At 32.6% G+C, this 230686-nt stretch carries 218 protein-coding genes and 1 tRNA gene (2 of these 219 running past the window's edge); 79 read left to right on the forward strand and 140 right to left on the reverse strand.

Annotated elements, in window-relative coordinates:
* Positions 1-773: the 5' portion of an alpha/beta hydrolase gene (locus J0383_RS22325; RefSeq protein WP_207296158.1), read on the reverse strand. 94 nt of this gene lie to the left of the window's left edge; only the first 773 of its 867 coding nucleotides appear in the window; it begins with the start codon at positions 771-773; its stop codon lies beyond the left edge, outside the window.
* Between the two features lie 119 nt (positions 774-892).
* Between J0383_RS22325 and J0383_RS22330 the strand changes: the two genes are divergently transcribed.
* The 6 genes from J0383_RS22330 to J0383_RS22355 all read left to right on the forward strand — a co-directional run bounded on the left by J0383_RS22330 (position 893) and on the right by J0383_RS22355 (position 10531).
* A complete protein-coding gene (locus J0383_RS22330) occupies positions 893-2320 on the forward strand; it encodes a glycogen synthase (RefSeq protein ID WP_207296159.1) in 1428 nt (475 codons plus the stop codon).
* Positions 2310-3590, forward strand: a complete 1281-nt coding sequence (locus J0383_RS22335; RefSeq protein WP_207296160.1) for a glucose-1-phosphate adenylyltransferase — start codon at positions 2310-2312, stop codon at positions 3588-3590. Before J0383_RS22330 ends, J0383_RS22335 begins: the two co-directional genes overlap by 11 nt.
* 66 nt (positions 3591-3656) lie before the next feature.
* Positions 3657-5561 carry a 1,4-alpha-glucan branching protein GlgB gene (glgB, locus tag J0383_RS22340; RefSeq protein ID WP_207296161.1) on the forward strand — a complete coding sequence of 635 codons (1905 nt, stop codon included), beginning with the start codon at positions 3657-3659 and terminating at the stop codon, positions 5559-5561.
* A 197-nt stretch (positions 5562-5758) separates the two neighbouring features.
* On the forward strand, positions 5759-8155 hold the full coding sequence (locus J0383_RS22345) for a glycoside hydrolase family 31 protein (RefSeq protein WP_207296162.1): 2397 nt from the start codon (positions 5759-5761) through the stop codon (positions 8153-8155).
* Positions 8156-8240: 85 nt separating this feature from the next.
* A complete protein-coding gene (locus J0383_RS22350) occupies positions 8241-9050 on the forward strand; it encodes a M48 family metallopeptidase (RefSeq protein ID WP_207296163.1) in 810 nt (269 codons plus the stop codon).
* 158 nt (positions 9051-9208) lie between these two features.
* Entirely contained in the window at positions 9209-10531 is a 1323-nt protein-coding gene (locus J0383_RS22355) for an MFS transporter (protein ID WP_207296164.1), read from the forward strand.
* A 94-nt stretch (positions 10532-10625) separates the two neighbouring features.
* Here J0383_RS22355 and J0383_RS22360 read toward each other — a convergent pair whose 3' ends face one another.
* The 4 genes from J0383_RS22360 to J0383_RS22375 are packed head-to-tail and all read right to left on the reverse strand — an operon-like array spanning position 10626 to position 13504.
* Positions 10626-11354 (reverse strand): head GIN domain-containing protein, encoded by a 729-nt coding sequence (locus tag J0383_RS22360; protein WP_207296165.1) that lies wholly within the window; start codon positions 11352-11354, stop codon positions 10626-10628.
* A 20-nt stretch (positions 11355-11374) separates the two neighbouring features.
* Entirely contained in the window at positions 11375-12433 is a 1059-nt protein-coding gene (locus J0383_RS22365) for a DUF4097 family beta strand repeat-containing protein (RefSeq protein ID WP_207296166.1), read from the reverse strand.
* Complete coding sequence (locus tag J0383_RS22370) at positions 12417-12953, reverse strand: anti-sigma factor (protein WP_207296167.1); 537 nt, start codon at positions 12951-12953, stop codon at positions 12417-12419. The genes J0383_RS22365 and J0383_RS22370 overlap by 17 nt, the downstream gene beginning before the upstream one ends.
* Positions 12950-13504: an RNA polymerase sigma factor gene (locus J0383_RS22375; protein WP_207296168.1), complete on the reverse strand. Its 555-nt coding sequence runs from the start codon at positions 13502-13504 to the stop codon at positions 12950-12952. The genes J0383_RS22370 and J0383_RS22375 overlap by 4 nt, the downstream gene beginning before the upstream one ends.
* Positions 13505-13767: 263 nt before the next feature.
* Between J0383_RS22375 and lon the strand changes: the two genes are divergently transcribed.
* The 7 genes from lon to rpsA all read left to right on the forward strand — a co-directional run bounded on the left by lon (position 13768) and on the right by rpsA (position 23732).
* Positions 13768-16221 carry an endopeptidase La gene (gene lon / locus J0383_RS22380; RefSeq protein WP_207296169.1) on the forward strand — a complete coding sequence of 818 codons (2454 nt, stop codon included), beginning with the start codon at positions 13768-13770 and terminating at the stop codon, positions 16219-16221.
* 199 nt (positions 16222-16420) lie between these two features.
* Positions 16421-17440: a type IX secretion system protein PorQ gene (gene porQ, locus J0383_RS22385; RefSeq protein WP_207296170.1), complete on the forward strand. Its 1020-nt coding sequence runs from the start codon at positions 16421-16423 to the stop codon at positions 17438-17440.
* A 5-nt stretch (positions 17441-17445) separates the two neighbouring features.
* Positions 17446-18045 carry a murein L,D-transpeptidase catalytic domain-containing protein gene (locus J0383_RS22390; RefSeq protein ID WP_207296171.1) on the forward strand — a complete coding sequence of 200 codons (600 nt, stop codon included), beginning with the start codon at positions 17446-17448 and terminating at the stop codon, positions 18043-18045.
* A 226-nt stretch (positions 18046-18271) separates the two neighbouring features.
* The gene (cmk, locus tag J0383_RS22395) at positions 18272-18964 is read left to right on the forward strand and encodes a (d)CMP kinase (protein ID WP_207296172.1); all 693 of its coding nucleotides are present in this window, start codon (positions 18272-18274) and stop codon (positions 18962-18964) included.
* A 69-nt stretch (positions 18965-19033) separates the two neighbouring features.
* On the forward strand, positions 19034-20410 hold the full coding sequence (locus J0383_RS22400; RefSeq protein ID WP_207296173.1) for a nucleoside permease: 1377 nt from the start codon (positions 19034-19036) through the stop codon (positions 20408-20410).
* A 502-nt stretch (positions 20411-20912) separates the two neighbouring features.
* Entirely contained in the window at positions 20913-21791 is an 879-nt protein-coding gene (locus J0383_RS22405) for a hypothetical protein (protein ID WP_207296174.1), read from the forward strand.
* Positions 21792-21956: 165 nt separating this feature from the next.
* Positions 21957-23732, forward strand: a complete 1776-nt coding sequence (gene rpsA, locus J0383_RS22410; RefSeq protein WP_012024823.1) for a 30S ribosomal protein S1 — start codon at positions 21957-21959, stop codon at positions 23730-23732.
* A 117-nt stretch (positions 23733-23849) separates the two neighbouring features.
* Here rpsA and J0383_RS22415 read toward each other — a convergent pair whose 3' ends face one another.
* Together J0383_RS22415 and J0383_RS22420 are read right to left on the reverse strand one after the other, a co-directional pair.
* Positions 23850-24383 carry an ExbD/TolR family protein gene (locus tag J0383_RS22415; RefSeq protein WP_207296175.1) on the reverse strand — a complete coding sequence of 178 codons (534 nt, stop codon included), beginning with the start codon at positions 24381-24383 and terminating at the stop codon, positions 23850-23852.
* A gap of 33 nt (positions 24384-24416) precedes the next feature.
* Positions 24417-24947: an ExbD/TolR family protein gene (locus tag J0383_RS22420; protein ID WP_207296176.1), complete on the reverse strand. Its 531-nt coding sequence runs from the start codon at positions 24945-24947 to the stop codon at positions 24417-24419.
* A 210-nt stretch (positions 24948-25157) separates the two neighbouring features.
* Between J0383_RS22420 and J0383_RS22425 the strand changes: the two genes are divergently transcribed.
* The gene (locus J0383_RS22425) at positions 25158-25712 is read left to right on the forward strand and encodes a fasciclin domain-containing protein (protein WP_207296177.1); all 555 of its coding nucleotides are present in this window, start codon (positions 25158-25160) and stop codon (positions 25710-25712) included.
* Between the two features lie 63 nt (positions 25713-25775).
* Here J0383_RS22425 and J0383_RS22430 read toward each other — a convergent pair whose 3' ends face one another.
* The 7 genes from J0383_RS22430 to J0383_RS22460 all read right to left on the reverse strand — a co-directional run bounded on the left by J0383_RS22430 (position 25776) and on the right by J0383_RS22460 (position 32521).
* Positions 25776-26621 carry an EamA family transporter gene (locus J0383_RS22430; protein WP_207296178.1) on the reverse strand — a complete coding sequence of 282 codons (846 nt, stop codon included), beginning with the start codon at positions 26619-26621 and terminating at the stop codon, positions 25776-25778.
* 64 nt (positions 26622-26685) lie between these two features.
* Positions 26686-26829: an SsrA-binding protein gene (locus J0383_RS22435; protein WP_207296179.1), complete on the reverse strand. Its 144-nt coding sequence runs from the start codon at positions 26827-26829 to the stop codon at positions 26686-26688.
* Positions 26830-26913: 84 nt separating this feature from the next.
* Entirely contained in the window at positions 26914-28779 is a 1866-nt protein-coding gene (locus J0383_RS22440; RefSeq protein ID WP_207296180.1) for a M56 family metallopeptidase, read from the reverse strand.
* 5 nt (positions 28780-28784) lie between these two features.
* Complete coding sequence (locus J0383_RS22445; RefSeq protein WP_207296181.1) at positions 28785-29153, reverse strand: BlaI/MecI/CopY family transcriptional regulator; 369 nt, start codon at positions 29151-29153, stop codon at positions 28785-28787.
* 8 nt (positions 29154-29161) lie between these two features.
* Positions 29162-30763 (reverse strand): M56 family metallopeptidase, encoded by a 1602-nt coding sequence (locus tag J0383_RS22450; RefSeq protein WP_207296182.1) that lies wholly within the window; start codon positions 30761-30763, stop codon positions 29162-29164.
* Between the two features lie 6 nt (positions 30764-30769).
* The gene (locus J0383_RS22455) at positions 30770-31138 is read right to left on the reverse strand and encodes a BlaI/MecI/CopY family transcriptional regulator (protein WP_207296183.1); all 369 of its coding nucleotides are present in this window, start codon (positions 31136-31138) and stop codon (positions 30770-30772) included.
* A 165-nt stretch (positions 31139-31303) separates the two neighbouring features.
* Positions 31304-32521, reverse strand: coding sequence for an MDR family MFS transporter (locus J0383_RS22460; RefSeq protein WP_207296184.1), 1218 nt, complete (start codon positions 32519-32521; stop codon positions 31304-31306).
* 98 nt (positions 32522-32619) lie between these two features.
* Here J0383_RS22460 and J0383_RS22465 point away from each other — a divergent pair, with 98 nt between their 5' ends.
* From J0383_RS22465 to J0383_RS22485, 5 genes are all read left to right on the forward strand, one after another.
* Entirely contained in the window at positions 32620-33219 is a 600-nt protein-coding gene (locus tag J0383_RS22465; RefSeq protein WP_207296185.1) for a DUF1684 domain-containing protein, read from the forward strand.
* Complete coding sequence (locus tag J0383_RS22470) at positions 33219-33869, forward strand: TatD family hydrolase (RefSeq protein ID WP_207296186.1); 651 nt, start codon at positions 33219-33221, stop codon at positions 33867-33869. Before J0383_RS22465 ends, J0383_RS22470 begins: the two co-directional genes overlap by 1 nt.
* Positions 33870-33970: 101 nt before the next feature.
* Positions 33971-34690 (forward strand): tRNA threonylcarbamoyladenosine dehydratase, encoded by a 720-nt coding sequence (locus J0383_RS22475; RefSeq protein ID WP_207296187.1) that lies wholly within the window; start codon positions 33971-33973, stop codon positions 34688-34690.
* 186 nt (positions 34691-34876) lie between these two features.
* Entirely contained in the window at positions 34877-35539 is a 663-nt protein-coding gene (locus J0383_RS22480) for an HAD family hydrolase (RefSeq protein WP_207296188.1), read from the forward strand.
* A 70-nt stretch (positions 35540-35609) separates the two neighbouring features.
* Positions 35610-36452 carry a DUF2911 domain-containing protein gene (locus J0383_RS22485; protein ID WP_207296189.1) on the forward strand — a complete coding sequence of 281 codons (843 nt, stop codon included), beginning with the start codon at positions 35610-35612 and terminating at the stop codon, positions 36450-36452.
* 75 nt (positions 36453-36527) lie between these two features.
* Here the strand turns inward: J0383_RS22485 and J0383_RS22490 are convergent, their stop codons facing one another.
* The 13 genes from J0383_RS22490 to J0383_RS22550 all read right to left on the reverse strand — a co-directional run bounded on the left by J0383_RS22490 (position 36528) and on the right by J0383_RS22550 (position 51355).
* A complete protein-coding gene (locus J0383_RS22490) occupies positions 36528-37154 on the reverse strand; it encodes an MCP four helix bundle domain-containing protein (protein WP_207296190.1) in 627 nt (208 codons plus the stop codon).
* Positions 37155-37239: 85 nt separating this feature from the next.
* On the reverse strand, positions 37240-37716 hold the full coding sequence (locus tag J0383_RS22495) for a hypothetical protein (RefSeq protein WP_207296191.1): 477 nt from the start codon (positions 37714-37716) through the stop codon (positions 37240-37242).
* Between the two features lies 1 nt (position 37717).
* A complete protein-coding gene (locus tag J0383_RS22500; protein WP_207296192.1) occupies positions 37718-39442 on the reverse strand; it encodes a sodium:solute symporter in 1725 nt (574 codons plus the stop codon).
* Between the two features lie 122 nt (positions 39443-39564).
* A complete protein-coding gene (locus tag J0383_RS22505; protein WP_207296193.1) occupies positions 39565-42096 on the reverse strand; it encodes a PIG-L family deacetylase in 2532 nt (843 codons plus the stop codon).
* Between the two features lie 176 nt (positions 42097-42272).
* The gene (locus tag J0383_RS22510; RefSeq protein WP_207296194.1) at positions 42273-43895 is read right to left on the reverse strand and encodes an LVIVD repeat-containing protein; all 1623 of its coding nucleotides are present in this window, start codon (positions 43893-43895) and stop codon (positions 42273-42275) included.
* A gap of 208 nt (positions 43896-44103) precedes the next feature.
* The gene (locus tag J0383_RS22515; RefSeq protein ID WP_207296195.1) at positions 44104-44610 is read right to left on the reverse strand and encodes a hypothetical protein; all 507 of its coding nucleotides are present in this window, start codon (positions 44608-44610) and stop codon (positions 44104-44106) included.
* 194 nt (positions 44611-44804) lie between these two features.
* Positions 44805-46637 (reverse strand): BamA/TamA family outer membrane protein, encoded by a 1833-nt coding sequence (locus J0383_RS22520; protein WP_207296196.1) that lies wholly within the window; start codon positions 46635-46637, stop codon positions 44805-44807.
* A gap of 82 nt (positions 46638-46719) precedes the next feature.
* Positions 46720-47820 (reverse strand): AI-2E family transporter, encoded by a 1101-nt coding sequence (locus J0383_RS22525; protein ID WP_207296197.1) that lies wholly within the window; start codon positions 47818-47820, stop codon positions 46720-46722.
* A 117-nt stretch (positions 47821-47937) separates the two neighbouring features.
* Positions 47938-48468 carry a mechanosensitive ion channel domain-containing protein gene (locus J0383_RS22530; protein ID WP_207296198.1) on the reverse strand — a complete coding sequence of 177 codons (531 nt, stop codon included), beginning with the start codon at positions 48466-48468 and terminating at the stop codon, positions 47938-47940.
* Between the two features lie 11 nt (positions 48469-48479).
* Complete coding sequence (locus J0383_RS22535; RefSeq protein WP_207296199.1) at positions 48480-49064, reverse strand: Maf-like protein; 585 nt, start codon at positions 49062-49064, stop codon at positions 48480-48482.
* The gene (locus J0383_RS22540; protein WP_207296200.1) at positions 49057-49983 is read right to left on the reverse strand and encodes a geranylgeranylglycerol-phosphate geranylgeranyltransferase; all 927 of its coding nucleotides are present in this window, start codon (positions 49981-49983) and stop codon (positions 49057-49059) included. The genes J0383_RS22535 and J0383_RS22540 overlap by 8 nt, the downstream gene beginning before the upstream one ends.
* Positions 49984-50082: 99 nt before the next feature.
* Positions 50083-50610, reverse strand: a complete 528-nt coding sequence (locus J0383_RS22545) for a KdsC family phosphatase (RefSeq protein ID WP_207296201.1) — start codon at positions 50608-50610, stop codon at positions 50083-50085.
* On the reverse strand, positions 50594-51355 hold the full coding sequence (locus J0383_RS22550; RefSeq protein ID WP_207296202.1) for a Rossmann-like and DUF2520 domain-containing protein: 762 nt from the start codon (positions 51353-51355) through the stop codon (positions 50594-50596). The genes J0383_RS22545 and J0383_RS22550 overlap by 17 nt, the downstream gene beginning before the upstream one ends.
* Before the next feature lie 155 nt (positions 51356-51510).
* Here J0383_RS22550 and J0383_RS22555 point away from each other — a divergent pair, with 155 nt between their 5' ends.
* The 3 genes from J0383_RS22555 (at position 51511) to J0383_RS22565 (ending at position 56681) form a co-directional block, all read left to right on the forward strand.
* Entirely contained in the window at positions 51511-52590 is a 1080-nt protein-coding gene (locus J0383_RS22555) for a hypothetical protein (RefSeq protein WP_207296203.1), read from the forward strand.
* 250 nt (positions 52591-52840) lie between these two features.
* On the forward strand, positions 52841-56032 hold the full coding sequence (gene ccsA / locus J0383_RS22560) for a cytochrome c biogenesis protein CcsA (protein WP_207296204.1): 3192 nt from the start codon (positions 52841-52843) through the stop codon (positions 56030-56032).
* Positions 56033-56252: 220 nt separating this feature from the next.
* Positions 56253-56681 carry a DUF7674 family protein gene (locus J0383_RS22565; RefSeq protein WP_207296205.1) on the forward strand — a complete coding sequence of 143 codons (429 nt, stop codon included), beginning with the start codon at positions 56253-56255 and terminating at the stop codon, positions 56679-56681.
* 164 nt (positions 56682-56845) lie between these two features.
* On the opposite strand, the gene J0383_RS22570 is transcribed toward J0383_RS22565, so the two are convergent.
* Positions 56846-57880, reverse strand: a complete 1035-nt coding sequence (locus J0383_RS22570; RefSeq protein WP_207296206.1) for an alpha/beta hydrolase — start codon at positions 57878-57880, stop codon at positions 56846-56848.
* A gap of 298 nt (positions 57881-58178) precedes the next feature.
* Between J0383_RS22570 and J0383_RS22575 the strand changes: the two genes are divergently transcribed.
* From J0383_RS22575 to J0383_RS22585, 3 genes are read left to right on the forward strand one after another with little or no spacing between them, the layout of a single operon-like run.
* The gene (locus J0383_RS22575) at positions 58179-59180 is read left to right on the forward strand and encodes a hypothetical protein (protein ID WP_207296207.1); all 1002 of its coding nucleotides are present in this window, start codon (positions 58179-58181) and stop codon (positions 59178-59180) included.
* A gap of 7 nt (positions 59181-59187) precedes the next feature.
* Entirely contained in the window at positions 59188-60198 is a 1011-nt protein-coding gene (locus J0383_RS22580; RefSeq protein WP_207296208.1) for a hypothetical protein, read from the forward strand.
* Positions 60199-60205: 7 nt separating this feature from the next.
* Positions 60206-61042, forward strand: a complete 837-nt coding sequence (locus J0383_RS22585; RefSeq protein WP_207296209.1) for a hypothetical protein — start codon at positions 60206-60208, stop codon at positions 61040-61042.
* 180 nt (positions 61043-61222) lie between these two features.
* Here the strand turns inward: J0383_RS22585 and J0383_RS22590 are convergent, their stop codons facing one another.
* The 3 genes from J0383_RS22590 to J0383_RS22600 all read right to left on the reverse strand — a co-directional run bounded on the left by J0383_RS22590 (position 61223) and on the right by J0383_RS22600 (position 63399).
* Positions 61223-61951, reverse strand: coding sequence for a DUF3667 domain-containing protein (locus J0383_RS22590; protein ID WP_207296210.1), 729 nt, complete (start codon positions 61949-61951; stop codon positions 61223-61225).
* 129 nt (positions 61952-62080) lie between these two features.
* A complete protein-coding gene (locus tag J0383_RS22595) occupies positions 62081-62869 on the reverse strand; it encodes an anti-sigma factor (protein ID WP_207296211.1) in 789 nt (262 codons plus the stop codon).
* Positions 62869-63399 (reverse strand): RNA polymerase sigma factor, encoded by a 531-nt coding sequence (locus J0383_RS22600; protein WP_207296212.1) that lies wholly within the window; start codon positions 63397-63399, stop codon positions 62869-62871. Before J0383_RS22600 ends, J0383_RS22595 begins: the two co-directional genes overlap by 1 nt.
* 754 nt (positions 63400-64153) lie before the next feature.
* Here J0383_RS22600 and J0383_RS22605 point away from each other — a divergent pair.
* Positions 64154-64741 carry a glutathione peroxidase gene (locus J0383_RS22605; protein ID WP_207296213.1) on the forward strand — a complete coding sequence of 196 codons (588 nt, stop codon included), beginning with the start codon at positions 64154-64156 and terminating at the stop codon, positions 64739-64741.
* 79 nt (positions 64742-64820) lie between these two features.
* On the opposite strand, the gene J0383_RS22610 is transcribed toward J0383_RS22605, so the two are convergent.
* A complete protein-coding gene (locus J0383_RS22610) occupies positions 64821-65318 on the reverse strand; it encodes a GNAT family N-acetyltransferase (RefSeq protein WP_207298750.1) in 498 nt (165 codons plus the stop codon).
* A gap of 43 nt (positions 65319-65361) precedes the next feature.
* Positions 65362-66537, reverse strand: coding sequence for a thioredoxin family protein (locus J0383_RS22615; RefSeq protein WP_207296214.1), 1176 nt, complete (start codon positions 66535-66537; stop codon positions 65362-65364).
* A gap of 179 nt (positions 66538-66716) precedes the next feature.
* On the opposite strand from J0383_RS22615, the gene menD reads away from it, so the two are divergent.
* The 8 genes from menD to J0383_RS22655 all read left to right on the forward strand — a co-directional run bounded on the left by menD (position 66717) and on the right by J0383_RS22655 (position 75635).
* A complete protein-coding gene (gene menD / locus J0383_RS22620; protein ID WP_207296215.1) occupies positions 66717-68378 on the forward strand; it encodes a 2-succinyl-5-enolpyruvyl-6-hydroxy-3-cyclohexene-1-carboxylic-acid synthase in 1662 nt (553 codons plus the stop codon).
* 89 nt (positions 68379-68467) lie between these two features.
* Positions 68468-68809, forward strand: a complete 342-nt coding sequence (locus tag J0383_RS22625) for a DUF2853 family protein (protein ID WP_207296216.1) — start codon at positions 68468-68470, stop codon at positions 68807-68809.
* A 133-nt stretch (positions 68810-68942) separates the two neighbouring features.
* Positions 68943-69800: a CvfB family protein gene (locus J0383_RS22630; RefSeq protein ID WP_207296217.1), complete on the forward strand. Its 858-nt coding sequence runs from the start codon at positions 68943-68945 to the stop codon at positions 69798-69800.
* Positions 69801-70608: 808 nt separating this feature from the next.
* Positions 70609-71442: a 1,4-dihydroxy-2-naphthoyl-CoA synthase gene (locus J0383_RS22635; RefSeq protein WP_111369033.1), complete on the forward strand. Its 834-nt coding sequence runs from the start codon at positions 70609-70611 to the stop codon at positions 71440-71442.
* 92 nt (positions 71443-71534) lie between these two features.
* Positions 71535-72497 carry a 1,4-dihydroxy-2-naphthoate octaprenyltransferase gene (menA, locus tag J0383_RS22640; RefSeq protein ID WP_207296218.1) on the forward strand — a complete coding sequence of 321 codons (963 nt, stop codon included), beginning with the start codon at positions 71535-71537 and terminating at the stop codon, positions 72495-72497.
* Positions 72498-72529: 32 nt separating this feature from the next.
* A complete protein-coding gene (locus tag J0383_RS22645; RefSeq protein ID WP_207296219.1) occupies positions 72530-73207 on the forward strand; it encodes a metal-dependent hydrolase in 678 nt (225 codons plus the stop codon).
* Positions 73208-73360: 153 nt separating this feature from the next.
* Positions 73361-74563, forward strand: coding sequence for a tetratricopeptide repeat protein (locus J0383_RS22650; protein ID WP_207296220.1), 1203 nt, complete (start codon positions 73361-73363; stop codon positions 74561-74563).
* 31 nt (positions 74564-74594) lie between these two features.
* A complete protein-coding gene (locus J0383_RS22655; RefSeq protein WP_207296221.1) occupies positions 74595-75635 on the forward strand; it encodes an o-succinylbenzoate synthase in 1041 nt (346 codons plus the stop codon).
* Positions 75636-75673: 38 nt separating this feature from the next.
* Here J0383_RS22655 and J0383_RS22660 read toward each other — a convergent pair whose 3' ends face one another.
* Positions 75674-76216, reverse strand: coding sequence for a hypothetical protein (locus tag J0383_RS22660; RefSeq protein ID WP_207296222.1), 543 nt, complete (start codon positions 76214-76216; stop codon positions 75674-75676).
* A 349-nt stretch (positions 76217-76565) separates the two neighbouring features.
* On the opposite strand from J0383_RS22660, the gene J0383_RS22665 reads away from it, so the two are divergent.
* Together J0383_RS22665 and J0383_RS22670 are read left to right on the forward strand one after the other, a co-directional pair.
* Positions 76566-77042, forward strand: coding sequence for a CYTH domain-containing protein (locus J0383_RS22665; protein WP_207296223.1), 477 nt, complete (start codon positions 76566-76568; stop codon positions 77040-77042).
* Between the two features lie 3 nt (positions 77043-77045).
* Positions 77046-78014 (forward strand): YpdA family putative bacillithiol disulfide reductase, encoded by a 969-nt coding sequence (locus J0383_RS22670; protein ID WP_207296224.1) that lies wholly within the window; start codon positions 77046-77048, stop codon positions 78012-78014.
* 119 nt (positions 78015-78133) lie between these two features.
* Here J0383_RS22670 and J0383_RS22675 read toward each other — a convergent pair whose 3' ends face one another.
* Both J0383_RS22675 and msrA read right to left on the reverse strand, forming a co-directional pair.
* Positions 78134-79702, reverse strand: a complete 1569-nt coding sequence (locus J0383_RS22675) for a protein adenylyltransferase SelO (RefSeq protein ID WP_207296225.1) — start codon at positions 79700-79702, stop codon at positions 78134-78136.
* A gap of 76 nt (positions 79703-79778) precedes the next feature.
* Entirely contained in the window at positions 79779-80312 is a 534-nt protein-coding gene (gene msrA, locus J0383_RS22680; RefSeq protein ID WP_207296226.1) for a peptide-methionine (S)-S-oxide reductase MsrA, read from the reverse strand.
* 182 nt (positions 80313-80494) lie between these two features.
* Between msrA and J0383_RS22685 the strand changes: the two genes are divergently transcribed.
* Entirely contained in the window at positions 80495-81982 is a 1488-nt protein-coding gene (locus J0383_RS22685; protein WP_207296227.1) for an aminotransferase class V-fold PLP-dependent enzyme, read from the forward strand.
* Positions 81983-82068: 86 nt separating this feature from the next.
* Here J0383_RS22685 and J0383_RS22690 read toward each other — a convergent pair whose 3' ends face one another.
* The 6 genes from J0383_RS22690 to J0383_RS22715 form a co-directional block, all read right to left on the reverse strand.
* A complete protein-coding gene (locus J0383_RS22690) occupies positions 82069-82539 on the reverse strand; it encodes a nuclear transport factor 2 family protein (RefSeq protein ID WP_207296228.1) in 471 nt (156 codons plus the stop codon).
* Between the two features lie 102 nt (positions 82540-82641).
* Positions 82642-83112, reverse strand: a complete 471-nt coding sequence (locus tag J0383_RS22695; RefSeq protein ID WP_207296229.1) for a hypothetical protein — start codon at positions 83110-83112, stop codon at positions 82642-82644.
* 24 nt (positions 83113-83136) lie between these two features.
* On the reverse strand, positions 83137-83655 hold the full coding sequence (locus J0383_RS22700; RefSeq protein WP_207296230.1) for a hypothetical protein: 519 nt from the start codon (positions 83653-83655) through the stop codon (positions 83137-83139).
* Between the two features lie 8 nt (positions 83656-83663).
* The gene (locus J0383_RS22705) at positions 83664-84140 is read right to left on the reverse strand and encodes a hypothetical protein (RefSeq protein ID WP_207298751.1); all 477 of its coding nucleotides are present in this window, start codon (positions 84138-84140) and stop codon (positions 83664-83666) included.
* A 6-nt stretch (positions 84141-84146) separates the two neighbouring features.
* Positions 84147-84824, reverse strand: coding sequence for a peptidoglycan DD-metalloendopeptidase family protein (locus J0383_RS22710; RefSeq protein WP_207296231.1), 678 nt, complete (start codon positions 84822-84824; stop codon positions 84147-84149).
* 12 nt (positions 84825-84836) lie between these two features.
* Positions 84837-85502 carry a spermidine synthase gene (locus J0383_RS22715; protein ID WP_207296232.1) on the reverse strand — a complete coding sequence of 222 codons (666 nt, stop codon included), beginning with the start codon at positions 85500-85502 and terminating at the stop codon, positions 84837-84839.
* A 67-nt stretch (positions 85503-85569) separates the two neighbouring features.
* Here J0383_RS22715 and J0383_RS22720 point away from each other — a divergent pair, with 67 nt between their 5' ends.
* On the forward strand, positions 85570-86121 hold the full coding sequence (locus J0383_RS22720; protein WP_207296233.1) for a 1-acyl-sn-glycerol-3-phosphate acyltransferase: 552 nt from the start codon (positions 85570-85572) through the stop codon (positions 86119-86121).
* Positions 86122-86206: 85 nt separating this feature from the next.
* Here J0383_RS22720 and J0383_RS22725 read toward each other — a convergent pair whose 3' ends face one another.
* The gene (locus tag J0383_RS22725) at positions 86207-86653 is read right to left on the reverse strand and encodes a helix-turn-helix domain-containing protein (RefSeq protein WP_207296234.1); all 447 of its coding nucleotides are present in this window, start codon (positions 86651-86653) and stop codon (positions 86207-86209) included.
* Between the two features lie 312 nt (positions 86654-86965).
* On the opposite strand from J0383_RS22725, the gene J0383_RS22730 reads away from it, so the two are divergent.
* From J0383_RS22730 to J0383_RS22745, 4 genes are all read left to right on the forward strand, one after another.
* Positions 86966-88120 carry a M14 family metallopeptidase gene (locus tag J0383_RS22730; protein ID WP_207296235.1) on the forward strand — a complete coding sequence of 385 codons (1155 nt, stop codon included), beginning with the start codon at positions 86966-86968 and terminating at the stop codon, positions 88118-88120.
* Between the two features lie 77 nt (positions 88121-88197).
* Positions 88198-88677, forward strand: a complete 480-nt coding sequence (locus J0383_RS22735; protein ID WP_008468989.1) for an Lrp/AsnC family transcriptional regulator — start codon at positions 88198-88200, stop codon at positions 88675-88677.
* 97 nt (positions 88678-88774) lie between these two features.
* Entirely contained in the window at positions 88775-91360 is a 2586-nt protein-coding gene (locus J0383_RS22740) for a phosphoenolpyruvate carboxylase (protein WP_207296236.1), read from the forward strand.
* Between the two features lie 30 nt (positions 91361-91390).
* Positions 91391-91906: a DinB family protein gene (locus J0383_RS22745; RefSeq protein ID WP_207296237.1), complete on the forward strand. Its 516-nt coding sequence runs from the start codon at positions 91391-91393 to the stop codon at positions 91904-91906.
* Between the two features lie 177 nt (positions 91907-92083).
* On the opposite strand, the gene recQ is transcribed toward J0383_RS22745, so the two are convergent.
* The 8 genes from recQ to J0383_RS22785 all read right to left on the reverse strand — a co-directional run bounded on the left by recQ (position 92084) and on the right by J0383_RS22785 (position 101056).
* Positions 92084-94198, reverse strand: coding sequence for a DNA helicase RecQ (gene recQ, locus J0383_RS22750; RefSeq protein WP_207296238.1), 2115 nt, complete (start codon positions 94196-94198; stop codon positions 92084-92086).
* Between the two features lie 150 nt (positions 94199-94348).
* Positions 94349-94759, reverse strand: coding sequence for a DNA primase (locus J0383_RS22755; protein WP_207296239.1), 411 nt, complete (start codon positions 94757-94759; stop codon positions 94349-94351).
* Positions 94760-94768: 9 nt separating this feature from the next.
* A complete protein-coding gene (locus J0383_RS22760; protein ID WP_207296240.1) occupies positions 94769-95737 on the reverse strand; it encodes a deoxyhypusine synthase family protein in 969 nt (322 codons plus the stop codon).
* Between the two features lie 109 nt (positions 95738-95846).
* Entirely contained in the window at positions 95847-97250 is a 1404-nt protein-coding gene (locus J0383_RS22765) for a type III PLP-dependent enzyme domain-containing protein (protein WP_207296241.1), read from the reverse strand.
* A 62-nt stretch (positions 97251-97312) separates the two neighbouring features.
* A complete protein-coding gene (locus tag J0383_RS22770) occupies positions 97313-97492 on the reverse strand; it encodes a hypothetical protein (protein WP_207296242.1) in 180 nt (59 codons plus the stop codon).
* A 57-nt stretch (positions 97493-97549) separates the two neighbouring features.
* Positions 97550-98617 carry a 3-dehydroquinate synthase gene (gene aroB / locus J0383_RS22775; protein WP_207296243.1) on the reverse strand — a complete coding sequence of 356 codons (1068 nt, stop codon included), beginning with the start codon at positions 98615-98617 and terminating at the stop codon, positions 97550-97552.
* A 146-nt stretch (positions 98618-98763) separates the two neighbouring features.
* Positions 98764-100602: an O-antigen ligase family protein gene (locus J0383_RS22780; RefSeq protein ID WP_207296244.1), complete on the reverse strand. Its 1839-nt coding sequence runs from the start codon at positions 100600-100602 to the stop codon at positions 98764-98766.
* A 277-nt stretch (positions 100603-100879) separates the two neighbouring features.
* Positions 100880-101056 (reverse strand): hypothetical protein, encoded by a 177-nt coding sequence (locus J0383_RS22785; protein ID WP_207296245.1) that lies wholly within the window; start codon positions 101054-101056, stop codon positions 100880-100882.
* A gap of 173 nt (positions 101057-101229) precedes the next feature.
* Here J0383_RS22785 and J0383_RS22790 point away from each other — a divergent pair, with 173 nt between their 5' ends.
* Complete coding sequence (locus J0383_RS22790) at positions 101230-102399, forward strand: proline dehydrogenase family protein (RefSeq protein ID WP_207296246.1); 1170 nt, start codon at positions 101230-101232, stop codon at positions 102397-102399.
* Between the two features lie 107 nt (positions 102400-102506).
* Here the strand turns inward: J0383_RS22790 and J0383_RS22795 are convergent, their stop codons facing one another.
* On the reverse strand, positions 102507-104300 hold the full coding sequence (locus tag J0383_RS22795; RefSeq protein WP_207296247.1) for an ABC transporter ATP-binding protein: 1794 nt from the start codon (positions 104298-104300) through the stop codon (positions 102507-102509).
* Between the two features lie 266 nt (positions 104301-104566).
* Here J0383_RS22795 and J0383_RS22800 point away from each other — a divergent pair.
* The 3 genes from J0383_RS22800 (at position 104567) to J0383_RS22810 (ending at position 106734) form a co-directional block, all read left to right on the forward strand.
* Positions 104567-104641: transfer RNA gene (locus tag J0383_RS22800), tRNA-Val, on the forward strand.
* Between the two features lie 87 nt (positions 104642-104728).
* Positions 104729-105304, forward strand: a complete 576-nt coding sequence (locus J0383_RS22805; RefSeq protein WP_207296248.1) for a DUF6985 domain-containing protein — start codon at positions 104729-104731, stop codon at positions 105302-105304.
* A gap of 236 nt (positions 105305-105540) precedes the next feature.
* Positions 105541-106734 carry an outer membrane protein assembly factor BamB family protein gene (locus J0383_RS22810; RefSeq protein WP_207296249.1) on the forward strand — a complete coding sequence of 398 codons (1194 nt, stop codon included), beginning with the start codon at positions 105541-105543 and terminating at the stop codon, positions 106732-106734.
* A gap of 72 nt (positions 106735-106806) precedes the next feature.
* On the opposite strand, the gene J0383_RS22815 is transcribed toward J0383_RS22810, so the two are convergent.
* Both J0383_RS22815 and J0383_RS22820 read right to left on the reverse strand, forming a co-directional pair.
* The gene (locus tag J0383_RS22815) at positions 106807-107379 is read right to left on the reverse strand and encodes a hypothetical protein (RefSeq protein WP_207296250.1); all 573 of its coding nucleotides are present in this window, start codon (positions 107377-107379) and stop codon (positions 106807-106809) included.
* 81 nt (positions 107380-107460) lie between these two features.
* Positions 107461-108540 (reverse strand): acyltransferase family protein, encoded by a 1080-nt coding sequence (locus J0383_RS22820; RefSeq protein ID WP_207296251.1) that lies wholly within the window; start codon positions 108538-108540, stop codon positions 107461-107463.
* A gap of 157 nt (positions 108541-108697) precedes the next feature.
* Between J0383_RS22820 and J0383_RS22825 the strand changes: the two genes are divergently transcribed.
* From J0383_RS22825 to J0383_RS22835, 3 genes are all read left to right on the forward strand, one after another.
* Entirely contained in the window at positions 108698-109093 is a 396-nt protein-coding gene (locus J0383_RS22825) for a VOC family protein (RefSeq protein WP_207296252.1), read from the forward strand.
* A 70-nt stretch (positions 109094-109163) separates the two neighbouring features.
* Complete coding sequence (locus tag J0383_RS22830; RefSeq protein ID WP_207296253.1) at positions 109164-109733, forward strand: Crp/Fnr family transcriptional regulator; 570 nt, start codon at positions 109164-109166, stop codon at positions 109731-109733.
* Between the two features lie 79 nt (positions 109734-109812).
* Positions 109813-110550: an SDR family oxidoreductase gene (locus J0383_RS22835; RefSeq protein WP_207296254.1), complete on the forward strand. Its 738-nt coding sequence runs from the start codon at positions 109813-109815 to the stop codon at positions 110548-110550.
* A 103-nt stretch (positions 110551-110653) separates the two neighbouring features.
* On the opposite strand, the gene J0383_RS22840 is transcribed toward J0383_RS22835, so the two are convergent.
* From J0383_RS22840 to J0383_RS22860, 6 genes are all read right to left on the reverse strand, one after another.
* Positions 110654-111022, reverse strand: coding sequence for a nuclear transport factor 2 family protein (locus tag J0383_RS22840; RefSeq protein ID WP_207296255.1), 369 nt, complete (start codon positions 111020-111022; stop codon positions 110654-110656).
* A 55-nt stretch (positions 111023-111077) separates the two neighbouring features.
* Positions 111078-111491, reverse strand: coding sequence for a VOC family protein (locus tag J0383_RS22845; RefSeq protein WP_207296256.1), 414 nt, complete (start codon positions 111489-111491; stop codon positions 111078-111080).
* A gap of 93 nt (positions 111492-111584) precedes the next feature.
* Positions 111585-112703 (reverse strand): FAD-dependent oxidoreductase, encoded by a 1119-nt coding sequence (locus J0383_RS22850; protein ID WP_207296257.1) that lies wholly within the window; start codon positions 112701-112703, stop codon positions 111585-111587.
* A 72-nt stretch (positions 112704-112775) separates the two neighbouring features.
* The gene (locus J0383_RS23750; protein WP_239023176.1) at positions 112776-113066 is read right to left on the reverse strand and encodes a helix-turn-helix domain-containing protein; all 291 of its coding nucleotides are present in this window, start codon (positions 113064-113066) and stop codon (positions 112776-112778) included.
* A 74-nt stretch (positions 113067-113140) separates the two neighbouring features.
* Positions 113141-113530 (reverse strand): DUF6597 domain-containing transcriptional factor, encoded by a 390-nt coding sequence (locus J0383_RS23755; protein WP_239023182.1) that lies wholly within the window; start codon positions 113528-113530, stop codon positions 113141-113143.
* Between the two features lie 29 nt (positions 113531-113559).
* Entirely contained in the window at positions 113560-114525 is a 966-nt protein-coding gene (locus tag J0383_RS22860; RefSeq protein WP_207296258.1) for a helix-turn-helix transcriptional regulator, read from the reverse strand.
* An 84-nt stretch (positions 114526-114609) separates the two neighbouring features.
* Between J0383_RS22860 and J0383_RS22865 the strand changes: the two genes are divergently transcribed.
* Complete coding sequence (locus tag J0383_RS22865) at positions 114610-115779, forward strand: FAD-dependent oxidoreductase (RefSeq protein ID WP_207296259.1); 1170 nt, start codon at positions 114610-114612, stop codon at positions 115777-115779.
* A 171-nt stretch (positions 115780-115950) separates the two neighbouring features.
* On the opposite strand, the gene J0383_RS22870 is transcribed toward J0383_RS22865, so the two are convergent.
* The 3 genes from J0383_RS22870 to J0383_RS22880 are packed head-to-tail and all read right to left on the reverse strand — an operon-like array spanning position 115951 to position 117126.
* Positions 115951-116322, reverse strand: a complete 372-nt coding sequence (locus tag J0383_RS22870; protein ID WP_207296260.1) for a DoxX family protein — start codon at positions 116320-116322, stop codon at positions 115951-115953.
* A 6-nt stretch (positions 116323-116328) separates the two neighbouring features.
* Entirely contained in the window at positions 116329-116796 is a 468-nt protein-coding gene (locus J0383_RS22875) for an SRPBCC domain-containing protein (RefSeq protein WP_207296261.1), read from the reverse strand.
* Between the two features lie 6 nt (positions 116797-116802).
* Positions 116803-117126: an ArsR/SmtB family transcription factor gene (locus J0383_RS22880; RefSeq protein ID WP_207296262.1), complete on the reverse strand. Its 324-nt coding sequence runs from the start codon at positions 117124-117126 to the stop codon at positions 116803-116805.
* Between the two features lie 98 nt (positions 117127-117224).
* On the opposite strand from J0383_RS22880, the gene J0383_RS22885 reads away from it, so the two are divergent.
* Positions 117225-117575, forward strand: a complete 351-nt coding sequence (locus tag J0383_RS22885; protein WP_207296263.1) for a DUF2200 domain-containing protein — start codon at positions 117225-117227, stop codon at positions 117573-117575.
* A gap of 40 nt (positions 117576-117615) precedes the next feature.
* On the opposite strand, the gene J0383_RS22890 is transcribed toward J0383_RS22885, so the two are convergent.
* The 10 genes from J0383_RS22890 to J0383_RS22935 form a co-directional block, all read right to left on the reverse strand.
* On the reverse strand, positions 117616-118671 hold the full coding sequence (locus tag J0383_RS22890) for a linear amide C-N hydrolase (RefSeq protein ID WP_207296264.1): 1056 nt from the start codon (positions 118669-118671) through the stop codon (positions 117616-117618).
* A 145-nt stretch (positions 118672-118816) separates the two neighbouring features.
* The gene (locus tag J0383_RS22895) at positions 118817-119185 is read right to left on the reverse strand and encodes a hypothetical protein (RefSeq protein ID WP_207296265.1); all 369 of its coding nucleotides are present in this window, start codon (positions 119183-119185) and stop codon (positions 118817-118819) included.
* Positions 119186-119348: 163 nt separating this feature from the next.
* Positions 119349-120281, reverse strand: coding sequence for a transglutaminase-like domain-containing protein (locus J0383_RS22900; RefSeq protein WP_207296266.1), 933 nt, complete (start codon positions 120279-120281; stop codon positions 119349-119351).
* An 18-nt stretch (positions 120282-120299) separates the two neighbouring features.
* The gene (locus J0383_RS22905; RefSeq protein WP_207296267.1) at positions 120300-121151 is read right to left on the reverse strand and encodes a substrate-binding domain-containing protein; all 852 of its coding nucleotides are present in this window, start codon (positions 121149-121151) and stop codon (positions 120300-120302) included.
* A 52-nt stretch (positions 121152-121203) separates the two neighbouring features.
* A complete protein-coding gene (locus J0383_RS22910; protein ID WP_207296268.1) occupies positions 121204-121677 on the reverse strand; it encodes a DUF4265 domain-containing protein in 474 nt (157 codons plus the stop codon).
* On the reverse strand, positions 121677-122069 hold the full coding sequence (locus J0383_RS22915; protein ID WP_207296269.1) for a VOC family protein: 393 nt from the start codon (positions 122067-122069) through the stop codon (positions 121677-121679). The genes J0383_RS22910 and J0383_RS22915 overlap by 1 nt, the downstream gene beginning before the upstream one ends.
* Before the next feature lie 3 nt (positions 122070-122072).
* Positions 122073-122513, reverse strand: coding sequence for a DinB family protein (locus J0383_RS22920; protein WP_207296270.1), 441 nt, complete (start codon positions 122511-122513; stop codon positions 122073-122075).
* Entirely contained in the window at positions 122513-123385 is an 873-nt protein-coding gene (locus J0383_RS22925) for a nucleoside phosphorylase (RefSeq protein ID WP_207296271.1), read from the reverse strand. The genes J0383_RS22920 and J0383_RS22925 overlap by 1 nt, the downstream gene beginning before the upstream one ends.
* A gap of 104 nt (positions 123386-123489) precedes the next feature.
* Positions 123490-123822, reverse strand: a complete 333-nt coding sequence (locus J0383_RS22930) for a translation initiation factor (protein ID WP_207296272.1) — start codon at positions 123820-123822, stop codon at positions 123490-123492.
* A gap of 114 nt (positions 123823-123936) precedes the next feature.
* A complete protein-coding gene (locus J0383_RS22935; protein ID WP_207296273.1) occupies positions 123937-124887 on the reverse strand; it encodes an isopenicillin N synthase family dioxygenase in 951 nt (316 codons plus the stop codon).
* 167 nt (positions 124888-125054) lie between these two features.
* Between J0383_RS22935 and J0383_RS22940 the strand changes: the two genes are divergently transcribed.
* The gene (locus tag J0383_RS22940) at positions 125055-127031 is read left to right on the forward strand and encodes an alpha-ketoacid dehydrogenase subunit alpha/beta (protein WP_207296274.1); all 1977 of its coding nucleotides are present in this window, start codon (positions 125055-125057) and stop codon (positions 127029-127031) included.
* Positions 127032-127095: 64 nt separating this feature from the next.
* Here the strand turns inward: J0383_RS22940 and J0383_RS22945 are convergent, their stop codons facing one another.
* The 5 genes from J0383_RS22945 to J0383_RS22965 form a co-directional block, all read right to left on the reverse strand.
* Positions 127096-128067 (reverse strand): quinone oxidoreductase family protein, encoded by a 972-nt coding sequence (locus J0383_RS22945; protein ID WP_207296275.1) that lies wholly within the window; start codon positions 128065-128067, stop codon positions 127096-127098.
* An 84-nt stretch (positions 128068-128151) separates the two neighbouring features.
* Entirely contained in the window at positions 128152-128727 is a 576-nt protein-coding gene (locus J0383_RS22950) for a Crp/Fnr family transcriptional regulator (protein ID WP_207296276.1), read from the reverse strand.
* A 30-nt stretch (positions 128728-128757) separates the two neighbouring features.
* On the reverse strand, positions 128758-129306 hold the full coding sequence (locus J0383_RS22955) for a hypothetical protein (protein WP_207296277.1): 549 nt from the start codon (positions 129304-129306) through the stop codon (positions 128758-128760).
* Between the two features lie 28 nt (positions 129307-129334).
* A complete protein-coding gene (locus J0383_RS22960; protein ID WP_207296278.1) occupies positions 129335-129745 on the reverse strand; it encodes a hypothetical protein in 411 nt (136 codons plus the stop codon).
* A gap of 100 nt (positions 129746-129845) precedes the next feature.
* The gene (locus tag J0383_RS22965; RefSeq protein ID WP_207296279.1) at positions 129846-130247 is read right to left on the reverse strand and encodes a glyoxalase; all 402 of its coding nucleotides are present in this window, start codon (positions 130245-130247) and stop codon (positions 129846-129848) included.
* A gap of 152 nt (positions 130248-130399) precedes the next feature.
* Between J0383_RS22965 and J0383_RS22970 the strand changes: the two genes are divergently transcribed.
* The gene (locus tag J0383_RS22970) at positions 130400-130819 is read left to right on the forward strand and encodes a hypothetical protein (RefSeq protein WP_207296280.1); all 420 of its coding nucleotides are present in this window, start codon (positions 130400-130402) and stop codon (positions 130817-130819) included.
* Positions 130820-130910: 91 nt separating this feature from the next.
* On the opposite strand, the gene J0383_RS22975 is transcribed toward J0383_RS22970, so the two are convergent.
* Complete coding sequence (locus tag J0383_RS22975) at positions 130911-132170, reverse strand: mechanosensitive ion channel family protein (RefSeq protein ID WP_207296281.1); 1260 nt, start codon at positions 132168-132170, stop codon at positions 130911-130913.
* Positions 132163-132450, reverse strand: coding sequence for a DUF3817 domain-containing protein (locus J0383_RS22980; protein ID WP_207296282.1), 288 nt, complete (start codon positions 132448-132450; stop codon positions 132163-132165). The genes J0383_RS22975 and J0383_RS22980 overlap by 8 nt, the downstream gene beginning before the upstream one ends.
* 105 nt (positions 132451-132555) lie before the next feature.
* On the opposite strand from J0383_RS22980, the gene J0383_RS22985 reads away from it, so the two are divergent.
* The 4 genes from J0383_RS22985 to J0383_RS23000 all read left to right on the forward strand — a co-directional run bounded on the left by J0383_RS22985 (position 132556) and on the right by J0383_RS23000 (position 137572).
* The gene (locus tag J0383_RS22985) at positions 132556-133089 is read left to right on the forward strand and encodes a DUF6155 family protein (protein ID WP_207296283.1); all 534 of its coding nucleotides are present in this window, start codon (positions 132556-132558) and stop codon (positions 133087-133089) included.
* Between the two features lie 109 nt (positions 133090-133198).
* A complete protein-coding gene (locus J0383_RS22990) occupies positions 133199-134737 on the forward strand; it encodes a DEAD/DEAH box helicase (protein ID WP_207296284.1) in 1539 nt (512 codons plus the stop codon).
* Between the two features lie 151 nt (positions 134738-134888).
* On the forward strand, positions 134889-136223 hold the full coding sequence (locus J0383_RS22995) for a DEAD/DEAH box helicase (protein WP_207296285.1): 1335 nt from the start codon (positions 134889-134891) through the stop codon (positions 136221-136223).
* Between the two features lie 80 nt (positions 136224-136303).
* Positions 136304-137572 (forward strand): NAD(P)/FAD-dependent oxidoreductase, encoded by a 1269-nt coding sequence (locus tag J0383_RS23000; RefSeq protein WP_207296286.1) that lies wholly within the window; start codon positions 136304-136306, stop codon positions 137570-137572.
* A gap of 118 nt (positions 137573-137690) precedes the next feature.
* Here J0383_RS23000 and J0383_RS23005 read toward each other — a convergent pair whose 3' ends face one another.
* Positions 137691-138920 (reverse strand): multidrug effflux MFS transporter, encoded by a 1230-nt coding sequence (locus J0383_RS23005; protein WP_207296287.1) that lies wholly within the window; start codon positions 138918-138920, stop codon positions 137691-137693.
* Between the two features lie 117 nt (positions 138921-139037).
* Between J0383_RS23005 and J0383_RS23010 the strand changes: the two genes are divergently transcribed.
* Together J0383_RS23010 and J0383_RS23015 are read left to right on the forward strand one after the other, a co-directional pair.
* Entirely contained in the window at positions 139038-139457 is a 420-nt protein-coding gene (locus J0383_RS23010; RefSeq protein WP_207296288.1) for a hypothetical protein, read from the forward strand.
* A gap of 256 nt (positions 139458-139713) precedes the next feature.
* Positions 139714-140097, forward strand: coding sequence for a hypothetical protein (locus J0383_RS23015; protein ID WP_207296289.1), 384 nt, complete (start codon positions 139714-139716; stop codon positions 140095-140097).
* Positions 140098-140102: 5 nt separating this feature from the next.
* Here J0383_RS23015 and J0383_RS23020 read toward each other — a convergent pair whose 3' ends face one another.
* Positions 140103-140504, reverse strand: a complete 402-nt coding sequence (locus tag J0383_RS23020; protein WP_207296290.1) for a helix-turn-helix transcriptional regulator — start codon at positions 140502-140504, stop codon at positions 140103-140105.
* Between the two features lie 618 nt (positions 140505-141122).
* Between J0383_RS23020 and J0383_RS23025 the strand changes: the two genes are divergently transcribed.
* The gene (locus J0383_RS23025) at positions 141123-143036 is read left to right on the forward strand and encodes a DUF294 nucleotidyltransferase-like domain-containing protein (RefSeq protein ID WP_207296291.1); all 1914 of its coding nucleotides are present in this window, start codon (positions 141123-141125) and stop codon (positions 143034-143036) included.
* A 2-nt stretch (positions 143037-143038) separates the two neighbouring features.
* Positions 143039-143635, forward strand: coding sequence for a 3'-5' exonuclease (locus J0383_RS23030; RefSeq protein WP_207296292.1), 597 nt, complete (start codon positions 143039-143041; stop codon positions 143633-143635).
* Between the two features lie 105 nt (positions 143636-143740).
* Here J0383_RS23030 and acs read toward each other — a convergent pair whose 3' ends face one another.
* The 7 genes from acs to J0383_RS23065 form a co-directional block, all read right to left on the reverse strand.
* The gene (acs, locus tag J0383_RS23035) at positions 143741-145651 is read right to left on the reverse strand and encodes an acetate--CoA ligase (RefSeq protein WP_207296293.1); all 1911 of its coding nucleotides are present in this window, start codon (positions 145649-145651) and stop codon (positions 143741-143743) included.
* A 501-nt stretch (positions 145652-146152) separates the two neighbouring features.
* Positions 146153-147622, reverse strand: a complete 1470-nt coding sequence (gene ilvC, locus J0383_RS23040) for a ketol-acid reductoisomerase (RefSeq protein ID WP_207296294.1) — start codon at positions 147620-147622, stop codon at positions 146153-146155.
* Between the two features lie 85 nt (positions 147623-147707).
* A complete protein-coding gene (gene ilvN / locus J0383_RS23045) occupies positions 147708-148229 on the reverse strand; it encodes an acetolactate synthase small subunit (RefSeq protein WP_207296295.1) in 522 nt (173 codons plus the stop codon).
* Positions 148230-148311: 82 nt separating this feature from the next.
* Positions 148312-150000, reverse strand: coding sequence for a biosynthetic-type acetolactate synthase large subunit (gene ilvB / locus J0383_RS23050; protein WP_207296296.1), 1689 nt, complete (start codon positions 149998-150000; stop codon positions 148312-148314).
* A gap of 152 nt (positions 150001-150152) precedes the next feature.
* Positions 150153-151826: a dihydroxy-acid dehydratase gene (gene ilvD, locus J0383_RS23055; protein WP_207296297.1), complete on the reverse strand. Its 1674-nt coding sequence runs from the start codon at positions 151824-151826 to the stop codon at positions 150153-150155.
* Positions 151827-152097: 271 nt separating this feature from the next.
* Positions 152098-153216 (reverse strand): 3-isopropylmalate dehydrogenase, encoded by a 1119-nt coding sequence (gene leuB / locus J0383_RS23060; protein WP_207296298.1) that lies wholly within the window; start codon positions 153214-153216, stop codon positions 152098-152100.
* A gap of 77 nt (positions 153217-153293) precedes the next feature.
* The gene (locus J0383_RS23065; RefSeq protein WP_207296299.1) at positions 153294-154469 is read right to left on the reverse strand and encodes a 2-isopropylmalate synthase; all 1176 of its coding nucleotides are present in this window, start codon (positions 154467-154469) and stop codon (positions 153294-153296) included.
* Between the two features lie 155 nt (positions 154470-154624).
* On the opposite strand from J0383_RS23065, the gene J0383_RS23070 reads away from it, so the two are divergent.
* Complete coding sequence (locus tag J0383_RS23070; RefSeq protein ID WP_207296300.1) at positions 154625-156169, forward strand: hypothetical protein; 1545 nt, start codon at positions 154625-154627, stop codon at positions 156167-156169.
* Between the two features lie 121 nt (positions 156170-156290).
* On the opposite strand, the gene J0383_RS23075 is transcribed toward J0383_RS23070, so the two are convergent.
* Both J0383_RS23075 and J0383_RS23080 read right to left on the reverse strand, forming a co-directional pair.
* Positions 156291-157946: a M1 family metallopeptidase gene (locus J0383_RS23075; protein WP_207296301.1), complete on the reverse strand. Its 1656-nt coding sequence runs from the start codon at positions 157944-157946 to the stop codon at positions 156291-156293.
* 152 nt (positions 157947-158098) lie between these two features.
* The gene (locus J0383_RS23080) at positions 158099-159754 is read right to left on the reverse strand and encodes a M1 family metallopeptidase (RefSeq protein ID WP_207298752.1); all 1656 of its coding nucleotides are present in this window, start codon (positions 159752-159754) and stop codon (positions 158099-158101) included.
* A 118-nt stretch (positions 159755-159872) separates the two neighbouring features.
* On the opposite strand from J0383_RS23080, the gene J0383_RS23085 reads away from it, so the two are divergent.
* Positions 159873-160571: a carbohydrate-binding family 9-like protein gene (locus J0383_RS23085; protein WP_207296302.1), complete on the forward strand. Its 699-nt coding sequence runs from the start codon at positions 159873-159875 to the stop codon at positions 160569-160571.
* Positions 160572-160579: 8 nt separating this feature from the next.
* On the opposite strand, the gene J0383_RS23090 is transcribed toward J0383_RS23085, so the two are convergent.
* The 14 genes from J0383_RS23090 to J0383_RS23155 all read right to left on the reverse strand — a co-directional run bounded on the left by J0383_RS23090 (position 160580) and on the right by J0383_RS23155 (position 172620).
* Positions 160580-161020, reverse strand: coding sequence for a hypothetical protein (locus tag J0383_RS23090; protein WP_207296303.1), 441 nt, complete (start codon positions 161018-161020; stop codon positions 160580-160582).
* Between the two features lie 11 nt (positions 161021-161031).
* The gene (locus tag J0383_RS23095; RefSeq protein WP_207296304.1) at positions 161032-161454 is read right to left on the reverse strand and encodes a hypothetical protein; all 423 of its coding nucleotides are present in this window, start codon (positions 161452-161454) and stop codon (positions 161032-161034) included.
* Between the two features lie 2 nt (positions 161455-161456).
* On the reverse strand, positions 161457-161750 hold the full coding sequence (locus J0383_RS23100) for a hypothetical protein (protein WP_207296305.1): 294 nt from the start codon (positions 161748-161750) through the stop codon (positions 161457-161459).
* Between the two features lie 309 nt (positions 161751-162059).
* Positions 162060-162656: a bifunctional phosphoribosyl-AMP cyclohydrolase/phosphoribosyl-ATP diphosphatase HisIE gene (gene hisIE, locus J0383_RS23105; protein WP_207296306.1), complete on the reverse strand. Its 597-nt coding sequence runs from the start codon at positions 162654-162656 to the stop codon at positions 162060-162062.
* 87 nt (positions 162657-162743) lie between these two features.
* Positions 162744-163499 carry an imidazole glycerol phosphate synthase subunit HisF gene (gene hisF, locus J0383_RS23110; RefSeq protein WP_207296307.1) on the reverse strand — a complete coding sequence of 252 codons (756 nt, stop codon included), beginning with the start codon at positions 163497-163499 and terminating at the stop codon, positions 162744-162746.
* Positions 163500-163665: 166 nt separating this feature from the next.
* Complete coding sequence (gene hisA / locus J0383_RS23115; protein ID WP_207296308.1) at positions 163666-164409, reverse strand: 1-(5-phosphoribosyl)-5-[(5-phosphoribosylamino)methylideneamino]imidazole-4-carboxamide isomerase; 744 nt, start codon at positions 164407-164409, stop codon at positions 163666-163668.
* Between the two features lie 110 nt (positions 164410-164519).
* Complete coding sequence (hisH, locus tag J0383_RS23120; protein ID WP_207296309.1) at positions 164520-165101, reverse strand: imidazole glycerol phosphate synthase subunit HisH; 582 nt, start codon at positions 165099-165101, stop codon at positions 164520-164522.
* 77 nt (positions 165102-165178) lie between these two features.
* Positions 165179-165529, reverse strand: coding sequence for a nuclear transport factor 2 family protein (locus J0383_RS23125; protein ID WP_207296310.1), 351 nt, complete (start codon positions 165527-165529; stop codon positions 165179-165181).
* Positions 165530-165616: 87 nt separating this feature from the next.
* Positions 165617-166753 carry a bifunctional histidinol-phosphatase/imidazoleglycerol-phosphate dehydratase HisB gene (gene hisB, locus J0383_RS23130; RefSeq protein ID WP_207296311.1) on the reverse strand — a complete coding sequence of 379 codons (1137 nt, stop codon included), beginning with the start codon at positions 166751-166753 and terminating at the stop codon, positions 165617-165619.
* A 127-nt stretch (positions 166754-166880) separates the two neighbouring features.
* Positions 166881-167930, reverse strand: coding sequence for a histidinol-phosphate transaminase (gene hisC, locus J0383_RS23135; RefSeq protein ID WP_207296312.1), 1050 nt, complete (start codon positions 167928-167930; stop codon positions 166881-166883).
* A 72-nt stretch (positions 167931-168002) separates the two neighbouring features.
* The gene (gene hisD / locus J0383_RS23140) at positions 168003-169301 is read right to left on the reverse strand and encodes a histidinol dehydrogenase (protein ID WP_207296313.1); all 1299 of its coding nucleotides are present in this window, start codon (positions 169299-169301) and stop codon (positions 168003-168005) included.
* Positions 169302-169388: 87 nt separating this feature from the next.
* Positions 169389-170246 (reverse strand): ATP phosphoribosyltransferase, encoded by an 858-nt coding sequence (gene hisG / locus J0383_RS23145; protein ID WP_207296314.1) that lies wholly within the window; start codon positions 170244-170246, stop codon positions 169389-169391.
* 308 nt (positions 170247-170554) lie between these two features.
* Positions 170555-171955, reverse strand: coding sequence for a HAMP domain-containing sensor histidine kinase (locus J0383_RS23150; RefSeq protein WP_207296315.1), 1401 nt, complete (start codon positions 171953-171955; stop codon positions 170555-170557).
* Positions 171955-172620 (reverse strand): response regulator transcription factor, encoded by a 666-nt coding sequence (locus J0383_RS23155; RefSeq protein ID WP_207296316.1) that lies wholly within the window; start codon positions 172618-172620, stop codon positions 171955-171957. The genes J0383_RS23150 and J0383_RS23155 overlap by 1 nt, the downstream gene beginning before the upstream one ends.
* A gap of 192 nt (positions 172621-172812) precedes the next feature.
* On the opposite strand from J0383_RS23155, the gene J0383_RS23160 reads away from it, so the two are divergent.
* Complete coding sequence (locus tag J0383_RS23160; RefSeq protein ID WP_207296317.1) at positions 172813-174951, forward strand: LTA synthase family protein; 2139 nt, start codon at positions 172813-172815, stop codon at positions 174949-174951.
* A gap of 127 nt (positions 174952-175078) precedes the next feature.
* Here J0383_RS23160 and J0383_RS23165 read toward each other — a convergent pair whose 3' ends face one another.
* Positions 175079-176077, reverse strand: coding sequence for a zinc dependent phospholipase C family protein (locus J0383_RS23165; protein WP_207296318.1), 999 nt, complete (start codon positions 176075-176077; stop codon positions 175079-175081).
* Positions 176078-176242: 165 nt separating this feature from the next.
* On the opposite strand from J0383_RS23165, the gene J0383_RS23170 reads away from it, so the two are divergent.
* Positions 176243-177193: a hypothetical protein gene (locus tag J0383_RS23170; RefSeq protein WP_207296319.1), complete on the forward strand. Its 951-nt coding sequence runs from the start codon at positions 176243-176245 to the stop codon at positions 177191-177193.
* Here J0383_RS23170 and J0383_RS23175 read toward each other — a convergent pair whose 3' ends face one another.
* From J0383_RS23175 to J0383_RS23265, 19 genes are all read right to left on the reverse strand, one after another.
* On the reverse strand, positions 177194-178159 hold the full coding sequence (locus tag J0383_RS23175) for a YeiH family protein (RefSeq protein ID WP_207296320.1): 966 nt from the start codon (positions 178157-178159) through the stop codon (positions 177194-177196).
* 74 nt (positions 178160-178233) lie between these two features.
* Positions 178234-179130, reverse strand: coding sequence for a LysR family transcriptional regulator (locus J0383_RS23180; RefSeq protein WP_207296321.1), 897 nt, complete (start codon positions 179128-179130; stop codon positions 178234-178236).
* 76 nt (positions 179131-179206) lie between these two features.
* Complete coding sequence (locus tag J0383_RS23185) at positions 179207-181234, reverse strand: hypothetical protein (RefSeq protein WP_207296322.1); 2028 nt, start codon at positions 181232-181234, stop codon at positions 179207-179209.
* A 122-nt stretch (positions 181235-181356) separates the two neighbouring features.
* Positions 181357-182103, reverse strand: coding sequence for a 3-oxoacyl-[acyl-carrier-protein] reductase (fabG, locus tag J0383_RS23190; protein ID WP_091497713.1), 747 nt, complete (start codon positions 182101-182103; stop codon positions 181357-181359).
* Positions 182104-182429: 326 nt separating this feature from the next.
* Positions 182430-183782 (reverse strand): DUF4302 domain-containing protein, encoded by a 1353-nt coding sequence (locus J0383_RS23195; RefSeq protein ID WP_207296323.1) that lies wholly within the window; start codon positions 183780-183782, stop codon positions 182430-182432.
* Positions 183783-183793: 11 nt separating this feature from the next.
* Positions 183794-184654, reverse strand: a complete 861-nt coding sequence (locus J0383_RS23200; RefSeq protein WP_207296324.1) for a substrate import-associated zinc metallohydrolase lipoprotein — start codon at positions 184652-184654, stop codon at positions 183794-183796.
* Between the two features lie 19 nt (positions 184655-184673).
* On the reverse strand, positions 184674-186149 hold the full coding sequence (locus J0383_RS23205; RefSeq protein ID WP_207296325.1) for a RagB/SusD family nutrient uptake outer membrane protein: 1476 nt from the start codon (positions 186147-186149) through the stop codon (positions 184674-184676).
* Between the two features lie 13 nt (positions 186150-186162).
* Complete coding sequence (locus tag J0383_RS23210; RefSeq protein WP_207296326.1) at positions 186163-189891, reverse strand: SusC/RagA family TonB-linked outer membrane protein; 3729 nt, start codon at positions 189889-189891, stop codon at positions 186163-186165.
* Between the two features lie 307 nt (positions 189892-190198).
* Entirely contained in the window at positions 190199-191311 is a 1113-nt protein-coding gene (locus tag J0383_RS23215) for a FecR family protein (RefSeq protein WP_207296327.1), read from the reverse strand.
* An 89-nt stretch (positions 191312-191400) separates the two neighbouring features.
* Positions 191401-192012: an RNA polymerase sigma factor gene (locus J0383_RS23220; RefSeq protein ID WP_207296328.1), complete on the reverse strand. Its 612-nt coding sequence runs from the start codon at positions 192010-192012 to the stop codon at positions 191401-191403.
* Positions 192013-192339: 327 nt separating this feature from the next.
* Positions 192340-192768 (reverse strand): hypothetical protein, encoded by a 429-nt coding sequence (locus J0383_RS23225; RefSeq protein ID WP_207296329.1) that lies wholly within the window; start codon positions 192766-192768, stop codon positions 192340-192342.
* 141 nt (positions 192769-192909) lie between these two features.
* Complete coding sequence (gene sucD, locus J0383_RS23230) at positions 192910-193782, reverse strand: succinate--CoA ligase subunit alpha (protein ID WP_091497690.1); 873 nt, start codon at positions 193780-193782, stop codon at positions 192910-192912.
* Between the two features lie 86 nt (positions 193783-193868).
* Complete coding sequence (locus J0383_RS23235) at positions 193869-194231, reverse strand: nuclear transport factor 2 family protein (protein ID WP_207296330.1); 363 nt, start codon at positions 194229-194231, stop codon at positions 193869-193871.
* Position 194232: 1 nt separating this feature from the next.
* On the reverse strand, positions 194233-195162 hold the full coding sequence (locus J0383_RS23240; RefSeq protein ID WP_207296331.1) for a UDP-3-O-(3-hydroxymyristoyl)glucosamine N-acyltransferase: 930 nt from the start codon (positions 195160-195162) through the stop codon (positions 194233-194235).
* Between the two features lie 120 nt (positions 195163-195282).
* Positions 195283-195849, reverse strand: coding sequence for an elongation factor P (efp, locus tag J0383_RS23245; protein ID WP_207296332.1), 567 nt, complete (start codon positions 195847-195849; stop codon positions 195283-195285).
* Positions 195850-195984: 135 nt separating this feature from the next.
* Positions 195985-196770 (reverse strand): acyl-ACP--UDP-N-acetylglucosamine O-acyltransferase, encoded by a 786-nt coding sequence (gene lpxA, locus J0383_RS23250; protein ID WP_207296333.1) that lies wholly within the window; start codon positions 196768-196770, stop codon positions 195985-195987.
* Positions 196771-196840: 70 nt separating this feature from the next.
* Positions 196841-198229: a bifunctional UDP-3-O-[3-hydroxymyristoyl] N-acetylglucosamine deacetylase/3-hydroxyacyl-ACP dehydratase gene (locus J0383_RS23255; protein WP_207296334.1), complete on the reverse strand. Its 1389-nt coding sequence runs from the start codon at positions 198227-198229 to the stop codon at positions 196841-196843.
* A complete protein-coding gene (gene lpxD / locus J0383_RS23260; protein ID WP_207296335.1) occupies positions 198222-199265 on the reverse strand; it encodes a UDP-3-O-(3-hydroxymyristoyl)glucosamine N-acyltransferase in 1044 nt (347 codons plus the stop codon). The genes J0383_RS23255 and lpxD overlap by 8 nt, the downstream gene beginning before the upstream one ends.
* Positions 199266-199304: 39 nt before the next feature.
* Complete coding sequence (locus J0383_RS23265; RefSeq protein ID WP_207296336.1) at positions 199305-200534, reverse strand: HD domain-containing protein; 1230 nt, start codon at positions 200532-200534, stop codon at positions 199305-199307.
* Between the two features lie 221 nt (positions 200535-200755).
* On the opposite strand from J0383_RS23265, the gene porX reads away from it, so the two are divergent.
* The 5 genes from porX to J0383_RS23290 all read left to right on the forward strand — a co-directional run bounded on the left by porX (position 200756) and on the right by J0383_RS23290 (position 205037).
* Positions 200756-202309 carry a T9SS response regulator signal transducer PorX gene (porX, locus tag J0383_RS23270; protein WP_207296337.1) on the forward strand — a complete coding sequence of 518 codons (1554 nt, stop codon included), beginning with the start codon at positions 200756-200758 and terminating at the stop codon, positions 202307-202309.
* An 88-nt stretch (positions 202310-202397) separates the two neighbouring features.
* Positions 202398-202805 (forward strand): tRNA (adenosine(37)-N6)-threonylcarbamoyltransferase complex ATPase subunit type 1 TsaE, encoded by a 408-nt coding sequence (gene tsaE / locus J0383_RS23275; RefSeq protein WP_207296338.1) that lies wholly within the window; start codon positions 202398-202400, stop codon positions 202803-202805.
* 58 nt (positions 202806-202863) lie between these two features.
* On the forward strand, positions 202864-203337 hold the full coding sequence (locus tag J0383_RS23280; RefSeq protein ID WP_207296339.1) for a GNAT family N-acetyltransferase: 474 nt from the start codon (positions 202864-202866) through the stop codon (positions 203335-203337).
* Between the two features lie 86 nt (positions 203338-203423).
* Positions 203424-204623: an alanine dehydrogenase gene (locus tag J0383_RS23285; RefSeq protein ID WP_207296340.1), complete on the forward strand. Its 1200-nt coding sequence runs from the start codon at positions 203424-203426 to the stop codon at positions 204621-204623.
* Between the two features lie 36 nt (positions 204624-204659).
* Positions 204660-205037 (forward strand): DUF4258 domain-containing protein, encoded by a 378-nt coding sequence (locus tag J0383_RS23290; RefSeq protein ID WP_207296341.1) that lies wholly within the window; start codon positions 204660-204662, stop codon positions 205035-205037.
* A gap of 140 nt (positions 205038-205177) precedes the next feature.
* On the opposite strand, the gene J0383_RS23295 is transcribed toward J0383_RS23290, so the two are convergent.
* Positions 205178-205843: a uracil-DNA glycosylase gene (locus tag J0383_RS23295; RefSeq protein ID WP_207296342.1), complete on the reverse strand. Its 666-nt coding sequence runs from the start codon at positions 205841-205843 to the stop codon at positions 205178-205180.
* 133 nt (positions 205844-205976) lie between these two features.
* Between J0383_RS23295 and J0383_RS23300 the strand changes: the two genes are divergently transcribed.
* Positions 205977-208142 (forward strand): endonuclease MutS2, encoded by a 2166-nt coding sequence (locus J0383_RS23300; RefSeq protein ID WP_207296343.1) that lies wholly within the window; start codon positions 205977-205979, stop codon positions 208140-208142.
* Between the two features lie 290 nt (positions 208143-208432).
* The gene (locus tag J0383_RS23305; RefSeq protein WP_207296344.1) at positions 208433-208846 is read left to right on the forward strand and encodes a thiol-disulfide oxidoreductase DCC family protein; all 414 of its coding nucleotides are present in this window, start codon (positions 208433-208435) and stop codon (positions 208844-208846) included.
* A gap of 160 nt (positions 208847-209006) precedes the next feature.
* On the opposite strand, the gene ettA is transcribed toward J0383_RS23305, so the two are convergent.
* The 3 genes from ettA to holA form a co-directional block, all read right to left on the reverse strand.
* Complete coding sequence (gene ettA / locus J0383_RS23310; protein WP_207296345.1) at positions 209007-210698, reverse strand: energy-dependent translational throttle protein EttA; 1692 nt, start codon at positions 210696-210698, stop codon at positions 209007-209009.
* A gap of 71 nt (positions 210699-210769) precedes the next feature.
* Complete coding sequence (locus J0383_RS23315; RefSeq protein ID WP_207296346.1) at positions 210770-210952, reverse strand: CAL67264 family membrane protein; 183 nt, start codon at positions 210950-210952, stop codon at positions 210770-210772.
* 67 nt (positions 210953-211019) lie between these two features.
* A complete protein-coding gene (gene holA / locus J0383_RS23320) occupies positions 211020-212024 on the reverse strand; it encodes a DNA polymerase III subunit delta (protein ID WP_207296347.1) in 1005 nt (334 codons plus the stop codon).
* A 94-nt stretch (positions 212025-212118) separates the two neighbouring features.
* On the opposite strand from holA, the gene J0383_RS23325 reads away from it, so the two are divergent.
* From J0383_RS23325 to J0383_RS23335, 3 genes are read left to right on the forward strand one after another with little or no spacing between them, the layout of a single operon-like run.
* Positions 212119-212571 carry a type I restriction enzyme HsdR N-terminal domain-containing protein gene (locus J0383_RS23325; RefSeq protein WP_207296348.1) on the forward strand — a complete coding sequence of 151 codons (453 nt, stop codon included), beginning with the start codon at positions 212119-212121 and terminating at the stop codon, positions 212569-212571.
* Positions 212572-212579: 8 nt separating this feature from the next.
* A complete protein-coding gene (locus J0383_RS23330) occupies positions 212580-213599 on the forward strand; it encodes a glycosyltransferase family 2 protein (RefSeq protein ID WP_207296349.1) in 1020 nt (339 codons plus the stop codon).
* Positions 213600-213633: 34 nt separating this feature from the next.
* The gene (locus J0383_RS23335; RefSeq protein WP_207296350.1) at positions 213634-214467 is read left to right on the forward strand and encodes an OmpA/MotB family protein; all 834 of its coding nucleotides are present in this window, start codon (positions 213634-213636) and stop codon (positions 214465-214467) included.
* Between the two features lie 128 nt (positions 214468-214595).
* On the opposite strand, the gene J0383_RS23340 is transcribed toward J0383_RS23335, so the two are convergent.
* From J0383_RS23340 to J0383_RS23355, 4 genes are all read right to left on the reverse strand, one after another.
* Positions 214596-215216 carry an L-threonylcarbamoyladenylate synthase gene (locus J0383_RS23340; protein ID WP_207296351.1) on the reverse strand — a complete coding sequence of 207 codons (621 nt, stop codon included), beginning with the start codon at positions 215214-215216 and terminating at the stop codon, positions 214596-214598.
* Between the two features lie 102 nt (positions 215217-215318).
* Positions 215319-217655, reverse strand: a complete 2337-nt coding sequence (locus J0383_RS23345) for an ATP-dependent helicase (protein ID WP_207296352.1) — start codon at positions 217653-217655, stop codon at positions 215319-215321.
* 529 nt (positions 217656-218184) lie between these two features.
* Positions 218185-218484 (reverse strand): hypothetical protein, encoded by a 300-nt coding sequence (locus J0383_RS23350; RefSeq protein ID WP_207296353.1) that lies wholly within the window; start codon positions 218482-218484, stop codon positions 218185-218187.
* A 100-nt stretch (positions 218485-218584) separates the two neighbouring features.
* Complete coding sequence (locus J0383_RS23355; protein WP_207296354.1) at positions 218585-219352, reverse strand: sulfite exporter TauE/SafE family protein; 768 nt, start codon at positions 219350-219352, stop codon at positions 218585-218587.
* A 123-nt stretch (positions 219353-219475) separates the two neighbouring features.
* Between J0383_RS23355 and J0383_RS23360 the strand changes: the two genes are divergently transcribed.
* Positions 219476-219997, forward strand: a complete 522-nt coding sequence (locus tag J0383_RS23360; RefSeq protein WP_207296355.1) for a DUF7935 family protein — start codon at positions 219476-219478, stop codon at positions 219995-219997.
* Positions 219998-220070: 73 nt separating this feature from the next.
* Here the strand turns inward: J0383_RS23360 and J0383_RS23365 are convergent, their stop codons facing one another.
* From J0383_RS23365 to J0383_RS23375, 3 genes are all read right to left on the reverse strand, one after another.
* Positions 220071-220976 (reverse strand): patatin-like phospholipase family protein, encoded by a 906-nt coding sequence (locus J0383_RS23365; RefSeq protein WP_207296356.1) that lies wholly within the window; start codon positions 220974-220976, stop codon positions 220071-220073.
* 198 nt (positions 220977-221174) lie between these two features.
* Positions 221175-223235, reverse strand: coding sequence for a M1 family metallopeptidase (locus J0383_RS23370; protein ID WP_207296357.1), 2061 nt, complete (start codon positions 223233-223235; stop codon positions 221175-221177).
* Entirely contained in the window at positions 223232-223858 is a 627-nt protein-coding gene (locus J0383_RS23375) for a transposase (protein WP_207296358.1), read from the reverse strand. The genes J0383_RS23370 and J0383_RS23375 overlap by 4 nt, the downstream gene beginning before the upstream one ends.
* 89 nt (positions 223859-223947) lie before the next feature.
* Between J0383_RS23375 and J0383_RS23380 the strand changes: the two genes are divergently transcribed.
* Positions 223948-224694 (forward strand): Dph6-related ATP pyrophosphatase, encoded by a 747-nt coding sequence (locus J0383_RS23380; protein WP_207296359.1) that lies wholly within the window; start codon positions 223948-223950, stop codon positions 224692-224694.
* Between the two features lie 2 nt (positions 224695-224696).
* Complete coding sequence (locus J0383_RS23385) at positions 224697-225200, forward strand: hypothetical protein (RefSeq protein WP_207296360.1); 504 nt, start codon at positions 224697-224699, stop codon at positions 225198-225200.
* Here J0383_RS23385 and J0383_RS23390 read toward each other — a convergent pair whose 3' ends face one another.
* The 3 genes from J0383_RS23390 to J0383_RS23400 all read right to left on the reverse strand — a co-directional run bounded on the left by J0383_RS23390 (position 225201) and on the right by J0383_RS23400 (position 228100).
* Positions 225201-225740 carry a DUF1697 domain-containing protein gene (locus J0383_RS23390; protein WP_207296361.1) on the reverse strand — a complete coding sequence of 180 codons (540 nt, stop codon included), beginning with the start codon at positions 225738-225740 and terminating at the stop codon, positions 225201-225203.
* A gap of 11 nt (positions 225741-225751) precedes the next feature.
* Positions 225752-227515 carry a hypothetical protein gene (locus J0383_RS23395; protein WP_207296362.1) on the reverse strand — a complete coding sequence of 588 codons (1764 nt, stop codon included), beginning with the start codon at positions 227513-227515 and terminating at the stop codon, positions 225752-225754.
* A 144-nt stretch (positions 227516-227659) separates the two neighbouring features.
* Positions 227660-228100 carry a hypothetical protein gene (locus J0383_RS23400; RefSeq protein WP_207296363.1) on the reverse strand — a complete coding sequence of 147 codons (441 nt, stop codon included), beginning with the start codon at positions 228098-228100 and terminating at the stop codon, positions 227660-227662.
* 210 nt (positions 228101-228310) lie between these two features.
* Between J0383_RS23400 and recG the strand changes: the two genes are divergently transcribed.
* A complete protein-coding gene (gene recG / locus J0383_RS23405; protein WP_207296364.1) occupies positions 228311-230419 on the forward strand; it encodes an ATP-dependent DNA helicase RecG in 2109 nt (702 codons plus the stop codon).
* Positions 230420-230665: 246 nt separating this feature from the next.
* Here recG and J0383_RS23410 read toward each other — a convergent pair whose 3' ends face one another.
* A protein-coding gene (locus J0383_RS23410) for a PAS domain-containing protein (protein WP_207296365.1) crosses the window boundary here: on the reverse strand, positions 230666-230686 show its final stretch. The gene runs 582 nt beyond the window's last position; 21 of the gene's 603 nt are visible here — the last part of the coding sequence; the start codon falls outside the window, past its right edge; the stop codon is at positions 230666-230668.

Consider the following 230686-nt stretch of genomic DNA (forward strand, 5'->3'; position numbering starts at 1 on the left):
CCATTTTTTAAATTGTGGTGAATGTGTATCCCTGCTTTAACTGGAACTTCAGGATCATCATTATCATGTATTACCAAAACTGGAATTTCAATTTTTTGTGCAGCCTTGTAAGCAGAGAAATCATCCATTTTTAATTGGTATTTATTTTCAAAGAAATCTCTCAAATTATGACCTAATTCTTTTTTTAATTCCATTTTAAAAATAAATTCATCTAATATATCTTGTACAATATCACCGCTTCCTATTATAACAGCTTTATTTACTTTTAGCCCATCTTTTATGGCATTCAAAACAGACATTCCGCCTAATGAATGTCCAATAGCTGCATCAAAAGGTCCAAAATGTTTTTCTATTTCTAATATTGAAGCAATAAATTCAGACATTATGGTGGTTTGTCCTTTAGATTTTCCGTGAGCTGGTGCATCAAAACTAATAGTTGAATAACCATTCTCTAATAATTCTTCAGCTATTTTAAACAATTGAGTTCCTCTTCCAGACCAGCCATGAACCAGTAAAATTTTGCGATCACTTTTTCCGTATTCATATGTTACGATACTTTTGTCTATAGCGGGAACATGTATAATCTTCTGCTCGCTTTTGCTATCCATTTGAAATTCTCTTTTCGGAATTTTATGTTTTATGGGTGTTGTAAAGATTTTTGAAGCAAATTTCGTAACTAATTTCGTAGAAAAAAACGCTAGAATTTTACCAGATATAATTATTAACTGTGGTATTTTTAATGATTTAATAGGATTTTCAGCCTTTTTTGTCATATCAATAAAATTATTTGTGGGGTTAGAATTTACTTATTTTTTCCTAAATTTAATAAAATCATAAATGTAGTATATTAATGATTTTGTACGATTAAAATAATTACAAATTAATTTTTGAAATGGAGATATTTCATATAAGTGCTGAATGTTACCCTATGGCAAAAGTGGGTGGTCTTGCAGATGTCGTAGGAGCTTTACCCAAATATCAGCAAGATGCTGGTCATGACGTTCGTGTTATTGTACCTTGTTATTCTACGAAATTTAGAACTGAAAATAAATTTGAATGTGTTCATTGGGGAACTGTAACGTTAGGAAACTTTAATTTTCCTTTTAGTGTTTTAAAAGAGTCTTCAGATAAATTAGGGTATGAATTATATCTTATTGAAATTAATGATTTGTTTGATCGTCCAAATGTATATGGTTATGAAGATGATATTGAACGATTTTTATCTTTTCAAATAGCAGCGTTAGATTGGATTATCGCCAGAAATAAAATACCGGATATAATCAATTGTCATGATCATCATACGGGATTAATTCCATTTTTACTGCAGTTTGCTTATAAATACGAGAAGTTACAAAATGTAAAAACTGCGATTACAATTCATAATGGTTTATACCAAGGCTGGTTTGGTTTTGATAAACTGTATTATCTGCCCGAATTTGATTTGAAACACGTTGGATTTTTAGAATGGAATCATTCCATTAATTCGCTGGCTGTTGGAGTTAAATGTGCCCATGCTGTTACTACAGTTTCTCCCAGCTATTTAAATGAAATTAATTATTCAGCCAATGGATTAGAATCGTTGTTTAATTCTGTTCGGAACAAATCAAAAGGAATTTTAAACGGAATAGATATTCAGGTTTGGAATCCTGCTTCAGATGTAATGATTGCTCAAAATTATTCAATTGAAACATTTGAAAATGGAAAAACAAAAAATAAAGAAAAACTTTGTGAACAGTTTGAATTAGATCCGTCTAAACCGCTTTTTAGCTTCATAGGACGTTTGTTTGAAGAAAAAGGCGGAGATTTATTACCACAAGCTTCAGCATTAGCTCTTTCAGAACATTTTGAGAATATCAATATTTTAATTCTCGGTTCAGGAAATTCAGAAATAGAATCGCAGTTGTCACAATTGCGAAATGATTATAAAGGAAATTATAATGTTTTTATTGGTTATAATGAAGAATTAGCTCATTTGATTTATGCTGGTTCAGATTTTATTTTAATGCCTTCAAGAGTAGAGCCATGCGGATTAAATCAGATGTATGCTATGCGATACGGTACGATACCGATTGTGAGAAGAACAGGAGGTTTACGTGATACTGTAATTGATTTTGGAGATGATGGGAACGGTATATGTCATGACCAAGCTTCAGTTGGTGATATCTGTTATTCAATAAATCGGGCAGTGGGGTTGTATGAGGATAAAGAGAATTTCTATAAAGTTTTAAAAAGAGGAATGGCAGCAGATCATTCCTGGGAAAGAGTTTGCCAAGAATATATCGAAATATACAACCTAATAATTAAGAAAAATGAAATTTAAAAAGAAAAGTGTCGTTGCTATTATTTTAGGAGGTGGTCAGGGATCTCGTTTATTTCCTTTGACTGAAACAAGATCAAAACCTGCAGTTCCTATTGGAGGTAAATATCGTCTAGTTGACATTCCTATTTCAAACTGTATTAATTCTGATATATTTAAAATATTTGTTTTAACGCAGTTTAATTCGGCATCTTTAAATGCTCATATAAAAAACACCTTTAATTTTAGTATTTTCAGCCAGTCATTTGTTGATATTTTAGCTGCAGAACAAACTCCTGATAATCCAACTTGGTTTCAAGGAACTGCAGACGCTGTAAGACAATGTATGTCGCATTTTTTGAAACACGATTTTGATCACGCTTTAATTTTATCAGGAGATCAATTGTATCAAATGGATTTTAATGAAATGCTGGAAGCTCATATTGCTGCTGATGCCGAAATTTCAATTGCGACTCTTCCGGTAAATGCTAAAGATGCTCCTGAATTTGGAATTTTAAAAACAGATCACGAAAATAATATCCATGCATTTATCGAAAAACCAAATGCTTCTCTATTGCCAGAATGGGAATCGGAAGTAAGTGAGCAAATGCAGCAAAAAGGGAAAAAATACTTGGCTTCTATGGGAATTTATATTTTCAATAAATCATTGCTTGAGGAATTAATGGCAAATCCCGAAACGAAAGATTTTGGAAAAGAGATTATTCCACAGGCGGTTGGAAAACATAAAATTCTAAGTTATCAATATGAAGGGTATTGGACAGATATTGGAAATATTGAATCATTCTTTGAAGCTAATATTGGTTTAACGGCCGATATTCCTGAGTTTAATTTATTCGATAACGAAAATAAAATCTTTACAAGACCACGATTACTACCGCCTTCTAAATTTAGAAATTCTATCATTAATCAATCTTTAATTTCGGAAGGTTGTATCATTAATGCCAAAGAAATTAAAAGTTCAGTAATTGGTATTCGTTCGCGTATTGGCGAAGGAACGGTTTTAGAAAACTGCTATGTAATGGGGAACGATTTTTATCAGGATCTTGACGAAATGAATCACGATGCGGCTATCAATAAAGTTCATGTGGGAATTGGTGAAAATTGTTTTATCAAAAATGCATTGATCGATAAAAATGTCCGAATAGGAAATAATGTTCATATTTCTGGAGGAAAACATCTTGACAATTTTACGAACGAATTATATAGTATTAAAGACGGAATTATTGTGGTGAAAAAAGGAGTAACCCTTTCAGATAACTTCAGGATTGAATAAATTGTCTGTTTTCAATATTAAAATTCCCAATTCAAAAAAACAAATTCAATTATTGCCTAATAAAATATGAGTAAAGTAATTTCACATTCCCTTTTTACTGATTTTGATATAGATTTATTCAAAGCCGGAAAGCATTTTAAACTCTATGAAAAATTAGGCGCTCATTTAATTGAAGTTGATGGAGTAAAAGGTGTTTATTTTGCCGTGTGGGCTCCCACAGCAAAATCTGTTTCCGTAGTTGGTGATTTTAATTATTGGGTTCAAGGCGAACATCATTTGAATGTAAGATGGGATTCTTCGGGAATTTGGGAAGGATTTATTCCAGAAGTTTCTAAAGGTTCACTTTATAAATATAAAATTCAATCGCATATTGACGGAGTTGTAACAGAAAAAGCAGATCCTTTTGCTTTGTATTGCGAAAAACCTCCTCATACAGCGTCGGTTATATGGGATTTGGACTATAATTGGAAAGATGAGAATTGGATGCACACTCGTGAACAATTTAATGCATTAGATAAACCGTATTCAGTTTACGAAGTGCATTTAGGTTCATGGCGAAGAGCAGAGCATAACCGATTTTTGTCGTATTTAGAACTCGCAGATGAACTGGTTAAATATGTAAAAGAAACTGGTTTTACGCATGTTGAATTTATGCCGATTATGGAATATCCATATGATCCTTCATGGGGATATCAGCTTACAGGTTATTTTGCACCGACTTCCCGTTTTGGAAAACCACAGGATTTTATGGTTTTAGTAGACAGACTGCATCAAGAAGGAATTGGCGTAATTTTGGACTGGGTTCCTTCACATTTTCCAGAAGATGGACACGGTTTGGGATTTTTCGACGGATCGCATTTATACGAACATCCTGATCGCAGAAAAGGTTATCATCCTGATTGGAAGAGTTTAGTTTTTAATTATGGAAGAAATGAAGTCCGAGCTTTTTTAATCAGTAATGCCGTTTTTTGGTTACAGCACTATCATATTGACGGATTGCGTGTTGATGCCGTCGCTTCGATGCTGTATCTTGATTATTCTAGAAATGAAGGAGAATGGGAAGCCAATATATATGGAGGAAGAGAGAATCTTGACAGCATAAGTTTTCTTAAAGAATTCAATGAAGTAATCTATTCTAATTTTTCAGGAGTTCAGACTATTGCAGAAGAAAGTACATCGTTTTTAATGGTTTCAAGACCAACTTCTATAGGAGGTTTAGGTTTTGGAATGAAATGGATGATGGGCTGGATGCACGATACTTTAAAATATTTTCAAAAAGAAACTGTATATCGCAAATACCATCAAAATGACTTGACGTTTTCGATGACGTATGCTTTTACTGAAAATTTTATGCTTCCGTTTTCACACGATGAAGTGGTGTACGGAAAAAAATCGCTTATCTATAAAATGCCTGTCGACGAATGGCAGCGTTTTGCCAACCTGAGACTTCTATATGGCTATATGTTTACGCACCCAGGAACTAAACTTTTATTTATGGGAGCTGAGTTTGGACAAACCAATGAATGGAATTTTCAAAATAGTCTCGATTGGCATTTATTAGAATATGACTACCACTCTGGAATTAAAAGATTAATTACGGATTTAAATGCTCTTTATAAATCATATCCTGCTTTATATGAAAAACAATTTACAGGAGATGGTTTTGAATGGATTAATTATTCAGATCATCAAAATGCCATTCTTTCCTATATCCGAAAAGGAAATAATCCAAACGAAAAAGTAATTATTGTATGCAATTTCACTGAAGTTGTACGAGAAAATTACCGAATTGGAATTCCTGAAAATGTAAAAATACAAGCCATTTTCAATAGCGATAAAACTATTTATGGCGGAAGTGGTATAGAGATTCCAAATCAGCTTAAAATTGATTCTATATCGTATGACGGAAGAGATTTTTCGGCAGAATTAACACTGCCGCCGCTAAGTATTACTATATATTCTTATTCATAAAGAATCTAAATTCTCTTTAATAGCATTTTATTATTTTATGGTTCTTAAATTGTCGATTTTTCGATTTTTTGGAGTCTAATTTACTACTCATTCAGAAAAATCGTTTTCGTTAATAAACCTTTTATTCATAGAGGTTTACCAAGTTTTTTTGTATGTTTGAAAGAAAGACCAGAGTTATAAATTAATTCATTTGCGATATGATTACAAATACATCATTAGAATATAAAGGCGATTTATATCCGTCAAAAGTCGTTTCGTATGAACATGAGGGAGATTCCATATTTTTTCATACAGACAATAAAGTAATCTTAAAGGTTACCATTCTCCGCGACAGCCTTATTCGATTTCGTTTTACAACAAAAGGCTATTTTAGTAATGATTTTTCGTATGCAATTGATAAAACCCAGCTTCACGGATATAATTTTTTGGAAGTTACTGAAGAAGAAACGCTTTATCAAATCAGAACCAGTAAAGTAAAATGTAAAATCCAGAAATCAGATCTTCGTTTGTCTATTTACGATTTAAATGATTTTTTGATACTAGAAGACGAATTAGGTTTTCATTGGGAAGAAAGCTATGAATACGGTGGAAACATTGTAAAAATGAGCAAGTACTCGAAAGACGGAGAATGTTATTATGGTCTCGGGGATAAAGCGACTCAAATGAATCTGAAAGGGAAAAGAGTTGAGAATTTTGCAACCGATCAGTATGCTTATCAAAAAGATCAGGAACCTTTATATAAAGTAGTACCGTTTTATATTGGTCTTCATAACAAACAATCTTACGGAATTTTCTTTGACAATACTTTTAGAACATTCTTTGATTTTTGTCAGGAAAGAAGAAATATTACCAGTTTTTGGGCAGAAGGAGGCGAGATGAACTATTATTTCGTTTACGGACCGCAAATGCAGGATGTGGTGACCACGTACACTGATTTAACAGGAAAACCTGAATTACCGCCGCTCTGGGTTTTAGGATATCATCAATGTAAATGGAGTTATTATCCAGAAAGCAAAGTCAAAGAAATCACTTCGAAATTTAGAGAACTTCAAATTCCTTGTGATGCCATTTATCTGGATATTGATTATATGGATGGTTTTCGATGTTTTACATGGAATAATAATTATTTTCCAGATCCCAAAAAGATGGTTGCTGAATTAGCCGAAGATGGTTTTAAAACAGTAGTTATCATTGATCCCGGAATTAAAATCGATAAAGATTATTGGGTTTATAAAGAAGCTCTTGAAAAAGATTATTTCTGCAAAAGAGCCGATGGCCCATATATGAAAGGAAAAGTCTGGCCCGGAGAATGTAATTTTCCTGATTACACAAATCCCGCTGTTAGAGAATGGTGGGCAGGATTATTTAAAGAATTGATTTCAGATATTGGAGTAAAAGGAGTTTGGAACGACATGAACGAACCAGCTGTTATGGAAGTACCCAATAAGACTTTCCCAATGGATGTTCGTCATTTTTATGATGGCAATCCTTGCAGTCATAGAAAAGCGCACAATATTTACGGCACACAAATGGCAAGAGCCACTTATCATGGTGTAAAACGTTTTGCCTATCCCAAACGTCCGTTTGTAATTACACGATCAGCATATTCGGGTGCTCAGCGTTATACATCTTCGTGGACAGGTGACAATGTTGCTACTTGGGAACATTTGTGGATTGCAAATATTCAGGTACAGAGAATGTCTATTTCTGGAATGGGATTTACAGGGTCTGATATTGGCGGTTTTGCTGAACAGCCAACAGGAGAATTGTACGCGCGCTGGATTCAGCTTGGAGTTTTTCATCCGTTCTGCAGAACGCATTCTTCTGGAGATCATGGAAATCAAGAACCTTGGTCTTTTGACGAGGAAGTAATCAATATTACCAGAAAGTTTGTGAATCTTCGCTATCAATTACTGCCGTATTTGTATACAATGTTTTGGCAGTATATTGAAGAAGGAATTCCAATGTTAAAACCGTTAGTATATTTCGACCAAGACGATACACAGACACATTACCGCAATGATGAATTTGTGTTTGGAAATCAAATTTTGGTTTGCCCTATACTTGAACCTAATGCTGTAGGTAGACGTATGTATATTCCTAGAGGAGAATGGTATAACTATTGGACAAACGAACTGTTTGTTGGCGGCAGGGAAATCTGGATTGATACGAAATTTGATGAAATTCCGCTTTTTGTAAAAGCAGGTGCTATTATTCCAAAATATCCAGTGCAGCAATATGTAGGTGAAATTGAATTTGACGAATTAACATTGGATATTTATTATAAAAATGGAAAAGAAAGTTCCAGTATTTATGAAGATGCTCAGGATGGTTATGATTATAAAAAAGGACGTTTTAGCTTTTTATCTTTAAGAACTATTGGAAAAGAAAAAGAACTAATTGTACAGCTACATAAAGAAGGTAAATACGATACACCGTACAGTAAATATAAAATCAACCTGATTGGACTTCCATTTCAAGTTACAGAAATTGAAATCGACAATGAAAAAGTAGATTTTGAAAAAGTTCGCTTTGAGAATAATTATTTAATTGTTGACAAAGAATTTAATGAATTGCATATTGTAGGTGAATAAATAAAAATTCTGATATTTTTTCAGCGTATTGTATAAAGCATTATTTCCTATTAATTGTATTTTTGTATGAAAAATAGCTTGAATTATGAAAAAATATTTGTTTTTAGGAATTTTCGGTGCGCTTGCAGTGGCATGCGCAACCAATCCAATTACAGGAAAACAAAATTTAAATTTTGTTTCAAATAGTGAATTATTTCCATCTTCTTTTCAACAATACAATCAGTTTATATCTGAAAATAAAGTCATAACTGGAACTTCAGATGCAAAACTTGTTGAAAAAGTTGGATATAGAATTAAGGCTGCTGCCGAAAAATATTTAAATTATTTAGGTCAAACACAGTATTTAAAAGATTATCGCTGGGAATACAAGCTGGTTGATAATAAAGAAGTAAACGCTTGGTGTTTACCTGGAGGAAAAATTGTTGTCTACTCTGGAATCCTGCCTGTCACGCAAAATGAATCTGGTTTAGCAACTGTAATGGGACATGAAGTTTCTCATGCTCTAGCAAATCACGGTGCGCAAAGAATGTCTGCGGCACAATTGCAGCAAATAGGAGGAGCCGCTTTAGGAGCTGCAACTAGCGGAAAATCTGAAGCAACTCAACAGATATTTGCACAAGCTTACGGAATTGGTTCTGAAGTTGGAGTCATGCTCCCATTCAGTAGAAGCAACGAAAGCGAGGCTGACAAAATCGGATTAACTTTAATGGCAATTGCAGGTTATAATCCTGAGGATGCCGTGGCATTTTGGAGTAGAATGTCTGCCAAATCAGGAGGTTCTGGAACACCAGAATTTATGAGTACGCACCCGTCAGATGCAACAAGAATTGCCAACATCAAAGCTTTAGTTCCAGAAGCAAAAGCAATTGCACTAAAAGTGGGAACTATCAAATAAATCATATTGCACTCAAAAAACACTTAAAAGCTATTCATTTTGGAATGGCTTTTTTGTTTTAAAGATGTTCATGATTTAATAATGTATGATTTGAATAATTTCTGTTTGTTTATCATAAAAAATAGATAAATTCGTAGCGCATTAATAAAACGATTTCTATGAAAAACCTACCAAAAGGAGACAAGAAATTATTAAATGCCTGGGCATTTTATGACTGGGCAAATTCAGTTTACACTTTGACTATTGCATCTGCAGTATTCCCAATTTTTTATGAAGCATTATTTAGTGACCGCGATCATTATATTGATGTTTTTGGAATGCATCTTAAAAACTCAGCATTAATAAGTTTTATTACAGCAGCAGCGTTTTTAGTAGTTTCTTTTATTTCGCCTTTATTATCAGGTATCGCGGATTATGTTGGTAACAAAAAATCATTCATGAAATTTTTCTGTTACATGGGAGCTTTATCCTGCATGGGTTTATATTGGTTTGATTTGGATAATATTTATGTTGGATTGTTGTTTTACTTTCTTGGACTTCTTGGTTTCTGGGGAAGTTTGGTGTTTTATAATTCTTATCTTCCTGATATTGCTTTTGAAGAGCAGCAGGATAAAATTAGTGCCAAAGGATATTCTTTAGGATATATTGGAAGCGTGATTTTACTAATAATTAATTTAGCAATGATCATGAAACCAAAACTTTTTGGAATCACAGGAACAGATGGCGAAGCAGCAATGAAAGCAATGCGCTATTCGTTTGTAATGGTAGGAGTTTGGTGGATTTTATTTAGTCAATATACCTATTACTATCTTCCAAAAGGTAGTAAAGAAGGAAATAAATTAACTAAAAGTGTTGTTTTTAATGGCTTTAAAGAACTTAAAAAAGTCTGGGCAGCATTGAAAAATATCACACCTTTAAAACGTTATTTAGGAGGATTTTTTGTTTCAAGTATGGCTGTGCAGACTGTAATGCTGGTAGCAACTTATTTTGGAGCTCAGGAAATTCAATGGTCAAGTAAAGATGAAAGCACAATTGGGCTGATAATCTGTATCTTATTAATACAGATAATTGCAGTATTTGGGGCAATTCTTACTTCTCGCGCTTCTGCCAAATGGGGAAATATTCCAACATTGATTTTTATTAATACTTTGTGGGCTATTTTTTGTGCTTTAGCTTTTTTTATTACACTGCCAATTCATTTTTACGCAATGGCAGCAGCAATTGGTTTAGTAATGGGAGGAATTCAAGCATTATCTCGTTCGACGTATTCCAAATTATTACCGGAAACCGAGGACACAACTTCATTTTTTAGTTTTTACGATGTAGCAGAAAAAATAGGAATTGTAATAGGAATGTGTGTTTACGGAATTATCGATCAAATTACAGGAAGTCCGCGTGCAGCGATTGTTATTTTGGCTATTTTCTTTATAACGGCCATTTTCCTATTGAGAAGAGTTCATAAAAAAGACGTTTCAAATTAATTGAAACGTCTTCTTAAATAATTTAAATATCACGAAAAGCAAAGATTTTGATTGATGATGATTTTTGAAATTCGTGATATTTTTATTTGGATAATTAACCTTTTATAATACTTCCAGATCCTGAAACTTTCACGTCTTTTTTCTCAGGATTACCTAAATATCTAATATTTCCTGAACCAGCCACTCTTGCTGTTAAACTTTCATTGCAGGTTACTTTACTATTTCCAGATCCCGAAACATTTGCTTCAACAATTTTAGATTTTAAATTAGAAGCGTCAACATCTCCAGAACCCGAAAGTTTTGTTGAAAATGTATCTGCAGTTCCTTTTAAGTGAACATTTCCTGAACCGCTCACACTTAATTCTAGCGTATTCACGTCAACTGGAAGATTGAAGTCTCCAGATCCTGATAATTTAACTGCAAATTTATCATTCTTAATTACATCTTTTGACTGGATTTCTCCAGAACCAGCAAGACTTACTTCCGAAATTTTTTCAAAAGGAACTGTAATTTGAATGCTGTTTCCGCTGCTCGGACGAATATTGGTAAATCTTTCAATATAAATTTTAAGCGAATTATCTTCTACTTCCACTTTAATAGCAGACAATAAATTTTCTTCACCTTTTATTGTGATTTTGCCTTCTTTTCCAGCTACTAAATTGACATCGAAGAAACCTGAAATTTTAATACCATCATAATCTCCTGTATTTCTAGTTTCTGTAACTACTTTACCGTTTCCATTTAATTTGTTTCTGTCTTGTGCCTTAGCCGAACTATTTATAAAAAATAAAGTTAAAGCTAAAAGTAAAATTGACTTTTTCATTGTTTTGATTTTTTAGATGATTAATTTTTAATTAATGAAATGTTCCCGTAGGTCGAAGTTATATTGACTCTGTTTTGACCTTTTCTTTTATAATAACCGCTTATTCTTTTGGTATTGCTTTTGGCTTCAGAAGTTAAAATTTCTAAAGTATTATCATGTTTGATATTTGAATATCGGGTAGAAATATCAAAATCAAAAGCATAATTTGGTGCGTATCCTAATGAAATATCGGTATAACCTGAATTAATGCTAACATTGCCCGCTTTGTCATTCATGGTGCCAATATTAATTTTGCTGTAATTTGTATCGAAATTAAGATTGTTCGAGATTTCCCCAATTGAAATAGTTAGATAATTTCCAGATCCATTTAAAGAGTTGATTTTTTGGAATTTAAAAGTTCCATAATTGCAATCATACTTAATGTTTTGTCCTTCATTAAGATTAATATCAGTATAATTGGCGTTTAAATTGAGATTGCCCGAATCGTTTATTTTTAGACCAGAATAACGGGCATCAATATTTCCGCCTTTAATAAAATCAATACTTGAATTTTGGCAGTATGCAATTTCAATTTGATTACTAGAACCGTTAAGTTTTCCTAAACTAACTTTTCCGTATTTGCAGTTTATATCTGCTGCAGCTTCTAGATTTAAAGTAGAGATATTACCATATTTGTTGGCTAGCTTTACAGAACCATTTTTAGGGATTTTAATCACATAATTAATTTCGAAGCTATTGTTGCTTCCTCTGCTTTTAAGCGAAGAATTTCCAATATTTGTAACAGCGCTAACCAACGATTTCAAAGCTGTAATTTCAACATCAATACTGTTTAAACGTTCGTTTACCCAGTTTTCATTGCCGCCATTTACTTTTATAGTAATATCAAGATCGATTTTATCCTCGTCCCAGGTTGATACAGAGATATTTCCATATTTGTTGTCAATGTCAATTCCGGCATTAGAATTTACGATATACGTTTTTTTGATATTTTTTTGCTTTGTAATATAAGTGTCATCATTTGAGAATCCTAAAAAAGGAATCAAAAGCAATAAGATTATTAAATTATAATGTTTTTTCATCAGATGTGTTTTTTAGTTTTTCATTTTCTTCAATTCGCTGTAAAACCGTCTGCAGAAAAGAAATTCGAGTCTGCAGATTGCTTATCATAGCATAAATGATTTGTTTGTTTTCTCCGTTTTTTTGAACCTCTTTAATGATCTTTTCATAATCAGCATCAAAAACTTTCATTTGTTTCAATGCGTCATTAATAATTTGCTCATTTTCTGGAGAACTTTTTTCTTTTAATTTAACCAGCTCATTCTCGATCAAAATATTGAAGATAGAATCCGTACGTTTCGTTTCTTGCGAAGCAAACTTGAATTCTTTTGGCTTTTCGTCTTGGTTATAAAACAGAGACACACCCAAAAGCAGCGCGATAGAAGCAGCAATGGCCCAGCCGGCATAATTCCTTTTTTTAGGTTGTTTTTTATTCAATTTATTTAAGAAATCAACTTGATGGTCTGGATTTAATTCCTGAATGTCCCATTGATTTTCAAATTGGTTAAATAGTTGATCTAATTCGTCATTTTCCTTTTTCATATATCTTCTAATTTTTTTCGTAAACTTTCTTTAGCCCTGCTTAGAGTGGTTCTGCAATTGGCGTAGCTTATATTCAATATTTCACAGATTTCTTCCTGATCGTAACCTTCAATATAAAAGAGCGTCAAAACCATTCTGTAATTATCTTTCAGGCCCGAAATGGTATCTAAAACCTGCTTCACTTTAAGCGAATTCAGATCGATACTTTCAGACAATATAGAATCGTTTTCTTCTATTTTGAAAAGGGTCTTGTTCAGGTCTTCCATCTGGAAAGTATTGTTTTTCTTATAAAAATCAATACTATAATTAATAATGATTCTTTTAAGCCATGCTCCAAAAGCGACTTCCTGTTTATAATCGTTTATTTTTGTAAAAGCTTTCAAAAAACCTTCTTGCATGACGTCTTGCGCAAAGTGTTCGTCTTTTACAATACGAAACGCTACGTTGTACATAGCTTTACTGTAACGATTGTAAACTTCAAACTGTGCTTTTTGATTTTGGTTTTTACAAAGCGCGATTAATTCTTCGATATTTTGATTAGTTATACTCAAGTATTGGCTGCTAGTTTTTTATAATGACTTTACATTTTTTTATTTGTTACACTTTTGATAAAAATAATTTTATTTTTTTTGAGAATAATTTAAAACCGCTATTTAATCGCATTTCAAAACTGACGTTTTTTGGATTTGGCATAATGATTGTCTATTTTTACCACCTATCTTATAAATACAACGTTTATTAGATTTTAAAGCTTTTAGAAGGCTGTATGCGATAGAGATTGAACTTTTAATGACAAAACGACTTATATACTATTATGTCAAATCATAAAATACTTACTATTGACAATCTGTCACTTCAAGAATTCGATTCGGAAGCAGAATTAATTCCGTTATTGACTCCTGAAGACGAGGAAGAAATGAATAATGAAGAACTTCCTGTTTCTCTGCCAATTTTACCTTTACGAAATACAGTATTGTTTCCGGGTGTGGTTATTCCCATTTCTGCCGGAAGAGACAAATCTATTAAATTAATCAATGATGCCAATGCAGGCGGAAAAATCATTGGTGTTGTTTCCCAGATTAACGAAGAAGATGAAGATCCGTCAAAAGACGATATTCATACGATAGGAACAGTTGCGAGAATTCTGCGTGTTTTGAAAATGCCTGATGGAAATGTAACTGTAATTCTACAAGGAAAAAAACGTTTCGAAATTGATGAAGTAGTTTCGGAAGAACCTTATATGACTGCACATATAAAAGAAGTAGGAGAAACACGTCCAGAAGAAAACGACAGTGAATTTACTGCTATTTTAGATTCAGTTAAAGAATTAGCCATTCAAATTATCAAGGAAAGTCCAAATATTCCATCAGAAGCAACTTTTGCTATTAAAAACATTGAAAGCCAGTCGTTTTTAATCAATTTTGTTTCTTCTAATATGAATTTATCTGTAAAAGAAAAACAAGGTCTTTTATCGATAAATGGTTTAAAGGAACGTGCCTTGGAAACCTTACGTTATATGAATGTTGAACTTCAAAAATTAGAATTGAAGAACGATATTCAGTCAAAAGTTCGTTTTGATTTAGATCAGCAGCAAAGAGAATATTTCCTTCACCAGCAAATGAAAACCATTCAGGAAGAATTGGGAGGCGTTTCGCAGGAAGAAGAAATGGACGAAATGGGCTTAAAAGCCAAAACCAAAAAATGGGATGAAAAAACGCAGAAACATTTCGAAAAAGAATTGTCAAAAATGCGTCGTATGAATCCACAGTCACCTGATTTTGGAATTCAGCGTAACTATTTAGAGTTGTTTTTAGAATTGCCTTGGGGCGAATATTCTAAAGATAAATTCGATTTGAAACATGCTCAGAAAATATTAGATAAAGATCATTTTGGACTTGACGAAGTTAAAAAAAGAATGATCGAACATTTAGCAGTTTTAAAATTGCGAAATGACATGAAATCCCCAATTATATGTTTAACTGGACCTCCGGGAGTTGGTAAAACCTCTATTGGACGTTCTGTGGCAGAAGCGTTAGGCCGCGAATATGTTCGAATTTCATTAGGCGGTTTACGTGATGAAGCTGAGATTCGCGGACACAGAAAAACCTATATTGGCGCCATGCCGGGAAGAATTATCCAGAGTTTGAAAAAAGCAGGAACATCAAATCCTGTATTTATTCTGGATGAGATTGATAAATTATCAAGCGGACACAGTGGCGATCCTTCTTCTGCTTTACTTGAAGTTTTAGATCCGGAACAAAACAATGCTTTTTATGATAATTTCCTTGAAATGGGATACGATTTATCGAAAGTAATGTTTATTGCAACTTCAAATAATATGGCAGCGATTCAGCCTGCTTTGCGTGACAGAATGGAAGTAATCAAAATGTCAGGTTATACAATTGAAGAAAAAGTTGAAATTGCAAAAAGACACCTTTTTCCAAAACAATTGGAAGCACACGGTTTAACTGCTAAAGATTTAACCATTGGAAAAAAACAATTAGAAAAAATTGTTGAAGGCTATACTCGTGAATCTGGTGTTCGTAATCTAGAAACTAAAATTGCTCAAGTAATTCGTAACGCTGCAAAAGCTGTAGCAATGGAAGAGGAGTACAATAAAAAAGTAACTGATGAAGATATTGTAAAAGTTTTAGGCGTTCCAAGATTAGAACATGACAAATACGAAAACAACGATGTTGCCGGAGTCGTTACAGGTTTGGCTTGGACAAGTGTTGGAGGAGATATTTTATTTATTGAATCATTAATTTCTGAAGGAAAAGGAGCTTTAACGCTTACTGGAAACCTTGGGAATGTAATGAAAGAATCGGCTACAATTGCACTTGAATACATTAAAGCAAATGCTAAAAAGTTAGGTTTATCAATAGAATTATTTCAGAAATACAACATTCACCTGCACGTTCCAGAAGGAGCAACTCCAAAAGACGGACCAAGTGCTGGTATTGCAATGCTTACTTCTTTAGTTTCATTATTGACACAAAAGAAAGTGAAGAAAAACTTGGCCATGACCGGAGAAATTACACTTCGTGGAAAAGTACTTCCAGTTGGCGGTATTAAAGAGAAAATCTTAGCTGCCAAAAGAGCTGGTATAAAAGAAATCATCTTATGCCATGAAAATAAAAGTGATATTGACGAAATTAAAGCAGAATATTTAGAAGGTCTTTCTTTTCATTATGTAAAAGAAATGAGCGAAGTATTAGGAATTGCACTTACAGATCAAAATGTAAAAAATGCTAAAGTGCTAAAATAATTTCAAACTTAAAATACTTTAAAATCCAAATTCCAATTCAAATGGGGTTTGGATTTTTTTATGAGTATATAGTTATGGTTTGTGACTCTTAACTTGCTATTTGGATATAATTCAAAGCGTAGTATTAAAATTATTTTTTCAGGTATATAATTTTATATTTGTATTTGCGTTATTCCCACATAGGAACGCCACTAAGAGAATGTTAAAACACTATGTTTTATTTTTACTGATATCAGTTTGTTCGGCTTCGTTCGGGCAGATTGGTGGGCGTTACACGTATCAATTTCTTAATCTTACCACCAATCCACGTCAGGCAGCATTGGGTGGAAAAACAATCACCATTTACGATGAAGATGTCAATCAGGCAATGTCAAATCCGGCAGCGTTAAATGAAGATATGGACAATCATCTTGGTCTAAATTATGGAAACTATTATGGCGAAGCTTCTTATGGAACAGCTTCTTATGCATATACTTACGACCGACATGTACAGACTTTTTACGCAGGTATAAACTATGTAAACTACGGATCATTTGAAGGTTATGATGAAAACGGACAGAAAACTTCGGATTTTACAGGAAGTGAAGGCGCACTATCGCTGGGCTATGCTTATAATGTGCCTTTTACAGATCTTCATATTGGTGCTAATGTAAAGTTAATAACTTCAACCTTAGAAAGTTATAACTCATTTGGTGCTGCGATTGATTTAGGTTTTTTATATGTAATTGAAAAAAATAACGTAAATTTGGCTCTGGTAATCAGAAACATAGGTACGCAATTTAGAACGTACGCAGGAATACAGGAGAATTTGCCCTTTGAGATCACTGCTGGAGCTTCGCAAGAATTAGAGCATGTTCCTATTCGCTGGCATCTTACGCTAGAGAATTTACAGCAATGGAATATATCTTTTTCTAATCCCGTACGCGGAGAAACCAATATTGATGGATCAACTAGCAGTGAAAAAGTCTCTTTTGTAAATAACGCATTACGACATGTTGTTTTTGGGGTTGAATTATTTCCCCAGAAAGCAGTCAATCTGCGTTTAGGATACAACTTCAGGAGAGGCGAGGAATTACGCGTGGAAGAACAACGCAATTTTTCAGGAATATCATTAGGATTTGGATTGCGAATGAATAAATTAAAATTTAATTATTCATATTCCAGATATACATTAGCAGGCAATACAAGTCTTTTTGGTTTAATTTTAAATTTTCAATAGCCTATATGAAAACACTTGGTTTGTTTTTGTTTATGACAGTAGGCGTTTTTACGGGTTCAAAACACTACTTCAATAAAGAATCTATTACAAGCGTAGAAATCGAAAGAATCAACAGCAGAATAGACGATATTAAAAATATGATCGATACCGATCATAAATACAATACCAAAATTGCTTTTTTGGTAGATATGAGAGTGCCTTCAGGAAAAAACCGATTTTTTGTTTACGATCTTCAAAAAAATGAAGTTATCGATCAAGGGCTTGTGGCTCACGGTTCAGGATCTGAAACAGGAGTGAAGGGAATACTTAAATTTAGTAATACTCCCAATTCAAACTGTACCGCTTTAGGTAAATATACCATCGAGAAATGTTATAAAGGAATGTTTGGGAAAGCATACAAACTTAATGGACTAGATGAAACCAATAATAATGCTTTAAAAAGAGCAATCGTACTACATTATTATTCGGCTGTACCTTATGGCGAACAAGATTATTACATAAGTAATAGTCATGGCTGCCCGATGGTAAATGAGCAGTTTTTTAAAAGAATTGAAAAGATAATTGACGGCTCTAAATCGAAAATTATCTTGGATATTTATTACTAAATATTTAATTCTGAAAAATTATTATAAAAATAAAACCTTTTATGATCGTATGATATATGATTATAGAAGGTTTTTTTGCTTAAATTGATCTTTAAGATAATGTCTATAAGAAAAAGTTTAATAGTATCCAGTATTCAATTTAAAAAGAAAGATGGCTACATTTGCATAGTTTCATTATGCTTCTGCAGAAGAATAAACTAAAGAGTAAAAATTTAAAATTAAACAATTGAAAAAGATTACAATTGCTATCGACGGCTTTTCATCAACTGGTAAAAGTACATTGGCAAAACAATTAGCAAAAGAACTTGAATATGTATATGTAGACACTGGTGCCATGTACCGCGCGGTGGCTTATTTTGCTATGCAGCACAATTTTATAGGACCCGATTTTTTTGATAAAAATGCTTTAATCGAAAATTTACCAAAAATTCAATTAGAATTTAAATTTAATGCTGATTTAGGTTTTGCCGAAATGTATTTAAATGGCGAAAATGTTGAAAAACAAATTAGAACTATCGAAGTTTCAAGTTTTGTGAGTAAGGTAGCCGCTATTTCTGAAGTTCGTTCAAAATTAGTTGAACAGCAGCAGGAAATGGGAAAAAACAAAGCGATTGTAATGGATGGCAGAGATATAGGAACCGTAGTTTTTCCAAATGCCGAACTTAAAATATTTATGACTGCCAGTGCAGAAACCCGTGCACAAAGACGTTTTGACGAATTACAGCAAAAAGGAGATAATGTTACGTATGAAGAAGTTTTACAAAATGTTGTAGAAAGAGATAATCTCGATACAAGCCGTGAAGATTCGCCTTTAGTAATTGCCGAAGATGCTATTGAGATTGATAATTCTTACTTAAATAAAGAAGAGCAATTTGCGGCTGTTTTGGAATTGGTAAATGATGTTGTTAAAACAACGTAATTTTTTGTAGATTTCATTTTAAATGGTAGTTTTACCACTTCATTTTTACTTAAAAGACAAATTTATCATATGGGGATTAAAAACAGATTGATATTAATGAGCTTTCTGCAATTTTTTGTTTGGGGAGCCTGGCTTATAACAATTGGAAATTATTGGTTTGGCACAAAAAACTGGGAAGGAACTCAATTTGGACTGGTTTTCGGAACTATGGGAATTGCTTCTCTTTTTATGCCAACGCTTACAGGTATCATCGCAGACAGATGGGTAAATGCTGAAAAACTCTATGGAATCCTTCATATTTTATACGCTGCCGTTTTATTTGGAATCGCACAAGTAGCAACACCAGATGCTTTTATTGCAGTAATGCTTTTAGCAATGTGCTGCTATATGCCCACAATTGCTTTGAGTAATTCTATTTCGTACACCTCATTAAAATTAAATAACAAAAATATAGTAAAAGATTTTCCGCCTATTCGTGTATGGGGAACAATTGGTTTTATTGTGGCTATGTGGATTACCAATTTGAGCGGCAGTAAAGCAAGTGAATATCAATTTTATATTGCTGCAATAGGCGCTTTAATTCTCGGAATTTACGCTTTTACTTTACCAAAATGTGAACCACAGCGTTTGATTAAAGAAAATGCAACTTGGACAGAAACTTTTGGTTTGGAATCTTTCAAGTTATTTACAAACTATAAAATGGCATTGTTTTTTGTTTTTTCTATGTTTTTAGGGGGAGCACTTCAATTGACAAATGCTTATGGAGATGTATTTTTAGATGAATTCAAACATTTTCCTAAATATGCAGATTCGTTTGTAATTAAGTATTCGACTATTATTATGTCGATTTCGCAAGTTTCTGAAACCTTATTTATTTTGGCAATTCCATTTTTCTTAAGACGTTTCGGAATCAAACAAGTAATGCTGATTAGTATGCTGGCTTGGGTTTTACGCTTCGGATTATTTGCTTTCGGAGATCCTCTAAACGGCTTATGGATGATTATCTTATCTTGTATTGTTTACGGAATGGCATTTGACTTCTTTAATATTTCAGGTTCATTATTCGTAGAAAGTAATACCGATTCTAAAATCCGTTCATCAGCTCAAGGATTATTTATGATGATGACAAATGGAGTAGGAGCAGTTCTAGGAAGTTTAACTTCTGGCTGGGCAATTGATCGTTTCTTTACAAAATCATTTACAAACACCACAGAATTGGCAGGATTCTTACAAACGGATGCCACTAACGAAAAAATGGTTGAATTTGTAAAAAGTCAAGGAAATTCAATTTCTCATGAAGGTACTTTTACAAATCCGGTTTTAATGAAAGACTGGCATACGATCTGGTTGTCATTTGCAGTTTATGCATTGGTAATTGCAATTGCTTTTGCTGTTCTATTTAAACACAAACACGATCCGAAAGAAATTGAGAATTTGAGTCATTAGTGATTCTTTTTATAAAAATATTAAAATCCTATTTTCAGTTTTGAAAGTAGGATTTTTTTATGATTACAATTTTTTGAATATTTTAGTGTTTTTATCCACGTATGAATAACCAAAGAACAAATCTTCCACCATTTGAACCTGTAACCTCGAAATCCTCAAAAGCTTTTAATTGATATAGGCAATAAATATTCATTTGGTGTTTTTCCTTCTTTACAATTACATTTTTAAAATGGTAAATTTTTAAAGTAAGAACTTTGGGATCAAATAAATAAGGATTCTAAGCAGGTAAAGGCATTTTGAATAAAATTAAAGATTAAATAAAAAAAGAAAATTTTGATATTGAGAAGCTCAATCTCAGTTTTGTTAATTAATAGTAACTCAATTTTGTAAGTTTAAAAAATAGTATTATTCTTGCATTTTATTTGATGGAAATTTTTAAGGAATTTTTTTCAGCTTTCGACTTTGAAGATTAAAATGCAGATAATTAAATCATAACTATTTTATGGACAAGTATTACAAACCGTCAGGAAGGTTTTCATTAATTTTTATTTTATATTTTTTGTTAGCTACTGCTATAGCATTTCCAATATTAGGATTAATATATGCCTATTGCATTTGGTATATTCCTTTTATATACATTAACTTTTTTATTACAATAGGTTTTGGATTTCTTGTAGGATTTGTGATTTCTGTATTTGTGATTAAAAAAGGAAAAGTTAGGAATCCGCTTTTAGGTTGTATCATTGGATTAGCAGGAGCTTTTTTAGCATTGTATTTTCATTGGGCAATCTGGATAGATCTAGTAATGAATGCAGGCGAAAGTTATGGTTCAAATAGAATAGGAATTACAGTAAGCAATATTCAGTTTTTACAAGTCTTCTCATTGATATTTCGACCAGATCTTGTTTTCGAATATATAGGCCAGGTTAATCAATATGGTACATGGGGTATTCGTGGTGCGACAGTAAGCGGAACATTTCTTTGGGTGATTTGGGCAATAGAATTTGTTATTGTAGCTGCAATTTCTGCATTTCTACCTTATTTAGAGGCTCAAAAACCTTTTTCAGAATCTACCAATTCATGGTACAAAGAAATTACACTGCCTGCGTTTAGTTACATTGAAAATCAACAGCAGATAATTACAGATATACTAGCAGGCAATCGTGATAATTTTGATTTATTAAGTAAAGATGTTAACAGCGAAACGGATAGCCACAGTGTGTTTACACTCTATAAATCAAAATCAGGAAAAAATTATTTATCGATAGATAATAAGACTTCAAAATTAGATAATAAAGGCAATATTAAATTTGATAGTAATCAGATTGTAGAATATATCGCTGTTAATAATGAACTCTCAAAAATATTGCTGGATAAATAATAAGTTGCTTATCTATTTGTAATTACAAAAAAATGTAGTAATTTTGCAGACCTTTTGGCAGAGAAGAGTTTCCTTTAGGTATCAACCATTTATGTAAAACAACTTCTGTATTTTCTATCGCATAGAGGAACTCGAGAAAAACAGAATACAAATTTTTTTATCAGCATGTCTGAACAAACAAAATCACAAGAAGAGTTTTTAGCAAATTTTAACTGGCACAACTTCCAAGAAGGAATCGATGCAGTAGATGAGAAAAACTTGCAAGAGTTTGAAGAACTAGTATCAAAAACTTTCATCGCTACAGATCAAGAAGAAGTAGTTGAAGGAGTTGTAGTTAGAATTACAGATAGAGACGTTATCGTTGATATCAATGCTAAATCTGAAGGTGTTATTTCTTTAAACGAATTTCGTTACAACCCAAATTTAAAAGTAGGTGACAAAGTAGAAGTATTAATTGACATCCGTGAGGATAAAACAGGTCAATTAGTATTATCTCACAGAAAAGCACGTACTATCAAATCTTGGGATAGAGTTATTGCAGCAAATGAAACTGGAGAAATCGTTAACGGTTTTGTTAAATGCAGAACTAAAGGAGGTATGATTGTTGACGTATTCGGAATCGAAGCGTTCTTACCTGGATCTCAAATTGACGTTAAGCCCATTAGAGACTACGATGTATATGTAAACAAAATGATGGAATTCAAAGTGGTAAAAATCAACCACGAATTCAAAAACGTAGTTGTATCTCATAAAGCTCTTATCGAGGCTGATATTGAAGTACAGAAAAAAGAAATCATCGGTCAATTACAAAAAGGACAAGTATTAGAAGGTGTTGTTAAAAACATTACTTCTTATGGTGTGTTCATTGACTTAGGTGGTGTTGACGGATTAATTCACATTACTGACCTTTCTTGGAGCAGAATCAACCACCCAAGTGAAGTTCTTGAATTAGACCAAAAATTAAACGTTGTAATCCTTGATTTCGATGATGAGAAAACAAGAATTCAATTAGGATTGAAACAATTAAACGCTCACCCATGGGATGCTTTAGATGCTAACTTAACTGTTGGTGATAAAGTTAAAGGTAAAGTAGTTGTAATCGCTGATTACGGTGCATTTATCGAAGTTGCTGAAGGTGTTGAAGGTTTAATCCACGTTTCTGAAATGTCATGGTCAACTCACTTACGTTCTGCTCAGGACTTCGTGAAAGTTGGAGATGTTGTTGAAGCAGTTATCTTAACTCTTGACAGAGAAGATCGTAAGATGTCATTAGGTATCAAACAATTAACTCAAGATCCATGGACTGATATTACTTCTAAATACCCAGTAGGTTCTAAACACACAGGTATCGTTAGAAACTTCACAAACTTTGGTATTTTCGTAGAATTAGAAGAAGGAATTGATGGATTAATCTACATCTCTGACTTATCTTGGACTAAGAAAATTAAACACCCATCTGAGTTTGTAAACGTTGGTGAAAAACTTGATGTTGTTGTATTAGAATTAGATGTTGAAGGACGTAAATTATCTTTAGGTCACAAACAAACTACTGCTAATCCTTGGGATCAATACGAAGATTCTTTCGCTGTAGGAACTATCCACAACGGTGAGATTTCTGAAATCGTTGACAAAGGAGCTACTGTAGAATTCGGAGATGATATCGTTGCTTTCATTCCAACTCGTCACCTTGAAAAAGAGGACGGAAAGAAATTGAAAAAAGGTGATACAGCTGATTTCAAAGTAATCGAATTCAATAAAGAATTCAAAAGAGTTGTTGCTTCTCACACTGCTATCTTCAGAGAAGAAGAAGAGAAAAACGTGAAAGCTGCTGCTGAAACTACTGCATCTGCATCTACTAACGCACCAGCTGCGACTTTAGGTGACAACAATGATGTATTAGCTGCTTTAAAAGCTAAAATGGAAAAAACTGAGAAAAAATAATTCTTAGCTTTTTATAAATAGAAAGTCCCACATTATTGTGGGACTTTTTTTTATGTTTAAAGTTTCAGGTTGTCAGTTCGAGCGGAGTCGAGAACCGTTTTGAAAATGATTTTTAAATTAATTTGAAGCTAATAATCTTGACTCTTCGGGAGTAAATTCGTTAACAATCGCATAAGTATCAATTCCAGTAATTGTCATTTCATCGAGAATATCTATCAAATTTTTGAAATTACTTTTTTTACTTGGTTTAATAATTACAATTGGTCCCCGATTAGATCTTCCCATTACTGTCGAATATTCTAAGATTCTCTTCTTTTTATTAAAGAGTTCTTTGCGTATTCCATTTTTGCCATAACTGATTTGTTTTGGTTTTTCAAAAGGATCAAATAAAAGACCTGAATATGTTACTATTTTGTTATTGTCATCTAATATAACTGTAATTAAACGATCATCTGCTCTAACTCCGCAACTAATAATATGATCCCATTTTGGATCATAATATGGAAGGGTTAAATCCATAATTTTTGGTTTTCTCAATTCAGTTGCAATCATAAAAAATATAATCAATAGAAATGAAACACTAACCATAGCGGTTAAATCAACTCTTGAGTTTAGTTTTTTACTTCGAACTTTTTTTGGTAGATTTTGCATAAAAAATAGATTTAATTGTTAGCTTTCTATTTACTAATTAAAGGCCAGTAATTTTGATTCTTCAGGTGTAAATTCATCTACAATAGCATAAGATTCAATATTAGCCAGTCTCATCTCTTCTAAAATATTAACTAAATTTCCATAATTACTTTTGTTGGATGGTTTTATAAAAACAATTGCGCCTTGATTTGGTTTTCCTATAGCAGCTGAATATTCAAGAATTTTTTTATTTACAATGTTTAATTCATTTCTAAATCCATTTTCACTATAATTGGTCTCATTTGTTTTCTTAATAGGATAATTCAAGATTCCCGTATATGTTATTATTTTGTCGTTTTCGCCTAATAGAACAGTATAAAAACGGTTGCCTATGTAACAACCTGCTGTAGGTTCGCCACAACCTCGATCTCGATCTGGTAAACTTAGAGCGAGAGTTTTAGGCTTCGATAATTCGCCAACAACCATGAAAAATATAATCAGCAGGAAAGAAACGCTGACCATTGCGGTTAAATCGACTCTAGAACTTAATTTTTTACTTCGGATTTTTTTGGGTAGATTTTTCATGATAACTGGTTTTTGGTTCTGAATTTAGTAACAATATAAGAATAATATTTACTATTTTTTAAGTTTTTTGTAAAAAAGGTGAAATATTTCAAAGCTTAATTTTGCTGGCTTCTTCACTAGTTTTGCGATTTTTTTAATTATTTTTTGATTATTCTTAAAACCAAAACAAATTTATCTGCGTAAATGTGCTTATAACTTAAAATATACATTATGAAAACTAGAAAATTTTTAGCAGCGGCAGTTTTGGCTTTAGGATTTGCATTTACATCGAATGCTCAAAAAACAGTTATGGTAGGAGGAGCTGCCATGTATCCTAACAAAAATATTATTGAAAATGCAGTTAATTCAAAAGATCATACCACTTTGGTAGCGGCTGTAAAAGCGGCAGATTTAGTAGAGACTTTAAAAGGAAAAGGACCATTTACGGTTTTTGCTCCAACAAATGCAGCTTTTGATAAATTACCAAAAGGAACTGTTGAAACACTTTTAAAACCTGAGAACAAAAAGAAACTTCAAACAATCTTAACCTATCATGTTGTTTCTGGAAAATGGAATGCGGCTGATATTGCTAAAGCAATTAAAGATGGTAAAGGAAAAGCTTCTATAAAAACAGTAAGCGGTGGTACATTAACAGCTTGGATGAAAGGTAAAGATTTGTACATCAGCGATGAAAATGGTAACAAATCAAAAGTTACAATTGCCGATGTAAACCAGTCAAATGGAGTAATTCATGTAATTGACACAGTGTTATTGCCAAAAAGCTAATTGAAATACGAATTCTTGAATAAATAAAAGCTCTGTGAATGCAGAGCTTTTATTATTTAAAATTTATTTTTTCGCTGTCAGAGTACTTCCTGCCGATGCAATAATTACACAGATTACAGCGAAAATTTCGTATAAGTTTAAATTTTCCTGTAAAAAGATAAAACCACAAATTGAAGCTGCCGCTGGCTCTAAACTCATTAGAATACTGAAAGTTCGTGGAGGAAGCTGTCCTAAAGCTTTCATTTCTAAAGTAAATGGAATTGCACTTGATAAAAGCGCCAAAGCAATTCCCATTCCGAAGAATTTTGGAGTAAGATTAACAAATCCGTTTTCTAAAAATCCAAAAGGAAGCACTAAAATGGCAGCAAATAACATTCCGGTAGAAACTGCGTAACCGCTATTCATTATTTTAGAAATTTTACCCCCTAAGACTATATAACCTGCCCAAAAAGCACCTGCTAGAAGAGCAAATAAAACGCCAAGAGAATCTAAGCGATCATTTGTCCAGGGAGCTATAAATAAAATTCCAATGGCTGCTAATAAAACCCAGCAATAGTCTATCAGACGTTTTGAACCTATAATAGCTAATAATAATGGCCCAACAAATTCTAAAGTAACAGCCAATCCGATAGGGATTCTTTCAATAGCGAAGTAAAACACTAAATTCATGGCTCCCAATGATACACCATAAGGAATTACAATTTTCCACTGGGCTCTGGTTATGTTTTTAAAATTTGGTCTGTAAGCCAGTAATAAAATTAAAGCTGAAATTCCAATACGAAGTGATGCTGTTCCGGCTGCTCCAATAACAGGGAAAAGCGTTTTTGCAATGGCAGCGCCACATTGTACGCTTATAATTGCTAATAATACTGCTGGAACAGGAGGGAGGTTGAATTCTCTATTTTTCATAAAAATAATAATACCAAAAAATAGGAATTTATTTTCGGTTAAGTGATAATGAAGGATGTATTTTTTAATTGCCTAGGGCACGCTTTGTAACGTAAGCACGATAGCCAATTATAGCAATCTGCCATTTTTTGGCTTTAGAAATATCTAAACCTTGTTTAGTAAAACTAGGCAGAAGAATTTTGTTTAGTTTGGCTAATATTTTAAACATAGTAGATTTGTTTTTTCAAAGATATAAAAAAAAAGACTTTGCGTTTAGCAAAGTCTTTTTCAACTATATAAAATGTAAAAAGTATTAAGCTTTTCTGTTTTCTTTTTCCCAGGCTTTTAAGTCTTTTTCACGTTGTTTCATGTCTTTTTCACGCTGCTTCATATCTTTTTCTCTTTGTTTCATATCTTTAGCGTGCTGCTGCATTGCTTTTTCATGCTGTTTCATGTCAAACTCATATTGCTTCATGTCTTTTTCATATTGCTTGATGCCGTTTTCGTACTCTTTAGAATCATTTCCATACTTAAACTTCATGTCAATATTGAATTTTTCCATGTTGCTATTGAACTTTTCCATTGCAACTTCGTACTGCTCCATTTGTTTTTCGAAAATAGCACTGCGTTCTGCCATGATAGCATCAATTTGTTTTTCGTAATTAGATAAATCTGGTTCGAATGCTTCCATTTTTTTCTCAAACTCGGCCATTTCTTTTTCAAACTTTGCCATTGCAACTTTGTCTTTAGGATTTGTAGGAGCTGCAGGTGGTCGTGGCATTTTTGACATATCGATTGCTGGAAGAGGAGGCATAGGTTCAGCTGGAAATACAGGTGCTACGGGAGCCGCTGGTGCAACAGGTGCTACAGCAGAATTTCCCACAACAGGATCAGCATCATTTTCATTAAAATCTTTTATTACGACATTATTTCTTGTAACTAAAGGATGTTCGGTTTGACCTTCAGTAATTAAACTAATGTCTTTATTTCCTTCATCATCGGTATTTAAAACAACACTGCAGTCTTTTATAGCATCAGAACTGTTCATTTCTATAATCTGCATTTTGCCATTTTCTTTAACCATTCTGATTTTAATAGCTGTAATTTCGTTTTTGCTATTTCTTTTAACATCAGAAATCTTGATATCAATGTTATGGTCGGTTTTAAGTTTTGCAGTTAAGTCTTTTAATTCTTGATCTGTTGTTGATTTGCTGATTTTAAAGATTTCCGAATCTTGATTTTTAGATACGGTAATTTCGTTTTCTTGTGCTCGTTTTTTCTCCTGTGCAATAGTTTTAATTTGAAATAATAATACAAATGCTCCTAGGGCTGGAATGATGGCATAGTATTTCCAGTAATGCCATTTTTTTGATTGATTTTTGTTAAGCATAACAATTCGTTTTTTGATTAATGATTGATAAAAGTGATTGGTGATTGCAACACAAGTTTCGTGTGTTGTTATTTTTAAAAGAGTATACTGATACGCTTTTTTGTCTGATATTTTTTTTGAAGCCTCATTGTCGGCAATAAATTCTAGGTTTTGTAAAATGGCTTTTTTGTACAGCCAGATAATTGGATTGAACCAAAAAAGAATACAAAAAATCCTTGAAATAATTACATCTACGGTATGATACTGATCGCTGTGCACTTTTTCATGTTCGAGAATACTTTGTAATTCTGCCTCACTGTAAAGCGATGAGTTGTAAACGATATAATCGAAATACGAAAAAGGTGCAATATTTTCATTTACATCTACAAACTTAAAATCTTCCTGCTGCTCAATTTTCTTTCCTTTTAAAACGGAATTCAGACTATAGAAATCAATTCCGAATTTTATCATAAAAGCAGCAAATCCAAGTGTATAAACAGCAAGGGAAACTAAATTCCAATTTATTTCAAAAGGTTCTTCTTCAGCAATCTGAGAAGTGTGAGAAGGAATATAATTATGATTTGCAATAGGAACATAAGAAACCGGTTCGTAAACAACAGGAGCTGGATCTATCCAGATTACTTTGGTATAGATTACAAATGGTAGGATAACCGAAGTTAAAAGTCCTGCTAATAAAAACCATCGGCTGCTATTAAAAAAGGTTTCTTTACGGAGTAAAAAATAGTAAGCAAAATAAAACAAAGTAATTAATCCGCTTGCTTTTGCGATAAAAATGAAAAGTGCTTCCATACTGGTTATTTTTCGTTTTTTGGATTTTCGATCATTTCTAAGATTTCTCGTAATTCGTCGGCAGAAATTTTTTCTTCTTTCGCAAAAAACGAAACCATACTTTTATAAGAGCTGTTAAAATAATTATCTATCGCCGTGCTCATAAAACCTTTTCTGTAATCTTCAATGCTTACAATAGGATAATATTGATGTGTGTTTCCAAAAGCATTGTGTGCTACATATCCTTTATCTTCCAAATTACGTACAATGGTTGACAAAGTATTGTAATGTGGCTGATCTTCTAAAATCTCTGCTTGAATTTCTTTTACAAAAGCTTTTTTCAGCTTCCATAAAATGTGCATGATTTCTTCTTCTTTGTTGGTTAGTTTTTGCATTTTGATTTTTATTTGCGAGTTTCGATTTCGATTACTCCGTTGGCGCCTTTGTCACCATATTTGGCTAATGCATTTGTACCATTATAAACACTGACACTTTTAACTTTACCGTTGTCAATATCTTCGATATCAAAACCGGCAGGCATTTCTTCACCGTCAATAATAATAAGCTGTGATCCTAAAGGAGTTTTATTGGTTGAAGAATAAACAGTTACATTAGAGCCATTATTGGTGGTTACAACTTTAGTCGAAGCATTGCTATTTGTATTGGTTGTTACAAAAGTGCTAATATTTGTACTAATATTATTATTAGTTTTTGTACTAGTAGAAGAATGAGTGTCAGCATTGGTTTCAGTTTTATTTTTTAGTTCGTTGCTGATAGCAACTTTTGGTTGTTTAGTGGTTTTACTAGAAGAATTTGTTTGTTCAGAAGTAGTTTGGATTCCAATTTTTTTGATTCCATTTTCATCTGTTGTAACTAATATTCCAAAATCTTTAATAGCTTCATTTCCTGAAGTCTGAATAGACTGCGCAGTTTGTTTTCCGTTTTTAATATCAATTTTAATAGAAATTAATTGATTTTGAGCATTACGCTTAATTTCAGAAGCTTGAAAATCAACGTTATGAATTGATTTTAATTTCTCTTTGATTTCTTTTAAATCAGCATCAGTAGACGTTTTTTTGATTTTGTACACATCCAGAGATTTAATTTCTCCATTGCCTGATTGTACAATCTGCTGTTTTTCTTTTGCAATAGTTTCAACTTGAAAAACTAAAACAAATGCTACAAGTGCTGGAATTACAACATAATACTTCCAAGAATTTCTCTTTTTTGATTGATTTTTGTTTAACATGACAATTCGTTTTTTGATTAATGATTGATAAAAATGATTGGTGATTGCAACACAGCTTTCGTGTGTTGTTATTTTTAAAAGTGTGTATTGATACGATTTTTTATCGCTTAACTTCTTGGCTGCTTCTTTATCTGCAATGAATTCTAAATTCTGAACAATTGCCTTTTTGTAAATCCAGATGATTGGATTAAACCAAAACAGCAGACAAAATGCACGCGATAATAAAACATCGATTGTATGATTTTGATCGCTGTGTACTTTTTCATGTTCAATAATATTCTGTAGTTCAGTATCGGTATACATTGATGAGTTGTATACGATATATTCAAAATACGAGAATGGAGCGATATTTTCGTTAGTATCAATAAATTTAAAGTCTGCCTGCTGATGAATTTTCTTTCCTTTTAAAATGGATTGCAGACTATAAAAATCTAAAGCAAATTTTATTAAGAGAATCAAAAATCCAACTCCATAAATCAGAGAGATAACGTAAATCCAGTTAATTTCATGGATTTCATTTTTTATAGGTTGAAACGGAATTTCTTGAGGATTTAAATTTGAAATAGGAGAGGCGTTTATCCAAATTACTTTGGTATAAGATACTAAAGGAAGAACAGCGGAAGTAATCAGACCTGTTAATAAAAACCATCTGTTTGTAGTAAAGAATGTTTCTTTGCGGAGTAAAAAATAATAAGCACAGTAAAATAGTATAACTAAACCGGCCGATTTTGCGATATATAAATAAAGTGCTTCCATGGATTATTATTTTTTATCTTTTGGATTTTCGATCATTTCTAAAATTTCACGCAGTTCATCTGCAGATATTTTTTCTTCTTTTGCAAAAAAGGACACCATATTTTTATAAGAACTGTTGAAATAATTATCAATTGCAGTTTTCATGTATTTTTTGCTGTAGGCTTCTAAAGTTACAATTGGATAATATTGATGCGTATTTCCAAATGCGTTATGCGCCACAAAACCTTTTTCCTCCAGATTTCGAACAATAGTCGAAAGCGTATTGTAATGCGGTTGATCTTCAGTTATTTCTGCCTGAATTTCTTTTACGAAAGCTTTTTTTAGCTTCCATAAAATGTGCATTATTTCTTCTTCTTTGTTGGTTAACTTTTGCATGTTTTCTAATTTTAATTCAAACGTACAACTATTTTTTTAGTTACGCAACTATAAATATAGTTTATTAACTAATTTTTTAGTTTTTCTAAACCAAAAAGCATGCGAAAAGTATTCAGAATCAAAGTTAATAATTTGAATAATAGTGTTTTAAATATAAAGTGGAAATTATTTCTTTTTTTCGAGAAGTAGCGCCTTCTTAATCCAAAGACAGCAGCAAGTTGCTAAGAAGCCAATACAAGCCATAAATAGCCAGTTAATTTGATAGCCAAAATCAGATATGATTTCAAAACCCACTTTAGAACTTACAATATGTGCTAAACTGAAACTCATTGTATACAAAGCCATATAACGGCCTTCTTGTCCGCGTGGAGCACGACTTAAGGCAAAAGCATTTGAAAAAGGAAAGGTGAGAATTTCTCCAATCGAAATACAAATCATAGCTATAACAAGTATTCCAGCCCAAATATTTATAAGGAGTAATATATAACTGAAAGCCATTATAAAAGATCCAATTATGATAATTCTGATTTTAGGAAATCCTTTTCTTTCCATAAAACCAACGGTTGGCATTTCGAGAGCAAATATTAAAAGCCCGTTTAGGGTCATTAATAATCCAGTTTGGAATTCGCTCAAACCAAATTGTTCACTATGATATAAAGGTAAAGTCGTAAACAGCTGAAAGAAAATAATCGCGGTAATAAAACTCACAAATAAGAAAACCCAAAAAATGGTATCGTGAAAAACAGATTTTATATCAGATGTGCTTTCGGCTTTATCATCGTGTTCTACCTTTTTCTTTTCTTTTACCAATAGAGCGAAAATAGATATCGAAAGAATACAAGAAGCACCATCAACCCAAAAAAGTCCTGAATAGCCCATTGCCATAATAATTATACCTCCAAGAGCCGGACCAGCAGCAAAACCTAAGTTTACGGCAAGACGTACCAGTGTTAAAGCACGAGTTCTATTTTCGGGTTTGGCATAAGCACCTAACGACACAAACATCGCTGGTCTAAACATATCAGCTATAGTCATTAAGATAAACATTGCAATGCAAAGTCCCCAGAAAGTCGTAATATATTGTACAAAGAAAAGGGAGACACCGCTGGTAAACAAACTGAAAATCATGATTTTATAAAAACCGATTTTATCCGAAAGTTTACCGCCAAGCCATGAACCCAGCATAGAACCTAAACCAAATGAAACCATTATCCATCCAACCTGATTATAAGTAAAATGGAGATCTTCTTTTAAATATTTTGATAAAAAAGGCAGTACCATTGTACCTGCACGATTTATAAAAGTGATTAATGTAAGTATCCAAATTTCTCTAGTAAATCCTTTAAAATTGTTGATGTAATGGTTAAAAGCGGTTTTTAGCATTATAATTCTTGTATTTGCAACAAAGTTAGGAAACTTTGTAACTTAGAACGGTTGCTGCTTTATTACTTTTAAACTATTTTTGCAGAAAATTTTCAAAGATGAAAAAAGGCTTAATCCTAATATGTTTACTGACTTTTGGTTTTGGTTTTAGTCAGAAGAAATTCAACCGTGCTGAAACAGAAAAATTTCAAAAGCAGATTAACTCTGAATATGCTGATGCTAAGACAAGTCCGTTAATGGAAGAAGATCTGAAAACCTTTAAAACTTTAGATTTTTATCCGATTAATGGAAAGTATTTTGTAAATGCAAAATTCGTAAAGGCTCAAAATGAAAAAGTTTTCGAAATGAAAACAACAGGAGCAAGAACTCCGCAATATATTAAGTACGGAACATTGTTTTTTACTTTAGAAGGGAAAGAAATGCAGTTGAACGTATACAGAAACATTGAGCTTTCTAAACAAAAAGAATATAAAGATCATTTGTTTCTGCCTTTTTCTGATTTAACATGCGGAAAAGAAAGCTACATTGGCGGCAGATATATTGATTTAAAAATTCCAAAAGGCAATACAATTGCAGTTGATTTTAATCAAGCTTACAATCCGTATTGTGCTTATAATCATAAATATTCTTGTCCGCTTGTTCCTTTAGAGAACGATTTAAAGGTAGAAATTAAAGCGGGAGTGAAAACTTTTCATTAATGGAATATTTTAATTTTCATACTCATCAATTTACAAATCAGTCTAATATATTAGAATTGGTCAATCAATATCCGCAGGAATTTGATGCTTCGATTCCATTTTATTCTATCGGAATTCATCCGTGGTATATAAAAGACGGCCAAATTGATTTTGAGTTGAAAATTATCGAAGAAAAACTTCAAAGCAAAAATTGTCTGGCAGTAGGCGAATGTGGTTTAGATAAACGAATCGAAATGCCATTGGACAAACAAATTCCTGTTTTCGAAAAACAATTGCTTTTAGCCGAAAAATATAAGAAACCAGTTGTAATTCATTGTGTGGCAGCATTTCAAGAAGTAATTGCAGTTAAAAATAAATTGAATATTTCTGTTCCACTGATTATTCATGGTTTTTCAAAAAACATTCAAGTGGCTGAACAACTTATTAAAGAAGGTTTTTATATTTCATTCGGGAAGTATTTATTGAGAAATCCAGATTTAAAAAACGTTTTTCAAAATGTTCCTAGTGATCGTTTCTTTTTAGAAACGGATACAATTGAAGAAGGAATTGAGCAAGTGTATAATTTAGCAGCTGAATATAAAGAGTTAGAATTAAAAGAATTACAGAGTCTTATTTCAAGTAATTGTAAAAATATATTTGAAAGGAAGTAAGAAGTGAGATGTTTTAGAAATCATGCTTTGACTTCGTTCAGCCTGACAACCCTAAACATCAAACTTGAAACATAAAAACTAAAAACAACAAAAAATAAAATATGGCAGAGTGGACAGAAAGAGCTGAGCTTTTATTTACAAAAGAAGGATTGGAAAACTTGCGTAATGCAAATGTATTAGTAGTAGGATTAGGCGGCGTAGGATCGTTTGCTGCTGAATTTTTGGCGAGAGCAGGAGTTGGAAATATGACTATTGTTGATGGCGATGTAGTTGATATTACAAATATTAACAGACAATTACCAGCGCTGCATTCTACAGTTGGCGAACCAAAAATTAAAATTGTAGGTGATCGTTTAATGGATATTAATCCCGAATTGAATTTAACAAGAGTAAAAGAGTTTTTATCTCCAGAAAGAGCTTTTGAAATCGTTTCACCAGAGTTTGATTATGTATTGGATTGTATTGACAGTATCACTCCAAAATTGAATTTAATTATTGCCGCAAAACGCAAGAGAGTTAAAATCATAAGCAGTATGGGAGCAGGAGGAAAGATGCTGGCTTCTAAAGTAAAAGTGGCCGATATTTCTAAAACAATCAACTGTTATTTTTCTAAAACAATCCGTAAAAGATTAAAAGCTGTAAAAATCAACAAATTGAAAGTGGTTTTTTCTTCGGAAATTCAAAACGAAAAGAGCTTAAAGTTAACCGACGGTAAAAACTTCAAAAAATCATTCTACGGAACCAACAGTTATATGCCAGGATTATTTGGTCTGCACGCAGCTGAAACGGTTATTCGTTATTTAATTGCAAAGGAAGAGTAGTTTTCTCAGTATTCAGTATTCAGTCACAGTATTCAGTTTCAGTATTCAGTTTCAGTATTCAGTGATAGTATTCAGTCACAGTATTCAGTCACAGTATTCAGTTTCAGTATTCAGTTTCAGTATTCAGTCACAGTAGAAAAACCTTTGAACCTTTGCTCCTCAGAACCTTAGCACCTTTTAAAAAAAATGATTAAAACAGTAATTTTTGATATGGACGGCGTAATTGTCGATACAGAACCCGTTCATCGTTATGCTTATTACCAACAATTTTCAGAGTTAAATATTGATGTTTCAGAAGAAATGTATACTTCATTTACTGGATTATCAACTCGAAATACTTTCCAGACCCTTAAAGGATTTTTCCCAGTTATTGAGCACGAGGTTGAAGATTTAATTCAGAGAAAAAGAAATATTTTCAACGATGCTTTCGATACCAAACAAGATTTATATCTATTGGAAGGAGTTGAAGATTTAATTAAAGATTTGTATGCAAATGGTATGCAGCTGATTTTGGCTTCTTCGGCATCAAAAGTTACTATCGAACGTGTTTTTACAAGATTTAATCTTCATCAGTATTTTTCACATGTGGTGAGCGGAGAGGATTTTCCGCAGTCAAAACCAAATCCAGCGATATTTATTCACGCTGCTTCATTGTCGATTGCCCCAAAAGAAGAATGCATCATCATAGAAGACAGTACAAACGGAGTAAAAGCGGCGAAAGGTGCTGGAATTTATTGCGTAGGTTACAGAAGTGCAAATTCTAACCTGCAGGATTTATCAGAAGCTGATCTTGTAGTCAGTCATTTTAATGAATTAAATGCGCAAAAAATATCACAGTTAAAGCCTTGAATTATATAAAATTTAACATTCTTTCCCTTATTGAATTTGTAAATTTGAAAAAAACAAATAAACTCTAATAATGAAAAAATTACTTATTGCATTAGCCATATTTGTGGCTCCTTTTGCATCTGAAGCACAGGTTAGAACGCCTCAGGCGAGTCCAAAAGCTTATATAAAACAAACTGTTGGATTAACTGATGTAGAAGTTACATATTCTAGACCAGGTGCCAGAGGAAGGGCTGTTTTTGGGAATCTAGTTCCGTTTGGGAAACTTTGGAGAACGGGAGCTAATGAAAATACGGTCATTAATTTTAGTGATGATGTAGTGATCGACGGAAAAACTCTTAAAAAAGGAAAATATTCAATTTATACAATTCCTAAAATTGAAAGCTGGGAAGTGATTTTTTACCTTTCAACTGATAATTGGGGATTACCTGAAAACTGGAGTGATGCTTATGTAGCTTTGAGAACAACTGTAAAAGAAGATGCATTACCAACACCGGTTGAAACTTTTACAATCGGAATTAACGGTTTAGATCCTAATTTTGCATACTTAGAAATGTCTTGGGAAAACTCTCATGTAGCTTTGAAATTTGAAGTTCCAACTGCAAAAACAGCTACAGCAAGTATCGAAAAAACATTGTCTGGTCCAACTTGGAATGATTATTATGCTTCTGCTCAATATTTATTTTCTTCAAATGGGAATATCGAAACTGCAAGAACATACGTTGATAAAGCTTTGGATATGAGTGCTGAAAAACCATATTATGTTTCAAGACTTAAATCGTTAATCCAGGCAAAACAAGGAGATAAAAAAGGTGCGGTTGAAACTGCAAAAGCTTCTTTAGCAGCTGCAGAAGCGGCAAACAATCAAGATTACGTTAAAATGAATAAAGACAGTATCGCTGAATGGAGCAGATAAGGTTTTAAAATTTCAATATAAAATTTCTAAATTCCAAAGCTTTCGGGTTTTGGAATTTTTTTTTTATGCTAAATTTTAATTCAAACTAGGTGGTTCAGGAATTTTAATGGTTTTCTTTATTTTTTTGATTAAGAGATAAAAAGTAATACCTCCAAGAATAATCAGAAGCGCGATTTGAAGCTGTCCGAGACTATTGTTTTTGCTATACATGGTGTTTGCTGCAGCTAGTTTTAGTTTGCCTTCTTCAATCTGAATCTGCGATAAAGCATCTAAAGTTTTTAGAGCTTCGGCACTTGAACTGGCAATTTTATTCCAGTTTTTATTTTCTACTTGATGATTTATTTCTTTGCAGGCGCTTAAAAATGTATCGAAGTATTGTTTTTCTTTATTTGTTAAAACAGTTTTGGCGTACAAATCATCAATGTTGTGAATAATATTGAGTGTATGAATGATTTCGTCTTTTTTAATATTGTCACTTAAATCTAATTTTTCAGCTTCGCCTTTTATAAAATGAAGCTGTTTGGAATATTGAAAAATATAATGTGCTACAACAAGACGGTCTTTGTAAATAGCATTAATATTTTCGTTTACGTTTTTGGAATTTTGTAGTGTATTGAAGTTTCCTAACAGAATCAAAAGCATTACAATCAATAAAACAAAAGCAGCTTTAGTTTTATTACTGTATTTCTTTAAGTCTTTCATAATGCTTTCTTTAAGAGTAACTTTCTCAAAGATAAAGATTTTGTGATATAAGTTTTGACTTTGTTATTTGTAATTTAAAAGTAGATTATTTAGTTGCTTGATCTATTAAAAAAGCTGTCCGTCTATTTATAATATCGGCAGCATCATGAAAATAACTTGGACTAGAACATCCTCCGTAGCTTATATATACAATATGATTGTCATCTTCTAGATTTATATTTTTTTGCTCTGCAGATAAATAACTATCCATCCCAGAGTTTAAAAACACTGGAGCGCCTTGATTAAACAGCTTAGTAGCAATCTCGATTAATCTTTGTTCAGCCCACAATTTTGCATCTTTTTCTTTATAAGCTAAAAGAGAGGTGCATTCAAGTATTGAACAAAATTTCATCGTTTTTAGATTAGGATACTTCTCAAACATTTCATTGCCTTGAGTTAAATCTTCAAGGCATTTTGTGTGAAACTGAGTAGAAATAGAATTGTCTATTTCGCCATCGCTGTCGTTTTGGCTTTGAACCTGATAAGAAAAAAGAAGTACGATTATAAGAAGTGTCCCTTTCATTTTAATCCAAAATTACCTGATCATCATTTGATTTTCCTCTAAAGAATAAAACCTGTAATAGAAGCGATAATGCAATAGTCAAAATTGCGCCAATGAAATTCAGCCATAAATAGCCTAATTTTTCCTGACTGTAAATCATGTAATAGTAGATTCCGAAAATGGTCAGCTGGCTAATAATAGCACTGATAAACATTGGCTTTGCCTGAACTCTTTTTAGGTAAAATCCAACCAGGAATATTCCTAAAACTGTTCCGTAAAAGATAGAACCGATAATATTGACAAGCTGAATTAAGTTTTCAAATAAAGTTCCTACGCAGGCAAAAAGAATAGCGATAACTCCCCAAAACAAAGTGAAGAATTTAGTAGCATTAAGATAGTGCTTTTCGGATTTTTCGGTTTTTACATTTCTTTTGTAAATATCAATTGCAGTTGTAGAAGCCAAAGCATTTAATCCAGAAGCAGTTGAAGACATGGCAGCAGAAAGTATAACAGCCAATAATAAACCAATTAATCCTTTTGGTAAATAATGCAGAATAAAATGGAAGAAAACATAATCTTTATCATTGGTTTCGCTATTACTGTCGGCTCTTGAAATGATTTCTTTAGCGCGATCACGAAGATCTTTTTCTTTGTTTGATAATGTTACCAGTTCTTTACGCAAAATAGGATTATCGTAATCCTGATTCAACTGATCGATATACAATAGATTGATTACTTTTTTGTCTTCAGAAAGTTTGCTTAATTTTTTTTCTAAAGTATGGTATTCTTCTTTAAAAGCAGATTTTTCGATTACAATTTTATTGTTTGGATTGAAGTTTAGCGGTACCGGATTGAATTGAAAAAAGACAAATACCATAACTCCTGTTAAAAGAATAAAAAACTGCATTGGTACTTTTAAAAGCCCGTTCATGATTAATCCCATCTGACTTTCAGCCACTGATTTTCCTGATAAATACCTTCCCACCTGAGATTGATCTGTACCAAAATAAGCAAGAGCGAGAAAGAATCCGCCGGTAATTCCGCTCCAGAAAGTATATTTTTCCTCTGGATCGAATGAGAAATTCACGATATTCATTTTATCATTGGCACCCGCAATGTGCAGTGCACTTGTAAAAGTCATATCATTTGGAAGATAATGCAGAATTAGAAAAAAGGTAATAAACATTCCAGACATGATTACAAACATCTGTTGTTTCTGTGTAACGTTAACGGCTTTTGTTCCTCCTGAAAACGTATAAATAATTACCATAACCCCAATTATAATGTTCATTATGGTTAAATTCCAACCTAATAATGCCGATAAAATAATAGCCGGAGCATATATTGTAAGACCAGTTCCCAATCCTCTCTGCACCAAGAATAAAATAGCAGCAAGGGAACGTGTTTTTACATCAAATCGTTTTTCTAAAAACTCATAAGCAGTATAAATTTTATTTTTATGGTAAAGAGGAATAAACGTATAACAAATGATTATCATGGCAATTGGGAGTCCAAAATAGAATTGTACAAAGCCCATTCCGTCATGATAAGCTTGTCCTGGCGTAGAGAGAAAGGTAATGGCGCTGGCCTGTGTGGCCATTACAGAAAGTCCAACTGTATACCAAGGTGTTTCGTTGTTTCCTAAAATGAAATCTTCTACATTTTTACTGCCTCGGGTTTTCCAAGAACCATAACCAACAATAAATAATAGCGTTACAATAAGTACGATCCAGTCAAATAGCTGCATAGGTTATGAGTATAATTGCATGATTAAGACAAAAATAGCAATGTAAATTGCATTAGCTACGAGAACATAGGTGTAGCTTTTTTTCCATTTTTTTGTTTTTTTAGGCTGCATATTCTAAAAATTTACTGCTTTAAATCTTGCTTTGGAGCTTCAAGCGGCTGCTTTAGCGAAATGATATTCGATAATAATCGATAGGCTCCAGAAACTCCTTCCGGTAATTCTCTGAAGAAACTCAAACCAGTGTAAATATAATATCCTTTTCCGTATGGAGCGACTAATAAGGCTCCATTTTTAGGTGATTCTCCTTTATCGTGCGATGAGATAATAGGAGTGAAGGCGGCATCATATTCATCTGGGTAATATAAGCCTTGTTCCTGTGTCCATCCTTCAAAATCTTTTGAAGTAATTTTGTTTGGCGTATTCAAAACCGGATGATTTGGAGCTAGAAACGTAATTTTCGCATTTTCTTCAGTTACGCGGTCATTTGATAGTTTTAACGGATAAGGTGCGATTTTATCGGTTACTAATTTACCGTATGTATTGTATTGTACGATCATGTTTTTACCGCTTTTCACAAAATTGAATAGAATATTTTGTTTGTTAGCCAAAGCATTTACAGTATTGTAAGCACGAATTCCAGTAATAACAGTGCTGAAAGCATCTAGTTTTTCAGGAGTGATTTCTTCTGGTTTCAAAATAGAAACTTTATATCCCATCTGCATTAAACTTTCAGGAACTTCGTCGCCAGCACCCATGATATAGGCAATGGCATCGCCTGAAGTTTTTAAGTCAATTCTAATGCATTTTGATTCTGCAGGTTTTAAAACCATTTGTTTGGTGATATGACTAAAATCGATAATAGTTTGATCTCTGTCAAAACGTTTATTATCAACCACAGCCACACTTTTAGCAATAACTTCTTCAGGATTTAAAGGAGGAGTTACTTCAAAATAAAATATTTGCTCAGTTCCTTTTCTATCTAATGTAAACGGAATTTGTTTTGGAGAAATATTCCAGCTTTTAGGAAGTTCTAATTGTAAATTTCCTTGCACATTGTCTTTTCCAGCACGTACTTTTACCGGAATCATTTTGCTTTTCTGGTCTCTAAAAACTAAAACTTTTTCTAAGATAGAAGTTGTAACTTCTGGCACGATATCAAGGAAATTATACATTTCACCTTTTACGCCGTCATTGTATTTGTACACAACGGTACGTTCAAAAGGAATTTGGACGCCGTTTATTTTTACATTAAAAATTACTTTTACTTCTCTTATAATGTCAGGAATTCCAATGTTTTCCTGATTAGAAACAGTATACATTCCCACACTGGCTTTTTCTTTTAACCAATATGGCTGTGTATATTCGATATTGTTTGGAAGTTGTAACGAAAGATTGATTTTTTGATCGTTATTGTTTCGCAAAGCTACATTTTGGGTTGTTGTTTTATTATCTGGAAGTGTTGTAACACTTATTAACTGCATATCAACCGCACATCTGTTAATGGCTTCAAGACTTAATTTGATGGTACTTCCTGGAGTAGCTTCTTGTTCGCTTGCAACTGCTTCAAGATATAATCCTGAGCAAGAAGCAATGATGTTTTTAACGGCTTCTGCTTTTGTAGTTTTCCAATGACTGTCTTCTAGAGCTTCGATCATTCCATATACTTTTACCAAATCAGGTATGCTGGCAAATGGATTGTTGAAATTGTATTTTGAAATAATTGAGCTGATTAAATCTCCAATGGGTTTTCCGTTTTTTACGCGATTCCATGAAGTGTCTATTCCGTCAAATAAATCATCTTTATTGACTGGTTTTTCACCATTGATTAATTCCAAATATTCAGTTTCTTCACCACGAACTCCTGTGCTTCCAAATCCTTGTGATTGGTGGTGGCTGCGGCTTAAAGCGGCTATTTCCTGATTTGATTTTCCAATTCCAGTGTAATAAACACCTGTTTCTAATTTGGTAAATTTGGATTTATTAGCTGCGTCGAATTTTTCCTGACTTCCATAAAACCACCATGAAGGATTAAAAAACTGACGTTTTACCTGCCAAGGCGTTACGTATTTTAATTGCTCAGTATAAATTTTAGGATCGTTTGTTAATTTGAAACTTTCCACGCTTAACATAGCTGACGATGTATGATGACCGTGCGTAGTTCCCGGCGAACGATGATCGAATCTATTAATAATAATATCCGGCTGAAATTTTCTAATCGTCCATACGACATCGGCAAGCACTTTATCTTTATCCCAGATTTCTAAAGTTTCGCTTGGATTTTTAGAAAAACCAAAATCATTTGCTCTTGAAAAAAACTGTTCTCCTCCGTCAATTTTTCGAGCTTCAATTAACTCCTGCGTTCTAATAACGCCTAATAATTCGCGCAGTTGTGGACCAATTAAGTTTTGTCCGCCATCACCGCGGGTTAAAGATAAATATCCGGTTCTGGCATTCATTTCATTTGCTAAATATGAAATCATTCGGGTATTTTCATCATCGGGATGAGCAGCGACGTACAATACAGAACCTAAAAAGTTTAGTTTTTTAATTTGATTGTAAATTTCGACTGAGTTTGGTTTTTGCGGCTGCTGAGCAAATGAAGTTTGAAAACCTATAAAAAATAGAAGAAGAAATTGAACCTGTATTTTTCGCATGGTATAGTTAGTTGTTTTTTTGAAATAGCTTCAAAAATACTAATTATTTTACGGAACAGTATTTAAATGAAATGTTAATGCTTGATAATTTTCGTTCGAATTTGGTGTAAAAACAAAAAAGCCGTCAGTTTAATACTGACGGCTTTTCTAGTAAATTGAAAATTTAAAAATCTCTTTTATTTTAATTTATTTTCTGTATCTACGTAACTTCCCGTAATTTTTACGTTGGTTCCTTTTGTAACTTTTCCGTAAATAGTGATAGAAGAAGTGCTATTAACGAAATTAATGGTAGCGCCGCTATTTAATCGTAAGTCTCCCCAGATCACAACAGAACCTTCAACATTCATGACTGCTTTGTCATTGATAATAAGTTCAGTTGGGTTTGTTTGCTGGTATTTACCTTGCGAGATGCTTCCTCTCATATTAAATGTCCCACCACTGTTTAATGTTAAATTGCTTAAAACTGCAATAGAACCACAATGTGTTAAAACAGCACCAGAATTTACAATCGCCGAATTGATAGCAGTTGCTCCTTGATAAGATTTAATTTCATTTGAATTCAAAATCAAATCTCTTCCTTGATTGTATAATCCGTAAGCAGCACAACTTTCGAAAGCTGTACTTGGTTTTTCCATTTTAATGATTTTTAAACCACCTATTCCGCTTGCTACGTAAATATAATTTCCACTAGATTTTACGTAGTTTGAAGAACCTGCAATTCCTACAGAACCTAATAAATTAAGCTGAGTTGCAGATTGATATACATTAAGGCCTAAAGCTCCGTTTGCAACAAAAGTATAACCATCATTAAAAGAAACAGCATTTGTTACGTTATCTTCTGCAGCAGTTGGAATGCCGAGAGTTTGCAATTTTGATCCGCTGTTAATGTCGTAAACTCCAAGACCGTTTTTTCCTTCAGAAACAAAAAGTTTTGTTCCGTCAACATCCATTGTTCTTTTTGCGCCGCTTACATCTGTAGATGTAGAAAAGCTTTTTTGTAAGGCAAGCGTTGTTTGGTTGTATATATTAACTCCTTTAGTACCACTTAAAGTAACAATTTTATCGCTAGTTAAAGCAATCGAGCGTAAATCAGCTACAGCTACTTTTCCGGTAACGGCTTTAGCAGAACTGCTTAATTTAAATAAACTTCCGTTATCTCCTGTTACAGCAAAATAATTAGCAGTATTAGCTGCTACATCTGTGGTAACTCTGCTTTCTAAATAGTTTGTTTTTAATTTATCTGTAAGAAGCCCTGAGCTTAATTCCATATTAAATGCAATAGCTGGGTTATTAGTTAAAAGTGGGTCTTTATCTACATCTTTTGCAGCTCCAATAATTAAGTTTGAACCAGAGAATGTAAGAGAAGTAATATCAGTATTAGGGATTAAAGCCGATGTAACTAATTTTGGTTTGTAAGGATCTGAAACATCAATAACATCAATTGCACCCGAATAGGCATCGCCACGCATAATGTATGAAACATACGCATAATTTCCGTTTACTGTAACATGACTGGCTTGTAAAGTTCTTCCATTTGCATCAACCGGTGGTTTTACTTCTGCAATTTGTACTAATGGGAATGCAGTAGATGCTGTAGCTGCCATTTTTCCTGTTGCATTACTGTTCTCGATTGCAACTACTCCAGAGTTTGTTAAATCAAGTCTTTGATTTAAAGTGGCTTGATCTGTAGTAATCGTAATGCTATTCGTAGACTGGTTGTCGTTTGAATCATCACTTTTGTCGCAAGCGATGAATAATGACATTGCTAAAAATGAAAGTAAATAGACATTCTTTTTCATAAATTGTTTTTTGGATTTTTTAAATTCGCGGCAAAGATACGGTATAATTATAGTAAGATCAGACTTTTTTCTTACGAAACTTACTGCTTTACAGGTATTTATATTAAATATACAATGTTTTAACAAATCAACTGGAAATAAAATCATAAAAAAAGAGAGTATCATGTGTTTGATACTCTCTTTATGCTGAAAACTAGTGAATTAGATTTTATCTTCTTCCGTGGCCATGACCGTGTCCGTGTCCGTGGTCATCGTGATCATGATCGTGTTTATCGTGGTGTCTATCGTGTTTGTCATAGTGTCTATGACGAGGCTCGCTGTATCCATACGCAGGTCTTGGTTTGTAAGGTCTTTGTGCTGGTCCATGATATCCTCTATAGTATTTTACTTTATGACGATCAAAGTACACATATGGGGTTCTTCCGTGGTAATCGGTTAATACTACTTTATAACCTCCATACAAATCGTAATTTCTGTATTGTCTTGGTAAGTAGGTTGTTCTAACCCATTTTCCTCTTCCATAATAAATAAACTGTGCAGAACGTACATCATAGTAGGCTTCAATGTCTGGCAGATAATAGTATTCCATTTCTGTGTATCCTGCAGGTCCCCAAGCTGGAGGAGTACCTATATTAACGTTAACAGATACCTGAGCTTGTGTGGCATTTGCAACCAAAAGAAATAATCCGGCGATTGCTAACTTTATCGTTTTCATCTTTTCTAAAATTTAAATGTTAATCTTGTATAGGGAATTCCATATACCGTGCCAAAAATAAAAAAAGAAATGTATTACGTCGAATAAATATGCAGTTTCGTCGATTGAGTTATTTTGTAATTGTTGTATAAAACAATGATATTTAAAGATTTAAGTCGCTAAAAAATATTTCGAAAATTTCTAATTTATTTTGATTATTTATAATCAACAATTCGTGGTTTTGCGAGTTCAAAACTTTGCAATCCGTAGTCGGTTGTTTCAAAAGTATTGGTTTTGAAAACATTATCGCCCTGATATGGAATACTAGGATAATAGGAAAGAGAAAGCTGAAAGGAACTGAATACTAAATAGTCATTACTGATTAAAAGACCTAAAGTGATTTTTTGATACGGTTTATTCTTAATCATGGCATCATTTTGATTTCCCAGGATAGCGAATGAATAATTAAAGAAAGGATTTAAACGAAAACCTAATAAGGAATGAGGTGAATATGTCTGTGTTTGCAGCGAAAGTATCATTTTACTTGTTCCATAAATCGCACTATTAAAACCAGCAATTCCGTTCTGTTCGTTTAAGTTAAGCTGGTCGCCAATAATATTTTCACGATTTATTCCTAAAACAAATTTTGGATTAAAAAACTGTCTTAATTTCCAATTTCCTATCGTATATAGTTTTGTAAAATAATTAGATTCAACCAAGAAAGCTGTATCGTAGGTTTTAGATTGATGGATGAAGGTTCCGGCTTCAAAATTAAAACTCAAAAATCCTAACCTATAATAGTTTCCAAAAGAAAACTGCGCTCCAACATAAGGTCTCCAAAAAGTGTTTTTATATTGATAACCAAAGGTAATTCCGTAGATTCTTCCAATCGGAACGTCTTCGGTCTGGCCGTTTCTAAAAATGTAATTGTCTTTGATAAATTTACGTCTGTTAAGACCAATTCCCATTAAGAGTAATTTTTCACTGGAATAAAAGTTTGTGGGATCATACAATGAATCTGGTGATTCGGTATAATCAACATTCAAAAATCGAGCTGTAGTAACTAAATTGGTAATCGCTTCATTATCATCTTCATATACTTTCGTGGCTTTACCCACCCAAAAATCCTGAAAATTATTTTTAAATGACTGAAAAGCATAACTTAAATCAGGTGCTTGAAGAGTGTCTCGTCTATAATTTTGACCAATGAAAACTCCACCTGCCCATTTGGTAAGGGGAGAATAGAAATCTCTTTCCACTTTAACACTTTTGGTATAATTGTTATCGAGATCCATATTATAATGCAGTACCGTTCCTATATAGGTATTTAAAATATTGGGAACTGTATAAGTCATTTCGTTACCATTTGCACCATCGTCAAACCTATTGGTAAAACGATATTCGAGCTGCTGTCCGGTTCCGAAAAAATCTTTTTCTTTAAATCCAGCCGAAACACGACTGCTTGAAATTGAAAATCGAGGAATGGTACTCCACGAATCGAGAACACGAATAGTAACATCAACGGAGTCAGATGCTGCACCTACAATTTCATTTGTTGTACGAACTGCTGTAACATAGCGCTGCGCACGAATTAAACGTTCCGATTCCTGAACTTTATAGGAATCATAAGGTGTGTTTTTTCGAAATAAAAGCAGGTTGTAAATCGCAAACTTTTTAGTTTTAAGATGAAGTCTGTTTCCGGTTCTTTCTCCCCAATTTCGGGGCATTGCTGTAGTGTCTACAACCGAATGTCCGAAAGGATCGAGTGTTATAATATTTATTTTTCGAATGATTTTGCCTTCAAAAGTTCTATTGTTATCAACCGGTTCAATTATTTCTCTTTTTTTAGGTTTTTTAGTTCTGAAAAGAAGTTTATGAAGCGTTTGCGTGAATTTATTTTTTTTCGAATAATTTTTAATTTTCGTATAAATCTCGGTACTGTCCTTTTTTGGAGCCGCATCTTTTTTTGTCTTATCCGTCTGAGCGTTCAGGCTTTGAAAACAAAAGCATAAGAAAATAAAAACAACTATTTTTAAAGTTTGACGCATTCAGAGGTAATTAGAATTTTTAGGCGGATTATGATATGAATTTACTATAAATAGAAAGATGATTTTATAAATTAACAGATTTTTAGTTTTCTGTTTTTACTTTGCGTACTCTCCATGCAAACCTTCGCGGAATATGATTTCCCATAAGATAGCCCCAGGGTTCTAAAGATTCAATTCGGTCAAAAATAATTTTTAGAATTGCTAATAGTGGAATCGCCAAAAACATACCTGCAATTCCAGCAGCTGCACCGCCTACAATAATTCCCATAATCGAAACAAAAGCATTGATTTCTACCTTTGAGTTAATAATTAATGGCACAAGTAAATTGTTATCAATAAATTGAACAATAATATTGACAATCAAAATTCCTAAAATAACCGAAGTTTCACCAGAACCGGTAAGCGAAGCTAAAACGGTAATAATTCCAGCTACCGTAATCCCGATATAAGGAATAAGATTCAGGATTCCTGTAATTAATCCCAATAGAACAAAGTATTTGATACCAATAATCCAAAGTCCAAGACCTGTAAGAATTGAAACAACAATCATTTCGATTAAAAGGCTTACTATATAATTATTGATAGAAACTTTTATTTGAGAAAGAATATCTTTTAAAACAGCATGGTTTTCTTTGTAAATTAATTTGGCAAAAAACAGTTTGAAATGCTCTTTATAGATTAAAAACAAAAATGTATAAATGATAATAATGGTGCTGTCTAGAAGTACATCGCTTACGGAAACTATAAAAGAACCTAATTTTGCCTGTCCGTTTTTAACCGAATCTTGTGTTACACTATTCAAGTACTTTTTTTGTTCACCAATGCTTACCTGAAAATTTTCTCGTATAAAATTATGAATTTGAATAATAAATGAATTAGCGTTCTTTTTTATTGTTTCAAAGTCATTTGCCATATAACTAACCTGATAGGATATAAAAACAAGAATTCCGATAATGAAAAAAAGAAAAATTGCCATACAAATAATAGCGGCCAAATGTCGGGGAAGTTTAAGTTTGGTATTTAAAAAGGTAAAGACAGGAAGCAGTAATACGGCAAATAAAAATGCCATCAATACTGGAGTCAGAATATCTTTAGCAATACAAAATATATAAGCAAACGAAATTAAACTTACTAATATGCAGGCCAATTTTGCATAAAAAGGCAATTTTAGAGGTTGAATCATTTTTGATGAAATTTTATTAAATAAATGTAAAATGGTTAAGCAAATTTTACGATTTCTTTAAATTAAATCGTTCTAGCTTTTCCGCTTTACTTTATAAAATTTCCATTCAAAAAATAATTAATCGTAAAATTCTCTTTCTTCGTGATGAGTAGGAATAATCGAAATCCCTTTTTGAAGTAAAAGGTTGTTGGGGAAAATAATTTTTTCACCGTCTTTGGTTTTTAGATTTACATGAAAAGTGCTGATGTCTTCAATCTCAGCTTCAATAGGAAAATCTTTATCGTGAATTTTTATAGTATCTCCAATCCTAAATGGAAAAGAGAAAAACAAAACCATTCCTGAAGTAATATTGCTTAATATCGACCATTGTGCAAACATAGCAACACCAATTACGGTGGCAATTGACGAAACGGTAATAAAAATATCTTTGGTGTCTACTCCCCAGATTACAATCAGACTTATGGTTACCAAAATATTCATTAAGATGTGAATATATTTGATTACTAAATTAGTACGATGTTCTAATAAGTGACTTGTATTGGCATAACGGCGTATTAGTTTTGCCACAATCATTCTCAGCGCTATTAAAATAATAAGCAGAATTATAGTGGCAAATATCTCTTGAGTGTATTCTTTAAGCGAAAACATAATCTAAATTTTTACACTAATGTACTCAAATATTCATAAACTTTGGCTGTTGGAAGCCCCATTACATTGGTATAAGAACCTTCAACTTTTGTAACTGCCATGAAACCAAACCATTCCTGAATGCCGTATGCACCCGCTTTATCATAAGGTTTATAGTTTTCGATATAATATAAAATAGCTTCGTCTGATAATTCTTTGAAAGTTACTTTCGTTACGTCATGCAAAAGGGTAGAACCGGTATTCGTTTTAAAACAAACCGATGTAATTACTTCATGAGTAGTATTTGACATTGATTTAATCATTTCAAATGCCTCTTCGGCACTTTTAGGTTTTCCTAAAGCTTTGTTCTGATGCCAAACGATTGTATCACTGGTAACTAATATTTCGTTTTCTGAAAGATCACCGTCAAATGCAGAAGCTTTTAATTCAGCTAGATAATTGGTGATTTCAACTGCTTTTAATTCAGGGGGATAGATTTCTTCAACATCTTTTACACGGATTTCAAAATCAAGATCTAAATCCTTAAAAAACTGCTGCCTGCGAGGTGATCCCGAAGCAAGAATGAGTCTGTATTTTTTTAGTTTTTCTTTAAGCATTGTATTTGTGGTTCAGAAAAATGATTAGAATAGATAAGATTCCGAAGAATAAAATTAGTTTTAAAATCGTACTTAAATGATGAAAATCTTTTTGCGTTTTGGCTCCAAATATTTTTACTATAAAGTATAATAAAGGGGCTAAAACAAAAGCAAAAGAATAAAACGTTACGATTAAAAGATTATTTTCAAAAAAATATTTAGTGGTATATAGAAGCAGTAAAATAAAGGCCATAATCGCCGTAGCTAATGCAATTTTTGCTGCGCGGCTTTTTCCAATGGCAATTGGTAAAGTATTCATTCCTTGATTATAATCTCCGTCTACATCTTCAATATCTTTAACTATTTCTCGTATAAAATTAATGATAAAAGCAAATAGGGCATAATCTAACAAAATGGAGAAAAGACTTGCCATCTGCGCTTGATTCTCGGATGTTGTTGCTGGAAAAAGATCAAAAACACCTATTATAAGAACACTCACAGCAAGAAGCAAAGCAACCACAACATTTCCAATAATCATGATTTGTTTCAGATTGGTAGCATAAAAATACAGAAGAGAAGCAATAAAAATGAAAAGAGAAGCAAACATGGGCCTCATAATTACATTTGATAAATAAAATCCTAGTGCAACACCAGTTATATTTAATCCGATGTAAATATTGTAAGCTCTTGTTTCTGAAATTCCTCTGCCTACAACGACATCGTTTGGCTTGTTGATCGTGTCGCTTGGAATGTCAAAAATATTGTTTACTACATATCCGGCGGCGGCAATTAGAACTGTGCTTAAAACCAATAAGCCGTACTGCCAGTCAGCCAATGCTAACGGAACATCTTGCTGCGCCAGGAAAACATAACGAAACAAAACCTGCATGAAAGCAAGCATTAGTAGATTTTTATAACGAATGAGTTTTAGGTATTTCATTTTTTTAGATTGTAAGGGGCTAAGGTTTTGAGGGACTACGTTTTTTTATTACTGAGACTGAAGAATACTGCGACTGTAAACTGCGATAGCTGCCAAATCTTAATCGTGTTGTCCGTTAAAATGTTCCATCCATTTACCTTGAACTTTCATCACTTGTTCGATAACATCTCTCGCTGCGCCTTTTCCGCCTTTTACATGAGAAATGTAGCGACAGATATTTTTAATTTCGGGACTTGCATCTTGCGGACATGTTGGCAAACCCACTAATTTCATAACGTGATAATCTGGAATATCATCTCCCATATATAAAACCTGCTCTGGTTTGATATTATTACTATCTGTGTATTCTTTAAAAGTTTCTACTTTATTAGGAGTTCCCAAATGAATATCGGTAATTCCTAAATTGCGAAGTCTTACTCGGACACCTTCGTTACTTCCGCCAGAAATAATGCAAACGTTGTAACCGCTTTCTACAGCAGCTTTCATAGCGTAACCATCACGAATATTCATTGTTCGAAGAATTTCTCCTTCTGTGGTTACAAAAACTGAACTGTCTGTAAGTACGCCGTCAACATCAAAAATGAATGTATTGATGTCGTTCATTATTTCTTTATAACTTTTTGCCATTATTTTGTATAGACTGTGTTAGTATTTTATAAATATTTTTTTGATTTTCGTCTGTAATATAATCCAAATGCGCATCAGTCGTAACCGAATCATGGCGTTTTGCTGGTCCAGTTTGAGCTTCAGCAGGATTTAAAGTTTTTATTTTATCAGCTGTTTCCTGAATCAACGGTTTTAAAATCTCGAAAGGAACCTGATGTTCTTCACAAATTTCCTGACCCAGCTGGTATAAGTGATTCGTAAAGTTATTTACAAAAACGGCAGCAACATGTAAAGCTTTTCGCTGTTCAGAACTGATAGAAAAAACAGCATTTGAAATACTTTTGGCTGTTGTTTCTAAAATATCATAATCTTCTTGATTATCAGCTTCTAAACAAATCGGAATGATGGAAAAATCGACAGTTTTATTTTTAGAAAAAGTCTGCAGCGGATAAAAAACGCCTTTTCTATTTTTAGAATCCAAAACATCAATTGAGGTAGTTCCTGAAGTATGAACCACTAGTTTATTCTCAAACGGAATCTGTTTTGAAACCTCAGAAATGGCATTATCTGAAACCGAAATGATAAATAGATCGGTTTCTTTTAAAGCTGAAAAATCGGTTATAATTTTCTCTGCATCAAGTAAATGAGTAAGAGCTTCTTTTTTTCTGGAAAATGCCTGTACAATTTCAACAAGAGAACTTGCTGAAAAAGCTTTAATTAAATGCTGTGCCACATTTCCAGAACCGATAATGGTGAGTCTAATCATATCGCAAAATTAGTATTATTTTTTATAAAGCAGAACAGTCTTTTTTAGTTTAGATATTGTACTTTAAATTTAATTTATTTCATTATTTTCTCAACATATTTAATTTGATTATGTGTTCGGTTTTTTATAATATTGACTGAAATTAATTAATAAATATGAAAAAAATAATTACTTCTATTGCTGTTTTGTTATTAACAAATTTCAGTTTCTCTCAACAGATAGGAGATGGGTATGCCCCGGCAGCTATACAAGACTTTTCTGCTCCACTTAATTCAGGAATCTACAACGGTTATTACGGTACTCTTCAAAATCTTAGTGAACCTACAAAAGGTGTAACTCCAGACGTAAGTAATCCATGGCAACATCTACTTGCTATGAGACATATAGGTAGAAATAATAATTATCAATTACAAATAGGCTCATCATTTACAGTTAATGATCGGTTATTTTTTAGAAAGATTGTTGCAGGGGATTTATCATCTATAAATACATCATGGGTTGAACTAGCTACTCGAGGAGTTAATACTTTTACAGGAAATCAAATTATAAGTGGTAATGTGGGTGTTGGCACAAGTAATCCAAGATCTTTTCTCGATGTAGCAAAAACAACAGGAAATGGTGTTCTATCCACAGTCTTTGCAAGATTAGCAGAAGGTGACTCAGTTGGTGATGGAACTTTTTTAGGCGTACGAAGTTATAATACTTCAGTAATTAATGGTAAATCTTTCTCAATTGAACATAGCTTTTATAATATTACAAATAGTTCGATTAACTTTTTGAGAGGCAGTAGTACCATTGGAGGTGGGATTTCTTTTAATACAAATAACAATAAAGAACAGATGATAATAAATTCTAATGGTTATGTAGGTATTGGTATAACAAATCCTAAAAATCATTTAGATGTAAACGGAACTATTCACTCTAAAGAAGTAAAAGTTGATATGACAGGGTGGTCTGATTTTGTATTTAAAAAAGAATATACTTTACCAACTTTAGCAGAAGTAGAAAATCACATCAAAGAAAAAGGTCATTTAGAGAATATTCCGAGTGAAGAAGAAGTCTTGAAAAATGGCATTAATTTAGGTGAAATAAATGCTAAATTATTACAGAAAATTGAAGAGTTAACTTTATATTCAATTCAGCAGGCAAAAGAAATAGAAGCTTTAAAAGAAGAAAACAAATCATTTAAAGCTCTTTCTGAAAGGCTTTCCAAAATCGAAGAAAAAATGAAATAATCTTTACATACAAATATTTTAATATGGATCAGTTTAATCTACATACTTCATGTAGATTAAACTGATTTTTATTTAGTTATCTTTTGTTTTAATCAAAAGCAACAATCGAATTGAAATAGTTGCTTTAATTTATTTAGGTTCTGCGGGATAAACTGCCTTTTATTTGGTTTTTATTAACAAATTACAAGTACTTCAAATCAACATTTTTAAGTACTTTTGTCGCACTTTTATACAATGTAATCCCTAAGAAATGGATAAAAAAATATTCTCTTTTTTGTTTTCTACACGTTTAATGGCCGTTCTTTTTTTAACATTCGCAATTGCAATGGGTGTTGGAACTTTTATCGAAAGTAAATACAATACTGATACAGCCAGAATTTTAATTTATAACACCTGGTGGTTTGAGGCAATTATGGCCATTTTTATGATTAACTTCTTCGGAAATATCAAAAGATACCAATTACTTAAAAAAGAAAAATGGGCAACCTTATTACTTCATATTGCCTTTGTTTTTATCATATTAGGAGCTTTTATTACCCGATATATCAGTTATGAAGGTATGATGCCAATTCGTGAAGGAGCAGCTGAAAATCAGATTTATTCAGATAAAACATTCATCACCATTTTTTCTGATGGTGAATATAAAGGAGAAATGAAACGCCGCGTTTTCGAAAAAAGTCTTTTGCTTTCTCCAGTAACCAATAATGATTTTACAATTTCAGGAAAATTTGATGAAACTCCATTTGAAGTTTCGTATTCAAATTATATAATGGGAGCTAAGGAAGTCGTAAAACCAGACCCAAAAGGGACTTTATACCTTAAATTAGTTGAAGCCGGTGCAGGCGGACGAGAAGAGCATTATCTTAAAGAAGGTGAAGTTCAAAACATTCACAACGTATTATTTGCTTTAAATAAACATACAGACGGTGCCATTAATATTAATACAACTACTAATAATTACACCATTCAAACTCCTTTTGAAGGTGAGTTTATGCGAATGGCAGATCAGTTTAAAGGAAAAGTAACTAAAGATGATGTTCAGCCTTTAATGATGCGTTCTTTATACAGCATTGGCGATATTCGTATTGTTTTTCCAGAACCACCAATGAAGGGAAAAATAACTTATGAATCTAATAATGATTTTAAAGCAAAATCACATACAGATGGTTTAGTCGTTAAAGTTAAAGCAGAAGGGCAGGAGAAAGAAGTAATGCTTATGGGTTCAAAAGGAAGTATTGGAGAGCCTAAAACAGTTAAAATTGGAAACATCGAATATTCTTTATTCTTTGGAAGTAAAGCGTATATTTTACCTTTTAAAGTTCGTTTAAATGATTTTATTGCCACTAAATACCCTGGAACAGAAAAAAGTTATTCGGCTTTTGAAAGTAAAGTAACAGTTATAGATTCTACAGAAACATTTGATGCTGATATTTATATGAACCACGTTTTAGATCACAAAGGATACCGTTTTTTCCAATCTTCATTTGATCCAGACGAAAAAGGAACTGTTTTATCAGTAAACCACGATTTCTGGGGAACTTCAATTACGTATTTAGGGTATTTTATGCTTTTCTTCGGTTTAATGGCCATTATGTTTACAAAACATTCTCGTTTTGGAGATTTGAAAAAGAAACTAGAAAAAATTCAGCAGAAAAAAGAAAAACTAATCACAATTCTTGTTTTAATGATAAGCTTGAGTGGTTTTGCGCAACAAACTCCTCATGTACATTCACACGATCACAATCATAGTGCAGATCCAAATGATCATGCAAATCACGTAACAGCACCGCCAAGCCAGAAACAATTAGATTCTTTGCTTACAATTTATAAAGCTCCAGAAGCTCACGCCGCAAAATTTGGACGTTTGATTATTCAGGATGCAGGAGGAAGGATGAAACCTATTAATACATTTTCATCTGAATTACTTCGAAAAGTAAGTCATAGTGATACGTATAATGGAATGAATTCTGATCAGGTATTTTTGTCCATGACGCAATATGCTCAGGTTTGGATTCAGATTCCGCTTATCTATATTAAATCAGGAAATGATAGTATCCGTAAAATCATCGGAATTGAAAAAGAAGCAAAATACGCTCCTTTTGTAAAGTTTTTTGACGAACATGGAAATTATAAATTATCACCGTATTTAGATGCAGCTTACAAAGCAGGAAATCCAAATCAGTTTGAAAAAGATTTTATTGAAACGGATAAAAAAGTAAATTTAATGGAATCTGCTTTAAGCGGAAGTATTCTGAAAATTTTTCCAGTTCCAAATGATCCAGGAAATAAATGGGTTTCTTATTTAGAGAGAGAACATGGTGCTTTTAAAGGCATGGATTCTACTTATGTAAATCAAATTCTGCCTTTGTATTTTAGCGCTTTAAATAACGGTTCGATTTCGAAAAACTTCGATACAGCAGATAATTTAGTAGAAAGTATCAATGGTTTCCAAAAGAAATTTGGAAGTAAAGTTCGTCCAAGCGAGCAAAAAATTGATGCCGAAATTGCTTATAACAAATACGATGTTTTCAAGAAGCTGCCATATTGGTATATTACAGCCTCTATTTTTATGCTCATTTTCGCGATTGTAAATATCTTTTTTGAGAAAAAATGGCTTCGAATTACAGTAAACGTTTTCCACATTATTGTTGGACTTTTATTTCTCCTTCACACATTAGGCTTAGTGGCACGCTGGTATATCTCAGGCCATGCCCCTTGGAGTAATGCTTACGAATCGATTGTTTATGTAGCATGGGCAACGATGTTCTTTGGATTGGCTTTCGATAGGAAATCTAAACTTACTGTTGCTTCTTCAGCGTTTGTGACAGCGATGATTTTGATGGCTGCTTATATGAACTGGATCGATCCGGAAATTGCTAATTTACAGCCTGTTCTTAATTCGTATTGGTTAATGATTCACGTTGCTGTAATTGTAGCGAGTTATGGACCTTTTGCATTAGGAATGATTTTAGGATTTGTAGCTTTGCTATTGATTTTCTTTACAAACGAAAAGAACAAAGCCAAAATGGATCTTCACGTAAAAGAGATTTCATATATTAACGAAATGGCGCTTACAATTGGTTTAATTATGCTTACAATAGGTAACTTTCTTGGAGGACAATGGGCAAATGAAAGCTGGGGACGCTACTGGGGCTGGGATCCTAAAGAAACTTGGGCATTAATCTCAATTATGGTATATGCATTTGTAATTCATGCAAGATTTGTTCCTGCATTGCGAGGAAAATGGTTTTTTAATTTAATGAGTATGTACGCTTTCGTTTCAATTTTGTTTACCTACTATGGCGTAAACTTCCACTTGGTTGGTCTTCATTCTTATGCAAGCGGTGAAGCACATTCATTAAACTGGATTTACTACTGCTTAGGAACTATATCTGTTATTGGAGGTATAACATATTCTAAATACCGTAAGTTTTATAAATAAACAGATTTTTAAAATATAAAAAAAGGCTCAACGTAATTGTTGAGCCTTTTTTTGTGGACATTTAACAATAATTTATGTAAGAAATAAGCTTCTTAATTTATCTTTGGCTTTTTAATTTTCCATTTGATAATTAGATAAAGTAAAATGATATTTTTCAAACTGAATTTATTTTATAAATATGAATAATAATTTGCAAAAATCACTCATGAGATATGAAAACATGAATGAAATTCTAAACAAAAGAATACCAGAAGTATTAGATATGGTTGAAGCTGTAAAAAATGATTTTGGTAAAGATGAATCACCATACATTTATTATGCAGAAACAATCTGTATTCTTTTAAAAAGACTTCTTATTCAAGGAGTTGATAAAGAAGCTAAAATTCTTCTGCAAAATATATTTTTCTTTATTGAGGAAATGGCATCTAGTGATCAAGCAATCCAAGAATTAGTACAGGTATGTATATTAGAATCATTATGGGAATCTTCTATTATTTTAAAAAATGCAGAAAAAATTATGTTTGTTGAAACAAAAAAGCTAAATCAAAATATCTCGGCATATCTTATTCATCCTGATAAAGTGGAGCAAAATACATATTTGCAGACAGAACGAAATATGGCTAAAAATCGTTGGAAGTACAAAGATTAAGATTTAAACATTTATCTTTCCCATTTCTATAAAAATGATAAAGCAAAGGATAAGAAGGTTTTCGTAAAATGAAAAAAACAATTTTGTTTTTTAAATAATAAAATTAATTACAAAAGGCTCAACAATTAAGTTGAGCCTTTTGTATTATTTATTGGAAGCTTTTGCTATCGTCCGCTCTCAGAAATTACTTTGTTTTCATTAAAAAAATGAAGAGTTTCATCATACAAATCAATTCTGCTTTTCTCTAAATGCATAACGTGTGTTCCTTTTTGTATAACAACGTATTTCTTTGATTTTGCATTTTCTAATGAACGAAACAACCCTTCTGCATCATTATTATTGGGATAATTATCCCATTCTCCTCTAATAATCATGGTTTTGGCTGTGATTTTTTTAGAATCATAATAAGTATTATTATGCAATAAATCGTCCACATCAGCAGATGGACCTGATGGAAATCGAACCACTGAATTTTCTTTATTCAAAGCCAAAGGATCACTTTTTCTCCACATTTCGCCCCATGTTTTAAATATCTCAGGTTCTAATTGACATTCTTTACCTTCTGGGGTTAAACTTTTCATGCTTGATATACGCTGTAATGGAGTCATTTCTTCAAATGAATTTGACACTTTTTCAATTTCTGTATTTTCATTTCTAGCTGTTATGGCGGCAAATAGAACTAATTTTTTTACATTATCAGGAATTTTAGAAGCGTATAACGCAGCGACAGAACCTCCCCAAGAATGACCTATCAAATAAATCTTGGATTTTCCTGTTTTCTTTAAAATGAAATCAACCGTTTTTTCGACGTCTAAACATATTTCAGCAGCTCTTCCAACAATCTTGGTTGATGATTCTTTCATTTCTGGATATCTGTCAGAACCTCCATAACCAAGAAAATCAAGAGCATACACATCATATCCGCTTTCGGATAAATTGCTCATCCAAGAAGAATTATTCATTTCGAAACCAAAAGAAAGCGCAGAAGGAAACGATGATCCATGAAGGAAAAGCACTGGATAATTATTAGAAGCTAATTGTGGAGCCATATGACTAATGGCAACTTTTAGTTCGGGAATATGACTTTGAATTTTTAAAATTTCCATTGTGTTTTTAGAATTTGAAATTGAAGAACCATTTTGTGCATTTAGTATTGAGGTTAGAAATAGAAACAAATGCAGCGTACTAATTTTTTTCATTGTATTTTTTCTACAAAAATAAAACAGGAAGAATTTGGATACTTAAATAGAAACTTAACTATGATTGTAGGATGTTAATAATGGCGGCATTTTTAAATATAATGCTTGATTTAATTAGATTATAAGAATTCATAATGCAAAAGCCATATTAATTACCGCAAATGGACAAAATGCACTATTTGAAAAATTATAGCCTATAGTTTAATTAATTTTTGTTTACTTAATAAACAACACGAAATAAAAGAAAAAACTTACAAAATATTTTTACTTTTGCAACATTGTTAAGTAAAAATATGCTATGAACACGAAACCAAACTTAGTTATTGTAATTCAAGGTGATAAATACTTTCACTTTTTTAAAAATGAAGTTGAAGAAATCTGGCCATCCCATTCCATCTATTTTTTAGTAAATTATTCAGGACCCATTATATATAAATTTGATTATCCTAAAGATATAGAAGGCTTAACTTTTCCTCATATTGCAGAACCTTTGTGGAAAACTGAAGGAAAAGATACTGGATTTGTCTGGCATCTTGAAAATAAAGAAGTTACTAAAACCGATTATAGTAATACCGCAATACTTAAATCTGCTGAAAAAATTGTCTATATGTCTTTTCTAGGTGTGTCTCTAGCAATTGCATTTCAAGTGCTTATCGAGCAAAGTCTGGGAGATATACTGACGGACAATTATTTATTCTGCCACCCCAAAAGTTTTGACAAAAAGGATATTCTTTTTTCTTTAAATAATCAGAAAACTAAAGATGACCCAATTTTCCAAGAACAGTTAAAATTGGATACTGCCAAGCGTTATTTTGAGTATAATTTCAATTTTAATTCTTGTATACTTTTTAAATCTGCTTTGAAAAAGGCTGAGATTGAATCAGAAAATTTTGTTTTTACAAAATACGTTTTACAACTTTTCTTTCGACTTCAAAATCTATCTGATTTTAGTGAAGAAGATATTGGTTATATGGTATGTGATTGGGAAGGAACAGGTTTATATCCAAAAACAGGAAGCCCATTTTCAGTTACAATGATTGAAAATCTATGCCAAGCAGGAATAATAGAAGATAATGGAAAAGGTGTCTTAGATAATAGACGCTATAATATTTCAAAAAAGGGAAAAAATCTGTTTAAATATATGAGTCCAGATTGCAAAGATATTGACCAGCCAGGAAAATTACTTCAATGGCAGCAAAACTGGCCAGAATCTAAACAAGAAATGGATCGATATCTAATTGATTTCTTTACCAAACAAATGGAGTTTATGTCATCTTTTGAAGTTCAAAATAATAAATAAAAGTAATATGAAAACTCAAAAGCCTACTATAGTATTTGTAATTATTTTTCAATCTTGTCTTAATCTTTTCAAAGGTAAAATTCGAAAAAAATGGCCCAATCATTCCATCTATTTTCTTGTAAATCCTTCCGTACCAATTCTAAATGAATTTGATTATCCAGAAAATAAAAATCTATTATTTCCCTACATAACAAATCCTATATGGAAGAGTTGTGGAGAAGATATAGGATATGTATGGCATCTTGAAAACGAAGAAGTTGTTAAAACTAATTACAGTACTACTGAAATACTCAAATCAGCTGAAACATTTTCTTATATAGGTTCCTTAGGCAGTTCAGATGCAATTGCATTTTACACCCTTATATTATTAACTTTTGGAAAATTCGAAAAGCCCTATTTATTCTATTATCTCGATGATTTTGGAGACAAAGCTATCGCGTTTTCTTTAAATAATCCTTTAACAACAGATCATCTACATTTTCAGGAAAAACTTAATCATGGTTTGGCAAAACGCTATTTTGAGTATAATTTTAATTTTAATTCCTGTGTATTATTTAAACCTATTTTAGAACAAGTGGGATTAGCAGATAGCAATTTTGTATTTACTAAATATGTTTTACAACTTTTCTTTGCACTCGAATATTGTTCCAACTTTACCGAAAAAGATTTAGTTATTATGATGGAAGGTCACGATGATAAAGGTTTATATATGGGGAGTCCTTATTCTTATTATACAATATTTATACATTTAGTTAATGCTGAATTAATTGAATATAATGGAATTGATGAAATTGATGAATATGGCGAACAATACAAACAATACAATCTTTCAGAAAGAGGAAAAAAACTTCTAAAATTAATCAATCCAGATTGCAGAGACCTTTATTTATTCAGAAAAATAGATTTATGGCAGGAAAACTGGCCAGAATCTAAACAAGAAATGAACGAATATCTAATTGATTTCTTTACCAAACAAATGCAGTTTATGTCATCTTTTAAACTTCAAAATAATAAATAAAAGTAATATGAAAACTCAAAAGCCTATTTTAGTATTTGTGATGACGTTACCCTTTTTTAATTTTTTTAAAGATGAAATTGCAAAAAAATGGCCTAATCATTCTATTTACTTTCTTGTAAATCCTCCAATATCAATTTTATATGAATTTGCTTATCCTAAAAATATAAATGTATCATTTCCTTATATAACAGATACGGAATGGAAAACTTGTGGAGAAGATATAGGATATGTTTGGTATCTAAAAAATAATAAAGTTATTAAAACTCGATACAGTACTGTCGAAATACTTAAATCAGCCGAAACATTTTCTTATATAGGTTCCTTAGGCAGTTCAGATGCAGTTGCTTTCCAAACTCTTATATTATTAACTTTTGGAAAATTTAAGAATCCTTATTTATTCTATCATCCAGAAAATTTTATAGATGAAGATATAGCCTTTTCTTTAAATAATCCATTAACAACTAATGACGAGAATTTTCAAAAACAATTAAATAGAGGTATTGCAAAATGTTATTTTGAATATAATTTTAATTTTAATTCCTGTGTATTATTTAAACCTATTTTAAAACAAGTCGGATTAGCAGATAGCAATTTTGTATTTACTAAATATGTTTTACAACTTTTCTTTGCACTTGAATATTGTTCCAACTTTACTACAAAAGATTTAGTTACTATGATGGAAAATTGGAGTGGTACAGGATTATATCTGAATTGTGCTATAGGAAGACCACATTCTTATCATTACATTTTTATGCATTTAGTTAATAATAAGTTAATTGAGTATAATGGAATTTATGAAGTTGATGAATATACTGGTAAGCGATACAAACAATATAATCTTTAAGAGAGAGGAAAAAAACTTTTAAAATTAATCAATCCAAATTGCAGAGATATTGATTTAGGCGGTAAAATAGATCTATGGCAGGAAAACTGGCCAGAATCTAAACAAGAAATGAATGAATATCTAATTGATTTCTTTACCAAACAAATGCAGTTTATGTCTTAAGAATTTAATATCCTTGAATTATAATTTTCCGCTTATCGCTAAAACGATTATAAGCACTATCATAAAGCATATTAAGAAAATAATATGACTTAAAATCGATAACAATAACGCTTTGATTCTGGAAATTTTATCGAAGAACTGAATATTCGTCCAAAAAATCAGAATCAGTCCAATTAGATACAAAGTAAAAGTAAACTTTTGCGCGTATGGTGTTTGGTTTACATAAATAAGAATTGGAAAAGTTAAAAGCTGTACAAAAAGCCTTTGTGCAGCTTTAAAAGTATTCAGTACAAAAAATTCGACATAATTATAACCTTGTTTTCTAAAAACAAGATAGGTTCCAATAGTATAAAGCGGAATCGTTGCGACTATAAGCCATGAAAAATGAGAAGCTTCCCATTCGTTAAATTTATTATAATCCAAATTTGAAGTTGAAGCCGCTGGATATACATTAATATGAAAATAATGGTATAAAGCGCCATAAAGGGCTGCCAGAACCACTACAAGCGACAATGGTTTAAAATGATGTACTCTTTTACCTTCTATAAATTCTCGTATTGAATCTCCTGGCCTTGTAAAAAGCTGTTTTAAAGAATATAAAATCCCTTTATCAAAATGCAGCAAACCATGTTGAATATCATGCCATAAAAAATGTGCATTTATTTTATGCGTATCGGCAGGTTGTCCGCAATTATTACAATAATGTCCTTTAAAAACTTGATGACAATTTTTGCAGATGATTTCCATACATTTTATCGTTTTTAAATTAAATAATTCTAGTTTTAAATTCCGTTTATACAATTTAAATTCTATTATGAAAAAAAGCGCATATTAATAAGATCAATATGCGCTTGTAATTTATAATTGTAATTATTTTTAAACTTTTCCTAAAGTATACAGTTGTTCCATTGTAGGCGTCAAACTTCCGCCAGCTGGTTCAAGAGTAATTCCAAATGCTTCAGCAGAATCTGTTTGCTGCACAGCAAAGATTTTTTGTGAATTTCCTTCAAAATTATCCAATAAACCAATACTTGTTGGAGTAAGTACCGGACTTAGTTTTAAAGACCAGACCTGATATACCTTTCCTTTTGGAGGAGTTGGTAAACCTGCGGCATCAATGTAAGTCGTTTTAGTTTCTTTATTCCAGTACACTTTTGCGAATGATGTTGGAGAAACTGCCTGACCACCCAGCGTAACACCTGTGTTTTTAATATCTCTTACGATACTTAAATTTTTCTCGGTTACTTTATTCTGCTGATCTAAATAAGCAAGATCTCTTTGGATTTTATTTTTTTCAGTTCCAACTTGGCTTATAGCTTGTTTTGATTTGGTTAATTCCAATGTTTGGTAACCAAAACCTAGCAATAGCAGTACAGCCGCCGCCCAGCCTACATATTGTGTCCAGTTTGAAGTCGGTTTCAATTCGACTACTTTTCCATGTTTAAGCTCTAAACGGGCTTTAATTTTCTCGAAGTTGGCAACTGAGTGAAAAGGAGAGAAGCTTGATGATAAAGCAACAATAGCTTTTTCTATTGAGATAATTTCCTTTTCAACTTCAGGATTTTGTTTTGCCAGTTCGGCAATTTCCAAATTCTCTTTTTCTGTCAGGAGACCGTAAACGTACAGTTCTAAAATACCTGATTCAATATATTCTTGTGCTTCCATTATATCTTTAAATAATTTCTTAAATCGTTAATACAGTTTCTGTTTTGTGTTTTGATAGTCCCTAGCGGCATAGCAAGCTCTTCTGAAGCTTCTTGCTGGGTATATCCTTTAAAGAATAACAAATCAATAATCTCAATACATTTTGGTTTCAATTTTTTCACGAATTCCTGAATACCAATTGTGTCAATTTTGTTTGTGAGTTTATTGCTGTCATCTAACAGACTTACGAAATTATCTGAAGAAAGGTTTTTTTGACTGTTATTAAAATTTTTAGATCGAAGTTTATCAATCGATGTATTCCTAGCAATATTAAGGATCCAAGTATAAAATCTCCCTTTACTTTCGTTATAAGAATCGATGTTTTTCCAGATTTTTACAAAAACATCCTGCAGAACATCTTCGGCCTCTTCACGGTTTTTTATTAAAACATGTATAACCGAAAATAAACTTTTAGAATACATATCATACAAATGGGTAAAAGCCCTTTCGTCTTTTTTGTAGATTAAAACTAATAATTCTTCTTGACTCATAGGTTTAGATTTTAAGCTTAAATAAATTTTAATTTTCTTATCAGTGGTAAATTGAGATAAAGATAAATTATTTTTTTGTGATTTTTCTTATTTTTTTTAACTCCGTGAAACTTAGTAAAATAAGGCGTTGTGAAAAAAGTTTTACTTTTTTTTCATTTTTTTAAAACCGAAATACATCCAATTTCGTAAATAAGTTCAAATGAGAAAATCAACAGTTTTAACTTACAAAATAAATTGTTGTTCTCTCAAAAGTATAAAATAATAAAATAGGAAAATTATGTATCGTGTTACAAAACTAAAAATACTAATAGTGGGTTTGACAACAATACTATCATTAACCCATTTTAATGAAAAAGATTTTTTACAAAAAGAAATTAAATATCAGAGCAGTAAAATATTCTGATTATAAATATAAAAGTATTGAATAGTTGATGTCTCCGGACTTCCAACTGAAAATAATAGAACTAAATATCACATTTGTATGTAAATGAACTTTGAATTTTTCCACTTATAAACGCCATTGAAATAAAATTAAAGTGATATAAAAATTAGGAATATTAATTTTCGATATAACCGGAGCATCAACTATAATCTTATAAAAGAGATTTAAAGTTAATTCATGGTTTGATTTGTTTGTATGGGGGGAGGCCTGACGTCTGATTAACGTCAGGCCTCAATTTATTTAACTTATTATTAATAAAAAATTAGTGTACGTCAGAAATAGATTTTATTTAATTTTATAAAAAATTATACAATGAAAAAACTACTATTTATAGCCTGCAGTGCTGTCTTCTTTATGAGCGCACAAGCAGAAGCTCAAACAAGCAAAAATAAATTATCTAAAACAGATAAAGCTATGGCAAAAGAAACAATTTATCAGTTTAAAGTAGAAGATTTATCAGGAGACACTTTTGATTTTGCCTCTTTAAAAGGTAAAAAAGTTATGATTGTAAACACGGCTTCAAAATGTGGATTAACGCCTCAGTACAAAGATCTTGAAGCGATTTACAAAGAATACAAAGACAAAGGATTTGTAATTGTAGGTTTTCCGGCTAATAACTTTGCTTCTCAAGAACCTGGTACAAACAAAGAAATCGAAACTTTCTGCCAGCAGAACTACGGTGTTACTTTTCCAATGATGAACAAAGTTTCAGTAAAAGGAAGTGACATGTGTGATGTTTATAAATTCCTTACCGAAAAATCAAGAAATGGTCTTCAAGATTCTGAAGTAGAATGGAATTTTCAAAAATACCTTATTAACGAAAAAGGAGAACTGGTAAAAGTAATTAAACCAAGAACTTTACCAACAGATCCTGAAGTAATTAACTGGATTAAAAGCTAAAAGCGCTATATCAATTAAAAACAAACCCGACAATTTCAAAACTTTGTCGGGTTTGTTTTTTTTATAATAATTGCAACAATTATTTCAAAATCAGCTGCATAAAAACCAAATCGAGCCAGTGATCGAATTTATAACCTACTTCTCGAATCGTACCCGTAACGACAAAGCCAAATTTTTCATGAAAGGCGATACTTCCAGCATTATCAGCATCAATGGCACCAATCATAACATGATAACCTTGTTCTTTTGCCAGACGAATTAATTCCGTTAAAAGTTTAGAACCAATTCCTTTTCCAATCACATTATCAACCACATAAACAGAATGTTCTACAGTGTATTGATACCCAATTTTTTCACGAAACTGGCCGTAACTTCCAAATCCTACCACTTCACCGTCTAAATCGGCTACCACAATGGGCAGATTTTTTGCTTTTTTATCTTCAAACCATTTAGTTTGAACTTCAAGAGTTTGAATATCGTAGCTATAATTGGCTGTAGTATGTAAAATAGAATGGTTTACGATTTCGAGAATTTTTTCTAAATCGGTTAATTCTGCAGGTCTTAATTGTAGGTTCATCATTTTGTTTTTGTTCCGAATTATAATCAATTCGAAAATTGTTTTATTTTTTTGCTAGTTCAGCTAGTAAAGTGTCAACATCATTTGTATTCCAGCCCATTTCCTTGCCAATTGCTTTGGCGTCTTTTGCATACTTAAGAGCTGATTTTTTATCTTTAATTTTATTGTAAAGCCGGGCTGCTAGTAAATTTCCATCAAAAGAATCGCTTAATTCCAACGAATGTTTTACCCAAGAAATTGATTTTTTAAGATCATCGGCATCATCAATATGTTTTAAATACGTTTGTCCAATATCTTTTAGAAAACTTGCATCATTCCAAGCTAATTTTTCAGTATCTTCAGAAGTTACCTTTTTATAAAATTTCCAATTTTCGGTACGTTCGGCGAGCGTTAAATCAAATTTAAAAACCAAAGAATCCGTTTTTTGCAGGCGGATTGATTTCGCAACTTCTCTTTGTTTATAATAATTGACCGTATCCATTCCATCAACTAGAGGACGCAGAAGTTCAGTCACAATATTTTCGATTTTACGATCAACACGGTTTTGCGAAGCCACTGCTGCAAAATCTTTCTGATGCTGCAAAACATATTGAAATTCTCTCGATTTAATATCAGTGACACCATTTGCAATAACTCTCCAATTAGTTTCTGTAACTAATTGCTGATCAGATTGCGTATTTAAGTAAATGTGTGTCGGAATCGATAATTCAGTTCTATCAGCTCCTTTTTTTAGAGTATTCAAATACGTAAAGAATTTGGTAACATTTCCAGGATCAGCTAAAAATTCCTTTTCCAGATAAGGAAGCTGAAATTTTGGATTCAACGCATAATTTGCTTCAGCCAGAAAATCCTGTTTCTTCATTTCTCCTTTTAAAGCATACAAAAGCGTTTCATTAGAATCCAAAAATAAAAAGGCAGGAAGAGATCTGGTTTTAAATTTATTTTTAAGCGCTGTTCCTTCTTCTTTTTCAATATTCTTCCAAATGCATACATAATTTTTATTCAAGAAATCCATCACACTTGGATCGCTGAAAACTTCTTTTTTCATTAAATTACAATGCGGACACCAGTCAGCAAACAACATCACAAAAACTGGTTTCCCGTTTGTTTTAGCTGTTTCTAAAGCTGTTTTGTATGGAATTTCGTCTCCAATAAACTGATTTTGAGAATTTATAGTTTGTATCGAAATAACAAAGAAAAGTAAATATAAGAAACGCATAAAGTGTTCGTTTTTATTAAGGAAAATTAGAATTTACAAATATATTCTCTTTTTCCAAAATCACTCTTAATATCTTCCTAATATATAAGTTAAATCCAATGTGAAAATTGTAACTTTGTATTTATAAAAGAGGATTTGAAATAAGAATTTTCTTTAAAAAATTATATACCTATTTTATAATGATTTACCCCAAAATACCGCTTGCACAAAGTATTATTGAAATTTGTGCAGCAAAAGGAATTCAAAATATAATTATTTCTCCGGGTTCACGAAATGCACCTTTGACAATTGGTTTCGCACAAAATCCAAATTTTACCTGTTACAGTATTGCTGACGAACGCTGCGCTTCTTTTTTTGCTTTAGGAATTGCCCAGCAAATTAAAAAGCCAACAGCTATTGTTTGTACTTCAGGTTCGGCATTGCTGAATTATTATCCAGCGCTTGCCGAAGCATTTTACAGTCAGATTCCATTAATCGTGATTTCTGCGGATCGTCCGCAAAGTAAAATTGATATAGGAGACGGACAAACGATTCGTCAGGAAAATGTATTTTTAAATCATTCTGTTTTTAATGCCAATCTAACCGAAGAAGCTTCCGCAGAAAATGATTTGAAGATTAATAAAGCAATTGAAACAGCAATTCTTCAAAAAGGACCAGTACACATTAATGCCCCGTTTGAAGAACCTTTATATGAAACGGTTTCAGAACTTTCAGTTGAACCAAAAATTACAAGTCTAGAAGAAGTCCTAGAAACCAAAATCATCGAAAATGAAGCAGAAATTGTTTCCATTTGGAATTCTTCAAAAAGAAAATTAATTCTTATTGGCGGTATCAACGACGTAAATTCTATCGATCAGGAAATATTGGACAACTTTGCCAAAGATCCATCTATTGTAGTTCTTACAGAAACCACATCAAATCTGCATCATCCTAGTTTTGTAAGCAGCATTGATAGTTTGATTACACCGTTTGACGATGCTGATTTTAAAGATTTGGAGCCGGAAGTTTTAATCACTTTTGGAGGCATGATCGTATCAAAACGTATTAAAGCTTTTTTACGCAAATACAAACCTGTACATCATTGGCACATAGATACTTTACGTGCTTATGATACATTCAATGCTTTAAGTAAACATTTTGTAATGGAACCGAATGATTTCTTCAATAATCTGCTTCCAAAAACAGAGTTTGCTTCAAGCGACTATTTTTCAAAAATTGATACCATTTATGATTTAAGAAAAACCAAAAAACAAGAATATTTATCAAAAATTGGTTTCTCAGATTTTAAGGTATTTGAAAAAGTAATTGGGACGCTTCCAAAAAACAGCCAGCTTCAAATTAGTAATAGTTCAGCTATTCGATATGCACAATTAATCGATATTGATCCTTCAATTGAAGTATTTTGCAATCGCGGTACCAGCGGAATTGACGGCAGTACTTCGACTGCAATAGGTGCAGGTGTTGCTAGCGGCAGGGAAACTATTTTCATTACGGGAGATATCAGCTTTTTTTACGATAGTAATGCTTTGTGGAACTCTTATATTCCCAATAATTTCAAAATTGTTTTGATTAATAATGGAGGAGGAGGAATCTTCAGGATTTTACCAGGTCATGAAGAAAAACCGGTTTTTAATACCTATTTCGAAACTTCGCATAAGTTAACAGCAGAGCATTTGGCCAAAATGTATCAATTTAATTATTTAACTGCTGCTGATTTACCATCGCTAAATCAAAACCTAGAATTGTTTTATCAATCGGATAAACCTGTGCTATTAGAAATTTTTACGCCTACAAAAGAAAATGATGCGATATTGAAGCAATATTTTAAAGAATTGATTTAATTGTAAGTTAATTTTTGTTAAAAATTAGTTTTTTATCTTGTTCTTTTATAGATTTGGATACTCAAAAATAGTAACCAAAATAAAGTATTATGAGCAAAAGAGAAGAATTAATTGCAAAGTATGCCGCTGATTTGAAAGATAAATGCGGCGTTACGCCAAACATGGATTTATTGACAAAAGTAACCATAGGCTGCGGACCATCAATTTATAAAGATGATGCTGCTACAGTTGCAGGAAGCGACAAATCTGAATTGGAAACCGTTAAAAATAATTTTTTAATTAAAAAATTAGGCTTAAAAGATAGTCCAGAATTGGATAAAGGTATCGAAGCCGTTATAGAAAAATACGGTAAATCCAATAAACATAAGTACCGAGTGGTTGTATATTATCTACTTACAATTCACTTTAAAAAAGAAAGTGTTTATAAATAATCAAAAAAAACAAAAGCGTCATCCCTGTGGCGCTTTTTCTTTTATATCAAATATTTTGGGTTTACCAGTTTCAAACTTCGTACATTTGCGCCTGCAAACTTAGTTGTTTATCAACTTCGAATTTTAAAGAAAAATGCTTGAAATAGGAAAATACAATACACTTACCATATTACGTGATACCAAAGTGGGATTATTTTTAGGAAAACCTGAAGAAGATCCAGAAGGAACTCACGATGTTTTACTGCCTAATAAATACGTGCCGAATGAATTTGAAATTGGCGAAGAAATCATTGTTTTCGTTTATTTAGATCACGAACAACGTCCTGTCGCTACTACGCTTAAACCTTATATTTTTCTAAATGAATTTGCTCTTTTACGCGTAAATTACATTAATAATGTAGGTGCATTTATGGATTGGGGAATGGAGAAAGATATTCTGGTACCGTTTAAAGAACAAGCAAGGCCAATGGAAAAAGGCAAACGCTATTTGGTATACTTGTATCTTGATACTAAAACCAATCGCTTAGTTGCTTCTAGTAAGACAAACCAATTTTTGAACAACGACAATTTAACAGTCGAAAAAGGAGAAGAAGTTGATTTAATTGTTTCGCATATTACAGACATGGGAATCAATGTTATTATCAATGAAAAACACAAAGGACTTTTATATAAAGATCAGGTTTATGACGATTCTATAAGAACTGGTGACAGAATGCGAGGTTATATCAAAAATATCCGTCCGGATCATAAAATAGATGTAACCCTTCAAATAGAGGGATATCAAGGTGTTGAACCAAATGCAGAAAAAATATTAGATGAATTAAGAGCCAATAGAGGCTTTTTACGTTTAAATGATGATTCACACCCTGAAGACATTAAAACAGTTTTAAAGATGAGTAAAAAGACCTTTAAAAAAGCAATTGGAGCCTTATATAAAGAAAAACTCATTGAAATTAAAGAAGATGGAATTTATCTGGTAAAAGAAAACTAGAAATTAAAATTCCAAACTAAAAATTCCAAATTCCGATTGTACAGTAACATTGGAATTTGGAATTTTTATATTTAGAATTTACATTTTGGGATTTACTAAATCTATAATAACAAGAAAGGCTGCTCATTACAAGCAGCCTTTCCCTTTTTATTCTAGTTTTAAAAAAAATTGTAATTAAAAAAAAACAGAAATAAAATAAATTCGAATCCATCTCGAAAATAAAAGCTTTACGAATTTTAGAAATTACTTTCTCGAATGGTATGTCTTTTAAATGATTGATACGTTTATTTTAAAAGCAAAAAATTAATTTCACGGCAGATCCATTGGTTTATAAAATAACTTTTAGAAAAGTGTGAATTAGTATTTCTCTTTTTCGTATTTCAATTTATATACTAATTAATTTGTACTAATCTAACATTTAACCTTAGGTGTTACTATTTCTTTTTTGAAGTCTCAACAAACACATAAATCATTTGCTCGTTCTTAACAGGTTTTGTATTAAAAACCATAAAAAACTGAGCGACAAATTTTTTAAGTTTTCTCAAAAAAATCATTTTTTAGGTTAATAAATCAGTGAAAGAAAATCAATCTAATATCAACAAAATACTTTGTATCTCATTGATTTCTAGACTGTAAAATTACTCATTATTTTCTAAACCTAATGTTAAAAATTGTTATTTTTTGTGAGGCAGCAACAATTGTTAACATTGAAACAAATATAAACGGCTACTTAAAATAAAATCAATAGTTAAAAATGTAAAAAATGCTTTATTTTTACACTATAATTTTTTTAAACAAACAAACAGAAATGGATTGGATTACAGCCAGAGAATTTGAAGATATAACCTATAAAAAATGTAACGGAGTTGCAAGAATTGCTTTTAACAGACCAAATGTTAGAAACGCATTTAGACCTAAAACAACTTCAGAATTATACCAGGCTTTTTACGACGCACAGGAAGATACTTCAATTGGAGTAGTTTTGCTTTCTGCTGAAGGCCCTTCAACTAAAGATGGAGTTTACTCTTTCTGCAGCGGAGGTGACCAAAATGCGCGCGGACATCAAGGATATGTTGGTGATGACGGTCAGCACCGTTTGAATATTTTAGAAGTACAGCGATTAATTCGTTTTATGCCAAAAGTTGTTATTGCTGTAGTGCCAGGCTGGGCTGTAGGCGGCGGACATAGTTTACATGTCGTTTGCGATATGACACTGGCTAGTAAGGAACACGCTATTTTTAAACAAACTGATGCTGATGTTACCAGTTTCGATGGAGGGTATGGATCTGCATACTTAGCGAAAATGGTTGGACAGAAAAAAGCCCGCGAAATTTTCTTTTTAGGAAGAAACTATTCTGCACAAGAAGCTTTTGAAATGGGAATGGTAAATGCCGTTATACCTCATGACGAACTTGAAGCAACTGCATACGAATGGGCTCAGGAAATCCTTCAAAAATCTCCAACGTCAATCAAAATGTTGAAATTCGCTATGAATTTAACCGATGATGGCATGGTTGGACAACAAGTATTTGCAGGAGAAGCGACTCGTTTGGCTTATATGACCGAAGAAGCAAAAGAAGGAAGAAATGCCTTTTTAGAGAAAAGAAAACCAAACTTCGGTGAAAATAAATGGATCCCGTAAATAATTTTAGATGTCTGATTTCAGATTTTTTTAATCTTAATTTTTAAATCAGAATAATCTAAAATCTATATTCTAAAATCTAAAATTTAAATATGAAACATTGGATTGAAGCCGCAAGACTGCGCACATTACCTTTATCAGTTTCTGGAATTATTGTTGGAAGTATATATGCGCTTTCAAATCCAACAGAAACCATTAATACTCCAACAGAAGTTTTCAGTTGGAAAATATTTGGTTTTGCCCTTTTAACAACACTTGGTTTGCAAGTATTATCTAATTTTGCCAACGATTACGGCGATGGCGTAAAAGGAACCGATAATGCTGATCGTGTTGGTCCACAGCGTGCTATTCAAAGCGGAATCATTACACCGCAAGCCATGAAAAAAGCGATAATAATTACGTCATTACTGACTTTATTATCAGCTATTACCTTGATTTATTTTGCTTTTGGAAAAGATAACTTTGAATATTCTATCTTTTTCTTATTACTTGGAATCGCGGCAATTATTTCTGCAATTCGTTATACAGTTGGAAATTCGGCTTATGGCTATAAAGGATTTGGCGACTTATTCGTTTTCATCTTTTTTGGTTTGGTAAGTACACTTGGAGTAAACTTTTTATATTCAAAAGAAGTAGATCCGTTATTGATTCTGCCAGCTGTTGCCATTGGTTTATTAAGTGTCGGTGTTTTAAACCTAAACAATATGCGCGACGAAGAATCCGACCGCAAATCAGGAAAAAATACAATTGTGGTTCAAATAGGCGGCAAAAAAGCAAAAAACTATCACTTTGCTTTAATTGTAAGCGCTATGGTTTTGGTAGTTGTTTTTGCTGTTTTAAGTGATTACCGTTTAGACCAATATTTATTCTTACTAGCGTATATTCCTTTAACTAAACATTTAATTACGATTTATAAAAATCAGAATCCTAAGCTATTAGATCCTGAATTGAAAAAACTGGCATTAAGCACATTTCTGCTTTCAATACTGCTAACAATCTGTATGATTTCGTTAGCAGCAGATATTTTTGTTAACCTTTTTATGGGCGGAAGATAAACTCAAGTTTAACTTAAAAAAATGTATTAAAAATGAAAATAACCTATTACGGACACGCAGCTTTAGGAATTGAAGTAGGAGGAAAACATATTATTGTTGACCCATTTATTACAGGAAACCCTGCCGCGGCGCATGTCGATATAAAATCATTAAAAGCAGATTATATCCTGCTTACACACGCACACGGAGATCACGTTCTGGATGTTGAAGCTATTGCAAAAGCAACCAATGCAGTGATTGTTTCAAATGCAGAAATTGCAAGCTATTACGCAAAATTAGGTTTTAACAGCCACCCAATGAATCATGGCGGAAGCTGGAAATTCGATTTTGGGAAAGTAAAATACGTAAATGCTATTCATTCTAGTTCTTTTCCTGACGGAAGTTACGGCGGAAATCCCGGCGGTTTTGTAATCGAAGGCGAGCACAAAAACATTTACATTGCAGGCGATACCGCTCTTACAATGGATATGAAATTGATCCCAATGCGTACAAAATTAGATTTAGCCATTCTTCCTATTGGTAATAATTTCACAATGGATGTTGAAGATGCTATCATCGCTTCAGATTTTGTAGAATGCGATAAAGTTCTAGGATATCACTTTGATACTTTTGGCTATATCGAAATCAACCATGAAGAATCAATTCGTAAATTTTTCGATAAAGGAAAAGATTTAATGCTTTTAGCAATCGGAGAATCAATAGAATTATAATAAGGAGCTAATCCCGCTATCCGCTATATCTTTTGTGCCTTTCCGTTCTTTGTGGACAGGCACAAAAGGATATCGCTTCTATCGGGGCTAGGGCACTGGTTTTCATCACAAATTATTTTTACTACATTATTCAAATCTCATATCGTTCAGAATATGAATTTCAAAAGAATATTTCTAATCCTTTTACTGGCTTCAACCGGAAGTACTTTCGCTCAGAAAGACGGTTATTGGGATAAAGAACGTGCCACAACCAAAGAAATCATGGTTTCTGCTGGCGAAAGAACTATCATTAAAACCGAAGATCTTCCCGTTGGAACTACCGAAATTGTCTACAGAATCACACTTTTAGATAAAAACCAGCAAATGGCAAATAGTTTGGTTTCGCTTTTAAAAGCAATTCCAGATCCATACGGAATTGGTCAAGGATCTGCCGGAGCCGTGTTTTTAATGTCTAAAATTTCTGGTGACGATCAATGCACATATTCATTATTTACTTCAGATGCCAATGCAAAAAAATATAAAACAGACGGAAAAGTAGATTCAGCCTGTTTTTCGCAGTCAGAACCAGTAAGTAAAGACGCTAAAAGAATTTCACTCGATAAAAATTCGTGTTTAAAACAAAACACAACTTCTATATGGTTTGGTTTTGAAAGCAAAAACTGGTTTTTAAGTCAGAAAATCGTTCTGGAAGTTGTGCCTTGGGTAGATACAAAACTAAACAGAGGCTGGAATCAGGGTAACAAAAACGAAATCATCAGTTTGTGCAAAACGTCGACAATGGCACAGAAAATGGCCAATTCAGATGATTTTTGCGTTTGTATTCTTGATAAAATCATGAAGCAATATCGTTATGGCGAATTTCAGAAATTGTTAGCCGTAGAAAAAACGAAAGTATATAAAGATTTTGGAAATGCCTGTTATAATGATGCCGACATTTCTAAAAACATTTATAATGATTTACGAAATCAAGCTGCAACATTAATCAAACAGCAGAAATACAACGAAGCCATTCAAAAAATAAGCACGATAATAAATGACGGAAAAGCAACAGCATTAGATTACAGTACAATTGGATACTCTTATATTCTAACCAAACAATATGCGAAAGCTTTGAAATTTCTGCAAGAAGGCGAAAAATTGGACGATACTGAATTATTGGTAAAACTAAATCTAGCGCATGTTTATTTAGTAAGCAATAATTATAGTGATGCCAAAGCCATTTACAAAAAGTATCAGGATCAAAACGTAACTGATAATGTAAGCTGGAAAGAAAAAACAAAACAAGATTTTGCTGTTTTCGAAAAAGCTGGTCTGCCATCAAAAGATTTCGAAAAAATATTAAAATTATACCATTAAGCTTAGTCTCTTATAACTTAGCAACTTAAAAATGAAAGCCAGTTATTACAAATACATGCTCGAATTCAAAGTTCCGTCTGGTACTTCGAGAGGAATTATGACCCAAAAAGAAACCTGGTTTATTGTTTTGGAAAAAAACGGTAAAAAAGGAATAGGAGAGTGCGGTATTTTACGAGGTTTAAGTGCTGATGACCGAGATGATTATGAAGAAAAACTAAAATGGACCTGTGATAATATTCATTTGGGAGAAGTAGCTTTATGGAATGCTTTATTAGAATTTCCTTCCATTCAGTTTGGTGTAGAAATGGCTTTTTTATCCTTGAAAAGTGAAACTCCTTATTTGTTATTTCCTTCAGAATTTACCAATATGACAAAATCAATTGATATAAATGGTTTGGTTTGGATGGGAGAAGCGTCATACATGAAACAGCAGATCGAAGCCAAATTAAGGGATGGTTTTAAATGTATTAAACTCAAAATTGGCGCTATCGATTTTGATAAAGAATTAGAATTATTACAATTTATAAGAAGTCATTTTTCTGCAGAACAAATTGAAATTAGAGTAGATGCAAATGGCGCTTTCCCTATAAGCGAAGCTTTAGATAAATTGAATCAGTTAAATGTATTTCAATTGCATAGTATTGAACAGCCAATTAAAAAAGGAAATTTACAAGCGATGGCAGATTTATGCCAGCAGACGCCTTTCCCAATTGCATTGGATGAAGAATTAATTGGTGTTTTTTCGTTTCAAGCTAAAGAAGCATTACTTCAAAAAATAAAACCACAATACATCATTTTAAAACCAAGTTTTGTGGGAGGTTTAAAAGGAACAAAAGAATGGATTTCTCTGGCTGAAAAATACAACATTGGCTGGTGGATTACATCGGCATTAGAAAGTAATATTGGTTTAAATGCTATCGCACAATGGACTTTTACCTTAAATTCAGATATGCCGCAAGGATTGGGAACAGGTGCATTGTATACAAACAATTTTGATTGTCCGTTAAAAGTTTCAAGAGGACAATTGTGGTATGATAAAACTGAAAATTGGGATTCGAGTTTTTTTAGTTAAGAAAAGAAGGCATTCAAACAGCTTTTCTAATTTCTATTTTATTCTTTACCGCCAAGTAGACTTTCATGCCAGTCTTTCAATTCCTGCCATCTGCCTTCGTAAGCAAATAAAGATTGTTTTGCCCAAGTACTTGGGTTGTGAATCGCGTAATTTTCGCCACCTGCATCCAAAATAGATTGTAATTTTTCTGTAGACGCTTCAGAAAGATCGCGCCAAGTTAGAATTCCAGCTTCATGAAATAAACTTTCAATTTTAGGACCTATTCCTTCAACAATTTTCAAATCATTTTCCTTTATATTTTTTCCTAAAACATTCGAAGCTGTTATAGCATCAAATGGTGGTGGAACTTCGGCAATAATTACTTTTGGAGCTTTTGTTTTTCGTTTTGAAAGTAAATCTGCTTCCAAAGTATCTATTTTTTTCGTTAAGCTTTTTGTATGTGCTTTAGAGGCATCTAAATCTGCCTGAAGAGATGCTACAAGTGCATCATCATTTTTTGAGTTCAGTTTTCCTAGTAAATAACCTAGGATTCCGCAAAATAAACCCGCTAAAATTGGTATTAAAATACAGGGTAAATTCATGATACAATATTTTAGTTATGTATGTAAGTACTGTTCTTTTATTTTTCACTTCAAGGGATTTCAGTATCACAATTACAGCAGAATTTCAGATATAAAATAGTGCCTAAAACAATACTAAGAACAATACCAATTAGATAAAGTGCTTTTTTAGACATGGCTTTTGATTCTATGGTTCTATCAAATTTACTCAAAATAAAAATTTTAATATGTTAATAATCAGGTAAATTGGTTTTAAATTTATAAGATACTATCTCAAAATTAAGAATTTTAAGAGGCATCAAATTTGATTTTTTGACTCTTTGACTTAATTAAATTAAGTAACTTGCAGTAAAATTAATTTAGACCCAAAATGCTCGAAATAGAAAGAAAGTTTCTTATAAAATCAGATGATTTTAAAGAACAAGCTTTTGCAAAAAATAAAATTGCACAAGGATATTTGAGTTCAATTCCGGAAAGAACAGTTCGTGTTAGAATCAAAGGAGAAAAAGCGTTTTTAACTATAAAAGGTATTGGACATCAGGGCGGTATGTCACGTTTTGAATGGGAAAATCAAATTCCAATTGACGAAGCTGTCGAATTGCTTAAACTCTGTGAAAAAGGAAAAATTGAGAAAACCCGATACGAAATTAAATCGGGTAACCACATTTTTGAAGTGGATGAATTCTACGGCGAAAACGAAGGTTTAATTATGGCCGAAATCGAACTTCAATCTGAAACAGAAGACTTTGATAAACCACAATGGCTGGGCGAAGAAGTTACCAATGACGAAAGATACTACAATGCCTATTTAAGTAAAAATCCTTTTAAAAATTGGGCAAAAGAATAACTTATGACAGATCAATATGATTTAATTATTGTAGGAGGCGGCCCTATTGGACTTGCTTGCGCAATAGAAGCACAAAAGAAAAATTTACATTACTTAATTATAGAAAAAGGCGCGCTGGTAAATAGTATTTTCAATTACCCACTGTATATGACCTTTTTTTCTACTGCTGAAAGACTTGAAATTGGAGATATTCCATTCAATTGTCTAGCACCAAAACCAGGCCGACAAGAAGCTTTAGAATACTATCGAAACATACACCGTTATTTTAATTTCAAAATTCATTTATTTGAAAAAGTAACAGAAATTAAGAAAAATCAAACTTCAGTTTTTGAAGTTACAACCAATAAAAATTCAAACAAAGCTAAAAATGTGGTTATAGCAACTGGTTTTTATGACATTCCGATTACAATGAATGTAAAAGGAGAAGAGCTTTCAAAAGTGCGTCATTACTATAAGGAAGCTCATGAATATGCTTTTAGAAATATTTTGGTTGTTGGAGCCAATAATTCATCTGTTGATGCAGCCTTGGAATGCTGGCGAAAAGGAGCAAACGTAACTATGGTGATTCGTAAAAACGAGATCAACAATAGAGTGAAATATTGGGTAAAACCCGATGTTGAAAACCGAATTGCCGAAGGAAGTATTAAAGCGTATTTTCAATCCAACATTACAGAAATAAGAGAAAACGAAGTGGAGATTGAAACGCCAGAAGGAAAAGTTACAATTGAAAATGATTTTGTTCTGGCCTTAACAGGCTACAAACCAGATTTGAATTTCTTGGAAAAAATGGGAATTCAGCTTTCTGATGATGAGCTAAAAATTCCGGTATATAATCCTGAAACTATGGAAACGAATGTCGAAGGTTTATTCTTGGCAGGTGTGGTTTGCGGTGGAATGCAGACACATAAATGGTTTATTGAAAACTCAAGAATCCATGCCAATATGATTGTGGATTATATTACTTCAAAATAATTTTAACCACGAATTTCAAATTTTTTTGTCACATCGAGCGGAGTCGAGGTGTTATAGCGTTCTCGACTACGCTCGAACTAACAAAAGATTAATTCATGAAATTCGTGGCAAATAAAAAATTAAGAACTACAAGAAAGCATGGAACAGCCTACTTTAGATCTTGCCCAATCTGGTCGTTTGGCAAACCATTTTTCGTATTCCGGTTGTTCGTCGTATGGATTCTGTAAAAGTTTGTAAAATTCATCAATCAATGAATAATCTTCTTTATCGGCGGCATCGATGGCCAATTGCGCCATATAATTTCGAAGTACATATTTGGGATTGATTCGGTTCATTTTTTGTGAACGCTCATCATCGGATAATTCTTCAGCTTTTAGTCTTTCTAAATATTCAGAAAACCATTTGGTCCATTTTTCAGAAACTTCACCTGTAAATTCTTCTGGTTTATAAAACGCATATTTGATTTTTTCAATTGCTTCTGGAGCAAAATCTGATTTTTCAACCAAGCTTAAATTTCTAAAAAAGATTGTCATATCAGTTTCTGTCAGTTGCAGATTAATTTCTAAATCATCAATTAACTGATTGTCAGTTTCAGTTGAAGTAAACAAACCTAATTTACTTAAAAACATTTCTTTATAGTCAGCACTAAAATCTGTCATAAAAGATTCTAATATCTTTTCTAACGGTGCTGCTTCGTTTATTAATGGATAAAGCGCATTGGCTAATTGATACAAATTCCATTGTGCAATTTGAGGCTGATTTCCATATCGATATCTTCTATATTGGCTGTCAGTTGTATTCGGAGTCCAAGTCGGATCAAAATCTTCCAGCCATCCGTATGGCCCGTAATCAATTGTGATTCCATGAATAGACATATTATCAGTATTCATTACTCCATGGACAAAACCAACTCGCTGCCAATCAACAATCATTTTACGAGTAGTATCAGCTACTTTTTGAAAAAACTGTAGATATTGCTCTTTAGGTTCTCCCGTTATTTCAGGAAAATAATGCTTAATTGTAAACTCGACAAACTGCTTTAAATTTGTAAGTTCATTACGAGCAGCCAGCATTTCAAAACTTCCAAAACGAATAAATGAAGGAGCAACACGACAAACCACAGCACCTTTTTCATAAGCTGGATTTCCATTATATAAAATATCACGCAAAACCTGATCTCCAGAAAGCATTAGCGAAAGCGATCGGGTAGTGGGAACGCCCAAATGATACATAGCTTCGGCACATAAATATTCACGTATCGAAGAACGTAAAACAGCCAAACCATCGGCAGTTCTGGAATACGGAGTTTTTCCGGCACCTTTCAACTGAAGTGTATAAAACTGACCTTTGTTTTCAACTTCCGTTAAATTGATTGCGCGTCCGTCGCCTAATTGTCCAGCCCAGTTTCCAAATTGATGTCCGGCGTAACACATGGCATAAGGTTGTGTTTCCGAAAGAATTTCTTTTCCAGAAAAAACATTTAAAAACTCTTCAGAATTGATTTCTTCTTTTGAAATCCCTACCATTGCAGCTACATCTTCTGATGCGTGAATTAGCTTTGGATCAGAAGGTTTTGTTGGATTTACATACGAGAACAGCGTATTTTTTACCTGACGAACTTCATTTATAGTTTCAGGATCAGCAGGCAATTCAGCAGTAAAACGATTATGTATTTTTAAACTTTTCATTTTTGTTTCTTTCTTTTACCACAGAATAAATAATTATCAAAATTTTTAAACCTTTTAATCTGTGGTAAACTTTACATTAGCCAATCAATCGATCGGCATACATTTTTTTAAGTTTTTGAATTTTCGGATCAATCACAACCTGACAATAACCAGCTTCCTGATTGTTATTGTAATAGTTTTGATGATAGTCTTCAGCTTCATAAAAAACTTCAAAGGGTTTCAATTGTGTTACAATCGGATCAATATACGCAGGCTGTACTTCTTTAAATACTTGTTCTGCGATTTCTTTCTGCGCATCATCATGATACAACACGATTGATCTGTATTGAGTTCCACTGTCGCCGCCTTGACGATTTAAAGTTGTTGGATCGTGGCTTGTCATAAAAATAAAAATCAAGTCATGATATGAAATTATGTCAGGATCAAAAGTTACCTGAATTACTTCTGCGTGTCCTGTTCGGCCGGTGCAGACTTCGCGATACGCTGGATTTTTTATAAAACCATCTGAATAACCAGATTTTATTGATTTAATTCCGTCTAAACGCTGGATTACAGCTTCAATACACCAAAAACATCCACCACCAAAAGTGGCCGTTGATAAATTTTCCATATATACAGTATTGTTTAATTTTTATTACCTATTAATTTGATAGGATATTATGATAATTTATCCAAAAAAAGACCTTTTAACTAAAGATACTAAAAGTTTATTTATGATTTGAAGTTTATAATTGATAAATTCTCAATATTGCAAAAAAGCAATTATATTTGCAGTCAAACATAGGCACACTAATGAATAGCAAAAATAGTACCATCAGTCTTGAAACTTATTTTCAGGATTTCAGACAAAATATTGTTGGCATAAATCAAGATTTTACTTCGCCATTTGGCAAAAAAAAGATTATTTACACGGATTGGACTGCCAGCGGAAGGCTTTACAGACCAATAGAAGAGAAGCTTTTGAACCAATTTGGACCTTTTGTAGCTAATACTCATACCGAAACTACGGTGTCAGGTACTGCCATGACAAAAGCGTATCATCATGCCAGACATATTATTAAACGCCATACCAATGCTAGTCATAATGATGTTTTAATTACTGATGGAACGGGAATGACAGGTGTGGTTAATAAATTCCAACGTATCTTAGGTTTAAAAATACCTGAGAATTTAAAAGATTTTATTACTGTTCCAGCAGAAAAAAGGCCAATTGTTTTCATTTCTCACATGGAGCATCACTCAAATCAGACTTCATGGCTGGAAACTATTGCCGATGTTGAAATTATTCCGTCATGCGAAAAAGGACTTTTCTGCTTAGATAATCTAAAAGATTTATTAGAAAAATACAGTGACAGAACGATTAAAATTGCTTCAATTACTTCATGCTCGAATGTAACGGGAATAAAAACACCATTTCATGAAGCAGCAAAATTAATGCATCAATATAACGGAGTTTGTTTTGTAGATTTCGCCTGCTCTGGTCCTTATGTTGAAATTGATATGCATCCTGCTGATCCTGAAGCGTATTTAGATGCAATTTTCTTTTCTCCTCATAAATTTCTTGGAGGCCCTGGAACATCTGGCGTTTTAATTTTCAATAAAAAATTATACAATAATATGATTCCTGATTGTCCAGGCGGTGGAACTGTAAGCTGGACGAATCCTTGGGGAGAACATAAATATATCGATAATATCGAAGATCGCGAAGATGGTGGAACTCCAGGATTTCTTCAGGTAATAAAAACGGCTTTGGCAATTGAACTGAAAGAAGAAATGGGAATTGAAAACATTTTACAGCGCGAGCACGAAATTGTAGATTATGTTTTTAGTCAATTAGAGCCAGTTGAAAATATTAAAATCTTAGCCGGACAGCATAAAGACAGGTTAGGAGTAGTTTCTTTTTTTATTGATGATCTTCATTTTAATTTAGGAGTTAAAATTTTAAACGATCGTTTCGGAATTCAAACTAGAGGCGGATGCAGCTGTGCGGGAACATACGGACACTACTTACTTCATGTTGATCAGGAAACGTCTAACAAACTGGTGAACGAAATAACAATTGGTGATTTGATTAAAAAACCGGGATGGATTAGAATGTCGATTCATCCAACAACCACAGACGAAGAGATTGCTTATGTCTGCAATAGCATTAAAGAATTAGCTGAAAATCACCAAACTTGGGCTTTGGATTATTCTTATAATAAAAATACAAACGAGTTTATTCATAAAAACGCAAGTTCGTTTGAAGATGAATTGGTAGAAAGCTGGTTTAAATCTTAAACTTGAAACCACATAGGAAAGTCAGAATAAAATAAAACCCGACAGAAATATAAATCTTGTCGGGTTTATTTTTTATTGGAAAAAATCTATTTTGCTTCTTGGTATTTTTTAAGGGAAAGTAATGCCTGTTCTTGAATTTTTTTGTGGAAAAATCCTGTCCATCCCAGTAAATATCCCATTGGTCCAAAGGCTTGTTTTGACCATTTCCACACATCAAAGCTATCTGTATGTTTGATAATTAAGCCATCTTGAAATACAAATTCGGCTCCGATTTTATTAATTACTTTTCGATTGGTTTTACTAAAATTATAAGTCGCCACCCACTTTGCAGAACCTGTAAAATCATCTGCTTTTACATCAAAGAATTCAATTTTAATGTTTCCTTTACTCTTTAATAAAAGCATTTCCCACATCTTGCTCACTTGTTCTTCTTTTAAAAGACCAAATGCCGGATCGATAAAATGAATTTTTGGGTGATAACATTCTGCCATCGTTTTGGCATCAGAATTAGCAAAGGCGGTATAGAACTTTGTAATTAAAGCTTCGTTAGGATTCATGGTAAATTTGTAATTAGGCTATAAATATAAGTTTTATTTTATGAAAAAGTCTATTCATTAAAACTAAATTATTTATAATTCATTCTATTTTTTGTCCTCAATTTAAGAGATGCTTGGATCAGCAGCAAACCAAGTATATGAATCTTCTTTTTTTAAATCTTTTAATTTAAGCCATGCAATTCCAAAAACAATATTATCTAATAGTTCTTTGTCTGTAATATCAACTTGTAATCCCGTATTTAAATATTTTACATAAAGCCCCTTTATTTCATCCTCAGTACCAATGCTAATTTTTAAATTATCTTTATACCAACTTTTAAGTGCAAGTCTTTCGCCAGATTCTACTGTGCTTTCACTAAATATTGTGGAGTCATCGAATTTACATTCAATAGAAATTGGAATTTGAGAACCATCAATATAGACTGTTATTCTATATCTATCATCAACAATAAAAATGGGTTTATTTTTTAAACCTAAAACTTCGTTCTCCAGCTTTTCGATAGAATAATTTAAAGCAATTCCATTTGTATATAAATAAATTTTACCAAAAGGAGTTGTAAGTCCAGTATTCATTTTACTAAATATATACTAACTTATTTATAAAACACTAATTTCTTTAGCAGTATCGAAACTCTTTTTGGACTGGTCGTAAACCGTTGAAAAATAGTTCTTTTTGTTGTGCGCTGTAAAATAACCCGTCTGACTGCTGAAAGTATCCGAACCTCCTTTTAGAATAAAACGAACAGCATAAATATCTGTTTTTTTAAGTTTAGCAAATTCAGCAGGAGTAAAATAGTAAAAAGCTGAAGTTTTGCCATCGGCACTTTCTTTTACATTTTTGTCAACGCAGGCAATTACGTCTGCGTTGGCTAAGTCTACATAAAGTCCACCTAAAATTTTTACTTGATCATTTGCAGTGGCAACAGTTATTTTTAAAATACCTCCTTTATCAGTTTTGGCAATCTGGATCTCGGCTTCACCAGTATACGCATATTTTTCGCAGACGAAAGTGTAAGGCTGTGTGGCAGAGAATGACTGACCTTTAACGTTCATTTTTTCTTGAGCATTAGCAAAAAAAGAAATAAACACAACTAAAAGAAGCATTTTTATATTCATAAGTAATTTTATTGTTCGGTTATTTTTGAATCAAATTTTTCGTCCCAGTCCATTGATTTGATGGCAGATATTAAATTGTCTTCATTTACAAATACTCTCAATTCTTTGTTGGCTACTTTTTTAGTATACAAAGCATGGTAACGGTAAATGACTTCTTGTTTGGTTTTGTAAACGCCGTCTAATTTTAAATCTATAAAGCTTCCGTAGTATTGTCTAAATCTCGTACAGGTTTTAGTCAATCGTTCTTCAGTTGTATTTTCTCTAACAGACTGAGTCACTTCGGTTTCATTAAAAGGTTTAAATTTAGAGGTATTACAGGTTTCTAAAACTCTTTTTCCTAATTCGTAGGCTTTTCGCTGTTGCTCTGAATTAATTTCTGAATTGGAAACTTTTTTAATTTTTAAATCATCTGTATCTCTGCTGATGTTTTTTGATTTACATCCAATTAATAATAGCAAACATATAATCAATCCCGCTTTCTTCATAATCATTTAAGTTATTTTTAATAATAAGTTAGGGTTGGGACAATTTTCTATATAAAAATTCAGATCGTTTGTATTGCAGACACCTGGGTAATCACCCCATTTATCCTGTAAATTTTTTATGATTTGGAAATGGACATGAGGTGCGTAATCTCCATTAACGGCTGAATTTCCTAAAGACGCAATTTTTTCGCCTTTTTTAAATGTAGTCCCAACAGTTAAGTTTTCTATACTTTCTAACGATAAATGTCCGTATAAAGTATAAAAAGTTTCATTTTCAATTTCGTGTTCCAAAATTATGGTCGGACCGTAATCGCCAAATCCGGCATTATTTTGAAAGCTGTGTACTTTTCCGTCAAGCGGACTTAAAACGGCAGTTCCTTCTTTTGCCCATAAATCAAGTCCAATATGAATATTTCTTTCTGGAACCGAATCATTCTTAAAAATTGTGCTTCTCTTATATAAATTTCTTCCCTCTATATAACCGCCATACGCTACTTCAGCATTATTGACTTCCATATAATTAAAAATAAAACGCTCAAATTCTGCAGAAGTTTCTGGTTTGCTTTCTACCAATTCGTGATTGGTAATAGATAAATCAAGCGGAATATATTTTGAAAGATCAATTGAAGTGTCAATAATTTGGGAAGGTGGTAAGGCTTTTAAAATAGAAACAAGGGATTTCATAGAATGTAAGGTTTAAGCAACTTTTTCAATAATTATTAATTCATTGTGTACTTCAATTCGCGGAAGCATTTTTGAAGTATACAATTTAGGATTTATTTCGGATATGTATTTTCGGTTTCTAATATTGTGCGCTTCATCCAAAATCATGGTATTAAACAACACAAAACCACCAGATTTTAAATGAAAGCAAACACGATCGCTAAAAAAATTCTCGAACAAGAAATTCGGCATATTGATGTCTTCAAAAATATCAATAATAATTAAATCATATTTATCCTTTGTTTTTAAAACAAATTCAAAAGCATCATCAATAACAATTTCAAGCTGTTCAATCTGGTTTAAGTTAAAATATTCATTGGCAACCTGAATCATATCGGGATCTATTTCAACTCCAGTAATTTTACCTTTATAGTGTATCTCATCGATCAAAGTCTTGACAACACTTCCGCCGGCAACTCCCAAAAGCAGAATATGCTCCATCTCTAGAATTTTATCGTAACCAATATTTCTGAGTCCGTATCGTAATATGCGTTGTAAGCTTCCGTATGAATAATTTGTATTTTCAGTATCTAAAACTAATTCACCATTTGTCCATGTAACTTCGATAACTTTGCTTCTTGCTGATTTCTTTTTGAATATTTTTATAGGTATAAGATAACTTAACAGTTTCTGAATCATTTTTGTAATGCTTTTACTCAAAAATACCATTTTAAATGGTTTATTTTGCATCAAATTCTAATTTTTAATGAAGAAACAATTATACAAGTTCATCTTTTATAAGCTAATGGGCTGGAAAATAGTGGGATTGGAAAATGCTGAAGTAAAAAAATGTATCCTAATGGTAATGCCGCATACCAGCAACCATGATTTTTATATTGGACTTTTTACTCGAGGTATCTCCGGATTGCAGATGAACTGGGTAGGAAAGAAGGAATTGTTTCGTTTTCCGTTTGGATATTATTTTAGAAATGTAGGCGGAGAACCACTTGATCGTACCGGCGGATTAAATAAAGTCGATTCTATAGCAGCGATTTTTGATCGAAAAGAAGTTTTTAGACTGGCTGTTGCTCCCGAAGGAACTAGAAAAGGTGTGACAGAAATTAAAACTGGTTTTTATTATATCGCACTTAAAGCGAATGTTCCTATTGTTCCAGTTGCTTTTGATTGGGGCAAAAAAGAAGTAAACTTAGGAAAGCCATTTTATCCAACAGGAAATTATAATGCCGATTGGGAAATTTTAAAACAACATTATAAAGGAGTTTTAGGAAAAATACCTGCGAATGGGTTAGTGGTTTAATTTTTTTCGATATTTTTTCAAATCCGTGAGAATCGCTTAAACCAAAATAATTTTTAAAAATTTTCAAATACGCGAAATTTTAAATTTATGGTACATATGCCTTAAAAGTTCCGTTTTTGTAGAAAATTACAATTTTTTCTATTTCGTCTTCTTCAAAACTAATATTGGTTCTTTTTACTTCGTCGGTTTTTTTAATAACTGGCTTTTCAATTTCATAATCCAATTGAGAAAATAAATTGGTGTCTCCAAAATTTTCATTTGAAGAAATAGGAGAGACAACTTTTTCAGTTTCTTTAATGTCATCTGTTTTAGGAAAATTCCCTTTACCATTTAGAATCCAATATAAATCAACATCCGGAAAAACTTCCATTATTTTCATAACAAAATCAAGACTTGGTTTATTTCTTCCAGAGAGCAGGTGAGACATACTTGATCTTTGCACGCCAATTTTATCAGCAAAAGAAGAAGCATTTAGTCCATAATAATCGAGTATAATTTCCAGTCTTTTTACAAAATCATCGATGTTTACCATTGTAAATAATATTAGGCATTTGACTTGTTTACAAATGTAATTAAAAAGATTCGATAATGCAATTTTACAGTTGTAAATCGATGAAAACTTGTATAAACTACCTAATAATTACTTTAATTAAGTAGTGTTAACTATTTGAAATAGTTATATTTAGTTTTAAATACTTAAAGTGATAACAATTGTTAACTGTTTTTCTTTTAAAAGTTTAAAATGAGTCTTAAAGAGTGTTTACATTTCTAAATTTCTTCGATTTTTAAATGTTTACAATTGTAAAAATAAAGATGTTTACTTTTGTAAACTAATCAAAACACAATGAATTTAGAAGAATTATTCAGCCAAAACAAAGAGCAGTCCATCGGAGGACGTTACTTAACTTTAGACCACATTCAGCCTTTATTAGATAAATTAAATACAGACAATCAAGTTAGTATTATTGGTAAATCGGTTTTAGGCGAACCTATATATAGTTATCAAATTGGTACCGGAAAAACTCGTATTTATTTATGGTCGCAAATGCACGGAAATGAAAGTACCACTACCAAAGCACTTTTTGATTTTATTAATGTTCTAAATAATAAATCCGATTTTGCAGAAAAAATGCTTGCTGCATTTACTTTTTATTGCATTCCAATCTTGAATCCAGATGGTGCTAGGCTTTATACACGCGAAAATGCTAATAAAGTAGATCTAAACCGCGATTCTCAAAACCTAACACAACCTGAAAGTAATGTCTTAAGAGAAGTTTTCGAAACTTTTAAACCTGATTTTTGTTTCAACCTGCACGATCAGCGTACTATTTTTGGCGCTGGTGATACAGGAGAACCGGCCACTGTTTCTTTTTTGGCACCATCTTATAATGAAGAAAGAGAAGTAAATGAAAACCGTCAGAAAGCTATCAATTTAATTGCAGGAATCAACGATGTACTGCAGGAATTTATTCCAGGACAAGTGGGACGATTTGATGATTCATTTAATATAAACTGTATAGGAGATACTTTTCAGTTTTTGGGAGTGCCTACTATCTTATTTGAAGCCGGTCATTATCCAAACGATTACGAGAGGGAAATCACAAGAAAATACATATTTTTCTCACTAATTTCAAGCTTTAAACTCATAAACGAAAACGATTTAGTTGTCAATAGAATTTTTGATTATTTGAATATTTCACAAAATAAAGTGGTTTTTTATGATTTTATGTATAAAAATATCAAAATAAATTATGATGGTATCGAAATTATTACGAATTTTGTCGCTCAATACAAAGAAGAATTGATTGAAAATAAGATTCATTTTAATGCTTATATAGTAGAAGCAGGTGAATTGGAAAATTATTTTGGTCATTACGAATATGACGGGCAGGGAGCTGTTTATTCTGATGATTATTCTAATATTCCGAAATTGAACCAAAAAGCAGATTTTTATTTAAATAAAAATATTAAATTTGTTAACGGCTTGATAAAAAGTTAATTTTTGTGTGAATTTGTTGTTTTTTATATATATTTTTATACTTTGTAATAGCAATTAGTAATATTAATTAAAGAATTATGAGTAAATTTCGTTTAGATGAAGTAGATCACCAGATTTTAGACATGTTAATAGACAATACGAGAGTTCCGTTTACTGACATTGCAAAAAAATTATTGATTTCTGCTGGTACAGTACACGTTAGAGTAAAAAAGATGGAGGATGCCGGTATAATAATGGGATCTTCATTAGCCTTAGACTACGATAAATTAGGATATTCATTTATTGCATACGTTGGGGTTTTTCTTAATAATACATCTCAAACTAAATTTGTATTAGAGCGAATCAATCAAATTCCGTTCGTAACAGTTGCGTCGGTTACTACAGGTAAATTCAATATTTTTTGCAAAATTAGAGCAAAAGATACTAAGCACGCAAAAGAAGTTATTTTCATGATTGATGATATCGATGGTGTTTACAGAACAGAAACTATGATCTCATTAGAGGAAAGTATTAACGATAAGAAGCGTTTGATGCATACTATTTTCAAAAATATGTAAAAACTCCTCTTGAATGCTATATTAAAATATAACCTCAAGTTTTTCTTGGGGTTTTTTTATGACTAATTAACCAACCACACAACTATAATACGAATTTATGTACACGCTGCCCAAAATTGAGCGTTTTAATCGAGACGTTCTCTCTAAATATCACATTTACAATAGTGTGTTTATTACCTTACCTTTCGATTCTATAGATAATACAGGAGTTTTACTGCCTTTATTTACAGAAACTTGCGAAACAGGATTTAAAAAACAAGAAACACCAAAGGAAATTTTTGATTTTTTCTCTAATAAGTTCCTTAACAATGCTTCAGAAACTGAAAAGATCGATTTAATGTTTCGATTTATTCAATATATCGAACGTCAAATTGTATTATTTGATGCGATTGAAGATGCTGCCTTTCCAGAAGTAAACAATATGGAAGGACGCGGATCTTTGCGTGACATTAAAGAAAAATCAGATGCCAAAGAAAAAGACGATGAATTGGTTGATTTTCTTGAAAACTTCAATGTTCGTACAGTCTTAACAGCGCACCCAACTCAGTTTTACCCAGGTCCAGTATTGGGAATTATAAATGATTTGACAGAAGCTATTCGCCAAAACGATTTATTACAGATTAAGCAATTACTGGCGCAGTTAGGAAAAACACCTTTCATTCAGAAAGAAAAACCAAATCCTTACGATGAAGCGGTAAGTTTGATCTGGTTCTTAGAAAACGTATTTTATGCTACGGCTGGAGAAATTGTACATTATCTGCAAAAAAATATTCTGGAAGGAAATGCTATCCAGAACCAATTAATCAAATTAGGATTCTGGCCGGGAGGTGACCGTGACGGAAATCCTTTCGTTACAACTGATATTACACTTAAAGTAGCAGATCGCTTAAGAACTTCTATTTTAAAGTGTTATTATGTTGAAATGAGAAATCTGAAAAGGAAGTTAACTTTCTCAGATGTAGATACTTTGGTGTCTGATCTTGAACATAAACTTTACCGTTCTGTTTTCTATTCTAAAGGTGAAATTTTCATCACTTTGGAGGAATTATTGACGCAGTTAAATAAAATTAGAGACATTATCATAGAGAAACATCAGTCATTATATTTAGATGAACTGGAAGCTCTTTTGGTAAAAATCAATTTATTTGGATTCCATTTTGCTACATTAGATATTCGTCAGAATAGTAAAATACACAATGTTGTATTTAAAGATGTAGTGAATTATTATTTGAATTCAGGTTCTGATGTATTTCCGAAAAATTATTATGATTTAACTGAAGATGAAAAAATCGTTGTTTTATCTAAAGTGAAAGGAAATCTAAATCCTGCTGATTTTGAAAATGAAATTACAAGATCGACTTTAGAATCTGTTCAAGCGATTAAAACCATCCAAAAAAATAATGGAGAAGAAGGAGCAAACCGTTACATCATCAGTAACAACGAAAGTGCGCTGAATGTAATGGAAACTTTTGCGATGATTCGTCTGAACAATTGGGATACGCCTTCTGTAGATATTATTCCGCTTTTTGAATCGGTTGATGATTTACAAAATGCTCATCAAATCATGGAGCAGCTATACACTAATCCTGAGTATTCTAAGCATTTACAGTCAAGAGGAAATGAGCAGACCATTATGCTTGGTTTTTCTGACGGAACAAAAGATGGTGGTTATTTAATGGCCAACTGGAGTATTTATCAGGCTAAAATTTCGTTGACGGAAATTTCACGAAAATACGGCATTAAAGCTATTTTCTTTGACGGACGCGGCGGACCTCCTGCTCGTGGTGGAGGAAAAACGCATAAATTCTACGCTTCCTTAGGACCAAAAATTGAAAATAAAGAAATTCAAATAACTGTTCAAGGACAAACTATTAGTTCAAATTTTGGAACTTTAGATTCTTGTCGTTATAATATCGAAAACTTATTGAGTGCCGGTGTTACCAATAAGGTTTTCAGCAAAGAGAAAAACGAGCTGACTGCAGAAGAAACAGAAATTTTAACTCAATTGGCTAATTTAGGATATGATAAATATTTAAGTTTCAAAAATCATCCGAAATTTATTCCTTACTTGGAAAAAATGAGTACGTTGAAATATTATTCAAAAACTAATATTGGAAGCCGTCCATCAAAAAGAAGTAAATCTGAAGGACTTGATTTTGCTGATCTAAGAGCAATTCCATTCGTGGGTTCTTGGAGTCAGTTAAAACAAAATGTACCTGGTTTCTTTGGAGTAGGTTCTGCTTTAAAACATTTTGAAGAAACCGGACAATGGGATAAAGTTAGTGATTTATACCATAATTCATTATTCTTTAAAACGTTATTGGAAAACAGTATGATGTCTTTGGCAAAATCATTTTTACCATTAACCGCTTATATGAGTAAAGATCCTGAATTTGGTGAATTCTGGCAGATTATTTACGATGAATTTTCAGAAACAAAGCGTTTACTGTTGAAAATCGCTGGACATAAAACTCTAATGGAGAATTATCCTGATGGTATAGCGTCGATCCAGATAAGAGAACGTATCGTATTGCCGTTGTTGACCATACAGCAATATGCTCTTTTAAGAATTAACGAATTGAATAAAGAAAATTCACCAAACGAAGAACTTATTAAAGTATACGAAAAAATCGTAACAAGATCATTGTTTGGAAATACAAATGCTAGTAGAAACTCAGCTTAAGCTCAAATTTTAAACTTAATTTTTAAATAAATGAATGCAAGTCAGTTATTAGAAAATGAATATTCAGGTCATTTTGGTACTTACATCAAAGAAGCTGGAGATGGAAATCTTTTTGAAGAATTAGAGATTTCTCTTCATGAATTCATCCGATTTGTTCAAGATATTCCCATGGATAAATTTGATTATCGTTATGCTGAAGGGAAATGGACAATCAAAGATATTATTCAGCATGTGATCGATACTGAGCGTATTTTTGCCTATCGTGCATTGCGTTTTTCGAGAAACGATAAAACGCCTTTGCCTAGTTTTGAAGAATCTGATTATGCAGATAATACAAATTCTAATGGTAGAAGCATTCAGGATTTACTAACTGAACTTTCAGCCGTAAGACATTCAAATTTATTATTTTATAAATGTTTATCTGAAGAACAACTTAAAAGAATAGGAACTGCATCTGGCAATCCCATTTCTGCCCGTGCTTTAGGATTTGTTATAATTGGACATCAAAAGCATCACCAGAAAATTTTTAAAGAAAGATATTTATAAAAATATGTATATAACAAAAAAGCTGTACCTTAAAAAGTACAGCTTTTTGCTTTTAAGAACTTGGTTTCGACTTTGCTTAGCCTGACAATAGTTTTTCAGCAATTAATATATTTGGTTGAGCGAAGTCAAAGCTACTTTTTTATTAGTGATTCTGTAAAATTACCTTGGCGTATTTTTTTATGTCATTTGATATTGTTTCTCAATATAAGCCAGTCCAAACCTTATTTTATCGTAAGACATTTTTTCTTCAAAATAATCAAAATATGGCTTTAATGCATTTGGATTTTCAAGCTCGATCTGAGCTTTCTGAATTTCTTTAATTTCATTTTCAGAAACAAACTGGCTCAAATCTAAATCGTGCCCATCAACATATAGTTTGGCTAAATGTGAAACTATAGTACTTTGACCTAAACTTCTTCTTTCGGCAATTTCTTCGATTGAAATACCACTTTCAAATAATTCGAGTGTTTTTTTGTATGTACTGTCTTTTTTCTCTTTTTTGGCAACTGATTTATTTCTGTGGAATTCTACAATAGCATTGATGAATTCTGAGCCATATTTTTCCAGTTTGGCTTTACCAACACCTTCAACAGCAAGAAAATCTTCGTCAGTCATAGGTCTTAATATTTCCATCTGTCTTAACGAAGCATCACTAAAAATCACATAAGCCGGAACTTCTTCTTCCTGCGCAATTTCGTAACGTAATTTTCGAAGTGTTTCAAACAGAGAATTTTTAGCTGCTTTTGCTTTTTCTTGTTTGATTTCGTTCTTATCAATTACTTTCTTAACAACCGTAGTTAGCTTAACTTTTTCATTCTCAAATAAAACTTTTTTGGCAAAAGGCGTAAGCAGAATTTTATTGTGTTGGTGAAAAGCAATTTCGCAATATCCTAAATTTATTAACTGAATTAGATATTGGTTCCAGTCGTACCATGAAATGTCTGCGCCTATTCCATACGTTTTTAGCGTTTGATAATTTTTTTCGTAGATATACGCGTTTCTCGAACCTCTTAAAAAATCAACAATAACGGGCAGAGGTTCAGATTCTTTTAATCGAGCAATTGCTGAAAGCGCTTTTTGTGCTAAAATCGTTCCATCAAAAAATACAGGCGGATTTTTACAAATATCACAGTTGCCGCAATTTTCAGTTACTAATTCGCCAAAATAAGACAATAGAATTTTTCTTCTACAGCTTAAAGCATCGGCGTATTGTTTCATTCTTTCGAGTTTTGCTAGCTGCACATCGGCATTCAGTCCATCTGAAGCAAATTTCTGAAGCTGAATTACATCTGCATAACTTTCAAATAGAACAGTTTCTGCTGGTAGTCCGTCACGTCCGGCACGGCCAATTTCTTGATAATAACCTTCAATATTTTTGGGCAGATTATAATGAATTACCCAGCGTACGTTTGATTTGTCGATTCCCATTCCAAAAGCGATCGTAGCACAAACAACTTGACAATCATCATTTATAAATTCATCCTGAGTCTTGGCGCGTGTCTCATTGTTAAGACCAGCATGATATGCTTTTGCTGAAATCCCATTTTTAGTGAGTTTTTCTGCAAGTTCTTCTGTCGTTTTTCTGCTTAAACAATAAATGATACCAGATTCGTTTGGTCTTTCTTCAATAAAATCTATAATTTGTTTTACGCGATCTAATGCAGGACGAACTTCAAGACTTAGATTTTTACGGTCAAATGAAGCGACTACTATTTTAGGATTTTTTAGATTAAGCTGTTTGGCAATATCTGAACGTGTTGCTTTGTCTGCTGTAGCCGTTAAAGCCAGCACTGGAGTAGAAGGGAAGCGGTTTTTTAAATATCCTAAATTAGTATAAGCAGGTCTAAAATCGTGTCCCCAAGATGAAATACAATGCGCTTCATCAACAGCAATCAAACTGATTGTGAGTTCGCTGAAAATATTATCGAGATACGATAAACTTTCGGGAGCAACATACACCAATTTAAATGTATTTGATTTTAAATTATCAATGTAATACTGCTGTTCTTCTGATGATTGACTGCTATTGATGTAACAGGCAGAAATTCCATTTGTTTTTAAACTGTCTACCTGATCTTTCATTAAAGCGATCAATGGAGAAATGACAATTGTAATTCCATGAAGTACAAGAGCAGGCAGTTGAAAACAAACTGATTTTCCGCCTCCGGTTGGCATGATTGCTAATGTATCTTTTCCGGATAAAATTGAAGAAATAATAGTTTCTTGATTAGGTCTGAATTTTTCAAACCCAAAATTCTCCTTTAATTTGGCACGTAAAGTTTCTGAAGTCATAGGCGGGTAAATGAATTTATAAGATAATATCAAAAATATTAAATTATAATAATTTTCCTATATTTTATAAAATAATTTTTAGAGCTAATGTTCACAAAAAAAAGGAACTCGACTGAGTTCCTTTTATTTATTTAAGAATAAAGATTGCAATTAATCTTCATCATCTTCGTCATCGTCGTCGTCAGATGATATATCATCTTTATCCTCGTCATCATCGTCATCTTCACCATCTAATTCTGGTTTATCTTGTCTGTCATCATCTTCATCATCGTCATCTGCGTCATCATCAAGATCAATACCTTTTACTGGTTCGATTGTATCAACATCAAGATCAATATCGTCATCTTCATCGTAATTTTCGATTCTGTCAGCAAGTTTGGTACTAATTTTTACTAAATAAATAGTGTCTTCAGTACGAACTTCAACAGCTTCTACTAATTCGTTTTTAGCGTTTCTAAAACGGATAACATCCGAATCGTCATAACCATCAGGAAATTTTTCAACCAAAAGGTTTAAAATTTCATTAGTCAGTTTGGCGTAGTCTACTATAATTCTTTTCATAAAAATATCCTATAAATCTAATAAATATGCAAATATTAACGGAGCAACAATTGTAGCATCCGATTCGATAATAAATTTAGGGGTATCGATATCTAATTTACCCCAGGTAATTTTTTCGTTAGGAACGGCTCCAGAATAAGATCCGTAACTAGTTGTAGAATCTGAAATCTGGCAGAAATAGCTCCAGAAAGGCACATCATGCATTTCCATATCTTGGTACAACATTGGTACCACGCAAATAGGGAAATCACCAGCGATACCTCCACCAATTTGGAAGAATCCTATTCCGTTTTCGCTGTTTTTTGTATACCAGTCAGCAAGGAAAGTCATGTATTCGATACCTGATTTCATTGTCGAAGCTTTCAAATCTCCTTTAATTACGTAAGAAGCAAAGATATTACCCATAGTACTATCTTCCCATCCTGGAACAATAATTGGAAGATTTTTTTCAGCTGCTGCATACATCCAGCTGTCTTTTAAATCAATTTCGTAATATTCTTCAAGTACTCCTGATAATAACATTTTGTACATGAATTCATGTGGAAAATAACGTTCTCCATTATCATCAGCATCTTTCCAGATTTTATAGATATGTTTTTGTAAACGTCTAAAAGCTTCATGCTCAGGAATACAAGTGTCTGTAACACGATTTAATCCTCTTTCAAGTAAAGCCCATTCGTCTTCTGGTGTCAAATCACGATAGTTAGGAACTCTTTCATAGTGGGAGTGAGCTACTAAATTCATGATATCTTCTTCTAGATTGGCTCCAGTACAAGAAATAATCTGCACTTTATCTTGTCTAATTACTTCCGCAAAAATTTTACCTATTTCTGCTGTACTCATTGCCCCAGCCATACTTACAAGCATTTTAGCGCCATTTGCTAATTGCTGCTCATATCCCTTAGCCGCATCAACAAGTGAAGCAGAATTAAAGTGTAAATAATGTTTTTGAATAAACTGACTGATTGGTCCTTTCATTTTGTTTTTTGTTTTTTTTTATTTTTTGAATTAAAAGTTTTGAACCTTTTAGGGTATATGCAAATTAATAATTTTATAGTAACGAAACTTTTAAATTTGCAGTTTTTTTTTACAATTTTTTCTTGTAGCCTAAAATTTTCAATACATCATCAGAAGTCTGTTGTTCTGAGAAAACCTCAGTTGCTAGAATTCCGTTCTCATCACGATCTATTAAAATATGTTTTGGCTGTGGAATCAAACAGTGGTGTAAACCGCCGTATCCGCCAATAGTTTCTTGATACGCACCAGTATTAAAGAAACCAATATATAGTGGCTTTTCTTTGTTGTATTTAGGCAGATAAATGGCGTTCATGTTTTGTTCTGAGTTGTAATAATCGTCACTATCACAAGTCAATCCTCCTAACAGAACCCGCTCGTAAGTATCATTCCAGCGGTTAATTGCCAGCATGATAAAACGTTTATTTATCGCCCATGTATCAGGCAAAGTAGTAATGAACGACGAATCGATCATATTCCATTTTTCTCTATCATTTTGTTGTTTTTGATACAAAATCTGATAGATTGCGCCACCGCTTTCGCCAACTGTAAATGAACCAAATTCCGTAAAAATATTTGGAACATCAACTTCGGCTTCGTCACAAGCTATTTTAATCTGATTGATAATTTCATCAATCATATATTGATAATCATATTCAAAAGCAAGCGAGTTTTTAATTGGGAAACCGCCTCCAATATTCAATCCGTCAAGCGTAGGGCATTCTTTTTTTAATGCAATGTATACTTTAATACATTTTACAAGCTCGTTCCAGTAATATGAAGTATCGTTTATTCCGGTATTGATGAAAAAGTGAAGCATTTTAAGCTCTAGTTTTTCATTTTCCTGAATTTGTTTTTTATAGAAAGAAACTATGTTTTTGTAACCAATACCAAGTCTTGAAGTATAAAACTCAAATTTAGGTTCTTCTTCGGCTGCAATTCTAATTCCGATTTTGAATTTTCCTTTAATTTCAGCCTGAAGCAAATCAAGTTCTTCGTAATTATCAATAATCGGAATAGTATTTTTATGTCCGTTATTAATTAATCGCGCAATATTGTTGATGTATTCGTCTCTTTTGAAACCATTGCAGATTACATAGGTGCTTTTGTTGATTTTACCATTTTCAAGTAAATTCTCTACAATATTAACATCAAAAGCAGATGAAGTCTCGATGTGAATGTTATTCTTGAAAGCTTCATTCATAATATATTCAAAATGAGAGCTTTTTGTACAATAGCAATAGTAATATTTTGCATCATACTTGTTTTTTTCCATTGACTTTCTGAACCAAGCTTTGGCTTTATTGATATTTTCAGAGATCTGAGGAAGGTAAGTAAATTTTAAAGGTGTGCCGTATTGTTCTACCAGTTTCATCAAATCGATGTTGTGGAACAATAGATTGTCTTTATTTAATTTAAACTCTTCTTGTGGAAAATAGTATGTTTGGTTTATTAGATCAGAATATTTTGTATTCATTTAGTTTTCAATATTTTAATTTGTTATTTAAATTTAGTAAAAATCTGTGCTAAATCTTAAATTCAAACTCTAATATTGGCAAATACAATCTGCAGTTTTTCGTGTTCGGCTTTTGAGCATTGAAAAACATCGAAACAAAACGGACTTTTACTATTGTAAAAACGGTTCAACATTCTTAGTAAAGAACTATTGAGTCTGTTTCTATAAGCATTGAAATGTCTTTGTTTTTTGTTCGTTTTCATCGAGGCAAATGTAAAAAATAATATATACCTAAAGCAATGCTTTTGATTAAAAAAAAATTAAGATTTATAATCTTCAAACGCTTCCAGAATCAATTTATTTTCAACAGATTGGTTAATTTTTATCTTTCCGATTCCTTCAATTAATGCAAATTGAATCATACCGTATTCATTTTTTTTGTCATGAATAAGCAATTCAAGAATAGGTTCGATATCATTTTCTTCAAAAACAATATCATCATAAATACCTTTAATAATGGTTTTTATTTCACGGTACTCTTCTGCTGTAATTAGATTTTTCTGCAATGAAATATAACTTTCTAAAATCATCCCGGCAGCAATTGCTTCTCCGTGAAGCAGAGTAGTTTTTTCTTCACTTTCTAAAAAGTATCCTTCTATGGCATGTCCTAAAGTATGCCCGAAATTTAAGGCTTTGCGAATATTTTTCTCTGTTGGGTCCTGAATCACGATTTCATTTTTAATTTCAACAGAACGATAAATTAATTGGTCTAATTCGTCAAATACAATAGATTTTAGATCAGAGAATTGTCTCCAGTATGGCGCATCGTAAATCAAACCATGTTTTAGCATTTCTGCCAAACCAGAACGCATTTCAGTTTGTGGTAAAGTTTCTAGGTACTGAGTATCAACCAACACCATCTGCGGCACGTTAATTACGCCAATCTGGTTTTTAAGATTTCCAAGATCAACTCCTGTTTTTCCGCCTACAGAAGCATCGACCATAGACAATAGGGTAGTTGGAATATTGATAAAATCGACACCTCTTTTAAAGGTAGAAGCAGCAAAACCTCCTAAGTCAGTAACAACACCACCTCCAAGATTTATGACTAACGATTTTCTGTCAGCACCAAGTTCAGTAAGTACTTTCCAGATTTCGATACAAGTTTCGATGTTTTTATTGGCTTCACCAGCTTCAAACTCGATAATTTCGATATTCAAATCGGTTTCAATAATAGGGAGAAGTTTAGGAAGACAATACTCGTTGGTTTGATCGTCTACAATTATAAATATATTAGAGTATTTATTTTCTCTTAGATGTTTATTTAAAGCTTCGTAAGCATTGTGGTTAAAATGCACGAAATAGTTATTAGCTTGAATAGACTGCATAATTTTTTAGTTAATTTAAAACCGCAAAATAAGGCATTTTTGAATTAATAATCCCTAAAACGAATCTATTATTGCATAAAAAACTTTGGAAAAAAAAGGATCTGAAAAAAGTATTACTTTATCAGATCCTTTACTATTTAGATAGACTATTTACAATTTTGTATTATTTGTGGTTTAGCATCGGGAAAGTTTTTAGAATTTGAGATTTCAAAATATTTACAGGCATTTACCTTATCATTTAATTTTAAATAACAGTTTGCTATAAAAAATTCTGTACGGCCTGAATTAAACTGTCTGTTTTTTAATGCATTTAAGAAATAACTCAAGGATTGCTTGTAATCTCCTGCATTAAAGTAATAGAAAGCCAGATACTGCATTACATCAGCATTTGTTGGATCTGCTTTGAGCGCTTTATTATAATATTCTAATGCTTTTACTTTGTTTTTTGCATTTAAAAAAGACTGGGCTTTTCCTATATAATCAACAGTTGCAATCTTGTTTTTTTCTTTTAGCAGTATAGTATCATTAGGAAATTGTTTTATTCCTTTATCTATAAACTGAAGCAGATTTTTATCATTATAATTTGCATTTTTAAGTTCATCAGCAGCCAATTTCCAAGCTTGCGGAATATTTCGATATTGTATAAAAGTTTTATGTTCTTTTAGGATTTCTGCTGTGTCTTTTTTAGCTCGTGCAAACTGAATTGACATCGTGTAAAAATTAATATTTCGCGGACGCATATAAAAAGCTTGTTTGCCATATACATATGCGCTGTCAATATTTCCTTTTTTGTTAGCAACGAGCATTTTGTAGAAAAAAATCCTTCCGAAATACGGATTTATTTTATCAGCTTTTGAAAGGTATTTTAAAGCCTGATCCAGTTTGTCTTCATTATAATAATAAATACCAGCATATTCATAAAATGATTCCGCTGTGGTAAGTGTATTTTTATATTTGGGAATCCTTTTTATGACTTCATCTCCTGTAAGTACAGTATTTTTATAGCCCGCTGCATTATCTTTCTTGATTAAAAATTCCAATTTTGAGGCTTTATATCCTAAAAATGCAAAGTATATCGTTCCTGCACTAATTAATGTAATCAACCAATAAAAGTTATTTTTAACCAATTTTGTATCTGGTTCATTTGAAGAACTTTCATTTATTATAGTAAAAATTATAATAAGACATAAGAAAATCATCATTGTAGCCCTAAACATCGGGAAGTTTAAAAGGGCATCCATTCCATACACTACCGTTACCATTAAAGTCAGCATAGCAAGAGACTGAATCTCAATTTGATCTGATTTGAAAAACCTTTTGGCATTAATAAGTACAATCAATATAAACAATGAAATATAAATCAAGCCATTGACAAAGCCCGTTTCGGCCATTATTTCTAAAAAATCATTGTGCGAATGCAACGAAATAGCAGAATCGTTATTTTGTGTTTTTTCAAACGGAATAGATTCTACTTTGTAATTTCCCAGTCCAAGGCCCAATAATGGTTTTGTTTTGGCTAAATCAAATGTATTTTTCCAGGTAACTAAACGGGCATTTGTAGCGGCATCTTTTGTATTAATCTGCTCAAGCCTTCCTGTTATTGAAGTATAACGACTATTGTTTTCTACCTTTTTTAATATAGAACTGCTTATCGCTATGGTCACTAGTATTGGAACAATTAAAATAACTGTTTTTAAAACAGTGGCTTTGCTGAATGAATTGATTTTAAAATTGTAGATAATAAAAAGTATATAAACTAAGGTAGTACTTATAATAGCCGTTCTTGCGGCTGTTAAAAGAATGGTTGTTGTAACCAGAAGAAGTGTAATAAATATAAAGATTCTTCTTTTTTGTAAATAATGCGTAAAACCCAACAATAAAAACGGAATTTTAATTGTTAAACTTGCCGCCAGAATATTAATGTTTCCTGTACTTAGCGATAATTCGGAAAGAGCAACTGACAGGGAAACTTTATCAAAGTTCATTTTAAAATGATAAAGTTCTAACGCTGACTGTAGAAATGCAGCAATGCATATAATGAAAACAATCTTTGGAATAAGATGGAGCCTATTTTTTAACAAAATAGTAAAATTGATTAAAATGCAGAATCCGATAATAAGTTCTATGATTTTTTCAAGTACTAATGTCGTATTTACAGCTGTAATAAATGATAACGCACAGAAAAGTAAAAAAGTAGTAAAGAGCCAGAAAACATATGATTTTTTGAATGACTTTATAACCTCTGAGCTTATAAATTTTGCTTTAAACGTCAAGTATATAGCCATAAATGAAATTCAGTCCTGCTAAATACAGAAATTGATTATAAATAATATCTTCACTTTCAGCATGTGGTAAAAAATCAATAAGAAAGAGTGCTACAACAAATATGATGACTATATTATCAGAAATACTTTCGAGACTTTTGTTACTACTTTTCATACGTAAATCGATTATAATTTTAATTTTTTGCAAAAATACACAAAAAATAAAGTAAAATCTTACTTTTTGAATTAAAATTTAATCGTCATTCAATTATCAAAACGAAAAAATAGTGAGGCCTTTAGTGAAGAATATTCAAAACAGTCTATATCTTTGCATAAAAACTAAACTTAATGGAAAAAATATTTGATAACACGCAAGTTGCATTTTCACTAAAAAGTGATACCGAACTAGACAGAGCTTATTTTCTTTTTAAGATGATTGACAGTGAGCCGCTAGTACGTATTGGAACTGCTGTAACTAATTTTGCAATTAAAGCACATCTTCCGGTAGAAGGATTAATTCGCGCTACTGTTTTCGATCACTTTTGTGGTGGTGTAAACGAGAATGACTGTCTTACTGTAGTAGACAAAATGTTTACAAAAGGAGTTTCATCTGTTTTGGATTATTCTGTTGAAGGAAAAGAAGAAGAAGCACAGTTTGATGCGGCATTGGAAATGACATTAAGAACAGTAGAATTTGCTAAAGAACGTCTTGCAATTCCGTTTGCGGTATTTAAACCAACTGGTTTAGGACGTTTTGAATTGTACGAGAAATTAGGAGAAAAACAAACTTTAACTCCAGCAGAACAAGCAGAATGGGATAGAGTAGTCGCTCGTTTTGATAAAATCTGCAGTGAAGCGCATAAAAAAGATGTTGCATTGTTAATTGATGGGGAAGAAAGCTGGATGCAAGATGCTGCTGATGATTTAGTTACAGATATGATGCGTAAGTACAATAAAGAAAAGGCAATTGTATTCAACACCTTACAAATGTACCGTTGGGATCGTTTAGAGTATTTAAAAGGTTTACATGAAGTAGCGAAAAATGAAGGTTTTTATATTGGAATGAAACTTGTTCGTGGCGCTTACATGGAAAAAGAAAACAAAAGAGCAGAAGAAAAAGGATATCCTACACCAATCTGTGCTTCTAAACAAGCTACAGATGATAATTACGATGCTGCTGTATTGTACATGATCGAACATTTAGATATGATGGCCATTTTTGCAGGTACGCATAACGAATTGAGTTCTTACAAGTTAATGGAATTAATGGCTCAAAAAGGAATTGCTAAAAACGATCACAGAATTTGGTTTGGACAATTATACGGAATGAGCGACAACATCAGCTACAACTTAGCTGAAAACGGTTATAACGTAGCAAAATACCTTCCGTTTGGACCTGTTAAAGATGTTATGCCATATTTAATTCGTCGTGCAGAAGAAAATACTTCAGTAGCCGGACAAACAAGCCGTGAATTATCAATGATTAAAGCTGAACGTAACAGAAGAAAAGGGAAATAAATTTTAGTTTTCAGTTTTCTGTCTCAGTTTACAGATATAAAAAAAGCTTCAATGAAAATTGAAGCTTTTTTTATTGGAATTTGGAATTTAAAAATTGAAATTTCCTTTTAAGAATTACTAAACTGTAAGTTACTTAGGTTTTTATAAATTCCATTTTCAAGGTTTATCAATTCCTGATGTGTTCCTTCTTCTGAAATTTTTCCGTTATCCAGAACTAAAATTTTATCGGCATTTCTAATAGTCGAAAGTCGGTGAGCGATAATAATGCTTGTTCTTCCTTCCATTAAAACTTCTAACGCTTCTTGAACCAGTTTTTCGCTTTCACTGTCTAATGATGATGTAGCTTCGTCTAAAATCAAAATACTTGGATTTTTAAGCAATGCTCTTGCAATAGCAATACGCTGGCGCTGTCCGCCTGATAATTTTACACCGCGTTCTCCAACCAAAGTTTCGAATTTTTCAGGGAAACCTTCTACGAAATTAAATGCATTGGCTTGTTTCGCAGCGGCAATAATTTCTTCATCTGAAGCATCTGGTTTTCCGTAAGCGATATTTTCTCTAATGGTTCCTCCAAATAAAATCACATCTTGCGGCACAATACTCATATTACCACGCAGATTTTCCAAATCATAATCGTGGATATTTTTTCCGTCAACTAGAATTTCTCCGGCTGTAATATCATAGAAACGTAATAATAATGATGAAATAGTAGATTTTCCGGCTCCACTTGGTCCAACAATCGCTATTTTTTGTCCAAATCCAGCTGTGAAATTTACATCTTTTAAAACTTCAACTTCTTTTCTAGATGGATAATGAAACGCTACATTTTTGAACTCTACATTTCCTTTTATTTTTTCTATAGAAGATGAAGTATGAGGATTTGCATTGATTTCTTCTGGTTTTTCTTCTAATAATTCAAAAACACGTTCTGTTGCTCCAACAGCTTTTTGAATCTGCGCATACATTTCGGCAATTCCTCCAAAAGAAGCTCCAATAAATGTAGTATACAGTACAAACGAAATCAAATCACCAACTCCTTCAACTTCGCCTCTAATTGTTAAAGTAATTCCGTACCAAACAACCGCAACAACACATCCGAAAAGACATAAAATAATAAACGAAGCAAAATAACCTCTGTATTGTCCGCCTTTAATGGCAATTTTTACGATTTCTTTAATCTTATTTTTATAACGCTGGATTTCGTACCATTCGTTTGCAAAAGCCTTAACATTGCTGATTCCCTGTAAAGTTTCTTCAACAATTACTTGGCTTTCGGCAACTTTATCTTGTGTTTTTTTCCCGTATTTACGAATAAATCTTCCAAATATTACTGCAGCAACAGCAACAACCGGAACGATTGCCAGCATCATTAAAGTCAATTTTGGGCTAATGCTTCCTAAAATCACAAATCCACCAATAATCAAGATAAACTGACGAAGGAATTCGGCAATCGTTGTGGTAAAAGTGTCTTGCAGTTGCGAAATATCAGCACTGATTCGGCTGTTTAATTCTCCAACGCGTTTTTGCGAGTAGAATGAGATTGGTAATTTTACCAAATTCTCATACAATGCAAAACGAATGTTTGACAATGAATTTTCGGTAAAATTCACAAAAAGTGAAATTCTGAAAAATGAGAAAATTGCCTGCAATGCCAGGATTCCCATTAAAGCAATCGCAATTTCATTAGCCTTGTCCAGATCTTTGTTTGTAACACAATCTACAAGCATTCCCATTAGTTTAGGAAAGGCGAGGGCAGTGGCGCTGGTTAATAAAAGAAAAATCAAGCCAAGGAAAAATTTCCATTTGTGATTCTTGGCATATTTAAAAATTCGTAGTGCTTTTTGAAGGGAGTTAGAGTCTAATTTAGCTTTCGGTAAATCGTTTTCTTGAAATCGAGCCATTTGAATATACTATTTAAGGTACGCAAATGTATGACTAAAGCAAATTAATACAAAGGGATATTATGATTAAGAGTTTCAAAATGCCATTTTTAACTAAATAATAAGAAATAACCATTTTTTGTAGCAACATTAAAAAGCTGAAAAATAGAGATCTAAATAAAAAGACTAAAAAATATTTCATTTTTTTTCAAATTACGCTTGTAATATTAAAATCTAGCTGTATATTTGCACTCGCAATCACAAAATGATAGCAGCCTAATAAAATAGGGCGATTAGCTCAGCTGGTTCAGAGCACCTCGTTTACACCGAGGGGGTCGGGGGTTCGAACCCCTCATCGCCCACAAATTTTCAAAAACTCCAAAGTCTTATGATTTTGGAGTTTTTTTATGTTTTAAATTTGTCTGATTACTAATTGCAAGTATTTTGAAATGAAAAAGTACATTACATCAAATATAATAGGAAAACTTTATCAGAATACCGAATTTTCTGATTGGTGGGAAAGTGAAGAAATAAAAATACCTCTTTTAAATAATGAAATGTTAAAAGTTACATTTTTGGATGTTGAGCCAGAACATGATGAAACATTTATAGAAGAAGCAGATGAGGCTTTGACTAATTTTCTTAGAATGAATATTGAAAACCGCAATTCATTGTCTGAATTAGCATATAATAATTGTATTGATTTTTTGGATTCGGTAGAATTTGATGAAGCTGACGAGCCTTTAAGAGAAATAAAAGACAAAAATGAAATTTGGAATTTTATTTATCCTGATGGAATTCATGTTTCTAGAAGAACTTATAATGATAAAGATATTTATATAAGCATTGTCTGCGAATGTGAGTGGGAGCAAGAGCATGGATTACAATTGGTTTTTAGACAAGGAAAAAAACTTACCAGAATTAGTGATCAGGATGGACATCTGACAGAAGCTGATGCCTATGCAAAACCTGATTCTCAAGATAAATTATTAAATGAATTTAATATCGAATATAAATGCTATTAATTTGAAATATATAAGAAAGATTAGCTCAGCTAATTCAAAGCATTCCGATTAATATGAACAAGTTATTACCACTCATAGCCATTCAAAAACTCCAAAGTCTTATGATTTTGGAGTTTTTTGCTTTAAATATCTTTGATGAATTTTTGTTTATATTCTGTATATTTGGACACAGGATGAGTCAGTCAACCTACTAAATAACTGATCATTTGTTCAAATAAATCAAACCCCATCTGAAAATGAAACAAAAATTAATTACTTTTTTAATTGTTTGCGCTGTTGTAAATGTTTTTGGACAGGCTCCTGCCGCTAAAACCAATTATTCTAATAAAACTCTAGCTGCAGAAGAAATGGTTACCAGCAAAGCCATGAAAACGCTTAAAAAAGTTCCATTAGACGAAGCATCGATTTTAATTTATGATTATGATGGTTCTCTTTTTTCATATGATTTAGAGTCTGAATCAATTGTATGGACTGTAAAAGCCAAAGATTCCTATACAGAAATGTGCGCCAATAAAGTAACTCTTGCCGATGGAGTGGTGTATGTTCCGTTTATTAATGGCGAAATTTTCGCGATAGACAATCAAACCGGAGACGTTTTCTGGAAATCAAGATTAGGAAATGTTGCTGATCAAATTGTTTTAAAAGATCAAACACCCATAATCAGCAATGGAAAATTATACATTACAGCTCAAAATCAGAATCAAAGTAGTAATTTATACGCTTTAGATATCAAAGATGGAAGTTTAGTCTGGAATTACAAATTAGATTCAGCCGATAATGACGTTACGCCTTTAGTTTTTGATAATAAAGTTTTTATTGGAAGCGCATCAAATTTCTATTGTTTTGACACAAACGGAAAAGCTTTAGGTCAGAAAACATTTCCAGAAGCTATGAGCGGAAAACCTGTAACAGATGGCGAAAACATATTTGTAGCAAATGCAAAAAACACGGTTTATGCTTTAAATTCTAAATTGGATATCGTATGGGAATTTAAATTTGATGAAAATCAATTTAATATCAAAGACCGAATGATTTGCAGCGATAAAAAGCTTTATTTTGGCGCACAAGGTACCAATGTAACTTCTTTGTATTCAGTAGATTCAAAAACAGGAACTCAGTTATGGAAAACGGATTTTAAAGACGATAACATCGAATATATTACCAAAGAAAATGACAATATTTGGGGATATACTCGCAAAGCAAGACTTTTTGAATTGGATGCTACGAATGGTGAAATTGCTTATGAGTTAAAATTAACTACTCAGCCTGTTTCAAATATTGAATTTCCAAATGATGATAACCTGCTATATTACTATTGTGATGCTGGTTTGATTCAGTTTGATTTAAAAGAAAAAGACGAAAATATGTACTATATGAGAACTTCTCTAAAAGAGAATATTTATAGTGCCTATTTGAAGATCATTAGATAATAAAAAGCAAAAAACTCCTTAATTTCTTAAGGAGTTTTTTTTATGATGCTGTGAATAATTTATTTCTCAATATTATTTCGACTTTATTTTACGCAATTCAGTAAGCATTTCATCCAGAAAAGCCTGTTGATTGGCATCGTCTTTAAAATAACGCTGGTAATTGACACTGCAGCTTTCTACATCGGCAATATTATCAAGATTAAACGACCAATCATTTGTATTTTTGATGGTGATGCCAATGCTATTATTACAGCTCTGCCATAATTCTGAAAACTTTGTTTTCTTGTCTTCAGTTAAGGCATCGAATTTAGCGTAAACAGTAAATCCTCGCATTTCAGAATTAAAGAATTTATCAATAGAAGTTACTGGAACTCCACCCCAAATTATGGTTTGACCTTCTGGCAGTTCTATTTCTTTTAGTTTTTCCTCGCTTAACATTTTATCCTGCTTTCCTTTTTTGAAAAGAGTTTCAACATAAATAAGTTTTGTTCCTTTTGGGACAGCAATTTTTTTAATTGTCAAAGGTTCAGTGGTAATGTAATACGGATAATCAGGAGTAGAATTTCCACCAGTTGGATTCATATTGCCCACACAACTCGTTATGAGCATTATTCCTAAATAAGAAAAAGGTTTTAATAGTTTCATAAACGTAATGTTTCTTTACGCTAATATAAGAAATATCTTTAATCGTGTTTTTATTATTTGTTTTTCTAAAATTATAGTAATCTATTTTATCCATTTTCTGCTTAAATATTTTCTCAACGGAATATCATACACAACCATTACCAAATAGGCGAATCCAACTAAAAAAATAATGGAAGGAACGATAATCAAAATCAGCTGATTTGTGTTTGGTTTATAATTGATATAGTAGTTTCCAAACATCCATAATACGGCGTAATGCGTCATGTATAACGGATAACAAATATTTCCAGAAAACACACAAACTTTTTTTAAAGCTGGTTTTAATACGGCTCCAGCGCCTAAAGAAATTAATAACGGGAAATAAAGCAAGACTATTAAAGGTTCTGTTAACCAATTCCATTCTGAAAAAGGCATTATAAAAGCCAATAATAACAAACCTGATAAACCTATAAAACCTAAATTGTTTTTGATAATCCAATTTGAGCGGTATATTAGTAATCCTGCCAAGAATGAATACGAAATTCTAGCAAAACCATCCCAAAATGTTGATCCGCTCCAACCGCCTAATAAATTACCTGAATTATAAGCTACAAAACATATCGCTGCTGCTGCAAGTATGGTTAAGAATAACAAATAATTACGTCGCACCCGATATAAAACCAAGGCATAAATGATATTGGCAATATATTCCCAAAACAATGACCAAGCAGGCGCATTAAAACTAAAAAGATTAAAACCACGATTTGCAATTACAGGCAGCGGAATCATAAATATAGAACAAATAAAAGCTAGAATGATTTTTCCGGTGCTGTACAATTCTAAATGTCCTCCAAAAGGATCAAATAAAAATGCCAATACTCCTAATATTGATCCGGCAATTACTAACGGATGAAGTCTGATAATTCGGGCTGTAAAAAACTTTCGAAGTCCCATTTTAGCAATTCGGTCATCGTAAGCATATCCAATTACAAATCCGGAAAGACAAAAGAAAAAATCAACGGCAAGAAATCCATGTCCGATAAAGTTCTGACTTGGATCTGTAAAAATCCATTCCATAAAATGAAAAATTACCACTGCAAGAGCGGCGATTCCTCGTAATCCGTCAAGAATTTCAAAATGTTGTTTTGCGGTTTGAATTGCAGAGTTTGGGCTGGTAGTCATTGATGCAGTAATTATTTCTTTTGAAGCTGTTGCAAATTATACAAATTAGTATTGAAATCAAAGTAGTACAATTGCTGCAGTTGTGAATTTTCTTTAAAATACAACTCAAATTAATTCACTAACTTAGTTATCAATCAATTTAAATAAAACTAAGTATATGGAAACTAAAATGATATGGGCAAATTTTGTTTCGCATAATTTGCAGCGAACGATACAATTCTATTCTGATTTAGGATTTAAACAAAACGGAAAAGAAACCGATGAACTGGTAAGTTTTGTATTTGGCGAACATAATTTTGTAATTAACTTTTTTGTGCCTTCACGATTGGAAAATGCTTTAAAAGGAAAACTAACCACTAAAAATGAGGGCAACGAAATCATCTTTTCGCTATCAGCAAAGAGCAGGGAAGAAGTAGACCTCTGGTATGAAAAAGTAAAAGATATTGGCGGTACTATTTTTGCCGAACCGGAAAATTTTGAAGTTGGTTATACTTTTGGTTTTACTGATCCTGACGGACATAAATTTAATTTCTTATTTTGGCCGGGAATGTAATTTATTTAAATAAAGTCACTTTTTGCCATATGACAAATTCTCTCTAAAAAGTTATTCCTAACTTTCAGGCATGAAACAATTAACAGATTACATATTGCAATTTGGCAATCTCAATCAACAGCAGATTGATTTAATTTTAACGAAAGCACAGGAAAGGGAATTTCCTAAAGACTCTTATTTTTCTGAAGCTGGAAAGATTTCAGTTGAAGTCGGTTTTATAATTTATGGAATCATGCGTGTTTGCTATTATAATAACAAAGGCGAAGAAATCACCAAATATTTCATAGACGAAGATAATCTAGTGGTCGATTTAGAAAGCTTCGAAAACAGCATTTGCTCTTCGGCATACGTGCAAGCCGTAACGGATTGTAAAATGATCGTTTTCTCTAAAAAAGACTGGGAAGATTTATTGAATACGATTGTGGGCTGGGACACGATTGTACACAAAATCATTTCAAAGGCACTTATCCAAAAAGTGGCCAGAAGAAGTCCGCTCGTTTCTGAAGATGCTACAACTCGTTATTTATCGTTTATGGAAATGTTTCCCAATGTAATTAACCGTATTCCGTTGTCGTATTTGGCTTCTTATCTGGGAATTACGCAATCATCTTTGAGCAGAATTCGGAAAAATATCCGTTAAAAACGCTTTTTGCCATATGGCAAATGTTTTTGTTTTTAATCGATGCAACTTTGCTTCAAATAATTTTAAAAGATAAAAAATGAAAACAGTATTAATTACAGGCGCAAATAGAAGTATAGGTTTAGAAACCACAAAACAACTTTCAGAACAAGGTTTGTTTGTGTATTTAGGAAGCCGAGATTTAGCCAAAGGCGAAGAAATCGTAAAAGACCTTTTTGAAAAAGGATTTGAAAACATCAAAGCCATTCAGATTGATGTTACCAACGATGAAAGTGTTCAAAAAGCAAAAAACATTGTAGAGAAAGAACAAGGAAAACTAGACATTTTAATTAATAATGCCGGGATTTTAGGCGATGTACCACAGGATTCTTCAAGCACTTCTGTAGAAAAAATCCAGCAGGTTTTTGATACTAACTTTTTTGGTGTAATCAGAGTTACGCAGGCGTTTTTGGATCTATTAAAAAAATCAGACAGTCCAAGAATCAGCAATATAACTTCTGGTTTGGGTTCGCTTGCCTTACACAGTGATCCAACTTGGAAATATTATGCCATTAAAGCCGTTTCGTATGTTTCTTCAAAAACAGCTTTAAATGCATTTACAGTTACGCTGGCTTATGAATTAAAAGATTTGCCATTTAAAGTAAACGCAATCGATCCTGGTTATACAGCAACTGATTTTAATCATTTCAATGGACCAGGAAGCGTAGAAAGCGCAGCAAGTTTTATTATTAAACATACAGTAACCGACGAAGATGGTCCGACTGGAAAATTCTTCAGTAATGATATTGAAGATGAAAGTGAGGAAAGTCCGTGGTAAAATAAAGTTGTTTTAAATAAAAACTGTAAATGATTCTTAAGTTTTATTTGAACTAAAAAAGCAAGCCTCCAACTATTTATGGAGGCTTGCTGCATTTTAAGAATTAGTTATTTTCAACTAATTCAATATCCATGGTTTTTATAAGTCCGTTTTGAAAATTATAAATATGTTTTACGAAACCATCAAGCATCAAATTATCCTGAAGGTCTTTTACAACCTGATGTACTTTTACTTCTAAACTGCCATTTTCTCTTTCTGTAAATCCTACAGGTTCTACTTTTGGATTAATTTCTTTCCATTGCCTTGTCCAATATTCCTTAATTTCATTATGACCAACGATGTAACCGCCTTCCCAAGCTTTAGACCATTGTACATCATTTTGCATAACCGAAAGCGCTTTATCTATATTTCTTTCATTAAAAGCGGCGTAAGCTTTATAAATTACTTCTTTTAACTGATTTACTTTTGTCATCGACTGAATTTTAGAAATTAAACTGCTAAAAAATTATTTTGAAAAACTTTTGTTATTAATAAACGGGTTCCCAGAGTTCTATTTTATTTCCTTCGGTGTCCATAATATGTACAAATTTTCCATAGTCATAGGTTTCAATATCATCTAGAACAGTAACTCCGTTGGCTTTTAGTTTTTCTAAAAGTCCTTCGATATTCTGAACACGATAATTAATCATAAATTCTTTTTTAGAAGGAGAAAAATACTCGTCTCCCTGCTTAAAAGGACACCATTGTGTAGATTCGATCTGATCTGGATTTTCTAAATTTCTAGATTCAAAACTGGCAGAACCCCAATCGTTTATTTCAAAACCTAAGTTTTTGGCATACCATTCTTTAGTTTCTTTAGGGTTTTGAAGAAAAAAGAAAATACCGCCAATTCCGGTTACTTTAGGGGTTAAATTACCTTTGTTATTATTTGAATCTTCCATATCGTTAGTTTTTTAAATAGTTATTGTAAATCACTAAATTAGAATACTAATATAAACTAATTTGATAGAAGTTAATAAGGACGAAACACAAAATTAATCTGCAAATCTTAAAAAAGAAAAATCAGGATTATGCATCAATTGTTCATTGGTATGCGTTTGTGACTGTGCTTCTTTTGCATACACAAACATTTGTTTTTCGAACGAGTTAACAGCATCTTCAATCGAAGCGAACTCACCATTAGTTAAGTTTTCAGAAAGAATCAAAGCATCCAAAAGCCCAATATTAACTCCTTGACCAGCAAATGGAGACATTAAATGAGCCGCATCGCCAATAAGCGTAATAGGCAAGGGGCGATTTGTATTCCAAAGGTTCTCAACTGAGACTTTTTTTGTCGGAAGACCTGCAAATATTGAAGTTGAACGAAACAGATTTTTATAAACATCATTCCAATCAGAAAATTTATTTAAAAGAAAAGCCTTGATGTTTTCATTATTTTCAAAAGACAATTCAAAGTTTTCGGGTGTTTTAAAAATCACATTATAACTTAATGCCTTATTATTCTTTGGATTAGCGACTAGCAAATTTCCGTTATACGAAGTCATTAAAATTTTATTGTCGCACAACTCAAAGAAATCAGGACAATCTATTTCGGGGTTCGTAACCTCGCCTTGAATCATGTAGGTTCCAGTAAGTTCTGGCTGGGTATCAGTTATGTGTTTTCTAATTTTTGTCATTCCGCCATTTGCACCAATTACAAAATCAGCGGTTGCAGAAGTTTTATTTTCGAAGTGTAAAAGCCATTTTCCGTTATGTATTTCAAGTTCTGTTAATTTGCTGTTCCAAATAACAGTTTCAGACTTTAAACCGTCAAGTAATAACGTTCTTAAATCATTTCGATTGATTTCAGGATTATCAAATTGCTCTTCATCTGAAGTTTCTTTGCTGAATACTATTTTTGCGTTATGATCGGCGATAATTCTGCCCATCGGAATCGCTTTTTCATAATACATTTCTAAAAGTCCTGCTTTCTGCATCGCATCTTGTCCAGAACCTTTATGAAGATCGAGTGTTCCGCCCCAGATTCTGGCTTTATCGTCTTTGTCTCTTTCGTAAACTTTTACATTTATTCCTTTTTGCTGCAGTAATTTAGCCATTGTTAATCCAACAGGTCCTGCGCCAATTATGGCGATTGTTTTATTTTCGAGTAACATAATTTCATCATTTAATTATGATGCAAAATTGGTACAGAAAAGTGTCATGAAATAGTAAAAATCAGCCGTTTTTTAAGTATCTAACTTTTTAATTGCCACAATATCCATAAAACGATCGTCTTTATTTTTACTAAGTTCTTTAGGTGTTACACCCGAATATTTTTTGATTTCTTTAATGAAATGGTTCTGATCTGTAAAGTTTTCTTCAGGGAAAAGTCGGCCTTCGCTGATGTCTTTGAACGAAGAACCAAAACGGAGAATATTGCAATAGGCTTTCAGCGAAACACCAAATTGCTGATTAAAGTAACGATTAATTTGCCTTGCGCTCCAAAACACATTTTCAGATAGTTCCTGAACAGACATTGAACCTTTGGAAGCATAAATGAATTCGAACAGCTTTTTCTTTCTGTTATCGATATTTTCGCTTGAAACTGCTTTTATAATTTGAGAAGATTTTTCGCAGAAACCTTAAAATCATTTAAATCGTCAGCGTTAAAATTCCAGATTTTATTAGAAATATTTTTCCCTCCATTCAAAACTTCTTTGATGGAATCGCCAAATAAGTATTCGACCGCAAGCAGTTTAAAACCAATTGAGAACATTTTAGTTCCTGCTGGAATATTGATTTGACTCGGAATAGTATCCAAACCTCTAATGGATATTTCCCACTCATCGGAATAAATATTCATTACAGCAAGATCGACCATTCCGTTTGGCAGAACAGTAGACGGAATGTCTTTTCCCGTTTTGTTTTCGAGCATCCAAAAACTGTGAACAAAATGCGAAATAGAAGAATCAGGCAAAGCAGATTGAATAATTAGACTCATTTGATTAACAAATAGATATACAAATTTAATTAAAATGATGCTTTAGAATACTTTTTAGGCTTTTGACCAATATGCTGTTCGAAAACTCTAGAAAAATGACTCAGGTTTGTGAATCCTAATTGATACCCAACTTCAGAAACCGATAAATGATTTTCCTTTAAAAGTCGGGCTGCCTCCTGCATTCTCACATTTTGATAATATTCAAAAACACCTTTACCAAAAGTCTGTTTAAAAAGTTTACGCATTTTGGGTTCGCTCATTCCAGCTTCTTTGGCAAGTGAAGCAATATCAGGTGCTTTATCTAAATTGGATTGCAATTGGTATTTTACGGCATAAATAGCTTTTATATCGTTGATATGAATACCGCTTGTTGGCGTTTCGTCCCGCTGCAATAGTAAAGCAAAAATATGACAAAGCAGTTCTTCGCATTTTAGTTTATAAAAATGATTTTCTAAAATCTCAGGAACTGTCTGGCGAAGAATTTCTCCAGAAGTTGCAATAATATTGGTAGAAATATCCGTTTCGAAAACAAAATTATCTTTGGCTTCTAATATACTTACGATTACAGGATGTTTTAAATCGCCGAATTTCTCTTTTAAATAGCTTTTTGAAGCCGCAATTGTCACACTTCTAAAAAATGTATTCTGAGGCATTTCCATTACAGAAGAAACAGATTGTGCACAGATAATAACATTGGCTTGTTCAAATGCCATCTGGTTTTTATCATTTGGGAAATCGAAAATACCGCTTAATAAAAAAATGACTTTATCAGAGGCTTCGGCGGCTTCATTTTTACGCTCAACCCGAATATCTTCTTTTAAATAATAGTTACGAATCATCATTCGCAGTTCATTTCCCCAAGTAAAACCAGTCATGTAGCCTTCGCCCAAATGTTCTGGAATATCAATAAAACGTCCGCGGATAGAAGCACCAATAGCTTCTGCGAACTTATATAGTATCCCTGAACCATTTTTATCTGTAACCTCAATTTTCATTTACGACTATTTTAATACCAAAATGAGTTATTTTGCCTCTAAAGGTACAACTAATTTTGTTTCACAAATTTAAAAGAAATAAAAATGTTACTAGATACTAAAAAAGTAGCCATAATTGGCGGAGGTCCAGGTGGATTAACTTTAGCCAGATTGTTACAAGAAAAAGGAGTGGACGTAAAAGTTTACGAAAGAGACGAAAATAAAAACGTTCGCCAGCAGGGATCAACACTTGATTTGCACGATGATACCGGTTTAAAAGCGATTACTGCTGCAGGTTTATTAGAGGATTTTAAAAAGAGTTATCGTCCTGGAGCCGACAAAATGAAAATTGTCAATAAAGACATGAATGTCGTTTACAATGATCACAGTGACAGGCCTATAGAAGATTTTGGAAATGAGCATTTTCGTCCGGAAATAGATCGAGGACCGCTCCGTGATTTGCTGATTGCTTCTCTTAAAGAGGAAAATGTAGTCTGGAATTCTAAATTTACAGAAATGAAACGAAGCGGTGAAGGCTGGGAAATTTCATTTGAAAACGGAAAAACTGTTTACGCCGATTTTGTAATTGCATCTGATGGTGCTAATTCGCGCATTAGAAAATACATTACAGATATTAAACCTGTTTTCTCTGGTGTTAGTGCTATCGAAATCAATGTTTATAATGCTGAAAAAAATGCTCCAAAATTATGGGAAATGGTTAACGATGGAAAAGTTTTTGCATTAGAACATGGAAAAACGTTACTTTTTAGTGCCAAAGCCGACGGAACACTTACACTTTTAATAGGTTTAAAAACAGAAGAAAACTGGATTTCACATTCTGGAATTGATTTTAAAAATAAAAAATCGGTTTTGGAATGGTTCAAAAAAGAATTTTCAAGCTGGAATACAGAATGGCAGGAAATTTTTGAAAAAGAGGAAATCTCAATTATTCCACGTCCGATGTATCATTTTCCTTTGAATCAAAGTTGGAAACCGCTGCCAAATCTAACCATGATTGGCGACGCAGCACATCGTATGCCTCCTTATGCAGGAGAAGGTGCAAACCAAGCTTTAGCAGACGCTCTTGAATTATATGAAGTATTGATATCTGATTCGTTTTCAACAATGGAAGAAGCAATAGGTTTTTTCGAAAAGAAAATGTGTAAAAGAGCTTCAGAAATCACCGAAATAACACTACAACAAACTAATTCGATGCACGATGACAATAATCTAAAGCTTTTATTGGATTTCTTTGATGAAGCGCTTCGCTTTTGATGTTTTTTTCAGTCTCAGTATTCAGTCTCAGTATTCAGTCTCAGTATTCAGTCTCAGTATTCAGTCTCAGTTTTCAGTCTCAGTTTTCATATTTAATTATTATGAATGAATACTGAAACTGAGACTAAATACTACCACTGTAAACTGCACACTGCGACTAAATACTGAATACTACAATGCTTTCCTCTCAGCTGGTCTAAAATACCAAGAAAGAACTGTAAGAACTAACAACAAAACAGGTCCAAAATATTCTATACCAGAATCTCCAACAGCAAAATGAGAAAAAACGGCACCGCTCATCGCAAAAAAGAAACCAGCGTATGTCCATTCTTTTAGTAAAGGAAATTTCGGAATTAGAATAGCAATTACGCCAAGGATTTTCCAAACTCCCAAAATGGTTAAAAAGTAAAGTGGATATCCTAAATGTGTCATCATATCGGCTTCTTCTTTTATTTTTAATACTTGAACAATTCCTGTAGAAGTCATTCCCAATGCCAGCCAAAGTGTAGCAATCCAATAGATAATTTTGTTTCTTTTACTCATGATATTTTATTTTTGTTGTTTTACAATTTCTTCTAATCGGTTATGAGCCATATTAAGCCCCATGGAAAACGGCAGTTTCAACTGATTGTTGCGGTGTTCAACTGATTTATAAACAATAAGAATATTTAATTTACTCGTTTCATCTGTCAGTTTTTCAAATTCTAAAAATTCCAATTGCGGAGCAAATCCCGTATTTTCCATTTCGAAAGTTCGCGTAATTCGCTCATTAAGAACATAATCGTGAATAACACCATTGGCGCTGAAAACTACATTTCCATTAGAATCTTTGGTTTCAAACTGCCATCCGCCGTGTTTTTTGTTTTCGAATTTTAATACTTTCGTTCCCATCCACTGTTCTACAATTTCAGCTTCGGTATAAGCTTTAAAAAGTAATTCTAAAGGCAGATCAAATTCTCTTGTAATCACTATTTCCTGCTGATTATCTTCAGCATGTACTTTGGTTTTGCGTTCCATAAATAGTTAGTTTTTTGGTTTATAGTTTTTCATAATATCTTCCAATTTATTAAAACGATCGTCCCACATTTTGCGGAACGGTTCAATAAAATCAGCAACTTCCTTTATTTTTTTGGCGTTTATATAGTAATATATCTCACGTCCGTTTTGCTGTTGTTCGAGCAGATCACATTCAGTTAAAATTTTAATATGTTTTGATATGGTCTGTCTTGACGAATCAAAATTTTCGGCTATGGTTCCCGGAGTCATAGCTTGTATGGCCACTAGGTTTAAAATTGCTCTTCGCGTTGGGTCGGCAATAGCCTGAAAAACATCTCTACGTATTTCCATTGTGCAGTTATTTGACTGCAAATATAATGCAGTTATTTGACTGCGCAATATTTTTTTACGAAAAATTTTATAATTTTAAAGAATATAAAATGAATCAAATGAACAACACAAAAATTTATCAATACTCATTTGCAAGCATTTACCGCTTGTATGTGGAGAAAGTAGAAAAAAAAGGACGTACAGCAGATGAAGTTGATACTGTTATTCTTTGGCTTACAGGTTACGATGAAAAACAATTCAGGGAACAAATTGATAAAAAAGCCGATTTAGAAACTTTTTTTACCGAAGCTCCAAAACTAAACCCAAATGCTTCTAAAATTACAGGCGTAATTTGCGGTTATAGAATTGAAGATATAGAAGATCCATTAATGCAGAAAATCCGTTATATGGACAAATTGGTAGATGAATTAGCCAAAGGCCGAAAAATGGAGAAAATTTTACGGGAATAAAAAAAGCCTTCGGATTTTCGAAGGCGTTTTTTGTGTATGTTTAATCCAGACCTGCAAACTTAAAAATAGGCGCGGCTTTAAAATTCATGGAAGATTCTCCAGAGTAATTTTCATTATTGGATAAACTCAGCTTTTTAACTTTTGCTTTTTCGCTAAAATCGAGTTTACTAAATTCTACCCAAACTACATTTGGATTTAAAACATTATCGAAATAATATACTAGATTTTTTTGATCTGCAACTGTTCTCCAGCGTGTTGACGAAATATTAGGTTCTGTTTCTGATGAAATTCCCAGTGGAACCGAACAGTTTCGAATCACACCAAAAACACTTGCTAATGCAGCGCGCGTATTATCGGTTTTTGGAATTGCATCGATATAGTAAGAAGCTCTCACAAAACGGTCAGCCGCGCGATTGGTTCCCGGCAGCATAATCGTTCCTGGAATTCCTTTCCAATAGGTATTTATAGCCAGTTGATGGTCAAAAATAGGAGAGTTGGTCATGGCTACATATTTCATATCATGATGAATAACCAGTTTTCCATCAATAAATTCAAAAATTGCATTATCTCCAGATGCATCAGAAAGTGATAAGTGAACTGTTGCAAAAATATTTGTCCCCGGAATATGAGACGAAACTACTGTGAAATCATTTTTTTCTAAAGCTTTTACAGCTTCTGAAACGGTAGAAAAATTGTCCAAAACATATTGGAGCCATAATGAAACGGCTAATCCTTGTATTTTTCCGTTTTTCTCAAAAGGCGGATAAGTAGATTCTACAAGCCATAAAAGATTTCCAACGAGACCTTTTTCGTTCATTCCATCAGAAGAAGCGATGTCCCAAGAGCTTGTAATGACACTCCCGTATTTTGATTTCCATTTAACCGAATTATTTCCAGCTTCTCCAAATCGTTCGATTCCTCTTGGAAATACCCATAAATTGGCTGGAATTTCTGTTCTCCAATCCATTGAACGTGCCGTTATTACCGTGCCGTTTAATCCATGATACACAATTCTGGTACATGAATATGCTTTTTGAGTAAAAACAGTAAGACTTAAGAAAGCTAAAATTGCTGATAGGATTTGTTTTAGTTTCATATGAGTGGTATTTTAATTTATAATTAGAGAAAAAGCTTTTGCAAACTTTTAAATTTATAAGTCTACAACTATAAAAAACTCCTCAAGAATCTTAAGGAGTTTTTTTATATTTTCAATTTAATGGTTATATGAGTTTTAAAAAGACTTATATTTTTTTGAGTTTAAGTTTCATCTCTTTCGTGTCTAATATAAGCTCATCGTTTGTGATTGTGCTTTCGCAAGGATATGGTGTTCCTACTTCATCTTTAATTACTAAACTTTTTCCGCCTTTTGTTAAGGCATAAGTTCCATTTGTAATTTCTTGGGTTAAAAATCCGGTTACATGTCCGTCTTCTGTAAAAGTTAGCGTTCCATCTCTTAAAATTACCTGTTTTAATGAGTCAGAAAGAGGCATTTTAGCTTCAACATCGGTAATTTTCCAAGAGTTTATCAGTTTATTTCTACCCTTAGAACATGAAATAATTAATACTGCAGCCAATGCAACTCCGAAGATAAATAATTTAGAATTTTTCATGATTTTGTGATTAAAGATTAGATAGGAAAAGATACAAAAAAAAGTATTATCTCTAACATTTCCTTAACACAATTTAAAAACAAAATATCTGATTTTTAGAACCTTATAAATTACATCGTAAAATTAAGATTACAAAAACAAAAAAGCTCTCGAAAGGCTTATATTAATTGAGAGTAAGCGCTCCCAAAATTTCCTCGTACATAAAAGGACCACCGGGATATTTGGCTGTATAATCTAAATTCATCCATACTTGCCCACGCTCATCAATATGATAATGAAGCTTTTTGCCGTAACTTTCCCGCGTAAAAAGTACATTCTTAATGAGATAATTGACTTTTTCCAAATCAATCATGGAACCAATTAATATTTCGGGATAAATATGTCCTTTGGTATGAATTAATCGTGGTGTTCCGCCTATAGAACGAATCGCAGCGGCCATTAAAATAGAGTGATCGTCGCAGTCTCCAGAGAAATATTCAAGTGATTCGCTGGCAGTTGCAATATAATCGCCATCTTTAGGGTCATTTACATAATTCCAGCGTCCGTTTATTTCTTTAAAAACGGCAAAACATTGAATGATTGTTCGATAATCTGAATATCCTTTGATTCCTTTAAAATTTTTATTGGCAGCCATAATGGCAAAGTTTCGCACTTTAGGGTTTTGATATTCTATAGCGCTTATAATTTTTGATCTATTGGGAAATGGAAGCAATTTTGCCACAATAATATCCTGCGGATAGGGATTATCCGACATGGTGTAAATCATCGAATTGTAATCTTCAGAAATTTCACTGAAGCCATAATTCCCAATGACCGAACCGTACACAAGAACCAATAAATACACGGCAACACATAATATTATAATGGTTCTGAGGTACATTAAGAGAAAAAAGATGGCCGCTAGAACGAATATGAAAATAAAAACTCGGTCTAAATTAAAAGGCCATTCTAAATCGATTAGGTTTTGATGCAGAATGATGAAAATAGGAATTGTGATTAAAAGACTCAACAACAATATAATAACCCTGTCCCAAGGTGATTTCACCTGAAGCTTGGATTTTAATTGCGGAAAGTCAATTTTAGGAAAATTCATCATAGAATCAAAAAGCAGTTTTTACAGCGCTTTTACCGTTTCAACAAAAGTACTTTTTTTATCAATAATTCCCAGATCAAATAATTGATTTTGAATTTTGATAAATGCTTTTTCAGTTAAGTGTTTCTTTGACCATTGCGTTAATTTTAGCCATTCTCTAATGTCGGCCGCTTTTTGATTGAATAAATCTGCCAATGTTTTATCGATATTAGGAATCTCGGCAAAATCAACCGTAGTTTTATTGATGATTTCCAGAATTTTTTCAATAATTTTTGGATTCTTTTTTAGGAATTCATCGCGAACGGCAATTACAAATGAAGGCCAAGGAGTAGGGCAGTCGCCAACTCTTCTAAAAATTCCTTGATCTACAAGCGGTTTCGTCATAAAACGTTCCCACATAAAATAATCTGCTGTGCCGTTTGTCAAAGCTTCAACAGCTCCGTCAAGCGTATTTATAATTTCAAACTGCAGGTCATCAGTATCCCAGCCTTGTTCATTGGCATTAACATACGCCATTAATTGAGAACCGGATCCAATTCTTGAAATGGCTGCTTTTTTGTTTTTCAAATCTTTAATAGTTTGAAAATCGGATTTAGCAGCAACGTGAATTCCCCAGATTAAGGGCGATTGAACGTAAATTTGAACAATTTTACTTGGGTTTCCTGCTGTGATATCTTTTACAATTCCTTCTGTTAATATAACAGCCATATCTGTTTCGCCGTCACGAAGCATTTGGCACATTTTTCCGGTTCCTTCTGGAATATTTTTCCATTGTAAATCAATGTTCTCGGCTTCAAATTCGCCATTTTCAATGCATAAATGCCATGGCAGATTGAAGTGTTCCGGAACACCCGCAATTTTTACAGTTTTCATGTACAGTTTAGTTTAAGTTTAGTTTGGTATGCGTATTCTTAAGTTTAGTTTTCTAGTTTTTTAATAAATCAGCCCTGTGTTTGTCTGATAGGCAGGGTTCTGCATATTCGATAATTTCTTCACCTTCATATTCATTCAAAACATTGCGAACCAGCGAATAATCTACATCTCTTACCACTTCAATAGCAAAAAATGTTTCATTTAATCCTTCAGACGGGCAGTTTATGACTTTTAATTTTTCACGGATAATTTCTTTGTCAAATCCTTTTTCAAGAACGAGAACCTGAACAATAGAATTCCCAGAGTTTTCGATTGTTTCTTTGTAAACGAAACGATCTTCTTTACTATCAAATTCGGCGTAAAATAAATCATCGGTTGCGATTAAAGGGCCGAAAAACGGAATATTGTCCAATTTGAAAAGTCCTTTTTCTAGATCGATAATTTCAGCCCACATAGTTTCTGAAACTGTATCTTCTAAATAATCGCTATAATATTTAAATAATACTTTTTTATGTGTTTCCTGCATTATTCTATTTCGTTTATTACTGCTTTTAATGGTGATATTACAATACGATAACCATCAGGATCCTGAATCATTTTTCCGTTTTCATTCCAAAAAGGATTAGCTGCAGTTATCGTTGAAATACCTTTATGTATAATCTTATTTATTAATTCGTTATAATCTGAAATTGATTTGGGATAAAGTACAATTACATCATCTTCATCAAAAGTATGACGGGCTTCTTTATTGGATTTTGTAAATTCAAAATGCCAGTCTAAACCCGACTTTCCAATAAAAATTCCATCATAATTATTATGATTCTGAAAATCTCCTAATCGTTCAAAACCCAAAATATTGACATAGAAATCTTCGATTTTATCTAAATCATCGGTGTGTCGTGCCACTCTTAAAAACATAATCTAAGATTTTATCTGGTTGATATGATGCTCTAAATGTTCTACGTAATCCGTCATTAAAAATTTTAAATCTATTACAGCTCCGTCACTTAGAATAATTTCATATTCTAAAGCCTTTTCATCAACAGATTTCATAATTCTTATAATCTGTTTGTTTACCGAAAGCCACAATTGAGTAAGCTCTCGAATATCCATTTGCTGATACTGATTTAAATTTACTAAATCTATTTGATTATACGGCCTGTGATGATAAGGTTTTTGAAGATAATTAATTTCTGTAAACCTAACCAGATTATGAATCGCAGAATCTGTTAAATGGCCCAAAATTTCTTTTTTAGACCATTTACCAGGAATTCTTGATTCTAATATTTCACTGCTTATTTCCGGAAAACAAGAGGCATTTTCATTCAGCAGCTGCTCAAATTTAAGAATAGCATTCTGCATTACTTATTATTAACTATTTTGTTTAGAGTATAACTAATCAATTCATCAACAGCTTTGTATGGATCTTCACTAAAAGTTCCCGAAGCACGGTTGGCAATAATTGCATTTAAAGATAATGCATTATGCCCTAACAGCGAAGAAAGTCCATAAATAGCTGCGGTTTCCATCTCTAAATTAGTGATTCTTTCGTCATTAAAACTAAAATTATCCATTTTATTATTTAATTCTTCGTCTTGAATGTTCAAACGCAATACACGCCCTTGCGGACCATAAAATCCTCCTGCTGTTGCTGTGATTCCTTTGAAAATTTTATCAGATTCTATTAATTGCTCCAATTTTTCTGAACATGAAATTGCGTAAGGTCTTCCTTTGCGGATATCCCAATTGGTATGCGTAATAAAAGCATCTTCAAGTGCCGCATTTGAAACGTCGTCAATTAAGTAGGAGCGAAGCATATTGTCTAATCCTAGACCAAATTTAGACATTACAAAGCTGTCAACAGGAATATCTTCCTGTAAAGAACCTGAAGTACCAATTCTGATGATGTTTAAAGAAGTCAATTCTTCTTTTGGCTGGCGGGTTTTTAAATCGATATTGACTAATGCATCTAATTCATTAATCACAATATCAATATTGTCTGGGCCAATTCCGGTTGACATTACCGAAATTCTTTTGCCTTTATAAATTCCTGTCTGGGTTTTAAATTCTCTTTTTTGCGTAGAAAATTCAATTGAATCAAAAAACTGAGTGATTTTTTCCACTCGGTTTTGGTCTCCAACAAATATAATATCGTTGGCAATATGTTCTGGACGAAGGTTTAAATGGTAAACGCTTCCATCCGGATTAAGTATTAATTCTGATGATTGTATCATTTTTTTAAGTTGCTAAGGTTCTGAGGTTTTTCAAATTCCAAATCTAAAACTCCAAATTCTAATTTTTAAATTCCAATTGAGCAATCTAAAATCTAAAATTTATTTTATCCACCTACACGTTTTGTTTTAAATCCTTTTTCTTTTAGGATTGTCATTATTTTATCACGATAATCGCCTTGAATGATGATGGATGCATCTTTAAAAGTACCGCCAACACTCAATTTGGTTTTGATTTCTTTGGCTAAAACTTTGAAATCTTCGTCAGATCCTTCGTAACCTTCGATAATCGTGGTTGGTTTTCCTTTTCGTTTTTCAAATTTACAAATCATAGGTTCTTTTTGAACATACAATACGTGTTCTTCTTCCTGGATTTCCTCTGGTTCGTTTGATTCAACGTGTTCTGGAAATAAGTTTTTTAATTGATCTTTTAAGTCCATAATTGTTTTATTCTAAAAATAAATTCCAAACCTTAGAGGGTTTTAAAAATTAAATTCCAAATTCCAATGAAGTTTGGAATTTGGAATTTTGATTTTTTGGAATTTAAATTACGTTTATTTTTTAATTAAACCTAATTCCACTAAACGTTCGTGTAAAAACTCTCCCGCTGAAATATCTTCGTATTTTTTAGGGTTTTCTGCATCGATACAATTTTCTAAACAATCTAGACGCATATCGCTTACTGGGTGCATAAAAAACGGAATAGAATAACGAGAAGTTCCCCATAATTCTCTTGGCGGGTTAACCACTTGGTGAATCGTTGATTTGAGTTTGTTATTGGTATGTCTTGACAACATATCTCCAACATTGATTACCAATTCATCATCTGCAGCAATAGCATCTATCCAGTCACCATTGTGATTTTGAACTTGCAATCCTTTTCCTTGAGCTCCCATTAACAAAGTAATAAGATTAATATCACCATGAGCCGCAGCACGAATAGCGTTTTCAGGCTCAGAAGTAATAGGAGGATAGTGGATTGGTCTTAAAATTGAGTTTCCTTCTTTTGCATATTCATCAAAATAAAACTCATCTAAGCCTAAATGTAAAGCCAGAGCTCTTAAGACATATACTCCGGTTTTTTCAAGCATTTGGTATGCTTCTTTTCCCACGACATTAAAACGAGGAAGTTCTGTAACTTCAACATTATCTGGGTATTCTGCTGCCCATTTTGAATCTTTGTCAACATACTGTCCAAAATGCCAGAATTCTTTTAAATCACCCTCTTTACGGCCTTTAGCATGTTCTTTTCCAAAAGATACATAGCCTCTTTGTCCGCCAATTCCGGGAATTTCATACTTATGCTTAGTTTCTATTGGCAAGGCGAAAAATTTTCTAATTTCACCATAAAGTTCGTCTACCAATTGATCATCTAAGAAATGACCTTTTAAGGCTACGAAGCCAATGTTTTCAAATGCACTGCCGATTTCATTTACAAATTTTTGTTTACGTTTCGGGTCGTCCGAAAGGAAATCACGTAAGTCTACACTAGGAATGTTTTGCATACTTTACATTTTTATTTAAGAAAAAAGGTATTAAACCTTTACTCACAAAGGTAGATAATATTTTAGATTTCAATTTTAATTCTGGCAATAAAATTGAAAAAATCAAACTAAAATCATCAAAATTGTTGGTTTTTTTTATCTTTGAGAAAACTAAACTCACTTAACCAATGATCTTTTACAGACAAAATCTTTCTGATGAAAAACTATTAGATTTATATAAAAAAATCCTGAAACCCCGTTTAATTGAAGAGAAAATGCTCATTTTGATCCGACAAGGAAAAGTATCAAAATGGTTTTCAGGAATAGGACAGGAGGCAATCGCAGTAGGGGTAACTTCTGTTTTAGACGATTCTGAATATGTTTTACCCATGCACCGAAATCTTGGTGTTTTCACTACCCGAAATATTCCGCTTCACCGACTTTTTTCGCAATGGCAGGGAAAAGCTAATGGCTTTACAAAAGGACGCGACAGAAGTTTTCATTTTGGAACTCAAGAATATAACATTATAGGAATGATTTCGCATTTAGGTCCGCAGCTAGGAATTGCCGACGGAATTGCCTTAGCAGATAAATTACGAGATAATAAAAAAATAACCGCCGTTTTTACCGGAGAAGGAGCAACTAGTGAAGGAGATTTTCATGAAGCTCTAAATATTGCTGCAGTTTGGAAACTTCCGGTAATGTTTATTATTGAAAATAATGGTTACGGACTTTCAACACCAACAAACGAGCAATATTCTTGCGAAAATCTGGCCGATAAAGGAATTGGTTACGGTATTGAAAGCTGGATTATTGACGGAAATAATATTGTAGAAGTTTACAATAAATTATCGCAGTTAAAGCAAGAAATGCAGGAGAATCCGCATCCGGTTTTATTGGAATTTAAAACCTTCAGAATGCGTGGCCATGAAGAGGCGAGCGGTACTAAATATGTTCCTCAGGAATTAATGGATCAATGGGAACTTAGAGATCCTGTTACCAATTATAAAAAATATCTAACCGAAATTGGAGTTCTTACAGAAGAACTTGATGAACAATTTCGTTCTCAAATCAAACAAGAAATTGACGAAAATTGGGCAATGGCAAATGCCGAACCTGAAATAGAACCTACTTACAGCGGAGAATTAGATGACGTATACAAACCATTTCAATATGAAGAATATACCCATGATTCTGAAACCACAAATATTCGATTTATTGATGCTATTCGCAACAGTTTAGAGCAATCTATGTGGCGCCATAAAAATCTCGTTATTATGGGACAGGACATTGCTGAATATGGTGGAGCTTTTAAAATTACAGATGGTTTTGTTGATGCTTTTGGAAAAGACAGAATACGAAACACGCCAATTTGCGAAAGCGCTGTTGTTTCCGCAGGAATGGGATTGTCTATAAACGGATATAAAGCAATTGTAGAAATGCAGTTTGCTGATTTTGTTTCTACAGGTTTTAATCCGATTGTGAATTTGTTAGCAAAATCGCATTACCGCTGGGGCGAAAATGCCGATGTGGTGGTTCGTATGCCTTGCGGAGGCGGAACTCAGGCAGGACCTTTTCATTCGCAGACAAACGAAGCTTGGTTTACCAAAACACCTGGTTTAAAAGTGGTGTATCCAGCATTTCCGTATGATGCAAAAGGATTGTTGAATACTGCTATAAATGATCCAAATCCTGTTTTATTTTTCGAACACAAACAGCTTTACAGAAGTATTTACCAAGATGTTCCAACGGATTATTACACCATTCCATTTGGAAAAGCAGCTTTGGTAAAAGAAGGAAAATCGGTTACTATTATTTCTTTTGGTGCGCCGGTACACTGGGCACTAGAAACTTTAGCAAAAAATCCAGATATCGATGCTGATTTAATTGATTTAAGAACCTTACAGCCACTTGATACTGAAACTATTTTTGATTCGGTTAAGAAGACAGGAAAAGCTATCATTTATCAAGAAGATACTATGTTTGGCGGAATTGCCAGTGATATTTCGGCTTTAATTATGGAAAATTGCTTCGAATATCTTGACGCTCCAGTAAAAAGAGTGGCCAGTTTAGATTCGCCAATTCCGTTTACAAAAGCATTAGAAGATCAGTTTTTAGCTAAAAATAGATTTGAAGAAACTTTATTAGAGCTTTTAAAATACTAATATTTTTTTAAAGTTACTAAGCTTCTAAGATTTTAACTCTGTTCTTAGAAGCTTAGAAGTTTTTTTAAACCATAACTACCAGTCTTTTGCCATCTGGAACTTCTGTATTCCACATTTTTTCAATGTCAGCTATATTCACTTTTTCGATATTTATTTTTAATTTATTTTGAGAAGCTAAAAGAAAAATTTCTGGAAGTATTTCAGAAAATAATAGTTTCACTTCCTCTTTTTTCCAGCTGCCTAATCCCGATCCAGATAACTGAAGATCAACACTTCGTAAGATTTGTGCTGATAATTGAATTGTATCACCAGACATAGAACCGATTGAAACGTATCTGGTTTTGTGAGTAAAATTCCCGTTTCCTTTTAAAACAGAAAGAATTAATTCAGCTGAATACCCCCATAAATAATCCAAAACAATATCAATTGGTGTATTTTGATGAATTTCCTTCAGCTGAGAAACAAAACGTTCATCATCTTGTTTCAAATAAAGAATTTCATCGGCTCCTAACTCTAAAAGACTTTGCAATGTTTTTTCATTTCTGCCGGTTACAATTATTTTCTTTGCTCCGTAATATTTCGCAACCTGAACAGCCATTTGACCTGTAAAACCAGTTGCTCCGTTAATTAAAACAGTATCTCCCGGCTGTATTTCGGCTCTAAAACGAAGCGCCATTGCTGAGCCCGCAACTGCATTTGGCATTGCCGCGGCTATTGACAGATCGATTCCATCAGGCAATACAACCATTCTATTTTTTTCGACGAGAGCCTTTTCTGCAATTGTTCCCGAAATTCCTCGAGCATATACTTTTGTTCCGTTTTCTAGTAAACCAACGGCATCGCTGCCAATTACAGTGCCGTTTTGATTTTCATTTTCTGAAGAATAATGTTCCCCACTGACAATTCCCTTATCTAAATTTGTAATAGCAACTGCTTTAACCGAAAGTAAAACTTCGTTTTCATTTGCTGCGATTGGATTAGAAAATTCTACAAATTTTGGCAGACTGCCTTTTTTATACACTACTGCTGCTTTCATAATTTTATACTATTAAATTTTATGAAGCAAAATTACCCTGCTCTTTATGGGCATGCGATAACATTTGTTATCAAATGAATTCTGTTATTTTTTTTGCAGTAATTGACTTTTGATTCGGCTTAAATGAACTGTGCTTACTCCCAAATAAGAAGCAATATAATGCTGAGGAACACGCTGAACGATTTGCGGTTTTTCTTCAATCAAATTGAGATAACGTTGGGTAGGGGAGTCCTTTATAAAAGAAAAAAAGTGCTTCATGTAATCAAATGTTCTTTGAAAAAGCATATCAATCAATTTATCTCTAAGCTGTGGAATTTCTTTAATTTCTTCTATAATTTTATCTAGATCGTTTTTATGGATCCACCACAAAACAGAAGGTTCAATTGTTTCTACGACAACCGGACTTGGAAATTTTTTTATAAAACTTTCAATCGAAGCTACGCTTTGGTTTTCAAAAAAGAACTGCGAAGTCAAATCTTTTCCATTATTATTAAACCAGACTCTAACGCAACCTTTCTCAATTATAAAAAGTTTTTTAGAAACTTCGCCTTCATCTATTAGTACTGTCTTTGTAGAAACTTCTATACGATTGAAATAACTAATGTATTCATACCATTTCTCATCAGTTATAGGGAATTTATTTCGGAATTGATTAAACATTATTAAATAATTAAATTCTGGACCTCTTTATTATATCAATTTAAGTTCCTTTCCTAATTCTAAATTAGTTGAAACCAGTAAATTATCGCTCATTCCATAAGCTTTTTCCTGATGCACATCTTTAAATTCTGAAGCACTTAGAATAATTGAAGATTCATCTTCTAGTTTTAAAATAAAAGCCTGAGGATAAATAGTTTTTGGTGGTACTTCTTCCCAGACAATATTAAAATCAACAATCTTTTTTCCGAGAAGATTTATCCACATTTCAGTATTCGAAACATCCCATTTCTGTTCATAATCATTAGGAGTTTCTTCTAGATCAATTTCTTTTGCGCGAAGTCCATAACAATAAAATTTACTGTCCCAAAAAACATAAATTGTTTTATTTTGTGTTTTAAAGTAAATAGAGTAATCTAAAGTATCAATTTCTGGATATTTAGTTGAGTAAGTAGGTTCCTCGGCATTACCTTCTTCAAATACAAATTTTATTTCTCCGTAAATAATTCCTTCAATAGTTTCTCGTAAAAATATTGTGCGATTATAATTTTCAAAATCTATGTGCTTTTCACTTAAAATCATTAGCAACTTAAATTGATAAATTTCAGATTTAAAATCTTTTTAAAACTTTTCTATCTGAAAAAATATCTTTCCATATTTCTATTTTATAAAAATCTTCTGGATTTTCAGAATAAGCAGATTCTAAATTCTTGAAATAAACCCGAACTCTGTAAATTCCTATTTCAATTTTTTCTTCTAAAACAAGATTTGAAAATGGACAGTCATTAATTTGTAAAAAGCCTGTTTTTATTTCTAAAGATGCTTCTACAACATGATCAAAATAGCTGAAGTCTGAAATCAAACTTTTAGAGTTCAAAATTTCGAGTTCACATTTTACTATTCCTTCGCTGTTTTCTATGGAAATGCCTAAAATTCCTTTTTCTACAGCAAGTTTATCATTCAAGGCTTCATCTGACCAAAAATCTTCGCTACCAGTATCTCCTTCATCTTTATCATTCAAATAGAATTGACCGTAATCTGTTGTAAAATTTAAACTAAACTTCATTTAAAATTTTATTTTTTTTATTCTTATTCTAAGAAAAATCAGAACCTTAGAAGCTTTATTTAGCCTCTACTTCAAACAATTGCACTTGATTTTTTAATCTTTCAATTAATAAATTCATCATGCGTTTATTCAAATCTGATGAGTTTTGAATATACGTATTGTATTCTTCCACTGTAAAAAGTGCCATGATGATTCCTTTTAAAGAATTTCGGAACTTGATATCTTTTTGAATTGAGTTTTCGATTGTCTGTAGTTTCTTTTCAACCGAATACGAGTAAAAATCAGCTTTGTTTTTATTTACGTAATTAATAAATACTGCCACAAATAAGTCGTTCTGCAGTTTTAAAATCGGCCTGATCGTCTGGTTTTGGAAGATCTCATCTGGTGAAGATTGAGCACTTACGGTTCCTAAAGTTTCGCCTCTGAATTCTCTTAAAAAAGTGTCTCTATCTGCCATGTTTTTTATTTAAATTTAAGAAAAAATAAAATAGAAAAAAATCTATTTTTGTTTTAATAACTAAAAAACTTAAAGTCTATAAGTCACATCTATAAAATTAAGTTTTCTATAAACAAACTTAAACGGCTTGTTTAGCTTTTAAAAGATTAGCAATGAACAAATTATCTTTTATTCTTATCATAACAATTATGATTTCAGTAATTTCTTGTAATTCAAAAGAAGGGAATTACAAAGAAGTACACTATCAAGCCATAAGCGGAAACGACACGGCAGTTATTGCTTTAAAAATCAGTGACAAACGTTTTTACGGACGTTATGAAATTTCGTATTATAAATTCGGAAAAGATTCTGGCGATGTTCGTGGTGATATAAAAGGTGATACTTTAAGAGGTGATTTTCATTATATTTCTAATGGAGGAAGCTGGAAAAGAATTCCATTAGCGCTGCTTAAAAAAGACAACAAACTAATTCAGGGATCTGGAATAATTGGTACGTATATGAGTCTTCCGTGTTTTCTTCCAGGAACGCTTACCTACAAAGATCCAAAGTTTGTTTTTGAAGAAAAGAAATAGTGGATTTTTGTTTCAAGTTTCAAGTTCGTATTACGCACTAGTTAAAACTTGAAACCTGAAACTTTAAACTAAAGAATAAAAAATAAAAAAACTACCTATCAAGGCGTCCAATCTGCGATGGAAGTTCAAATATTTCAAGATCGAAATATATTACCGAAGCCATAACATGATCGAAAATATCCGACATAATATATTCGTAATTTGCCCAGCGTTTATCACTTGAAAACACATAAATTTCTAATGGAACTCCATGCGCTGTAGATTGCAGCTGACGGCACATAATGTGCATATTCTTATTTAGTCCCGGATGATCTAATAAATATTGCATAATATACTTTCTAAACATCCCTAAATTGGTCATGTTCCGACCGTTAAGCAATAATGATTTATCAATTCCGCGAAGTTCATTATACTTTTCAATTTCGGCTTGTCTTGTCTCAATATAAGATGTAATCAACTGAATTCCTTTCATATGATTCAGATCGTCATTGTTTAGAAAACGAATACTGCTGCTTTTAATCAAAACATGTCTTTTAATACGTCTTCCGTCAGATTTCTGCATACCGCGCCAGTTCTGAAATGAATCCGAACTTAAAGCATAGGTAGGAATAGTGGTAATGGTATTATCAAAATTTCGGACTTTTACGGTCGTCAGGTTGATTTCAATTACATCACCATCAGCACCAAATTTATCCATGGTAATCCAGTCGCCAATACGAACCATATCGTTAATCGCAACCTGAACACTCGAAACAAAACCTAATATCGTATCTCTGAAAATCAAGATAATAATCGCCGAAAGTGTCCCCAGAATAGTCAGTAATTCTCCTCTTTTGATTCCGAACAAGGTCGAAATAATCATCGCCACCCCGAAAATCCAAAGCACGATCATTATAACCTGAATAAAACTATCAATAGGTTTGTCGCTGTATTCTGGTTTTTGTTTTAAGTAATCTCGTAACGAATTAAAAATGGTTCTGATGATCCATAAAGTGATCAAAACAATATAAACACCGACAATTTTTCCGAACATCAATTCCCAATATTCATATTTATCCAGAATAATGGGAACTGCTTTATAAATAAAGAAAAACGGAATTAAATAAGCAGTATATTTTGTGGTTTTATTGTGTACTAAATAATCGTCAAATTTAGTTTTGGTCCGCTGTGCAAAAACTGCCATAAGCGTAACCAAAACAAACTTGGCAATATAATAAATAGCATAAGCCAGCGCCAGCATTATGGCAATATTGATAACGAGACTGGTATAAGAGGCAAAGTTGCGGCTCATTCCCCAATCTCTAAAAAGCGGATATAAAAAATTGAATATTTTATTCAAAAGATTAGGCATTATTTTCTAAATACTTTTTCTCAACATAAAAAGTCCCAAACGGAACAAGAGAAGCTATAAGTATAATGGCAAAAGTTTTTGCATCCCATTTTTGAGATTTTAACAACGAGAAAGCCAACACAATATAACCAATAAAAAGGATTCCGTGTGTCATTCCTAGTGGACGAAGTAATGTATGATATAATTCAGGGTTGCTGTTTTTTATAATAAGCATGTTGGCAAATAATACCAGATAAGAAATACCCTCTAAAATAGCAGTAACTTTAAAAATCTTGAGCATGTAAGTGTCGTTTTTGAGATTATTGAAACAAAATTAAGTATTATGGTTGGTTTTTAAGTTATGTGTCAGGAAAGTAATTTATTTTTGTATTCTTAAACTTTGATAATGAGCAAACGCGATTTAAAAAAATATTTAACGGCACTAACCAAGGAACAGCTTGAAGAACAGCTGGTAGAATTGTATGAAAAATTTAGTCCTGTAAAAGTGTATTATGATTTCGTTTTTAATCCGAAAGAAGACAAATTACTTCAGGAAGCAAAAGTGAAAATCTCACACGAATATTTTCCGGTAAAAAAACCTAATGCAAGATGGCGCCCGAAAGCTAAAATGCGAAGATCTGTTGCTCAAAAAATCATCAAACATTTTATTTCTTTAGGTGTTGACTCGTTTATTATTGCCGATTTGATGCTTTATAATATCGAAATTGCACAAACCTATTCCTCAAATAATTTTATTAAACAAGAATTGTTTTACAAAAGTATATTCAATTCATTCGAGCAAGCCGTAATTTTTTTAATTTCCAGCGGAATTTTTCATGAATTTAAAGCAAGAGTTCAGGCAATTTACCAAGAGACTTTGCAGCAAAAATGGAAAAACAGGTATGATTTTGAAGCAATTCTAGATAAAACAGAGATTTAAAAACACTTCCTATAAAAAATCTTAGTTTAAAAAAAACATTTATTTTAGGTTAAAATAAGATGAATAACTGTTTTTTAGATGTATTTTTGCAAAAATCCAAAAATAAACAATGTCTCAAAACACTTTAGAAATAGAAAGAGAAGATAGGAAAGAACTGTATGCCTACCAAAAAGGTGATATTGATGCTATTTTCGATCGCTTAGACAATGCTCCCCCAAAGCATCATTTGTTGTATCAGTTACCTACTGGAGGTGGTAAAACAGTAATTTTCTCAGAAATTGTGCGTCGTTATTTATCTAATAATGACAAAAAAGTGGTGGTTTTAACACACCGTATCGAGCTTTGCAAACAAACCTCAAAAATGTTGAAAGGCTTTGGAGTTTCAAACAAAATCATCAACAGTAAGGTAAAAGAATTACCAGATCAGAATGATTATTCTTGTTTCGTAGCTATGGTTGAAACTCTAAAAAACCGTATCAACGACGAAAAATTACACCTAGATAATATTGGTTTAGTAATTATCGATGAGGCGCATTATAACTCATTCCGAAAATTATTAAACTCATTTAAAAATGCATTCATATTAGGTGTAACCGCTACGCCTTTGAGTTCAAATATAAAATTACCAATGCACCAAAGTTATGACGAGCTTATCGTAGGTGACACTATTGGTTCATTGATTGACAAAGGTTTCCTTGCTAGAGCAACAACTTACAGCTACGATGTAGGTTTGACTTCATTAAAAGTGGGTATCAATGGTGATTATACAGTAAAATCATCAGATGATTTGTATACCAATTCATTGATGCAGGAAAAACTACTTCATGCATACACAGAACGTTCTTTGGGTAAAAAAACCTTGATTTTCAATAATGGTATCCATACTTCATTATATGTATATGATACTTTTAGAGAGGCTGGTTACGATATCAGACACCTTGATAATACAAGCAGTTCTGAAGAACGTAAAGATATTTTACAATGGTTTAAGAAAACTCCAGATGCAATTTTAACTTCAGTTGGAATCTTAACAACTGGTTTTGATGAACCTACTGTAGAAACTATCATTTTAAACAGAGCCACTAAATCATTAACACTATATTTCCAGATGATTGGGCGTGGATCTCGTAAATTACCTGGTAAAGACGAGTTTACAGTTATTGACTTAGGAAATAATGCCGCTCGTTTTGGTTTATGGAGCGATCCGGTAAACTGGCAGCACATCTTTAAGTCTCCTGAGTTTTATCTTGAAAATCTTAGAGATGATACTGAAATCGAAATGTATTTCAAATACAGCATGCCGCCAGAATTACGAGCAAAATTCAGTAAAACTGCCGATGTTACCTTTGATGTCGATGAAGAACATAAATTGGCCATCAAACAAAATCTACGTTCTAAAATTGTTTTAGACAAATCATTGGAACAACACGCTGCAATGTGCGTAGATAATACGGAATTACTGCCAGAAGCAAAAGCACTTTCAAAAGAACTTGAAGATGATATTGAAGATCGTATCAAACGTTTTGCAAAATGCTTAAGCCAATGCAGTAAAAACTATCGTGAATGGCTTCTGGATGATTACAAGCAGAGATTGACCTTATTAATAGGTAAAAAATACCGCGAAAAAATCATGAACGAACCAGATTGATAAATTCCAGTTTATAAAGAAAATTATATGATCTTTGTCAAAGCTTTAAACTTTGACAAAGATTTTTATTTTAACGTCATCATAAAAAAATAATTTAATTCTTGAGCAATCTGTAATATATCTAAAATCAGAACTCTAAAATCTAAAATACATGTCTAAACCATTCTCAACATTAGGAATTTCAGAACCAATTTTAAAAGCATTAAGCGAATTAAATATTGTTGAACCCACAGAAATTCAACAAAAAACAATTCCGCTTTTATTGTCTGAAAATCATGATTTGGTGGGATTAGCCAAAACTGGAACTGGAAAAACAGCAGCATTTGGACTTCCATTATTGCAATTGGTAAATACTGAATTACCTGTTGTTCAGGCTGTGATTTTAGTACCCACAAGAGAACTTGGACATCAGATTTTTAGAAATTTAGAAGATTTTTCGAAGTATATTCCAAATATATCAATCGCATCTACCTGTGGTGGAATCCCAATTAAACCTCAAATTGAACGTCTTACAGCACCAACACATATTATTGTGGCAACTCCAGGTCGTTTAATTGATTTAATTCAAAGAAAAGCAGTTGATTTAAGTCAGACACAATATCTAGTTTTAGATGAAGCCGATGAAATGGTTTCAATTTTAAAGGAAAGTCTTGACGAAATCATCGCAGAACTTCCTAAAAAGCACCGCACTTTATTATTTTCTGCCACTTTACCTGGAACAATCAAACAACTGATTCAGAATTATTTGCATAAAAATGTTGTTCAGATTAGTGCCAATATGGAAATTATTGGAAACCAAGGAATTGATCATAAATATATTGTCGTTGATCCGATTGAAAAATTAGATGTTTTAATGCATTTTTTAAATTCGCGTGATGGAGAACGAGGCATTATTTTCTGCAAAACGAAAGCTGCTGTCAATAAATTGGCCAAAAATCTAGCCATAAACCGATTCTCGTCGGGAGCTCTTCATGGAAGCTTGACGCAAGGAATCCGTGATCGAATTATGGAACAATTCCGCGAAGGACACATCAATATATTAGTGGCTACCGATTTGGCGGCGAGAGGAATTGATGTTAAAGAAATTTCATATGTTGTCAATTATCATCTTCCAGATGCTTACGAGACTTATGTACACCGAAGCGGAAGAACGGCAAGAGCTGGAGCAAAAGGACTTTCATTAACTGTTTTGCAGGAAGAAGAAGTTTTTGAAATAGCTGACTTCGAAAGAGAATTAGGGCTTACATTTTCAAAATTCGAAAAACCTTCTGCCTTAAGTATTGAAGAAAATAATACCCTTTTATGGGCCAAACAGATTTTTAAAACAAAACCAAATCACGATATTTCATCGGAATTAAAAACGAAGGTAAAAACTGTTTTTCATCATCTTACAAAAGACGAACTGATTGAAAAATTGTTAGCTAATTATGTCTTACAAAATAAAATAGAAGTAACCGAAAAACCTGTTAAAAAATTTAAAAAGTAACAAAGATGACTTTTGTCATTGCATATTAAAGTTGTATATTTATAAGGAATTATTTTATAATCCTTCCAAATACAACACATATGAAAATAGTCATAATAGGAGGCGGTTTCGCAGGAATAAATCTAGCAAAAGAGCTTGTAAACCAGCCTCAGATACAAGTAACACTTGTTGACAAAAACAATTATAATTTTTTTCCACCACTTATATATCAAGTTGCAACGGCTTTTTTAGAGCCTTCAAGCATCAGTTATCCCTATAGAAAGTTCTTTGCAGGCAAAAAGAATCTTCAGTTTCGTTTAGGCGAATTACAATCTGTTGTTCCTGCTGAAAATAAGATCATTTTAAACAACGGTGAGTTAACTTACGATTATCTGGTATTTGCCACAGGAGCAGAAACCAGTTATTTTGGTATGGAAAACGTAAAGAAAAACGCTATTCCGATGAAGACCTTAAATGATGCCATCGAAATGCGTAACACACTACTCAAAAACCTTGAAAAAGCTGCGATCTGTAAAGATATGCGCAAACGTCGTAAACTATTAACGATTGTAGTTGCTGGAGGAGGACCAACAGGAGTGGAGGTTTCAGGAATGTTTGCTGAAATGAGAAAAAATATTCTCCTAAAAGAATATCCTGAATTAGACACATCTGCTAGCAATGTATATTTAGTAGACGGCGGCGATGCACTTTTGGCACCAATGAGCAAAGAATCACAAAAAGATACTTTAGAAGCATTAACTAAACTTGGTGTTGTAGTAAAACTAAATACGAAAGTAGTTGATTATGTAGATGACACAGTATTCTTTGAAAGTGGAGAAACAATCAAAACCAAAAACTTAATTTGGGCTGCGGGAGTTTCTGCTAAAGTTTTCGAAGGAATTCCTCAGGAAAGCTACGGCCGCGGAAGACGTATGGCAACCGATCAATACAATAAAGTAAACGGATTAGAAAATGTTTACGCTATTGGTGATACAGCTATTTTAGCTGGAGATAAAAATTTCCCTGACGGACATCCGCAAGTTGCACAGGTTGCGATTCAACAAGGATTAAATCTAGCGAAAAACTTTAAAGCTATGGTTAAAAATCAAGCGTTAAAACCATTTACATACAATGATAAAGGTTCTATGGCAATTATTGGAAAAGCCAAAGCCGTGGTAGATTTACCAAGTCCGAAATGGCATTTTAAAGGATTCTTTGCCTGGATTATCTGGTTGTTTATCCACTTAATTTCATTAATCACGTATAGAAACAGATTAAATACTTTCTGGAACTGGATGGTAGCGTATTTTGCAAGAGACCAGTCTCTTAGAATGATTATTAGACCTGATAAAAGATCTCAGGAAAAGTAAAAATTTCAATATTTAAATTCCAAATTCCAAGTGATTGAGATAATATTAAAAATCCAGAATCAAAGATTCTGGATTTTTTATTGGAATTTGGAATTTCAAAATTGGAATTTACATTCATTTAATGCGCAACTATATTATCATCATCAGCAGATATTTCCACTTTATTTTTGATAAATTTCTTTCCGATATTTAAAACTATAAAAGCGATAATTGTTGTAATAGTCATAATCAAAACCATTGGCGCTACAGAATCTTTTACAAAAATTCCAACAGCAAACGAAGCCAAAGATCCTAAACCTAATTGAATAGCACCCATTAAAGCCGAAGCGCTTCCGGCATTTTTCGCAAATGGTGCCATAGTAAGTCCAGCAGTATTTGGATTTGAAATTCCTAGACAACCTAAGAATACAAAAAGTACTGCAATAGTTTCATACAATCCTAAAAGGTTGTTTAATGAAAGTACAAGGAAAACAATACTTACTACAGATTGCAGAATTAATGCTCCAAAAATCATTTGCTCGCTTGAGAATTTCTTCAATAAAACCGAATTTAACTGGCTCGAACCAATAAAACTAACTGACATAAAGGCGAAAATCCATCCATATGTTTTAGCATCAACATGGTAAATATCCATAAAAATAATAGGAGAAGCCGCTACATATGTAAATAATCCCGAAAAAGCGATTGCTCCTGTAAAGGCATACGTATAAAATTGAGGCTCTTTAAGAACTTTTAAAAAGTTTGAAATAATGGGTTTTGGTTTTAAAGATATTGAGGTATCTGGTTTGTAACTATTTGGCAGACCAATTTGAGAAGCTAATAAAATAGCAATTCCCATACACATCAAAATAAAAAATACAGTATGCCAGCCATAATCTTCAGTAACATAGCCGCCAATTGTAGGCGCCAGCATCGGCGAAAGCCCAAGAACAAGCATTAAAAGTGAAAATACTTTCGGAATATCTTTTACAGGAAATAAATCACGAACCATGGCAACAGAAGCAACCGTTGCAGCACAACTTCCGATAGCTTGAATAAATCTTAAGAGTATAAAATAATCAATATTAGTTACATACACACAACCAAGCGAAGCTAAAACATAAACCGTAAGGCCAATAAACAAAGGCTTTTTGCGACCAAAACGATCTAAAAGCGGACCATAAAGCAATTGTCCTGCAGAAATTCCAATAAAATAGCTTGACAAACTCATCGAAACTTTGGCTACAGAAGTGTGTAAATCTTTAGCAATATCCGAAAAACCAGGCAGATACATATCGATCGAAAAAGGACCAAGGGCGGTTAAAGAACCTAAAATAAGGATAAGCTTAATATATTTTTTTGTTGTCATTTTCTTAAAAAAGCACTTTAAATTTTCTGCAAAGGTAAAGATTTCATATCTTGTTATAGTATTTAATGCATTTAATAACTGAAACAAAACATTATTAATCTCAAAAAATTAAAAATTATGAAGAAGTATATTTTGTTATTATCGATCATTTTCACATCGGTTTCATTCGCTCAGACAGTTACATCAAAAAAAGAAGATGTCACAGTTGAACAGTACGAATTACTAAAAAAAGTCAACCAATATTATCCGGATATCACTTTGAACAAATCCATAACCAATTTTTATGTTGACGGTAAAATTATCGATTCGCAACAAGAATTTGATTTAACTGGAACAAAGTTCACAAGTTATAAATTAGGAATCGAGCCTGATAATAAAAAACTCCTGTTCGAATATGTTTCTGATGAAACTGGGAAAATTTATGGAGATGTTTCGCTTTTTAAAGGAAATGTACTGCGAACAACTTTCAACGATAAAACAAATCAAATTGAAGTTTCGCTTAACGGAAAATCCGTTTATTTGAAAAAATTAAAATAATTTTTCAAATACGAGAAATTTAAAGCATCACATATACGTGATGCTTTTTTTATGGATGCGTATAAATCCGTTATTTAAAAAATTTTAAATTGATTTTCAAAATACGCGAAATTTAAAAAACAAAAACCGCTTAGTGAAAATTCGATATTTAGGAAAAAATAAAATTAATTTTCAAATACGAGAAATTTGAAGCATTTCAAAACGAAAGGATTTTTTACCATATATTTGAATTATAATTTCTGTACTTATAATATTTATGAAAAAAATTGCCTTAGTATTAATTCTCATAAGCTTTCAATCATATTCACAAATCAATAAGTTTACCGGCACATGGGGTTCACAAAAATGCAAAGATTGTAAAAAAGAATATTTTTTTAGGATTACAATCGCACAATCAAATTATTTGATTTCTGGAACTGCAGAAGTTACAAGCGAACATAAAGAATTAAATTCTGGAGTTCTGGATGTTACAGGATATGTTCATTCATTAAGCGACAGAGCTGAAATAAAACTAATTGAAAAAGATGGATCAAGTTTTGGTGGAACATTAATTATTGAAGATGATAAGCTGCAATTTACTGCACGAGGCAGAGGAGATTTAGTTCCTAAAGAAGTAATATTAAAGAAATTATACGAATAAATACTTTATTTTATCAATTTTTCCAATTTCTCAATCATTTCCTTTTGTTGCTCAAGCATACGCTCGTAAAGTTCTACCATTTTATCTAAAGGATTAAACGTGCAATTGAAATTTGCCTGTGAACCATCTGTAAAAGTATTGGCAACAGCGCTATCATGAAATGTATTTGCTATAATATTAATTGCAGAATCTTCATCAAAATTTTCAATAGCTTCAACAGGAACTTTCAAAATTTTAGCAACCTGAGCTAAAATATTATTTTCAATCAATTCTTTTTGCTCCAAAAGAGAAATTTTCTTCTGATTCCAATCTTCACCTAATTCATAAGCAAGCGCTTCTTGTTTGATCCCCAGCATTTCACGGAAACGCTTGATATTTCTACCTTGATGTATTATTTTCTCTGTCATATTGATAATATCATAATTGTCAAATATAAGATTTTTAGTTATAATAACTATGACAAACTGATAAATGATATTTCTAAATTATGCTTTAATTAGGATAAAATAGATTATCACGGATATTTAGAAAAATAGGTTGAAACCAATTCATGAGAATTTTTCTTTACATTATTTGAAAAAGAAAAGGAGGAATTTATTAAAAAAAGCAAAATCACGAATGACGAATAAAACAAACAAAGCCATTAAAATCAATAAATTAGTACATTTAACACATACATATATTGAACTATAATTTATATTATGTAAAATAGAAAATTATAGAAACTCCTACACAATCTGCAATCACTATATCCGTTCTTATATGAATATTGGATTATAAAATATTCTTAATTTATAAATTGAGAAATTAGAAACTACTCTCATTCTAAATGATTCAAATAAAAAATATCTAATTATAAATCAAATAATTATGTAACTTTAATACATCAAAAAGCTTTTCAAAGCCTTGAATCTAGTAAATCTTAACATTTCTTTAAAATATTCAGATTCTGGTACAGATGCTTTCATTGTAAGACTTTATTTTATTATTTTTACATTCGATACTTTAAAAAAATTATCAACTATATGAATACTATTGCTGAGCATATTGCAGATTTTTTAAAAGAATACCCGCCATTTGATAATTTAACTTTTCAGGAATTATCAGATATCGCTACCAACATTCGTGTTATCAATTTAGAAAAACATGCAGTACTGTTTCAAAATAACGATCCGCTTCATGACAGCTTTTATGTAGTTGCATCTGGGGTTATTAATTTAACTACCATTGCCGATGCTGAAGAAACTATTATAAATAAATGTCACGAAGGCGATATTTTTGGTCTGCGACCTTTTTTTGCTAAAAATAATTATATGATGACGGCAAAAGCACGTGAAGAAAGCATTATTTATGCTATTCCAATCGCTGTTTTTAGACCTTTTGTGGCTAATAATTCTGATGTTTTAAACTTTTTACTGGAAAGTTTTGCTATGAATTCAAGACACACTAAAGACAATGCACGTTCTCACAGTAAGTTAGATCCTGAAAATGGCTTTATTGACCAACAGTCTGAAATACAATATATTCAGTCTCTTACTTATAATAATTCGCCGCTGACAACAGAGTCTCATCATATTGTAAAAGATGTTGCTTTGTTAATGACTGATTCTATGGTCGATAACATTGTGGTTTGCGAAAAAAATCATCCTATTGGTATTGTAACCAACGCTGATCTTTCTTCTAAAATCGCAACGGGACGCTATCCTATTACAGAAACTATTGACAAAATTATGTCTTCGCCTGTTGTAACAGTTATTGAAAACGTTTCTTTGGCCGAAGCTCAGCTTCTTATGCTTAAATACAATGTTTCGCACTTATGTGTTACAAAAGACGGTACCAATAAATCTGCTGTAAAAGGAATAATTTCCGAGCACGATCTTATTGTTGCTCAAGCTAGTAACCCAGGTGTATTAATTAAAGAAATTAAGCGTTCGCAGTTACCAAAAGATTTAAAACAAATTCGTGATCGTTTATCAGATTTGATTCAAAATTCGATTCAGAAAAATATACCTATTTCACATGTTAGTAATATTGCCAGCGAGATAAACTTAGCGATTATTAAACGTGCTGTTGAGTTATCAATTTTAGATTTAGGCTCACCTCCTGCTCGTTTTGCATGGTTAAGCATTGGAAGTCAAGGTCGTAAAGAACAATTATTACTAACGGATCAGGATAGTATTTTAGTTTTTGAAGATGTGGCTCCTGAAAAATATCGTGAAGTAAAAGATTATTTTTTAAGATTAGCAAAAAGAACGACAGCTATTCTTGAAAAAGTAGGTTACGAATACTGCCCTAATGGACATATGGGAAGCAATATGCTTTGGTGTAAATCATTGAGCGACTGGACAAAACAGTACAACAGCTGGATGAATACTCCAGGTGAAAACAGTAATGATTTGAGCAGCATTTTCTTTGATTATGAGATTGTAATTGGAGAACCAAAAATCGAAGAAGTTATTGAAAATGTGGTTTTCAAAAATGCGGTTAACAATACGCTATTCTTTGACTTTTTAGGAAACGATGCTTTGAAAAGAAATTCTCCTTTGAGTTTTTTCAAAAAATTCATTGTTGAAGAAGAAGGTCCGCATAAAGATAAGTTTGATATCAAAACCCGTGCTCTGATGCCATTAATTGACAGTGCACGTTTATTAATATTAAGTGCTAATATCAAAGGAATCAAAAATACTTATTTAAGATTCAAACAATTAGCTATTACGGATTCTAAAAATGCAGAAATATACTTGAGCTGTGCCGAGGCATTTTTAACTCTTTCAAAATTCAGGACAGTTGAAGGTTTAAAAAATGATGATTCCGGACAATATATCAATTTAAGAGAAATGTCTAAAACAGACAAAGAGAAGTTAAAAAGCGCTTTAGCCCCGATGAAAGACCTTGAGGAATTAATAAAGAGTAAATTTCAACTTACACAATTCTCGTAAATATGCTAGACTGGATTAAAAACATAAACAAGGATCATCCAGAATTCTGGAAAGAGTACTTATCGAAATTTGAAGCAAAGCCAAACAAATTTGTGGTTTTAAGCACTGAAACATCTGGCTTAAACCCAAATAAAGATGTTATTCTATCTTTAGGTGCTTTTTCGGTCATTGATAATGGCATTGTGATTAAGGAAAACTTTGAGGCTGTACTTCTTCAGTATAAATTCCTTGAAGATCACGGACTTTCAAATGAGTTCATTATTGAAAGCAAAATGACCAAAATGCCGGAACCTGAAGCAATTGAAGCTTTTATCAATTTTATTGGCAACGCAGTTCTTGTTGGTCATCATATTAATTTTGATATTGAAATGCTGAACGCTGCTCTCGAAAGATTAGATTGCGGCCGAATTAAAAATGAAGCTCTCGACATTGATGTCATGTACCGAAAATTAACCGATATTAATGACAAGCAGTTTTCATTAAACGATTTATGTGAAATTTATAAAATTCCAAAGAGCGATCGGAATTCTTCTGCTGAAGATGCTTATAAAATCGGATTATTATTTTTAAAACTAAAATCTCGTTTAGGAATTAAATAAATCAAAAAATAAAAGTTTTTAAAAATCCAAATTCCAATAAAATAATTACATATAAAAAAAAGCCTCTTTAATAGAGGCTCTTTTTTGCTTTTTATAATTTCACAATTAAGAAATTCTGTCTTTACTAATTTCTTCAACAATTTCTGGATTCAATAATGTTGTGGTATCACCAAAATTTGAAAAATCTCCTTCAGCAATTTTACGCAAAATTCTACGCATAATTTTTCCTGAACGTGTTTTTGGTAAACCAGAAACAAATTGGATTTTATCTAATTTAGCGATTGGGCCAATGTGATCCGCAATGTACTGATTGATTTCTTTTGATAAATTTTCTTTATTTCTAACTTCTCCAGTTTCTTTTAGAATTACATAGCCATATAAAGCATTTCCTTTAATATCATGCGGGAATCCAACAATTGCAGATTCTGCTACAGCTGGATGCTCGTTGATTGCATCTTCAATTGGCGCTGTTCCTAAGTTGTGACCAGAAACAATTACCACGTCATCTACTCTACCTGTAATTCTGTAATATCCAACTTCGTCTCTTAACGCTCCGTCACCTGTAAAGTATTTTCCAGGGAAAGCAGAGAAATATGTTTCTTTGTAACGCTCGTGGTTATTCCAGATTGTTCTTGCGATTCCCGGCCATGGAAATTTAATACATAAACTTCCAACTACTTGATTCCCTTCAATTTCATTGCGCTTTTCATCCATTAAAACGGGTTGAATTCCTGGTAATGGTAATGTCGCATAAGTTGGTTTTGTTGGCGTTACAAATGCAATTGGCGAAATCATGATTCCACCAGTTTCTGTCTGCCACCAAGTATCCACAACTGGACATCTCTTATCTCCAACGTGGTCATTGAACCAGTGCCAAGCTTCTTCATTGATTGGCTCTCCAACAGATCCAATAACTTTAAGTGATTTTAGAGGATATTTTTGAATATAATCTAAACTTTCTTTTGCTAATGAACGGATAGCCGTTGGCGCTGTATAAAATTGTGTGATTTTATGTTTTTCGATAATATCCCAAAAACGGCTGAAATCTGGATAAGATGGAACTCCTTCAAAAATTACGGTTGTTCCTCCATTTAATAATGGTCCGTATAAAATATAAGAGTGACCAGTAATCCATCCAATATCAGCAGTACACCAGAAAATATCATTTTCTTCGTGGCTGAAAACATTTTTAAAAGTATAAGCTGTGTAAACCATATATCCAGCAGTAGTATGAACCATACCTTTTGGTTTACCTGTTGATCCTGAAGTATATAAAATAAACAAAGGATCTTCAGCATCCATAATTTCAGCAACACTATTATCAAGAGCAGCATCTAATAAAGGCTGTAACCAAATGTCACGTCCTTCTCTCATGGCAACTTCGGTTTTTGTTCTTTTTACCACTAAAACTTTAGAAACAGATGGACAAGTTTCTAGAGCTTCATCAACAATTCCTTTTAGGTCTATTGTTTTGTTTCCTCTATAACCTCCATCAGATGTAATTACCATTTTACATTCGCAGTCAATAATTCTTGCAGACAATGCCGAAGCAGAAAATCCTGCAAATACTACTGAGTGAATGGCTCCAATTCTAGCACAAGCCAATACAGCAACTGCTAATTCAGGAATCATTGGCAAATAAATACATACACGGTCTCCTTTACGAATTCCCTGCTCACGTAATACGTTTGCCATTTTAGAAACTCTTTCGTAAAGTTCGTTGTATGTTATATGTAAAGCTTCTTCAGAAGGTTCATTCGGTTCAAAAATAATAGCCGTTTTGTCTCCTCTTTTGCTTAAATGTCTATCGATACAATTTTTGGTAATGTTAACTTTTGCGTCTGTAAACCATTTTACTTCAGCATCGGCCATATTAAAATCAACAACTTTTTCCCACTGTTGATACCAAGTAAAATTTTCTTCAGCAATTTTTCCCCAAAATTTTCTTGGCTCTCTTATTGACTTATTGTAATGTTTAAAATATTGTTCTAAATTTTCTATTTTATAATAACTCATAGTTTTGTGGAATTTTTTTATAAATGTATTAAATCTGCTTCTATTCTTAAAATTATTTAATTCATAAATTTTGAATAAAAAAAACATATAATAAATAAAATATACGTTTTTTTTAAAGTTATTCTAAAAAAACATGTTTTTAGAAAAAATCTAAATCACAAAAAAGGTATGACAAAGAAATTATCATACCTTTTAATTTAACAAATTTCAATAACAATTAATTTTGTAATTCTGCATTACAATACTTTACCTATTTTGAAAATAGCAGCATCATTATTAATTAAAATAGAAATTTCAACAAAGTATATTTTCAATTAAAATATACCCCTTTTTAGGGACTAGCTTCACTTAACTTGCTAAGTCTCACTTGAAGTTAAGTGAACGCATATGCATCTATATCTATTTTTCTTAATAAGTGCTTACTAATTCAAAATATTAATTTAAAACATTGATACAGAGCAACTCCACTACAATCAAATGAGTGGAAATTCCCAAATTTATTTATCCAATTTTTTTCATTGCTGTCATAGACTCTCTTAACCAAGCTCCTACTTCTTCAATAGGATGCTGGCGGATTTCTTTGTTAACAGCAATTAATACCGTATTATCTACTCCATTAGAAGTTGAAAATGGTTTACCAATAATATTAGTTTCTACTTTTTTCATGAATTCAGTCAATAATGGCTTACAAGCATGATCAAATAAGTAACATCCGTATTCAGCTGTATCAGAAATTACACGGTTCATTTCGAATAATTTCTTTCTAGCGATAGTATTGGCAATTAATGGCAATTCGTGTAATGATTCATAATAAGCTGATTCTTCGATAATTCCAGCTTCTGTCATTGTTTCAAAAGCTAATTCAACACCAGCTTTAACCATAGCAATCATTAAAACTCCATTGTCAAAATATTCTTGCTCAGAGATTGGTGCTTCTTGTGGAGCTGTTTTCTCAAAGTTAGTTTCTCCTGTAGCTGCTCTCCATTTCAATAAGTTAACATCATCATTGGCCCAGTCAATCATCATAGTTCTAGAGAATTCGCCAGAAATGATATCGTCTTGGTGTTTTTGGAATAACGGACGCATGATATCTTTTAATTCTTCAGCCAATTCGTAAGCCTCAATTTTTGAAGGATTGTTTAAACGATCCATCATATTTGTGATACCTCCATGTTTCAATGCTTCAGTGATAGTCTCCCATCCGTATTGAATTAATTTAGAAGCGTATGCAGGATCAATTCCTTTTTCAACCATTTTATCGAAACATAAAATAGAACCCGTTTGAAGAAGACCACAAAGAATAGTCTGCTCACCCATTAAGTCTGATTTTACTTCAGCTACGAAAGATGATCTTAAAACTCCTGCTCTATGTCCTCCAGTTGCTACAGCATAAGCTTTTGCTTGATCTAAACCAAAACCGTTTGGATCGTTTTCTGGGTGAACTGCTATAAGTGTTGGTACACCAAATCCTCTTTTATATTCTTCACGTACTTCAGAACCTGGACATTTAGGAGCACACATAATAACAGTAATGTCTTTACGAATCTGCATTCCTTCTTCAACAATATTAAAACCGTGAGAGTACGCCAAAGTTGAATTTTGTTTCATTAAAGGCATAATAGCAGTAACTACAGCAGTGTGTTGTTTATCTGGAGTTAAGTTGCAAACTAAATCAGCTGTTGGAATCAACTCTTCATAAGTACCTACTTTAAATCCGTTTTCAGTTGCATTTTTATATGAAGCTCTCTTTTCAGCAATTGCATCTGCACGCAATGCGTAAGAAATGTCTAAACCAGAATCTCTCATGTTTAAACCTTGATTCAAACCTTGTGCACCACAACCAACAATAACAACTTTTTTTCCTGCTAATGCTGCAATTCCGTCTGCAAACTCTGACTGCTCCATAAATTCGCAAACTCCAAGTTGCTCTAATTGTAATCTAAGTGGTAATGTGTTGAAATAATTTGCCATTTTGTTTTAAAATATTAATGAAATGAAATTTAATAATTAATTGTATATAAATGATTGCGATATCGTTATATCACATTTTATTTTTTTATTTGAAGGTTTCTAACAATGATGAAATCTGCATCTTTTCTTTAGAAACTGAAATTCTTCCCGAACGCACAAACTGCATAATTCCATATGGTTTGAATTTATCATAAAGTTCTTCAATTTCTGAACGTCTTCCTGATTTTGATATCACAAAGAAATCTCTTGAAACTGTTACAATCGTAGACTGGCTTTCTTTGATGATATTTTGAATTTGTTTTTCATCAAATAACAAACTTGAGGCGATTTTGAACAATGCATTTTCAAGATAAATAGTCTCTTCATCTGTATGATAAAATGCTTTTATAACTTCAATTTGTTTTTCAATTTGTCCTACAATATTCTGAACCCATTTCTCTGTCGTATTCACTACGATGATAAATCTTGAAACATTCTCTATTTCTGATTCAGAAACATTTAGACTTAATATATTAATGTGGCGCTTTAAGAATATTCCTGATATCCTGTTTAACAAACCCACGTTATTCTCTGAGTATACCGATATGGTAAATGTTTTATCTTCCATTTTTTCTTTTAGTTTTATTTGTTTCAAGCCTAAGGTTCCAAGTAAAACTTGTAACGAGAAACTTGAAACATGAAACTTCTTCTTAACTTAATCTAATTTCTGACACACAAGCTCCTGTTGGAATCATTGGGAAAACGTTGTTTTCTTTTTCGACAACCACTTCTAAGAAATAAGAATCTTTTGAGGCTAGCATTTCTGCAACAGCAGCGTCAAGATCTTCTCTTTGTGTCACTTTTTTAGATTTGATATGATATCCTTCAGCAATTGCAATGAAATTTGGATTAATCATTCTAGTTGAAGCATATCTATTATCAAAGAATAATTCCTGCCATTGGCGAACCATTCCTAAGAATTCATTATTTAAAACCACAATTTTAACTGGAATTTCAGTTTGGAAAATAGTTCCCAATTCCTGAATAGTCATTTGAAAACCTCCATCACCAATAATAGCCACTACTTCACGCTCTGGTTTTCCCATTTTAGCTCCAATTGCAGCTGGAAGAGCAAATCCCATAGTTCCTAAACCACCTGAAGTAATGTTACTTTTAGTTGAATTGAATTTAGCGTAACGGCAAGCAAACATTTGATGCTGCCCCACATCAGAAACAATAATTGCGTCTCCTTTTGAGTGTTTATTGATCATTTCAATAGTTTCTCCCATTGAAATTCCTTTGCCATTGGTTGGATTTAATTCTTCTTTTATTACAGAATCAAATTCAATTTTACTTAATTCTTTAAATTCATTATGCCAAGCATCGTGAGATTTTGCCTCAAGAAGCGGTAATAAAGCAGCTAAAGATTCTTTAACATCACCCAAAACAGCGATTTCGGTTTTTACGTTTTTATCAATTTCAGCTGGATCAATTTCAAAGTGAATGACTTTTGCTTGTTTGGCATACGTATTTAAATTTCCAGTAACGCGATCATCAAAACGCATCCCAAAAGCAATTAAAACGTCACATTGGTTTGTTAATAAATTAGGAGCATAGTTTCCGTGCATTCCTAACATTCCAACATTTAAAGGATGATCGGTTGGTAATGCAGATAATCCTAAAATTGTCCAAGCCGCAGGAATTCCCGATTTTTCAATCACGGCTTTGAATTCTGCTTCAGCCTGACCTAAAATAATTCCCTGACCAAAAACAATAAGTGGTTTTTTGGCACTGTTTATTAAAGCAGCTGCTTCAGCAACTTTGTCTAATTTTAATTTTGGAACTGGAACATAACTTCTAATTCCTGTACATTTTTCATAACTAAAATCAAACTCATCAAACTGAGCATTTTTAGTAATATCGACCAATACTGGCCCTGGACGTCCTGAACGCGCAATGTAAAATGCTTTTGCCATTATTTCAGGAATTTGAGAAGCTTCAGTTACCTGAAAATTCCATTTTGTAACGGGAGTTGAAATTCCAATAATATCTGTTTCCTGAAATGCATCAGAACCTAATAAATGTCTTCCCACTTGGCCTGTAATACAAACTAACGGAGTTGAATCGATCTGTGCATCAGCGATTCCGGTTACTAAGTTAGTAGCTCCCGGTCCTGAAGTAGCAATTGCCACTCCTACCTTTCCTGTAGCTCTGGCATATCCCTGAGCCGCATGAGTTGCACCTTGTTCATGGCGTACTAAAACATGGTGTAATTGATCTTGAAATTTATATAATTCATCGTAAACTGGCATTATAGCTCCTCCCGGATATCCATAAATTAAATCTACTCCTTCTTCTAACAAACATCTTATAACGGCTTCTGCCCCTGATATTCTCATAGTATATTGTTTTTATCAATTTCAATGACAATGTCAAAAATCAATATCAAATTCAAATTTTAAATTGACTTTTGATATTTATTTTTTATTGCGATTGAATTTTGTCATTGACATTATTGTTGAAATTGATTTTTGATATTGTTATTTTAAAATTAATTATCGGTAACGCAGCCTGTAGAAGCACTTGACACCGATCTAGCGTATTTAAGTAAAACCCCTCTGTCAACTTTTAATGGCGGCTGAACCCAAGCCGCTTTTCTAGCTGCAAATTCTTCATCAGATATCTTCAGGTCGATTGTATTTTTCACCGCATCGATAGCAATTATATCTCCATCTTTTACTAGTGCAATACCACCGCCATCATATGCTTCTGGTGTTACGTGTCCTACCACGAATCCGTGTGAACCTCCCGAGAATCTACCGTCTGTAATTAACGCACAGGTGCTTCCTAATCCTGCTCCAATAATGGCAGATGTAGGTTTTAGCATTTCAGGCATTCCCGGACCACCTTTTGGTCCACAACCTCTGATGACGACTACATTACCTGGTTTAATTTTTCCGGCCTGAAGACCTGGAATTACTTCAAATTCACCTTCAAATACCACTGCTGGCCCTTCGAAATATTCTCCTTCTTTACCGCTGATTTTTGCTACAGCTCCTTCAGAAGCAAGGTTTCCGTATAAAACTTGAATGTTTCCTGTAGGTTTTAATGCTTTTTGAATTTCATGAATTACTTCTTGTCCGTCTTGTAAATCTGGAGTTGAAGCTAAGTTTTCAGCAACTGTTTTTCCTGTTACAGTTAAACAATCTCCGTGAATAAGCCCCACTTTCAATAGATATTTCATGACACCTGGAATTCCACCAACTTCATGAATATCTTCCATCATGTATTTACCACTTGGTTTCATATCAGCTAAAACAGGAGTTCTGTCGTTAATAGCTTGAAAATCATCCAAAGTAATAGTAATTCCAACAGAATGTGCCATTGCAATTAAGTGCATAACCGCATTTGTAGAACCTCCTAAAACTGCTACAATGGTAATCGCATTTTCGAAAGCTTTGCGAGTCATGATGTCTCTTGGCTTAATATCTTTTTCTAATAATATTTTGATTGCTTTTCCTGCTTCCAGACATTCGTCTCTTTTTTCTTGGCTTAAAGCAGGATTCGAAGAGCTGTATGGTAAGCTCATTCCTAATGCTTCAATTGCAGAAGACATTGTGTTTGCAGTGTACATACCACCACAAGCACCGGCACCCGGACAAGCATTTTGGATAACGCCTTTAAAATCTTCTGGAGTAATTTCGCCTTTTACTTTTTTTCCTAAAGCTTCAAAAGCTGATACAATATTTAGGGATTCTCCTTTCCATTTTCCTGAGTGAATTGAACCTCCGTAAACCATCATTGATGGACGGTTTAATCTTCCCATTGCGATTAATGCGCCCGGCATATTTTTATCGCAGCCCGGAATTGCAATTAAACTATCATACCACTGTGCTCCCACAACAGTTTCAATAGAATCTGCAATTACATCTCTAGAAACCAGAGAATAACGCATTCCTTCAGTACCGTTTGAAATTCCGTCACTTACACCAATAGTATTAAAAATAAGTCCGACCAGACCAGCATCCCAAACACCTTTCTTCACATCTTTTGCTAAATCATTTAAGTGCATGTTGCAAGTATTACCGTCATAACCCATGCTGACAATACCAACTTGTGCTTTTTTCAAATCTTCTTCAGTTAAACCAATTCCGTACAACATTGCTTGCGCCGCAGGCTGTGTTTGATCTTGAGTGATGGTTTTGCTGTACTTATTTAATTCCATTATTGCTTTGTTTTTTACTTTATTTTTATTCAAAAAAAAACCTTCCAGTATTTGGAAGGTTTATAATATAGTTTTTCAATTATATTTATACCATTCCCGCTGCAGATGTGCTAAACACATTGACAACAACGACAGAAATAATAATAATTGAGATTTGCATTTCCTTATTTTTTTAGTGTTACAAAAGTACAAAAACTTTAAGAACTAAAAAAATAAAATCTCAACATTTTCAATACTTCTTGTTATTTAATCTATTATTTTAATAAAAAATCTAAACAATTGTTGATTGACCAATCGAAACATTGTCATTATTAAAATATAGTAAGTCATCTTTGCTGAAAATGAAATTGGAAACAAACTCCCCTACTTCATTTGTGCCGAATTTTGAATCCGGTTTTAAATCAACAGTAACTACTTCGTATTCAATTGCTTTTTCTATCGCTTTATGGATCATTTCAGCTTCTGTAAATAATCCGAAATGTTCCAGCAGCATGGCCGCTGACAAAATAGAAGCAATTGGGTTGGCAATATTTTTTCCTTTTGCCTGAGGATAGGATCCGTGTATTGGTTCGAAAAGTGCATTTTTTTCTCCTAAAGATGCAGAAGCTAATAAACCAATTGAACCTGTAATTACACTGGCTTCATCTGATAAAATATCTCCAAATAAATTTTCAGTCAAAATAACATCAAATTGTTTTGGGTTTAAAATCAGCTGCATTGCAGCGTTGTCTACAAACAAAAAGTCTAAGATTACATCTGGATAACTTTCTCCCACTTTCTGAACTACTTTTCTCCACAATCTAGAAGTTTCCAACACATTAGCTTTGTCCACCATAGTCAACTTCTTGCGTCGGTTTTGGGCTGATTTAAAAGCCAAATGTGCGATTCTCGTAATTTCCTCTTCTGAATATTCACATAAATCCGAAGCATGAGTACCTTCTTCATTTAATGTTTTTGCTCCAAAATATGCTCCACCAGTTAATTCTCTGAAAATAGTAAAATCAGCACCTTCGATAATCTCTCTTTTTAAAGGAGAAGCACTCACTAAGGCTTTATAAGGTTTAATTGGGCGAATATTTGCAAACAAACCTAATTCTTTACGCAGTTTTAATAATCCTTGCTCCGGACGAACTTTTGCATTTGGATTATTATCGTATTTAGGATCACCAATGGCTCCAAATAAAACAGCATCAGTATTCAAACAAAGATTTAAAGTCTGCTCCGGGAGTGGATTTCCAGTTTTGTCTATGGCAATCGCACCCATGAGTGCTTCTTCAAAAACAAATTCATGATTATACACTTCACCAATAGCATATAATGCTTTTTTGGCTTGTGCAATAACTTCTGGTCCAATTCCGTCTCCTGGTAAAACTGCTATTTTCAAATTCATAACGTCTCGTTCTTTATGTATTTAAATCTTTGTTTCTATTCTATTTTCTTTATTCTTTCTTCTATCCTCTGCTATAACTAGCTTCTGATTAATTCACCTTCAATTTTGGAAGCTTCTATAATTTGATGAATATCTGCATCTACTACTTCTTTTTTAATATCGGCAAATTTCAAGAACTCAATGTAAACAATATCTAATTGTGTTTTTGTAAGCTCATAACCTACTTTTTTAGCTCGGTAAGCTAATGCTGCTCTTCCGCTTCTAGCAGTTAAAATAATAGAAGATTCGTTTACACCAACGTCAAGTGGGTTCATGATTTCGTAAGTAGCTCTGTTTTTGATTACACCATCTTGATGAATTCCTGAACTGTGTGCAAAAGCATTTGCTCCTACGATTGCTTTATTTGGCTGCACAATCATTCCCATACTTTCAGAAACCAAACGACTCATTTCATTTAATTCTCTTGTATTGATGTTTGTATCTAAATTTAAATAAGGGTGTTGCTTGAAAATCATTACTACTTCTTCAAGAGCTGTATTTCCTGCTCTTTCTCCAATACCATTAATAGTACATTCAATTTGTCTTGCACCATTAATAGCCCCTGCAATTGAGTTTGCAGTTGCCATTCCTAAATCGTTATGACAGTGGCACGAAAGGATTACATTTTCGATTCCTTTTACGTTTTCTTTTAAGTATTTAATTTTCGCTCCGTATTCTTCAGGAAGACAATATCCTGTTGTGTCAGGAATATTTAATACAGTTGCTCCAGATTTGATAACTTCTTCACAAACTTTTGCCAAGAACGCATTGTCTGTTCTACCAGCATCTTCTGCGTAGAATTCAACATCTTCTACATACGATTTTGCATGTGCTACAGCATATTTTGCTCTTGCAATAATATCTTCAGGCGTAGTATTTAATTTGTGGAGTATGTGAGATTCAGAAGTTCCGATTCCGGTATGGATTCTAGGTTTCTTAGCATGCTTTAAAGCAGCTGCTGCAACATCAATGTCATTTTTAACGGCTCTAGTTAGTCCGCAGACAGTGGCATTTTCTACAATTTTACAAATCTCAGAGACCGATAAAAAATCGCCCGGACTTGACACAGGAAAACCAGCTTCGATAATATCAACTCCCATTTTGTCTAGTCGTTCTGCGATTACTAATTTTTGCTTAGTATCTAACTTACATCCTGGAACTTGTTCACCGTCGCGTAATGTGGTGTCAAAAATTTGAACTTTCTCTCTATTCATATTCATTTATTTAATGTAATTTCACATCTTGATAACAAATATATATTGTACTTCCTCAGTACGAAATTCATTTTAATGAAATTATACTGTTCATAAAACAATTTATACAGTGTTAAATATTTAATAATCAATACGTTATATTATTATTTTTTACAATGGCTAACCATCAAAAAGATTTCTTATTTGTTCTTATAAAATCACTTTCGAAATCTGAAAAAAGACAGTTTAAAATTTTTGCAAGCCGATTAGAGACGAGTTCGAATACAAAATTCATTGAATTGTTCAACATTTTGGATAGATCTGAAACCTATGATGAAAAACTAATCCTGAAAAGCGGAAGTATTAAAAAAGTACAGCTATCGAACTTAAAATCATACTTATACAAGCAGATATTAGTGAGTATTCGTTTGAATATTCCCAGCCAGAATATTCGTTATCAATTACGGGAACAGATAGATTTTGCTGTTATCCTATATAATAAAGGTTTGTACAAACAGAGTTTAAAGATTCTGGACAAGACAAAACAACAGGCTTTGGAAAACGACGAAAAATACATGGCGTATGAAATTGTTGAATTCGAAAAGCTGATAGAATCGCAGTACATTACCCGAAGCATTCAAGGAAGAGCCGATGAATTGGTTGTTCAGGCCAAAGAATTGAATTACCGTAACACTATTTCGAGTAAATTATCGAATTTGTCGCTGCAGCTTTACGGAATCATGCTGAAGACTGGTTATGTAAAAAGCGATGAAGAATATAAATATATCGATGATTACTTTAATAAGCATATTTCCAAATTAGACGAAAGTAAATTTGGCTTTAGAGAGAAGTACTGGTTTTACAATGCTAATCTTTGGCGAAGTTTTCTGGTTCAGGACTTTTTAGCAAGTTACAAGTTTGCTTATAAATGGGTCCGTCTTTTTTATGATAATCCAAATATGATTTATCTAAATCCCGTATTCTTTTTAAAGGGGAATCATTATTTTTTGGAGTCATTATATATGTTAAAGTATAAATCAAACTTTAAAAAATATCTTTCACTTTTAGAAGAAACCATTCAAGACGATAAATTTCCTGTAAACGATAATATTGCATCATTGTCATTTTTATATGTATACAACAACAAATTAAACCTGCATATTTTAGAAGGAACATTTGAAGAAAGTGAATATCTAATTCCTGAAATTCTGGAGAAATTAAAAGTTCACAGCGAACATTTGGATGAACATCACGAAATGTTGTTTTTCTATAAAATTGCTTCTATTTATTTTGGGAATGAAAAATACAATGAATGCATCAATTATTTAGATAAAATCATTAACAACAAGAACTTAACAATGCGTGAGGATTTAATGTGTTTTGCGAGATTATTATCGCTTATTGCACATTATGAATTAGGAAAAGATTATTATTTAGAAAATCATCTTAAAAACACGTATAAGTTTTTATTAAAAATGAACGACTTACACGAAGTTCAAAAAGAAATCATCAAGTTTTTAAGAAACTTAAATAATTTTTATCCTGCCGATATCAAAAAGGAATTCAAAAAAATGCATACACGTTTTGTAGAACTCGAAAAGAACACATACGAAAAAAGAGCTTTTTTATATCTAGATATTATTTCATGGCTTGAAAGTAAAATTGAAAACCGAAAAATTTCTGATATCATTAAAGAGAAGGCGAAATTAAACAACAGATAAGTTTTTTAAACCCCAATAAAAAAAATCCCAAATTCCATTTTCTTGGAGCTTGGGATTTTTTATCTTTAATTCCTCTTAAGTTTGGAATTTGTAATTTATAAATGGAATTTCTTTTTAAAATTTATTCCACAATATTAGAACTCGTTACATAAAAGTCTTTATCAACTTCTAGTTTTCTGTCTTCGTTAGTTGTTTTTTCTGACTGCCATTCTGTTGTTGGTTTCAGCCAGGTTTCAACTCCATTTAATTTCACTCGAACCGGCATATCAAATTTCGCAACACAGTTTGTCCAATGATATCCAAAAGTGCCGTTTTTAAACATATATTCAAAAACCGGAATTTGAGTAGTTGTTAAATATTGAGCAAAAACTCGGTTGAAATTAATTCCAGACTGCTCATTAATATAATCCTGAATTTGTTTTGAAGTAACTGTTTGATGGTAAAACGTTTTATTCATTCCTCTCAAAATAGATTTCCATTTTGCATCATCATTAATCACCTGACGAATCATGTGAAGCATTGTGGCTCCTTTTGGATACATATCGCCAGATCCTTCATTATTTACATCATAATGTCCAATGATTGGAGTGTCGTTTTTAATGTTTTTTCTGCATCCGATTATATATTCTGCAGCTGCATCTTTTCCATAGTAATATTCAAGAAAAAGACTTTCAGAATAATTCGTAAAACTCTCGTGAATCCACATATCTGCAATATCTTTATACGTGATATTGTTCGCATACCATTCGTGTCCCGATTCGTGGATAATAATAAAATCAAATTTTAATCCCCAGCCCGTTCCGCTTAAATCACGTCCTAAATATCCATTTTTATATTGATTTCCGTAAGTTACAGAACTTTGGTGCTCCATTCCTAAATACGGAACTTCAACTAATTTATAACTGTCTTCGTAAAACGGATAAGGTCCAAACCAGTTCTCGAAAGCTTTCAGCATTTTTGGAGCATCTTTAAACTGCTCTTTTGCCACGGCTAAATTATCTCTAAGAACATAATAATTACAATCTAAATTTCCTTTTTCCCCTTTAAAAACTTCAGAAAAATTAACGTAATCACCAATGTTGATGTTTACACCATAATTGTTAATTGGATTTGAAACATACCAATTGAATGTTTTAGTTCCGTCTTTTTGTTTTTTAACGCTCTGAAGTCGTCCGTTTGAAACCTCTGTTAAGTCACCAGGAACATTTACACTGATAAGCATATTCTCAACTTCATCGTACATATGGTCTTTACAAGGCCACCAAACACTGGCGCCTAAACCTTGGCAAGATGTAGCGATAAAATCTTTTCCGTTTTTATCTTTTTTCCAAGAAAAACCACCATCCCACGGAGCTCTAACCGCTTCTTTTGGTTTTCCGTTAAAGAAAACTACGATTTCTTTTACATCGCCTACTTTTTGTTTTTCTGTTAAAGTAATGAAGAAAGCATTTCCATCTCGTTCAAATTTCAATTCCTTACCATTCTGAGTTACTTTAGTAATATTCATAGGTTCCTGCAAATCGATCTGCATACGATTATCTTCTGTTAAAACCGTATAACGGACTGTATTTGAACCCGAAATAAATTTTTCTGCCGGATTAACCTTTACGTCAAGGTGATAGTATTTCAAATCCCACCAGGCTCTTTCTTTTGTAATGCTTCCGCGTAAAGTATCCTGATGTGTAAAAACGGTTTCTGACTTGTTTAAAAGTCCCTGAGCATTGGCAGTAAGACCAATTAGAAAAGCAGTTAAAATGCTTCCAAAGTAATTTTTCATTGGTAGAATTATAAAATAAATAAAGTATTCGAACTTAATCTGCAACAAATGTAAACATTCGAATTAAGATTTCTAAAATTTTATGATTTCTTCATAAAAACAAACCCAATAAATATGAACTTTATTGGGCTTTAATGAATGTTTTACGAAGTTTAGTTTGTGATATTAAATTCGGTCACATAAAAGTTTTTATCAACGGCCAAAATAGATTTATCATCTTTTACATTTTCAGCTTTCCAGTCGGTTGTTGGTTTAAGCCAAGTTTCAACACCATTTATGGTAACTTTTAAAGGAAGATTGAAATTTTCCACACAATTGATCCAATGGTAAATCAGTTTTTGATTTTTAAAATAATATTCAAAAGTTGGTATCTGAGTAGTTCTTAAATATTGATTAAAAACTGGGCTAAAATCAATTCCCGATTCTTTACTTATAAAATCTTCAATCTGTTTTGTGGTAACGGTTTGATGATAAAAAGTCTTGTTCATTCCTCTCAAAATCGATTTAAATTTGGCATCGTCATTAATCACCTGACGAATGGTGTGAATTATGTTTGCTCCTTTTGGATACATATCGCCGGAACCTTCAACATTTACATCATAATAGCCAATAATTGGTTTTTTATTGGTAATCACTTTTCTAATCCCTCTTATATATTCATTTGCAGCATCTTTTCCATAATAATACTCAATAAAAAGCGATTCAGAATATGTGGTGAAACTCTCGTGAATCCACATATCGGCAATATCTTTATAGGTAATATTGTTTGCAAACCACTCATGTCCAGACTCGTGAATAATGATGTAATCAAATTTCAATCCCCAGCCTGTTCCGCTCATATCATTACCTTTATAACCATTTTGATAGTCATTCCCGTAAGTAACAGAACTTTGGTGTTCCATTCCGAGATACGGAACTTCGACCAATTTATAACTGTCTTCGTAAAAAGGATAAGGACCAAACCAGTTTTCAAAAGCTTTCAGCATTTTAGGAGCGTCTTTAAAATGATCTTTTGCTTTCGCTAGATTATCTCTTAAAATGTAGTAATTACAATCTAAATCGCCCTTTTCTCCTTTGAATTTTTCAGAGAAATTAACATAATCGCCAATATTGATATTTACTCCGTAATTATTAATTGGGTTTGAAACATACCAATTAAAAGTTTTAGTGCCATCTTTTTGTTTTTTAACACTTTGCAGTCTTCCATTTGAAACATCAGTTAAATCACCTGGAACGTTTACACTAATCAGCATATTCTCTACTTCATCATACATATGATCTTTACACGGCCACCAAACACTGGCTCCTAAACCTTGGCAAGACGAAGCTATAAAGTCTTTTCCGTTTTTATCTTTCTGCCACGTAATTCCTCCATCCCAAGGCGGACGAACAGCTTCTTTTGGAACACCTCCAAACGACACTACGATTTCTTTAGTTTCGCCTGCTTTTTGATTTTCGGTTAAAGTAATGAAGAAAGCATTTCCATCTCTTTCAAACTTTAATTCTTTTCCGTTTTGTGTTACTTTGGTAATGTTCATTGGTTCCTGCAAATCGATCTGCATGCGATTGTATTCTGTTAAAACCGTATAACGTATCGTATTAGATCCCGAAATTGTTCGGTCTGACGGATTTACTTTAATATCAAGATGATAATATTTCAAATCCCACCAAGCTCTTTCTTTTGTAATGCTTCCGCGTAAAGTATCCTGATGTGTGAAAATGGTTTCGGATTTCCCCATAAGTCCTTGTGCATTAACACAAAAACCAATAAAAAAAGCTATTATAAAACTTCCAAAGTATTTTTTCATCATTTATAAATTAAGTTTTGAATTAGTTAAACTATTAGTACAAATTTTTATTTTTTGTTACAATACTTGCATTCATATACAATATTGTTCTTTACTTTAGCTAAAATTTTCTTGTTTTATGAAAGTCAGTTCATTTTTATATTTTTTAGTATTCTTATATTCAATAAATACTTATTCTCAAACATTTCCTATTCATAAAACAAATGATAAAATAACAATCGACGGCGATTTGACAGACTGGAAAACACCTTTTCTGGGTCCGTTTGTAATTCATAATTCAGGGGAAAAATCCACACAAAATACTATGGTTTCACTTTCGTGGAATGATGAAAACCTCTATATCGCTTATCGTTCTAAAGATTCGAAGATTATTGGAAAATCACAGCCAAAAGATTCTAAAATCTATGAAACAGATGATTTGGTTGAAATGTTTATTGATCCTGACGGTGATGGAAAAAACTATATTGAAATTGGCGTAAATGCCTTTTCAACGTATTATGATATGCTTTTAAAATGTATTTCTCCTGAATGCGGCGGCTGGAATACTTCTATGGAGTATACTATTTCGGGGTTCGAAGCAGTAAGCAAAACAACTACAGAAGGGTTTAACACCGAAATTAAAATACCATTTTCTAGTCTGGCAAAAATTGAAAATGGGAATTTTACAAAACCCAAAACCGGTACAAAGTGGAAAGGAAATACTTTTAGAATTGATTACGGTAATACGACCGAATATCTTGCATTACAATCTTATAAGAGTTTGAAATTTGGTTTTCATCAACCAGCAGAATTTGCAGTTTTTGAGTTTGTAGAATAGTTTTTCGTTTACTTTTTCAGCAATACTCTTTTAATATTCTTATGTAATTCTAATGCATATACAATCCAATAAATACCAACAATAGGAACTAAAATTGTAAATATTAGGCTGTATATCAAAAAATAAGAAACTATACCCATTAGAATAAAAAAAACTCCCAGAGCTACGGATTGTTTAATTTCAATTTTATATTCTTTTACAGCAATAGCATCAACCTTTTTAATTAAAGAGGTTAACTCATAAGGAATTTCTATGTCGGCATCTTTTGTTGTTAAAACTAAAAGCTCCTTTAACTTTATGTATGCATTTTTACTGTAAACTGAGTCTTTTAAAAATTTACCATTTTTTAGTACATCTTCTGCAAATTCATAAACTGCAAGAAACTGGTCTTCTACATACGTAGTGTTTTGTCCAATAGAACGTTTTTTTATAATTTTTTCAATTTCCATTTTCGCTCAGCTTAATAGTTAAAAAGCTTTTTAGCATTCTGATAATATTCAACTATAACATAGATCTGGATAATTCCTATAATAACAATTGTGGCACTAATTGCAAAACCAAATAGAAAATAGCAAACAATGCCTAATAACAATACTACGACACCAATGTTTCTATGGAATTGATAAAATCTTTTACAGCTTTCAAACCCTATCGAATCGACTTTAGCAATCTTATCCTGAACAGATTGAGGAATATTTACATTTTTTAACTTCTCTTTTAAATTAAAAAAATGCGTCATCGTATGAATCGTTTTTTTTTCGCTACCAAATTTCCCTTCTTTCAAAACATAATTTGCAGTATCATCCAATAAGACCAAATATTTTTCAGCATCAGAAAAATTACTTCCATTTGCTATTTTTTCTCTTATTCTCTCAATTTCCATTTTTAATCGTCATTTAAATCAATCTTCTGCAAATTAGAGAGTTGATTTATTCGTTTAAATAATATTATAAAACCTTGTAAAACTAATGCGACATCAAGTAAGATTAATGCCGTTCCAAATTCATCATGATATTTGAAATAGCCCAAAATACCAAAAAATATCATTAGAACCCCCAGCAATACTCCAGTTCTTAATTCTCTCCTGTTTATTTTGTATTCATAAGCAAAAACTATCTGAGCTTTTCTCTTTAATTCTTCAGGTATTTCAATATTACTTTTTAATAAATTAAACTTCAAAACATTATAAATCTCGTAACTCTAAAACGATTTTGGAGAGCGATCAAATTTTCCTTTTGCTAAAAAATTATCTACAAGGTTTTCAAAAAGTAAGACCAATTCGTTTTCGGTTAATTTTTTTTTGGCGAAAAAATCTTTTCTTACTTGTTCTATATCCACTTTTTTTATTGCAAAAATAAGAATAAAGAAAGTTACTTCGTATTTTTTAACAATACTTTTCCGTTAAAATTGTTCAAAATAAAAAAGACAAATCAAATTTGATTTGTCTTTTTGGAAACAGCTTCTAGAAAACTATTTAATACTTATAATTTACTTCTGACGTGTCTTTAAAACTTCCACAACATCATTTAATTGATACCCTTTTGCTTGTAATAAAATCAGATAATGAAAAAGTAAATCAGCACTTTCACTAAGGAATAAATCATCGTTAGAATCTTTGGCTTCAATAACTACTTCAACAGCTTCTTCACCGACTTTTTGAGCTATTTTATTAATTCCTTTTGCAAATAATGAAGCTACATAACTTTGCTCAGAATCAGCATTTTCTCTACGGGTTTTAATCGTGTTTTCTAACTGGGAAATGAAACCATAATTAGCCGAATTTGGTTCTTGCCAGCAAGTGTCTGCCCCCGTATGACAAGTAGGTCCAACAGGTTTTGCCTGAATCAAAAGCGTATCGCCATCGCAGTCATTTTTAATACTCACTAAGTTTAAAAAATTACCACTCTCCTCGCCTTTTGTCCAAAGCCTTTGTTTAGAACGGCTAAAGAAAGTTACTTTTTGCGTTTCTATAGTTTTTTGAAGTGATTCTTCATTCATATAGCCCAGCATCAAAACATTTTTTGTCTCTGAATCCTGAATAATCGCCGGAATTAATCCGTGTGCACTTTTGATATCGATTTCCATTTTAATTTTAGATTTTAGATTTCAGATTTTAGATTTAATTTCTAAACTCAAATTATTGGAATTTGTAATTTAAAAATTGGAATTTCTTTAAATTCTGACTTCTATATTGTTATTTCTTAATTCTTGTTTCAACGCCTTAATCTCGATTTCTTTAAAGTGAAAAACGCTTGCCGCCAAAGCTGCATCTGCTTTTCCTTCTTGAAACGAATCTACAAAATGCTGTATATTTCCAGCACCTCCCGAAGCAATAATGGGAATATTTACCAACTCTGAAAGTTTAGCCAAAGCTTCGTTTGCAAAACCATTTTTAGTGCCATCATTATCCATCGAAGTGAATAAAATTTCTCCTGCGCCACGTTCTGCAACTTCAACAGCCCAATCGAATAAATTTAATTCTGTCGGTACTTTTCCGCCAACTAAATGCACAATCCATTGTCCGTCAATTTGTTTGGCGTCTATTGCAACCACAACGCACTGACTTCCGAATTTCTGAGCCAAATCGTTAATCAACTGCGGATTTTTAACTGCCGATGAATTGATTGAGACTTTATCTGCACCATTATTCAGCAGAATATCAACATCTTCTACAGATGAAATGCCACCGCCAACCGTAAACGGAATATTGATTTTCTCCGCTACGCTTCGCACCATTTTTACAAGCGTTTTTCGTCTTTCTTCAGTTGCCGAAATATCCAGAAAAACCAATTCATCCGCACCTTCAGCCGAATAAATTGCAGCTAATTCCACAGGATCACCGGCATCACGTAAATCAACAAAATTAACGCCTTTTACGGTTCTTCCGTTTTTGATATCTAAACAAGGTATAATTCTTTTTGCTAACATTTTTTTAATGTGTTAATTAGATAATTAGTCAATTAGATAATTATTTTTCGTCACGAATAAATTATCTAATTATCAAATTTTCTAATATTTAATGTGTCAATCTGACAATTAGACAATTAGATAATTTTACGCAGTTGCTAAATAATTATCTAATTGACTAATTTTCTCATTTTCTAATTATAAAATCCTCCAGTTGTTTCAGCGTGATTCTTCCTTCGTAAATTGCTTTTCCTATGATAGTTCCTTCACAACCTAATTCTGCTAATTTTGGCAATTCGTCGAAAGTTGAAATTCCTCCAGAAGCGATTAGTTTAATCTCGACTCCGTTCGATTTGACATTACAATTTTCTAAAATTTTGCTGTATAAATCAAAACTCGGTCCTTGAAGCATTCCGTCTTTGGCAATATCAGTACAAATGACATACTGAATTCCTTTTGATTGGTAATCCTGAATAAACGGCACCAAATCTTCATTTGATTCTTCTAACCAGCCAGAAACTGCAATTTTCTCATCTTTTGCATCTGCGCCTAAAATGATTTTTTCTGTTCCGTATTCTGAAATCCATTTTTCGAAGATCACTCTGTTTTTAACCGCAATGCTTCCGCCTGTGATTTGATTCGCACCACTTTCAAAAGCAATTCTCAAATCATCATCTGATTTTAATCCGCCGCCGAAATCAATTTTTAAACTGGTTTGTGTCGCAATTTGTTCTAATATTTTATAATTGACAATTTTGCTTGATTTTGCACCGTCAAGATCTACTAAATGCAGATATTCGATTCCGTGTGCTTCAAATGATTTCGCCACTTCAAGCGGGTTTTCATTGTAAATTATCTTGGTATCATAATCACCTTTGGACAAACGAACGCATTTTCCTTCAATGATATCTATGGCTGGTATTATTCTCATTTTGTTTATTTTAGATTTCTGATTTTAGATTTTAGATTTTTCTAAAATTGAAATTTGATTGATTTTTGAAATTGTTATTGAATTGGAATTTGGAATTTAAAAATTGGAATTTACATTTTTAAGAAGTTTCCAAGGATTTTCTCTCCAACATCACCGCTTTTTTCTGGGTGAAACTGCGTTCCGTAAAAATTATCTTTTTGTAAAGCCGATGCGTATTCAAGATCATACTTGGTTTTAGCGACTGCATATTCGCAATTTGGCGCATAAAAACTGTGAACCAAATACATGAATTCATTTTCAGAAATATCTTTGAACAAATCCGTTTTTAAATCATAAATCTGATTCCATCCCATTTGAGGCACTTTTACGTTGTTTGAAAATTTCAAAACGTCAACGTCAAAAATGCCTAAACCTGTTGTGTTTCCTTCTTCTGTTTTGTTGCACATCAATTGCATTCCCAAACAAATTCCTAAAACAGGCTGTTTCAACTGCGGAATCAAACCGTCTAATCCGCTTTCGCGAAGTTTTGTCATCGCTGAACTCGCTTCGCCTACACCAGGAAAAATCACTTTATCTGCAGCTTTAATTTCGTCTGGATTATTACTTAAAACAGCTTTAAAGCCCAATCTTTCAATAGCAAACATAATGCTCTGAATATTTCCCGCTCCGTAATTTATAATTACTATTTTCATTTAATTTTTGTTTTTTTTGTTTCACGTTTCAAGTTGCGCAATAGAACGTGAAACGTAAAACTTGAAACATTTTTTCTCTACAAATCAGTGTAATGAGCAATCATCTTGTTCACCAATCCTTCTTCATTAAAAAACATAACTTCAACCGCTTTTTTATCCATTATTGATTTATAATACAATGCAACAGAATTTACACCTGAAGTAACGTCAATCAATTCAAACTTTAAATCTGGAAATTTCGATAGTGCTTTCCTCCAATAAGCTGCTACGTTTTCTTTTCCAGAAAGTGAACCACTTTCAATACCTCCAGCCAATTTAATCATTGGTGTTGTAATCTCAAGATCGTCGGAATAATGACTCATAATATCGTTTAAATCATGAGAATTCCAAGATTCAATCCAAACTTTAGCAAATTTTTTAGCGTCCATGTTTTCTAGTTTTTTTTTGTTTCACATTTCACGTTTCAAGTTACTCAGCAAAACGTGCAACATGGAACTTGAAACCTGAAACAAATTTTAAAGCATTCCTTTCGTTGAAGGCAAAATCATTTTTTCGGTATCTCTTTTTACGGCTACTTTTATGGCTTTCGCGACAGCTTTAAAAATTGCTTCAATTTTGTGATGCTCGTTGATTCCTTCTGCTTTGATATTTAAGTTTGCTTTTGCCCCGTCTGTGAAGGATTTGAAGAAGTGATAAAACATTTCTGTTGGCATTTTACCTACCATTTCACGTTTGAATTCCGTTTCCCAGATCAGCCAGTTTCTTCCTCCAAAGTCAATTGCAGCCTGCGCTAAACAATCGTCCATTGGCAGACAGAACCCATAACGCTCGATTCCTAGTTTATTTCCTAATGCTTTCGCGAAAACTTCTCCTAAAGCGATTGCAGTATCTTCGATTGTGTGATGTTCATCGACTTCTAAATCGCCTTTTACGGTAATTTCTAAGTCCATTTGACCATGACGTGAGATTTGGTCTAACATGTGATCGAAAAATGCAATTCCGGTGTCGATTTTGCTTTTTCCTGTTCCGTCAAGGTTTAAGTTGATGTAAATATCTGTTTCGTTTGTTTTTCTGGTAATAGATGCTGAACGTGCTTCTAGTTTCAGAAACTCATAAATTCTTTTCCAATCAGTGGTCTGTAAAGCGATTGTCTCATTCAATTCGTCACGTTTAGACGAAATTTCATTGCTTCCATTTCCATCTGTCATATTCATGAAAATAGCTTTTGCTCCAAGATTTTTAGCCAATTCTACATCGGTTAAACGATCACCTAAAACAAAAGAGTTTTCCAAATCATATTCAGGATTGTTTAGATATTTTGTCAGCATTCCGGTTCTTGGTTTGCGTGTTGGTGCATTTTCTTCCGGAAAAGTTCGGTCTACGAATATTTCATCAAAAACAACGCCTTCGTTTTCAAATGCTTTTAGGATAAAATTCTGTGTTGGCCAAAATGTATCTTCTGGAAAACTATCCGTTCCCAAACCATCCTGATTGGTTACCATTGCCAATTCGTAATCCAATTCATTAGCAATTTTAGCCAAATATTGAAACGCTTTTGGATAAAACTCTAGTTTCTCTAAGCTGTCTAATTGGTAATTTTCAGGTTCTAAAACAATCGTTCCATCACGATCGATAAAAAGTACTTTTTTCATGTGTTTTATTTTTCTTCCACGAATTCTCGAATTATATTTATTCCAACTTAAAATCCTTGACATATGTGCTAATTGCACTAATTGCCAAAAATTAAATAAAATTCGTGAATTCGTGGCTAATATATTTTTAGCTTAATGACTTCAATTCTCTAATTACAACTTCATTTTCTTCTTTTGTTCCGATGGTAAAACGAAGACAATTTTCGCATAAAGGCTGTGTTGTTCTGTTTCTGATAACGATTCCTTTTTCAATTAATTGATCGTATCTTTTGTTAGCGTCATCCACTTTTGCTAAGATAAAATTAGCTTCTGTGGGATATACTTTTTCAACAAAACTCACTTCAAGTAAAACTTTAATCAACTCCTCTCTTTGTTCTATAATAGAAGCTATTTCTTGTTTTATTTTATTAGAATCTTTTAAACGCTCGATGGCTCTTTGCTGTGTTAATTCGTTTACATTGTAAGGCGGTTTGATTTTATTCAAAATTGAAATTACGGCTTCAGAGGCGTAACAAATACCTAAACGAATTCCAGCCAAACCATATGCTTTAGAAAGTGTTTGCGTAATTACCAAATTTGGATAAGCATCAATTTCTACCAGCCAGCTTTCTTTATCCGAAAAGTCAATATAAGCTTCATCGATCACCACTAAGCCTTTAAAGTTTTGAAGCAATTTTACCACGCTTTCATCTGAAAAAGAGTTTCCTGTTGGATTATTTGGCGAACATAAAAAAATGATTTTAGTATTCTCGTCAACAGCTTCCAGAATTTTTTCAACTTGTGGCTGAAAATCTGCTGATAGTAAAATTTCTCTATTTTCGACCGCATTAATATTTGCCAAAACACCATACATTCCGTATGTTGGCGGCAATGAAATAATATTGTCTTTATTCGGTTCGCAGAATGCTCTAAAAAGCAAATCTAGAACTTCATCGCTTCCGTTTCCTAATAAAATCTGGCTTTGTTTTGTCAAATTATTTTTAGCTAAAATGGCTTTAACCGAATTCTGCTGCGGATCTGGATAACGATTTACTCCATTTTGAAACGGATTTTCGTTGGCATCCAAAAAAATCATTTCGGCTGTGTCAAAATCTTCAAACTCATCTCTTGCAGAAGAGTATGGCTTTAAAGTTTTTACGTTTTCACGCGTTATTGTATTTATATCGAAGGTATTCATTGTTTTATTTTTTATGTCCTGCAAGGTTTTCAAAACCTTAGGTATTATATTTATTGCCGTAATATTTTAAACCTACGAGGTTTTCAAAACCTCGCAGGACTCCAAACGTAATGTCACTGCATTTTTGTGCGCTTGCAAACCTTCGGCTTCTGCCATTGTTTCAATTGCTTTTCCGATGTTTTGAATTCCTTTTTCAGAGATTTTTTGGAATGTCATTGATTTCATAAAACTATCCAGATTCACACCGCTGTAATTCTTGGCATAACCATTTGTCGGTAAGGTATGATTGGTTCCAGATGCATAATCGCCTGCACTTTCAGGAGTGTAATTTCCAATAAAAACAGAACCTGCATTTACGATTCCGTTACAGTAGAAATCATCATATTGAGAGCAGATTATAAAGTGTTCAGGTCCGTATTCATTAATTAAATCCAAAGCTATTTGATCGCTTTCAACATAAATTAATTTTGAATTTTCGATTGCTTTCTCTGCGATAGCTTTTCTTGGAAGCACTTCTAATTGAGACTGAACTTCATTTTCAACTTCATTAATGAGTTTTTTTGAAGTAGAAACCAAAATTACCTGACTATCTGTTCCGTGTTCTGCCTGAGAAAGCAAATCAGAAGCTACGAAAGCAGGAACTGCAGTGTCATCGGCTACAATTAATAATTCTGAAGGACCGGCAGGCATATCAATCGCGACTCCGAATTGTGTTGCCAATTGTTTTGCTACCGTTACAAATTGATTTCCTGGTCCAAATATTTTATACACTTTCGGAATAGATTTTGTCCCGAAAGTCATTCCTGCAATTGCTTGAATTCCACCTGCTTTTATAATTTTAGTTACACCGCATAAATCGGCTGCATATAAAATCGCTGGATTAATTTTTCCTTTTTTGTCTGGCGGCGAACACAATACAATTTCTTTACAGCCTGCAATTTCTGCTGGAACAGCCAGCATTAACACCGTCGAAAACAAAGGCGCTGTTCCACCCGGAATGTATAAACCTATTTTCTGAATGGGTCTTTTTTCCTGCCAGCAGTTTACTCCCTCTATAGTTTCAACTTCAATTCTGTTAGTTTTTTGTGCACTGTGGAATTTATAAATATTGTTTTTTGCTAGTTGAATAGCTTCTTTTAATTCATTTGGAATTAAACTAATCGCTTCTTTGATTTCCTCTTGCGAAACTTCGTAATTGTCTAACGAAATCCCATCGAAAATCGAAGTGTATTTTGTTACAGCTTCATCTCCTTTTTTCTGAACTTCTTTGAAGATTTCTTTTACAGTAACTTCAATATCATCAATTGTTTGGGTTGGTCTTTTTAATATTTCAGACCAAGTATCTGGTTTTGGATTATCTATTTTATTCATAATATTTCATATTAAATTCCAAATTTCTAAAATTCCAAATTCCAACACTATCCTTGGGATTTGGAATTTAAAAATTGAAATTTTCTTTTACAGTACCATTTTCTCAATTGGGCAAACTAAAATTCCTTCTGCACCTACTTCTTTTAATTGATCGATTACGTCCCAGAAAGTATCTTTGTCGATTACGGAGTGAACACTGCTCCAACCTTCTTGTGCCAGCGGAAGAACCGTTAAACTTCTCAAAACTGGAAGAATTTTTCCAACAGCATCAATTTTGTCGTTTGGAACATTCATCAAAATATATTTTGAATTTCGAGCTCTTAAAACCGCTTGAATTCTGAATTTTAAAGTATCAATGTGTTTTTGGATTTCGGGAGAAACTTTTGGAGAAACCGCTAAAACAGCTTCACTTTTCAAGATTACTTCAACTTCTTTTAAGTTGTTTTTAAACAATGTACTACCACTTGAAACGATATCTACAATTGCATCTGCAAGACCAATATTAGGAGCGATTTCTACAGAACCGGAAATCTGGTGGATATCTACTTTTAGACCAAATTTATTAAAATATTCAGTAACCGTATTTGGGTATGAAGTTGCAATACGAAGATTGGCTAAATCCTGAATAGAGTTGTATTCGAAAGTTTTTGGAACTGCTACTGAAACTTTACATTTCGAGAATCCTAATTTTTGAACGACTTCAATTCCTTTTCCTTTTTCTACTAGAAGATTGTCGCCAACGATTGCTAAATCTACTACTCCATCGATCAGATATTGAGGAATATCTGAATTTCTAAGATATAAAACTTCTAGAGGAAAATTTGAAGCTTCGGCTTTTAACTGGTCGATTCCGTTGTTGATTGAAATACCACAGTCTTTCAGGATCTGAATGCTGTCTTCGTTTAAACGACCTGATTTTTGAATTGCAATTTTTAAAGTACTCATTTTTTAGTTGTTGTTTGATTAATAGTTTGAGTACAAAGAATTGGCATAAAAAAACCCGTTTGATGTACTCAAACGGGTTTTAAAATATGATGATTTACACACATACCATTAACACATCGCTTGAGAGCAATAATGTAAATGATGATGATGTAATTGATTTGAAATCATTGTTCGGTTTATTTTATAATTCTTTGATTCGTTTGCAAATATAATAGATAAAATTATAAAAAAGCAATTTTTATTTTAACTTAACGATAGTTTATTGTTAAAAAACAATTTCACAGTCATTTGAAATGCTATTTTTTGAATCATTTTAACACTTTCTGATATTCTTCAAACCCCAGTAAAACTTTGGTTCCAACACCTATTTCGCTTTCTATTTCAAAATCAATCTGAAGTAAATCTGTCATTCTTTTTACGATAAACAAACCTAATCCAGTTCCTTTAATATCAGAATGATTTAAAGAATCTGATCTGAAAAACGGATTTAAAATCGATTCTAAATCTTTTTTAGCAATTCCAATTCCCTGATCCAAAACGACACAATATATTTTATTTTCCTTTCTTAATAATGATATTTTAATTTCACTATTTTTCTTCGAATATTTCACGGCGTTTGAAATTATATTTCGAAGAATCGTAACCACTAAATAATTATCTGAATAGGTATAAAAATCCTCTGAAGCATCTAATACGACGTTAACTTTTCCAGACTTTATCTTCTCAGAATTCAGCTTCAAAACATCTAAAATAACGGCATTCAAATACACGTTTTCTTTTAGAATATTTTGTTTTTGATTTTCAAAACGAGCCATCATCAAAAGCTGATCTACCAATGAATTTAAATGATCAACTTCGTTAATGCAATAATTTATTTTTTCTTCGTATTCTTTACTATCTCTAGGTTTACGTATTAATACTTCAAGTGTTCCTTTAATTACAGTCAGCGGTGTTCTAAGCTCATGCGAAGCGTCTGAAGTAAATTGTTTTTCGCGATCGATTGCGTCTTCTATCCGATTTAATAAATTGTTGATTGTAGTTGAAAGCACAAACAATTCATCTCGTGTTTTAGGAAGTGGAATTCTGGTTTTCAAGTTATCCTTTGTAATAATTTTTGAAGTATTGATGATCTCATTTATTGGACTTATACTTCTTCCAGCCAAAAATCTTGCTATAAAAAAGAGCAATAAAAGGATAATTGGAAATGTAATTAAAAGTGTGTCTAAAAGATTTTCTAAAACCTGCGTAGAATCAGATAAGGACATTGCAATAATCAAATATCCTATTTTTTTTGATTTTATGTGAAGCGGCACCTGAATCTGCCTGATTTTATTGTCTAATAATTTAGTGTCAAAAAGTTCAAAACCTGATTTTCCTTCATGAAATACCAGTTTTTCATTTTTTAAATTAGGCGATTTCTCAATTATTTTCTTGTTCAAGTCTAAAAACTGAACAAAAACTGGATTAACATCAACCGAATTGTGCTCACGTTCTTCCCATTCTTCGGCATCCATCAAAATAACCGCTTTCTTTTCAACTCTGATTTCACTAAGATGATCACGGACTTCTATTAAAAGATTTTCATCAATATGATTATAAACCGTTAGTCGAACAATAATATAAATAGCCGAAAACACTGCTAAAACCAACAATCCTGTAGTAATAATGTAGTTTAGTGCAATTCTGTTTTTAAAGGAAAGCTGTGTCATTACAAATCGTTTGCTATATATCCGATGCCTCGAACTGTTTTTATGTAATCTTCTTCAATTTTAAGATTGAGTTTTTTTCGAATAGCGTTTATAAAAACGTCGATTACACCCGTATCATATTCAAAATAAATTTCCCAAACGTCTTTTAAAATCTGGTTTCGGGTACATACTTTCCCTTTATGCTGGACTAAATAAGTCAAAAGTTCAAATTCTCTCTGCGTAAGCGAAACTTCTTCTCCGCTTTTAAGTATCAAATGTTTAGATAAATCGATAGTTATAGTACCAAGCGTGAGCGTTTCAGTTCGTTTTTTGGTTCTAAAATGTACTTTTATACGTTCAACAAGTTCTTCAAAACTAAAAGGTTTCTTGATATAATCGTTAGCTCCAGCTTTCAATCCTTCAATAGTTTCCTGAACAGTATCTTTTGCGGTTAAAAAAATAATTGGAGTCGTTTCGTCTTTTACACGTATGGCTTTGCATAAATCCAGTCCGTTAATTTTAGGCAGCATCCAATCTAATAAAATCAAGTCAAATTTCTGATTTTGAATTAATTCAAAGCCTTTAGAACCATCATTTGCTGTGGTTATTTCATATCCTTCTTCCTGAAGGCCTTGTTTTAAAAACTGAACAATTCCTAATTCGTCTTCTACTATTAAAATATGCATTTTTTATATTTAGTTAAGATCAACTCTTGATTTCAATTATCAAAGATAGAAATTTTAAAGAATGACAGCTAAAATTTAAATCTACAGAAAATCACCACCTTAAGCAAATATTAAGATAGCGTTAAGTGAAGTCAAAGTTCAGCTTAATCTGAAATTAATCTTTCAAAAGTAATTTTGTAAAAAAATATTCAGATGGATTTTTACAAAAAACTTTCACCTTTTTACAATCTTGCGATTTTTTACTTTGTGATCAGTTTTATATTGCGAATTGTTCTTTTCTTTCATCCTATAACACAGACTTCATTTACTTTTTCTGAAAGCCTGAAAATCTTTAGTTTAGGATTAATTTCTGATTTCTTCGTATTTATAATTGCCAGCGGTTTTCTTTGGCTGTATTTGATTTTTATTTCTAATTCTAAATACAATAAACCAACTGGTTACATCATTCTGGCATTTTTATGCGGTTTGTTTATTTATGCCGCGTCAGGAAAAAGCATTTTTGATGAATATGGCGGGGCTTTGCCTAAAATTGTCATGATTTTTATCGGAATTAAAACAGTACTTTTTGCAGCTTTATTATTTCTTCCGCAGTTAAGAAGCAAAATTAGGTTTGGTCTTTTTGTTTTTGTGATTTTCCTGTATGTTTTGCTTATTCTTCAAAATGGTTTAAGTGAATATTTTTTCTGGAACGAATTTGGAGTAAAATACAACTTTATTGCGGTAAACTATCTTATTTACACCAATGAAGTTATTGGAAACATCATGCAGTCGTACCCAGTAGTTCCCATTTTTTCAGCATTATTTCTTATAACAGCTGTTATTACTTATTTTATTGTAAAAAGTTCTAAAAATTATTTAACCGCTATTCCAAGTTTCCGTGAGAAGTTAAAAATAAGCATTCTTTATATTGGTTTGTTTTTAGTTTCATTAATTGCAATTCCAGATTTGGCAAAAACAGAAAATTCTAAAAATGTTTTTGTTAATGAATTACAATCGAACGGATTATATAAATTTTATTTAGCGTTTCAAAATAGCAAATTAGATTATTTCGAGTTTTACAAAACAATGCCGGAACAAAAAGCTTTTGCTATTCTAAAACAGCAGATGCCATCAATTACTGGAGAAAATACCGTACAGCAAATTAAAAATGATTCAACAGAAAATCGAAAAAATGTTGTTTTAATTACCATTGAAAGTCTAAGTGCCGATTTTATGAAAATGTATGGCAATACTCAAAATATTACTCCGTTTTTAGACAGCTTATCACAAAAAAGCCTTGTTTTTACGAATGTATACGCGGCAGGAAACAGAACTGTACGCGGACTTGAAGCGGTAACTTTGTGTCTGCCTCCAACTGCTGGGGAAAGCGTGGTAAAAAGAGAAGACAATAAAAACAAATTTTCTACAGGAGCAGTTTTTAAACAAAAAGGATATAATGTGAAATTCCTTTACGGCGGTGATGCTTTTTTCGACAACATGCAGGATTTTTATTCTGGAAATGGTTATCAGATTGTAGACAAATCGAGTTTCAAACCTGAAGAAATTACATTTTCGAATGTTTGGGGTGTCTGTGACGAAGATATGTACCACAAAGCTATTAATGTGATGAATGCCGAATCTAAAGAAAACAAGCCATTCTTTAATCATATTATGACGGTAAGCAATCATAGACCATTTACGTATCCTGAAAATAAAATTGATATTCCAGGAAACATTAAATCTCGTGACGGCGGTGTAAAATATACAGATTATGCTTTAAGAAAATTCTTTGAAATGGCCGAAAAACAACCGTGGTATAAAAATACCGTTTTTGTAATCGTAGCCGATCATTGTGCTTCGAGTGCCGGAAAAACTCAACTTCCGCTGGATAAATACAGAATTCCAGCTTTAATTTTCAGTCCAGATATGAAACCTGAAAAGTATTCAAAATTAATGTCACAAATTGATCTCATGCCCACTCTTTTTGGTTTACTTAATTTTGATTACGAAAGTAAATTCTATGGACATGATGTTTTTAAAGCAGATTATCAGCCAAGAGCATTTATTGCAACTTATCAGGATTTAGGGCTTATAAAAGACAATGTACTAACCATTTTATCACCGAAACAACAAATAAAACAGTTTGAGTTAAAACTAAATCCGAAGGATAACGTTTCACCAGAATGCCAGATTTATTATGATGAAATTCCTTTGAAGTCACAAAAAACTGATTTGGTTAATCAAACCGTTTCTTATTATCAATCAGCTTCTTATTTATTAAAAGAAAAAGAATACCAGTTCAATGATTTAAGTTCGAGAGCTAAAAACGGTAAGTTATATGCAAAAGACTAAACATCATATTTGATCATTCTTGCGAAGGATTTATTAATTAAAAACCCTCAAGTTCTTATAGAATTTGAGGGTTTTAAGTTTTAATCTCCTAAACTGAAAACTAAAAACGGAGACTGAAGACTTTTATTTAGTCGTTTTGATTTTTCATTCCGAAAAGATCTCCGCTTTGAAATAATTTTAAATCATCTTTTAAAGATTGATTGTTTCTTTGTGTAACTGATGCTGCATCTAAATCACTTAAATCAGGTTTTCCAGCATTTACCCAAGCAGTATACCAAAAACTTGCTGTTGCAGAAATTGCTTTCTTCATTTGGCTTTCCACCATTCCGTTTAAGTCTTTGTGTAATTTTTCAGCATATTTATCAGAGAAAACAGCTGTATTGTATTTGCTCTTCTGAATTTTCCCTTCAGCATCCATTTTAAACACTTCATTTTCTGGAGTTGAAGTTCTTAGTTTTTTATCAATATCTAATAATGGTTGTGCTAAGCTGTGAGTATCATTAATCATATCCCAAACTGCTTTATGCACATCAGGATAGTATTGTGCTTCAGGAACATTTAATTTGTAGTTTTTAACAAATAACTCTGGCAATCTGCTTTCCCAAAGTGAGTGAATTCCTTTCTGATCGCTTAATTGTCCGTCGTGATTGGCAGAAGTATGCAGCGGCATATGGGCATCTCCAACATAATGACCTAAATCGGCAGCAAGAAATAAAATCTCAGCTCGGTTTTTATCTTTAAATGCTTTAGTTAATTTGGCCATCATATCTTCAATATACCAAGGCAAGATGCCGTTGTCGCTCAAAAATTTAGCATCATATTTTTGTTTTGCTTCTTCCAATGTCTGCGGATAACTGCTTGCATCGCCAAAGTTTTCCATATCAAAATAATGTCTTGGACCTTCTTCTTTGTAGCTTAATGCATATTTACGAATATCAGGAACAGAAGCTTCCTGAGTAATAAAATCAATGTGATTGTAAAAGAAAACCTGAAGAGGTTTAGGTAAAGCCATTACAGCTGCTTTGTTAATACGTTCATGGCCTACAATTCCCCATGACAAGGTAAAAAAACCAATAATTAATGCACAGAACGTGATTAATTTTGGCCTCATTTTGAAGTTTTTCATTTTTGTACTTTATTAGGATACAAACTTACTATATTTAAGGAAAATTCAAAACAACCGTGTTTAGTTTATGGTAATTTAGTTTTTTATGATTTTTAAACCCCATAAGCAGCATAAGTTCACATTAACAATCATTTTCTTTATCTTTGTTTTTATAAATACCATTTTATGCGCCCTATTATACTAAGCTTTGTTTTGCTTACTTCTTTTTTCTGTTTCGCCCAAGAAGCCGACATAAAACTTAAAAATGTTAGTGACACTATTCTAAATCCAAAGAGAATTCTTAAAATCGCTGATCCGCTGGATGGTGTTAAAACAATGCAGAAGTTATTTCCTGGAAGTTTAAATCGTTTTTCTGATAAAAATACTTTTATAAGCTGGAAGTGCCAATCATGTAAACCTTCAACTTTTCTAGATGTAAACGGTGTGGAAGGTGACCAGTTATTTCCTTATACCGATGGTGTCGCCACAAGACTTTTAGCCAATATTGATTATTCTGATTCAAAGGGAAATCAATTCAAAATATTAGCTTTCAATCATTCTGTTCATGACGAAGATGGTTTACAAACCGGACGTTTTTCTGGCGGTTTGCTTGGTTTAGCCAAATTTGCCAAAAATGGTAATGTCTGGGAAATGAGATCATTTCAGCCTGCTGTTGCTGCATTTGGAGCTTTTGCTCAATCTCCAACGCCAAAACTAGTTGAAATTGGAGAAGATCAATTTGCTTTTACGTTAATACATGCAAATGGCGGCGCTGGCGGTGCTTACGAAGGTTATCTTTATCTTGTTGCAGGTTTTGATGGCAAATACCAGCCAATTTTAGAAGCTAATAATTATCAGTTAACGAATTCTTCCTTTATTTCATGGTCAGGATCGTATACAGTTGTAAATGATTCTGCTAAAAAGCATTTTAGAGATATTATTATTAAAACAAAAGGATCATACAACAAAGCTGCCAGAGCTAAAGATGATTTTGATGTTGAATTTCCTGAGGAAATAGCAGAAATGGGAAAAACAAAAAAATCATTTAATTTTGAAATTGAACGACGTTTTTCGTTTAAGGGAAAATCATATAAATTGATTGATAAACCTGTTGTGAAATTTTCAAACGTAAAATAATCAACCAAAATAAAGAATTGATACTAACGCTAAAGCTGCAATAAAAATCCAAAGAAAAATTCCCTGCAATAAAGGCTTCACTCCTACTGATTTTAAAGTATTTATATTTAATGTTGCCCCAATTAAAAACAGTGTTATAGTCAATCCGATTTTAGCAACATTTACCACATAAGGGGCAAAAACTGAAACTTTGGGAACATATGAATTCAGAAGCATTGCCAATATAAACAATCCAATAAAATACGGAATTTTGATTTTACTGCTTTTGTTTTTAAAAATTACAGCGGTTAAAAGTGAGATGGGAATAATCCATAAAGCTCTTGCTAATTTTACAGTTGTGGCGATTTGTAAAGCTTCGGCTCCGTATTTATTGGCTGCACCTACTACCGAACTTGTATCGTGAATTGCAATGGCGCACCATATTCCGAAATCTTTTTGTGACAAACCAAGCTGATGCCCAATAAATGGGAAAGCAAATAATGCAATAGAATTCAGTATGAAAATCACACCCAAAGCTATTGAAGTTTGGTTTTCATTAGATTTAATCACTGGAGATATCGCTGCAATAGCACTTCCGCCGCAGATTGCAGTTCCGCATGAAATTAAATGCGATGTATTTTTCTCCGTTTTGAGCCATTTTCCCAACAGAAAACCAAAAATCAGTGTACTGAAAATAGAAGCTATAGTTAATACAAAACCTTCTTTTCCAGCAGAAAATGCGTTTGATGCATTCATTCCAAAACCAAGACCTACCACAGAAAATTGCAGTAAAAACGTGATTGCTTTATGATTGAATTCGATAAATGGATTTCCAAATACATTTACCATTACCACTCCAATTAACAAGGCAACTGGAGGAGAAATTATCGAAGCGAAACACAGCAATAGTATAACAATAAAAATTGCCCGCTGTAAATAATGATTAATTTCAAATAATTGTGATGCTACGTGCTGACTTGTTTTCAAAATAGGATAATGTATAATTACCCTGCAAAGTTCTGATGTTTATGTGTGATTCGCCAATCGTAAAATACAATCCGCTATAACTTCAAGTTATAATGAGATGATATATTCTGAATAAACAATTCTGATAAAGGATCTGATTTTCCTAATAAAGTAATGATGTAAAAGTATCTTTCAATTGCCATATTCTCTACATCCAAAACAATCAATTCTTTATTTTTCAATTCTTTGCTTACTGCGTGAATGGACATAAAAGCAAAACAGTCAGAATTTAGCAAATAAGATTTTATACTTTCTGTGCTTCCCAACTGCATTTCAATCTCTAAATCAGAAAGTTTTAAATTTATGTTTTTTAGAGCAAATTCTATAACTTCAAGTGTTCCTGATCCACGTTCGCGGGTGATGAACTTCATTGATTTTAAATCATTTACTGAGATTTCATTCTTCTTAGCAAACGGATTTTTATTACTGCAAACCAGAACTAATTCGTCTTTTAAAAATGGAATGTATTTTATAGATTGATTTTTAGATTGTCCTTCAACAATTCCTATTTCTATTTCTTTGTTAATCAAAGCATTTTCAATCTGCTCTGTATTCCCGTTCAATAAATTGACTTTTATATCTTTTTGTTTTTGATGGAAACGAGCTAAAACGGGAGAAATGATATACTGCGAGATAGTTGTACTGGCTCCAAGCCTTAATAATCCTTGACGTTCACTGATAAAAGAACTCATTTCGAAATCTATTTCACGGTAAATTTCAAAGATTTCTTTGGTATGTTTTAAAAGAATTTCTCCGGCAAGAGTTAAAGCGATTTTAGAGCCATTACGTTCAAATAACTTGGTTTTATAAGCTTCTTCAAGTTCTTGAATATGTTTTGAAACGGCAGGCTGTGTAATATACAATTCAGTTGCAGCCTTAGTAAAGTTGAGACGAAGTGCAACGGTGTAAAATACTTTTAGCCTGAAATCCATAATTTATTTTTTGTTTCAAGTTTGATGTTTCAGGTTGCAAAACTTTGAAGTTTTATCGCTCTCTGAATCTTCTTAATTAAAGCAATCCATTATATTTTCTAACAAACCATTCGGTTGTTAATAAAACTGCAATTAAAATCAGTAACCAAACCCAGTCAATTATTGGAGTTTTACTGGTCACATTTTTTTCGATCGATTTGTATTCTTTATTTTCTAAAAGTGTATTAATCAAATCTTCTGCTTGGTTTTCAAAGAAAGCTTTTCCGTTGGTTTGTAAAGCCAATTGTTTGAGTTTTAAAACATCAGGATTTACAAATTGTTTTTCTATATCAAAGTCTAAAATCTCAAAATGACTGGAATATGAAGTATTTGAATTTAATTCTTTTACCGTAAAATTGTATTTTCCAGCTGTTAATCCGTCAAGGTTTACTGAAAACGAATTATTTCCTTTTAATAAATCGTAATTTTTACTTTGTTTGGTTTCAGCATTTGTAACCGAAATGGTTAATCTTGCTTTTTCGTCAAACTCATAATTTTTATTGAAATACTGCGCATTGATTACAATTTCATCTCCTGAATTATAGAAGTTTTCATGTGTGACCACCAATGATTTTTTAGAAGCAGAAGTTGCTAAATACTGAATTATTTTATCTACAAAAACATCATATTTTTCAAATGATTGATTGTCGACATGACTTTGCAAACGCCATTTCCAGCTGTTTTCCCCTAAAAGAAAAGCGGTTCTTTTTCCTTGATTTTCGGCAAAAGCCAATAATGGTGCATTTGTAGAAACATTTCTTATTTTGGACGAAAGTAAAACAGATACATCTCCGTTTGTTGTTATTGTTCCAAAAGCATTTTGTAATGGCGGGAAATTTTCAAAACCTATATTATCAATGGCAAATAAATTAAACTGTGATTGAAATTCAGACAAATAATCTTCAATTTGTCCACTCATTTTAAAGATCAGGTTATTCTGCTGTTGATTCAGAAAGTTAAAATCTGTACTGTTTCCAGTTATAATAAACATGTTTCTTCCAGCAGCTTTGTTGTTTTCAAAAACTTGTCTAAAAGCAGTTGTTGGCTGATACAAAACTAAAACAGAAGCTTCTTGTAACTGACTAATATCATTTGGTTTAACCAAAATTACTTTACGTTGCGCATTAACTTCTATAGAACGTTTTAATGCGGCAATATCTGGATGATTTATGGAAGAAACGATTGCAATTGTAGATTTTTGATCGATAATTTCAACCGCAAAATTTTTGATATTGTTATATGAATTTTTCTCTTTTGCTCCAGAAGAAATATTGGCTCTAAAAATCTGCAATCCTACTTTATCAGCAGGTAAAAGTAAATTTAAAGAAGCTGTTTTTTTTGATGGTGAGAAAGAAACTTTTTCTCTGGCTACCACTGAATTCCCTTGCGAAATTGTAAAATTGGCAGTTGTTGGTTTGGTTCCTGCATATTGCAAAAATACTTCGACAGGAAATTTATTTTTATGAAAAGCGTATTTGTTTACGTTTAACTGATTGATTTTTAAATCAAAAAAAGTGGTTGTATCTCCCACAACCAAAGGATAAACTTTATTAGCAGGATCAAAACGATATACATAATCGTTTCCTGTAGTCTGATTTCCATCGGTAATTATTACGGTTGGAAAAGTCAGGTTTTTATTAATGCTTTTTAAATTCTTAGCAACTTCATCTAAATTGGTTTGATTTCCTTTAAAATCAAATTTATTAGATGTTTTAAAATCGGCATCGAATTGATAGGATTGAATGTCAAATTTTTCCTTTAATGCAGGATTTGAGATTAATTTCTGATATAGTTCGGCTGCTTTTTTATCTGATTTTAATGCTGTTATTGAGCTTGAATTATCTACAGCAATTGCCAAAGGAGTTTTGGTTATTTCAAGCGAGCTTTTAGAAATTATTGGGTTTATCAACAATACCAGTAATCCGAAAATCGCAAGAAAACGTAAAAAAGCCAAAAACCAAATCAGATTTGATTTGTTTTTGGCTTTGAAAAAATATTGAAAATACGACAAACCACCCGCTATTACTAAAGAAAGTAATAATAAAAGAATTGTGTTTGTAGTCATAATTTAGTATTCAGTATCAGTTTACAGTCTTCAGATTTAAAAAAGTGTTCAGTTATATCCTAGAATCAGAATATACTGAATACTAAAATCTTTGAACGTTTGCTGCTTAGTACCTCAGTACGTTAGGTTAGCATTCCTCCGCAAACGTTAAGAACTTGTCCTGTAACGTATGCACTCATATCAGAAGCTAAGAATAGACAAGCGTTTGCTACATCTTCTGGCGTTCCTCCACGTTTTAAAGGAATACCTTCTCTCCATCCTTTTACTACATCTTCTGATAATTTTGCAGTCATTTCAGTTTCGATGAATCCTGGTGCAATTGCGTTACAACGAATATTACGAGACCCTAATTCAAGAGCTACTGATTTTGTGAATCCAATTGCTCCTGCTTTTGATGCTGCATAGTTTGTTTGTCCTGCATTTCCAGAAACTCCCACTACTGAACTGATATTGATAATAGAACCAGCACGTTGTTTCAAGAAAGTTTTTTGAATAGCTTTCGTCATATTGAAAACTGACTTCAAGTTAACATCAATTACTTGATCGAAATCGGCTTCAGACATACGCATTAAAAGGTTGTCTTTTGTAATTCCGGCATTATTGATAAGAATATCTACAGTTCCAAAATCAGCTAAAACAGCATCAACAAAAGTCTGCGCTTCGTTAAAATCAGCTGCGTTTGACTGATATCCTTTTGCTTTTACTCCTAATGCATTTAACTCAGCTTCAAGAGCTTCTGCAGATGCAGCAGATGAACTATATGTAAATGCTACATTTGCTCCGTGTTTAGCAAAAACTTCTGCAATTCCCTTACCAATTCCGCGGCTAGCGCCTGTAATGATTGCTACTTTTCCTTCTAGTAATTTCATATTAAGGTATTCGTTTTTATTTTTTGAATTACAAATATAGAGTATTTGGGCATTTAATAAAATTTGAAATGTAAAAAATGGCTTAGAATCTTTGTTTTCGTACCAATAAAAAAAGCAGCCCTAAATGGGCTGCTTCCTCCAAAATAAAAAAACTAAAACTAAAATTTTGATAAATGACTTTAGTTAGTCATAAAAAATAAAAATCCTAATATTATTAATTAGCTCACATTATAATCACAATTTTAAGTTTTAATAGTTTATAGAAAACAGCTCAAAAGGATTTGAGCTGTTTCATTAAAATAAAATTTAAAACTAAATATTACTTGTTATTGGAAAGCGTATGTAGTCATTCTAAAGTTACTAGTAGCGCTTGTGAATGTATAGATGTTGTTGGTAAATTGAATTTTGAAAGCTTCTTTTTTCACATATAAACCACTTGGATTCATAATTTCTTTATCAATGTTTTTAAGTAAAGCAGGTTCTGCAATTATAGCTCCAGTATTACTTTGCCAAGTACCAGGAACTAATATAAGTGTTTTATTAACCGCATCTTCTTGTACTGTAAAGTTGTGATACATTAATGCTTTTCCTCCAGTAAAAGAGTAAGTGATATAGCTTTCGCCAAAAGCATCATTAAATGTAAATTGTATACGATTTACTTTTTGTGTCGATGGCAGGTTTGCGTGTATTTCTTTAATTAATGAATTAAATAATGCTGAATTAGTTGGTGCAGTAGCTAAGTTAGCATTAATATATGCATATCCTGTCTGCGGTGCCTGAAGCATTACTTTATAATCATCCGTAATAATAAGCGGTTTAGTAGAATATTTAATTACTGCACTAACACCACCAGTTCCAGTTGCAGTAAAACTTCCATCTGCATCATTATATACAAAATTTGAAAGTTTTTGTCCGCCTACTTCAACCGCTGGGCTAACAACAATTCCAGTTGGAGTATAACCAACTCCCATATTGTAACTTACAGAATATCCGGCCTCTATAGAATTTGATTCAGCGAAACGAGTTACAGGACTGAATGAAAAATCAAATTTATGAACTGTTGTTCCATCTGTAGTTTCTAACAATCTGAACAATGGTCTTTCATTACTTCCAATAACATTATCTTCCATTTCTAGGTTTTTAGGAAGATCTGCCCAATCTGCTGCAGTTGCTTTTACAAAACGAATTTCTGTTCCGTTTCTATTGGCTTTAAAAATAATTTCTCCGTTTTCTTGCCCATAGTATAAGAACTGGAAATCTCCTAAATATCCTTTTGCTCTTAATGCAGGAATTGGATAATTATCTGATTCTGATAAAAGATGAATTCTGTTTTTTGTAGTGAAAGTTAAACTTACAGTGCTTCCAAGTTGAATTTCATATTCACTTTTGTATACATCTGTATCTGAATCAAAATCTGAAGCCATTTCTACAGTCCCGTCTTGAGCAAATCTGAACAAGTGTGTATAACCACCTAAGACTGTATTGTCTGTAAAATAAACTGTTTTCCATCCAAACTGTGATGAAAGCAATGCTTGACTAAGTTCTGATTTCTGAATGTTTAAACGTTCAGTTGGTGTTTTATCAAATAATTGTTCAGCGTCAGTATTATTGTTACAGGCGCTTAAATGCAGTATCAAAATTGCTGCAAATAAATACTTATATATGTTTTTTATTTTCATGATACTTGTTTTTAATTGTTTATTACACCTGTTGTGTTTTTCTCTGCTTCATCTCTCAAAGCATAAAAATCCATGTTGAATGCTTCTTTGAAGTATTTAACAACCAAAGCTTCTTTCGTTTTTAATGCCTGATAAGCAAATGGACTTTGGATTCCATCAAGGAATGCTTGATAATCTGCTTTTGTATAAATCAAAATCATTGAAGCTGTTTCTGCGAAATCTTCGTTGATGTTTGATCTTGCGTAACTTGTTATAAATCCAATTTCATTAGATTCTGGAATATCATAATTGTACCAATCTGCTGTATATCCTACAGGAGTTACAGCTGCCCATGATTTTTCGTCGAAAGGTTTGTTTTGGTTCAAAATGTGAATGTATTCGTGCTGGATCGTATGAATAAATTCTGAAACATTATCACGATCAGTTTGATCAATATAATCTGTTTCAAATAATGTTACTCTTTGTCCTCCTTCGGCTAAACCTAAAGTTCTAGTTCCTACACTATTTAAATTGACTCCTCCAACTAAAACAATTTCTCTTGGTGCAATTTTTTTCACAAAATCAGCTCCTCCAATAGTTGAGTAACTTTTAAGCCAGATTTCTTCAACAATTTCTAAGGCTGGCTTTACTTTATCTATTGTTGGCGGAAATAAATAACGGCTGTTGTCAACTGTATTTTGGTTCCATTTATATTGTACATTAATGTTAAAAGGATTCAAATATGTAGTTGTAATCCAATTATCTAAAGCCGTTTTTGTTGGCTGTGTAAAATCTAATTGGCTTTCTCCCGGCTGATCTTCACTTCCACATGAAATTAACGCTGCAGAAACCACGGCCATAATGGCTAGTTTATTGTATTTGAATAGTTTCATAAGTTTTTAATTTTAAAGATTATCTAGGATTTAATTCAACTCCAGTATTTGAGGCATGCAACGGAATTTGTAATGCTCTTCTGTTATCATCTTTTACCAAAATGTTTGTTGGTTTGTTGGTTGTTTCGTGATTCACTACGATGTTAAAACGTTTTACATCAAACCATCTCATTCCTTCGTGTACAAAATCTCTTCTTCGTGCTTCTGCAATTGCTTTAACGTAAGAGGTTTGCACTGGTGTCATAGTATAGAATGGTGTATATTCATCAGCAATTACTGGATATTTTGCTACAATTTTTGCTTCTGTCAATTTATCTGAGGCAACATACCCTACCGTTCTTGTTGATAGGAAATAGTCTAATTCATCATTTGCTAAGGCAATCTCTCCTTTCATTACATGTGCTTCGATTCTGTTCAAGAAAAATTCATCATTGCTTAATAAAACTTCTGCTACATAAGGATCTCCAATTCCAGCAGTTACGTTAGAATATTTAAAGTACTCATAAAACTTAGGCATAAATACTGTGATACTACTGTTTGATGAATAAAAGTTATAATACCATGGTTTATTATAAGGACTTACTCCCGATCCAAAAATTTCAGGGTATCTTGCTCCCGAAAGATAAAAGCGATTTGAATAGTACGATCTGCTCACAATTGAATTTGCTGAAACGATTAATAAGTTTGTTTCGGCATTGCTATCTGCGTAAGCTAATCTTTGATCAACGGCGCTTAATAAATCATATGATGGAAAGTCTCTTAATTTTCCTTCTGGTTTAGAACCTAAATCATTAGATAATTCGATTACTCGGTCCCAATCACCTTTTACTAGATAAAATCTGCTGGCAAAAGCTTTTGAAGCATTTACGTTAAAGTGGAATTTTGGTTGTTTGTAATCATTGGTTACTAATTTTAAGCCTTCTTCAATATCTTTTTGAATAAAATCAAAAACTTCAGCAACTGTGTTTCTTTTGTACTTTGTTACTAATTCTGTTTCTGGTTTTGTAACATAAGGAACTCCTAAATCTGATGCTGCCGTGGCAGGATTATAACGTTTAGACCATAATGAAACCAGCATATAATGAGAGTAAGCTCTTGCCATTAAAGCTTCACCTTTTTGAGGATTAAGCGTTGCAGGGCTTCCTAGATCTTCAATTGCTTCTAATGCTTTGTTTGCATGAGCGATTGCTTTGTAACATGCATCCCAATAAAAAGCCTGAGTATCTATATCTGTAGTTTCTGTTTGTATTTCCCAGTTATAGCTTTGCTCATTTTTTATTAAAGTCTGTGGCATGCCACTGTCAAAAACGTTATCAGACATTGTTTCTGCAATATCAAAATAACTCATTTGCGGATAAGCCTCAACTAGTAATTCTGAGATTTTTTCAGGAGTGTCAATTTCTGTTCTGTTATCTGGTTTTTCCGAAAGGAAATCATCACAGCTAGTAATACTTACCAGTATCAATAGGGATAAAGCTATTTTTAAGTTTTTCATATTTTTTTGACTATTATAATGAAAGATTTAAAGTAAATGTATATTGAGAGGTTACCGGTAAAGCAACTCCTCCAGAATTACGGAACTCAGGATCCTGACCGTTTAATCTTTTATCTGAGTAAATTAACCATGGATTAACTGCAGAACCTTTTAATGTAAAAGTGCTTAATCCTAACTTTCTCTTGAAATCTTTAGGGAATTCCCAGCTTAATGAAATGTTTTTCAAACGGATGAAATCACCATCTGCAATACGAGCATCTGAATAGTTGTACGTATTGTAAGCTCTTGCAAGTGTACGTTCTCCACCATAATTAGCATTTAAACGTCTGTCTGCAATAACCGGAACATTTGTAAAGTTTTCATCTCCTGGATTAATCCATCTGTTTGTGAAATCTTTTGTAAATACCGTTAAATCGTCATATGTACTATCGTATACAGGGTTTAAACGAACTTTGTTTCCGCCTGACCCCACAAAAAACACATATAATGACCAGTTTTTGTATGTAAATGTATTGGCTAAACCAATAGATTTGTTTGGCTCAATTGATCCTTCATATTTTAAATATTTTGTAACATCTAAATTATCTTGAAAGTTCGCATCGGTAATATTATTATCTGCACCCGGCTGTAAAATAAAGGTTGGAAGACCTTGGTTATTTAAACCTGTAAACTGATAAGAATAAATAGAGTTTCTTGGATGTCCAACTGTATTTCCTCCATTTGAATCTACTAAGTCAAATGCGGTAGGCGTGTTTTGTAACTTAGTGATTTCTTGGTGATAAACTGAGAAATTAAGAGACGTTGTCCATTTAAAGTCTTTTGCATCGATGTTTTTAGTTGTAATTCCAACTTCAAGACCTTTAGTTTCCATATCGGCATTGTTTCCTTGTCTAACTCTCTGACCTCCAATTCCTGAAGTAATTACATAATCTACTAAGTCAAATGCCTTACGACGATAAACATCTGTAGTCAATTGCACTCTATTGTTGAACATTCCCAGATCAAGTCCAATGTTAGTTTCGAATTGTTTTTCCCAAGTTAAATCACCATTTTGTAATTCATCAATTCTAATTGAAGTTTCTCTGTTGTCTAGATTAAAACGATCTGTGATATAACTTTTGTAAATCGCTAAAGAGTTTGTTGCAGGTCCTGCAGTTGCAGTTAAACCGTAAGAAGCTCTAAGTGCCAAAGTATTAATAGATGCTACATCTTTCATGAATTTTTCTTCGGCAACGTTCCATTTTCCACTGAAAGTGTAAGTTGGCAGCCATCTAGAAGAATCGCTATTCCCTTGTCTGTTAGATCCATCATAACGTCCTGTAACAGAAGCTGTATAACGACGATCGTATGTATACCCTACTTTTCCGAAGAAACCTACTGTTCTTTCTTTTTCTTCATTAAACCCATAGTAAGAATCTCCACCATTAATGATTTTTTCAATGATTCTAGGATCTGTAAAAGCAGTCAAACCTCTGTCGTATTGTAAACCAGCAGCTGTAAATTGATCGCTAGTTCTGTCTACAACTCTCATCTCTGTTCCAAATAAACCTTCAACTTCATGTTTATCTGCGAAAACATTTCTGTAATTAACACTATTTCTTAGGTTGTAAGAAGTCATGTCATTAGTAAATTTTCTTAAGAAACCTCCATTTGGTAAAACAGAAACTTTTGGTGCTGTTAAATCATTTGGATCTTGGTATAAGAAAATATTTTGGTCTCTTACCAATGTATTAACACCATCTTCTCCATCTGGAGTTCCTGCTTTGTAAGCACCTACTACGTTTGAGTTTTCTAAAATTTTGTGCTCACGGCTTGTATTTGCATAACGTGCTGAACCTGTTAAGTTATACGTTAAATGCGGTGTAATTTTGTAATCAAGATCTAATTGGAAACGGATATCTTTTACTTCGATTTCCATGTAATTATTAGCTAATTCGTTGATAATATTCATCTTAGCCCAGTTATTTCTATAGTACTCTAAATTACCGTTATCGTCATAAGGTCTTAACGTTCTACTGGTATTTAATACATAGTTGAATGGGTTAATGTCAAAATCACGAGTGACTTTACCAAAAACAACGTCTTTTTCACTTTCATAACTTCCTGGAGCTCCTTGATCACGAATAGAAGCCAAAGTAGAAAGCGTAATATTTAATTTATCATTTACATAAAATGTTCCTTTGATGTTGCTTGAGATTTGTTTTACATCATCAGCAATAGTCCATCCCGGATCAGTGTAATATCCTAAAGAGGCATAAAATGTATTGTTTTTTCCACCACCAGAAAAGCTTAAAGAGTGATTTTGAGTAATAGAAGGTCTGAACAATATATTGAACCAATCTGTATTTGCCAATTCATACTTTTTCAAAAAGTTGTTACGGCTCACAGGATCATTGTTTACTAAATAACCTCCAGTTTCAGGTACATAGGTATTGATGGCTCTTCCTAAAATGTTGTATGCTCCACCATATCTTCCATTAACTGTTGAAGGCAAATCTAAATATCCTTTTTGTTCCATTTCTTTTAAGATACTCATAGATTCCTGAGAATTTAAAATATCATATTGGCTATAGTTAGGAACCGATCTAACAGTTTGCTCTAACCCGTACGTAATTTTTAATGGCGCATCTCTACGTCCTTGTTTTGTAGTTACCACTACAACTCCATTTAATGATCTTGAACCATAGATAGAAGTAGCAGATGCATCTTTAAGAATTTCAATACTTTGAATATCATTTGCATTTAATCCGGCAACAGATGAACTTAATAATGTTTCTGAGTTTCCAGAAGCTAAATCAGCAAATGACATATTGATGATATCTTCCTGAACAACACCATCGATTACCCATAATGGTTTTGTATCTCCAAAAATTGAAGAAGATCCACGAACTGTAATTTTAGGAGCCGTACCAAATGTACCAGTAACGTTTTGTACAGTAACCCCTGCCGCTTTACCTTCGATCATACGGCTTACGTCTACAACCCCATCCACTTTTAATTCAGCACCAGAAATTTTACTGATAGCTCCGGTAAAAGTTCTTTTAGATGTTTTCTCATAACCTGTTGTCACTACAACCTCTTTTAAGTTTTGTCCTAATTCACTTAAAACGATATTTGGCGAAGTATTTTCGATTCCTATTTCTTTCGTCTCCATACCTACGTAAGAAATAATAAGTCGATCTGTATTGGCTGGCATTTCGATTACGAAATTACCGTCAAAGTCTGTTAACACAGCTACTTTTGTACCTTTTGCCATTACTGTAGCACCTGGAAGCGGGCTTCCGCTTTGGTCAGTAACTTTTCCTTTGATGATAGGGCCTGCAGTTAATATTTCAAAAAGTGAATCATGATTATCGGTACTTGCAAAAGGAGCTGCACCAGCAGTTTTTTGCAGGATAATTTGATTGCTAACTTCAGAGAAAGTAATATTGAAGGGTACCAATATTCGACTCAAGATGCTTGAAAGCGTTTCCTGATTTGCTTCGATACTTACTTTGTTGCTTAACTGAGGAAGTCTTGAATTGTAAGAGAATTTTACATGTGCAGACTTTTCAATTTTAGACAAAGCGTTATCAAGAGTCAAATTTTCAACTGTAATTGTAACTTTGGTATCTAATTTCTTTTGTCCATTTACATTATTTGCCACGGCAAAGCTTGAAAACACAAGTGCCAAGACAAACTGAAATAGTGTTATTTTCATGATTCTATGGAGTAATCGTTGTTTAACAACTGGTTTTTTCATAATTTTGATTTGTTTTGATTAATACTGATTCGAGTGTATTTTAAGAAACGTATGAATTGCTCTTTACAGAGAGAAATTCAATTCTATAAGTGTCGATAATGTTACAGCATTTCGGCACTTTTTTTATGCAATCTTTTTTCACATAGGCATTTTTTGGTTTTGGTTGGTTGAGTTTAAGTTTTATTGTTTTGGTAAAATAAAAAGGAAATAAATTACATTTAAATAGTGAAATGAAAGACTTTACCCCTAAAAATTAATATTCAAAAAATAGTCATCCTCCAGCGCAATTACAGTTACGCTGAAACGATTAATTACAACCTTCTGAGGTTATAATAATTTGATTTCCATTCATCTCAAAACTGGTGTTATTTCCAATGCTTTTACAGACAATTTTTAATTTTTCTGTTAATGGCTGATCACTCAGTGAAGTGGTTAAATGACAATCTATTAATTTATTTTTTGGATAATCAATATCTACTAAATAAGCCTGTTCTATTGTTTCAAATATTTGTGATACAGGAATATCGTTAAATTCAAAACTCAGCTGCTCAATATTTCCTACACTTTGAGCCAGTACTGCGTCTTGTGTAATGTTGGTAATTTTATTGAATTTTAAATCGCTTCTTTGAAATCTAAGTGCTTGATTAGGAAGTAATACAATTTCTTCTTTATCTGATTTTGAAACTAAATCATTTGATTTAACCTTAACTTTACCGGTGCGAACAAGAATCTCAACGTCGGGCTGATCAGAATAAGCTTTTACTCTAAAGCTTGTTCCTACCACCTTTGTAACTATTTCGTTAGCATAAACATAAAAAGGCTTGTGGGGATTTTTACTAATTTCAAAGAAACCTTCGCCGGATAAATACACCTTTCTTTCGTTTCCGGTAAAGATTTTAGGATAACTTAATTTGCTATTAGGCTGAAGCAGTACAGAACTACCATCAGAAAGTGTAATAATTTGGGGCTTAGTTGTATTGTTAGTCTGTTCAACCAGACCTTCATTATTTTCGTCAACAAGCTCATTATAAGTAACAATATTGTTATCAATTTTAAAATATGTACTATAAATCCATGAAGAAATAAAACAGATAAACAAAGTGGCAGCAACTCCAGTTAGAATTTGTTTTCCTAAAAACCTGATTTTTGAGGTCTTTACATTTTTTTGATTTTCCTTTTCACGGATTTTTACCCATGTTGCCTGTAACGCCCTGTGAATATCAGAAGATGATAATTCATTCTCAGGAACTTTCATAGCAAGAAGCATTAATCTTGCATCTTGTACTAATTTGGCACGCTGACGACTTTCTAAAGTCCATTCCTCCCAGCCTTCTTTATCAATTTTAAATAAGACCCAGGCTTGAAATGATTCGTCTGCTAAGAAATCTTCTATTTCGGAATATTTATTACGTTTTTGCATCTACTAATAAGGTTACAAAAACATAGAGGACAGTTCTGTTATTATATACTCACCAAATTATGATTTTTTTTAAGTTTTTTTAACTTTTTTTAAAGAGTGCTTGAAAACAATAGTGTAATTAGGGGTAAAGTACCTTTCCATTCTTTACGGAGAGTAAGTAATCCGCGGTGTAACAAATTACTTGCAGACTGATAATTCACATCAAGCATCTCTGCAATCTGCTCCACACTTAATCCTTGATGATAACGCAAATACAAGGCTTCTTTTTGTCTTGGAGGCAATTCATTTAAAAGCCTGTTTAAATAGTGAACTTTTTCTTTTGTTGCATAGTCATCATCTAAAAGATCGTTTTCAACCGAAAATTCTAAAAGAAACGCAATATCGTCAGTACTTGCTGTTTTTCTAAAAATATGATCTCTTTCGTATAAACGAGCAATTCTCTTTCTCACACTTGATAATAGATACGCTTTCACAACCACAGCCGTCTGCAGCGAATTACGATATACCCATATATCTGTAAAGACATCTTGTATACAATCCTGAACTTTCTCTTCGTAAGGTGAAAGAGAATTTCCATAATTTACTAAGTCGTTATAATATCTTTCAAATAATAATGAAAATGACTTTTCATCTCCATTTTTTAAATCATTCCAAAGTGTATTATCATCAACAGAATTGAGGTGCAGGGCTCGGGTCTTCATACTTAAGGCAGTTAACAAAAAACAATTCTTAATGAATAGATCACACTATTTTAACATTATCTTTTGAATTTGTGCGATAAATATATAAAAGCAAAAAATTAAAAACAATTCCTTTACATAAAAGAGATGCTTTGATAATACACAAAAACATTGATTTGGACTGCTATTGTTGATGTTTGGAAGAAATGTTAAAATTATTTTTAATTTGTGAGCTGTTTAAAAATATAAGATTTTACGTAATTATAAAAGTTAACATTAGTGTTAATCACCAACAAAAAAGCCCTGCTTATAGATTAGCAAGGCTTTTAAATATTTATGAAACATTTTTTAAAAAGCTACATTCCACCTTGGTAATTTAGCATTTTCATCTAAAAAGTTTTGTAGAACCTGACCTTCAACAGCCGTTGGAATTGCTTTTGCATCTGCATTGAAAGTTTCATACCAAACTACTTCAAGCTCAGAAATATTCTCTAACTTCATTTGAGCAGGCCATGAATATTTTCTTCCAGTTTTTGCAAATTGATGTCCGTTTACGATTTTATCATATAATCCACCGCTTTTACTTTTTAAAGTTCCGTCGTTTTGAACGGTTCCAGTAGAACCAACCATAATTAGTTCTTTATCATTTCCTTCAACAGCGTAAACCACAAAAATACCTGCGCTTCCTTCAGGAGCATTGCAAACTTCTTCTAAACTATCATTTACTGTAAAAGTGAAACTGTTTGTTGATTTAAATTTCTCTAATTCTTTATACATATTATTCTTTTTAAGCTTCCAAGATTCTGAGGTTCTGAGAAGCTTTATTTTTTTTGTTTCGTACCTCAGTACTTAAAATGTAAAAAAGTCTCAACAAATATTGAGACTTTTTTTGGAATTTGTTATTTCGAAACTTGAAGATTATCCAAGTACTTCTTTTACTTTTTTACCAATTTCAGCTGGTGAATCAACAACGTGAATTCCGTTGTCTCTCATAATTTGTTTTTTAGCAGCAGCAGTATCATCAGAACCTCCAACGATAGCACCAGCGTGCCCCATTGTTCTACCAGCAGGAGCAGTTTCTCCAGCGATAAAACCAATAACTGGTTTACGGTTACCATCAGCTTTTACCCATCTAGCAGCATCAGCTTCTAATTGACCTCCAATTTCACCAATCATAATGATTGCTTCAGTTTCTGGATCGTTCATTAATAATTCAACAGCTTCTTTAGTTGTAGTTCCAATGATTGGATCTCCACCAATTCCGATAGCTGTCGTGATTCCTAATCCTTGTTTTACAACTTGATCAGCAGCTTCGTAAGTTAAAGTTCCTGATTTAGAAACGATACCAACATTTCCTTTTTTGAAAACGAAACCTGGCATAATTCCAACTTTAGCCTCACCTGGAGTAATAACTCCTGGACAGTTAGGACCAATTAATCTAGAATTTCTTTCTTTAACATAATTATTTGCTTTAATCATGTCTGCAACAGGAATACCTTCTGTAATAGCGATAATTACTTTAATTCCTGCATCAGCAGCTTCCATAATTGCATCAGCAGCAAAAGCTGGCGGAACGAAAATGATAGAAGTATCAGCTCCAGCTTGGTCAACAGCATCTTTTACTGTATTAAAAACTGGACGGTCTAAATGGCTTGTACCTCCTTTTCCTGGAGTAACACCACCAACAACGTTAGTACCATACTCGATCATTTGAGAAGCGTGGAAAGTTCCTTCGCTTCCTGTAAATCCCTGAACAATTATTTTGGAATCTTTATTAACTAAAACACTCATGATATATATTTTATGTAAGTTTTTAAATTGTGTTGCAAAAATAAGGTTTTGTAATGTATTTTGCCTCTTTTATTGTCAAAAAAATATTAAGAAAATTGACTCATCTGGTAGCCTCTATAAAGTTTGTCATCTTTTATCTGCCAGATTACTGCAAAATGAGCCAAGAGCATCTCCTCGCGAGGGTTCTCGATCGTTTTTACATAATGAGAATAACGCACTGAAACTAAATCTTCTTCAGCAATAATATGACTGATTCTAACTTTAGAACGTACATACGCCCTGCTCAATTCATTGGCCATTTCAACTATCGAATCATAATCCAGCTGAATAAAACCTTTGCTGCTATTCCAGTCAATAATTATTTCAGGATGCAGATATGTTTTTAGCACTTCACTATCAATTAAGGCATCCGACTTATAAAATTTTTGAACAAATTCTTTAATAGACATTTTACTTTAATTTACTTAGTATTTCAGGAATCTTTTTGATATTGGCTAATTGTTTTAACTTTTCTCTTGATTCTTCAATAGGAGTTCCAAAATAGGTTTTTCCTCCTTCTACTGATTTCGTAACTCCAGTTTGTCCCATCACAACAGCTTTTGTACCTATTGTAATACCACTAGTCGTTCCCACTTGTCCCCAAAGCGTTACTTCATCTTCAATGACCACACATCCAGCAATACCTGTTTGTGAGGCAATTAAACATTTTTTTCCAATAACCGTATCATGTCCAACATGCACTTGATTATCTAGTTTTGTTCCGGCTCCGATTTTTGTATCTCCAGTAACGCCTTTGTCGATTGTGCAAAGTGCACCAATACCAACATTATCTTCAATAACAACTCTTCCACCAGAAATTAGCTGATCGAAACCTTCAGGACGCTTTTTATAATAAAAAGCATCTGCCCCTAAAATAGTTCCAGCATGAATAATTACGTTATCACCAATCACAGTATGATCGTAAATAGAAACGTTTGAATGAATCAAACAGTTTTTTCCAATTTTAACGTGATTACCCACAAAGGTATTAGGCTGAATTACCGTTCCTTCACCGATTTCTGCAGTTGAAGCAATAGCCACATTTGCAAATTGAAAAGGTTTAAAATGTTTGGTTAAAGTATTAAAATCTCTGAAAGGATCATCAGAAATTAAAAGAGCTTTACCTTCTGGACAATCCACTTTTTTATTAATTAAAACTATGGTTGCAGCAGATTGTAAAGCTTTGTCGTAATATTTGGGATGATCCACAAAAACAATATCTCCTGGCTCAACAACATGAATTTCGTTCATGCCTAAAACCTGAAAGTCTTTGTCACCAATAAATTCGCAGTTAAGCAAATTTGCAATTTCTTCTAAAGAGTGAACTTTTGGAAATTTCATACTATATAATTAGAAAATGTGCCAAATTAGAAATGAGTCAATTAGAATATGAATATACAAAATTATGTCGATTCACAAATTATCTAATTGACTCATTGTCAAATTATCTCAATTAAAAAACTACTCTTTTACACGCTCCATGTAAGAACCTGTAGCAGTATCAATTTTAATTTTGTCTCCTTCGTTGATAAATAACGGCACGTTTACAGATGCACCTGTTTCAACAGTAGCATTTTTTGTAGCGTTTGTAGCTGTGTTTCCTTTTACTCCCGGCTCAGCGTAAGTAACTTCTAAAATTACAGATGCAGGCATATCTACAGATAAAGGTAAATCAGTTTCAGTATTAATTTGAACCATTACATTTGTTCCTTCTTTCAATAAATCTGGAGCATCTAAGATGTTTTTGTTTAAAGAAATCTGTTCAAATGTTTCCGCATTCATAAAGTGAAATTCGTCACCTTCTGGATATAAAAACTGGAATGTATGTGTTTCAACACGAATAACGTCAATTTTGTGTCCTGCAGAAAAAGTATTATCTAATACTTTACCTGAAGTTAAACTTTTTAGTTTAGTTCTTACGAAAGCTGGACCTTTTCCAGGCTTTACGTGAAGAAACTCAATGATTTTATAGATATCGTGATTAAATTTAATACACAATCCGTTTCTAATATCTGATGTAGATGCCATTTTGTTTTTTATTTTAGATTTTCGTGTGTAGATTTATTCTTAAAATAGAATCAATCTTCTTTTTTTATTTAATAATTTATTATAATCTTTTCAAAGTTCAGAAATCTAAAATCAGAAATCTAAACTCTAAAATAATTAATAGTTCCCTGAGTAACCTTTCATAATTCCTCGAGATGAATTTCTAATAAAATCAAGAATTTCATCTCTCTCAGGAGTAGCTTCCATTTCAGCTTCAATAATACTTAAAGCTTGTGTTGTATTGTAATTCTTTTGATATAAAATTCTGTAAATTTCCTGAATTTCTCTAATCTTTTCAGTAGTAAATCCTCTTCTTCTTAAACCAACAGAGTTAATACCAACGTATGATAAAGGTTCTTTTGCAGCTTTTGTATACGGCGGAACATCTTTTCTTACCAAAGATCCTCCTGAAATCATAGCATGATCTCCAATATGTATAAACTGGTGAATTGCCGCTAAACCACCAATAACAGCATGATTACCAACAACTACGTGGCCTGCTAATGCAACACCATTTACAATAATCGCATTGTTACCAATTTCGCAATCGTGTGCAATGTGCGCATAAGCCATAACTAAACAATTATTTCCAAGAACAGTTTGTCCAGAAGCAATTGTCCCTCTATTAATCGTAACACATTCTCTAATTGTACAGTTATCACCAATAATTGCCAAAGAATCTTCACCACCAAATTTTAAATCCTGTGGTACTGCAGAAATTACCGCGCCTGGAAAGATATTACAATTTTTTCCAATTCGGGCTCCTTCCATAATGGTAACATTCGAACCAATCCAAGTACCATCACCAATAACAACATTATTGTGAATTGTTGTAAAAGGTTCAATTACAACGTTTTTAGCGATTTTCGCGCCAGGATGAACATATGCTAATGGTTGATTCATCTATGTTTTATATTTTGAATTAAAATAATCTAATTTGAAGGCCACAAACCTAAACAATAAATTTGATTAATTATTGCTTTCTTGCAATTTGTGCCATTAATTCTGCCTCAGTAACTAATTTTCCATTTGCATATGCATTCGCCTGCATGTGGCAGATTCCTCTTCTGATAGGAGAAATCAATTCGCATTTAAAAATTAGTGTATCACCTGGCAATACTTTGTGTTTGAATTTAACATTATCAATTTTCATGAAATAAGTTAAATAATTTTCTGGATCTGGAACAGTACTTAAAACTAAAATTCCTCCTGTTTGTGCCATTGCTTCAACAATTAAAACTCCTGGCATAACTGGTGCTTCCGGAAAGTGTCCTACGAAGAAATTTTCATTCATAGTAACATTTTTCAAACCAACAACATGACGATCAGACATTTCAATAATTCTGTCAATCAACAAAAATGGAGGTCTGTGAGGCAGCATTGACATGATTTTATGAATATCCATCAATGGCTCTTGATTTAAATCATAAGTTGGAACGTGGTTTCTCTGCTCAATTTTAATAATTTTTGCCAGCTTTTTAGCAAATTGAGTATTTACAAAGTGACCTGGTTTATTTGCTATGATTTTTCCTTGAATACGAACTCCAATAAGCGATAAATCTCCAATAACATCAAGTAATTTATGTCTTGCCGCTTCGTTTGGATAATGTAATGTAAGATTATCTAAAACGCCGTTTGGCTTTACAGAAATTTCATCTTTACCAAAAGCTTTCTTTAAGTTTTCCATTGTAGATTCAGAAATCTCTTTATCTACATATACAATTGCATTGTTTAAATCACCACCTTTAATAAGACCGTGCTCTAATAATGATTCTAATTCATGTAAGAAGCTAAAAGTTCTTGAGCTTGCAATTTCTTGTTTAAAATCAGCTAAACTTTTAAGCGTAGCATTTTGAGTACCTAATACTTTTGTACCAAAATCTACCATTGTGGTCACTTGGTATTCATCGCTTGGCATTACAAGAATTTCACTTCCCGTTGCTTCATCAGTAAATGAAATCACTTCTTTTACTACATAAACATTACGGCTTGCTTCCTGCTCTTCAATACCAGCTTTTTCAATTGCTTCAACAAAATATTTTGACGAACCATCCATAATAGGAAGTTCTGAGGCATTCAATTCAATAATAATATTATCCAAATCGCAACCAACTACTGCTGCTAAAACATGCTCAGGAGTTTGAATTTTTACGCCTAATTTTTCTAAATTAGTACCTCTCTGTGTGTTAACAACGTAATTAGCATCAGCCTCAATGACTGGCTGACCTTGCAAATCTACTCTTACAAAAGTGAAACCATTATTAATTGGAGCTGGTTTAAAAGTCATTGTAACTTCTTTTCCAGTATGCAATCCAACTCCTGTTAGTGAAATTTCATTTTTGATGGTCTTCTGTTTAACCATTATTTCCATTTTTTGGGTTTATTATTTGTTTTTTTAATTCTTCAACTTGAGCCACGATTTTAGGCAGATTCTTAAAATGAACATACGATTTATTAAAATCGGTATATCCAAGCGATGGAGTTCCTTGTAAAACTTCATCATCTTTAATATTTCTCGCTACTCCTGACTGTGCCTGAAGTCTCACATTGTTTCCTATTACTAAGTGACCTGCAATACCTACCTGTCCGCCAATCATACAATTTTCGCCAATTTTGGTAGAACCCGCAACCCCGCTTTGAGCAGCAATTACAGTATTTTTACCAATTTCCACATTATGAGCTATCATAATTTGATTGTCAAGCTTTACCCCTTTTCTAATGATTGTAGAACCAAGAGTTGCTCTGTCAATTGTAGTATTAGCGCCAACATCTACATTATCTTCAATAATAACATTTCCAATTTGAGGTACTTTGCTATATTCTCCATTTTCATTTGGAGCAAAACCAAACCCATCAGCACCAATAATAACACCCGAGTGAATGGTACAATTATTACCAATTACAGTTTCTGAATAAATTTTAGCACCGGCAAAAATAAACACATTGTCTCCAATTGTTACATTATCTCCAATAAAACTGTTAGGATAAATTTTTACATTATCACCTAAAACAACATTCTGCCCAATATAGCTGAAGCTTCCCAAATACAGATTTTCTCCATATTTAGTTCCTTCAGACATAAATGAATGAGGTTCAATACCAGTTTTGTTTAATTTTACCTGATTATAAAAATGTAAAAGTTTAGAAAACGCTGCATAAGCATCTTCTACCTTTATTAAAGTAGTAGTAATTTCCTGTTCTGGTACAAAGCTGTCGTTAACAATAGTAACAGTTGCTTTTGTACTATATATGTAATTGATATATTTGGGATTAGCCAAAAAAGTAAGTGAACCCTCGTCACCCTCCTCTATTTTAGAAAGTTTAGAAACTTCTGCATTGGGATTCCCAACAACTTCTCCTTCTAAAATTCCTGCTATTTGTTCTGCTGTAAATTTCATCGCGACAAAAATATAAAAAATAGATTTTAAATGTTAATTTTAGATAAGTTGTTTTGGAAAACAGATATAATATTTTGTCACTAATTTAGATAACGATTTCAAATTCAATTGATCAGAAGCTTCAACAACATCTTCAATTGTCTTATCTTTTTTCAAAATTCGTATCGGTTCAGCTTCTTTACTATAGGCCTGATTCTTTATTTTACCTCTAAAAATGAAATATCCCGCATCAACTGCCGAAATATTGTGTGCCTCCGCAAACTCTTCTTTTAAAGACTGCGATTCTTCCATCGGAATTTTATCTGCACTTAATTTAATCTTTAGCAAATCTCTGTTTATAATCATTTTACTCAAAGTTGAAAGAATAAAATCACTATGTTTCTGCCATGATTTTAAAGCGCTAATAATATCAAAATCATCTAATTGAGAAAATAAATCCAGTTTTTCGGTATCGAAATCTTCCAGTGTGATTTTGTTCTGCATAAAATACATAAGCGGTTCACTGCAAGGAAGTTTTATTCCCTTTAAAGTCAGCTCTTTTGCTCTTTTTAAAAGTTTCATCAAAATTAATTCGGCTACCAAACTGGTTTTATGCAGATATGCCTGCCAGTACATTAATCTTCTTGAAAGCAGAAATTTTTCGACAGAGTAAATTCCCTTTTCTTCTATAACCAAAACATCATCTACGACATTCATCATTTGAATTAATCGGCCAGAATTGACGTTTCCTTCTGCAACTCCGGTATAAAAACTATCTCTTTTAAGATAATCCATACGATCCATATCCAATTGGCTTGAAATCAATTGCAACATGAATTTTCTATGATATTCCCCCTTAAAAACCTGAATAGCAAGACTTAATCTTCCTTCAAATTCTTCATTCAGCTTATTCATAAATAACAAAGATATAGCTTCATGATTGACATCTTCTACAATACTTTTTTCCATTGCGTGAGAAAATGGTCCGTGGCCAATATCATGAAGTAAAATGGCGATGTACAAAGCACATTCCTCTTCACTGGAAATAGCAACACCTTTAAAACGAAGCGTTTCAACAGCCTTCTGCATTAAATGCATACAGCCTAAAGCATGATGAAAACGTGTATGATTGGCCCCAGGATAAACCAAATACGATAATCCCATTTGTGATATACGGCGTAAACGCTGAAAATACGGATTCTGGATTAAATCGTAAATAAGTTCATTTGGGATAGAGATAAACCCGTAGATTGGGTCATTGAATATTTTTAACTTGTTAATATGAGTCACTAGATGGTTATTTTTTGGTCAACAAATATAAGTAATAACTATAAACAGATTTCAGTTTTTAACTTAAATAATCGATATTTACAATCCGTAATTTCTTAATTCAGAAAAACTCACCCAAAAAAGATCTTAAAATAATTTTCACTTTAACATTTCTAATTTTATACTATTTTTAATACTTTTTAAGTTCTATAGCTTTAAATTGCATTAAAATAAATTTGTTTATGGATAAAATTAAAATACTTTGGGTCGATGATGAAATCGATCTTTTAAAGCCTCATATATTATTTCTGGAGAAAAAAAATTACTCTGTAACTACTTGTAATAACGGACTTGACGCTATTGCATTGTTTGAAGAAGACAATTTTGATATTGTTTTTCTTGATGAAAATATGCCGGGAATGAGCGGTTTGGAAACACTTTCGGAAATGAAAGAAAAAAAATCATCTATCCCGATGATTATGATTACCAAAAGTGAGGAAGAATATATAATGGAAGAAGCGATTGGTTCTAAGATCGCCGATTATTTGATAAAACCCGTTAATCCCAACCAAATTCTTTTGAGTTTGAAGAAAAACTTAGACGATTCAAGGTTAATTTCGGAAAAAACTACCTTAGATTATCAGAAAGAATTCAGAAAAATTTCAATGGAATTAGCTATGGTTAATTCGTACGAAGACTGGGTTGAATTGTACAAAAAACTTCTTTTCTGGGAGCTGAAACTTGAAAATATAAACGATCAGGCAATGATCGAAATTCTTGAATCACAAAAAGTGGAAGCCAATTCGCAATTTGGAAAATTTATCGAAAGAAATTACGAAGATTGGTTTGCTCCAAAAGCCGATAAACCTATTCAGTCCAATACTCTTTTTAAAGAATTAGTAGTTCCAGAAATCAAGAAGAAAGACAAACCTATTTTGTTTGTCGTTATTGACAACCTTCGCTATGACCAATGGAAATCTTTTGAAACTGTTGTCTCTAATTATTACAAACTCGAAAAAGAAGTACCATACTTCTCTATTCTTCCAACGGCAACACAATATGCCAGAAACTCCATTTTCTCAGGTTTGATGCCATTGGAAATGGAAAAACAACATCCTGAATATTGGAAAAATGATGTTGAAGATGGCGGTAAAAACCTTTATGAAGCCGAATTTTTAACCGCACAATTAAAACGTCTTGGATTAAACATTAAACAAGATTATTTTAAAATCACCAATTATGCAGGAGGAAAAAAACTGGCAGAAAACTTCAAAGCATTAAAAGGCAATGATTTAGTAACGGTTGTTTATAATTTCGTGGATATGCTTTCGCATGCCAAAACAGAAATGGAAGTGGTAAAAGAATTAGCTTCTGATGACAAAGCCTATCGTTCGTTAACATTAAGCTGGTTTAAAAATTCACCTTTATTAGAATTGATTCAGCAGGCACAGCTTTTAGGATTCAAATTAATACTAACTACAGATCACGGAACAATTAATGTAAAAAATCCGTCGAAAGTTGTGGGAGATAAAAATACAAGTTTAAATTTGCGTTATAAAACGGGACGTAGTTTAACCTACGAACAAAAGGACGTTTATGTGGTAAAAGAGCCTAAAACAATTGGCCTTCCAGCCATAAATATGAGCAGTTCGTTTATTTTTGCCAAAAATGATTTCTTTCTGGCTTATGTAAACAACTACAATCATTATGTAAGTTATTATAAAAACACCTATCAGCATGGTGGAATTTCATTAGAAGAAATGATTATTCCGTTTTTGGTGTTTAACCCTAAATAAAAAGTTTTCAGTCGCAGTTTTCAGTAATAGTTAAAACTGAAAACTGTCACTGTGACTGAGAACTAACTAAATAAATAAGTAATTAAAAATGAATATCGTTTTTTCATTAGATCAAATTCAAGAAGTTGCAGAACAGATTTTAGCTTCAAATCCTAAAAAAATCATTCTTTTTAACGGAGAAATGGGAGTTGGAAAAACCACTTTAATCAAACAACTGTGCCAAACTTTAGGAGTTCAGGACGCCACCAGCAGTCCTACTTTTTCTCTAGTAAACGAATATCAAACTTCTAATAATCAAACGGTTTATCATTTTGATTTTTATCGATTAAACAAAGAAACAGAAGCACTTGATATGGGTGTTGATGATTATTTGTATTCTGGAAACTGGTGTTTTATAGAATGGTCTGAAAAAATAGCCAATCTGCTTCCTGCCGAATATTCAACAATCAATATCGAATTACTGGCTGATGGAAAACGGAAATTAGAACTGGCATAAACTTGCAACCTTTTTTAATACACTGAAGATTCCGTAAGAGATTTAAGAAAACAATAAAATGAATATTGCAAAACAAGTAGAAATAATTCCTTTTTCTACAGAATTAAAAGAGCACATCAAAACTTTAAATATAGCTTGGCTGGAAAAGTATTTTAGAGTTGAAGAGCAGGACACTATTACACTTTCAAATCCTCAGGAAGAAATTATTGATAAAGGCGGCATTATTTTCTATGCGCAATATGACAACAAAATTGTCGGAACAGTTTCATTATTAAAAGCTGACGATTCTACTTTTGAATTAAGTAAAATGGCAGTTTCTGATCAAGCGCAAGGACTCGGAATTGGAAACAAACTTCTTGAACATTGCATAAAAGTTGCTAAGGAAAAAGATATAAAAACGCTTTTTTTGTACTCAAATACTATTTTACTACCAGCGATTCACTTATATAAAAAATTTGGTTTTGTTGAAATCCCCTTAAAATCGGGCATTTATGAAAGAGCTGATATAAAAATGGAGAAAAAAATTTCTTAACATTACCATTATAGTATTAGCAGAATTTTTGCATTAATTTTAAATCTTTTTGCGTAATTTGTACCCTTTAATTTTTTGCACAATCCATGTCAATTACTTTAACTCCGTTTACAAAACAACAATTAATTCCACAGGAAGAAAAACTTGAGATTGGTCGATTTAAAAGTGAGCTTTTTATAGGAATTCCCAAAGAAACAAGTTATCAGGAACGTCGTATCTGTTTAACTCCCGATGCCGTTAATTCGCTTACTTATGAAGGACACCGAGTAATGATTGAATCTGGAGCTGGAGAAAGTTCGAGTTATACTGACAAAGAATATGCAGATGCTGGTGCAGAAATTACAAAAGATACCAAAAGAGTTTTTGGTTGTCCGATTCTTTTAAAAGTAGAACCGCCAACATTAGCTGAAATCGAAATGATAAATCCTGAAACAACTATTATTTCAGCGATTCAGCTTAAAACAAAAAAGAAAGAATATTTTGAAGCTTTAGCCAAAAAGAAAATTACGGCATTAGCTTTTGAATATATTAAAGATGAAGACGGATCTTATCCTGCTGTAAAATCTTTAAGTGAAATTGCTGGAACGGCATCAATACTCATCGCGTCTGAATTAATGATTACAGATGAGTTTGGAAAAGGACTTTTATTCGGAAATATTACTGGAGTTCCTCCTACTGAAGTTGTTATTTTAGGCGCCGGAACTGTTGGAGAATTTGCAGCAAAGACTGCACTTGGATTAGGCGCAAATGTTAAGGTTTTCGATAATTCAATCACGAAACTTCGCCGTTTACAAAACAATTTAAATCAACGTATTTTTACTTCTACTATCCAGCAAAAAGGTCTATTAAAAGCATTAAGACGCTGTGATGTTGCTATTGGTGCGATGCGCGGAAAAGACCGCTGTCCGATTGTAGTAACAGAAACCATGGTTGAACATATGAAAAAAGGCGCTGTAATAGTTGATGTAAGTATTGATATGGGCGGCTGTTTTGAAACCTCAGAAGTAACAACTCATGAAAAACCAACCTTCATAAAAAGCAACGTTTTACATTATTGTGTCCCCAACATACCTTCACGTTACTCTAAAACTGCCTCATTATCAATAAGTAACATTTTAACTCCATATCTGCATCAGATAGCCGAAGATGGTGGTTTAGAAAGTGCCATTAGATGTAATAAAGGTCTTAAAAATGGAATTTACCTATATCATGGAATATTAACAAACAAAGCTATCGGCGACTGGTTTGACTTACCAGATAACGATATTAATTTACTTGTATTCTAAAGGAACTTTAATGTACCTTTGCCAAAAAATTATTTCATGAAATTTGTACATCGTTTTGCATATTATTTAATTGGTTTAGTGATGGGGTGCTTTTTTGTAGCCCTTGTTTTTAGTGGTAAAGACACTCGTTGCAACTATTTCCCAAATGCTAGAGTTTTAAATAATATTAAGACAAAATCTTCTTTTGAATATTCAGATCAGGCAAAAAAAGCATTAAGCGAAAACTGGATCAATAAAAATGACATCATAAACACACTGACCTATGGCGATGTTGATTTTGATCAAAGTAATGTTCCTTATAAAAAAGGGAAGTTATATGTGATTGAAGGAAAAACAGTTAAAAATCAGGAAATTATTCTAAAAATAATCAACTACGAAAACAAAGCAATTTTAGAAGAAATTATCAAAAAATAATTTTACTTAATTCTATACTCTGTGTTGAAGAAAACCTGAGACTTCTAGAAAACTGTACTGTTGACTCAAGTATTTTTACAATAGCGGATGGTAAATTTGAGGTTCTAGATTATTAGAATAAAATAGAACCTTCTTTTATATTACCATTCAATCTGCGGCAAACCTTTTGATTTTAAAAAATCATTGGCGAGACTAAAATGTTTATTCCCAAACCAAAAACCTCGATTAGCACTTAAAGGCGAAGGATGTCCTGATTTTAAAATATGATGTTTTGAAGCGTCAATCAAAGCCGCTTTCTTTTGAGCAAAACCTCCCCAAAGTAAGAAAACAACATTTTCTTTTTCGGCAGAAATTTGTTTAATAACAGCGTCAGTAAATTTTTCCCAACCTTTTCCTTGATGGCTTCCAGCTTCAGATTGTCTAACAGTTAAAGTAGCATTTAAAAGAAAAACACCTTGATCTGCCCAGCGTTCCAAGTTTCCCGTTTTTGGCATTGGTTTTCCTAAGTCCGTTTCAATTTCTTTAAAAATATTATATAAAGAAGGAGGAAATGGAATTCCGTCGTTTACAGAAAAACACAAACCATTTGCTTGATTGGGTCCGTGATAAGGATCTTGTCCAATAATAACAACTTTTACATCATCAAAATGACAATGATCAAAAGCAGAAAAAATCTGATTCCCTTTTGGATAACAAACTTTAGTAGTATATTCAGATTTCACAAATGAAATTAATTCGCTGAAATATGGTTTTTGAAATTCTTCATTTAAAACTGGTTTCCATGAAGAATGCATTTTTACGTCCATAATATTTTTTTTAGCGAATATCAGCAATTATTAGTTAAAATCATATTTACTCACAATAAAATTTAGACACGAACTAGTAGAATTCAATCATTATGTTTTTGTACTTTTGCGTGTACTTTCTTAAAGAAATTAAATGATTAGTATTACCGAAAAAACATTACAAGACTTACAATTTCCAACTGTACTCGAAACCATTTCAGATGGTTGTAACACTGATATTGGAAAAGAAAAAGCTTTACAAATAAAACCTTTTAGAGATAAAGAAGAATTAATGCAGGCTTTGATGCAGACGTCAGAGTATGTATCTTCTTTTCAAAATAATAACGCAATTCCAAATCATGGATTTGACGCGATCACGCACGAAATTAAGTTTTTAGCTATTGAAGATAGTTTTCTTGAAGTAGGAAGTTTTAGAAAAATAGCAAACCTTTCTGCAACAACAAATGTCTTATTAAATTTCCTGAAAAAGTTTGATGATTATTATCCAAACATCAATGCAAGAGCTTCTCGTGTAGAATTGACAAAAGATATTATCACAGCAATTGATGCGATTGTAGATAAATATGGAGAAATAAAAGACAATGCCTCTCCTGCTCTTTCTGGAATTCGACAAAACATGAACCTAGTTCGCGGTAAAGTAAACCAAAGTTTTGGCGTGGCTTTAACGCAATACAATGGCTTAGGATATTTGGACGATATTAAAGAAAGCTTTGTACAGAACCGCAGGGTTTTAGCGGTTTTAGCCATGTACCGCCGTAAGGTAAAAGGCTCTATTTTAGGAAGTTCAAAAACTGGAAGTATTGCCTATATAGAACCTGAAGCTACTTTAAAATATTCAAGAGAATTAGCCAATTTAGAATACGAAGAGAAAGAAGAAATTACGAGAATTTTAAAAAATTTATCGAATGTAATTCGTCCGTATCTACCATTATTAATTGAATATCAAGATTTTTTAAGTGATATTGATGTAGTTGCTGGAAAAGCAAAATATGCAAATCGAATTAATGGTCTTTTGCCAACTATTACAGAAGAAAGAAGATTATTTTTTAGAGAAGCATATCACCCAATTTTGTATTTGAACAACAAACAAAAACAAGAAGTTACGCATCCGCAGACCATTGAGCTGAAACAAGAAAATAGAATTATTGTCATTTCTGGACCAAATGCCGGAGGAAAAACCATTTCCTTAAAAACAGTTGGATTATTACAATTAATGCTGCAGTCAGGAATTTTGATCCCAGTTCATGAAAGAAGCGAGACTTTTTTGTTTGATAGAATCTTAACGGATATTGGAGACAATCAATCTATTGAAAATCATTTGAGTACATACAGCTACCGATTAAAAAACATGAATTACTTTTTAAAGAAATGTAATAGAAAAACCATGTTTTTAATTGATGAATTTGGTACGGGTTCTGATCCTGAATTAGGTGGAGCTTTGGCTGAAATTTTCTTAGAAGAGTTCTATCACCGTGAGGCTTTTGGAATTATCACAACACATTATTCCAATTTAAAAATTCTGGCAAACGAATTACCATACGCAACAAATGCGAATATGATGTTCGACGAAAAATCACTTGAACCAATGTACAAATTGGCTTTAGGCCAGGCCGGAAGTTCGTTTACTTTTGAAGTAGCTCAGAAAAATGGAATCCCGTTTGGATTGATCAATCGTGCCAAAAAGAAAATCGAAGTTGGAAAAGTTCGTTTTGATAAAACCATTGCAACGCTTCAAAAAGAAAGATCGAAACTGGAAAAAACTTCTTTAAATTTAAAAGAAGAAGAAACCAGAGCTCGGGAAGAAAGTAAAAAGATGGAAAACATCAATACTAGAATTCAGCAGAAACTGGAAAGCTATCAAGAATTATACGACAGTAATCAGAAGATCATTTACATCGGACAAAAAATTGATGATATTGCTGAGAAATATTTCAACAATAAAAACAAGAAAGAACTTATTGGTGAATTTTTGAAAATTGTTGAGATTGAAAATTCGAAGCGTAAAAAAGCAACTCCAAAAGAAGTCAAAGCAAAAGTTGAAAAACAAAAAGAGATTATTGCTGAAGTTCAAGTAAAAGTCGAAGAAATTCGAAAAGAGAAAAAAGAGAAGAAACTGAAACCAGTTGTAGAAAAACCAAAACCAATTTTAAAAGTTGGTGACCGAGTAAGAATGCTTGACGGAAGATCTGTTGGAAGTATCGATTTAATCGAAAAAAATAAAGCAACAGTAAATTACGGCATTTTTACTTCCAAAGTTAGTTTAGACGAATTAGAATTAGTTGAAGCTGTTAAAAAATAAAGATTTCATTTTCAATTACAGTTTTAGTCATAAAATTGAACTAAAAAACGGCAAAATTCAAATAATCTCGATATAAGAACATATTTTATTTTTTACAATAAATAAGGTCGTAAATTTTTAAAAATCGCTTAAAATCGATTTATGAAAGTCGATTTTTATATATAAAATTTATTGATTTTATTTTTTAAATAAACACAAACAATAATTAATATAAAACTCTGCTTTTTTGAGTAAATATATAGTTTCTTAAAATTTAAAGCTTTAGAAAACGTATTACAAATGGTGAAAAAATGGAAAATCTTCCAAAAAATAAAAAAATAGTACTCTTCGATGGTGTTTGTAACTTGTGTGATGGCGCTGTTCAGTTTATTATCAAGCATGATAAAAAGGATATTTTTCGATTTGTATCGTTGCAGTCTGAATTAGGAAAAGAAATTTGTAATTATATTGGTGTCGATCAAAATAAAATTGACAGTATCATTTTATACAATCCAGGTGTTGCTTACTATTACAAATCAACAGCTGTTATAGAAATTGGAAATGATCTAGGCGGAATTTACAGCTTAATTTCAGCTTTTAAAATTTTACCCGAAAAACTACGAAATTATTTTTACGATTATATTGCAAAAAATCGATACAAATGGTACGGCAAAAAAGAAAGCTGCATGATTCCTACTCCAGAATTGAAAGCCAAGTTTCTGTAGAAAATCCCAAAATTCCAAATTCCAAGCTTTGTGGAATTCTTGCGAAAGACTACTTGTTCCTAGGAAAGAAAAACTAAACGCGAAAAACATATTAATAAAAAATCCCAAATTCACAAAAATTGTAATTTGGGATTTTTTTATTGAAATTTCAGATAGATTACTATCTAATTAATTTTCTATATTTCAAACGTTTTGGAGTTAAGTCACCACCAAGACGTTTCTTTTTGTTTTCTTCATAATCAGAGAAACTTCCTTCAAAGAAATAAACCTCAGAATCTCCTTCGAAAGCTAAGATGTGTGTACAGATTCTGTCTAAGAACCATCTATCGTGAGAGATGATTACAGCACAACCTGCAAAATTCTCTAAACCTTCTTCAAGTGCACGAAGTGTATTTACGTCAAGGTCGTTCGTAGGCTCATCCAGTAAAAGTACGTTTCCTTCTTCTTTCAAAGTCATTGCTAAGTGCAAACGGTTACGTTCTCCACCAGAAAGCATTGATACTTTTTTGTTCTGCTCACCGCCACCGAAGTTAAAACGAGATAAATAAGCTCTTGAATTTACCTGCTTTCCTCCCATCATAATTAATTCCTGACCATCGGCAAAGTTTTCCCAGATTGATTTATTCGGATCAATGTTCGCGTGTGACTGGTCTACATAAGCAATTTTCACAGTGTCTCCAACTGTAAATTCTCCGCTATCAGTAGTTTCTTCTCCCATAATCATTTTGAAAATGGTTGATTTACCAGCACCGTTTGGTCCAATAATCCCAACGATACCTGCTTGTGGTAAAGTAAAGTTTAAATTATCATATAATAATTTATCACCAAAAGCTTTGGCAACATTTTTAGCTTCAATAACATTTGTACCTAAACGAGGTCCATTAGGAATATAAATTTCTAATTTTTCGTCTAGTTGTTTTTGATCTTCATTCAATAATTTGTCGTAATTCTGTAAACGCGCTTTTTGTTTTGTCTGACGACCTTTTGCTCCTTGGCGAACCCACTCCAACTCACGCTCTAAAGTTTTTCTACGTTTAGAAGCCACTTTTTCTTCTTGAGCCAAACGGTTTGATTTCTGATCCAGCCAAGAAGAATAATTTCCTTTCCATGGAATACCTTCTCCTCTATCTAACTCAAGAATCCAACCCGCCACATTATCAAGGAAATAACGGTCGTGAGTTACGGCAATTACAGTTCCTGAATATTGTGCTAAGTGCTGCTCTAACCAAAGTACAGATTCAGCATCAAGGTGGTTAGTAGGCTCATCTAAAAGCAATACATCTGGCTGCTGCAATAGCAAACGACATAAAGCTACGCGACGACGCTCTCCTCCTGAAAGGTTTTTAATAGGTGTATCACCTTCTGGTGTACGCAATGCATCCATTGCAATTTCTAATTTGGTATCGATTTCCCAAGCACCAAGAGCATCAATTTTATCTTGTAATGCCGCTTGACGATCCATCAATTTATCCATTTTATCCTGATCTTCATAATATTCAGGAAGACCGAATAAATCATTGATTTGGTTGTATTCATCTAAAACTGCCATAGTTTCTGCAGCTCCTTCACGAACAATTTCAATAACTGTTTTAGAATCATCAAGAATTGGCTCCTGCTCTAAATATCCAACTGTATATCCTGGCTGAAAAACAACATCTCCTTGATAGTTTTTATCTACACCTGCAATAATTTTTAAAAGAGAAGATTTTCCAGAACCGTTAAGACCCAAAATACCAATCTTAGCTCCGTAAAAGAAACTAAGGTAAATATTCTTAAGTACCGGTTTGTCTGCTCCTTGATAGGTTTTACTCAATTTCTGCATTGAGAAAATTACTTTCTTATCGTCTGACATTTTTTATGTTCTTTATATAAATTAATTATTTTTTACGTTGAATTTTTGATTTATGAAAATTGCTATTGAGCTTACACTCTTCCTTTTAAAGCATTAAAAACCCAAGCATTAGCAATAAAACCAACTCCAGTTGCCGCAAATCCCCAGCCGGATACGTCTCTGTATCTAAAAGCGCCAAGACCTATAAGCAGTAACCCCATAAGCACCATAATGAAAGTAGCCCATCCTAAAACGGTATTTTTATTCATTCCCATAATTATATCGTAATATTTTGAAGTAGTAAAATTTTTTAGAAACGCAAATATCGTGAATTTTACTGGCTTAATTAAATATTTTATACAGCATTTCTTTAAGTAAATCTGACTGCGGCAGTGCATTTGCTCCAACTCCTTTACTTTTAACATCGATATCGCGTAAAGCTCCCACAATCTGACTGACTTTTCGCATTGGATAATTTTTTATTGCCAAATCATATTCCTTCAAGAAAAATGGATTCACACCAATTGCCGCAGCGACATTTTTAGGATTTTTATCTTTAAGTCCGTGGTATTTTAAAAGCTGAACAAAAAATCCAAAAACCAAACCTGTGGTCATCACCAGCGGATATTCTTTAGGATTGTGGGCAAAATTTTCAGCAATTTTATAAGCTTTCAATTGATTTCGTTCGCCAATTGCTTTTCGTAATTCGAATACATTATAATCTTTACTGAAACCAATATTTTCCTCAATATGCTGTGGCGTAATCATAGTTCCTTGCGGTAAAATAATCTGAAGTTTTTCAAGTTCATTGTTTATTTTACTCAAATCAGTTCCTAAAAACTCAACCAACATCGCATTTGCTTTGGGATCAATTGTATATTTTTTTCCAGCTAAAACACGTTTAATCCAGTCTCCAACTTGATTTTCATATAATTTCTTGCTTTCGAAAACAATTCCTTTCTGCGCTAGAAGTTTGGTTACTTTTTTTCTTTTGTCTAGTGTTTTATATTTATAACAAAAAACCAAAACCGTCGTTTCCATTGGATTATCAACATACGATTCAATTTTGTCAATTGTTCGCGATAAATCCTGTGCTTCTTTAACAATAACAACTTGACGATCAGCCATCATAGGATAGCGCTTAGCCGTAGAGACAATCTCATCAACCGAAACATCTCTTCCGTATAAAACCGTTTGGTTAAAACCCTTTTCTTCTTCAGCAAGCACATTTTGCTCAATATATTCAGATAACTTGTCGATATAATAAGGTTCTTCACCCATTAAAAAATAAATAGGTTTGATATTTCCCGCTTTGATATCGTTAACAATCTTTATTACTTCGTCCATTTAAAATTTGTTTCAAGATTCAGATTTCAGGTTCGAATTTCAATAACTTGAAACTTTGAACTTGAAACCTGAAACTATTTTATATTTTTGCTTTATGCTAAAACTTAATTTCCCTACCTACACTTTCCGATTCAAAAATAACGAAAATAAAGTGTCTATTTTTGATGAAATCAGGAAAAAATTTATAATTCTTACCCCCGAAGAATGGGTGCGTCAGCATGTTGTTCATTACTTAATAAATGAGAAAAAATATCCAAAATCGCTCATCAATGTAGAGAAAGTTTTAACAGTCAATGGGTTAAGAAAAAGATACGATGTTGTAGTATTTAATTCTGATGGTTCTATACATATATTAGTAGAATGCAAAGCGCCCGAAGTGAGGATTTCACAAGCAACTTTTGACCAGATTGCCCGCTATAACATGACAATGCAGGCACGTTTTTTGAATGTCACAAACGGACTGAATCATTATTATTGTCAAATGGACTTTGAAAATGAAAAATATCAGTTTTTACCAAGCTTACCCGATTATAATATTATAAAATAAGAATTCTTTTGGATAAAATAGCAGTTGTCATTTTAAATTGGAACGGAGTTAAATTGTTAGAACAATTTTTGCCGTCGGTTATACAATATTCAGAAGAAGCCACTATTTATATTGCGGATAATGCCTCTACGGATGATTCTATCAATTTTATCAAGCAAAATTTTCCTTCTGTAAAAATTGTACAAAATACAGGTAATCACGGTTTTGCAAAGGGATATAATGATGCACTTCAGCATGTTGATGCAGAACTTTATGCATTAGTAAATTCTGATATTGAAGTTACCGAAAATTGGCTGAAACCGATAATTGAAACTTTCGATACAGAAAAACAAACCGCTATAATTCAGCCGAAAATCCTCGATTATAAAAACAAAGAATATTTCGAATACGCAGGCGCAGCTGGTGGGTTCATAGACAAATATGGATATCCATTTTGCAGAGGAAGGATATTTGATACTATCGAAAAAGATAATGGCCAATATGATGATACTTGTCCTCTATTTTGGGCATCGGGAGCTTGTTTCTTTATTCGAAAAGAAGTGTACCATGAGCTTGGTGGTTTTGATGAAACTTTCTTTGCGCATCAAGAAGAAATAGATTTATGCTGGCGTGCGCAAAATAGCGGGCATGTTATAAAATACAATTCAAAATCAGTTGTTTATCATGTCGGCGGTGCAACTCTGGCTCAAGGAAATCCTAAAAAGACATATCTCAATTTCAGGAATTCACTATTGATGATGGTAAAGAACCTTCCCAAAAAAGGATTGTTTTTTGTGATTTTCTTCAGAATGATTTTAGATGGAATTGCGGCTATCCGTTTTCTTACACAAGGAAAATTTGGACATACATTTGCGATTTTAAAAGCACATTTTTCATTTTATTGTCTATCTTTAAAGTATCTGAAAAAAAGAAAAGATTTTCAAATACAGCAATACTATACTGTAAAAAGTATCGTTTTCCTCTATTATATAAAGAAATTACGGGTTTTTAAAGAAATCTTTAACACTAATCAAAATATTAAAAACTAAATTTGTAATCAACGTTTAATTAAATATAATACCTATGAGAAAAATAGTTATCGCACTATCAGTATTAATGGCCTTAACTTCGTGTGTATCTAAAAAAGAGTACGCAGCACTAGAAGCTAAGAATAAAGAAATTCAAGATTTATTAAACTCTTGCACAGTTAAATTAAATTCTTGTTTAGAAGAAAAAGCAGGATTAGCAGCTACAGCTGAAAGCTATAAACAACACAATCAAGACTTAATAAACAGCTCTAAAGATTTAACAGTTTTGACTACTAAAGGAGCTGAAAATCTTGAAAAATCTTTAGAAAGCTTAAAAGAAAAAGATTTAAAAATTTCAAGACTTCAGGATGCACTTACGAAAAAAGACAGTGTAACTTTAGCATTAGTTACAAGTTTAAAAGGTGCTGTTGGAATCAACGATCCGGATATCGAAATAAATGTTGAAAAAGGAGTAGTATTTATTTCTATTGCTGATAAATTATTATTTAAAAGCGGAAGCTACGAAGTTAGTGACAAAGCTAAATCTGTTTTAGCAAAAGTTGCAAAAGTAGTTAACGACAAACCAGATTTCGAATGTATGGTTGAAGGTCACACAGATGACGTACCTTACAGAAGTAATGGTGTTTTGTTAGACAACTGGGATTTAAGTGTTAAACGTTCAACTTCAATCGTTCGTGTATTAACAAATGACCTTGGTGTAAACCCAGCTAAATTAATTGCTGCAGGTAGAAGTTCATATGTACCATTAGTTGCAAATGATACTCCTGAAAACAAATCTCGTAACAGAAGAACTCGTATCGTGGTTATGCCAAAAATCGACCAGTTCTATGATATGATCGAAAAAGAAATGAAAAAACAAGCTAAATAATAAGAGCTTTAAAAGCAAAAAGCAGGTCAATTGACCTGCTTTTTTTATTATTGTAATTAACTAACTAAATTTTAACTACTATAAAGTTAGTTATATTTTTTTAGCTTTTACGTAATTCTGTATTTTTTTTACAAAATATCAATATCACCTTTTCCTTCTCTTACCACAACTGGTTCATGCTCTGAAAGATCGATGATTGTTGACCCTACGTTGTCTCCATAACCACCATCAATAACCATATCTACCAGATTCTGCCATTTTTCAAAAATTAGTTCGGGATCTGTAGTATATTCAATTACATCATCTTCATCACGAATAGAAGTCGAAACAACTGGATTTCCTAACTGGCGGACAATTTCTAAAATGATATTGTTATCTGGAACACGAATACCTACGGTAGTTTTCTTCTTAAACTCTTTTGGTAAATTATTATTTCCTGGTAAAATAAAAGTATACGGCCCAGGAAGGGCTCTTTTTAATATTTTAAAAGTCGACGTATCGATTTGACGAACATAATCAGACAAATTACTCAGATCATGGCATATAAACGAGAAATTGGCTTTCTCTAGTTTAACACCTTTAATTTTTGCAATTTTCTCTAATGCTCTCGAATTGGTAATATCACATCCTAAACCATACACGGTGTCAGTAGGATAAATTACCAAACCACCATTCTGAAGCACTTTCACAACTTTTGCAATCGCAGCTTCGCTTGGTTTATCGGGATATATTTTTATAAATTCGGCCATTTTGTTTTTTATTTAAAGTTAGATAGTTTTCAAGTTAAAATCATTACACATTAAAATTTTCATATTTCATATTTATTGTGCAGGAGTTTAATAGAAGTCTAACTATCCAATAACATCCAGTTTAGCAAATCTTAAAAGTAATTTCTTAATTCCTCCTACTTCAAATTTAATCTCTGCTTTTCTATCAGGACCAACACCTTCAAGATTAATCACTTCGCCTTTTCCAAAACGTTCATGCATAACTACATTTCCAATGGTTAATTTGCCATCAAACAAATTTGGTGCAATAGCATTTGGATTAGTTCCAGCAACTGGTTTCAGTTTTCTAATATTTAGATCCGGTTTCGGACTATTATCTGTAATGTGTTTAGGCGGTGTTCCTCCAACTGGTTTTGTTAATCTCAGTTTTGATTTATCAACATCACCAAAAATATCTCCATCAATTGGCGATTTGTAGCGATAATTACTTTCAGCAGGAGTTAAATATTCTAAATATTGTCCTTCAATCTCTTCAATAAAACGAGATGGTTCACTATCAGTTAATTTTCCCCAGCGGTAACGCGACTGAGCGTAAGTTAAATATGCTTGATGCTCTGCACGAGTTAATGCTACATAAAACAAACGACGTTCCTCTTCTAATTCACTTCTTGTACTCATACTCATTGCACTAGGAAACAAATCTTCTTCCATACCAACTACAAAAACATGAGAAAACTCTAATCCTTTGGCTAGGTGAATTGTCATTAACGCCACACGATCATCATCATTTGTATCTTTATCCAGATCTGTTGCCAAAGCTACATCTTCCATAAATTCAGAAAGCGCACCTCTTGCTCCGTCAATTTCTCTTTGTCCTTCGGTAAAATCTTTAATACCGTTTAAAAGTTCTTCGATATTCTGAATTTTTGCCATTCCTTCTGGAGTAGCATCTTTCTTTAATTCCTGAACCAAACCTGTTTTCTTAGCAACATGATCGGTAACATAAAAAGCATCCTGATTCTGATCGATAACTTGAAAACTCTGAATCATCGTAACAAAATCCTTTAATTTGTTTTTTGTACCCGCATTCAGCTTTAAGTCGATTTTATCAATATTGACCATTACTTCCCAAATCGAACGTTTGTAATGATTGGCAGCAATAGTCAGTTTTTCTACCGTTGTATCACCAATTCCACGTGCTGGATAATTGATGACACGAATTAAAGCTTCTTCATCTTTCGGATTCAAAACCAAACGCAAATAACATAAAACGTCTTTAATTTCTTTACGCTGATAGAAAGACAAACCACCATAAATTCTATACGGAATATCACGTTTTCTTAACGCATCCTCCATCGCTCGAGATTGTGCATTTGTACGGTACAAAATAGCAAAAGCGCCATTATGCAATTGATTTTGCATTTTCTGTTCGAAAATAGTGCTAGCAACAAAACGACCTTCTTCGGCATCCGTTAAACTTCTGTGGACTTTAATTTTTGGTCCAAATTCATTTGCTGTCCAAACAACTTTATCCAGTTTGGTTTTATTATGCTCCATTACCGTATTCGCAGCTTCCACAATGTTTCGCGTCGAACGGTAATTCTGCTCCAAACGGAACATGACCACACCTTCATAATCCTTCTGGAAGTTCAAAATATTATTGATGTTCGCTCCACGGAAAGCATAAATACTCTGCGCATCATCTCCAACTACACAAATATTTTGAAATTTATCTGATAAAGCTCTAACAATCAAATACTGAGAGTGATTCGTATCCTGGTACTCATCAACCAAAATATATCGAAAGCGGTTTTGATATTTTGCTAAAACTTCTGGAAAGCGAGTCAGCAATTCATTGGTTTTCAATAGCAAATCATCAAAATCCATGGCGCCGGCTTTAAAACAGCGTTCCACATACTGCTGATAGATTTCACCTAATCTCGGCTTTTTAGACATAGCATCGGCTTCAATCAATTCTGGATTATTGAAATATGCTTTTACAGTAATTAAGCTGTTTTTATAACTTGAAATACGTCCTAAAACTTGTTTTGGCTTATAAATATCACGATCCAGCTGCATTTCTTTAATAATAGAAGAAATCAGTCTAGCCGAATCCTGAGAATCATAAATCGTAAAATTGGAAGGATATCCTAGAAGTTCCGATTCTGCACGAAGAATACGGGCAAAAATGGAATGGAAAGTTCCCATCCAGAGGTTTTTGGCTTCAGATGCTCCCACAATATCCGAAATCCTGTGTTTCATTTCCCTCGCCGCTTTATTCGTAAACGTAAGCGACAAAATATTAAAGGCATCGACTCCCTGATGCATTAAATAGGCAATCCTAATTGTTAAAACACGGGTTTTCCCCGAACCTGCACCAGCAATAATAATCATTGGCCCGTCTTTTTTTAAAACAGGTGCTCTCTGCGCTTCGTTGAGCTGGTCAATATATTTCTGCATGTAATTTTCTCCTTTTATGCAAAATTAAGAATTAATGATTTAATAAGCTACTAAGTTGCTAAGGTTCTAAGCCACTAAGTTTTTTAATTTGAAGCCAAACAAAAAGGCTTTTTTTAAAGTATGGTTTCCCGCTTTCGGCTTTATTTCTTCGCTACGCTGCGAGGATACCGCCTCAATCGGGGCTAAAGATAAAGAATTTACATTTTTGAATATTTTGAAAGAAAAATCCTAAATATTATATTTGTAAAAAACTTAATGCAAATTAATGATTGTAAAACTAACGGAAATCGCCGAAAAAACATATACATCAATTATTGAGAGATTCAGTGATTCAAAAGCAAAAATTTTCTCAGAAAAAACTATCTCAACTATAGAAATGATTATTCAAAATAATGAGATTTGTTCTAGATATAAAAAAACTTGTTATCGAAAATTCTTGTTATCAAACCAAGTATATATTTTCTATACAATAGAAAGTCAAATTTTATATATCATTTTGTTTTGGGATAACAAGAGAAATCCTGTCGATTTAGATATTATACTTAGCTCTTAATCTCTCTTTAAAATCATCAAAATCAATAGTTCTGCCAGCTCTTATATCCTCCTCACCTTTCTTCAATTCTTCAATTAACATTTCTTCTGGAAACAATAATTTAGTTATCAACTTAACTTCCTGATGTGTGAATGTTTTTGATTTTAATTTCCTGTAATATGTAGCATGTTTTAAGCCCAATTTTTGCATAAAAAATTCAGCCTTATAATATGATTTATTGATTAATTCAGGTAAACTATCAATGTATTTCTCGTAATTCTCAACTATTTCTATCATATTTTGATACTAATAATATTGTTTAAACAACAAATATAAATCAAAAAAATGAGAAAAGGTATAGCAATATAAAAATCCAACATCTCAGAACCTTACAATCTCATTTAAAAAATACATCATAAGCAAAACGAATCAGAGTTCCCACAACAACTACTAAAAAGAAAATTCTAATAAAGCTGTTTCCTTTGTTAATAGCCAGTTTTGCACCTAACCATCCGCCTAATCCATTGCTTACAGCCATAGGAATTGCAATTGACCAGATAATTTTTCCTTTTATCATAAATAAACAAATTGATCCAAAATTAGTCGCCAGATTTACCATTTTAGCATTCGCAGAAGCATGAAGAAAATCAAATCCTAAAAGGGCTATGAACGCTACCACAAAAAAACTTCCAGTTCCTGGACCGATAAATCCATCATAAAAGCCAACGATTACACTAATGACAACCGCATAAATTATTTGTGTTGTTGCCGAATGATCTTTAACAACATGTTGTCCGAAGTTTTTCTTGGCGTAAGTGTAAATGAATAATAAAGACAAAACGACCAATAAAAGTGGTTTCATAAAATCATTACTTACTAAAGTCAAAATTGTCGATCCCAAAAATGCTGACGGAACTGCCAGACACATCATTATAATTAATAATTTCCACTGAATAACCACTTTTTTCAAGTATTGGAAAGCAGCAAAAGCAGTACCGCTAAAAGCAGGAATTTTTAAAGTTCCTACCACTGTCGAAACTGGAAGATTTGGTAAAAGAATTAGTCCCATTGGAGTCTGGATTAAACCACCACCGCCTACAATTGCATCAATAAATCCAGCTGCAAAAGCGGCTAAACAAAGAAAAATAATGATATACGAATCCATTAAAAAGATTTTTCGGTAACTAAAAAAACAAGTTACAAAAGTAAGTCTTCCTTTTTGTTTATTACTAAAAATTTAAAATGGATTTTTCCTTAAAAAGTATATTTTTGCTTAAAAATTATTCAAATGGATTTTACAAGAATTATAGAATTAGCCAGCTATACACTGCCTGCAATTATTACCGGATTGGTAGCATATCGTTTTTTTGAACTGCACATTAAAAACAATGACAGAAAACGTGCTTTTTTATTGAACAGAGAAGCTCATAAAGAATCACTTCCCATTCGTTTACAAGCTTACGAACGTATGACTTTGTTTTTAGAACGTATCAATCTGACGAAATTATTAATTAGAATTTCACCGATTTCACAAAACAAGCATGATTACGAAAACTATGTAATTGACCAAATCGAACAAGAATTCGAACATAATTTAACACAGCAGATTTATATGTCTGATGAATGCTGGACAATCATTACAACTGCTAAAAACGCAACCATCCAGATGATTCGTAAAGCTGCTATGAGCGATAAAGTAGACAATGCAGACAAATTACGTGAAGTAATCTTGAATGATTTATTAGAAAAACAATCTCCAAGTAATGCCGCTTTAGGATTTATCAAAAATGAAGTCGCTGAACTTTGGTAAAAATATTGCAGACTTTAGATTTCAGATTTTAGATTATAGCTAATCCACCATCTGAAATCTAAAATGTAAAAAATTATAGTTTTCTGTTATCACTCATAACTTCCGATTTATTTTGAGCATATTCATAGCCTTGTTCCCACCATTCTTTCATTATTTCTTTATTAAAAATCAAAGCATTATCGGTGAGTTTTGTTGGTGTATAATATAAATTAAGTTTTACATTCTTGCTATTTGCCATAAGTTTTCCAATAGCAATATCGTGTTTTTCAACTTGATCTAAGGCAATTCTAAATAAGTCAATCATCAATGAAAATGGATTTTTCCCAATAACCATTTTGTTTGTATTAACTTCTGTTTCTAATATAATTACGTCTATTTCTGTAGCACCGCGGTTAATTGCTTCACGAATAGGAACCAGACTCGAAAATCCACCATCACCATATTCAGAGTTATTTTTGGTCACTAAACTCATAAACGGAACGTAGTTACTTGAAATCCAAGACCATTCACAAAATTCTTCATACGTACAATCTTTTACAGATTTGTATTCTGATTCGTTTTTAGTAAAATTGGTTACGGTAACTATAACATCTGTTTTAAGCTTTTTCAATTTATTAAAATCAGTAAGAGAAAAATTATTCTGAATGTATTTTTTTAAGCCTTTGCTTTCTCCAAAAGTACGTTTTCCTTTAAAAAACTGGCGCAGTACATTAAAGTGATTAATGGTAACAATATCTACACCATCTTTATTTTTAACTACAAACGGACAAATATTAAATATACTTGCCATGGTAACATTAGTATAAATCGAATGGATTTGCTTAATATGACCTAAAGCGAGATGCGGAATAAGTAAACTTCCCGTCGATGTACCTAAATATAAATCGTATTCATGTTTTTTTTCTTCGATTAAATATTGCGCAACTCCGCCGGCAAATGCGCCTTTACTTCCACCGCCAGAAATAACTAATGCTCTCATAAAATGTATAACGTAGGTTTTTGGTTTTGTTTTGGGGTTGAAAATGGAGAATAGAGGAAAGAATCAAGAAGAAAGTCTTTTTTTTTACTTTTTTCTTTTAATTTCTTATTTCTATCGTCCTTTCAATAATCTTTCATCTTTAATCTTGCTTCTTTCATCTCTCTCTCTTCAGCACCATACAAGATCTCCAGTAAAAAATTACTCTTTCAACAAACGATTCAGCTGAAATTGTTCATCGGGGTTCAAATTAGGCAAAATTCTATTAAATGAAGCACGCATTTCTGAATTTTTCAATAAAGTTCTGATAGAATCTCTTCCAAACTTAGAAAACTGCCACATATGATGTGTGGTTGCGTTTACAAGATTTACAAGAACCTGATCGTTAATGATTTTAAAAGCAATCAATTTTTCTAAAGCATTCTGACGTGTTGTTGCTTCATATTTGGTCGTCGAAAAACCAATCAATTCAGTAATGAGTTCTTCTGGATTTGAACTATAATCTGGAGTTGATAATGCCAAAGAAAGCCATAAAGTCCGTAAATTATAATCGTTAAAACCAATCCAGTTTTTAGATTTATCTAGATATTCTTTTCTACGATCAGGAAAGTTTTTCCATAAATAAAACAAAGCAATCTCTTGTGTTTGATACGATTTGTCATCTAGCAAAGTTTCATATTCTGTTCTAAAATCTTCTGGTATTTTGGACAAAGTTCCTGCAAGAGTCTGACGTACTTGAATATTATTCTGATGCATTGCTTTCAATAACAATTCCTTTTTGCTTTCATAGATTTCATTTTGCAATTGGGCTATAATAGCTTCTTTTACTGAATAATAAACATCTGAATCTAGAGTTTTTGTTAGAAAATCAATTTTGTCTGCTAAAGGTGTTTTCTTTAATTTATCGACTTCTAACCGGACTTGAATTGCTTTGTTTTTACTCAACAAAGCGTTGGCAGTTGGCGTATCAAAAGTCGTTGATTCAAGCCAAGTTTTCTGAAACTGAACCAAATCAAAGTCAGTTACTTTTTTGACTTCATCAAAGAAATTCTGCGTATTTACATTCTTAAAAGCGTATTTATTGAGATAATTTTTCACCGCTCTTTTAAACGCTTTATCGCCAATGGTTTCGTGTAATACAAAAAGCGTCCATGCGCCTTTTTCATAGAACGTCAGCGAACTTGCTTTGGCATCTAAAACCGGAACATGATCTGTTCTAGAAGCAAATTTAATCTGCTGCGCGGTATCGTAAAGTTTGGCATAAAAATAATCGTCACCAAAAATATTGCGTTCCGCAAGTAACGCATAATATGTAGCAAACCCTTCTTGAAGCCAATGATGAGTGCTGCTTTCGGCAGTTATCAAATCTCCAAACCAATGATGCGCCAATTCATGAGCGTCAACATTTGCATAATTTCGGTCAGCAAAACCAATATCGTCAACCACGTAACGTGTTGCAAAAAGTGTTGCAGTGGTATTTTCCATTCCGGCGTACAAAAAGTCACGAACTGGAATATTTCTAAATATTTTCCATGGATATTTAACTCCAATTTCCTTTTCCAGAAAATCAAAAATGCGTTTTGAATAGCGATAAGTTGGTTCAAAACGAGCAGAATCTTTGTTTTCTACATAATACTCAAGCGGGATTTTCGATTTAGAACGAAAATCTTTTCTATCGTATTTACCAATAGAAAGAACCAACAAATAAGAGCTCATTGGTTTTTCCATTTCATACTGCCAATGAATCTGATTAATTTTTTCGGTTTTACTTTTCAAAATACCGTTCGAAACAACTTGATACTCTTTATCGTAAGTTATCCCTAAATTGAAAATAACTTTTTCATTTACATCATCAAAACTGGGGAACCAATTACTGGTATATCTTCCCTGCCCTTGTGTCCAGATTTGTACATCATTGTTTTCAATATCAACAAAATACAAAGCTTGTTTTGGTTTTACATTATATTTAAATGTTAAGTGTTTAAGGCCTTTTTGAAAATTATTTATGATTTGTAATTCTTTAGTGGTATTCAAAAAAATTACATCTTGTCCATCAATCTGAACATTGGTAAACTCCATGTTTTTCCCATCTATTTTGATAGTGTCGATTGGCTGAAGCACTTCGAAAGTATAATCGACTTCACCAGAAATTATTTTTGGAGTGCTGTATATCGTTAGTTGCCCTGAAACGGATTTAAAATCAACATATTTGGTTTGTTGTGCAAAAACGAAGGACGTTATAAAAAGGAAAATATATTTCATTGAAAAGTTGAATTTATAGAATCTTTCTCCCAAGATATTGGATTATTTTTAATATAATCATAAATTGTTTCAAATGTTTTATAATTTCGAACAATATGATCATGATAATTTGCCTGCCAAATGGAATCAATATCATTTATTTGTTTGGTCGTTAGTGATTTAAAAACGGCAATAAAGGATGAAATAGAATTTGGTTTTCTGGACAATTTTGGTTCTGATTGGTTTTGTAGAGACGCACTGCAGTGCGTGTCACCTTTATTTGTCGTCAAAGAAATATGAGAGTCATTATTTTGTGTCGTAGAAATACTATGGGTAGACGCACTGCTGTGCGTCTCTACGTTAGAAACTTCATTATTTTTAATTTCAATTAACAAATGAATGTGATTTGGCATGATAACCCAATTGTGAAAAAACCAATTTTTACGAATAGTTATTGATTTCAAGAGCTCTTTTTCTATAATTTTTCCATTATGATTTAAAATCATTTTATCACCTTCAATATTCCCAAATATGCATTTCCTGCCTTTAGTGACTATTGTAATAAAATAAATTGCTTCACTTGAATAATCCCAATTTTTCAATCTATTTGAAATTGTTCTGAACTTGTCTTTAAATAATGTCATCTCTTTGGCTTGTAAAATTCCAAAGTTACAAAGGTTTCAGTAACAAATAGAATGAAATTTGTAAGTTTACATTATTAAAATATCAAATTGTGCCAGCACCTATAAAAGCCCTTTTTAACTGGAGCAGCGGAAAAGATTCTGCTCTTTCTTTATATAAAATACTGCAGAATCCTGCCTATAAAATTGAATATCTGCTGACAAGTGTCAACCAGCAATATCAGCGAATTTCGATGCATGGTGTTCGTACCGAATTACTGAAAGCACAAGCCGAAAGTATTGGCATACCTCTCAAAATCATGGAAATTCCGGAAATGCCAACTATGGAAGTTTACGAAGAAGTTATGACCAAAACACTAACAGATTTCAAAAATAACGGAATCACGCATTCGGTTTTTGGTGATATATTTCTAGAAGATTTAAGAAAATACCGTGAGAACCAACTAGCGAAAATTGGTTTTGAAGGTGTTTTTCCAATCTGGAAAATTCCGTCACATGATTTGATTAATGAATTTATTTCATTGGGATTTAAAACTATTGTGGTTTGTGTAAACGAACGTTATTTGGATAAAAGTTTTGTGGGACGTGTAATCGATCAGGATTTTATAAATGATCTTCCTGAAAATGTAGATGTTTGCGGAGAAAACGGAGAATTTCACACTTTTACTTTCGATGGACCTATTTTCTCTAAACCTATTGATTTTGAAATAGGCGAAATTGTATATCGAAAATATGAAAAACCAAAAAACCAAAATCCCTCAAATACAGCTTGTGACACTGATTCTTCCGACGCTTTTGACTATGGCTTTTGGTATTGTGATTTAATTAAAACCAGCTGATTATGTCTTTAAAAGAAAATATTGAAGTAAAAAAAGTAGTGCAGTTTCTTGAAGAAATAAAAATAAATATTATTGAAAAAGAACTCGGTAATACATTTTTGCCTGGTCTTGAACTTGGTCCAAACTGTATTTATATTGATTACGAAAAATTACTTTATCCCGGAGATATACTACACGAAGCTGGACATCTTGCGGTAACTACTTCTGCTGAAAGAAAGTTAGTGGGAACGACAGAAATACCTTCAGAATGGCCTACTCAAGGTGATGAAATTGCAGCGATTTTATGGTCGTATGGTGCTTTACATTATTTAGAACTTCCTTTAGAATTTGTATTTCATCCAAATGGTTATAGAGATCAATCGCAGTGGTTTATTTCCAATTTTAGTTCGGGAACTTATATGGGATTGCCGCTGTTGGAATGGATGGGATTATGCCTTGGAAAAGAAAAAGCCGAAAAAGAACAAAAATCTCCTTTTCCAGCTATGCAAAAATGGCTTCGTGATTAATTATTCCGAATACATTTTAAGTAAGTTTGTCACTGTATTCCAATTTCTAATCGTAGCAGTAACATTCAGTTTTTTCTCGATGTATTTTTGATCGAAACGGGTTTTGCCTGCCCCAACTGCATATTTTATAAAAATCCTATTTTCATCAATACTTGCCTCATCTGGTTTAAACTGACTGATTTTTAAATCGTTTATATTTTCTTTTTTCAAAGTCGTTGAAACAAAAGCCACATAAAGCTTTTTAGTGTCACAATCTTTTTCTTTCAAATAAGGATTGTTAGCAAAACACGATTCTAAATTTTCTTTGGTAATCATGACAACAGGAACTTCATGCCCAAAAACTTTAAAGATTTCCTGTTTAATCATAAAACCCACTTTTGAAGGCTCTTCTTCGCTATCTACAAATACATTTCCCGATTGCAGATAGGTACGAACATTTTGAAAGCCGAGATTTTCCAGCATGGTTTTTAAAGCTTCCATTTTCATCATATTATGTCCGGAAACATTAATTCCTCTCAAAAGCGCTAAATGTGTTGTCATTTTATTCAATTTTATTCATCATCTTCTTCACCAATTTCAATCCCGAATTTGGTTAGAAAATCGTTTAATTTCTTTTTGTACTTTTCTTTTGCTTGGTCTACAATTGCGTCAGCTTCTTCATTTGTTTCTATCGGATCTAGATTAAATTCTTTTTTAACCCATTCATGAAATGCTTCTTTATTTTCATTTTCAGAATAATATTCGTCGTCTTTATAGAAATACGCGTAATCAAAATCAACAGAAATTTCAGTATCTAAAGTCAAGAGATGAATTAATTTACGGATGTTCTCAGCTACGACATGAATTCCGCCTTCGTCACCAAAAACGACTATCGGACAATTATTTAAATCATCGTCGACAAGCCAATACGCGTATGAACTTCCTGAACCATTTGCACCTGCAAATTCAATAAAACTGTTATAGAATTCTTCTTCCTCAGACCAGGTTTTTATTCCCGTTTTATCATTTGTTACCAGAAGTCCAAAACATTCTGAATAAGTTTCAGATCCGTATTCTTGCTGAAATTTATATAATTTAACCAAATCATCAGGCAATTTATAACTTCCAAACTGAGGTGTGAATTCTTCTAAAGAGAAACTACTGTCATACTCTGTGTACTCTCTTTCGTCTTCATCATCTTCCTCTTCTTCAACTTCAGCTGTAAGTATTTCAAACGTTTTTAATGCTGCACGTTTTACACACAACATTTCAATTCCAGGAGCTGTTTCGTTGTTTGCCCACTGGTATTTTGGATTTCCATCTTCGTAAAGATATTCTAATACCAATGTGATTTCTTCTGTATCATGACACCATAAAGCACGCATTCTGATGTCAAATCCATTGGAAATTTCTTCAGAAATCTGACTGTATTTCATTCCTTCATAATCAAAAGGAATAAACGAATAAATGGTTGTTCCAATATTTCTTATGATTTTACCTTCTTCTTTTAATTCTTCGGTTTCAGATAAAGCATTGACCATATTAATAAACTGATTACGGAAATCAGCGTATGTATACTGATCTTTTTTATCGTAATTCAGGATCGAAAGCCCTTCTTTAAAAACTTTATGGTAATTGTTACCTAATATTCCATCTTCATAACTTGAGTAATCAATAAAAGCATCATCAACAATATCAGATAATTTATGAGTTGAAGGAAAGTAATTTTCGATTGTCAAAAGACCCTCTGGTCCTTCAACATTACTACAGATCATAATATCGGGTCTGCCAACGTTTATAATTGCTTCAACATCAGTAAAACGTTCAAAATGCATCAGCATATCATCACTGTGGATTAACCAAGCTTTTACATCGCCTTTTACGAAAAGTTCGCCATGATTGTATTCTCCCATAAGAACATCACACTGCACACCACCGCCTAGATAATGAATACTTCCGAACAAAGCAATATTTACTGCTGTGGTTTTTCCAAAAACAATTAAAGCAGGTGAATTATCGGTATCGTAAGAACTGATTAGTTTGGCAACATTCAGGTCTCCTTTAAATATAAATCCTAGAATAAAAACATCTGGATGTTCATCTGTACTAAAATCCATTTCAAATGAATCCATTTCTACATCGTCCTCTGCCAGCAAGAATATTGGATTTTCTTCATAATCAGGAAAACGCCAGGTATCTTCAAAAACATTGTAAATTTTCTGATTATTGAAATTGGTTAGATCTCCAATAATAGTATGCGCTTCATGTCGGTTAATGACTTTAAATGTGACACCTGCAAAAATCATGGTTTCAAAAGGAACTTTTTCTTCTTTCATTTTTCTTGGGCTTATATCTTAATGGTCAACAAATCTAACAATTATCTTTATTTATTAAAATAATACTGACGGAAAAATAAAAAACCCTGCCAGCTTTTGACAGAGTTTTTATGCATTTATAAATCAACAAATATCTTGAATAGACTACTTTACTTTTTTATATTCTAATGAAGGACCATCGCAGTTTTGCCATGTACTATTTAGTGTTCCTGCTTCATTTACCACTAATTCTTCACTTTGGTTTCCTTTACAACTTCCCACGATTTCACTTGGATTGGTATAGGTTAGTTGCAAATGCGGTCTGTTTTGAATAGTTACTACCGAAAAAGTTCCTGATGCTGTAATAGTAGTTTCGTTTTGGACTTTAGTTTTAATAAAAGTGTTGTCTTTTTTAAAATCATAGGTTTCCTTCCACTGCGGCTGTCCAATACTGTAAACCGCCAGAATAAATCCGTTGCCAGCCATTCTACTTAATTCCCATTTTCCATAATAACTGGTGTTTTTGGAATCTCCATCATCATTTGAACAAGATAAAAAGCTTGTTATAAACAGTGTTATTACGCCAATAAGAGTAATTTTTTTCATTTTATTAGGTTTTATGGTTTGTACATTAAATAGATATTATTATTTGTAAAAGGTTGCGTATCTGTACACTAAAATTTTTAAGCAGAAAGTCACTTTTAAATTTCCCAATTAAAATCTATCTTCGCTTTTAGAAAATTCCAAAGAATAAAATCAAAAAATAATTCCAAATCCCAATTGGATCAATCTGAAATTAAAACCTAAAATTCCTCAATGTCTAACAATCTTCTTGAAACTCCTATTGAATATCTGAAAGGTGTTGGTCCAAGCCGTGGCCAGCTGCTTCGCAAGGAACTGGGAATTCATAAATACGGAGATCTGGTTAACTTTTATCCCAACCGATATATCGACCGTACAAGATATTATAAGATTAATGAATTACAGAATACAGGAACTGAAGTACAGATTATTGGAAAAATAATCAACATTAAAACTGTTGAATTTGCCAAAAACAAAAAACGTCTCGTTGCAACTTTTGTAGATGAAACCGGACAGATCGAACTCAACTGGTTTCAAGGTCACAAATGGATTCGTGAAAGTTTAAAACTGAACGAACAGCTGGTAATTTTTGGAAAATGTTCTTTGTATGGAAGTTCATTCAGCATGGCACATCCAGAAATTGAATTACTAAGCGAACACGAAAGGAGTCTTCGCTCTGCCATGCAGCCGGTTTATCCTTCTACAGAAACACTAACGAATCGTGGTATTTCGAATAGGACAATCAATAAAATGATGGAACAATTGTTTCTTGAAACCCAAGCGTTATTTACCGAAACTTTCCCAGCCTATTTAATAGAAGAATTAAAACTGATTTCCAAAAGAGCCGCATTATTTAATATTCATTTCCCAAAGAGTGCCGATGCTTTGGCGAAAGCTCAATTTCGATTAAAATTTGAAGAATTGTTTTTCATCCAGCTTCAGTTAATCACTAAAAACTTAATTAGAAAACATAAAATAAAAGGACATCCGTTTACAAAAGTCGGGGAACTTTTTAATGATTTTTATCAAAACCACCTGCCGTTTGATTTAACAAATGCTCAAAAAAGAGTAATTAAAGAAATCCGTACGGATATGGGAAGCAACGCCCAAATGAATCGATTACTTCAAGGTGATGTAGGTTCTGGAAAAACTATCGTTGGGTTTATGAGTATGCTTTTGGCGATTGACAACGGTTTTCAGGCGTGTTTAATGGCTCCAACCGAAATTTTGGCCAACCAGCATTTTCTTGGTTTATCTGAATTTGCGAATTTATTAAACATCAACATCCGAATTTTAACGGGATCAACTAAAACTTCCGAACGAAAAATTATTCACGAAGAGCTTGAAAACGGGAGTTTAAAAATATTAATTGGAACGCACGCATTACTTGAAGATAAAGTGAAATTCAATAATTTAGGTCTTGCTATCATTGACGAGCAGCATCGTTTTGGTGTAGAACAAAGATCTAAATTGTGGAAGAAAAACGATATTCCGCCGCACGTTTTAGTCATGACGGCAACGCCAATTCCGAGAACTTTGGCGATGAGTTTGTATGGTGATTTGGATATTTCTGTGATTGATGAATTACCACCGGGAAGAAAACCTATCGAAACGGCACACCGTTACGACACAAATCGTTTGAAAGTCTGGAAATTCCTTCGCGATGAAATTGCAAAAGGAAGGCAGATTTATATTGTGTATCCGTTAATTCAGGAATCCGAAAAAATGGATTATAAGGATTTAATGGATGGTTACGAAAGTATTTCCAGAGATTTTCCTCTGCCTCAATATTCGATTTCCATTTTGCATGGAAAAATGAAGCCTGCTGATAAAGATGCTGAGATGAAACGTTTCTCTGAAGGAAAAACCAATATTATGGTGGCTACAACCGTTATTGAGGTAGGTGTTAACGTGCCAAATGCCAGCGTGATGATTATTGAAAGTGCTGAGCGTTTTGGTTTATCGCAGCTGCATCAGCTTCGCGGACGTGTTGGCCGAGGTGCTGAACAGAGTTATTGTATTTTAATGACAAGCCATAAATTAAGTACTGACAGCAAAACCAGAATGGAAACTATGGTGCGTACCAACGATGGTTTCGAAATTGCCGAAGTCGATCTAAAACTCCGCGGACCAGGAGATTTGATGGGAACACAGCAAAGTGGTGTACTAAACCTTCAAATTGCCGATATCGTAAAAGACAGAGAAATTCTTTCTTACGCTCGCAACTATGCCATGAAAATTTTAAAAGAAGATCCGCCTCTTCAAAAACCAGAACACGCCATTCTAAAAACAGTCTTCATTGAATTGACTAAGAAAAAGAATATTTGGAATTATATTTCGTAGTTATTTTTTTGGGAACAAAGAAGCAAAGGTTCAGAGTGACAAAGGTTTAAAGTATAACTGCGAAAGATTTTAAACCTTTGTCCCTTTGAACCTCTATATCTGTGTACCTTATAAAAAAATACACTTCACTGTATCTGACTTATTCTTTACTATAAGTTTAAATATTCAGGTGATTAAGATTTGTTGGGGGCAAAAATGAATTTTGAATATTTTTGTCGATACAATGAAGCATATCTTGAAGTTCAGTTATTTTTTAGACGGTGATTT

Origin of the sequence: Flavobacterium endoglycinae, assembly GCF_017352115.1 — a bacterium.
GTDB lineage: Bacteria > Bacteroidota > Bacteroidia > Flavobacteriales > Flavobacteriaceae > Flavobacterium > Flavobacterium endoglycinae.

Excerpts from the sequence above, each read along its gene's own strand:
- J0383_RS22330 (WP_207296159.1), top strand. The coding sequence starts at position 893 with ATGGAGATATTTCATATAAGTGCTGAATGTTACCCTATGGCAAAAGTG.
- J0383_RS22335 (WP_207296160.1), top strand. The coding sequence starts at position 2,310 with ATGAAATTTAAAAAGAAAAGTGTCGTTGCTATTATTTTAGGAGGTGGT.
- glgB (WP_207296161.1), top strand. The coding sequence starts at position 3,657 with ATGAGTAAAGTAATTTCACATTCCCTTTTTACTGATTTTGATATAGAT.
- J0383_RS22345 (WP_207296162.1), top strand. The coding sequence starts at position 5,759 with ATGATTACAAATACATCATTAGAATATAAAGGCGATTTATATCCGTCA.
- J0383_RS22350 (WP_207296163.1), top strand. The coding sequence starts at position 8,241 with ATGAAAAAATATTTGTTTTTAGGAATTTTCGGTGCGCTTGCAGTGGCA.
- J0383_RS22355 (WP_207296164.1), top strand. The coding sequence starts at position 9,209 with ATGAAAAACCTACCAAAAGGAGACAAGAAATTATTAAATGCCTGGGCA.
- J0383_RS22360 (WP_207296165.1), bottom strand. The coding sequence starts at position 11,354 with ATGAAAAAGTCAATTTTACTTTTAGCTTTAACTTTATTTTTTATAAAT.
- J0383_RS22365 (WP_207296166.1), bottom strand. The coding sequence starts at position 12,433 with ATGAAAAAACATTATAATTTAATAATCTTATTGCTTTTGATTCCTTTT.
- J0383_RS22370 (WP_207296167.1), bottom strand. The coding sequence starts at position 12,953 with ATGAAAAAGGAAAATGACGAATTAGATCAACTATTTAACCAATTTGAA.
- lon (WP_207296169.1), top strand. The coding sequence starts at position 13,768 with ATGTCAAATCATAAAATACTTACTATTGACAATCTGTCACTTCAAGAA.
- porQ (WP_207296170.1), top strand. The coding sequence starts at position 16,421 with ATGTTAAAACACTATGTTTTATTTTTACTGATATCAGTTTGTTCGGCT.
- J0383_RS22390 (WP_207296171.1), top strand. The coding sequence starts at position 17,446 with ATGAAAACACTTGGTTTGTTTTTGTTTATGACAGTAGGCGTTTTTACG.
- J0383_RS22400 (WP_207296173.1), top strand. The coding sequence starts at position 19,034 with ATGGGGATTAAAAACAGATTGATATTAATGAGCTTTCTGCAATTTTTT.
- J0383_RS22405 (WP_207296174.1), top strand. The coding sequence starts at position 20,913 with ATGGACAAGTATTACAAACCGTCAGGAAGGTTTTCATTAATTTTTATT.
- rpsA (WP_012024823.1), top strand. The coding sequence starts at position 21,957 with ATGTCTGAACAAACAAAATCACAAGAAGAGTTTTTAGCAAATTTTAAC.
- J0383_RS22415 (WP_207296175.1), bottom strand. The coding sequence starts at position 24,383 with ATGCAAAATCTACCAAAAAAAGTTCGAAGTAAAAAACTAAACTCAAGA.
- J0383_RS22420 (WP_207296176.1), bottom strand. The coding sequence starts at position 24,947 with ATGAAAAATCTACCCAAAAAAATCCGAAGTAAAAAATTAAGTTCTAGA.
- J0383_RS22425 (WP_207296177.1), top strand. The coding sequence starts at position 25,158 with ATGAAAACTAGAAAATTTTTAGCAGCGGCAGTTTTGGCTTTAGGATTT.
- J0383_RS22430 (WP_207296178.1), bottom strand. The coding sequence starts at position 26,621 with ATGAAAAATAGAGAATTCAACCTCCCTCCTGTTCCAGCAGTATTATTA.
- J0383_RS22435 (WP_207296179.1), bottom strand. The coding sequence starts at position 26,829 with ATGTTTAAAATATTAGCCAAACTAAACAAAATTCTTCTGCCTAGTTTT.
- J0383_RS22440 (WP_207296180.1), bottom strand. The coding sequence starts at position 28,779 with ATGGAAGCACTTTTCATTTTTATCGCAAAAGCAAGCGGATTAATTACT.
- J0383_RS22445 (WP_207296181.1), bottom strand. The coding sequence starts at position 29,153 with ATGCAAAAACTAACCAACAAAGAAGAAGAAATCATGCACATTTTATGG.
- J0383_RS22450 (WP_207296182.1), bottom strand. The coding sequence starts at position 30,763 with ATGGAAGCACTTTATTTATATATCGCAAAATCGGCCGGTTTAGTTATA.
- J0383_RS22455 (WP_207296183.1), bottom strand. The coding sequence starts at position 31,138 with ATGCAAAAGTTAACCAACAAAGAAGAAGAAATAATGCACATTTTATGG.
- J0383_RS22460 (WP_207296184.1), bottom strand. The coding sequence starts at position 32,521 with ATGCTAAAAACCGCTTTTAACCATTACATCAACAATTTTAAAGGATTT.
- J0383_RS22465 (WP_207296185.1), top strand. The coding sequence starts at position 32,620 with ATGAAAAAAGGCTTAATCCTAATATGTTTACTGACTTTTGGTTTTGGT.
- J0383_RS22470 (WP_207296186.1), top strand. The coding sequence starts at position 33,219 with ATGGAATATTTTAATTTTCATACTCATCAATTTACAAATCAGTCTAAT.
- J0383_RS22475 (WP_207296187.1), top strand. The coding sequence starts at position 33,971 with ATGGCAGAGTGGACAGAAAGAGCTGAGCTTTTATTTACAAAAGAAGGA.
- J0383_RS22480 (WP_207296188.1), top strand. The coding sequence starts at position 34,877 with ATGATTAAAACAGTAATTTTTGATATGGACGGCGTAATTGTCGATACA.
- J0383_RS22485 (WP_207296189.1), top strand. The coding sequence starts at position 35,610 with ATGAAAAAATTACTTATTGCATTAGCCATATTTGTGGCTCCTTTTGCA.
- J0383_RS22490 (WP_207296190.1), bottom strand. The coding sequence starts at position 37,154 with ATGAAAGACTTAAAGAAATACAGTAATAAAACTAAAGCTGCTTTTGTT.
- J0383_RS22495 (WP_207296191.1), bottom strand. The coding sequence starts at position 37,716 with ATGAAAGGGACACTTCTTATAATCGTACTTCTTTTTTCTTATCAGGTT.
- J0383_RS22500 (WP_207296192.1), bottom strand. The coding sequence starts at position 39,442 with ATGCAGCTATTTGACTGGATCGTACTTATTGTAACGCTATTATTTATT.
- J0383_RS22505 (WP_207296193.1), bottom strand. The coding sequence starts at position 42,096 with ATGCGAAAAATACAGGTTCAATTTCTTCTTCTATTTTTTATAGGTTTT.
- J0383_RS22510 (WP_207296194.1), bottom strand. The coding sequence starts at position 43,895 with ATGAAAAAGAATGTCTATTTACTTTCATTTTTAGCAATGTCATTATTC.
- J0383_RS22515 (WP_207296195.1), bottom strand. The coding sequence starts at position 44,610 with ATGAAAACGATAAAGTTAGCAATCGCCGGATTATTTCTTTTGGTTGCA.
- J0383_RS22520 (WP_207296196.1), bottom strand. The coding sequence starts at position 46,637 with ATGCGTCAAACTTTAAAAATAGTTGTTTTTATTTTCTTATGCTTTTGT.
- J0383_RS22525 (WP_207296197.1), bottom strand. The coding sequence starts at position 47,820 with ATGATTCAACCTCTAAAATTGCCTTTTTATGCAAAATTGGCCTGCATA.
- J0383_RS22530 (WP_207296198.1), bottom strand. The coding sequence starts at position 48,468 with ATGTTTTCGCTTAAAGAATACACTCAAGAGATATTTGCCACTATAATT.
- J0383_RS22535 (WP_207296199.1), bottom strand. The coding sequence starts at position 49,064 with ATGCTTAAAGAAAAACTAAAAAAATACAGACTCATTCTTGCTTCGGGA.
- J0383_RS22540 (WP_207296200.1), bottom strand. The coding sequence starts at position 49,983 with ATGAAATACCTAAAACTCATTCGTTATAAAAATCTACTAATGCTTGCT.
- J0383_RS22545 (WP_207296201.1), bottom strand. The coding sequence starts at position 50,610 with ATGGCAAAAAGTTATAAAGAAATAATGAACGACATCAATACATTCATT.
- J0383_RS22550 (WP_207296202.1), bottom strand. The coding sequence starts at position 51,355 with ATGATTAGACTCACCATTATCGGTTCTGGAAATGTGGCACAGCATTTA.
- J0383_RS22555 (WP_207296203.1), top strand. The coding sequence starts at position 51,511 with ATGAAAAAAATAATTACTTCTATTGCTGTTTTGTTATTAACAAATTTC.
- ccsA (WP_207296204.1), top strand. The coding sequence starts at position 52,841 with ATGGATAAAAAAATATTCTCTTTTTTGTTTTCTACACGTTTAATGGCC.
- J0383_RS22565 (WP_207296205.1), top strand. The coding sequence starts at position 56,253 with ATGAATGAAATTCTAAACAAAAGAATACCAGAAGTATTAGATATGGTT.
- J0383_RS22570 (WP_207296206.1), bottom strand. The coding sequence starts at position 57,880 with ATGAAAAAAATTAGTACGCTGCATTTGTTTCTATTTCTAACCTCAATA.
- J0383_RS22575 (WP_207296207.1), top strand. The coding sequence starts at position 58,179 with ATGAACACGAAACCAAACTTAGTTATTGTAATTCAAGGTGATAAATAC.
- J0383_RS22580 (WP_207296208.1), top strand. The coding sequence starts at position 59,188 with ATGAAAACTCAAAAGCCTACTATAGTATTTGTAATTATTTTTCAATCT.
- J0383_RS22585 (WP_207296209.1), top strand. The coding sequence starts at position 60,206 with ATGAAAACTCAAAAGCCTATTTTAGTATTTGTGATGACGTTACCCTTT.
- J0383_RS22590 (WP_207296210.1), bottom strand. The coding sequence starts at position 61,951 with ATGGAAATCATCTGCAAAAATTGTCATCAAGTTTTTAAAGGACATTAT.
- J0383_RS22595 (WP_207296211.1), bottom strand. The coding sequence starts at position 62,869 with ATGGAAGCACAAGAATATATTGAATCAGGTATTTTAGAACTGTACGTT.
- J0383_RS22600 (WP_207296212.1), bottom strand. The coding sequence starts at position 63,399 with ATGAGTCAAGAAGAATTATTAGTTTTAATCTACAAAAAAGACGAAAGG.
- J0383_RS22605 (WP_207296213.1), top strand. The coding sequence starts at position 64,154 with ATGAAAAAACTACTATTTATAGCCTGCAGTGCTGTCTTCTTTATGAGC.
- J0383_RS22610 (WP_207298750.1), bottom strand. The coding sequence starts at position 65,318 with ATGAACCTACAATTAAGACCTGCAGAATTAACCGATTTAGAAAAAATT.
- J0383_RS22615 (WP_207296214.1), bottom strand. The coding sequence starts at position 66,537 with ATGCGTTTCTTATATTTACTTTTCTTTGTTATTTCGATACAAACTATA.
- menD (WP_207296215.1), top strand. The coding sequence starts at position 66,717 with ATGATTTACCCCAAAATACCGCTTGCACAAAGTATTATTGAAATTTGT.
- J0383_RS22625 (WP_207296216.1), top strand. The coding sequence starts at position 68,468 with ATGAGCAAAAGAGAAGAATTAATTGCAAAGTATGCCGCTGATTTGAAA.
- J0383_RS22630 (WP_207296217.1), top strand. The coding sequence starts at position 68,943 with ATGCTTGAAATAGGAAAATACAATACACTTACCATATTACGTGATACC.
- J0383_RS22635 (WP_111369033.1), top strand. The coding sequence starts at position 70,609 with ATGGATTGGATTACAGCCAGAGAATTTGAAGATATAACCTATAAAAAA.
- menA (WP_207296218.1), top strand. The coding sequence starts at position 71,535 with ATGAAACATTGGATTGAAGCCGCAAGACTGCGCACATTACCTTTATCA.
- J0383_RS22645 (WP_207296219.1), top strand. The coding sequence starts at position 72,530 with ATGAAAATAACCTATTACGGACACGCAGCTTTAGGAATTGAAGTAGGA.
- J0383_RS22650 (WP_207296220.1), top strand. The coding sequence starts at position 73,361 with ATGAATTTCAAAAGAATATTTCTAATCCTTTTACTGGCTTCAACCGGA.
- J0383_RS22655 (WP_207296221.1), top strand. The coding sequence starts at position 74,595 with ATGAAAGCCAGTTATTACAAATACATGCTCGAATTCAAAGTTCCGTCT.
- J0383_RS22660 (WP_207296222.1), bottom strand. The coding sequence starts at position 76,216 with ATGAATTTACCCTGTATTTTAATACCAATTTTAGCGGGTTTATTTTGC.
- J0383_RS22665 (WP_207296223.1), top strand. The coding sequence starts at position 76,566 with ATGCTCGAAATAGAAAGAAAGTTTCTTATAAAATCAGATGATTTTAAA.
- J0383_RS22670 (WP_207296224.1), top strand. The coding sequence starts at position 77,046 with ATGACAGATCAATATGATTTAATTATTGTAGGAGGCGGCCCTATTGGA.
- J0383_RS22675 (WP_207296225.1), bottom strand. The coding sequence starts at position 79,702 with ATGAAAAGTTTAAAAATACATAATCGTTTTACTGCTGAATTGCCTGCT.
- msrA (WP_207296226.1), bottom strand. The coding sequence starts at position 80,312 with ATGGAAAATTTATCAACGGCCACTTTTGGTGGTGGATGTTTTTGGTGT.
- J0383_RS22685 (WP_207296227.1), top strand. The coding sequence starts at position 80,495 with ATGAATAGCAAAAATAGTACCATCAGTCTTGAAACTTATTTTCAGGAT.
- J0383_RS22690 (WP_207296228.1), bottom strand. The coding sequence starts at position 82,539 with ATGAATCCTAACGAAGCTTTAATTACAAAGTTCTATACCGCCTTTGCT.
- J0383_RS22695 (WP_207296229.1), bottom strand. The coding sequence starts at position 83,112 with ATGAATACTGGACTTACAACTCCTTTTGGTAAAATTTATTTATATACA.
- J0383_RS22700 (WP_207296230.1), bottom strand. The coding sequence starts at position 83,655 with ATGAATATAAAAATGCTTCTTTTAGTTGTGTTTATTTCTTTTTTTGCT.
- J0383_RS22705 (WP_207298751.1), bottom strand. The coding sequence starts at position 84,140 with ATGAAGAAAGCGGGATTGATTATATGTTTGCTATTATTAATTGGATGT.
- J0383_RS22710 (WP_207296231.1), bottom strand. The coding sequence starts at position 84,824 with ATGAAATCCCTTGTTTCTATTTTAAAAGCCTTACCACCTTCCCAAATT.
- J0383_RS22715 (WP_207296232.1), bottom strand. The coding sequence starts at position 85,502 with ATGATTCAGAAACTGTTAAGTTATCTTATACCTATAAAAATATTCAAA.
- J0383_RS22720 (WP_207296233.1), top strand. The coding sequence starts at position 85,570 with ATGAAGAAACAATTATACAAGTTCATCTTTTATAAGCTAATGGGCTGG.
- J0383_RS22725 (WP_207296234.1), bottom strand. The coding sequence starts at position 86,653 with ATGGTAAACATCGATGATTTTGTAAAAAGACTGGAAATTATACTCGAT.
- J0383_RS22730 (WP_207296235.1), top strand. The coding sequence starts at position 86,966 with ATGAATTTAGAAGAATTATTCAGCCAAAACAAAGAGCAGTCCATCGGA.
- J0383_RS22735 (WP_008468989.1), top strand. The coding sequence starts at position 88,198 with ATGAGTAAATTTCGTTTAGATGAAGTAGATCACCAGATTTTAGACATG.
- J0383_RS22740 (WP_207296236.1), top strand. The coding sequence starts at position 88,775 with ATGTACACGCTGCCCAAAATTGAGCGTTTTAATCGAGACGTTCTCTCT.
- J0383_RS22745 (WP_207296237.1), top strand. The coding sequence starts at position 91,391 with ATGAATGCAAGTCAGTTATTAGAAAATGAATATTCAGGTCATTTTGGT.
- recQ (WP_207296238.1), bottom strand. The coding sequence starts at position 94,198 with ATGACTTCAGAAACTTTACGTGCCAAATTAAAGGAGAATTTTGGGTTT.
- J0383_RS22755 (WP_207296239.1), bottom strand. The coding sequence starts at position 94,759 with ATGAAAAGAATTATAGTAGACTACGCCAAACTGACTAATGAAATTTTA.
- J0383_RS22760 (WP_207296240.1), bottom strand. The coding sequence starts at position 95,737 with ATGAAAGGACCAATCAGTCAGTTTATTCAAAAACATTATTTACACTTT.
- J0383_RS22765 (WP_207296241.1), bottom strand. The coding sequence starts at position 97,250 with ATGAATACAAAATATTCTGATCTAATAAACCAAACATACTATTTTCCA.
- J0383_RS22770 (WP_207296242.1), bottom strand. The coding sequence starts at position 97,492 with ATGAAAACGAACAAAAAACAAAGACATTTCAATGCTTATAGAAACAGA.
- aroB (WP_207296243.1), bottom strand. The coding sequence starts at position 98,617 with ATGCAGTCTATTCAAGCTAATAACTATTTCGTGCATTTTAACCACAAT.
- J0383_RS22780 (WP_207296244.1), bottom strand. The coding sequence starts at position 100,602 with ATGAACTTTGATAAAGTTTCCCTGTCAGTTGCTCTTTCCGAATTATCG.
- J0383_RS22785 (WP_207296245.1), bottom strand. The coding sequence starts at position 101,056 with ATGAAAAGTAGTAACAAAAGTCTCGAAAGTATTTCTGATAATATAGTC.
- J0383_RS22790 (WP_207296246.1), top strand. The coding sequence starts at position 101,230 with ATGGAAAAAATATTTGATAACACGCAAGTTGCATTTTCACTAAAAAGT.
- J0383_RS22795 (WP_207296247.1), bottom strand. The coding sequence starts at position 104,300 with ATGGCTCGATTTCAAGAAAACGATTTACCGAAAGCTAAATTAGACTCT.
- J0383_RS22805 (WP_207296248.1), top strand. The coding sequence starts at position 104,729 with ATGAAAAAGTACATTACATCAAATATAATAGGAAAACTTTATCAGAAT.
- J0383_RS22810 (WP_207296249.1), top strand. The coding sequence starts at position 105,541 with ATGAAACAAAAATTAATTACTTTTTTAATTGTTTGCGCTGTTGTAAAT.
- J0383_RS22815 (WP_207296250.1), bottom strand. The coding sequence starts at position 107,379 with ATGAAACTATTAAAACCTTTTTCTTATTTAGGAATAATGCTCATAACG.
- J0383_RS22820 (WP_207296251.1), bottom strand. The coding sequence starts at position 108,540 with ATGACTACCAGCCCAAACTCTGCAATTCAAACCGCAAAACAACATTTT.
- J0383_RS22825 (WP_207296252.1), top strand. The coding sequence starts at position 108,698 with ATGGAAACTAAAATGATATGGGCAAATTTTGTTTCGCATAATTTGCAG.
- J0383_RS22830 (WP_207296253.1), top strand. The coding sequence starts at position 109,164 with ATGAAACAATTAACAGATTACATATTGCAATTTGGCAATCTCAATCAA.
- J0383_RS22835 (WP_207296254.1), top strand. The coding sequence starts at position 109,813 with ATGAAAACAGTATTAATTACAGGCGCAAATAGAAGTATAGGTTTAGAA.
- J0383_RS22840 (WP_207296255.1), bottom strand. The coding sequence starts at position 111,022 with ATGACAAAAGTAAATCAGTTAAAAGAAGTAATTTATAAAGCTTACGCC.
- J0383_RS22845 (WP_207296256.1), bottom strand. The coding sequence starts at position 111,491 with ATGGAAGATTCAAATAATAACAAAGGTAATTTAACCCCTAAAGTAACC.
- J0383_RS22850 (WP_207296257.1), bottom strand. The coding sequence starts at position 112,703 with ATGTTACTCGAAAATAAAACAATCGCCATAATTGGCGCAGGACCTGTT.
- J0383_RS23750 (WP_239023176.1), bottom strand. The coding sequence starts at position 113,066 with ATGTCTGTTCAGGAACTATCTGAAAATGTGTTTTGGAGCGCAAGGCAA.
- J0383_RS23755 (WP_239023182.1), bottom strand. The coding sequence starts at position 113,530 with ATGAGTCTAATTATTCAATCTGCTTTGCCTGATTCTTCTATTTCGCAT.
- J0383_RS22860 (WP_207296258.1), bottom strand. The coding sequence starts at position 114,525 with ATGAAAATTGAGGTTACAGATAAAAATGGTTCAGGGATACTATATAAG.
- J0383_RS22865 (WP_207296259.1), top strand. The coding sequence starts at position 114,610 with ATGTTACTAGATACTAAAAAAGTAGCCATAATTGGCGGAGGTCCAGGT.
- J0383_RS22870 (WP_207296260.1), bottom strand. The coding sequence starts at position 116,322 with ATGAGTAAAAGAAACAAAATTATCTATTGGATTGCTACACTTTGGCTG.
- J0383_RS22875 (WP_207296261.1), bottom strand. The coding sequence starts at position 116,796 with ATGGAACGCAAAACCAAAGTACATGCTGAAGATAATCAGCAGGAAATA.
- J0383_RS22880 (WP_207296262.1), bottom strand. The coding sequence starts at position 117,126 with ATGGAAATACGTAGAGATGTTTTTCAGGCTATTGCCGACCCAACGCGA.
- J0383_RS22885 (WP_207296263.1), top strand. The coding sequence starts at position 117,225 with ATGAACAACACAAAAATTTATCAATACTCATTTGCAAGCATTTACCGC.
- J0383_RS22890 (WP_207296264.1), bottom strand. The coding sequence starts at position 118,671 with ATGAAACTAAAACAAATCCTATCAGCAATTTTAGCTTTCTTAAGTCTT.
- J0383_RS22895 (WP_207296265.1), bottom strand. The coding sequence starts at position 119,185 with ATGAAAAATTCTAAATTATTTATCTTCGGAGTTGCATTGGCTGCAGTA.
- J0383_RS22900 (WP_207296266.1), bottom strand. The coding sequence starts at position 120,281 with ATGATGAATTTTCCTAAAATTGACTTTCCGCAATTAAAATCCAAGCTT.
- J0383_RS22905 (WP_207296267.1), bottom strand. The coding sequence starts at position 121,151 with ATGAAAACTGTAAAAATTGCGGGTGTTCCGGAACACTTCAATCTGCCA.
- J0383_RS22910 (WP_207296268.1), bottom strand. The coding sequence starts at position 121,677 with ATGCAGGAAACACATAAAAAAGTATTATTTAAATATTATAGCGATTAT.
- J0383_RS22915 (WP_207296269.1), bottom strand. The coding sequence starts at position 122,069 with ATGTTTTTAAGAGTGGCACGACACACCGATGATTTAGATAAAATCGAA.
- J0383_RS22920 (WP_207296270.1), bottom strand. The coding sequence starts at position 122,513 with ATGCAGAATGCTATTCTTAAATTTGAGCAGCTGCTGAATGAAAATGCC.
- J0383_RS22925 (WP_207296271.1), bottom strand. The coding sequence starts at position 123,385 with ATGATACAATCATCAGAATTAATACTTAATCCGGATGGAAGCGTTTAC.
- J0383_RS22930 (WP_207296272.1), bottom strand. The coding sequence starts at position 123,822 with ATGGACTTAAAAGATCAATTAAAAAACTTATTTCCAGAACACGTTGAA.
- J0383_RS22935 (WP_207296273.1), bottom strand. The coding sequence starts at position 124,887 with ATGCAAAACATTCCTAGTGTAGACTTACGTGATTTCCTTTCGGACGAC.
- J0383_RS22940 (WP_207296274.1), top strand. The coding sequence starts at position 125,055 with ATGATCTTTTACAGACAAAATCTTTCTGATGAAAAACTATTAGATTTA.
- J0383_RS22945 (WP_207296275.1), bottom strand. The coding sequence starts at position 128,067 with ATGAAAGCAGCAGTAGTGTATAAAAAAGGCAGTCTGCCAAAATTTGTA.
- J0383_RS22950 (WP_207296276.1), bottom strand. The coding sequence starts at position 128,727 with ATGTTTAATCAATTCCGAAATAAATTCCCTATAACTGATGAGAAATGG.
- J0383_RS22955 (WP_207296277.1), bottom strand. The coding sequence starts at position 129,306 with ATGATTTTAAGTGAAAAGCACATAGATTTTGAAAATTATAATCGCACA.
- J0383_RS22965 (WP_207296279.1), bottom strand. The coding sequence starts at position 130,247 with ATGGCAGATAGAGACACTTTTTTAAGAGAATTCAGAGGCGAAACTTTA.
- J0383_RS22970 (WP_207296280.1), top strand. The coding sequence starts at position 130,400 with ATGAACAAATTATCTTTTATTCTTATCATAACAATTATGATTTCAGTA.
- J0383_RS22975 (WP_207296281.1), bottom strand. The coding sequence starts at position 132,170 with ATGCCTAATCTTTTGAATAAAATATTCAATTTTTTATATCCGCTTTTT.
- J0383_RS22980 (WP_207296282.1), bottom strand. The coding sequence starts at position 132,450 with ATGCTCAAGATTTTTAAAGTTACTGCTATTTTAGAGGGTATTTCTTAT.
- J0383_RS22985 (WP_207296283.1), top strand. The coding sequence starts at position 132,556 with ATGAGCAAACGCGATTTAAAAAAATATTTAACGGCACTAACCAAGGAA.
- J0383_RS22990 (WP_207296284.1), top strand. The coding sequence starts at position 133,199 with ATGTCTCAAAACACTTTAGAAATAGAAAGAGAAGATAGGAAAGAACTG.
- J0383_RS22995 (WP_207296285.1), top strand. The coding sequence starts at position 134,889 with ATGTCTAAACCATTCTCAACATTAGGAATTTCAGAACCAATTTTAAAA.
- J0383_RS23000 (WP_207296286.1), top strand. The coding sequence starts at position 136,304 with ATGAAAATAGTCATAATAGGAGGCGGTTTCGCAGGAATAAATCTAGCA.
- J0383_RS23005 (WP_207296287.1), bottom strand. The coding sequence starts at position 138,920 with ATGACAACAAAAAAATATATTAAGCTTATCCTTATTTTAGGTTCTTTA.
- J0383_RS23010 (WP_207296288.1), top strand. The coding sequence starts at position 139,038 with ATGAAGAAGTATATTTTGTTATTATCGATCATTTTCACATCGGTTTCA.
- J0383_RS23015 (WP_207296289.1), top strand. The coding sequence starts at position 139,714 with ATGAAAAAAATTGCCTTAGTATTAATTCTCATAAGCTTTCAATCATAT.
- J0383_RS23020 (WP_207296290.1), bottom strand. The coding sequence starts at position 140,504 with ATGACAGAGAAAATAATACATCAAGGTAGAAATATCAAGCGTTTCCGT.
- J0383_RS23025 (WP_207296291.1), top strand. The coding sequence starts at position 141,123 with ATGAATACTATTGCTGAGCATATTGCAGATTTTTTAAAAGAATACCCG.
- J0383_RS23030 (WP_207296292.1), top strand. The coding sequence starts at position 143,039 with ATGCTAGACTGGATTAAAAACATAAACAAGGATCATCCAGAATTCTGG.
- acs (WP_207296293.1), bottom strand. The coding sequence starts at position 145,651 with ATGAGTTATTATAAAATAGAAAATTTAGAACAATATTTTAAACATTAC.
- ilvC (WP_207296294.1), bottom strand. The coding sequence starts at position 147,622 with ATGGCAAATTATTTCAACACATTACCACTTAGATTACAATTAGAGCAA.
- ilvN (WP_207296295.1), bottom strand. The coding sequence starts at position 148,229 with ATGGAAGATAAAACATTTACCATATCGGTATACTCAGAGAATAACGTG.
- ilvB (WP_207296296.1), bottom strand. The coding sequence starts at position 150,000 with ATGAGAATATCAGGGGCAGAAGCCGTTATAAGATGTTTGTTAGAAGAA.
- ilvD (WP_207296297.1), bottom strand. The coding sequence starts at position 151,826 with ATGGAATTAAATAAGTACAGCAAAACCATCACTCAAGATCAAACACAG.
- leuB (WP_207296298.1), bottom strand. The coding sequence starts at position 153,216 with ATGAATTTGAAAATAGCAGTTTTACCAGGAGACGGAATTGGACCAGAA.
- J0383_RS23065 (WP_207296299.1), bottom strand. The coding sequence starts at position 154,469 with ATGAATAGAGAGAAAGTTCAAATTTTTGACACCACATTACGCGACGGT.
- J0383_RS23070 (WP_207296300.1), top strand. The coding sequence starts at position 154,625 with ATGGCTAACCATCAAAAAGATTTCTTATTTGTTCTTATAAAATCACTT.
- J0383_RS23075 (WP_207296301.1), bottom strand. The coding sequence starts at position 157,946 with ATGAAAAATTACTTTGGAAGCATTTTAACTGCTTTTCTAATTGGTCTT.
- J0383_RS23080 (WP_207298752.1), bottom strand. The coding sequence starts at position 159,754 with ATGAAAAAATACTTTGGAAGTTTTATAATAGCTTTTTTTATTGGTTTT.
- J0383_RS23085 (WP_207296302.1), top strand. The coding sequence starts at position 159,873 with ATGAAAGTCAGTTCATTTTTATATTTTTTAGTATTCTTATATTCAATA.
- J0383_RS23090 (WP_207296303.1), bottom strand. The coding sequence starts at position 161,020 with ATGGAAATTGAAAAAATTATAAAAAAACGTTCTATTGGACAAAACACT.
- J0383_RS23095 (WP_207296304.1), bottom strand. The coding sequence starts at position 161,454 with ATGGAAATTGAGAGAATAAGAGAAAAAATAGCAAATGGAAGTAATTTT.
- hisIE (WP_207296306.1), bottom strand. The coding sequence starts at position 162,656 with ATGGAAATCGATATCAAAAGTGCACACGGATTAATTCCGGCGATTATT.
- hisF (WP_207296307.1), bottom strand. The coding sequence starts at position 163,499 with ATGTTAGCAAAAAGAATTATACCTTGTTTAGATATCAAAAACGGAAGA.
- hisA (WP_207296308.1), bottom strand. The coding sequence starts at position 164,409 with ATGAGAATAATACCAGCCATAGATATCATTGAAGGAAAATGCGTTCGT.
- hisH (WP_207296309.1), bottom strand. The coding sequence starts at position 165,101 with ATGAAAATAGTAATTATAAATTACGGAGCGGGAAATATTCAGAGCATT.
- J0383_RS23125 (WP_207296310.1), bottom strand. The coding sequence starts at position 165,529 with ATGGACGCTAAAAAATTTGCTAAAGTTTGGATTGAATCTTGGAATTCT.
- hisB (WP_207296311.1), bottom strand. The coding sequence starts at position 166,753 with ATGAAAAAAGTACTTTTTATCGATCGTGATGGAACGATTGTTTTAGAA.
- hisC (WP_207296312.1), bottom strand. The coding sequence starts at position 167,930 with ATGAATACCTTCGATATAAATACAATAACGCGTGAAAACGTAAAAACT.
- hisD (WP_207296313.1), bottom strand. The coding sequence starts at position 169,301 with ATGAATAAAATAGATAATCCAAAACCAGATACTTGGTCTGAAATATTA.
- hisG (WP_207296314.1), bottom strand. The coding sequence starts at position 170,246 with ATGAGTACTTTAAAAATTGCAATTCAAAAATCAGGTCGTTTAAACGAA.
- J0383_RS23150 (WP_207296315.1), bottom strand. The coding sequence starts at position 171,955 with ATGACACAGCTTTCCTTTAAAAACAGAATTGCACTAAACTACATTATT.
- J0383_RS23155 (WP_207296316.1), bottom strand. The coding sequence starts at position 172,620 with ATGCATATTTTAATAGTAGAAGACGAATTAGGAATTGTTCAGTTTTTA.
- J0383_RS23160 (WP_207296317.1), top strand. The coding sequence starts at position 172,813 with ATGGATTTTTACAAAAAACTTTCACCTTTTTACAATCTTGCGATTTTT.
- J0383_RS23165 (WP_207296318.1), bottom strand. The coding sequence starts at position 176,077 with ATGAAAAACTTCAAAATGAGGCCAAAATTAATCACGTTCTGTGCATTA.
- J0383_RS23170 (WP_207296319.1), top strand. The coding sequence starts at position 176,243 with ATGCGCCCTATTATACTAAGCTTTGTTTTGCTTACTTCTTTTTTCTGT.
- J0383_RS23180 (WP_207296321.1), bottom strand. The coding sequence starts at position 179,130 with ATGGATTTCAGGCTAAAAGTATTTTACACCGTTGCACTTCGTCTCAAC.
- J0383_RS23185 (WP_207296322.1), bottom strand. The coding sequence starts at position 181,234 with ATGACTACAAACACAATTCTTTTATTATTACTTTCTTTAGTAATAGCG.
- fabG (WP_091497713.1), bottom strand. The coding sequence starts at position 182,103 with ATGAAATTACTAGAAGGAAAAGTAGCAATCATTACAGGCGCTAGCCGC.
- J0383_RS23195 (WP_207296323.1), bottom strand. The coding sequence starts at position 183,782 with ATGAAAATAAAAAACATATATAAGTATTTATTTGCAGCAATTTTGATA.
- J0383_RS23200 (WP_207296324.1), bottom strand. The coding sequence starts at position 184,654 with ATGAAACTATTCAAATACAATAAACTAGCCATTATGGCCGTGGTTTCT.
- J0383_RS23205 (WP_207296325.1), bottom strand. The coding sequence starts at position 186,149 with ATGAAAAACTTAAAAATAGCTTTATCCCTATTGATACTGGTAAGTATT.
- J0383_RS23210 (WP_207296326.1), bottom strand. The coding sequence starts at position 189,891 with ATGAAAAAACCAGTTGTTAAACAACGATTACTCCATAGAATCATGAAA.
- J0383_RS23215 (WP_207296327.1), bottom strand. The coding sequence starts at position 191,311 with ATGCAAAAACGTAATAAATATTCCGAAATAGAAGATTTCTTAGCAGAC.
- J0383_RS23220 (WP_207296328.1), bottom strand. The coding sequence starts at position 192,012 with ATGAAGACCCGAGCCCTGCACCTCAATTCTGTTGATGATAATACACTT.
- J0383_RS23225 (WP_207296329.1), bottom strand. The coding sequence starts at position 192,768 with ATGTATAAAGAATTAGAGAAATTTAAATCAACAAACAGTTTCACTTTT.
- sucD (WP_091497690.1), bottom strand. The coding sequence starts at position 193,782 with ATGAGTGTTTTAGTTAATAAAGATTCCAAAATAATTGTTCAGGGATTT.
- J0383_RS23235 (WP_207296330.1), bottom strand. The coding sequence starts at position 194,231 with ATGTCTATTAAAGAATTTGTTCAAAAATTTTATAAGTCGGATGCCTTA.
- J0383_RS23240 (WP_207296331.1), bottom strand. The coding sequence starts at position 195,162 with ATGAAATTTCCAAAAGTTCACTCTTTAGAAGAAATTGCAAATTTGCTT.
- efp (WP_207296332.1), bottom strand. The coding sequence starts at position 195,849 with ATGGCATCTACATCAGATATTAGAAACGGATTGTGTATTAAATTTAAT.
- lpxA (WP_207296333.1), bottom strand. The coding sequence starts at position 196,770 with ATGAATCAACCATTAGCATATGTTCATCCTGGCGCGAAAATCGCTAAA.
- J0383_RS23255 (WP_207296334.1), bottom strand. The coding sequence starts at position 198,229 with ATGGTTAAACAGAAGACCATCAAAAATGAAATTTCACTAACAGGAGTT.
- lpxD (WP_207296335.1), bottom strand. The coding sequence starts at position 199,265 with ATGAAATTTACAGCAGAACAAATAGCAGGAATTTTAGAAGGAGAAGTT.
- porX (WP_207296337.1), top strand. The coding sequence starts at position 200,756 with ATGGATAAAATTAAAATACTTTGGGTCGATGATGAAATCGATCTTTTA.
- tsaE (WP_207296338.1), top strand. The coding sequence starts at position 202,398 with ATGAATATCGTTTTTTCATTAGATCAAATTCAAGAAGTTGCAGAACAG.
- J0383_RS23280 (WP_207296339.1), top strand. The coding sequence starts at position 202,864 with ATGAATATTGCAAAACAAGTAGAAATAATTCCTTTTTCTACAGAATTA.
- J0383_RS23285 (WP_207296340.1), top strand. The coding sequence starts at position 203,424 with ATGTCAATTACTTTAACTCCGTTTACAAAACAACAATTAATTCCACAG.
- J0383_RS23290 (WP_207296341.1), top strand. The coding sequence starts at position 204,660 with ATGAAATTTGTACATCGTTTTGCATATTATTTAATTGGTTTAGTGATG.
- J0383_RS23295 (WP_207296342.1), bottom strand. The coding sequence starts at position 205,843 with ATGGACGTAAAAATGCATTCTTCATGGAAACCAGTTTTAAATGAAGAA.
- J0383_RS23300 (WP_207296343.1), top strand. The coding sequence starts at position 205,977 with ATGATTAGTATTACCGAAAAAACATTACAAGACTTACAATTTCCAACT.
- J0383_RS23305 (WP_207296344.1), top strand. The coding sequence starts at position 208,433 with ATGGAAAATCTTCCAAAAAATAAAAAAATAGTACTCTTCGATGGTGTT.
- ettA (WP_207296345.1), bottom strand. The coding sequence starts at position 210,698 with ATGTCAGACGATAAGAAAGTAATTTTCTCAATGCAGAAATTGAGTAAA.
- J0383_RS23315 (WP_207296346.1), bottom strand. The coding sequence starts at position 210,952 with ATGGGAATGAATAAAAATACCGTTTTAGGATGGGCTACTTTCATTATG.
- holA (WP_207296347.1), bottom strand. The coding sequence starts at position 212,024 with ATGGACGAAGTAATAAAGATTGTTAACGATATCAAAGCGGGAAATATC.
- J0383_RS23325 (WP_207296348.1), top strand. The coding sequence starts at position 212,119 with ATGCTAAAACTTAATTTCCCTACCTACACTTTCCGATTCAAAAATAAC.
- J0383_RS23335 (WP_207296350.1), top strand. The coding sequence starts at position 213,634 with ATGAGAAAAATAGTTATCGCACTATCAGTATTAATGGCCTTAACTTCG.
- J0383_RS23340 (WP_207296351.1), bottom strand. The coding sequence starts at position 215,216 with ATGGCCGAATTTATAAAAATATATCCCGATAAACCAAGCGAAGCTGCG.
- J0383_RS23345 (WP_207296352.1), bottom strand. The coding sequence starts at position 217,655 with ATGCAGAAATATATTGACCAGCTCAACGAAGCGCAGAGAGCACCTGTT.
- J0383_RS23350 (WP_207296353.1), bottom strand. The coding sequence starts at position 218,484 with ATGATAGAAATAGTTGAGAATTACGAGAAATACATTGATAGTTTACCT.
- J0383_RS23355 (WP_207296354.1), bottom strand. The coding sequence starts at position 219,352 with ATGGATTCGTATATCATTATTTTTCTTTGTTTAGCCGCTTTTGCAGCT.
- J0383_RS23360 (WP_207296355.1), top strand. The coding sequence starts at position 219,476 with ATGGATTTTACAAGAATTATAGAATTAGCCAGCTATACACTGCCTGCA.
- J0383_RS23365 (WP_207296356.1), bottom strand. The coding sequence starts at position 220,976 with ATGAGAGCATTAGTTATTTCTGGCGGTGGAAGTAAAGGCGCATTTGCC.
- J0383_RS23370 (WP_207296357.1), bottom strand. The coding sequence starts at position 223,235 with ATGAAATATATTTTCCTTTTTATAACGTCCTTCGTTTTTGCACAACAA.
- J0383_RS23375 (WP_207296358.1), bottom strand. The coding sequence starts at position 223,858 with ATGACATTATTTAAAGACAAGTTCAGAACAATTTCAAATAGATTGAAA.
- J0383_RS23385 (WP_207296360.1), top strand. The coding sequence starts at position 224,697 with ATGTCTTTAAAAGAAAATATTGAAGTAAAAAAAGTAGTGCAGTTTCTT.
- J0383_RS23390 (WP_207296361.1), bottom strand. The coding sequence starts at position 225,740 with ATGACAACACATTTAGCGCTTTTGAGAGGAATTAATGTTTCCGGACAT.
- J0383_RS23395 (WP_207296362.1), bottom strand. The coding sequence starts at position 227,515 with ATGAAAGAAGAAAAAGTTCCTTTTGAAACCATGATTTTTGCAGGTGTC.
- J0383_RS23400 (WP_207296363.1), bottom strand. The coding sequence starts at position 228,100 with ATGAAAAAAATTACTCTTATTGGCGTAATAACACTGTTTATAACAAGC.
- recG (WP_207296364.1), top strand. The coding sequence starts at position 228,311 with ATGTCTAACAATCTTCTTGAAACTCCTATTGAATATCTGAAAGGTGTT.